The following is a 161,564-nucleotide window of genomic DNA, read 5'->3' as shown; positions in this document are numbered from 1 at the left end:
GCAGCATCCTTCCCGAGCGGACACCGTCCGCCCCCCTGAATTCGAACATCACGAAGGGCAAAGGCTTCCCCGATCCGAAGTCGACGACTCCGGAGCCCCCTTCTGAAAATCCTATTGAAGCCGTTGCGACAGATTCGCGCCGCGGCCGTTGAGCGCACTCTATGGAGAAGCCGCAAAGCGGATCAAGACCATCTATTTCGTCATGAACCCGCAATATGGGCTTGACTCCAGATGGTGCGGGCCTCTGCCTGTGGAAAAATATTTTCTGCCTGTTTTTCAATACCTTGGAAAGGCGAGCTTAGGCATGCTGACAAGAATCACGATAATTCCGAGGGTTACGTTTTTGTGACCCGGACATGACGAAGCCCGCCGGCATGGTGCCGACGGGCTTCGTCGAAAACAGCCTTGGCCGTAACGTTAGCCGAGCGCGGAAACCCGCTTCGACAGACGCGAGAACTTCCGGGCCACGGTATTCTTGTGAAGAACGCCCTTGGTGACGCCGCGGAACATTTCGGGCTGAGCCGCAGCGAGCGCTGCGGTGGCGGCGGACTTGTCGCCGGCAGCAAGCGCGGACTCGACCTTCTTCACGAAAGTCCGGATCCGGCTGACCCGGGCACCGTTGATCTCGGCGCGACGGTCGTTGCGACGGATGCGCTTTTTTGCCTGCGGCGTATTCGCCATGCTCGTTCAAACCCTAGCTATGATGACAGAAGCGGCGCGAGCATCATGCCCTCACCGGGAAGGCCGGCCCAATACACAGAAGCCCTCCCCCGGTCAACCTTGCAGGGCCCCTATTTCTGGCATTTGGAGCAGTAGAAGGTCGACCGCCCGCCATCGACCCGCCGTTTCACCAGCGCCCCGCAATGGCACGCTTCTCCCTCGCGTCCATAGACGAGCCACTGCTTGGCGAAATAGCCCAGTTCGCCATCGGGCCGCGCATAATCGCGCAGGGTCGAGCCCCCGGCCTCGATCGCGGCGGCCAGCACGGTACGGATCGATTCGACGAGTCGGTCGAGCCTCGCACGTGACAGCCTGCCGCCCATCGTCCCAGGCGCGATACCGGTCATGTGCAGCGCCTCGCAGACATAGATATTGCCGAGCCCCGCCACGATGCGCTGGTCGAGTAGCAGAAGCTTGATCGGCGCGATCCGGCCCGCGAGCGCCTTTTCCAGATAGGCGCCGCTCAGATCGGGGCCGAGCGGTTCCGGGCCCAGTGCGAGGAACGGGCCGAAGGATGGAAGCTCTGTTGCCCTTACCAGGTCGACCGAACCGAATCGGCGCGGGTCGCATAAAGCCAGGACACGACCCTGATCGGTTTCGAGAATCAGATGGTCGTGCTTGCCGATATCCGTCGGGTCGATCCTCCACCGCCCCGACATGCCGAGGTGGAAGATCATCACGTCCTCCCGATCGGTCTCGATCAGGCCGTATTTCGCCCGCCGCCCCAGCCCGGTGACCTTGGCACCCGTCAGGCGCTGGCGCAGGTCCGCAGGGAAAGGCCGGCGCAGATCGCCGCGCCGCGTCTCCACGCGGGTCAGGCGGTGGCCTTCGAGAGGAGGGCGCAGGCCGCGCACAGTGGTCTCGACTTCGGGAAGCTCGGGCATGATCCGCCTGTACTGAACTGTGGGGCGCGGCGGAAGCACCACCGGCGGCTTCCCCGACCGACCGGAAACTTTGGGGAATCGGCGGAGACTGGGTTTGCCGTCCGGCCTGCCTGCCGCTAGAGCGTCCCTCCATGAGCGATACCGTTTCCTTCGGCTATGCCGACGTCACGCCCGAAGAGAAGACTGCCCGTGTCGGCGAGGTCTTTCGCAACGTCGCCGGTCGCTACGACCTGATGAACGACGCCATGTCGGGTGGCATGCACCGGCTGTGGAAGGACCGCTTCGTCCGCCGGGTAAAGCCCCGCGCTGGCGAGGAGATTCTCGACATGGCAGGCGGGACCGGCGACATCGCCTTCCGGCTCGCCCGTTCGGGCGCCGCGATCATGGTATCGGACATCAACCCGGCGATGCTCGAGGTCGGCCGCGAGCGCGCAGCCAAGCGCGGAATCGAAGGCCTGTCCTGGTCCGAGCAGAATGCCGAGGCACTGAGCTTCGAGTCGGGCCGCTTCGATGCCTATACGATCGCCTTTGGCATCAGGAACGTCACCTTCCGGGCGCAGGCGTTGTCCGAAGCGCATCGCGTGCTGAAGCGCGGCGGTCGCTTCTTCTGCCTCGAATTCTCCACGACGCTGTGGCCGGGGTTCAAGGAAGTCTACGACGCCTATTCGCACAGTCTCGTGCCCAAACTCGGCAAGCTGCTGGCCGGCGACGAGGAAAGCTATCGCTACCTCGTCGAATCGATTCGCCGCTTCCCGGGCATGGAGGACTTCCGCGCCGAGATCGCCGCGGCGGGCTTCGTGCAGGCTAAGGTCGAGCCGATGCTGGGCGGTCTGGTCGCCATCCATAGCGGCTGGAAGATTTGACCGCCACGATCGTCCATCTCTCCCGCTTGCTTCGGTGGGGGCGCACGCTCGCACGTCATGGCGCGCTGCGGGGGATCGAGCGCGACCCGCTTACGCCGCCGCCCATCCGCCGGCTCGTGCGCATCGCCCGCTTCGGCGCGCGGGTACCCGAACGGCCGGCCTATGCCGACGCCTTCGAGACGCTTGGCCCGGCGGCGATCAAGCTGGGACAGGCGCTGGCGACCCGGCCCGACCTTGTGGGTGAGGAGGCGGCAGCCGATCTCAGCCGCCTGCAGGACGCCTTGCCGCCTGCGCCCTTCCCGCTGATCCGTGCCGCGATCGAACAGGGGCTGGGCAAGCCGATCGAATCGCTCTTCCAGTCGATCGAAGAGGTGCCCGTCGGTGCCGCGTCGATCGCGCAGGTGCACCGGGCCGTCACCACCGACGGCCGCACCGTGGCGGTGAAGGTGCTGCGTCCGGGCATCGAGGAAGACCTCGCCCGCGCGATCGAGACCTATGAATGGGCGGCAGCCCATGCCGAGACGATTGGCGGCGAATTCGCCCGTCTTCGCCCTCGCCTGGTGATCGCGACCTTCCGGCAATGGACCGCGCGCGAGCTCGATCTCAGGCGCGAAGCGGCATCGTCGTCGGAGTTGGCCGAAAACATGCTGGCCGTGCCCGGCTTCGTCGTACCGGCGATCGACTGGTCGCGGACCAGTCGACGTGTCCTGACCATGGAGTGGGTCGACGGCATCAAGATGGCCGACCGGGCGGCGCTCGCCCAGGCCGGCCATGACGGGAAGGCACTCGCCGCGCGCCTGGTCCAGGCCTTCCTTCAGCAGGCAATCGCCGACGGTTTCTTCCACGCCGATCTGCATCAGGGCAATTTGTTCGCCCTCTCGGACGGGCGGATCGCCGCGATCGACTGCGGCATCATGGGCCGCATCGACCGGCGCGCGCGGATCTGGCTGGCGGAAATCCTCCATGGCCTGATCACCGGCAATTATCGCCGGGTCGCGGAAATCCATTTCGAAGCGGGCTATGTGCCGCCGCACCACAATATCGGCGAGTTCACCACCGCGTTGCGCGCTGTCGGCGAACCGATCCGGGGCCTGCCGGCGAAGGACATCTCGATCGGGCAGATGCTCGACGGGTTGTTCGGCATCACCCGCGACTTCGACATGCCGGTCCAGCCGCATCTCCTGCTGCTGCAGAAGACGATGGTGATGGTCGAAGGTGTGGCGACCACGCTCGATCCGGACCTCAACATGTGGGACACCGCCGAGCCCTTCGTGCGCGAATGGCTGCGCTCCGAGCTGGGCCCCGAAGTCTGGCTGGCCGACCGCCTGGTCGACGATCTGCGGACCTTCGCGGCGCTGCCCGACCTCGTCCGGCGGATCGAGGCGCGCTTTCCGGCACCGGGCGGCGCCCCGCCCCCGCCCCCGCTGCGCGAGGTACAGGTTATCCGCATAGGTGCAGGCTGGCGCTATGCACTGACGGCTTTGCTGGCCGGTGCGGCTGGCGCGGCGGCGATGCTTCTCCTAAGCTGATCCGATGATCGCTCCCCGGATATTGCTGATCGTCGGTGGCGGTATCGCGGCCTATAAGGCTTGCGAGCTCGTCCGGCTGATCCGCAAGGGCGGTGGCAGCGTCCGCTGCGTCCTCACCGACGCCGGCGCGCAGTTCGTCACCCCGATGACCCTCGCCGCGCTCTCGGAACAGGAAGTCCACACCAGCCTGTGGGACCTGAAGAACGAGACCGAGATGGGCCATATCCAGCTCAGCCGCGAGGCCGATCTGGTCGTCGTCTGCCCAGCGACCGCCGACATGATGGCCAAGATGGCAGCGGGCATAGCCGACAATCTGGCGACGACCCTGCTGCTCGCGACCGACAAGCCCGTGCTCGCCGTTCCGGCCATGAATGTGCGGATGTGGCTGCACCCGGCAACGCAGCGCAACGTGGCACAACTGCGCGCCGACGGGGTCACCGTGCTGGATCCGGATGAGGGCGCGATGGCCTGTGGCGAATATGGCCCCGGCCGATTGCCCGAACCCGATGTCGTCTGGCAGCATATCGTGGCGATGCTCGATGCGCCGCGCGAGGCGCCCCAGGCCGGCCTCAAGGGCGGGCCGCTCGCGGGACGCCATGTCATCGTCACCGCGGGACCGACGCATGAGCCGATCGATCCTGTCCGCTACATCGCGAACCGCTCGTCGGGGAAGCAGGGCTTTGCGATCGCCGCTGCCCTCGCCACGGCGGGCGGGCGCGTGACGCTGATCTCGGGTCCGGTCACGCTGGCGACGCCGCCGGGCGTGCACAGGATCGATGTCGAGAGCGCCCTCGACATGGCCGCCGCCGTCGATGCCGCGCTGCCCGCCGATGTGGCGGTGATGGTGGCGGCGGTCGCCGACTGGCGCGCCGAGAGCGCGGCCGGACAGAAGATCAAGAAGGACGGCTCGGGCGCAGCGCCGACGCTGACCCTTGCCGAGAATCCGGACATTCTCGCCGGGCTGGGCCGGAGCCCCCGAAAGCCGCGACTGCTGATCGGCTTTGCCGCCGAGACCGAGAAGGTCGTCGACCACGCCATTGCCAAGCGCGCGCGCAAGGGGGCGGACTGGATCGTCGCCAATGACGTGTCCGGAGACGTCATGGGCGGCGACAGCAACAGCATCCACATCGTTACCGAGGCCGGGGTCGAAAGCTGGGAAAGACTGCCCAAGGACCAGGTCGCCACCCGTCTCGTTGCAAGGATCGCCGATGAGTTCGCCTGAAATCGCCATTCGCCTGAAGCGGCTCGACCATGGCGAGGGCCTGCCGTTGCCCGCCTATGCGACCGAACATGCCGCCGGGCTCGACATTGTCGCGGCCGAAGACGTCACGCTCGCTCCTGGTGCGCGCCATGCCGTGGCGACCGGCTTCGCCATCGCGATACCCGAAGGCTATGAAGTCCAGGTGCGCCCGCGTTCCGGTCTGGCCCTGAAGCATGGCATCACCTGCCTCAACACGCCGGGCACGATCGACGCCGATTATCGCGGCGAAGTGAAGGTCATCCTGGCCAATCTAGGCGCCGAGCCTTTCGAGGTCCGGCGGGGCGAGCGCATCGCTCAGCTGGTCCCCGCCGCCGTGCAGCGCGCGCGCTTCGCCGAGGTGGGCGAACTCGACGACACGGCGCGCGGCACGGGTGGCTTCGGGTCGACCGGTCGCTGAGCGACGCATGGCGCTGTCTGACGATCAGCTCGAACGCTATGCCCGCCACATCATCCTCAAGGAGATTGGTGGCGTCGGACAACAGGCGCTGCTCGACGCCTCGGTCGCGGTGATCGGAGCGGGCGGTATCGGCTCGCCGGTCATCCAGTATCTCGCTGCCGCAGGCGTCGGCCGGTTGCGGCTGATCGACGATGATGTCGTCGACCTGTCCAACCTGCAGCGACAGACGCTCTTCGCGCTGGACGATATCGGCCGGCCGAAAGTCGAGGCCGCCGCCGATCGCGTCGCCGCCATCAATCCCGACGTCATGGTCGAAGCTGTCCGTGACCGGATCGACGGTTCCAATGCGCAGCAGCTCCTGGCCGGAACCGATGCGATCATCGACGGCTGCGACAATTTCGCGACACGGCTGGCGGTATCGGACGCTTCAGTCGCTCTGCGCATCCCGCTCGTCTCTGCCGCCGTTGGCCAGTTCGACGGCCAGTTGGCGACATGGCGCGGCTGGGAAGCCGACCAGCCTTGCTATCGCTGCCTCGTCGGCGAGGATCCCGCCCGGGACGAGGTCAGCTGCGCGGAGCAGGGCGTGCTCGGCGCGATCACCGGGATCATGGGCAGCCTCGGCGCGGCGGAGATCGTGCGCGTCATCACCGGCTATGGCGACGATGTGGCCGGACGGTTGTTGCTGGTCGATGCCCTGGCCTTCCGCTTCCGCACGATCAAGGTGTCGAAAGATCCGGCCTGCCGATGCGCGCTCTGATCCTGCTGCTCCCGACGGCGGATCCCGAACGTCTTCATGCGGCGCTGAGCCTTGCGTCCGCCGCCACCGCGGGCGGTCGCGAGACGTCGATCCACCTGCACGAACTGGCGGTAGGCCTGCTCGCCGGTCCGCTTGAAGCGCCCGGCGATATCCGCCGGCAGGCAATCGGCCTGCCGACGCTCGCGCAGATTTTCGAGGAAGCTTTGCAACTGGGTGTTGCCATCAGCGTCTGCCAGAGCGGTCTGGCCTTTTATGACCTGTCGCTCGACCGGCTCGACTCCCGGCTGGATGTCCGGGGACCGGTGTCGGTCATGACTGCGGATGTCGAGATTATTCTGGTCTGAGGCCGCGATCAGACGGCCGGTGCGGGGATGAAGGCGACATAGCTGTCCGGCAGGCGATGTTCGCGGGCCGGGATCGAGGGAAGCGGCAGATGGCGGCCGTAGCGGCCCAGCATCTGGGCATGCTGCTGCAGGGCTTCCGCTGCGGCGAACTCGGCTTCGATCGCCGAAGTGCCGTAGGCGCGGCAGTGCGGTATGTCGATAAAATCGGCCTGATAGAGCCCGCCTTCGCAGTGCACTCTGGCCGGATAGAGCTCCAGACCCTTGAGATAGATACCCATGCTACGCCACCCCGTTTGGATTCTCTCCGATGGCTCCGGACTATGGTTAACGGGCGCCCGTGACAGGATGGTAATTCCTCGTAAGACCTTCGTATAAGACGAAAAAGCCTCGGAAAAATCCAAGTAAATCCTTGGTTCCGTAAGGTAAGGTGCAAACGGTTGCGGCTAGCCGCAACACCTTTGGCCATATGACTTTGCCTAATGGATAGGGGCGTTAGCGGCCATCAAACCTGCCCGGACGATAACGACTCGGATCGATGGCGCCGAGCGACTCGGGCAAGGCGCGGCCGAGCAGCATCGCCGCACCGATCGCGGCCGCCGCAGGGGCGGTCTGGATGCCGAAGCCCCCCTGCCCGGCGAACCAGAAGAAGCTGCTCTCCGCATCAGCCGCGCCATAGACCGGTACCCGATCCGGGGCGAAGCTGCGCAGGCCTGCCCAGGCCCGCTCCTTGCGCGCGACCGTCCAGTCGACGACCCGTTCAAGACGATCGATCGCGCGCGCTACGTCGATTTCCTCCGGCGCCACGTCGCACGGGTCGACCGGCGTCTCGTCATGCGGCGACAGCCAGAGCCGCCCGCCGACCTCGGGCTTGAAATAGCAGAGCCCGGCCGCATCCATCACGAGCGGCATGTCGGGTCGCGTCGCCGGTTCGACCGCCAGTTGGACCATGGTCCTGCGCAGCGGCGCGATCCCGAGCGGCCGCTGCCCCGCCATGGCCGCCACCTCGTCGGCCCAGGCGCCAGCGGCGTTCACCAGCAAATCCGCGCGCACCTGCCCGGCGGTCGTGCCCAGCAGCCAGCCGCCCGGCACGCGATCGGCCGAGAGCAGTCGCGCGCGGGTCCGCATATCGGCGCCCGCGCGCCGCGCCTCCGCCAGATAATGGGCATGCAGTCGCGCCACATCGATGTCGCGGCAGCTCGGCTCGGCAAGCCCCTCGCCATAGCCAAGCCGCAAGCCGGGGATCAGCTGCTCGAGCGCGCTCCGGTCGAGCCGGTCGAGTCTGACGCGACCTTCGAACTCGGCTTCGAGCCGATCGAGATGGCCCGCATCACCCGATGCCGCCAGATGCACCGCGCCGCGCGCGCCCAGAAATCCGGCGCCGTCGAGAAAGGCGAAGGAGGCGCTCGTCAGCGGCTGCACCGCCGGGCCCCCATAGGTTTCCGACCAGAAGGCTGCCGATCGGCCCGTGCTGTGATAGCCGGCGATATCCTCGGCCTCCAGCATCACCACCCGCACCGACCCGGCCAGCGCGGCCGCGAGGCTGGCGCCTGCCATTCCGGCACCGACGATCGCGATGTCGGTCCTGATGATCGGGTCGTTCATGCCCCGCGTTTAGATTTTGGTAAGCGCGGCCGTCTACCCTTCTTAACCATGCCCATGCATTTGCCCGACCTGTTCGGCATCCTTCTGGCCGTGCTGCTGCTGATGGCTGCCTGGACGGATATCCGGACACGGACCATCTCGAACGAGCTGAACGCGGCGATCGCGATCTTCGCTGTCGCATTCTGGTGGGCCATCGGCGAACCGCTCTGGCCCGATGTGGCGCTGCGCATCGCCATCGCACTGGGCCTGTTCCTGCTGTTCGCGCTGCTGTTCATGCTCAGGATGATCGGCGGCGGCGACGTCAAGATGATCGCGGCGCTGGCCTTGTGGCTGCCGGCGCAGGCCCTGTTGCAGATGCTGACCATCATGGCGCTGTCAGGGGGCGTGATCGCGATCATCCTGCTGGTGCGCCACCGCTGGCGCCCCAACGCCGCGCGGCCGGAGCTGCCTTATGGCGTCGCCATCGCGCTGGGCGGGCTGTGGGTCATCGCAAACGGCTTGTTAACCACATCGGCCGCATAGCCCTGTCGGGGGTCCCGTTTCGGGACAGTCCTTCATGGCCCGAAGCGCGGGCGAGAACGGATCTTGAACGATGGATGCCAGGAAGTTGCTGCTTCTGATCATGGCGCTGGTGATGGCGGGCATTTCCGCCGTCGTCTTTCGCTCCATGTTCGGCGGGAAGAGCGAAGCCGAGGCCGCTCCCGCGCTGTCGGCGCCCGCCGCACAGGCCAGCGGGCCCGAAGTGGCCGTGGCGATACGCCCCCTGCCCGTCGGCGCGATCATCAGTCCGGAGAGCATCCGCTATCAGCGCTGGCCGGCCGAGCTCGTCGGCAACAACTATTACATCAAGGGGCAAAGCGACCTCGCCGCCCTCAACGGGTCGGTCGTTCGCTATGCGATCACCGCCGGTGCACCGCTGACCCAGGGCGCCCTCGTCAAGCCGGGCGACCGCGGATTCCTCGCGGCGGCACTGGGCCCGGGCATGCGCGCGATCACCATCTCGGTTTCCGCTCAATCCGGCGTCGCCGGCTTCGTCTTCCCCGGCGACCGGGTCGACCTGATGCTGACGCAGGAGGTTCCCGGTGGCGGCGACGGCCCGCCGCTTAAGGCCGCCGAGACCATCATCCGCAACCTGCGCGTGCTGGCGACCGACCAGCGCACCGACAAGACCGTGGATGAGGAAGGCAAGACGGTCGTCGCCAACACGTCGAACGTCACGATCGAGGCTACCCCGAAGATCGCCGAGAAGATCGCAGTCGCCCAAACCATCGGCCAGCTGTCGCTTGCGCTCCGCTCGATCGCCGACAATCGCGCCGAGCTCGAGGAGCGCATCGCCAGCGGCACGGTGAAACTGCCGGCCGATGTCGATCCCAAGGCGGAACGGCAGATGCTGCTCGAGCTGACCTCCCGCCCGATCGACGACAATCCGAGCTATACCGTCGGCGCCGACGTATCGCGCTTCCAGCGGTCCAGCGTGCCGCCGCGGACGTCCGCCGGGGCATCGGCTGTACCCGCATCGCCGGCTTCGAACCCCGGAGGTACCGGCGTCCGCGTGGCACGCGGCAATACGGTCACGCTCAGCAATGCGGGCGCCAAGTGATGCGCAACCGCTTCCCGAACCGCCGCCTGCGGCCCGCGATCGCACTGGTGCTAGCCTCTGCGGTGCTGTTCCCGGCTGTCGCCGAAGCGGCAACGGCGCGTGGCACCGGCGCGGTCCGCACGGCAACCATCGGCCGCCCGACCGACACCGTCACCTTGTCGATCGGTTCGGGCGAGATGATCTCGCTGTCGGCCGCGATGACCGATCTTTTCGTCGCTGACGACAAGATCGCCGACGTGCAGGTGCGGTCGTCGACCCAGCTCTACCTGTTCGGCAAGGGCGCTGGCGAGACGGCAGTCTATGCCACCGACCGGGCCGGCAAGGTCATCTGGTCTTCGATCGTCCGGGTCGGCGCAAACATCACCAGCGTGGACGCGATGCTCAAGCTCGCCATGCCGGAAGCCGCGATCACCGCGACGACCATGAACGGGATCGTTCTACTGACCGGCACCGTCGAGAGCCCAAGCGCGATCGAGGAAGCCCAGAAGCTGGTCGAGCAGTTCGTCGGCAAGGACATACAGGTGGTCAACCGATTGAAATCGGCGGTCCCGCTTCAGGTCAACCTGCAGGTCAAGATCGCCGAGGTCAGCCGCGAGTTCGCCAAGTCGATCGGCGTCAATCTGCTCAATCGCGACACAACCGGCGGCTTCCTGTTCGGCATCGCCCAGGGCCGGAGCTTCGGGAGCATCGCCAACACTGACATCAGCGGCCTGCCGCGGATCGACGCATCCTCGGTCTATGGCTTTCCGGCGGGCACGTTGTCGCTGCCGTTCAATCCCGCGACGGGGCAGTTCGTGGTCTCGCCCGGGACGACCTATAATCTGAGCTCGCTCGGCAAGGGGGCGGGATCGGGAACCTCGCTTGGACTGGCCGGCAAGTTCCTGGGCCTGGATATCGCGGCCGCGCTCGATCTGGCCGAGGCCGATGGCCTCGTCTCCACCCTCGCCCAGCCCAATCTCACCGCGATTTCGGGCGAGACGGCCAGCTTCCTTGCCGGCGGAGAAATCCCGATCCCGCTGTCGCAGGGCCTCGGCGCCGTTTCGGTCGAGTTCAAGCAATATGGCGTCAGCCTGTCCTTCACACCGACGGTGCTCGCCGACGGCCGCATTTCGCTGCGCGTTCGACCCGAAGTGTCGCAACTGACCGATGCCGGCTCCGTGCGTCTGGCAGGTTTCACCATACCCGGCATCACCACGCGCCGCGCGGAAACGACTGTCGAGTTGGGGTCAGGCCAGGCCTTCATGATCGGCGGCCTGATGTCGAACGGACAGAATAGCAGCGTCGACAAGGCGCCTGTGCTGGGCGACCTTCCGATCCTCGGCGCGCTGTTCCGGTCGAGCGCGTTCAAGCGCAACGAGACCGAGTTGATGATCGTGGTCACCCCCTATCTTGTGAAGCCGGTATCGCCGCAGCAGATCGCCCTTCCCACGACGGGCATGAAGACTGCGACCGACGCCGAACGCTTCATCGGTGGACAGACTTTCATGGGCCGTTCGGGTGAACGCGACCCTGCCCCCAAGCAGGCGCCGCCGAGGACCGTCCCCGCGACCGGGGCATCGACGGCAGCACCGCAGCCCGCGGTCCCCGATGCCGGCTTCTCGACCCAATGATCGCGATGCGGGAGAGCAAGATGCGCGCGCCAGTCCTTCTGATCGTCGCAAGCCTCGCGGCAATGGCTCCGGCGGCCCTGTCCGCCCGATCCAATCGCGGGGTCGAATCCGTCCATCAACCGGTCGTCCAGCGCAGCGATTATACGTTCGACGTCCCGGCGGGGGAGCTCGGCTCCGACGACCGGGCCCGGGTCCTGCAATGGTTCGATGCCCTCGGCCTGGACTATGGCGACCGGGTGAGCGTCGATACCGGCACCGCGCCCGGGACGCCCGCCGACGCGATCGCGCCTTTGGTCGCGCGCTACGGCCTGTTCCTGAGCGATGGTGCGCCGGTGACGCCGGGCGCACTGGCGCCGGGCAATATGCGCATCGTGGTCAGCCGGTCGGTCGCTGCCGTTCCGGCCTGCCCCGACTATAGCGCCTATTCCCAGCCCAATTTCACCGGCGCGGCCTCGAGCAATTTCGGCTGCGGGATCAACTCGACCATCGCCGCGATGGTCGCCAATCCCGAGGACCTCGTACGGGGCCGGCGTGGACGTGGCAGCACCGCCGACACCGCCGCCAAGGCGATCAAGGTGTGGCGTGACGCCGTGCCGACCTCGCAGAACGGCCTCAAGATCGAATCGACCAAGGGGGGCGGACAGTGAACGCGCCTTTCAACGCCAAGCAGCAGCAGACCCGCAATCCCTTCGCTGCCTTCGTCACCGACGACCTCAGCGCCGAACTGCTGAAGCCGCTCGTGTTCGAGCTGGGCTGGCCGCCGGAGTCGGTCAACAAGGGCGGGCTCCGCGCTGCGATCCAGTCGCTGTCGGTTTCGGCGAGCCCGACCATCCTGCTCGTGGACCTCAGCGAATCGATCGATCCGCTCAACGACGTGAACGCGCTCGCCGAAGTTTGCGAACCGGGGACCATCGTGATCTCCGCCGGCACCGTCAACGACGTGCGCCTCTACCGGGAGCTGCTCAACAGCGGCATCCAGGATTATCTGCTCAAGCCCTTCACCGCCGATCAGATCCGCGACGCTCTGGCCCAGGCGCAGATGATCCTCATGGGGCCGCGCCACGGCATGGCGGACGATGCCAAGATCCATACGATGACGGCGGTCATCGGCGCGCGTGGCGGCGTCGGCGCCTCCACCGTCGCGGCGTCGCTTGCTTGGCTGATGGGCGAAACCGCCGATATCAGCACGGCGCTGCTCGACCTCGACGTCCATTTCGGGACCGGCGCCCTCTCGCTGGACCTCGAGCCCGGACGCGGGCTGACCGACGCGATCGACAATCCCGCCCGCATCGACGGGCTGTTCCTCGAACGCGCGCTGGTCAAGGCCAACGACCGATTGTCGGTGCTGTCCGCCGAGGCGCCGATCAACAATCCGATCATCACCGACGGCGGCGCCTATTTCCAGCTCCAGGAAGAGATGAAGGGCGCTTTCGAGTGCACCATCGTCGACATTCCGCGCACTATGATGGTGCAGCATCCTCACCTGTTCCACGAGGTCCAGTCGGTCGTGCTCGTCGTCGACCTGACGCTGGCCGCTACGCGCGACACGATCCGCATCCTCGCCTGGCTCAAGAACAATGCGCCGCAGGCCGGCGTCCTCGTCGTCGCCAACAAGGTGCACCCCAGCCTGACCGAGATCGGCCGCAAGGATTTCGAGAACTCGATCGAGCGCGAGATCGACTTTCTGCTGCCCTATGACCACAAGCAGGCAGTGAACGCCGCAAAGCTGGGGAAACCCATAGCCGAGGCGGGCAAGACATCGAAGCTGGGTCAGGTCTATCAGCAGATGGCCGACAAGCTGATCGCGCTGTCGAGCGACGACCCCGATGCCGAGGGCCGCTCGTCCAAGAGCTCGCTGCTCGACGAGCTGGTGGCGATCTTCCAGCCCAAGTCGAAGATCGCCAAGAAATGACGCGCCGGGGATGACCGTCACATGCTGACGATCCTCTTCCTGATGATCATGGCCGTGGTCATGACCATCTTCTTCTACGTGCTTGCCCGGCCGCCCGCGCAGCGCGCCCTGGCACGACGCCTTTCGACGGTCCGTGGCCGCTACAATGTGTCGGGCGAACCGCCCGTCAACGAACAGGTCCGCAAGCTTCTCGCCAGCCGCGCCACCGTGCAGCAGCGGCCCAAGACGCTGGTCAACCGCGTCCTGCCGGACCCCGCGGAGATCATCCGCAAGATGGAGGCAGCCGGCCGGAAATGGACGCTGCGCCAATATTTCATCGGCTCGGGCGCGGCCTTCGTCCTGCCGCTGTTCGGACTGACCATCGCCGGCCTTCCCATCTGGATGGCGGCGGTCGTCGGAATCGCGGCCGGCCTCGGCCTGCCGCCGATGTTTCTCGACATGCTGGCGAAGCGCCGGCTGGCGCAGTTCACCCAGCGCTTTCCCGATGCGATCGACCTTCTCGTGCGCGGCCTGCGCGCCGGCCTCCCGGTCGCGGAGACAATGGCCGCCGTGGCGTCCGAGATCGAGGGCCCCGTCGGCAGCGAGTTCCAGGCGGTGGCCGACCGGATGAAGATCGGACGGACGCTCGAAGCAGCGTTGCAGGAAACCGCAGATCGCCTCGGCACGCCCGAATTCCAGTTCTTCGTCATCACCCTCGCCATCCAGCGCGAAACCGGCGGCAATCTCGCGGAAACGCTGTCGAACCTGTCCGAGGTGCTGCGCAAGCGGATGCAGATGAAACTCAAGATCGCCGCGATGTCGTCGGAGTCGAAAGCATCCGCCTATATCATCGGCATGCTGCCCTTCATCGTCTTCGGCCTGATCAGCTTCATCAGCCCGACCTATATGGGCAGCTTCTTCACCGATCAGCGGCTCGTGATCGCGGGCATTGCCGGGCTCATCTGGATGAGCATCGGCGCCTTCATCATGCGCCAGATGATCAATTTCGAGATCTGAGGGCAGGATGGAACATAGCGTCAGCCCCCAGTTCTTCAGCACGCTGCTCTCGATCGGCATCGCGCTGGCGACAGCCGTCGTGATGCTGATCGTCGGCCATCATCTGGTGCGGTCCTTCGCGCGTGACCCGATGGCGCGGCGCGTCCGCGCGCTCAACGACCGGCGCGAACAGCTCAAGGCGGGCGTCGCCGCCTCCAAGACGCGGCGCCGCGCGAAGATGGAGAAGAAGAGCAGCATCTCGGTCGATCGCATGCGCGCGATCCTCGGGAGCATGAAGATGCTCCAGGATTCGCAGCTCAAGGCCGCCTCGCTCAACCTGGCCCGCGCCGGCATCCGATCCAAGGATTCGGCGATCACCGTCATCTTCTTCCGCCTGGTCGCACCGATCCTGATCGGCGGCACTGCGGCGATTGGCGTATATGTGCTCAACTGGTTCCCCGAGGCCAGCGCGCTCAAGCGCTACCTGATCGTCGCCGGTGCGCTCATCGCCAGTTATAAGGCGCCCGACGTCTATGTGAAGAACCTGATCTCGAAGCGACAGACCGCGATCCGCAAGGCTTTGCCCGACGCGCTCGACCTGCTCGTCATCTGTGCCGAAGCCGGGCTTTCGGTCGACCTCGCCTTCAACCGCGTCGCCCGCGAGCTGTCCAAGGCCTATCCGGAGCTCGGCGACGAGTTCGCGCTGACGGCGATCGAGCTCGGCTTTCTCACCGACCGCCGCCAGGCCTTCGAAAATCTCGCCAACCGCGTGAACCTCGATTCGATCCGGGGCGTGGTCACCACGATGATCCAGACAGAAAAATACGGCACGCCGCTCGCCGCCGCGCTGCGCATCCTGTCCGCCGAGTTCCGCCATGACCGGATGATGCGCGCCGAGGAGAAGGCCGCACGCCTGCCCGCGATCATGACCGTGCCGCTGATCGTGTTCATCTTGCCTGTGCTGTTCGTGGTCATCCTGGGGCCCGCCGCCTGCTCGATCAGCGACAATGTAATGAAATAGGCGGCGTCCGGTCGGGACGTGCGCGGAACGGATGGCTGCACCGGCGGTTCTACCCTCATCGAAAGGAGGGCAGTCGATGCCGGCGTTCACCACCAATCAATGGATCATCCTGGCTCTTGTCCTCATCCTGGGCTGGCTGCTCGGCCTGATGACGATGGCAGGCGGCCGCAAGTGGAAGAAGGCGTTCGAGAGCGAGCGCGCGGCACGCGTCGTCGCAGATGGCGAAATCGTCCGATTGACTGCCGAGAATGAGCGGCTGGCCGCCGAGCGGGACCAGCGGATGGCAGTCGAGAAGGAACGCGATTCCCTTCTTGCCCGCAGCGCTGCCGCCAATGAGCGGATCGCCGAACTCGAAAAGCACAGCCCCGCGATCGGCAGCCGTACCGCCGGCACCATCGCAGCTGCTGCGTCTGGGCAGCGTGACGATCTCGCCCGCATCTACGGCATCGGGCGTGGCGGCGAGACGCGCCTGAACGAGCTGGGCCTGCACCGCTATGCCGACGTTATCGAAATGTCGCCAAACGACGAAGCGTCGCTCGAGGGTTGGCTCGGCCTCAGCCCGGGCACGATCGCCGACGAGCGCTGGCGTGAGCAGGCAGACATGCTGCGCCGGGGCGAATTCGACGAACATGCGCGCCGCTTCGCCTGAAGGGCGACACAGGGTTTAGTGACGCAGGCGCGGGCGTGCGTCGTAGGTTCCCCATCGCCACGCCCATTCGAGCGGGCCATAAGCGAAAGCCGCAAACCACAGCCGCGCGAACTGAGCCTGGGCCAGCAGGATGATGACCGCGACGCCCCACAGCTGCGGCCAGGACAGGCTGTTCCAATAGCCCAAGCCGAAGCCGGAGAAGATCGCGGCTCCGATCGCGCTTTGCGACAGATAGAGGGTGAGCGGCATCCGTCCCATCAAGCCGAGGACATGTGCCGTCCCCGACTGCAAGCCGCCACGCCACAGCCACCGCAACAAGGTGAGATGCCCCATGGTCAGCAACAGCCGCGCGGGCTGATCGACGAAGGCGGTAAGCGTCGTTGGCGCACCGCCATCCGGCAGGACCAGCGCCAGTTGCAGCAGCCGTAGCGACAGCCCTCCGCCATAGCCGATGGCAAGCAGGCGCCACGTCACGCTTCCGTTGCGGGCGTCGGGGCGGAACCAGCCGGACCGGTAAAGCGCCATGCCCAGCAGCATGAACAGGAGCGCATCGCCCAGCCAGACATAGAGAAAGCCGCTATTCGCCCAGACCCAGCTGACCCGGCTCATATAGGCCAGCGTGTCGCCATAGCTGCCGAGCCGGGCCGCGGTTTCCCGCGCCAGCATGGGTGCCGAATAGACCATGTCCGCAGCACGGATGCCCGGCGCCTCCAGTGCCCCCCAGATCGACAGGAGCAGCATCGTCACCAGGACGAGGCCGAAAAGCGCGCTGGACTTGAGGCGATGGCACAGGACCGCCAGCACGCCCGCCAGCGCATAGGTGACCAATATGTCCCCCGGCCAGAGCAGCAGAGTCGCATTGACGATGCCGAACAGCAGAAGCAGCACGAGCCGGCGGAGCATCAAACGAAGCCGATCGGTGCCCGGGTCATCCCCGAGAAACAGCAGCAGGCCGACCCCGAACAGCAGCGAGAAAAGGCCGCGCATCGTTCCCGTCAGGAACAGGTGCATCACCGTCCATATCTGCCAGTCCGGGTCGGCGACCGAAGGTGGCGCGAGCGGGCGATCCATCGCGATCGGGCCGCCCATGTCGATGATATTGACGAACAGGATGCCGCACAGCGCCAGACCGCGTATCGCATCGAGCAGCGCTAGCCGGCTCGATGCGGCAATGGGTTGGGCGGCAGCCATATTATGGTGGTAGCGCCTCGCAACCGAGGCGTCACCTCGGCCTGCGGTCATCGCAAACAAGAGGGGAGGACCGGAACACCGGCCCTCCCCTTCGCATCATTTGCGCGCCTTGAGCGCCGCCTGAGCCGCCGCGAGACGTGCGATCGGCACACGGTAGGGCGAGGCCGAGACATAATCGAGGCCAGTCTGCTCGCAGAAGGCGATCGACGCCGGGTCGCCGCCATGCTCGCCGCAGATACCAAGCTTGATGTCGGGGCGGGTCTTGCGACCACGTTCGGCCGCCAGCTCGATCAGCTCGCCGACGCCTTCGATGTCGAGGCTGACGAAGGGATCCTTCGGATAGATGCCCTTGTCGACATAGGCGGTCAGGAAGCGGCTCGCATCGTCGCGGCTGACGCCGAGCGTCGTCTGCGTGAGATCGTTGGTACCGAAGGAGAAGAACTCCCCGACCTCGGCAATCTCCCCGGCTTTCAGCGCCGCGCGCGGAAGCTCGATCATCGTGCCGACCAGATAGTCGATCGTGCGACCCTTCTCGGCGAACACCGCCTGCGCCGCCTTGTCGATCACGATCTTCATCAGTTCGAGTTCGCGACGGGTCGCAACCAGCGGAACCATCACTTCGGGGATTGGCGCCGCGCCCGACTTCTCGGCGACGTCGCAGGCCGCCTCGAAAATGGCGCGCGCCTGCATTTCGTAGATTTCGGGATAGGTCACGCCGAGGCGGCAGCCGCGATGGCCGAGCATCGGGTTGAACTCGTGCAGCTCGGCGGCACGACGCTTGAGCGCTTCGACCCCGATCCCGGTGGCGGTGGCGACCTCGACGAAATCCTCTTCCTCGTGCGGAAGGAATTCGTGGAGCGGCGGATCGAGCAGGCGGATCGTGACCGGCAGGCCGGCCATGATCTCGAATATCTCGGTGAAGTCCTTGCGCTGCTCGGGCAGAAGCTTGTCGAGCGCGACGCGGCGGCCCTTTTCGTCCTCGGCCAGGATCATCTGGCGCACCGCGGTGATGCGGCTGGCGTCGAAGAACATATGCTCGGTCCGGCACAGGCCGATGCCCTCGGCACCGAAGATGCGCGCGGTCTTGCAGTCGAGCGGCGTTTCCGCGTTGGTGCGGACCTTGAGGCGGCGGACCTCGTCGGCCCAGCCCATCAACGTACCGAAATCGCCCGCCAGCTCGGGCTGCACCGTCGGCACCGCGCCGAGCATCACTTCTCCGGTCGCGCCGTCGATCGTGATGATGTCGCCCTCACGGACCTCGCGGCCCGAAACGCGGAACAGCTTCGCCTTGGCGTCGATCGCGAGCGTGCCGACGCCAGAGACGCACGGGCGCCCCATGCCGCGGGCGACGACCGCCGCGTGGCTGGTCATGCCGCCGCGCGCCGTGAGGATGCCCTTGGCGGCGTGCATGCCGTGAATGTCCTCGGGGCTCGTCTCGACGCGAACGAGGATGACGGCATCGCCCAGCTCGGCGCGCTTCTCGGCGGTTTCGGCGTCGAAGACAACGAGACCCGAGGCCGCGCCCGGCGAGGCGGGAAGCCCCTTGGCGATAACATCGCGCGGCGCCTTGGGATCGAGCGTCGGGTGGAGCAGCTGGTCGAGCGCCGACGGGTCGACGCGGGCCACGGCTTCCTCGCGGGTGATCAGGCCCTCATTGGCCATGTCCACCGCGATCTTCAGCGCGGCCTTGGCGGTGCGCTTGCCCGAACGGGTCTGCAGCATCCACAGCTTGCCCTGCTGCACGGTGAACTCGATGTCCTGCATGTCCCGATAATGGGTCTCGAGCAGGTCGAACACATTGGCGAGCTCGCCATAGACCTGCGGCAGCGCCTCTTCCATCGAGGCGGGCTTGGCACCGGCGGTCTCGCGCGCGACCTTGGTCAGATATTGCGGGGTGCGGATGCCGGCGACGACGTCCTCGCCCTGCGCGTTGATCAGGAACTCGCCATAATAGGCCCGGTCGCCCTTGGATGGGTCGCGGGTGAAGGCGACGCCGGTAGCCGACGTGTCGCCCATATTGCCGAACACCATCGCCTGGACGTTGACCGCGGTGCCCCAGTCGCCGGGGATGTCGTTGAGGCGGCGATAGACCTTCGCGCGCTCCGACTGCCACGACTTGAAGACCGCGCCGACCGCGCCCCAGAGCTGCTCATGCACGTCCTGCGGGAACGGCTTGCCCCACTGCTCGACGACGATGTCCTTGTACTTGGCGACCAGCGCCTGCCAGTCGTCGGCGGTCAGTTCGGTGTCGAGCGAATAGCCCTTGTCTTCCTTGGCGATCTCGAGCGCTTCTTCGAACGCGCCATGGTCGAGCTCGAGGACCACGTCCGAATACATCTGGATGAAGCGGCGATAGCTGTCCCAGGCGAAGCGGGCGTCCTGCGACACGGTGGCGAGGCCGACGACGGTTTCGTCGTTGAGGCCCAGGTTGAGGACGGTGTCCATCATGCCGGGCATAGAAACGCGTGCGCCGGAGCGGATCGACACCAGCAGCGGGTCGGCGGCAACACCGAACTTCTTGTTCGTGATCGCCTCGATATGGGCGATGCCATTGGCGACCTCGGCCTTCAGGCTATCGGGAAAGCGCTCGCCCTCGTCGTAGAAGCGACGGCACATTTCGGTGGAGATGGTGAAGCCCGGGGGAACCGGAAGGCCGATCGAGGCCATTTCGGCAAGGTTCGCGCCCTTCCCGCCCAGCAGATTCTTGTCGCCCTTCCCCCCATCGGAAACGCCACCACCGAAACGATACACGTACTGCGTGGTCATATAGTCGTCACTTTCCCTATCACGACCCACCTCCTGTTCGGGAGGCGCGGCAATCGACTCAGGCTTCGATTTTCGAAAAGTCCGCGACGTTGTGCACCGCAGCACGGATTTTTTCAAGCAAGGCCAGACGAGTGTTTCTTTTGGCCTCGATAGGATCGTTGACGATCACGGCCTCGAAAAAGGCGTCGATCGGCCCGCGCAGCGACGCCAGCGCCGACATCGCCGCGCCGAAATCCTCGGCCTCGACGGCAGCGGCAGCGCGCGGCTCGGCGGCTTCGAGCGCGTCGATCAGCGCCTTTTCGGCGGGCTCCGGTTCATAATCAGGCTTAGCGGTCGCACCGGCCGGCACCCCGCCCTCCTTCTTGAGAATGTTCGCGGCGCGCTTGTAACCGGCGAGCAGATTGACCCCGTCCTCGGTCGCGACGAACGCCTGCAATGCCTCGACCCGCGCGAGCAGGCGAACGAGATCGTCTTCCCCGCCCAGCGCGAACACGGCATCGATTAGATCGTGACGGACGCCCGCCTCGCGCTGCTGGACCTTCAAGCGGTCGGCGAAGAAGTCGAGCAGCTCGGCTGTATCAAGCGTTGCCCCGCCGAGACCGAGCTTGGCCTGCTCGATCATTGCGCCAAGCGATGCGCGAGTCCCATTGACGAGGATCGTCTGGATGATCTGCAGCGCGGCGCGACGAAGCGCGAACGGATCCTTCGATCCGGTCGGCTTTATGCCGCGCGCGAAAAAGGCGACCAGCGTATCGATACGATCCGCCAGCGCGACGCAGGCAGGGATGCAGCCTTCGACCGCCGCGACATATTGCTGGCGCAGCGCGCTAATCGCTCCCGGCTTCTCGCCACCACGCTCGGCATAATAGGCACCCATGATGCCCTGGAGCTCGGGGAACTCGCCGACCATCCCCGTCGCGAGATCAGCCTTGGCCAGCAGGCCAGCCCGACGCGCGGTTTCCGGTTCGCGGTCGGGGAAATAGACCGCAGCGATCCAGCCGGCGAGCGACGAAATGCGGTCCGCCTTTTCCCGCAGCGTGCCCATGCCCTCGTAGAACAGCATGGACTCGAGCTTGGGCAGATAGGCTTCAAGCGGAGCCTTCAGATCCTGCTCCCAGAAGAACTTCGCGTCCGACAGGCGCGCGGCCAGCACCTTGCCATTGCCGGCAACGATGCCCTCGCCACCGTCCTTGGCGCTGATGTTCGCCGTGCAGATGAAGGCCGGCGCCAGCCGCCCCTCGCCATCGTTCAGCACGAAGTATTTCTGGTTGGTGCGGAGCGTCAGCTGGATCACCTCGCGCGGCACTGCCAGGAAGGCCGGGTCGAAATGACCGAGCAGCGGCACCGGCCATTCGGTCAGGCCGGCATTTTCGGCGACGAGGCCCTCGTCCTCCACCACGACCAGCCCGGCCGCAGCGGCGAGTTCGGCGGCGCGGGTGCGGATGATGTCGCGGCGCTCGGCCGGGTCGACGATGACATGGCAGGCGCGGAGCTTCTCGACATAATCGGCGGCGCTGCCGATCGTGATCTGTCCTGGATGGTGGAAGCGGTGGCCGACGGTCGCGGCGCCGCTGACGATGCCGTCGACCTCGATCGGGACGATCGCCTCGCCCAGCAGGGCGACGATCCCCTGGAGCGGGCGGACCCAGCGCAGCGACGAGGTCGAAGAAGACGCCGTGCCCCAGCGCATCGACTTGGGCCAGGGAAAGGCGCGGATGATCGCGGGAACCGCCTGGGACAGCAGCTCGATCGTCGAGCGGCCCGGCTTCTCGATGACCGCGAACAGGACGCCGTCACGCTCGACCAGCTGCTCGCGGGTGATGCCGGTCTTGCGCAGGAAGCCCTCCAGCGCCTGCGGCGGCGCGGACGCCTTGGGGCCCTTGATCTCTTCGGACGACGCCGCCGTCTCGACCGGCAACCCGTGCGCGATCAGCGCGAGCCGGCGCGGCGTCACATAGCTGGTGATCTTCTCGGCAACGACGCCGGCCTTCGCCAGTTCGTCGCCCAGCATGCGGGCGAGGTCCGCCGAAGCCTTCTCCTGCATCCGCGCAGGAATTTCCTCGGAGAGAAGTTCGAGCAGGAAATCGGCCATCACACTTCCTCCCCGGCCACGGGGAGGGGGACCGCGAAGCGGTGGAGGGGGGCCGTCAGGCCACGCGCCGCCCGCTCGGGCGCCTTGACCCCATCCGCAGCCGATAGTCTCAGCATCTGATATCCATTCTCTTCAAGAACCATGGAGCCATGGGCCAGCGTCACAGCCCCTCCACCGGCTGCGCCGGTCCCCCTCCCCGTTCCGGGGAGGATCGTGCTCGCATCATTGCCGGGATATCGGCCACCGCAATTCCTCCCCGGCCACGGGGAGGGGGACCGCGAAGCGGTGGAGGGGAGGATCATTCCGACCACCCGTTATGCGTCATCCAGGCGGCGCAGGCGCCCTTCGCCAGATCGCGGACGCGGCCGATATAGGCCTGGCGTTCGGCGACCGAGATCACCCCGCGCGCCTGCAGCGTGTTGAAGATATGGCTAGCCTTGATCGCCTGGTCATAGGCCGGCAGCGGCAGCGGCTTTTCGCGGTCGAGCAGCGCGCGGCACTCGTCGGCGGCCTGGGTGAACTGGCGGAACAGGGTTTCGGTGTTGGCTGCCTCGAAATTATAGGCGCTGAACTGGCGCTCATTTTCGAGAAAGACGTCGCCATAGGTGACACCGTCATCGTTGAAGGCGAGATCGTACACGCGGTCGACGCCCTGGATGTACATCGCCAGACGTTCGAGCCCATAGGTCAGCTCGCCCGCGACCGGCTTGCAGTCGAAGCCACCGACCTGCTGGAAATAGGTGAACTGGGTCACCTCCATGCCGTCGCACCAGACTTCCCAGCCGAGGCCCCAGGCGCCCAGCGTCGGGCTTTCCCAATCGTCCTCGACGAAGCGGATGTCGTGCGCGAGCGGGTCGATGCCGATCCGCTCCAGGCTGCCGAGATAGAGCTCCTGCAGATTGGGCGGGCTCGGCTTCAGGATCACCTGATATTGATAATAATGGCCGAGCCGGTTCGGGTTCTCGCCATAGCGACCGTCGGTCGGTCGGCGCGAGGGCTGGACATAGGCCGCCTTCCAGTGCTGCGGACCCAGCGCGCGGAGCGTGGTGGCGGGGTGAAAGGTGCCCGCGCCCATTTCCATGTCATAGGGTTGCAGGATCACGCAGCCCTGCTCGCTCCAATAGTCGTGGAGCGTCAGGATCAGGCGCTGGAACGAGAGCGGCTTGGTCGCCAAGACGAGGGTCCTTCGGGCGGGATTGAACTCGCCCGGCCCTTTGCGTCAGGGGGCCTTGCGGGTCAAGGACAACGGCCTTTGCGGCAAGTGCCCTCGCAATTCGCCGCACCTGTTTCTACATGATCGATATGAAGCTGTTCCGACGCGCCGTATCGGCCCTCCTCGCCCTGCTGATCGCGTCGCCGGCGGCGGCCGCGCCCGCACTGTGGAAGTTCGGCGATGCCGACACGACCGTCTATCTGTTCGGGACGATCCACGCCCTCCCCCCGGGCTATGCTTGGGAAGACGAGCGGATCAGGAAGGCGATGGATGCGTCGGATACGCTGGTGATCGAGACGCTGGTCGACAAGGACCCGCGCGCAATGGCCGCGCTGTTTCCGCCGCCGGACTCCAGCCTTCCGCCTATCGTCGAGCGCGTGACGCCCGAGGCGCGCCCGGCGTTCGAGACGCTGCTGGCCAAGGCGAAGGTGGATCCCGCCATGCTGAGCCGGATGCCGACCTGGCAGGCCTGTTTCGTCCTGATGGGGGCGATGATGCGCGATCTGGGCGTGCAGCGAGAGGCCGGGGTGGAAGACGGTTTGACGAGCGCCTTTGCGGCGCCCGTCGCTTCCGCCGCACCGGTAGAGGGAGGACAATCCTCGACCCTGCCCGCCTCGGCTGCGACGAAGAAGATAGAAGGGTTGGAGACGGTCGCCGACCAGCTGGCGATGTTCTCGACCCTGTCGGAAGCCGACCAGCGCGAAATGCTGACCAGCTTTGCCACGGGCAAGTCCAGCGCCAGATCCGATTATGATCGCCTTTTGAAAGCGTGGAGCACCGGTGACGAGGCCGGCATCGCGCGGATGTTCGACGAGGACGAGGACCTGACCCCGCATCTGCGCGAAATCCTCCTGCGCAAGCGCAATGCAAACTGGGCCGCCTGGCTCAAGCAGCGGCTCGAAAAGCCCGGAACGGTCTTCGTCGCGGTCGGCGCCGGGCATCTGGCCGGACCGTTGTCGGTGCAGAAGATGCTGGCAGCCGAAGGCATCGCGGTGGAGAAGGTCGACGCGGCCAAGCCGGGGAACCGCTGAGGCGGCGGCTATCTGACGGTCGCGACGTTAACGCCAGCCGCCGCCTTTAACGCGAAATGCGAGTCGCGATGGGCGGATCGAGTTGCATCCATGTTCACCTATTTACGAGATTGAGCCGGGGCGCGACGGCGGGCATCGTCAGCCCTCCGAACAGAGCGAAAGCTCCTTGGCCCCGATGACATGGGCGATTGAGCGACTCGCACCTGCCTTCTCACACCCAAAATCTGTCCGAACTAAACGCACGGAAAGACACGGATTTTTTACCTAGGTAAAATTGGCATCTGGATTTTAAGAGCGCGTTAACCTTTTACCTTCATTAACGGCATGGTTAACACAGGTTGACGGGCAGCGCGGAGCGGCTGGGCTCCTCCCCCGGGATGAACAGGAACGGGTCCTATGCGGGTTTTGCTGATCGAGGATGATCCCACCACCGCCAAGAGCATCGAGCTGATGCTCGGCGCCGAAGGCTTCAACGTCTACACCACCGATCTTGGCGAAGAAGGCCTCGATCTCGGCAAGTTGTACGACTACGACATCATCGCGCTCGATCTCAACCTGCCCGACATGCACGGCTATGACGTGCTGAAGAAGCTGCGCAGCGCCAAGGTCCAGACCCCTGTCATGATCCTCTCCGGCATCGGCGAGATGGACTCCAAGGTCCGCGCGCTCGGCTTCGGCGCCGACGACTATGTCACCAAGCCTTTCCACCGCGAGGAACTGGTCGCCCGCATCCATGCGATCGTCCGCCGCTCGAAGGGCCACAGCCAGTCGGTCATCCGCACCGGCAAGCTTGCGGTCAATCTCGACGCCAAGACGGTCGAGGTCGATGGTGCCCGCGTCCACCTGACCGGCAAGGAATATGCGATGCTGGAGCTGCTGTCGCTCCGTAAGGGCACGACCCTGACCAAGGAGATGTTCCTCAACCATCTCTATGGCGGCATGGACGAGCCCGAACTCAAGATCATCGATGTCTTCATCTGCAAGCTGCGCAAGAAACTCGCGCTGGCCTGCGGTGGCGAGAATTATATCGAGACCGTCTGGGGCCGCGGCTATGTTCTGCGCGATCCGGAAGAAGGCGCCGTCGCCGCCTGATCACCCTTTTTGCTGCAGGGGCAAAAGCGAAGGCCGCGTTCCGAAAGGAGCGCGGCCTTCTTCGTAAGGCTCGACGTTCAGCTCATGCTGTAGCGCAGCTCGCGGAGCCGCCGTTCGTCGCCGAGACATTCGAGAATCCTGGTCGCGCGGTAGCTTACCGACGTCGCATTCACCCCTTTCAGGTGGAACTCGCTCAAGCTCCTGAACGCTTCGACCTTATGCCGAACGACATGGCGGCGTTCGGCAATGTCGCATGCCAGCGCCACGTCGCAGATCGACATGAGATAATGCATTGCCGCGATCATGTCGGCGCTCGCATATTGCGCCAAGGCGCCGAAGGACCGCTCGGCGAGCACGGCGAAGTCGATCGGGGTGGTTATGACCCGCACCACCCCTTCGCCATCCACGCGCAATGGCGACGGTGCAGCACGCTGGCCCAGTTCCGCCATGGCGGCAGCCAGCCAGTCCATGCAGGAGCGCGCCGTAAAGGGATCGTTCACGCCGGGCGACAGTGCGCGGGCAGCGATTTCGACGAGTTCGTCCACAAGGAAGCGAAGATCCTGCATCGGGGTTCTCCGTGACCCAAAGGCGAAGGCCGAGCAGAGGCGCTCCCTGATCTCTTCGTCGCAGACGGTAGCCGGAGACACCTCTGCCAGCACGGTTCGCTCATGTGCAAAGTCGCCCGGCTGGCATTTCAAATCTATGAAAAGATCCGCCTCGCACGCGATCTGGACGAGTGCGCGATGGTCGACAATCTGAAGATATCCGGTTGCCGCAGGCTTTAGCTGAACGTTATCCGCGCATCTCTGCGGCATGCTTCCAATCTGTCTTCGCTGGCAATCGCCCTCCGAATCCGCGGGTGGAAAATGGGTTTCGATCTCATCGAGAAGCCGCCGCCCGATCTGCTCGATCACGCTGTTGATATGTATGCGGCGTGGGACGTGATGGATGAAGAAGATCAACACGGCGATCGATGCGAGGACGAGCAGCAGCGCTACGATCAACGCAAGCTGGGGAACGAAGCCACCGTCTCCGACCCCACCCTCGCCGGGCGATCTGATCGTGCGGACGACGACGACGCTGTACAGGAAGGTTGCGATGAAGGTGCCCAGGGTGACCTGGTTGCCCCGGTCCGCCATGAAATTGCTCAACAGTCGCGGACCATATTGCCCCGACGCATAGACGACGGCGGCGATCGTCACCGAGAAGGTCGTCCCGGCGACGCCCAGCATCGATCCGGCCACGGCCGTGAGCAGCCCACGCGCACCATCCGGACGTCCGGCCTGCAGCCAGGCGATCCGTTCGAACCATGCGGACGTGAAATGGGCATCGACATAGATCAGCGCGACTGCAAGCAAGAGCGCCAGCAGTGCCATGTTGGCGGGCACGAACCAGTAGCTCTCCCGCAGATTTCCCAACATTCGCAGAAGTCTGGCGCGCATATGCCCTCACTGAAGCCCCACCCAGGCAAAGCGCCGGGCGAAGGTTTCAGTTCCGAACCAAAGTCAGGATGATCCAATCAGAGCGCGCTGACGCCCAGTATCTCGATCGCGTCAGACTTGCCCGCAAAGTCGGCGAGGTCGCCCTCGCCCCCGCCGATCAAGGCCCTTGCAAGCGGCGAGGAGAAAGAGATCGCACGCGCGGCTGGATCGGCTTCGTCGTCGCCGACGATCGAAACCTCCGCCTCCTTGCCGTTGAGCCTGTAGCGAACCGTCGTCCCGAACGCGGCCACGTCGCCAACTGCCTTGGGCTGCACGTCCATTGTCGCGCGGCGCGTCGCCCAATAGCGCAGGTCGCGGCGAAGCGCCTTGACCTCGTCCTCGCCGGCGCTGCGTGCGAGAGCCTCCGCTATCGCCGTTTCCAGAGCTTCATGCCGTGCGACAGTCATCGCCGCGCCCCGTTCGGTCACCCAATTGGGCCCGGCCGGTATCGGCAGCTCGAATTTGGGCTCGAGATGCTCTTCGTCGCTTTCCCGGCGGAAGGCGACGCTCATGCAGCCACCACGATCGACACGCCGTCGCCCGATGTCGCTACGTGGCGGCGAACGCCGATCCGCTTGAGGAACAGCCACAGTGCCTCGACATGGATACCTGCTACCACCTTGAGCGTCAGCAGGGGATGCCGCAGGAAGGCACCGACCAGAGTGCGGTCGCTCAGCTCGCGTCGGCGGGCCTGAAAGGCCGCAACGATCAGCGGCCCATCGGAGTCTCCGCCCGCCACGACGACGCGGGTTTTCTCCATCGGCGGCTCGACGGTGAAGTCGTAGCGCATGTCGAGATCCATGAACGGAGACACGTAAAAGGCCTTTTCGCAAGATTGCCGGACCAGCCCGCTTTGACCTTCGTCGCCCGCGACTGGAATGACATAGCTATGCCGTTCCTTGAAAGTGTTGGTGACCTCGTAGATCATCGTCGACAGAGTTCCATCCCGCCGGTGGCAGAACCAGACACTCAACGGATTGAAGACGTGACCCAACATGCGCGGCATCGTGAGCAAACGGATGGCGCCACCGTCGGGTTCCTGCCCGGCCTGCCGCATCAGCGCCTCGACCTGCGGCCGCAACGGACGCCCGGACCGGTCGGCATAGTCCCGGTCGTGGAAGGAGAAGAGATTCCATCGGTTGTGCGAGAAGAAGCGGCACTCACGGTCGATCCGCTCGATCTCGTCGAGGTCGAACAGGCATTGAAACAGCTTGTAGCGCAATTGATGGACGCGTGGACGATAGCGTCGGTGAAACACCTCTCCCGCGTAGAGCGCGGATTTCACTCCGCCGCCTCCCGCGCGGGCGCCAGGTCCATCGACAGCCGACCGTTCGGATCCTCGACCGACCAGGGGCGCTGCGCCCCGAGCATCTCGGCGACAGCGAGGCCCGCCTGAAGACCGTCCTCGTGGAAGCCGGCCCCCAGATGGGCGCCGCAGTAGAAGCTGTTGCGCTGGCCCTGGATCGCCCAGATCCGGCGCTGCGCATCAAGCGCGGCGCTGTCGAAGATCGGGTGATCGAACAGGGTGCGGCTGATCTTGCGCGCCGGATCGATCGGCCGATTGGGGTTCAAGGTCACGACGAGCGGGTCGCGCGTGTCATAGCCCTGCAGTCGGTTCATCCAGTAGCTGACGCACAGGTCGCTGGTTCCGCCCACGCCGTCACGCCGGCCGAAATAATTCCACGCCCCCCAGAGCATGCGACGCTTCGGCAGGAGCGCCTTGTCCTGATGGAGGACCACCTCATTGCTGCTGTAGCGAAAGGCGCCGAGCACCTCCCGCTCCTGCGGGCTCGGGTCGGCGAGCATCGCGAGCGCCTGATCGGCATGCGACGCGATCACGACCTCGTCGAACCGGTCGGGATTGCCCGCATGATCGGTGATCGTAACCTGGCCCGCCCTGCGCTCGACTTTCGCGACGGGAGTCGCCAGCCGCACCTCGCCCCGGAAACCGGCGATAAGACGATCGACATAGGTCTTGCTGCCGCCGACGACGGTGCGCCATTTCGGCCGCTTGCCCAGATCGAGCAGGCCGTGATTGTTGCAGAAGCGGACGAAGGCTTCCGCGGGATAGTCCAGCAGCAATTGCGCGGGCGCCGACCAGATCGCTGCCGCCATCGGCAGAAGATGGTCGTCGCGGAATGCGACGCCATAGCCGCCCCGCTCGAGCAGCTGGCCGAGCGTCAGGCTGCCAAAGTCCTCGGTCCGTGCGCCCATTTCCCGATAGAAGCGCACCAGATTGCGCAGCATCGACCAGAAGCGCGGCGACACGATGTTGGAAGGCTGGGCAAAGAGCTGCCACAGGCGATCGCCAGCCGCATATTCGAGCTTTCCGTCGTCGAGCGACACGGCGAAACTCATGTCGGTCACACGGGTCGGCACGCCGAGATGCTCGAACATCGCGATCAGATTGGGGTAGGTCCGCTCGTTGAACACGATGAACCCGGTGTCTACGCCCAGCACGCCCCCCGCGCCGGTGTCGACATCGACCGTGCGCGTATGCCCGCCAAGACGCTTCTCCGCCTCGTACAACACCACGTCGTTTTGCCTGGACAGCAGCCAGGCGGCCGAAAGCCCCGTGATACCGCTGCCGATGACAGCAATGCGCTGCCCCCTGCGGAAATTCGTCATGCTCCCACTACCCTTTACCCAACGCCCTTTGCCCGTCGCCAGTTACGGCCGCACGAGCGATCAGGTTGCGCCCCGCCCCAAGCGGACTGCTACCCCGGCGCCGGCAAAGCGCAATGCGAATTTTCGTGCAACAGCTTGGCGGCTTTCCCCGTATGGGATTAGGAAGACCGACCTGGGGGAATGATTTCTTGAATCCGATCGTCAGCATCCTGGTCGCGTCGGCCGTACTCTCCGCAATGATGGCCTCCGCCTGGGCCGTGCAGAAGGCCACGCACCAGTCGGGCTGGGCCGACGTATTCTGGTCCTTCGCAATAGGAATCGGGGGGCTGATCGTCGCGCTGATGACAAGCAGCGATGCTCCGCTGGCGCGGGTCTGGCTGGTCGCAGGCCTCGTCGGCTTCTGGTCTCTCCGACTGGGTTTTCACATCCTTGCCCGCACCGCCGAAGCCAAGAGCGAGGATCCGCGCTACGCCGAGTTCCGCCGTGAGTGGGGCGACAGCTTCCAGCCCCGCCTGTTCCTCTTCCTCCAGATTCAGGCGCTGTGCGGCGTCGGCCTCGTCGTCACCGTCTTCGCAGCCGCCCACCGGCCCGGTCCGGCACTCTCGATCGCCGACTGGATCGGCCTGGCCCTTCTGGTCGTCTCGGTGGTCGGGGAAGGGATTGCCGATCGCCAGTTGCGCGCCTTCGCCAGGAACCCCGACAACAAGGGCAAGGTCTGCGACAAGGGCCTCTGGGCCTGGTCGCGTCATCCCAATTATTTCTTCGAGTGGCTTGGCTGGGTCGCCTATCCGGTCATCGCCATCGATCTCGGCGGCGGGTGGTGGCCCGGTTATCTGGCCGTCATCGGACCGCTGCTGATGTACTGGCTGCTGGTCCATGTGTCCGGCATCCCCCTGCTCGAGCAGCATATGCTGAAGAGCCGGGGCGACGCCTTCAGATCCTATATGGCGCGCACCAGCGCCTTCTTCCCCCTACCGCCCAGGAAAAACTGATGGACATCATCGCCGCCGCCACCGCAGCCGTCGAACGGCTGCCGCTCCCAGACGCCGTGACCCTGGCGGGCGTCCGCTTCCTGGTCGGCCGTACCGCGCGCAAGTTGGCAGTACAGCCCGATGTCGAGGCGGCCTTCGCGCGCGACATGGACAGCTTCCCGATCGCGATTCACACCGATGACGCGAACGCCCAACATTATGAGGTTCCCGCCTCCTTCTTCGACCTCTGCCTCGGCCCGCGCCGCAAATATAGCTGCTGCTATTATGAGCGTCCCGGGAGCACGATCGGCGAGGCCGAGGAAGCCGCGCTCGCGCAGACGGTGGAGCATGCGGGGCTGGCCGACGGGCAGGAAATATTGGAACTGGGCTGCGGCTGGGGGTCGCTGAGCCTCTACATGGCCGCGCGCTATCCGGGCGCGCGGATCACCGCTGTTTCCAATTCCCATTCGCAGCGCGAGCATATCGAGAAGCTCGCCCGCGCGCAGGGTTCGACCAACCTGACGGTCATCACCTGCGACATGAACGACTTCCAGGCCGATCATCGCTTCGACCGTGTCGTGTCGGTGGAGATGTTCGAGCATATGTCGAACTGGCGCGCGCTGCTGACCAAGGTGAAGGGCTGGTTGAAGCCTGACGGCTATTTGTTCATCCACATCTTCACCCATGATCGGGCGAGCTACCGCTTCGACCATGCCGACAAGGCCGACTGGATCGCGCAGCATTTCTTCACCGGAGGGATCATGCCCAGCCACGGGCTGATCCGGCATTTCCCCGACCTGTTCACGGTCGAGGAGGAATGGCGCTGGAACGGCGAACATTATGCGCGGACCGCCTTCGACTGGCTCGCGCGGTTCGACGCCAACCAGCCGGCCATCGCCGAGATCTTCCGTCAGACCTATGGCGCTGACGCAAAGCTATGGGAACGGCGCTGGCGCCTGTTCTTCCTTGCCACCGCCGGCCTGTTCGGTTTCGATCGCGGTCGCCCCTGGGCGGTGAGCCATTACCGGCTGAAACCCTCGGTCTGACAGCGGCTAAACGCTCCGACCGTCAAACTGTCTGATCTCGACGGGCAGGTCCCGCCAGTCGTCGATGCAGTGCAGATTGAGACTGATGCCATCGGGATGCGAGCGCGGACGATAGAAGCTCTTGATTCCACATTGGGAGCAGAAGATGTGCCGCGCCTTGCCCGATCCGAACCGATAGGTCGTGCTGTCCCGCTGGCCCTCCAGCAAGCGGAAGCGGTTGTCGGGGATGATGAGGTGGAGGTAGCCGCTCATCGAGCAGATCGAGCAGTTGCAGTCGAGTATCTCATACGGCCCCTCCCCGATCTCGGCCTCGTACCGCACGAGGCCACAATGGCAGCCGCCCTCCACCTTCATCCGGTCACCCCTTCAAAATCGCCTTTGTGACCAGATAGCCGCCGGTCGAGCCGACCGCCGAGACGAAGGAGCCCCAGATCATGTCGGCAATCGTGATCTTCGACGACCAGACGACCAGTGTCGCCTGATTGGTCAGGTCGTAGGTCGCATAGGCGAAGAAACCGAACAGCGCACCCTGGATCGCGGCGGTCTGCCACTGGCCGGCGGCCAGGGCCGGAGTCACCGCGAAATAGACGAGGCCGGCAATGTAGAGGGCGTAGAAGATGATCGCGGGCGCCATGCGCGGTTCGGGCGCCAGGATCGACCCGATGATCGGGCGATACAATATGTCGACCGAATATTTCAGCCAGACGAAATCCACGATCGCGAACACGATGAGCGTTGCGAAGTAGGACAGGGCTATACGGGTCATGCGGCTCTCCTTGCTGGAGGGATGATGGATGCGCAGCGCGGTCCCGTCATCCTTGTCTTTCGGCTATGGAACGGCAATGTGGACGTGAAGGCAATAGTCGGTGGTCGGACGTCCATGCATTGCCGCTGTTCATGTCCCTCGGGATAGGGTCATGCTGCAGGGGAAGCTGGCTCACACGGCTGGCGAGAAGCGGGGAAAGCATGTCGGTATCGTCGCGTGGCAGGGGCAATGCCACGATTTTCATCGTGGTCACCATCCTGATCGACGCGATCGGCTTCGGTATCGTCATTCCGGTCCTTCCGCGCCTCGTCATGGAGGTCGGCCACCTGACCCTCGACGATGCGACGTGGATGGGTGGCTGGCTGGCAACGGTCTATGCGCTCATGCAGTTCCTCTGCGGCCCGCTCGCCGGCAATCTTGGCGATCGTTTCGGACGGCGGCCGGTGCTCCTGCTCGCTCTGGCCGGCCTGTCGGTCGATTATCTGCTGATGGGCTTCGCGCCCAACCTTGCCTGGCTGTTCGTGGGACGGCTGCTGGCCGGGGTTTTCGGAGCCTCGTTCAGCCCCGCAACTGCAGCACTGGCCGACATCACCCCGCCCGAGGACCGCGCACGGCGGTTCGGCCTTGTCGGCGCAGCGTTCGGCCTGGGCTTCATCATCGGCCCAGCGATCGGCGGCCTGCTCGGCGAGTTCGGCCATAGCGTGCCTTTCTATGCGGCCGCCGCCTGCTCGGCCGCCAATCTGTTGTTCGGCGCCTTCTTCTTCCCGGAAACGCTGGCGCGGGAGAATCGCCGGCCCTTCAGCATCGCCCGTGCCAACCCCGTGGGCGCGCTGCTCGCCGCGCGCAGCCTGCCCGGCGTGTTGAGTCTCGCCGGCATATTGCTGCTCTGGAACATCGCCTCGATGGTCTATCCCGCGACCTGGGCCTATTTTGCCATAGCCCAATATGGCTGGTCGGACGGGATGATCGGCGCTTCGCTGGCGCTGGCCGGCATTTCGATGATCACCGTCCAGAAGGGCGTATTGGGTCGCGCGGTCAAGCGCTTCGGCGAACGGCGAACTGCGATGATCGGCGCAGTCGTCGCCGGCAGCTGCTATTTCGGCTACGCACTGGTGCCGCTGGCCTGGTTCGGCCTGGTCATGATCATCGTCTCCGCGCTCCAGGCGCTGGTCCAGCCGTCGATAACCGCCCTGATGTCGCGCCAGACCACAGCCGACCGGCAGGGCGAGATGCAGGGGTTCATCGGCAGTCTCAACGCCGTCGGTTCGATCGCGGGGCCCCTGTTGCTGAACCCCGCACTGGCCTGGTTCACCGGCCCGACTGCGCCGTTCCATTTCCCGGGCGCAGCATTCGTGATCGCGGCGAGCTTCGCCTTCGCGGCGTTCTTCGCACTGGCCTCCTCGGACCGTGCTCAGCGCGAACCCGTTACCGCGGCGAGCTGAGCAGGGTCAGATTCCGTCGAGGACGGGGTCGTGCCCCATGTCCGCCAGTCCGCGAACGACCTGGGCCAGGCAGGCATCGAGGATCGCCGGCTCGGTTGAGCGGATCACGAAATTGGCACCGACCTTGCCCTCGCGGAAGAACGGATAGCTGCCGATCTGTGCACCGGGATGCGCCTTCTCGGCAGCCCCCAGGAAATCGGCGATCTCGCTTTCGGCGACCCAGCAGCCGACCGTTTTCGACAGCATCGGCTTGCCGCCCTCAAGCGTGTTCGAAAGCGCCTCGAGCATCATGCCCGCAATATGCGGCACCCCGGCCAGGATGAAGATGCTGCCCATGCGGATGCCCGGTGCGCCGGACATGCGATTCTCGATCAGGTCCGCACCCTCGGGAACCCGCGCCATGCGCAAACGCGCATCGTTCAGCCCGCCGCGGCTTGCATAATATTCTTCCAGCACGGCGCGCGCGCGCGGATGCACGACGACCGGCACGCCCAGCGCCGCCGCGATGGCGTCGACGGTGATGTCGTCATGCGTCGGGCCGATTCCCCCTGTCGTGAACAGATAGTCGTTGCGCGCCTTCAACTGGGTTACGGCCTCGCCGATCAGCTCCATGGAGTCGGCAACCACGCGAACCTCGGCCAGCCTTATTCCCTGAAGGTTCAGCCAGGACGCAACCTGCGCGATATTGCGATCCTGCGTCCGCCCGGAGAGTATCTCGTCACCGATGACCAGCAAGGCGGCGGTCCAGACGCGATCGGCGGGTGCAGGGTTTTTCTCGCTCATGGCGCGTCCATAGAGCGAGACGCCCCGCCGGGAAAGCTGCCTGACAGGGCATGTCCGACTTTGCCCCGTCCCTCGATCTCGGGCACGACGCCAGGCAATGCGCGACGAGCCCCGGCGCGAGGCTCGTAAAGTGCGCGATTTTGTCCTATGTAGCAGGGATGACGACCTATATTCTCGCCGACGATACGAGCACCAGCCATCCGCGCACGGGGGCGATCCGCCTCCATGGACCCGAAGGATTTGCCGGCATGCGCGCCGCCGGGCGGCTCGCCGCCGAGATTCTCGACGCGCTGGTGCCGCATGTCGTTCCGGGCGTGAGCACGCAGGAGCTCGACCGTATCGTCCACGACATGACGATAGCCGGCGGGGCCGTGCCAGCGACAATGCACTATCGCGGTTACACCCACAGCTGCTGCATCAGCATCAACCATGTGGTTTGCCATGGCATCCCCGGCGAACGAACGCTGAAGGACGGCGACATCGTCAATATCGACGTGACGCCCCTGCTCGACGGCTGGCACGGCGACAGCAGCCGCATGTATCTGGTCGGCGATGTCGGCATCAAGGCGCGCAGGCTGGTCGAAGTCACCTATGAGTGCCTGATGCTCGGGATCGAACAGGCCCGCCCCGGCAATCATCTCGGCGATATCGGCCACGCGATTCAGCGCCACGCCGAAAAGCATCGCTATGGCGTCGTCCGGGACTTCTGCGGCCACGGTCTCGGCCGGGTCTTCCACGACGCCCCCGAGGTCGTCCATGTCGGCCGCCCCGGCACGGGCCCGGAACTTCGCCCCGGCATGTTGTTCACGATCGAACCGATGATCAATATCGGCCGGCCGGATGTAAAACTGCTCGACGACGGCTGGACGGCGGTCACGCGCGATCGTTCGCTGTCGGCGCAGTTCGAGCATTCGATCGGCATCACCGAGGATGGATGCGAGATCTTCACGGCCAGCCCCCGGGGGCTGCACCAGCCACCCTATCTTTGACCGCGAGAGCGATTCGCGCTCAAAGCTGCGCGCCGCCTTTTCGGACAGCCCCTGCCTAAATTTTGGTCAAACCGCATGGATTTGCCGCCTTTTGCGGCAACGCGGCAGAATATCGTCGCGCCTAGACCCTCCATCCTTGCGACTCGTGCGACCGCACGCTTATGGAAGTTTCGCTAGGCGCTGGCCGGGGAGGCACGGATGAAAAAGATCGAAGCCATCATCAAGCCCTTCAAGCTGGATGAAGTTAAGGAAGCCCTCCATGAGGTGGGCGTATCGGGCATCACCGTGACCGAGGCCAAGGGCTTCGGCCGCCAGAAGGGCCACACCGAATTATATCGCGGCGCGGAATATGTCGTCGATTTCCTGCCCAAGGTGAAGCTGGAGGTCGTCGTCGACGACAGCCTGGCCGATCGGGTGGTCGAAGCGATCGCGTCCGCCGCGCAGACGGGCCGCATCGGCGACGGCAAGATCTTCATCCTGCCGGTCGAGGGCGCCGTCCGCATCCGGACTGGAGAGAGGGACGCCGACGCGATCTGATCCGCCGGCTTCGCACTTAAAGCAGGGGCGGTACACCGCCCGATACATTCACGGAATTTTCTCACGGGGAAGGCAAGGATATGGCGAACAAGCCCGCTGACGTTCTCAAGATGATCAAGGACCAGGAGATCGAGTGGGTCGATCTTCGTTTCACCGATCCGAAGGGCAAGTGGCAGCACCTGACCATGTGCGCCGGCGTCGTCGGTGAAGACGAGTTGACCGACGGCTTCATGTTCGACGGTTCGTCGATCGAGGGCTGGAAGACGATCAACGAGTCGGACATGATCCTGAAGCCGGACCTCGACGCGGTCTGGACCGACCCCTTCTCCGCCACGCCGATGCTGATCCTGGTGTGCGACATCGTCGAACCGTCGACCGGTGAGCTCTACACCCGCGATCCGCGTTCGACCGCCAAGCGCGCCGAAGCCTATGTGAAGTCGATCGGTGTCGGCGACACCGTCTATGTCGGACCGGAAGCCGAGTTCTTCATGTTCGACGACGTCCAGTTCGATACCACCTACAACTCCAGCTACTACAAGCTGGACGATGTCGAGCTGCCGACCAACACCGGCAAGGCGCTCGAAGGCGGCAATCTGGGCCACCGTCCGCGCGCCAAGGGCGGCTATTTCCCGGTCGCTCCCGTCGACAGCGCCGTGGACATCCGCGCCGAGATGGTGTCGACCATGCTCGAAATGGGTCTGCCCTGCGACAAGCACCACCATGAAGTCGCCGCTGCTCAGCATGAGCTCGGCCTGACCTTCGGCACGCTCGTCCAGACCGCCGACCGCATGCAGATCTACAAGTATGTCTGCTGGCAGGTCGCGCAGGCCTATGGCAAGACCGTCACCTTCATGCCGAAGCCGATCAAGGAAGATAACGGCTCGGGCATGCACACCCACATCTCGATCTGGGATAAGGGTCAGCCGCTTTTCGCCGGCAACGGCTATGCCGGCCTGTCGGACACCTGCCTGTATTTCATTGGCGGCGTGATCAAGCATGCCAAGGCGCTCAACGCCTTCACCAACCCAACGACCAACAGCTACAAACGTCTGGTCCCGGGCTATGAAGCTCCGGTGCTGCTCGCCTACTCGGCGCGCAACCGCTCGGCCTCGTGCCGCATCCCCTATGGCACCGGTGCCAAGGCGAAGCGCGTCGAGTTCCGCTTCCCGGACGCGATGGCCAACCCCTATCTCTGCTATGCGGCGCTGCTGATGGCTGGTCTCGACGGTATCGAGAACAAGATCCATCCGGGCGAGGCGATGGACAAGAACCTGTACGATCTTCCGCCGGAAGAGCTCGCCCAGGTTCCGACCGTCTGCGGTTCGCTGCGCGAAGCGCTCAACTCGCTGCAGGCCGACCATGCCTTCCTCACCAAGGGCGGCGTGTTCACCGAGGACCAGATCGAGTCCTATATCGAGCTCAAATGGCCGGAAGTCGCCCGTTGGGAGATGACCCCGAGCCCGGTCGAGTTCGACATGTACTTCTCGAACTGATCTTCGCCTTCACCGGCAAAGACGAGGGCTCCGGAGCTTCGGCTCCGGGGCCCTTTCTCTTTGGCCTGCCTCACCGGGTTGCCAGCGTCCGCCCGCAAGCCTAAGGCGCCACTGGATTTTCCGATGAACGCTCCCCAGACCATCCAGGACGACAACAGGTCGCACGGCTTGCCTTTCGGCGAGTTCGTGGCGTTGATGGCATCGCTCATGGCGGTCAACGCGCTGGGCATCGACATCATGCTGCCTGCCCTCGGCAGGATCGGATCGGAACTGGGGCTGACGGTAGAGAACCACCAGCAGCTGGTGGTCGCCATCTATATCGGCGCGTTCGGCTTCGGCCAGCTCATCTTCGGGCCGCTCGCCGACCGCTTCGGGCGCCGCCCCGTGCTTTTCTCGACCCTCGGAATATACGCGATCACGAGCTTCATCGCGGCGCATGCCGGAAGCTTCGAGCTGCTTCTCGTGTCGCGCGGTCTGCAGGGCTTCGTCGCCGCCTCGACGCGGATCCTGTCGATCTCGATCATCCGCGACTGCTATGCGGGCCGCAGGATGGCGCGGGTGACCTCGCTCTGCTTCATGGTCTTCCTCGCCGTGCCGATCGCGGCGCCGACGCTCGGCGAGCTCATCCTGCTGGTCGCGCCGTGGCACTGGATATTCTACCTGCTCGGCGGCTTCAGCCTGTTCGTCTGCGCCTGGGCGGCGCTCCGCCTTCCGGAGACCCTCTCCCCCGACAACCGCCGCTCGATCGGCTTCGCCTCGATCGCACAGGCGACGCGGATGACGCTCGGCGATCGTTGCTCGCTCGGCTATGCACTGTCGTCGGCGGTCATCTATGGCGGTTTGGTAGGCTTTCTGAACAGCGCCCAGCAGATCTTCGCCCACAGCTTCAACGCGCCGCAATATTTCGCCCCCGGCTTCGGCCTGATCGCGGGAATGATGGCGATCGCCGCGCTGATCAATTCCCGGATCGTAGAGCGATTGGGCACCCGGATGGTGTCGCACACGGCCTTGATCGCGATGATTCTGCTCTGCCTCGTACGGCTCACGATCGTCGCGACCGGCCATGAGACGATCTGGACCTTCGCGGTGCTGCAGGGGCTGACCATGTTCCTGTTCGGGCTGACGGGGTCGAATTTCGGATCTATGGCGATGGAGCGCATGGGCACGATCGCCGGCACCGCCGCGTCGATCCAGGGGTTCATGCAGAGCGTGGTGGGGACGCTGATCGGCCTCGCCATCGGCCAGTCCTTCCAGGGGACCACCCTGCCCCTCACCCTCGGCTTCCTGCTGGGATCTTCGACGGCGCTGATCATCGTGCTCGTCGCCGAACGCGGCAAGCTGTTCCAGGCGCACCACCCCGTTCCCGCCGGCCCGCGCTGAGCTAGCCGCGCTCCCACCGAGAGTGGATCAATAGTCCTTCGACACCCTGACGCTGGCGCTCTGCCGACCGATGGTCGAGATGCTCGACAACAGCGATAGCCAGCGGGTCAACTGGAACTCGATGCGCGTCGCCGAATAGCCCTGCCCATCGCTGATCACCTCGACGAAGGTCCGCCGGCCGATATATTTGCCGGCGGCGATCGACGTGCCGATGCCGATCGTCGGATCGGCCGGAAGGATGCGCAGCCGGTCGAGGCCCGCCGCCTTGCGGACGGCATTGATCGGATTGAGCCCGCCTCCGCCGCCGCGTAGCGAACTGACCGCAGCGGCAAGCTGCAAGGCCTCGGGCGCCGACAGGTTGGTAATCGAGGTGCCGAACAGCAGGCGCGACAGAAGTTCATCTTCGGGCAGCGCCGGAATGCTGGTGAAGCTGATCTCGGGCTTCAGCCCAGTCCCCGCCACGCCGATCGTCGCGCTGACGCCATTGAGATTGGCCTTGGCGGTGATGTCGAGCAGCGGGTCGGGCGGCGTCTCGCCCAGGAAGCGGATCGCTCCGCGATCGAGATCGAAACGTCGGCCGGCGAACTCATAGCCGCCCCGGACGAGGTCCATGCGCCCGCGGATCGAGGGATTCTCGATCGTTCCGCCGAGGTCGAGCTGGCCACGCCATTCGCTGTCGAGTCCCAGGCCCGACACCGTCAGCTGGTTGCGCGCCGCCATCTTGATATCGAGCCTCCACGGCGCCCGGCGACGCACCTCATTCTCATCGTCGGGGCGGTTGAGTTCGACCGTCGCGAACTGGGGTATCGTCGCGACCGCAGCGGCTCGGCCCAGCTGGAAGCGACCCTTGACCAGCCTGACGTCGCCCGAGATCGTGCCGCCGTTTCCGTTCGAGACGAAGCGCACGGGGCCCGTGACGGTCGCGCCGATATCGTCGCGATTGATCAGCTGGGCGTCGTTGGCATCGATCGCAACATCCATGCCCAGCCCAGCCTCGGCGGATAGGTCGAACCGGGCTTTGCCCGTGATTGTGCCGTCCCCGCGCGTGCGGCCCTTCAGCGAGTCGATCAGCAGGGTCGAGCCGTCGAACCGGCCATTGGCGGCGATGTTGGTGATGACCGTGCCCGATACCGCGCTCTCCAGCCGCGCCTGGGTCGAGCGCAGCGTACCCCGGATGACCGGATTGGCCCCGGTACCGCTGATGTCCGCGCCAATGGCCACCGGCCCCGACAGGTCGATCGTCTCGACCCCGAACAGGCGCCACAGCATGTCCGCGGGTCCGCCATAGCGCAGCTGGGCGAAAAGCCGCCCGGCCAGCAGACGGTCGTCGAGCGCGCCGGATGGCGGGATGTTGGTGATGCGTGCCTGCGCGCGGCCGATCACCTTGCCGCTGCTGGCGACCACGGCCCGCGCTGCCGCGACATTCTCGGTAAGGACGGCGGAGAGGCCGACATCGGCAGGCCTGGACGTCAGGACCAGGCCGGAACGGGACAAGCCCTTGATCGTCAGCTTGGCGCGACCCGTGGGTATGCGCGCGCCGCGTTGCAGGCGGTAGTCGACGTCGCCGGTCGCTACGCCCGACAGACCGAGCTGCGGATAGAAGAGGTCGAGGACCGACAGCGGCATCGACTGAACGACGGCATGGACCTCGTTTGCCGCGCCGCCGAAGCGTCCTGCGAGCGTCGCGCGGCCATTGGCGAAACCCAGCGACACGGGGTCCAGCCGCCAGGCATCGCCGTCGCGGCTCAGAACCGCCGGCTCGTCGAGCTTGACGGTCTTGCGGTCGATAACCCCTTCAACGGCCAATGACAGCCGGTCGGGCGCGAAGCCCAGCTTCGTCGCCAGCTGGAACCCCCGGCCACGCGAGCCGGCGACGGTCGCATCGATCGTGCCGCTCGCGCCGCGCGCCGTCAGAGTCGCTCGGGTCCGTCCAATCGTGACACCCTTTATCGTCGAACCGAACAGGGCCGCCGTCGCATCGATACGCGCGCCGGCCGGATCGAGAAGGACCGTGCCATCGATGCGGCCACGATTGACGGTGAAGGGCAGCGCTGCTGCGAAGCTCGCCCGGCGAGCGCGGAGATGTCCCTCGATCTTCTGCAGTCCCTGCTCCACCGAGAATGTCAGGGGGCCGGTGACCGTACCGCCAGCCAGGTCGATCCGGCCGGTAAAGCCCTGCGGATAAGAGCGGAGTGCGCCACTGCCTGCGGCTCCGCTGACGGCGAGCGCCGCCACCGCGATCGTGGCCGACTGCCCGCTGGGCAGCAGGATCGCACCGCGACTGTCCCACGGACCGAGATAGGAGCCGCCCTCCGCGCGATAGGCAAAGCCCTGTGGCGTCGGATCGAGGTGGACGATGGTGTCGGTCAGTCCCAGAGCTGGCACCGGCGAAGCGAGGACGAGATCGATCTTCGGGCGGCTGATATTTCCATCGAGCGTCAGTTGCAGCGGGCCATAGCGCGCCTGCGTACCACTTCCCTTGAAATAGATTGTGCCATCGCGACGCCTGAAGCCGGTACCGGTGATGCGGATGTCCGGCGCGGTCAGCTGCAGCCGCTCGAAATGCAAGATGCCGTCAGGCCCCCGCCGCAGTCGGGTGTCGATGAAGGGCAGTCCGCCCGCAAGCGAGCGGAGAAATCCATTGTCGAAGCGGCGAACCCAGGCACGGCCACGCCCGGTGACCGAGGTGCCCCGCCCGCCCGTTCCCGGCAGCACGGTCAGTTCGGAATTGACGTCGACGATGCCGACGCCGGGAATGAAATAGCGGAGCAGCTTGCCCGTGAGCGCCACGTCATAGGCGCCGGTCTTGAGGTCCAGGCGCAGCGACAGGTCGCCGGCAAGCTTGTCGGACTTCAGTTTCAGCTTGTCGCCGGTGACGTTGCGCGCGGTGACGAGCAAGGTGCCGTCCAGCGACAGATTGCCGAGGATCCCGCCGGCCACGTCGCCGATGCCGGTGACACGCCGGGCGGTCAGCCGGACCGGCAGTTTGACCGGAGCGGCCGACAACGCGCCCTTCCCGGTCGCTTTGACGATATCGAACCCGGTATTGTCGAAGGCGACATGGTCGGCGGTCAGCGTGTAGCTATAGGCCGCCGTGCCGAACGGCCCGTCGAAGCGCGCGTCGAGCGCGACATTGCGCCCGGTCATGTTGGGGAAGAGCGCCGGGGGACGGAGGAGGACGCCCTTGATCCGCACCCCGTCAAACGCGTTGGCCGCGAGATCGACGATACCGCTCAGCTCGAAGGCGAGCGACGGCGTCCTGATGGAAGCGCGGCCGTCGAGCCGGCGGTCCGTCATGGACGCATCGCCCTTGATCCGTATCTGCGGATCGCTGAGCCGCTGCAGCTTGCCGCTCAGGAAGCGGCTCGGAGCGAGAAAGCCGTCAAGCGCATAGCGCCCCTTGTTCGCTTTCAACGCCAGCTCGACGATGCGCGTGTCGCCGGCGTCGAGCGTCGCACGGCCGTTCCACGCCGTCCATGTGCCGTTGCCGGAAATGACCCCGTCCACAGGCTGCTTCCAGCCGGTCAGCGAAGCGATCACGCCGCCGGCTGGTCCCTCGACCTTCGCGTCGAGGTCGAACAGATCGCGATCCGGCTGCGAATCAAGCTGCAGGCTGACACGGTCGGCGGCGTTGGACGATGCATCGAGGCGAAGCAGCACCCGCCCGCCATGAATGTCGGCGCCGCCCGTCAGCGTCGTCAAAAAGCGCCGACCGGCTACGGGCGGATCGAGGCGAAGGCGCTTCACTTCAAGATGCCCGACATGGATGTCGAAGCTAGGAAGCAAGGGCCCCTTGCGAGCCGAGGGCCGCAAGGCAGGCTTGCGATGGAGAATCAGCAAGTCGGTTGAGGCTCGCCTGATCCACAGCTTGTTCGCCAGCCAGGCGGCGGGCCGCCAGTCGAGCCGGATTTCGGGAGCCTCGAGAAACAGGCCCCGATCGTCATAGAGGCGCAGGTCGCGGACGGTCGCACGATTCCAGATCGACCCATCGATACGCCCCACATGAATCCGCAAGCCGGACGACGGGCGCAAGGCACCGATCCGGTCGGCGATGAGTCGGTGTCCGGGAGCGCTGTCGAGCATCCAGATGGCGGCAGAGATCAGCAGGAGCAGCGACAACAGGCCGATCGCGACCCGCCGGAGAACCGGATGACGTTCGCGCCAGACGAGAACCCGCTCCTCGACCTCGGCCACCAGGGCGGGCTCGCCGCTCATCAGAACGCCTGCCCGAGCGACACATAGACCGCGACACGCGAATCGCCCGCGCGGCGGTTGATCGGCGTACCGACATCGACCCGGATGGGGCCGAAGCTCGTATAATAGCGCACACCGAGGCCCGCACCGTAGCGCGGATTGCGGAAAGTCGGCAGCTTGGCGGCGTAGAGATTGCCGCCGTCGAAGAAGGGCACCACCCCGAAATCGCCGAAGCGGATGCGGGCCTCGATCGAGAATTCGGCGAGGCTGCGGCCGCCCGCCGGATCGCCGTTGATGTCGACAGGGCCGATTTTCTGATAGCCATAACCGCGTACCGATCCGCCGCCGCCCGCATAGAAGCGCCGCGTCGGTGCGATCCGCTCGGCCGAAGCGCCCCAGATCGCGCCCAGGCGGACGCGCCCGGCAATGACGATCCGATCGCTGACCGGCATATAGCTGCTGCCGTCGATCTGCCCCTTGAAATAGCCGAAGGCGCTGCCCTGCAACGACGCCTCGGGCGAAATGCGCGCCGCGAGCCGGTAGCCGCGCGTCGGATTCAGCAGGTCGTCCGATCCGTCATAGGACAGGCTCGAGGGTAGCGCGCCGATCAGATATTGGCGGCGACGCGGAGCGCCCGTCGCCTTGACCGTATCGTCTTCCTTAGAGGCGACAAGCTCGACGCCGTAGGACCAGGTCCATTTCTTCTGCCAGATGATGTTGGTCTGGCGTTCGAGGCCGGCGCCGAGCGTCACGCTGCGCGCCTCATAGGCGTTCTGGTCGAGATGGCTGACGACGAGTTGTCCGGTCAACACCCGGTCGCGCGCCTTGAAATTGTTCCGGCGCAGGGTCGCGCCAAGCGACTGTTCCTGCGTTCCGAGAACGCCCCGGAACGTGACCGCGCCCTCGGGCTTGATCAGGTTGCGATGCTGCCAGCTCGCCTCGAGCCGATAGCCTTCACCGGTGCCATAGCCTACCGAGCCGGAAATCGTCCTCGGTGGTGCCTGGTCGAGCCGGACCGCAACGTCCACGACCCCCGGATCGGAGGTGGGAACGGGCTTGATCGATACGGTCGACACCAGGCTTGTCTGGATGAGGGCACGCCGGAAATCCTCCATCCGTGCCGCGTCGTAAATGTCGCCGCGACGAAAGCGCGCGATCCGCCCGAGATGCCGGACGCTGAACAGCTGTCGGCCTTCGACGCGGATCTCGCCGATGCGCTGAACCCGTCCCGTGTCGACTTCGATCGACAGCGCCGCCGCATGATCCTCATGGTCGATCGTCAGCTTGGGCTCGCCGACCTTCGCAAAGACCAGACCGCGCTGGCCGAGACTCGTGTTGAGCGCGGCGAGCCCGGTCGCGATTCGATCGGAATCGGCCGCATCCCCCTCGCGCAGGCCGAAGGCCGCGCGCAGCTCCGGCGCCAGTGGCCCCGCCTCGGAGAGGCCGGGCATGTCGACCGACGACAGAGTGTAGACCGTCCCCGCGCGCACCCGCAGCACGACGGAGAGGCGCTCGCCGCGCTGCCCTTCGATACGCGTGACCACGCTCGCATCATAATAGCCGGCGGTGCGCAAAAGCTCGTTCAGCAGCGCCTCGTCCTGGCGCGCCCGGCGGTCGATCTGCGCGGTATTGCCGGTCCCCTTGCCTTCTTCGAGCGCCGAGAGCGACTTGAACCGGGCGCGTATCGAGGCCTCCGCTTCGGGCGTGACGCCTTCCTGCCCGGACAATCCGTCGATCCGCACGTCATATGGGCGGTCGGCCTGGGCATCGGCAAGCGCCTCGGCCTCTCCTGCGGAACCACCCTGGCTTGCGGCGCCGGCGACGCCTGGCGTCTCTGCCACCGTATCCGGTCCCGCCTGCGCGTCCGGCCATTCGACTTCCATCTCGGGTAAGGGGGCCATGTCGGCCGAAGGGTCGAGATCACCGGCGTCGGCAGCGTCCGCTTTGGCGGCGGGTTCCAGCTGGGACTGCGCTTCGCAGGGGGCCCAAATGCTCAGCAAGGCGCCGAACAGGAACGGGGGCGCACCAAACGGCGTACGGGCAAGACGCATCGGCGGACCCTAGCCGCAGCGCCGCAGCGCCGCCAGTCCAAGTTGCAGGAGCGACGCGACAGGGTGCGCGCTTCCTGCGCCGACGTGGCAGGAATGCTTCACCCCGCGGCAGGGGCACCCCTCAGTGGATCGTACCGACCGCCACGTTCTGTGTCAGGATGATCAGGAATCGCTCGATCTGGCGCCACTCGCAAAAGCGAATCGAGTTGCCCAGCTCGCGATAATGCCGGCTGCGTGCGGCAGCCTCGTCGATCGCGAGCATCCCGAACTGGCTCAGCAATTCCTGCGCCTGGTCGATGCTGCTGCGATGGGCGATGTAGAATATCTCTTCCAAGAGCCGGAACCTCGTGATCACCTGCCCAAGCCTACACAAGGCGCATGCCAGCTTCGCCCAAATGGCGGATTTCCGCGCCTTCGATGGTCGACACCGTCTTTACTAAGTCTCCTTGAGGGACATCCTGTCCCGTGTCGGGACAAGCGGGACATGGCTGGCGCCGCCACGGCTGTCGTGGCATGGGGCACGCATGGAAAAGCAAAGCGGCAGCGCGTCCCGCGCGGGTGGGGCAATCATCGCCTTCTCGATCCTCGCGGGTGCCCTTATCGGCGCGCAACAGGGACAACCTTCGGCCGGAACCGTCATCGGTGCGGCCGTCGGAACGGCGATTACGCTGGCGCTCTATTTCTACGATCGCCGTCGCGGCTGACCCACGACGGACGGGCACGCGCCGCTACAGCTTGCGTCCGCACCACAAGACCCGACCGATGAGCTGCAGCGCCGCCGGATCGAAATCCCGTATCGCGGGATAGGCGGGGTTGTCGCTGCAGATGATCCAGGCGGCCCCTTCTCTGACGAGCCGCTTGACCATCAGCAGATCGTCCAGCCGCAGGACGTGAATGGCACCCGAAACGGCCGTGGTCGCGCTGCGGTCGACGAGGATGTCGTCGCGATCATATAGCGTCGGCTCCATCGAATCGCCCGACACCCTGATCACCGATAACAGCGACGTCCGCTGTGCGCCGATCTCCTTCAACAGCAGCGGATCGAAAGCGATCGGACGCCCCTGCTCCTCGATTTCCGCCATGCCGCCGGGGCCCGCTGAAGCGCGCACCTCGATCCGGGGGACGGCCTGCAGGAGGGGGGCATCGCCCCTGGCAGCGGGACGGGCCGATGCCTCCGCCCGCCCGCCCAGCTGTGCCTCGGGCACGCGAAGATAGGCCGCGATCCTGACACGGTCTTCTTCCGACAGGCGCCGCGGCGTCCCGCGCTTGATGAACTGCTGGATATAGGCCGGATTGCGACCGATCAGCCGGGACAGGGACGAATAATCCTCCCCTCTCTCGCGGATCAGCGCATCCAGGATGCTGCGAACGTCGTCGGCCATGGCTCACCGCATAGCGATAGGATTTTTCCTAGACAAGTAGGAAATAGGGAAAGAACATATAGGGAACATATGATTCGCCTGAAAGGAAGCGTCAATGTATCTTCTGCGGGATATCGAACGACATCTCAGACAGACAGGGACCGCACCGTCCCGCTTCGGTCGCGAGGTACTGGGAGATCCGGCTTTCGTCGCGAGCCTGCGCAGGGGACGGGAGCCGCGTGCGGGAACGGTCCATAAGGTGAGGGCCTATCTTGCCGAACGACAGGCACGGATGCCGGAGCAGGCGCGATGACCGATCCGGCAAAAGCGCTCCTCGCAGCGCTGCGATCGCGTTGCCGCCCTAATGCCCGGCTTCACGCGATGCGGTCGGACACCACCCCCTGGCGCAGCCTGCTGTTCGACGGCGAGCGGCACATATTGGATGTCGTCCTGGAGGGACCCGACGTCGAAGGCGCGCTGCGCGATCTGCGCCATGCCTCGATCGAGGCCGACCTACGCCTGCCGGGGCACCTGCTCGTCGAGCTCTCGGTGGACGGCGGCGAGCCCCAGGCGGCCGGACAGATGGTTCGCCTGCGGGCGCTGACCCTGGAGGCCGGCAGCGCGCTCAGCGCCTGATCATCTGCCGCAACTGCTCGAGCGTGAGATGAAGCGGCTGTTCGAGCAGCGCATCATTGGCCGCGCCGGGGCCGGCAGCAGCCGGCGGCCGCTTCACTGGCAAGGGATCGAGTCTCGGCGCGGGCTCAGAGACCGGGCCGGGCGCGGCTTCCGCCTCGCGGCGCGCGCCGGGAAGTGGGTCGGGAGCGAAAAATGTCGCGATGCTCTCAGCAGCTGGGACAGCCGTGCGACCGCTATCGAATGACGGGACGGCCCGAGCGTCCGGAACCACCGGGGTCTGAACCGCCAATGGTGCTACGGAAGGCGGGGCCTGCGGCGCCAACGCCTCTGCGGCTCCAGCCGGCGGCCGAGCAGCCGCTGCGGCCCGACGATTTTCCAGACTCCGCTCGAGCCGCTCGAGCAGATCCTCCAGGCGGGCCCGGTCGAGGCCCGGTGCCGCGGCGCGCGGAATGGCCGGCCGGATGGGCTCCTCCACCGGCGGATAAAGCGGGGCGGCCGAAATGTTCGGCGTCACGGGCGAAACGAAGGAGGGCATGGGGGAATCTGCCACCGGAGACGCATGGGGCCTGTCGGTCGGCAGCGACGTCGCGAAATTCAGATCCAATGGAGCTTCGGGCTCCTGGCCCTGAACCGGCTCGGCAGGCGCAAAAGTCCCACTTCTCAGATCGAAGGCCTCTGGCAGGAAGGACGTAGCGCCAGCCAATGGCGGGGGCGCCGAGATGATGGGCAATGGGTCCACGCTTGGGCCTGGGCTGGCGGGTCCGGCGTCGATGGCTGCATCCGGCACAGCAGCGGCAGCCGGCGCGGCGGGAGAGACGGTCGGCTCGTCGACCGCGTCGCCCGCTGGAGACGCATCGTCCGCGCGCGCTCCTGGCGCAGGCAGCCAGCTCGGCATGATCGAGGGGATCACCGGCGGCGCCTTCGCGGCAGGCTCGACCGGCGGGGACGGCGCAGCCGGCGGCACGAGGGGAACGCCGATGGCATCGTCATCCAACGGAGGCCAGGAACCCCGCCCACCGGGCAGCGGATCGCCACCCCAGGCCGATGCCTGTGCAGGCTGCTGCGGAAACAGCGGCGGCGGCTGGATGGAGGGAGCGCCGAAGGCCGGCGACAGCGGGGGCGGAGCCACACCGGCACCGGGCAGGATCTGGCCGAGCGGCGGCAGGCTGTCGGCGACGCCGGGCAGGAACGGCGCTGCCGCTATAGGCGGATCGCCGATGTCGGTTCGGGCCGACAGCGGGCGGCGCGGGTCACCGGCCATCCCTGTCCAGTCATTCTGCCGGGACAGCGGCGCGGGCGCGCCTCCGATCAGGTCGAGCGGATCGGTCGGACGAAACGCATCATCATCTTCGTCTTCGAAATCATCGTCCCTTGTCGGAACGATCGCGCTGAGCCCGGCCTTGCCGAACAGCAGCCAGTCGAGCAGCACCCACCCGACGGCCGCGACGAATATGCCGGCCAGCACGGACAGCAGCGTTCGGTCATTGGGAGAAATGGGTGGTTCGGCCTGGACCATCAGCTTCGACAGCCGCGTCGTCGTGGTCACCGTCTCGAGCATGTGGATGGGCATGGCGAGCACGAAAAATGCTGCCGCAACCCCGAGCAAAATGGCGAGCAGCGTCCCCCAGATGAGGCTCGATCGCCGCCGCGCTTTCGTCTGTACCATCGGAACGCCCATATGACCTTTCTCACCCATTAATAAGGCAAAATTGGGATTCCGTTACTTTTCCGGGGCATCTTTGCATGTTTTTCGATCATTTCGCAGCTCCGGAAGCGCCGACGAGACGGTCGTAGACGGGACTGTAGCGAGCGACATTGACCGCCCAGTTGCGCTCGCGCTCCACGAACGCACGCGCCACCTCGCGCCGCTCGTCCCAGCCGGAACGATCCTGCAGCAGCCCTGCCAGCGCATCGGCGAGTGCCGGAGGATCGTCGGGCGGGAACAGCAGGCCGGTGACCCCGTCCTCGATCAGCTCGCGATGCCCGCCGACATTCGACGCGGCGACAAGACGCCCCTGCGCCATTGCTTCGAGCGGTTTGAGCGGCGTCACCAGATCGGTCAGCCGCATCGACTTGCGCGGATAGGCGAGTATGTCGATCAGGCTGTAATAGCGCTCGACCTCCTGATGCGGCACGCGACCGACGAAATGGATGCGGTCGGCAACGGGCGAACGCGCGGCCTGTTCGCGCACCGTTTCCTCCATCGGGCCACCGCCGACGAGCAGCAAGGCCGCGCGGGGGCGACGCTGGACCAGCGCGGGCATCGCCGCCACGAGGTCATCCAGCCCTTCATAATCGTAGAAAGAGCCGATGAAGCCGATCACCTCGGCATCGTCGAGGCCGAGCGTCCCCGCCAGCGCGCGGTCCGGCGGCGGCGGCGCACCGAACAGCTCGAGGTCGACGCCGTTGGGCGACACCATGATCTCGTCGGCTGGCACGCCCCGCGCGACCAGATCGCCGCGCAGACCCTCGCAGATCACCGCGACGGCATCGGCGCGCGACACCACATGCGTTTCCAGCGCGCGGACCGCCCGATATTTGAACGAACCTTCCCGGCCGGTACCGTTGCCGACCGCCGCATCCTCCCAGAAGGCCCTGATCTCGTACAGGAAAGGCAGCCCCAGCCGCCGCGCGGCGAGCAGCCCAGCAAGACCGACGAGCGCGGGGGAGTGGGCATGGATCAGATCGGGTTTCCACGCCTGCGCGACCTCCAGCACGCGCCGGCGCAGCGCCGCCACCTCGCGCCATTCACCGATCGGGGTCGGTCCGCCCCGCGCCGGTCCACTGCGATCGAAGGAGAGCCCTTCCTCGACGGCGGGATCGGGCGAAGGCGTGTTGTAACGCGGCCCCGTCACCCCCCTCACCTCCCAGCCCATCGCCTGCTGGGCCTTGAGGATTGCCCGCGTACGAAAAGTATAGCCGCTGTGGATCGGCAGGCTATGATCTAGGACGTGGAGTATCTTCATGTGCGCCGGAACGCGCCTCAAGACGCTGCACATGTCAACCGGAATCGGGCCGCCCCGTCATGATCGACACGCTTTCACTGCTGCTCGCCCACTTCCTGCTGGGGATCGTGGCGTGGAAGCTGCTCGTCCATCCCTATCTGAACGAAGAGCCGCAGCAGTCGGGCCGCCATTTCAAGCCGATCCTACCGAAAAAGCCAATGAAGCGCCGCGCCGGGGTCGAAACAGGCGAACACAGGCCGGGATCCGACCGTGCGTGACCTGTTCCTCATCGGCTTTCTGGTCGCGCTGTTGCTGGCAGGCCTGCGCCGCCCTTTCCTGTTCGTGCTGGCCTATATCTACGTCGACATCGTCTCGCCGCAGCGGCTGTCCTATTATCTGCTGAGTTCGATCCCCATCTCGCTGATCGTCTTCATCGCCGCCTTCCTGGGCTGGGCGATCAACGACGACAAGAGCCAGGCCCGCCCCTCACCGCGCCAGATCATCCTGATCCTGCTCCTGCTGCTGTGCGGCTTCACGACGCTGACCGCCGCTTTTCCGGACGCCGCCAAGGAAAAATGGGACTGGGTGTGGAAGGCGATGGTTTTCTCCATCTTCATGCCGATGACGCTCTACACCCGCGCCCGGATCGAGGGGGTGCTGCTGTTCATGCTGCTGTGCCTGTCGTCGATCGCCGTGGTGGGCGGCGCCAAGACGCTGGCGGGCGGCGGCGGCTATGGCGTTCTCAACCTGATGGTCGCCAACAACAGCGGCATGTACGAAAGCAGCACGATTTCCGCTTTTGCGATCTGCTCGATCCCGCTGATCCTCTACATGGCGAAATATTCGTCGATCGTGAAGCCGACGCTGCTGACGCGGCTCTACTGGTATGCGCTGGCCTTCGCCTGTCTGCTGATCCCCATCGGCACGCAGACGCGAACCGGCCTGCTCTGCATCGCGCTGATGGCCCTGCTCGAGCTGCGCGCTGCCAAGCGGCGCATGCTCTATCTCGCGGTGGTGGCGGGTATCGTCATCGGTGGCATACCCTTCCTGCCCAAAAGCTACACCCAGCGCATGGACACGATCCAAGGCTACAAGGGGGACTCTTCGGCTGCAACCCGGCTCGCCGTGTGGAAATGGACGATCGACTACGCCGCCAGCCATCCGCTCGGCGGAGGCTTCAATTCCTATATCGGCAACAAGCTCGAAATCGACATGAGTTACAGGACCGCCGACGGAACGACGGTGAAAGTGATCGGCTATGACGCCGGCCGTGCCTTCCACAACGCCTATTTCGAAATGCTCGGCGAACAGGGCTATCCGGGTCTGCTGATGTTCCTGGCGGTCCACCTGATCGGCGTGTTCCGAATGGAAACCATCCGACGAACCTACCGGAAGGAGGAAGGCGAACATGCCTGGGTCGCGCCCCTCGCAAGCGCCCTGCAGCATGGCCACCTGATCTTCATGCTGGGATGCTCGTTCGTGGGCATCGCCTTCCAGCCCTATATCTATTTCCTGATCGCGGTGGAGATATCGTTCGACCGCTACGTCCAGACCCATGTGAAGAAAAAGGCCTGGAATCCGTTCCGCCGCCGCCGCCGCGAGGTCGACGCGGAAGCCCAGGCGCAGGCCGAACGCGAAGCCGCCGAGGCAGAGGCTGCGCTGGCGGCCCAGCAGGCAGAAAACGAATCGAAGCCGGAACGACGTCGGACGCAGGCGCGTTGGGGCAGCGTCGGAAGCAAATAGCCCTCAAGCGGAGACCGAATGCCCGTAACCAAAGCAGCTGCCGCCAGCGGAGACGCCACTCTCGCCAAATCGCTGAGCGACGCGGAAATCTTCTACGACCAGACGATGGGATGGATCGCCACCCATTATATGAGCATCGTCATCGCCTGCTCGATCGGCGCGGTTATCATCGCTGTCCTCTACGGGCTTCGAATGCTGGGAACCCGGCTGTGCCGCCGCGAGCATGTGGGACACTGGCCGAAGATCATCGGCCGGGCGATCTCACGCACCAACCTGTTCTTCATCGTGACCCTCGCGGCCCGCCTGGTCAGCGGCTATGCGGCCCCGCCGGCCGTCATATCGACGACGATCGGTTTCCTGTTCACCGTCGCCGCCGCGCTGCAGGCGGCGCTGTGGGTGCGCGAGCTGATCATCGGCATCGTCGAATATCGTGCCGGCGACGAGGAATCAGGCTCCTCGACGCTCGGCTCGGCAATCGGGATCATCCGGCTCCTCGTCACCTCGATCTGCTTCATCGTCGCGACCCTGCTGATCCTCGACAATATCGGGGTGAATATCACCGGCCTCGTCGCCAGCCTCGGTATCGGCGGCATCGCCATCGGCCTAGCTGCGCAGGGCATCTTCTCGGATCTGTTCGCCTCGCTCGCGATCATCTTCGACCGCCCCTTCCGCCGCGGCGACACGGTCCGGTGGGACCAGACCGTCGGCACAGTGGAATCCATCGGACTGAAGACGACGCGGGTGCGGGCGACGACCGGCGAGGAGGTGGTGATCTCGAACACCAACCTGCTCAACAAGGAATTGCGCAACCTGGCCCACACGATGCGGCGTCGGGCCACGCTGATGCTGGGGGTGACCTACCAGACCAGCCCCGAGACCTGCCGCCGCCTGCCGGATATCGTGAAGACGATCGTCACCGCGCACGACAAGGCGGTCTTCCTGCATTGCTGCATGACCAACTTCGGCGCCTCCAGCCTCGATTATGAACTGCTGTTCGACGTCATCGACGAGGATGTGGAGGTCTTCAATGCAACGCGGCACGCGATCTGCATCGAGATATTGGAGAGCTTTGCCCGCGAAGGCATAGACTTCGCCTATCCCACGCAGACGACCTTCACCGCAGCACCCGACGGCAGGATGATCATGCCCTATGCGGAAATCCCGCCCGACCTGATCCACAGAAGCTGAAGGCTGACATCGAGGCCCGGCTCACCCAGCGGGCGGGTCGGCCGCTGCCTGGGCGGCGGCCAGAACGCGCAGCAGATTGCCGCTCCAGACCTTGGCGATCGCGACATCGTCATATCCCCTCGCCTTCAGCGCGGCGGCAATGCGCGACACCGACGCCGCATCCTCCATCCCTTCGACGCCACCTCCGCCGTCCAGATCCAGACCGATGCCAACATGGTCGACGCCGACGATCTTCAGCGCGTGGAGCAGATGCGCCATGAAGTCGTCGAAGCTTGCGTGGGCGACCGGGTAGCGTTCGACGACCCGCCGCCGTTCGGCGAGCAGCGCGTGATATTCGGCTACCGAGAGCCCGTCGCGATCCATCCGGGCGGATATCGCCTTGAGCGCCGCGTCGCGCTCGGTGTTACGCGGAATCGGCTTCAGATAATGTTCGTAGCTGTTGATCTGGATGACCCCGCCGGCCGCCGCCAAGCGCCGCAGCCGCTCGTCATCCACGTTGCGCGGATGATCGTAGATCGCCTTGCAGCCCGAATGCGACAGGACGATCGGCGCGCGCGACTGCGCCAGCAACTGGTCCAGCACGGCGTCCGACGCATGCGACGCGTCGACCAGCATGCCGAGGCGATTGGCTTCTGCCAGCAGCTCCCGACCGAGCGGGCTCAGCCCGCCCCAGCGCGGGCCGCCCGGATCGGTCGAGCTGTCGGCAAACTGGTTGTTCGCGAAATGGACCAGCCCGAGCATGCGCACGCCGATCGCATGGAAGCTGCGCACCAGGCTCGGATCGTCGCCGAGCGGGTAGGCATTTTCGATGCTCATATAGACGACGCGCCGGCCGGTGCGGTCGATGCGCCTGGCATCGTCGGCCGTCAGCGCGAGTGCCATCGTCCTGGGATGGGAGGCCACCATCTCCCGGATCGAAACCGCGCGACGGAAGGCGAAGTCGCGCGCCGCCGCCTTCCCTTCCCGGTCGAGCGCCCCTTGCGGCGTATAGATCGCCCAGAAGCCGCCATCGAGACCGCCGCGTTTCATCCGGGGCAGGTCGACCTGCGTGAAATCCTCATCGAACCGGTGGCGATCCTCGATCCGCCAGCCGGGCAGGTCGAGCGACGCGGGCGTATCGAGATGACTGTCGAGCATCAGCATCGCCCCCGGCCCGCGACCGGCTGCAGCGCTTGTGCCCGGCGCAAGCAGGAGCATCAGTGCTGCAAGGGCGCGCGCGGCACGATCACTGTTGCTGTTGCCGTTGCGCATCCCTGCCATCCTCCTGTCGCCCCGGCTGACCGTCCTTCGGCAGCCGTGCCCCGTCGCTATCGGAACGATCGGAGTCGGGCCCTGCGCGGGGCGCATGCCCGTCCGCACCATGTCCTGTCCGATGTTCGCCCGTCATCGACGCAGCACACCATGCGACCGGTCCCTTGTCCATGCGTCGCGCTACGCATGGACGCCGGTCAGCGGCAGAAGCTCCACCCGCCGCGATCCGCCTGGTCGAGGTGGAGATGGTCGCGATGGAGCGCATTATAGTCGGGCGACAGGACAGTGGCGAAGCTGGCGCAGGCGCCATCGCGTATCTCGCGCAGGAAGGCCCCTTTGGCGCCCCGATCGGCCCAATGCGCGGCGATCGATATGCGGGTTCCGTCCGCCAGCCGAAATCCGGCGACGTCGATCGCGTCTGCCGTCGAATGTTCGCTCCAGTTCCCTTCCCGCCCGCCCCGGACCGGCCGGCAGGAATAGCTGCCGAAGCTGTCCACCCTGACGACGGAGCTTCCGAAATGACGCTGCGCGGCGGGCTCCAGCACCTGACGTTCCCACAGGAACAACCCGACTGCGACCGGGCAGGCGACATTGGCGACCGGCACGATGGAAAATCGCTCGCCCGAAGCGAGGCGGACGCCATTGGCATAACCGCATTGCGGCGCGCTACTCTCTACCGGCGGCAAGTTGGTGAAACGCTCGCCGCCATCCGTGAGCAGGCGAACGCAGGCGGGCATGTCCTCGTGCAAGGCAGCGATTTTGTAATTGGTGAAGCGGCCCGCGCGGTCAGCGAGGTTCAGCGGAGTCCAGGGCATGTCCTGCGGATGGCCCCGCGCCCATTCGCGGACACCGAGGATCAGGGCCGCGACGAAGACGAGCATGGCGAGGGGAAAGGCAAAGCGGGAGGCGCGCATCCCCCGCTATACGCATGGCGCCCGGCGAATATCCCGGACCCTCGCCAAAGCCTCAGCGCCGGGCGCCGTCTCCCGCGACCGCGCTCCACAGGGCGACGAGGACGAGGAAGGCGAACGCCATGGCGACCACCGCGAGCGGAAGCGATTCGGTGGCCGCCTCCGTCGCCCGACCGATCCAGAGCAGCAGCAGCGCCACCGTCGCGACGCCAGCGCCCAGCACCATCTGCCGGGGCGCCAGCTTGGCGCGCGATGTGCGCTCCGACATCGACAGGCAGCTGCACCCGGCGGCAACGGTCCTGGAGAGGGGCTGGTCGATGATGGAGCGGCGCATGGCGATGTCCCTTTCAGGAGCACGGCCTCGTGCCCCGGTCATCGTCTAACGCATCAGTATACCGATCGGTACATCACATCTGTAAAAGCATCGTTCGCGAAACTGACCGCTCGCGCCGCGCGGGCAGGTTTCAGGCCGGACCGATTCCTTCGACCGCAATCAGGCTGGCTCCGAACATGACCCCGTCGATCCGCACCCGCTGATCGAGCAGATGTTGCGGGATGCGATCCATCTCCAGCCAATATTCCCCGCCATCCTCGCAGCGCAGCGCGAAGCAGTTGCTCTTGGCGATCAGGCGCCCGGTCTGTTCGAATCGACTCAGAGTCTTGTTCGGCATGTCGGCTCCCCCATTGCGTTCAGGAGGCACCCTCTCCGATAGCAGAGAATATGCAGACGCGACGGTCGCGCAAGACCCACTATCGCGCGAAGCGATGGAGCCTGTCCGATGTGGCGGAAGTGCAACGCTGCAGGAGAGTGGATGCCCCGTGAGGATTCGAACCTCAATTGACGGAGTCAGAGTCCGTAGTCTTACCTTTAGACGACGGGGCACCAGTGGCAGAGCGGCGCACATAAGGAGGCTGTCGGCTGCTGTCAACAGATACGGGCGCGGTCTTGCCGTGGGCGTGATCTCCGATTACGCTCCACCTCAAGTGCCATGCATCAGAAGGTTGCATGGTGATGAAAGAGATCGAACAATATGGCGTCTGGTCCCAACCCAGGCGTGTCGCGACCGCATAATCAGGGCGGGCGCAGGACACGTCCTCCGTCTCTGAACGGGCCCCCACGCAACAGCTATGCCGCTCTCGACCTCGGCACCAACAATTGCCGCCTGCTGATCGCGCGTCCCGCCGACGACGGGTTCGTCGTGGTCGATGCCTTTTCGCGGATCGTCCGCCTCGGCGAAGGGCTGGCGGCCACCGGCATGTTGTCCGAAGCCGCGATGGACCGCGCGGTCAGCGCGCTTTCGGTCTGCGCCGACAAGCTGCGTCGACGGCGCGTCTCGCTGGTCCGCTCGGTAGCCACCGAAGCATGCCGGCGCGCGGGCAATGGCCGCGAGTTCGTCCAGCGCGTCTATCGCGAAACCGGCATCGCGCTCGAGATCATCACCCCGGAACAGGAAGCGCGCCTTGCAGTGCTCGGCTGCCACGCGCTGCTGGAACCGGGCGAAGGCACGGCGCTCGTCTTCGACATCGGCGGCGGTTCGACCGAACTCATCCTGATCGACGCGGATCATGAACCACCGCGCATCATCGACTGGTTCTCGGCGCCTTGGGGCGTGGTCTCGCTGTCGGAAACCGTGCCCCATGTGGGCGACGATCGGGACTCGCTGCTCGACAGCTATGCAAGGATGCGCGCCCGCGTGAACGAGAGTTTTGCAGCCTTCGCCTCGAAGCTCGAAAGGGCCGGAAAGCCGGGCCGGCTGCTGGGGACCAGCGGGACGGTGACCACCCTCGCCAGCGTCCATCTTGACCTGCCGAGCTATGACCGGCGACTGATCGACGGGTTGGTGGTGCCGGTACCGGCAATGCGCGACATCAGCGCGCGACTCGCGGGCATGACCGTGGAGGAGCGCGCAGAATTGCCCTGCATCGGGCATGAGCGCGCCGACCTGGTCGTCGCCGGCTGTGCGATCCTCGATGCGATACTCGACATCTGGCCCGCCGAGCGGCTGGGCGTTGCCGATCGCGGCATCCGCGAGGGGATATTGCGATCGCTGATGGCGCGCGACCGCGCGAGGCTCGCCTCGTGAGCCGGGGCGGAAGCGGTGGCAAGCAGCGCGTCAAGACAGCCAGGGGGCGCACTGCCGCTTCGACGCGCTGGCTCGAACGGCAACTCAACGATCCCTATGTCCGCAAGGCCAAGGCCGAAGGCTATCGCTCGCGCGCAGCCTATAAGCTGATCGAACTCGACGAGCGTTTCCATTTCCTGCGCGGCGCCAAGCGCGTGATCGACCTCGGCATCGCGCCGGGCGGCTGGACGCAGGTCGTGCGCAAGGTCTGCCCGCAGGCCGCTGTGGTCGGGATCGATCTGCTGCCGACCGACCCGATCGACGGCGCGATCATCCTGCAGATGGACTTCATGGCGGAGGAAGCCCCTGCCCTGCTCGCCGACGCGCTGGGCGGACCGGCCGACATCGTCCTGTCGGACATGGCCGCGAACACGGTCGGCCACCAGCAGACCGACCATCTGCGCACCATGGCACTGGTCGAGGCCGGCTGTCAGTTCGCGAGCGAGGTGCTGCGGCCGGGCGGCACCTATGTTGCGAAGGTACTCGCGGGCGGCGCCGACCACAGCCTCGTCGCCGAGCTCAAGCGCCTGTTCACCACGGTCAAACATGCCAAGCCGCCCGCAAGCCGCAAGGACTCGTCCGAATGGTATGTGATCGCGCAGGGGTTCAAGGGCGTCGTGGGGTCCAACGCGGTCCAGGACGAGAACTGATGCGGGTCAGCGTATCCGGATGACCTGATCGGGCTTGGCGCCGCCCTGATGGGCGGGGCAGCTCATCCTTCGGAACTGCTTGTCGAGGCAGAGCCACACCTCCTCGAACCAGCCAGCCTTGTCGACGTTGAGCCGCATCTGATCGGCCTTCATTCCCGGATTGGCCTTGGCGAACGCCTCCTGGAAAGCGGCGGCGGTCATCGATTTGCCCCGCAATTCCTCCATCTCGGGAAAGCGCAGCTCCGAATAGAGCGCGGCGCTCCTGGCGAAATAGGCTTCCGGCGTCTTGCTCATGCAGGTGCCGTGCTTCTCCCATTCGTGCTGGATCAGCTGCGGCGAAGGCGTGGTGCAGACATGCTCGCGGATGACCTTTTCAGGCACCAGCCGCGTCGGGCGGCAATATTGCGGCCACTGTGCACCCTCGCCGTCGGGCCACAGTCCGTGGAGGGTGAAGCCGAAGCTGCGCTCTCCGCCGCACTGGAAATGATCGCGCGGGCTGGTGGTGCGGTCGGCGCAATATTCGGGGGACCAGCTGACCGCCAGCGTATAGCTGCCGATCGGCAGCAGGCGGCGCGGCTGCTCGCTCGTCGGCCCTTCGAGCATCGGGCGCGGCAGGCTGGCGGGGGCCTCGCAGGACGGCGCCTTGCGGCTGCACGCAGGCGCTGCGGCCAACACTGTAAGGGCGACGAGAAGGGCAGCCCGCCGCATCGTCAGACCGCCCGGAAGTCCAGCCCGATATCGGCGGCCGGCGCCGACTGGGTAAGCCGTCCGACCGATACATAGGTCACGCCCGTCTGGGCGATGGCCTTGATCGTGTCGAGCCGCACCCCGCCCGAGGCCTCGGTCGGCACCCGCCCACCGACCAGCGTCACCGCGCCGCGCAGCGTCGGCGGGTCCATATTGTCGAGCAGCAGATGCGTCGCCCCCGCCTCCAGCGCGGGCTCGATCTGGTCGATCCGGTCGACCTCGACGATCACCTGCGCGATACCGGCCGACACCGCCCGGCGCACTGCCTCACCGATGCTGCCGGCCACCGCGACATGATTGTCCTTGATCATCGCCGCGTCATCGAGCCGCATCCGGTGGTTGGTGCCGCCGCCCATCCGTACCGCATATTTCTCCAGCACGCGCAGGCCGGGAATCGTCTTGCGCGTGTCAAGCAGGGTCGCCCCCGTCCCGGCAATGGCATCGACATAGCTGCGCGTCAGCGTCGCCACTCCGGACAGATGCTGGACCGTGTTGAGCGCGGAGCGCTCGGCCGTCAGAAGCGCCCTCGCCCTGCCCCGCAGTCGCATGAGTACGCCGCCCCGCGCGACACAGTCACCGTCGGCCGCCAGCATCTCGATCTCGACCTCGGGATCGAGCGCACGGAAGAAGGCTTCGGCCAGCGGAAGCCCGGCGACGCTGATCGCGTCCCGGCTCGCCATCTCGCCCTCGAACAGCGCATCCGCCGGAATCGTCGCCGCTGAGGTGATATCGCCCCCGCTTCCCATATCCTCGGCGAGTGTCGTGCGGACGAAGGCATCCAGATCGAAGTTCGGAAGGGTGAAGGTCATCCGCTATTCCCGGGTCAGTGGCCGTCGATCGTTAAAGCTTCGGACGCCCCACATCCGGACCCGACAGGCCGCCGGTCATTTCCAGCATCCGGTCGAGCGAGCGCTTCGCCTTCACGCGGGTGTCCTCGTCGACATGGATCTGCGGGCTCAGGTCGCGCAGCGCCAGATAGAGCTTCTCCATCGTATTGAGCGCCATGTACGGGCACATGTTGCAATTGCAGTTTCCGTCGGCGCCAGGAGCGCCGATGAAATGCTTGTGCGGCGCGGCCTTTTCCATCTGGTGGATGATGTGCGGCTCGGTGGCGACGATGAAGGTCTCGGCCTCCGAACGCAGCACATAATCAAGGATGCCCCGCGTCGAACCGACATAGTCGGCATGGTCGAGGATGTGCACCGGGCATTCGGGGTGCGCCGCGACGGGCGCGCCCGGATGCTGCGCTTTGAGCTTGAGCAGCTCGGTTTCCGAGAAGGCTTCGTGGACGATGCAGCTGCCTTCCCAGAGCAGCATGTCGCGACCGGTCTTGCGGGCGAAATAGCCGCCCAGGTGGCGGTCGGGCGCGAAGATGATCTTCTGGTCGGCGGGAAGCTGCGACAGGATCGTCTCGGCCGAGGACGAGGTCACGATGATGTCGCTATGCGCCTTCACCGCTGCCGAGCAGTTGATATAGGTCAGCGCCAGATGGTCCGGGTGAGCGGCGCGGAAGCGGGCGAATTCCTCGGGCGGACAGCTGTCCTCCAGGCTGCAGCCGGCGTCCATGTCGGGCAGGATCACGGTCTTCTCGGGCGACAGGATCTTGGCGACTTCGGCCATGAAGCGCACGCCGCAAAAGGCGATGACGTCGGCATCGGTGGCAGCGGCCTTGCGTGAAAGATCGAGGCTGTCGCCGACGAAATCGGCGAGGTCCTGAATCTCCGGGGTCTGGTAATAATGCGCCAGGATGACGGCATTGCGCTCCTTGCGCAGCCGCTCGATCTCGGCGCGCAGGTCGAGGCCCGTCAGATTCTCGGTAACGGCGTTCATCGATTCACTCTCCAGGGCGGCTCAGGCCGCGAGGCTCCATAGCGCGTCGTCGTGGCTGACGATACCGCGCCGCTCAAGATCGATCAGGTGCGCGAGAACCGACAGACCCGCCGCGCGGTGCAACTGTGGATCTATGCCTGCATACATTTGCAGCACCATGTCGGGGATAGCGCCGATGTCGCGCCCCAGCAGGCGCAAGATCTGCCCCTCACGCTGCTTGCGATGCCCGATCAGCCCGCGCACGAAACGCTGTGGCCGCTCGATCGGATCGCCATGGGCGGCGAAATAGACCTCGTCCTCGTCGCGGTGCATCAGCCGCTCGAGGCTTTCCAGATAGTGCGCCATGTCGCCGTCGGGCGGCACCACGACGCTGGTCGACCAGCCCATCACATGGTCGCCCGTAAAGAGGGCCCGTGCCTCCGGCAGGGCGAGGCAGATATGGTTCGAGGTGTGGCCGGGCGTCGCGACCGCCTGAAGCGTCCAGCCTTCGCCGCGCAGGATCGCGCCATCCGCAAGGACATCGTCGGGCGTATAATCCCGGTCGAAGGACGCATCGGCGCGCGGGCCGCTGTCGTCGAGCGCCAGCGGCGCGCAGCCGATGATCGGCGCGCCGGTGCGCGCCTTCAGCAGCGCCGCCGCCGGGCTGTGATCGCGATGCGTGTGCGTGCAGACGATCGCGGAGAGCCGGGCCTCGCCGACAGCAGCGACGATGGCATCGACATGCGCCTCGATATCGGGGCCGGGGTCGATCACCGCGACATCGGTCGTGCCGACGAGATAGGTCTGGGTGCCGGTATAGGTGAAGGGCGTCGGATTGCCCGCGAGCAATCGGCGCACCAGCGGATGCTGCATCTGGGCTACACCGACGACCTGCTCTTCCATGCTGGCCATGTGGCATCGCCGGAGATGGATGTGAAGGCCTGCCGCCCGATTAATGGCGGCAGGCCTTCATCTCAGGCAGCTTCGATCGCTTCGATCAGCGCCTTGTTGAAGGCGGGGATGTCGTCGGGCTTTCGGCTGGTGACGAGGTTGCCGTCGACCACCACCTGCTCGTCGACGACATTGGCGCCCGCGTTGAGCAGGTCGGTGCGGATCGACGGCCAACTCGTCAGCTTGCGACCAGCGACGACGTCAGCCTCGGCCAGAAGCCAAGGTCCATGGCAGATCGCCGCCACCGGCTTGGACGCGTCGAAGAAGGCGCGGACGATGTTCAGCGCGTCCTCCTCCATCCGCATCGTATCCGGGTTGGCCACACCACCTGGGATCAGCAGTGCGTCATAATCGGCGGGATCGACGTCGTGGATCGAGGCGTCGGGGCGGATCGTGTCGCCCTTCACGTCATGCTTCATGCCCTGGATCGGCTCGCTCTTGTTCGACGCCAGCACCACCTGCGCACCCGCATCGATCAGGGCCTGGCGCGGATCGAACAACTCCGACTGCTCGAACCCGTCGGTGGCGATGATCAGCACTTTGGCTTTGGAAATATCGGTCATGTCTCGATTCCTCGGGCGTGGGGGAGCCGGGGGAACGAGACAGGACCGGCTCCGTTCCGGTCGTTGCGCCGAATTGCCCGGCGCGGCGGGCGATATGCTATTTCCCCGCCGCGCGAAGGGCGGCGACGGCGTCGCCGGGATAGTCGCTGAACAGCCCGTCGACGCCATAATCGAGGAACCGGCGATATTCGGCTGCCGGATCACCCTGCGCAGCATCCCCCTCGCCTCGGCGGTCGCCAGCGGGCAGAAAGGCGTTCTCGCTGCGGAAGGTCCACGGGTGCACCTGCAAGCCGGCCGCATGGGCATCGGCGATCAGACTGGTCGGGGGCAGCGCCTTGCCCTGTACGTCGCGCGGCTCGATCATCAGCTTGTAGGGGCCGATCGCATCGGCATAGGTCGCGATCGTCCGCAGCCCGTCGGGGGTCACCATGAGCGCCGGGGTCAGCCCCGTCTTCGCCAGCTGCTGATCGAAGGGGGCCTCCTCCGGGTCGATCAGCTGGACGAGCCGGATCGGGGTCAGCGCGCGCAACGCCTTCAGGTTCGAGACCTCGAAAGACTGGATGAAGACCGGATCGTCGCGCTTGCTGAACCCAGCTTTGGCGAGGGCCGCGAGCAAAGGCTTTTCGAGCGGCTTTCCGATCGAAGCAAAGTAGCTCGGATGCTTGGTCTCGGGATAGACGCCCACCTTGCGCGGGGCGCCCCTAGCGATCGCCAGCACCTCGTCGAAGGTCTGGATGCGCTCGTCGGTGTAGCGGAGATTGCCGGGTCGCATCGCGGGCAGCCGTTCGCGGGCGTGCAGCGTCTTCAGCTCGGCGAGCGTGAAATCCTCGGTGAACCAGCCAGTAATCGCGCGGCCGTCGATCGTCTTGGTCGTCTTGCGGTCGGCGAATTCAGAATGTTCGGAGACATCGGTCGTGGCCGAAATCTCATTCTCATGACGGACAACGAGGACATCGTCCTTCGTCATGACGAGATCGGGTTCGATGAAGTCGGCGCCCTGCTCGATCGCCAGCCTGTAGGCCGCCGCCGTATGTTCGGGGCGGAGGCCCGAAGCGCCGCGATGGGCGATGACCACCGGTCGCGCGTCGAGAGAGGACGCCATCAGCGCCGCCACGATCAGAGGGATGAGGCGGCGCATCGAGTCATATCAGGCGTGCGGTACGCCCTTCTCTTCGAGAAGCTCGGCGAGTTCGCCGGCCTCATACATTTCCATCATGATATCCGACCCGCCGACGAATTCGCCCTTCACGTAAAGCTGCGGGATGGTCGGCCAATCGGAGAACTCCTTGATCCCCTGGCGGATGCCGGGATCCTGAAGCACGTCGATCGTCGCATATTCGACGCCGAGATGCTCGAGGATCGCGATCGCCCGGCTGGAGAAACCGCACTGCGGAAACAGCGGAGTGCCCTTCATGAACAGAAGAACGTCGGCCGAATTGACCGCCGTCGCGATACGGGCCTGAACGTCGTCACTCATCACGAAACTCCCTAAGGCCATTTCACGACAGAAGGATGACCATCTGCCGGAAAAGCTGCAAAAATCAGTCGGGTACGCCGGTGCTCAGCTGAAGGGCATGCAGTACGCCACCCATGCGGCCGCCCAAAGCGTCATAGACCTTACGCTGCTGGTTTATCCGCGTCAGGCCGCGAAAGCTCTCGCTCACGACCCGCGCGGAATAATGGTCGCCATCGCCGGCGAGGTCGGTGATCTCGACCTGCGCATCGGGCAGCGCGGCCTTGATCATCGCCTCGATGTCGGACGCGGCCATCGGCATGGCTTACTTGCCTTCCATCAGCTGGCGACGTGCCTCGACGGCCTTCGCCTCGAGCGCCGTGCGGATGGCGGACTCGTCGACCTCCACGCCAGCCGAGGTCAGGTCGCCCAGCAGCTTGCGGATCACATCCTCGTCGCCCGCTTCCTCGAAATCGGCCTGGACGACCGACTTGGAATAGCTGTCGGTTTCCTCGGCCGTCAGCTTCATCATGCTCGCCGCCCACTGGCCCAGCAGACGGTTGCGCCGCGCCGTAATGCGGAAGGCCATCTCCTGGTCATGGGCGAACTTGTTTTCGAAGGCCTGTTCGCGATCGTCGAAAGTGGTCATCTGAATCCCTGTTCGCCTGTGGTTTCCAGCCCAGATAGGCATCCGGCCCACGACGCGCAACTGCGCAGCGCCCGGGCCTCCGCCGTCAGAGCCAGGGGCGCTCGGCCGCCATCTTCTGCTCATAGCCCGAAATGGCGACATCGCGCGCCATCGTCATGCCGACCTCGTCGAGGCCATTGAGCAGACAATATTTACGGAAAGGATCGATCTCGAAGGTGAAGCGATCCTGGAAGGGGGTGGTCACCGACTGCTGGTCGAGGTCGATCGCGATCGGATGGGTCTTCGCCACTTCGAGCAGACGGTCGACCGCATCCTGCGGCAGGACGACGGTCAGGATGCCGTTCTTGAACGCATTGCCCGAAAAGATGTCCGAGAAGCTCGGCGCGATCACGGCTTCGACGCCCATGTCGGCCAGCGCCCAGGCGGCATGCTCGCGGCTCGACCCGCAGCCGAAATTGTCACCGGCGATCACGATGTTGGCGCCGGCATATTCCGGGTCGTCGAACACGTTGCCCGGCTGTGCGCGGATCGATTCGAACGCGCCCTTGCCGAGCCCCTTGCGGGTGATGGTCTTCAGATAGGGCGCAGGGATGATCACGTCGGTGTCGACATTCTTGAGGCCGAGCGGATAGGCCCTGCCCTCGATCTCACGGATCGGCTTCATCATTCGGCTCCTTCGGGAAAGGCTGGCAGCTTCGCGACGTCGCGGGGATCATGCTGGATTATCGACACCGCCTTCAGCGAAGCGCCGAGTTTGCGGAAACGGTCCATTGCCGCGAGCGAATCCGCGCGGTCGACATTGAAGGTCGGCACACCGTCGCTATCGAGATTCTCGTGAAAATGTGCGACGTCACCCGACAGCAGGACGGTCCTGCCGCTCGGGAGGCGGACGATCAGTCCATGATGCCCCGGCGTATGCCCGCCCAGCGCGATCATCACGACGCTGCCGTCGCCGAACAGGTCCTTGTCTCCCTCGACGCCTTCGACCTTGGCGCCTTCCGCCAGCCAGGGGGCAATCGGCTTGCCGACCGCAGCATCGGCGCGCGCGACCTTGAGGTCCCCTGCCCCGATCATCAGCTTTGCCTTGGGAAAATCGGCGGCCTGGCCGGTATGATCGAAATGATAATGGCTGATACCGATCAGGCCGATCTGCTCGGGCTTCACGCCAATCTGCGCCAGTTGCTCGACGATCGTCCGGTCGAGGCGCGCGTTCATCGGCTGGCTGGGATCGGCCTTCGCACCGCGTGCGGACGCCGGAATGCCGGTGTCCCACAACATATAGGCGTCGCCGTCCTTGATCAGATAGCAGCTGGCCACCAACTCGCGCGTCTGGCCGGTGTAGGACTGCGTGTCCGAGAAGACGTTCAGTTGGTTGACGATCACCTTCCCGCAGTCGAGGCGCCACAGCTTCTCGACGGTACCTGGCGTGGCCGCAGCCGCACCGCCGGCCCACAGGCCGATGGCCGCCGCGACCGCGAGCGAACGGATCATCCGAGCCGTTCCAGCGTGCGGACGTCGGCCAGCCGCCCGGTCACCGCCGCGGCCGCCGCCATGGCGGGCGAAACCAGATGGGTGCGCGCGCCCGGGCCCTGTCGGCCGACGAAATTGCGGTTCGAGGTCGAGGCGCAGCGTTCGCCCGCCGGAACCTTGTCCGGGTTCATCGCGAGGCACATCGAGCAGCCCGGCTCGCGCCATTCGAAGCCCGCTTCAATGAAGACCCGGTCGAGCCCCTCTTCCTCGGCCTGCCGCTTGACCAGGCCAGAACCCGGAACGATCAGCGCCTGACGGATATTCGGCGCGACCTTGCGACCGCGGGCGATGTCGGCGGCGGCGCGAAGGTCCTCTATCCGGCTGTTGGTGCAGCTGCCGATGAAGACATGCTGGACCTCGACCTGCTCGATCGGCGTTCCGGGCGTGAGGCCCATATAGTCGAGCGACTTCTGCGCCGCGACCTGCTTGGACGCGTCGGCGAAGCTCGACGGATCGGGCACGACGCCCGTGACGGGAATGACGTCCTCGGGGCTGGTGCCCCAGGTCAGGCTGGGCGCGATGTCGGCGGCGTCGATCACGACGACCTTGTCGTAATGCGCGCCGGCATCGGTCGGCAGCGTCTTCCACCAGGCAAGCGCCTTGTCCCACTCGGCACCCTTGGGCGCCATGGGCCGGCCCTGGATGTAGGCGTAGGTCTTCTCGTCCGGGGCGATCAGGCCGGCGCGTGCGCCACCCTCGATCGACATGTTGCAGACGGTCAGACGCCCCTCGATCGACATCTCGCGGAAGACGTTGCCGGTATATTCGATGACATAGCCGGTGCCGCCCGCAGCACCGATCACGCCGATGATGTGGAGCACAACATCCTTGGGCGACACCCCGAGACCCAGCTTGCCTTCGACGCGCACTTCCATCGATTTGGACTGGGCGAGCAGCAGCGTCTGGGTCGCCATCACATGCTCGATCTCGGACGTGCCGATACCGAAGGCGAGCGCGCCGAGGCCGCCGTGCGATGCCGTATGGCTGTCGCCGCAGACGATCGTCGTGCCCGGGAGCGAAAAGCCCTGCTCGGGCCCGACGACGTGGACGATGCCCTGCTCGACATCGGTGGCATCGATGTAGCGTACGCCGAATTCAGGCGCGTTCTTTTCGAGGGCCGAGAGCTGCGCCGCCGACTCGGGGTCCGCGATCGGCACGCGGCGCCCATCCGCGTCGACGCGCGGCGTGGTCGGAAGATTATGATCAGGCACCGCCAGCGTCAGGTCCGGCCTGCGCAGCTTGCGTCCCGCGACGCGCAGCGCCTCGAAGGCCTGGGGGCTGGTGACCTCATGGACGAGGTGGCGATCGATGTAGATCAGGCAGGTCCCGTCGTCGCGGCGCTCGACGACATGGGCGTCCCAGATCTTCTCGTAGAGGGTGCGTGGCTTGCTGGACATGCGCGCCGATCTAGCCAACGGCGCGATAATGTCAAAGGAGACTGATCATCATCTCCGAAAGTTGCGCTTTTCGCATCTGCCGCAAACTATCCGTGCAGCGGGGACATGCGAAGACAGGCCTTGGACGAACGACAGTTCGCGTTCGCACAAAAGATACAATTCCTATTTGTCGAGCTCCATCCAGTCCTTGAACGGCTGGTTATAGAGCATGTCGAGAACCTCGAGCTGCATACCGGTCGGCTCGACGGCGGTGGAGTTCCACAGCATCGCCACTCCCGACTTCAGCAGCGGGTCGAACAGGATCAGCGACCGATAGCCGTCGACCGCACCGCGGTGGCCGATCACCTCGCGCCCCTGATAATGCCAGATGCGCCAGCCGAGGCCATAGGAGGCATCCTTGAGCGACTGGTCCAGCTCGCGCTGGCGGTGGATCGAATAGGTGCGAATGCGGGGGCTATGGATTTCGCGCAGCAGCTTGCGCGAGAGGACGCGCGGGGCGGCGCCCATCTGTGCCCGCATCCAGATACCCAGATCGATGATCGACGAGTTGACCCCGCCTGCGGCGGGCGTCCGGTAATAAGCGTCGGCCACCTTCAGTTCGCGACGCCCCTGATGCGGCGGCGCCCAATTGTCCGAGGATTCGAGCCCTTCGCGGCTCAGCGTCGCCGAGGTCATGCCGAGCGGCCGGAACAGCATGCGCTGGACAAGGTCGGCATAGGACGCACGGCCCGCATGTTCGGCCGCCTCGCTGGCGGCGTCATAGGCAATGTTCTGATAGCTGTAGCATTTGCCGGGCGGACACAGCAGCGGGATCTGGTTCAGGCGACTGCGGATTTCCTTGGGATCGCGGCCGTCCTCGAGATCCTGATCATAGGCATTCTTCCAGATGCCCAGGCTCTGCGAGAGGAGGTTGTCGAGGGTGGCCACGTCCTGCGCATTTTCCGGGAGTTTCAGCGAGGGCGCCCAGCGCGACACCGGATCGCGCAAGGACAGCATCTTGCGTTCCGCCATCTTGGCGATGAGCGTCGAGGCGACTCCCTTCGAGACCGACGCCCAGCGGAAGACAGTGTGGGCGTCGACCGGGTGCCCGTCCGGACCATCGCTGGTGACGCCATAGCCCTTGGCAAAGCTGAGTTCGCCATTCTCGACCGTCACGATCGCGACGCCCACGACCGACTTCTTTTCCGCCAGCCGTCGCATCCGGCTGTCGAGCCGCGCATAGTCGATACGGCGCGGCCCTGCCTTGCTGATGCCGATACGGCTGAGGTCGACCGACAGCCTTTCGGCTCCGGGCTTCGGCGCATCGCTTACGCGCCGCAAGTAAATGCCGCCTGCGGCGATAAACGCGATCAGCACCGCGAGGAAGACCACGCCCGCGACGACCAGCCCCCGTTCGATCTGGATCACGGTCGCCACCGGCTTCTCGCTGGGTGGCATGTCAGGGCGGGCGGGTTTTTCCTTGTCGGGTGTCACGGGGCGAAGGGGACCTGAGGAACGGTGGAAAGGACGGATCCCGGACCGGCGAACGCCGACGGTCACAGGATGACATGCGCTACCCAATGCACCATCCCGCACGTCGCCGGAAGGCCCGGCGGCATCACATGGCCGTTTCGCTGCCCCCGTCCGCCGCAGCGACGAAAAAGATGCGGAACCGCCCGGAAATGCGCCGATTGTCGATGTAATCCGTTGACCTGCCACGCCCTTTTGGACATGCATCCGGCAATGGGAGGATAGGATGATCAAGGAACTGGCTGAAATAGATATCAAGCCGGGGCATGAGCGGGATTTCGAGGCCGCCGCAGCAGTCGCCAAGGATCTGTTCCTCGCCTCGAAGGGATGCCTCGCCTTCCGCCTCCATCGGTCGATGGAGCAGCCCAGCCGCTATCGCATGTTCGTCGAATGGGAAACCATCGAGGATCACATGATCGAGTTCCGCAACTCCGATGCCTTTCTGGAATGGCGGCGGCTCTGCGGCCCCTTCTTCCAGAATCCCCCGCGCGTCGAACATCTGACCGTCATCGTCGAGGGCAAGAGCCATGACGAGGACGCCGAGGCGATGGCAGCGGAATAGACCAAATCCCGCCGGCCCCGCGCTCCGGGAGGCCGTTAACCAGGAAGATTCGACTAATGGAGGTCGAGTCTGCGCCAAGGAATTTTTCATCTCCGCGCGTCATGCTGTAGATTGGCCAGCGTGTACGAGTGGAGTTTGCTTCGATGCCGGCTGTCCGGCTTGATCCCTGCTGGTCGCACGAACTGCTCGCGCTGCAATCGGCCGCGAGTACGGTCGAAGGCGATCTCAAAGAGCTGATGCAGCTCGTGGTCGAGCATGCGCTGCGCATGGTCGGCACGGCCAGTGGTGCCATGATCGACATAAGGGATCTCGACGAGCGCGAATGCCGCGCCGCCAGCGGAACCGCCGCTGCCTATCTCGGCCACCGACAGCCCGTTGCGGGCGAGCTCTTCCGCCAATGCACAGAGCAACGGCGCGCGCAGCTCTGCGTGGACAGCCAGAAGGACGACAGGGTCGATGCGGCTTTCTGTCGCGAGGCCGATATCGGATCGATCATCTTGGCACCGATCCTGTACGAGGGCGCCGTGGTGGGCACGCTCAAGCTCTTCGGACGCGAGCCCCACAGTTTCGGCGAAGATGAACTGCTGGTCGCCCAGCTTCTTGCCGGGACGATCGTCACGGGACTGGCTGCGCTTGCCAGGGACGACGCCTATCGCGCCTTGGAACATATGGGCAAGCGCTTCCAGGCCACATTCGAGCAGGCAGCCGTCGGCATGGCGCATGTGGCGATAGACGGCCACTTCCTGCTCGTGAACGACCGCTTCTGCGAGGTCATCGGGCGGTCGCGGGAATCGCTGCTCGACAGCAGCTATCAGCAGATTACGCACGAAGCCGATCTTGAGGCGGACGTCCGCCATGTCGAAAGCCTCCTTTCGGGGCGCTCGACGGCCTACACGATCGAGAAGCGCTATATCCGGTCCGACGGAACGGCCATCTGGACCAACCTGACCGTTTCACTGGTGCGCGATGAGCGGGGGGCGCCGGAGTTTTTCGTGGCGGTCGTGGAGGATATCGGGCGCAGGAAGGCCGCCGAGGAGCGTGCGCTGCACGACCCGCTGACGGGCCTGCCCAACCGGCGCTGGCTGATCGAGCATTTCAAGGGTGAGTTCGATCGCAAGCCCGCGCGGCCCATGGTGATCGCCTATCTCGACCTCGACGGTTTCAAGGCGGTCAACGACAAATATGGGCATGCTGCGGGCGACCGATGCCTGTCCGACGTGGCTGCCTGCCTTGAACGCTCGATGCGCGCGCAGGACTCGATCTGCCGCATCGCAGGCGACGAATTCGTCCTGCTGATGCCCGACATCGACCGTGCCCGCGCGTTGGAGATCATCGCCCATTTCCAGGCCGAGCTCGCCGATCTCTGCCGCCATCGCCCCTGGTCGATCGGCGTCAGTGCCGGCGCGGTGATGATCGACGGGAAAAATCATCCCCACTGGGAGGATATATTGGAGGCGGCGGACCGGCTCATGTACGAGGCGAAGCGGTCCGGAGATGGCGCCACCATCTTCCGCTATGTCGGCGAGACGCTGGCTGCCGCCTGACCGCGGTCAGATCGTCGCGTGGCGGCAATAACGAACGCAGTCACAGTTTCCGCAACCGCTGCCATCTGAGGCCTGCGAGCAGCGCTCGAACCTTTCCAGCGCAATCTGCCATCGCTGCAGCCCCGATCCCGTCGCCGCCGAGGCTATGGCACTGTCCAAAGCCTGCCGCGCAAGCTTCCGCAAAAAGACATGCTGCTCGACACCGGTCGCCATGATCGATCGTCCCCAAAAATCCCCATGCTGCCTGTAGAGAGAGTTTGTTTCGGCCTCCCTACGTAAACATACGAAGGTTCGTCGAAGACCTGTTTCCCCGAGCTTGCAGCGGAGGAAGACCTCGGCATGGCCTCTGGACTAACGGCGTCACCCTCTGATGCGGACGGAAGAGAAGCTGTGCGATCCGACGCCGCGTAAGCGGATCGACCCTATTTCGCGTTCAGGGTGAAGCCCACTCTCGCGGTCTGAACCAACGGGATGGCTCGCCCCCCCCCCGCGTTGACCGCCGGTGGAGGCTGATAATGCTGCTTCAGATAGCTGCAGGCGGGATCGGCCATCAGTTCGAACGGTCGTTTAGCGCGCTTGGCTTCGCGTATGCCCTCAGGGAGGTAGGGGGTGCAATCTCCAATAGCGCCTGTGGCGTCGACAGTGATGGCCAGATTAATCTCTACAGAATCCGGCAATTCCTTCCGCATGATCAGAACATCGATCGTCGACGGTCTCGGGCGTTTTGCCGGCGGGCCATAGGGTATCCAGAAACTGTTGATGCTGCGATAGACAAAATACGCTGGCGCGCCATCGGGTCCAAAGGTGGGTTTGAACCGGGCGTGCTTCATGAGCACCCGGCAGGTCTTCTTGTCCAGATCCTTCCAACCGCTGTAATAGATTATTTCGCATCGCAGCGGATTGCCGGACGGCAAGACCGTCAGCCGAAAGCCGGTATGACCGGACCGTTGCTCGCGCAGAGCAGCCGATGGATAGTCGCCTGGACGCACCCACTGACCTGGGCCGATGGGCTGAGGCGCCGCCACGACGGCGAGCGCGAGCAGCGGCCCCAGCATCGCGAGGTGCTCAGATCAGTCCGGCGAGCGGGCTGGACGGGTCGGCATACATGCGTCGTCCCATACGCCCGGCGCGGTAGGCCAGGCGGCCGCTTTCGACCGCCAGCTTCATCGCGGATGCCATCATCACCGGGTTCTTCGCTTCGGCGATGGCGGTGTTCATCAACACGCCCGCGCAACCCAGTTCCATCGCGGCCGAAGCCTCCGACGCGGTGCCGACGCCCGCGTCGACCAGCACGGGGAGCTTGGTGCCCTCGACGATCAGGCGGATCGTGACCTTGTTCTGAATGCCGAGGCCCGAACCGATCGGCGCGCCGAGCGGCATGATCGCGACAGCGCCGGCATCCTCCAGCCGCTTGGCTGCGATCGGGTCGTCGACGCAATAGACCATCGGCTTGAAGCCTTCCTTGGCCAGGATCTCGGTCGCGCGGAGCGTTTCGACCATGTCGGGGTAAAGCGTCTTGGCCTCGCCCAGAACCTCGAGCTTCACCAGTTCCCAGCCGCCCGCCTCGCGCGCCAGCCGCAGCGTGCGGATCGCCTCTTCGCCGGTGTAACAGCCGGCGGTGTTGGGCAGATAGGTGATCTTCTTCGGGTCGATGAAGTCGGTCAGCATCGGCGCCTTGGGGTCGGACACATTGACCCGACGAACCGCGACGGTGACGATCTCTGCGCCGGACGCCTCGACCGCCGCCGCATTCTGGGCGAAGTCCTTATACTTGCCCGTACCGACGATCAGCCTTGACCGAAAGGTCTTCCCCGCCACCGTCCAGCTGTCGTCGTCCACCGTCACGCCATGATCTCCGCCACCCACGAAATGGACGATCTCGAGTTCGTCCCCATCTTCGATCCGCACCTGCCCCAAGGTCGACCGCGGGACAACCTCCAGGTTGCGCTCCACGGCCACCTTGACCGGGTCCAGCCCAAGTTCGAGCGCGAGGTCCGCGATGGTGAGGCCAGCGGGCACGCGGCGATGTTCGCCGTTGATGCGAAGCTGGATCGTTCCGTCGGGATTGGTCATGCGGTCTCCAATGCGCTTTGCGCTTTGCGTCGGGGCACCATATAGGGAGGCGGCTCGCACCCTCGCAATGGAAAGGCAAGCCGCGTGGCGGATCGTCCGGTCATCTATGTCCTAAACGGGCCGAATCTCAACATGCTGGGCACGCGCGAGCCCGAAATCTACGGCAGCACGACACTCGACGACATCGCCGCGATGCTCGAGGACCGCGCGCTGGAACTGGGCGTCGAGATCGACATGCGCCAGTCCAACCATGAAGGCCATCTGGTCGACTGGATACAGGAAGCGCATGCGCGCGGGGCAAAGGCGGTTCTGATCAACCCCGGTGCCTATACCCATACGTCGATCGCGCTGCACGATGCGATCAAGGGCGTCACCGTGCCCGTGATCGAGATTCATCTGTCCAACCCCCATGCTCGCGAAAGCTTCCGCCATGTCAGCTATGTCGGGCGCGCGGCGAAGGGTTCGATCATGGGATTCGGCGCCCAATCCTACATGCTGGCGCTGGACGCAGCCGCGCGCTTCTGACAATGGCGTCCGCCACAAGACGAATTTTCTGGAAGAACTATCGCTATGGCCGATCAATCGCAGGGGAAAACAATGCAGGTCGACCCGGAACTGGTGCGCCAGCTCGCCGTACTTCTCGATGACACCAACCTGACCGAGATCGAGGTCCAGGACGGCGAACGGCGGATCAAGGTCGCGCGCAACGTAACTGTCGGTGCCGCACCCGCTTACGCCTTTCCCGCCGCCGCTGCTCCCGCACCCGTCGCAGCCCCCGCTGCTGCAACCGTCGCGGCTGCGGTGGAGCCGGCTGGCGATCATCCCGGCACGGTCAAGTCGCCGATGGTCGGAACCGCCTATCTGACGCCCGAACCCGGCGCCAAGAATTTCGTCACCGTCGGCGATAAGGTCTCTGCGGGCCAGACGCTGCTGATCGTCGAGGCGATGAAGGTGATGAACGCCATCCCCGCGCCGCGTGCTGGCACGGTCAAGGCCGTGCTGGTCGAAAATGGTCAGCCGGTGGAATATGACCAGCCGCTCGTAGTCGTCGAGTAACGCATCGTGGCGATAACAAAGGTCCTGATCGCCAATCGCGGTGAGATCGCGCTCCGCATCCACCGTGCCTGCCACGAAATGGGCATCCAGACCGTCGCGGTCCACTCGACCGCCGACGCCGATGCCATGCATGTGCGCCTGGCCGACCAGTCGGTCTGCATCGGACCGCCGGCTGCGGCGGAGAGCTATCTCAACATCCCGAACATCATCGCCGCGGCGGAAATCTCTGGCGCGGACGCCGTTCATCCCGGCTATGGTTTTCTCTCGGAGAACGCGCTGTTCGCCGAGATCGTCGAATCGCACAACCTGATCTGGATCGGCCCGAAGCCCGAGCATATCCGGACTATGGGCGACAAGATCGAAGCCAAGACGACCGCGGCCAAGCTCGGCCTTCCTCTCGTTCCCGGATCGCCCGGCCCCCTCACCTCGCTCGAGGAGGCGAAGGAGATCGCGGCGGAAATCGGTTATCCCGTTCTGATCAAGGCGGCATCGGGCGGTGGCGGACGCGGCATGAAGGTCGTGCCCGACGAAAGCCAGCTCGAAACGATGATGGCGCAGGCCGGTTCCGAGGCGAAGGCCGCCTTCGGCGACGCTACCGTCTATATGGAGAAGTATCTCGCCGATCCGCGCCATATCGAGTTCCAGGTGTTCGGCGACGGCAACGGCAATGCCATCCATGTCGGCGAGCGGGACTGTTCGCTGCAGCGCCGCCACCAGAAGGTTCTCGAGGAAGCGCCCTCGCCCGTCCTGACCCATGCGCAGCGGACCGAGATGGGCGACATCGTCGCGCGCGCCATGGCCGATATGGGCTATCGCGGCGCCGGCACGATCGAGTTCCTTTACGAGAATGGCGAGTTCTATTTCATCGAGATGAACACCCGCCTTCAGGTAGAGCATCCGGTGACCGAGGCGATCACCGGCCTCGATCTGGTCCGCGAGCAGATCCGCATCGCCGAGGGCAAGCCGCTGTCGGTGACCCAGGAAGACCTCGAATTTCGCGGTCACGCGATCGAGTGCCGGATCAATGCCGAGGATTGGCGCACCTTCGCGCCGAGCCCTGGTCTGGTGAAGACCTTCCACGCGCCCGGCGGCATGCATGTGCGCGTCGATAGCGGCCTCTATGCCGGCTATCGGATCCCGCCTTACTACGACTCGATGATCGCCAAGCTGATCGTCTATGGGCGTGATCGCGAGGGCTGTCTGCGCCGCCTGCGGCGGGCGCTCGAGGAGTTCGTGGTCGAAGGCGTGAAGACCACGATCCCACTCCACCAGGCGCTGCTCGACGATCCCGACTTCCAAAAGGGTGAGTACACGATCAAGTGGCTGGAGAAGTGGCTGGCCGAACAGGGCAACAGCTGACCGGCGAGCGCGATCTGGCGAGGCTTCTCGCCTCGATGGCGCCGGTGCTGGACGATGCACGCCATGCAATCCGGGCGATGGCCGCCGGGGAGTCCCCCTCCTCCGAGGTCTTCGCCCTGATCTGCGAGGCGGAGGGCTGGACAATCATCCTGCCCGATCCCGAGGGGGACTGGGCGCGGATCAGCCTGTCGGTCCATTCCGACCTTGCCGCCGTCGGCCTGACTGCTGCGATCTCCGGTGCGCTTGCCGCTGCCGGGATCGCCGCCAATGTTGTCGCCGGCCTCAACCACGACCACATCCTTGTTCCCTGGGCGCGCCGTCAGGAGGCGCTCGACATTCTCGGATCGCTCGGAGACGACGCATGAAGGCCACCATCTGGCACAATCCCCGCTGCTCGAAATCGCGCGAAGCGCTGGCGATCCTCGAAGCGACGCCCGGCGTCGAAGTCAGCGTGGTCGAATATCTGAAGACCCCGCCCTCGCGCGCGCAGATCGCCGCCATCTATGCCAAGGCCGACATGTCGCCCACCGACGGGCTGCGCAAGGCAGAGGACGGCGCCAAGGCGCTCAAAGGCGCGAGCGACGACGCGATCCTCGACGCGATGGCAGCCGATCCGATCCTGATCGAGCGGCCGCTGGTCGAGACCGACAAGGGCGCACGGCTCGGCCGCCCGCCGGAAAAGATCCGCGAGATCCTTTAGCGGGCGGCGGACGTGGCAGCTCGGACTGCTTCGTCGGCGGATCCCGACAGATAGCGCGCGAGGATCCCGGTCCACCGCCTATAGCCCTGCGCGTTGAGGTGAAGGCCGTCGACGCTGAAGAAGCGCGGGTCGGGCTTCCCGCCCTCGTCCAGCAGCGCGCCGCCGACATCGACGAAATCAAAACCGATCTCGGTCGATTTCGCCCTAATCACGGCATTGGCGGCCGCCATCTTCGCATAGAGATCCCACCGCAGCGGCGTAGGTTTCATCGACAGATAGGCGATCCGCGCGCGGGGCATGTCGGAACGAAGCCGGCTCAGCAGGGCCAATATGTCGGCCTGCGCCATTTCCGCCGACGCGCCGGCCGCTATGTCATTCTCACCGACATAGACGATCACCGTGTCCGGCTGAACGCCCGCCACGATCCGCTCATAATGATGCAGCACGTCCGCGGTGGTCGCCCCGCCGAAACCGCGATTGAGCGCGTGAAGGTCCGGAAAGCTGCCGTCGATATCCCATAGCCGGATGCTCGAACTGCCGAGAAAGAGCGTCGAAACGCCCTCGGACGGCAAGGGACGGGCAACAAGGGCAGCCACCTCCGCCTCGAAGCGAGCCGCGGCCTTGTCCGCGCCGGTCGCGGGAGCAGCCCAGCCATGCGTCGACCAGGTGCCGGCGACAAGCGCGAAAGAAAGTCCGATTCTGGTCTTCGCCATCTGCCGCACCCGCCCAATATATCCCCGGATGCCCGCCGAAAAAGCGGTGGTGCCGAAACTATTCCGCCGCCAGCAGCTGCTCGGCCCCTCCGAGATCGACTGAAACGAGCCGACTGACGCCACGCTCGACCATCGTGACCCCGAACAGCCGGTGCATCCGGCTCATCGTCACCGCATTGTGGGTAACGATGAGATAGCGGGTTTCGGTCTCACGGGTCATCGCGACCAGCAGGTCGCAAAAACGCTCGATATTGGCGTCGTCCAGCGGCGCATCGACCTCGTCGAGCACGCAGATCGGGGCGGGGTTGGTGAGGAACAGCGCGAAGATCAGCGCCACCGCCGTCAGCGCCTGCTCGCCACCCGACAGAAGCGTCAGCGAGGAGAGATTCTTTCCTGGCGGCTGGGCCATGATCTCGAGCCCCGCTTCGAGCGGATCTTCACTGTCGATCAGCGCCAGATGCGCCTCCCCCCCACCGAAGAGCGTGGTGAAGAGGCGTCGGAAATGGCCGTTGACCGCCTCGAACGCCGCCAGCAGCCGTGCCCGCCCCTCACGGTTGAGACTGCCGATCGAGCCGCGCAGGCGGTTGACCGCCTGTTGCAGTTCGTCGCGTTCGGCGATGCTGGTTCCATGCTGTGCCTCGATCTCCGCCAGTTCGGTGTCGGCGACGAGATTGACCGGCCCCAGCCGCTCGCGATCTGCCGTCAGCCGATCGAGCCGGCCGGACTCGGTCGCACCGTCGGCCACTTCGACAGCCACGAAGCCCAGCCTCTCGGGCAGCACCGGTGCCGGACATTCGAAGCGCTCGCCGGAGATCCGGCTCATCTCGATCCGGCGCAGTTCCTGATTCTCGAACCGCGCCTGCGCCCCCGCCCGCGCCTCGCGGGCCGAGGCGAGTGCCTCGCCCGCCTGTGCCAGGCCAGCCTCGATTGCGCGTAGCGCGGCCTCGGCTTCGCGCTCCTTCTGCAGCAGCGCCTCGGCAGCCCTGCCCGCTTCTTCCGCATCGGTGCGGATGGTGGCGATCAGCGCTTCCAACTCCTCGGGGCGACCCGCCAGCGAGCGTGCCTCGGTCTCGATCGCCGATGCGCGACCGTCCATCTCGGCGATGCGGCTCGCGGCGTCGCCGGCGCGATTCCGCCAGCTCTTCGCTTCTGCCTTCGCGGCCTGCTGGCGCTGCATGTCCGCCGATGCTGCCTGCGCCAGCGTCATCGCCTGCCCACGCGCTTCGAACAGCCGGGCCCGCACCGCCTCGCTGGCCGCGCGCAAGCGGTCGACCTCGGCGCGGCTTGCCTCGCCATCGGGCAGAGCGAGCATGACCGACATCTGCTGCGCGACCGCTGCTTCCGCCTCGGCGACCTCGGTTGCCGCGCGGGCCTTGCGGTCCATCATCGCCGCCCTTTGCGTCGCCAGCCGTTCGATCGCGGTCGTCGCCTGATCCTCGTCGCGGATCGCATTGCGCTGCGCCGTTTCCGCCCGGGCGAGGTCGGAGCGCGCAGTTTCAACCGCGGTCCGCGCCGCCTGCACCGCATTGCCCGCCTCTGCCAATGCCGCCTGGGCACTCTCCAGCTCCGCCCGCGCGGGCGCAATCTGGGCACGCAGCGCCTCCAGCCGATTGGCACGAACGAGCCGCTCGGCCGCAGCCGCTCCGACATCGGCAGCGACGAAGCCGTCCCAACGGCGCATCCTGCCGTCGCGGGTGACGAGACGCTGTCCCACGCCCAGCTTGACCGACCCGTCGTCGGCATCGACGACGGCCACCTGCGCAAGCCGACGGCCCAATTCGACCGGTGCCGCGACGTGATCCGCCAGATTTTCGCAGCCAGCCGGCAGCATCGGATCGCCATCACCGGCATCCGCTCCCGACCAGCGCAGCCGCCCGTCCGTGCCGATCGCGGCCTCCAGATCGTCACCCAATGCTGCCGCCAGCGCGCGCTCATAGCCCGGTGCCGCCCGGACATGGTCGATCGCCCGATTGCCGGCACCGCCGACAGGAAGGCTCTTTTCCAGCGAACGCGCCTCGGATTCCAGCGCGGCCAGAGCGGCGCGCGCCGCGCCGGTAGCGGCCTCCGCCCCTTCGCGCCGTTCGGCCGCCGCAGCCCGGGCCTCCTCGCTCCGGCTGATCGCCGCCATGGCTTCGGCGATCGTGCCTTCGGCCCCCTCTCGCGCAGCCGTTGCGGCGGTGCGACGCGCCAGCAACGGTGCCTCATCCCCCAGCCCGGCAATCTCGCGATCGATCCGACCTGCATCCGCCTGCGCACGGTCGAGCCGCTGTCGCGCAGCGGCGACATTGGCCTGGGCGACGCGCAGATCGGCCTGTTCGGCGGCGAAGGCGGCCTGCGCCTTGGCGACCGACAGTTCCGCCTCACGCGCCTCCGCCTCGGCATCGCGCACCTGGGCATCGATCGCCGACTGGCGGAGCGTGGCTTCCTCGATCCGCTTCCCGAGCAGCTTCTCTTCGTCCGCCAGGGCAGACAGTGCCGCTGCCGCATCGATGGCGAGGCGGTCCTCACGCGCCCGATCGCGCGCCAGCGTATCGCGACTTTGGGCGATATCCGCGAGCCGGCGCCGGACCATGTCCAGTTCACCGGTCAGTGTCGCGAGCCGGTGCGCCAGTCCGGTCGATCGTTCGCGCGCAGCCTGTGCCGCCTGCCGCGCATCGCCGACCTGTTGCACCGCTTCGGCCTGCCGAGCGGTGGCGGCCTTCTGCGCATCCGCCGCCTGCGCGACGAGCCCCTCGGCGGCCTTCGCTTCCTTCCCCGCCAGTTCGGCGGCAGCGGCAGCCTCGCGCCAGCGCGAGAAGATCAGCCGCGCCTCGGCAAGCCTTATCTGTTCGCTCAGCGCCTTGTAGCGCTCCGCCGCGCGCGCCTGCCGGCGCAGCGAAGCGGTGCGCGTCTCCATGTCGGCGATCAGGTCGTCCAACCGGGCGAGATTGGCCTCGGTTGCGCGCAGCTTCTGCTCGGCATCCTTGCGGCGTACGTGAAGCCCGGCAATGCCGGCCGCCTCTTCGAGCATCTGCCTGCGCTCGGTAGGCTTGGCCGCGATCACCGCTGCGATACGCCCTTGGCTGACGAGCGCCGGCGAGTGGGCGCCGGTCGCTGCGTCGGCAAAGAGAAGTCCGACGTCCTTCTGGCGAACGTCGCGACCGTTCATCCGATAGGCCGAGCCCGCACCACGCTCGATCCGGCGGGTGACCTCGACCTCGCGGTCCTGGTCCTCCGCCGCATCGGGGCGCTCGGTGAAGAGCGTGACCTCGGCGAAATCGCGCGCGGGCCGCGTCGTCGTGCCGGCGAAGATCACGTCTTCCATGCCGCCGCCGCGCATCGACTTGGCGCTGGATTCGCCCATCACCCAGCGAATCGCTTCGAGCAGGTTCGACTTACCGCAGCCATTGGGGCCGACGATGCCGGTCAGCCCGCGCTCGATGATCAGCTCCGCCGGTTCGACGAAGCTCTTGAAACCCGAAAGGCGAAGCTTGCGGATGCGCATCGGCGGTTCAGCGTTCCTCCGCCGAAGCGCCCGCAAGCCTCATCGTCAGCGGACCTTTTCGCGCAGCTTGGTCTCAAGGCCCGCCCAGTCATAGACGCCTTCCTGACGCTCGCCGTTGATCAGGAAGTTCGGGGTGCCGTCGACCTTGTCCTCGTTGGCGCCACGGTCGCGGATCTTGAGCAGTTCGTCGAGCGCCGCCTTGTCGGTCAGGCAGGCCTTGATGCGGTCGTCTGTCACGCCGCGCGACTTGAAGAAGTCCTTGAGGCCCGACAGCTCGACCAGCTGGGTGAACTGCTCCTGCTGCGGCAGCTTGCCGACCGACTGGAGCGTCTTCTCGTCGACCGAGTTGAACTTGCCGACCCACTGCTCCTGGGTGACGTAAAGCTGCTCGACGAAGGGGAAGAAGGTGTCCGCGCCCTGGCATCGCGCCACGAGCGTCGCGACGACGTCGAGCGGGTTCAGCACGAAGTTGCGATATTCCCAGCTGACCTTGCCGGTCTTGACGTAGGTGTCCTTGAGCGGACCCGATCCGTTCTTGGTGAAATCCCGGCAGTGCGGGCAGGTGATCGAGGCATATTCGACCAGCTTAACTGGCGCATCGGGATTGCCCATGCGGAAGCCGCCCTCGGGGGTTTTGGCGAGCGTCTCGGTCCAGTCCTTGCCGGTGTAGGGCGCGCTCGGCGCCGCGGGCGCGGCAGCGTTGGACGTCGTCGCGCTGTCCGACTCCTTCTTACCGCAGGCGGTCAGCGCGAGCGCAATCGTGATCGCCGCGACGGGAAGAACCTTCTTCATTTGATCATATACTCCAAGCAGCCACGGGGCCGTTGGGCGACAGTGATAGCCTTGGAGACGCGCGGTGCAAGCAGGCAAACGCCTTCGCCACCCCCTCCACGATCAAATCCAAAATGGACGCGTCTATCCGAGGCGGCGGTAGGCTCAGCGCGAAGCGAGGTTTAGACTTGCTGCTGCTGGACGGGAGGACGACGATGAAGCGGGCTGCCCTGAGCGCGCTATGCGCAACGTTGATCGCCACTGCGGCCACCGCTGCGCCGGTTGTGCGGCAGGAAATCAGGACGAAGGCCGGAAAGCCCTGGGTGCACAAGGGCAGCAAGTTCGCTTTTCCCGCAATGATCGGCCCGTTCAGCCGGCGCATGGTCGAGGACATCAGCGACGGCAAGCAGATCGACCTCGCTGGCACATATGACGAGCCTGGCAGCCAGACATTGGCATCCGTCTATATCTACAGACCCGCAATGCCCGATCCGGCGCTCTGGTTCGACATCTCTTCATGGTATCTGCAGCGATCCCAGTTATTGGGCGGGGTGGGCAAGGGTGCCGCGCCGACCGCCTTTCAGATGGGCTCTGGATCCGACACTTCGGCGCTTCGCCAGAGCTATGCGCTGGCTTCCAACAATGTTGGCAGCACCGGTCTTGCGATCGTCCCGATGGGCAGGTGGATCGTCAAGCTGCGGATGACGTCGAGAACGCTGTCTCCCGCCGCGCTCGACCAAGCGATGCGCGACTTCCTCTATGGTCTGTCCTGGCCATCCAATGTCCCGAGGAAGGACACCGTGCCGATCGGAGCATGTCTGCGGTCTCTCACCAATGAACGTGCGGAGGAACTCGAGCAGCCCTCCGCCGTGATATTGGTCGGCGCGATGCTTGCTTCGATGGCCGAGAAGCCCGAAGCAGATGCTCCTACCGAACCGCCAGCCCGCCTCTGCCGAGACGACATCCGTTCGAATGCGAGTCGGCCCCTCTACCAACTGGACGATGGCGCAACCGGTTATCTTCAGCCGTTGGGCGACAATGGCACCCTGCTGGTCGTTCGTAATGATCCGACCAGTGCAGCGCTGATCGTCGAGTTGGCGGGCGGGGACAAAAGCGAAAGCCGTGAGCTTTCCGGCCAGAAGGATGACGACAAAAAGGCGTCAGCCTACGATGGGAGGAAGGGATTTTTCCGGATCACGCTGATGACGCCCGAACAATGGGCTCAATATCCGGCCTTCGACTCACTGCCATCGATCGAGCAGACAACAGATGTCGTCGAAAATCGCCGTCCGCTCTCGGTTACGTCGTTTCTCAAGAAGACCGAGATCACGCTGGATCCCGCTACGTTCAAGTAAGCAGCACGGATCGGGTTACTTCAGCGCAGCCTTGATCATCGGCTCGAGGTCGGACCAGCCGTGGACATTCTCCTTGCGCTGTCCGTTGATGAGGATCAGCGGGGTACCGGGAATGCCGTCGCGCTGCCAGGCATTGCCAGCCATCTCGGCCAGCTGCTTCTTCGCCGGCTCGTTGGCGAGACAGGCGGCATAAGCCTTTGGATTGAGACCGCGCTTCTGGAAATAGGCGTCGAAGCCAGCCGACTTGGCGACCGCCGCCATCTTCTCATCCTGCGACTTGGCTTCGAAAGCCGCATCGTTCTTGGCCGCGGCACCCTTGGCCATCCAGTCTTCCTGGGTCGCAAAGAGGCCCTCGATCGAGCCGAGATAGCGCGTCGGCGGTTCGCAGCGGAGCAGTAGCGAGGCGACGAAGTCGTAGCCGTCGCGCACCGCATGGCGGACTTCGAGACTGACGAGCCCCTTGGCGATATAATCGCGCTGAAGCGTCGGCAGCGACTGCTGCGAGAGCTGTGCGCAATGCGGGCAGGTCAGCGACAGATATTCGACCAGCTTCACCTTCGCCGCCGGATTGCCGACGACGATCGCGCCTTCCGGGGTGCGGTTGACGGTGGCGAGCCAGTTGGCGCCGGCAGCGGGCTTCGCGGCCGGCTTGGGCGGCGCGGCGGCTGCGAGCGTCAGCGGGGTCGCGGCCAGCACGAGGGCGGCCAGGCGGATGGTCGATCGGATCAAAGCTCTGTCTCTCCGGAGGCGATGACGGGTGCGCCGCTGGTCGCGGCCAGCTTGCCCGCCAGCGATTCGAGGCATGTGCGCAACTCAGGGTCGGCGATCAGGCGCAGGCTGCCGCCGATGTCGGGTGAAATCGGCTTGAGCGACGGCGGCGCGACGCGGCTCTGCTGCGGTTCGGGCCGCGCGCAACTCCCCTGCCGCAGCACCACACGCGCAACCGCGCCATAGCCGAAAAAGCGGTTCACCCGCTCGACGATGGTCGGCAGGACATGCTGCATCATCGGGCCATGCGCGCCTTCCACCAGCAGGGTGAGGACGCCGTCAGAGCGCTTGCCTGCCGGAAAGCGGATCGATTCGGGTAGCGATACCTTGGCATAGCGCTCGCCGACGATCTCCGCCCAGCGGCTCACGACCGAGCTCTGGACGAATCCGAAACGGCGGAACGCGGCCCGCCCGACGTCCGGAAGCATGTCCGCAACCGACTTGGCGCCACCGCCACGCGGGCGGGCAGGCGCGGCTTCAGGCTGGGCCTTGCGCTTTCGGACAGGCGCGATTGGGGGCACTTCGTTCATCGCGCGCTTCATGCCATAGGCGCCCCATGTCCGTCGATGCCGTCTCCGAAAAATTGCTGGCCTGGTACGATGTTCATCGTCGGCATCTGCCCTGGCGCGCCGAGCCGGGTGCGCCCCTGCCCGATCCCTATCGGGTGTGGCTGTCCGAGACGATGCTGCAGCAGACGACCGTCGCGGCGGTGAAGCCCTATTTCGAGCGTTTCATGACGCGCTGGCCGACGGTACGCGATCTCGCCCGGGCCGACGATGCCGACGTCATGGCCGCCTGGGCGGGGCTCGGCTATTATGCGCGAGCCCGAAACCTGCTTGCCTGCGCCCGGGCCATCGCAGCCGACCATGGCGGCCGTTTTCCCGACACGGAAGAAGCCCTGCGGACCTTGCCGGGAATCGGCGAGTACAGCGCCGCCGCCATCGCTGCGATCGCCTTTGGCCGAAGCGCCGTCGTCGTCGATGCCAATGTCGAGCGTGTAGTCAGCCGGCTCTTCGCCTTCGACCAGCCCCTGCCCCAGGCCCGCCCAAGGCTGCGCGCGCTGGTGGCGCGGGTCACCCCCGAGGAGCGCGCAGGCGATTTCGCGCAGGCGATGATGGACCTTGGCTCCGGCATCTGCGCGGTCCGGTCGCCGCAATGCCTGATCTGCCCCTTATCCGACAGCTGCGAGGGACGCAGGCTCGGCACGCCCACGGCCTTTCCGGTCAAGGCCGCGAAGAAGCCCAAGCCGCAGCGCCATGGCACCGCCTTCTGGATCGAGCGCGACGAGAAGGTCTGGCTGGTCCGGCGTCCGGCCAAGGGAATGCTGGGGGGGATGCGCGCGCTGCCCACGGGAGACTGGGTCGATGCCGCGCCCGGCCTCGCCTCGGCCCCAATTGCCGCCGACTGGCTTCCTTGCGGGGCGGTCGATCATGTCTTCACCCATTTCGCGCTGCGCCTGTCGGTGGTGCGCGCCACCGGCAGCCCCGATGGCGAAGGCGAATGGTGGCCGGTCGCCAGCATCGGCGAGGCTGGCCTTCCGACCCTCTTCGCACGCGCCGCCGAGCGCGCTATCGCCGGTCGCGAAGGCGCCAGTCGTGCAGGCAGGGAGAGTTGATGTCCAAGATTCCTACCCCCGGGTTCACCGGCTCACCGCTCGTCCGCATCGATATCGAGCGCGACAATCTTCCCTATTTCGAAGCGGCCTGCGCCGATCCGCAGGCGAAGCTGCTGAAGCTGGACGGTCTCGCGCCCGTGCTCGACGCGGAAGGGCGGCTCGTCTGGACCGGTCTGGCCGAAGCCGATCCCGAGGCGGACCTTGCCCTGCTGGGCCTGCTTGACGAGAGGCCCTGCTTCGTCTCGCTGTCAAAGATCCCGCCCGGCCGCGACCAGCGCGGCGCGACGATCAGCGGTGCCGCCGCGATGACCGAACCCGGTGCCCCGGCCATCTATGCCGCCGCGCGTTCGCTGGTCGACTGGCACGACCGGCATCGCTTCTGCGCCAATTGCGGGCGCCCGACCAAGGTCGCCCGCTCCGGTTGGGCGCGATTCTGCCTGAAGGACGAAGGCGGCTGCGGCACCGAGCATTATCCGCGCACCGACCCGGTCGTGATCATGCTCGCCGAGCATGAGGATCATGTTCTGGTCGGCCGCAACATCAACATGCCGCCACGCTTCTTCTCGGCTCTCGCGGGTTTCCTCGAGGTCGGGGAATCGATCGAGGATGCCGTCGCGCGCGAATTGTTCGAGGAGGCGGGCGTGATTGTGACCGAGGTCCGCTATCTCGCCAGCCAGCCCTGGCCGATCCCGTCGCAGCTGATGATCGGCTGCATCGCCAAGGTCCGCGACAAGACCGTCAGACTCGACGAGAAGGAGCTGGCCGAGGCGATCTGGGTCGATCGCGATCAGGTGCGCGCTGCGCTGGCGGGCGAGCCCGACGCGCTGTTCAACATGCGCTTTCCGCTGGCGATCGCCCACACCCTGCTGACCGCCTGGGCCAACGGCGCCTGAGCGCCGCCAGCGCCGGTCAGTTGCCGAACCCGCGCTCCCGTGCGCGGGGGTAGGTGCCGAGAAGGCGAACCCATTTGGTGTGGAACGCCAGTTCCTCCAGCGCCCGGCGCACATGCGGATCGTCAGGATGCCCCTCGATATCGGCGAAGAACTCGGTCGCCGCGAAGCTGGCCCCGCGCTGGTAGCTTTCCAGCTTGGTCATGTTGACGCCGTTGGTCGCGAAGCCGCCGAGCGCCTTGTAGAGCGCGGCCGGAATATTCTTCACCTCGAAGATGAAGGTGGTCATCACCGGACCGGCGTCGGGCGCAATGTCGCGCGGCTCTCGGGCCAGAACGACGAAGCGCGTGGTGTTATCGGCAGCGTCGGCGACATTGTCTTCGACGACCTTGAGGCCATAGAGCGCCGCAGAAATCGACGGGGCGAGTGCCGCGACGGTGCCGTCTCCCGCCTCAGCGACCGCCGCAGCAGCACCTGCGGTATCGGGATAGGCCACGGCGGTCATGCCGTGCGCGCGAAGCCAGTGGCGGCACTGGCCCAATGCCTGGGGGTGACTCATCACCGTGGCGATTTCGCCATGATCGGGCAGAGCCATCAGCGTGTGGCGAATGTGAAGGAAATGCTCGCCGGTGATCACCAGCCCCGATTCGGGCAGCAGGAAATGCATGTCGGCGACGCGGCCGTGCAGCGAGTTCTCGATCGGGATGACCGCGCAGTCGGCGCGAAAGTCGCGCACCGCGTCCAGCGCATCCTCGAAACTGAAACAGGGCAGTGGCAGGCCGTTGGGAAAAGCTTCCAGCGCGGCGATGTGCGAATTGGCGCCGGGCGCGCCCTGAAAGGCCACGGCACGGGCGGTGTCGGCTTCGCAAGCGGCTGTCATCTCGGCGACCAGCGCCTGCGCGGGAGCGGGATAGTTCTGCATGTCGGGGGCCGATTAGGCGCCGCCGGACGGCTCCGCAAGCGCGGTGCGCGACATAAGCGCGTTGGAACGCTTGCGGAGGCAGGCAAGCGATTCTAAAGGGGGCGCGAATTCGGCGTGGGTCCTTCCCCCCCACGTTACCAATGGGAGCTACAGGGGCACATGGACGATCGCGCTAACACGATTGCCGGATGGGCGCTGGCGGGCGGCATTGCCGCGCTGGGCCTTTCGATCCTCAGCGGTGGATATTTCAAGGGCGAGCGCCCCGAGAAGATGGGCTATGTCGTGGAGGGCGTCGAGGAAGAAGGCGCCGCCGGTGGCGGCGCCGCCGCCGAGAAGCCGATCGCTTTCTATCTGGCGAGCGCCGACCCCGCCAAGGGCGCGGAAGTCTTCAAGAAGTGCGCGGCCTGCCACAACGCCACCAAGGGCGGCCCGAACGCGCTCGGCCCGAACCTGTGGGGCGTGCTGGGTGAGCCGATCGGCAAGGGCAAGGGCTTTGCCTTCTCCGAGGCCTTGTCGGGCAAGGGTGGCAGCTGGGACTGGCAGAATCTCAGCGACTGGCTGAAGAGCCCGAAGGCTTTCGCGCCGGGCACCAAGATGACCTTTGCCGGTCTCTCCAAGCCCGAGGATCGCGCCAACATCATCGCTTATCTGAACCAGCAGAGCGACGCGCCGAAGCCGCTCCCGGCCGCTCCGGCCGAAGAGGCCGCTCCGGCCGCCGAAGGCGCCGCCGCCGACAACGCCGCCGCTCCGGCGGAAGGTGGCAACGAGGCCGCTCCGGCAAAGTAAGCCGTACCAGCGATTTCAAAAAGGGCCCCGGGCGCGAGTCCGGGGCCTTCTTTGTTTGTGCCGAACGTCCTTTGGGGAAGCGGAAGAAGTGAAAGGAGGTCAGCTCTGAGCTCTAGAACACTGATTTCCCGATACTAATTCCGTCGCAGTAATAATTTTCGCACTGCAACATCGGTCATTGACTTGCCACGCCCGCACTCTAGAAGCGGCGGCGGGCCACGCTGTCCCAACGCAGCGCGTGCTCTCTGTGAGGAGAGACTACATGACTGATACTGCTCGCCCGGCGACGAAGCCGGCACGCCCCCATTTTTCTTCGGGCCCCTGCGCCAAGCCTCCGGGCTGGACCGCCGCTAATCTGGCCACCGACTCGCTCGGCCGCTCGCACCGCTCCAAGCTCGGCAAGGCCCGCATCAACCATGCGGTCGACCTGACCCGCGAAATTCTCGGCGTCCCCGCCACGCACCGCATCGGCATCGTCCCCGGATCGGACACCGGCGCGGTCGAGATGGCGATGTGGAGCCTGCTCGGTGCCCGCAAAGCGACGATGGTCGCTTGGGAAAGCTTCGGTGAAGGTTGGGTCACCGATGTCGTCAAGCAGCTGAAGATCGAAGCCGATGTGGTCAAGGCGCCCTATGGCACCCTGCCCGACCTTGCCGCGCTCGATCAGTCGACCGATATCGTCTTCACCTGGAACGGCACCACGTCCGGCGTCCGTGTTCCGAATGGCGACTGGATCCGCGACGACCGCGAAGGCCTGACGATCGCTGACGCGACCTCGGCCTGCTTCGCCATGGACCTGCCCTGGGACAAGCTCGATGTCGTCACCTTCTCCTGGCAGAAGGTGCTGGGCGGCGAAGGCGCGCACGGTATCCTGATCCTCGGCCCGCGCGCCGTGGAGCGTCTCGAAAGCTACACCCCGGCCTGGCCGCTGCCGAAGATCTTCCGCATGACCAAGGGCGGCAAGCTGATCGAGGGCATCTTCAAGGGCGAGACGATCAACACGCCGTCGATGCTCGCGATAGAGGATTATATCCACAGCCTCGAATGGGCACAGTCGATCGGCGGCCTGCCCGCCCTGATCGCCCGCGCCGACGCCAATGCGGCGGCGGTCGATGCCTGGGTTCAGCGTACCGACTGGATCGACCATCTCGCGGCGGATCCGGCTTCGCGCTCGAACACCTCGGTCTGCCTCAAGTTCGCCGATGCGGCGGTCGAAGGCATGGATGACGACGCCAAGCTGGCGCTGGTCAAGAAGATTGCCGGCCTGCTCGAGACCGAGGAAGCCGCGTTCGACATCGCCGGCTATCGCGACGCCCCTCCGGGCCTTCGCATCTGGTGTGGCGGCACGGTCGAGACAGCCGATGTCGAGGCGCTCGGCCCCTGGCTCGACTGGGCCTGGTCGCAGGTCCGCGCGGCGTAACGCCCCCATTCTCCCGTCATTCCCGCGCAGGCGGGAATCCATACCCCCCGAACCGCAAGAGGTTCGAGCTCAGAGAATATGGATCCCCGCCTTCGCGGGGATGACGAGTTCAGACTTGATGACGACGTCACATTTCATGACGACTTCAGACTTAAGGATAGAATCATGCCCAAGGTACTGATTTCCGACCAGATGGATCCGCTTGCTGCACAGATCTTCCGCCACCGCGGGATCGAGGTCGACGAGATTACCGGCAAGACCAAGGAAGAGCTGATCGCGATCATCGGCCAATATGACGGCCTCGCGATCCGGTCCGCGACCAAGGTGACGAAGGACGTCCTCGCCGCCGCCACCAATTTGAAGGTCGTCGGCCGCGCCGGCATCGGCGTCGACAATGTCGACATCCCGTCGGCCTCGGCCAAGGGCGTCGTCGTGATGAACACGCCGTTCGGCAACTCGATCACCACCGCCGAACACGCCATCGCGCTGATGTTCGCTCTCGCCCGCGACCTGCCGGAGGCCGACAAGTCGACCCAGGCCGGCAAGTGGGAGAAGAACCGCTTCATGGGCGTCGAGGTCACCAACAAGGTGCTCGGCCTGATCGGCGCCGGTAATATCGGCTCGATCGTCGCCGATCGCGCGATCGGCCTGAAGATGAAGGTCGTCGCCTTCGATCCCTTCCTGACCCCGGAACGCGCGATCGAGATGGGCGTCGAGAAGGTCACGCTCGACGAGCTGCTGGCGCGGGCCGACTTCATCACGCTGCACACGCCGCTGACCGAATCGACCAAGAACATCCTGTCGCGCGAAAATCTCGCCAAGACCAAGAAGGGCGTCCGCATCATCAACTGCGCGCGCGGCGGTCTGATCGACGAGGCGGCGCTCAAGGATGCGCTCGATAGCGGCCATGTCGCGGGCGCCGCCCTCGACGTGTTCGTGACCGAACCGGCGAAGGAATCGCCGCTGTTCGGCACGCCAGGCTTCATCGCCACGCCGCACCTCGGTGCGTCGACCAACGAGGCCCAGGTCAATGTCGCGATCCAGGTCGCCGAGCAGATCTCGGACTTCCTGCTGACCGGCGGCGTCACCAACGCGCTCAACATGCCGTCGCTGTCGGCCGAGGAAGCCCCCAAGCTGAAGCCCTATATGGCGCTGGCCGAGCATCTCGGCGCGCTGGTCGGCCAGCTCGAGGGCGACGCGATCAAGGCGGTTGCGATCGAGGTCGAGGGTGCGGCCGCCGAGCTCAACCAGAAGCCGATCACCGGCGCAGTGCTCGCGGGCCTGATGCGCGTCTATTCGGACACGGTGAACATGGTCAACGCGCCCTTCCTCGCGAAGGAACGCGGCCTCGACGTGCGCGAAGTGCGCCATGACCGCGAGGGCGACTATTCGACCCTCGTCCGCGTCACGGTGACGACCGCCGAAGGTTCCAAGTCCGTCGCCGGCACGCTGTTCGCCAATGCCGAGCCGCGCCTCGTCGAGATCTATGGCGTCAAGGTCGAGGCCGACCTGACCGGCGACATGGTCTATGTCGTCAATGTCGACGCGCCCGGCTTCATTGGCCGCCTCGGCACCACGCTGGGCGAAGCCGGCGTCAACATCGGCACCTTCCACCTCGGCCGCCGCACCGCCGGTGGCGAGGCCGTGCTGCTGCTGTCGGTCGACACCCGCGTCGACGACGCGCTCAAGGCGAAGATCGGCCAGCTTCCGGGCGTGAAGAGCGCCAAGTCGCTGCGCTTCTGACAATCGGACGGGCGGGCGTCTCCGGGCGCCCGCCCGCCATCGGGGCACCGGCCCCATGATGCAGGTTGCAGTTGAACCTCCGTCAGGGACCGCTATGAGCCTCACCCCATGACCATAGCACCAGGCCTGCTCCCCGAAGGATTGCGTGATCGCCTGCCGCCGCAGGCGGAGGCGGGCTCGCGCCTGCTCCACCGCGTGATCGTCGCGATCGGGCGCCATGGCTATATGCGCGTCACCCCGCCCCTCGCCGAGTTCGAGGAAGAGCTGGTCGGCCGCCTCAAATCGGCGCGCGCGCAGGATCTGCTGCGCTTCGTCGATCCGGTCTCGCAGCGCACGCTGGCCTTGCGCCCCGACATCACCGCGCAGGTCGGCCGCATCGCCGCCACCCGCATGGGCCACCGCGCCCGCCCGCTGCGCCTCGCTTATGGCGGCCCCGTCATCAAGCTGCGCGCGACCCAGCTGCGCCCCGAGCGCGAGCTGACCCAGGCCGGCGCCGAGCTGATCGGCACCGACAGCCTCGCCGCCGTCATCGAGATCCTGAACGTCGCGGTCGAAGCGCTCGAGGTCGCGGGCGTCACCGGCATCACCGTCGACCTGACCCTGCCCGACCTCGTCGAGACGCTGGCCGCCGGCGCGATGCCGCTGCCCGCCGACCGGATCGACGCGGTGCGCGACCTGCTCGACGCCAAGGATGCCGGGGGCCTCGCCCGGCTCGGCGCCGACGCCTATCTGCCCTTCATCGAGGCCGCCGGCCCGGTCGGCCCCGCGCTCGCCAAGCTGCGCTCGATCGCGGGTGCGCAGGCGCTCGACAAGCGCCTGTCGGCGATCGACGCGATCGTGGCGGCGCTGGGCGACCGCGTAACGCTGACGCTCGACCCGACCGAGCGCCATGGGTTCGAATATCAGAGCTGGATCGGCTTCTCGCTGTTCGGCCAGGGGCTGAGCGGTGAGATCGGCCGGGGCGGCGGTTATACGATCATGCACGCGGACGGGCATGAGGAAAAGGCGATCGGCTTCTCGCTCTATATCGATCCGCTGGTCGACGTCGGCCTGGGCGTGGTCGAGCATCGCCGCGTCTTCCTGCCGATCGGCACCGCCGCCGATATCGGTGCGCGCCTGCGCTCGGAGGACTGGACGACGGTCGCCGCGCTCTGTGCCGAGGACGACGCCCGCGCGCTCGGCTGCACGCATATTTTTGATGGGGATGGTCCCCGACCACTTTGAACGACCCGATCCGTACTCCCGCGCCCGGCCTCGCCCCGGCGCCGCCCGCAGGCCGGGACCGGACCGCTACTGGAACAGGGAAGAAGCATGGCCAACGTCACGGTGATCGGCGCTCAATGGGGCGATGAGGGCAAGGGCAAGATCGTCGACTGGCTGTCCGAGCGCGCCGACGTCGTCGTCCGCTTCCAGGGCGGACATAATGCCGGCCACACTCTGGTCGTCGGCGAGCAGGTCTACAAGCTCAGCCTGCTGCCTTCGGGCATCGTGCGCGGCACGCTGTCGGTGATCGGCAATGGCGTGGTGTTCGATCCCTGGCACTTCCGTGACGAGGTCGCGAAGCTCAAGGGCCAGGGCGTCACCATCACCCCCGACAATCTCCAGCTGGCCGAGACCGCGCCGCTGATCCTGCCGATCCACCGCGATCTCGACGCCCTGCGCGAGGATGCGAGCGGCGCCGGCAAGATCGGCACCACCCGTCGCGGCATCGGCCCGGCTTATGAGGACAAGGTCGGCCGCCGCGCGCTGCGCGTCTGCGATCTCGCCCATCTCGACGATCTGGAGCCGCAGCTCGACCGCATCTGCGCGCATCACGACGCGCTGCGCGCCGGCTTCGGCGAGCCGGCGGTCGATCGCGAAAAGCTGAAGGCCGACCTGCGCGAGATCGCCGACTTCATCCTGCCCTTCGCCAAGCCCGTCTGGCTGACGCTGAACGAGGCGCGCAAGGCCGGCCGCCGCATCCTGTTCGAAGGCGCGCAGGGCGTGCTGCTCGACGTCGACCACGGCACCTATCCCTTCGTCACCTCGTCGAACACGATCGCCGGCACCGCCTCGAGCGGCTCGGGCCTCGGCCCGTCGGCAGCGGGCTTCGTGCTGGGCATCGTCAAGGCCTATACCACCCGCGTCGGCTCCGGCCCCTTCCCGTCCGAGCTGACCGACGACACCGGCCAGCGGCTGGGCGAGCGCGGGCATGAGTTCGGCACCGTCACCGGGCGCAAGCGCCGCTGCGGCTGGTTCGACGCGGTCCTCGTCCGCCAGTCGGCGGCGGTCTCCGGCATCACCGGCGTCGCGCTGACCAAGCTCGACGTGCTCGACGGCTTCGAGGAAATCCGGATCTGCGTCGGCTACACGCTCGACGGCAAGACCTACGACTATCTCCCGCCGCACCCGCAGGACCAGGCGCGGGTCGAGCCGATCTACGAAAGCATCGAAGGCTGGAGCGAGTCGACCGCCGGCGCGCGCAGCTGGGCCGAACTGCCCGCCCAGGCGATCAAATATATCCGCCGCGTCGAAGAGCTGATCCAGTGCCCGGTGGCGCTGGTCTCGACCAGCCCCGAGCGCGAAGACACGATCCTGGTCCGCGATCCGTTCGCGGATTGAGGGGGACGGGCGCCGGTTACCGGGGCGTGAGCAAAGGGTGGCCGGTGCGTGCCATCCTATCCGGCGGACATTCGCCTCGAATAGATTGGTAGTTCGCTGACAATGCAGCGGATTAAGGCTCGGGTGATACTGCAAGCCGCAATAGGCTGAGCTGCAGCGAAGTTCGTAAACTCTGCTACTGATCTCGTAAAACCCGATTGCCATGCCGGGGAGACATGCAAATGAATTTACGGCTGAGAGCGAAGAGACGCGCCTGGCTACCGCTTCTGATAGTCTCATTCCCTCTCGCAGGTTTCGGAGTTGCAGGGGTGACGGCGGGAGGATTTGTGGCTGGTGCTGCCTTGATATCATTGGCCGCAGCAATTGTTTGCTTCAACGCGACGGCAATTTTAGAAATCAAGGATGGCCGCTTGCAGTTTAGGCGATTCGGGGTTCAGATTTGGCAGATGTCGATTGTCGGAGCGTCTTTTAAAAAAGGCGCAGCTGGCGATTTTGATCATTTGCCCGGCTATGTATTTACGGATGCCAATGGTACATCGCATCGAGTAATAGCACATTTATTTGACAAGAAGAGTGTCCAAGACTTTATTAGCGAATTTAGGCGAGCCGGGGGAGTCGGTATTGAGGCATAATCGGGAGATAAAAGGGACGCGGGAGATAAAAGAAACACTATACTCAACACAGCTCGCTCCGCCGCTCCCTAACGGCCTCGGACAGAACCTATCGAATTAAGTATAGTGTCCCCGCAACCTTCGAGATGGCCTTCTTAATGCTTCCAACCGACCACCAAATTTTTTATTAGAGCATGAAAATCGGGGACAGTATACTATTTCGTTCTCTACAGAGCCAAGAACCAAGCCTCGCGCGTAGAAAATAGTATACCGTCCCCGATTTATGGTGGAGGGCAAAGGACGAGTAATCCCGGACAAGCACGACATAGGGCGTCAATTGAATGCACTGCCACCGTAACCGCTACTATCGTTGGAAAAATATGCTTCTGTGAGGCAATGAGCCACGCTCTAAAGAGCGCGACCACCCTTTACCCAAGGTTATCTGGCCTCTATCGAAGCTGAACTCTACTTTTGAAGCCCGCCGATCGGCTGTACTCAAGAACTCCACTGTCACCTTCTGAACCGAGCAAGCACTTGCCGGCCCATCCATGTAGTCCCATCCGTAAAACTGAAAGCTATCGGCGTTCATCTCCGCAGCTAAAGCTCTAGCGCCTGCAACCCCTTGTCCCAGCGGACGGCCAACGTCCCCGCTACCGAGATCAAAGGATGCGAACGGCGCAATTAGAGATGCCAAGCGCGCCTCGGATCGGGCGCCCGGTATCGCCAACAGCCCAATCACCTCAACGGCACGACGACTGAGCGCTTCATGAACGGCCCGATCCGTCTTTACTGCTGCGAGATCGCAGGGCGGAAGCGCGACACTGCTCGCTAACATCAGGATTGCCACACTCGACATACCCGATTCATGTCAGGTCACATGAAGCGCTGCAATGACATCCTATTCGAGCCGGCAGCTCTGCAGTTCGCCCCTGTCTATTTGATGGCCTGCGCAACCGCGTAAGGCCCAATCACACCCACGACGCGCTCGATCCAGGCCTGCTTCTCCCCCACCGGCGCGACATAGTGGATCGCCGCCGCCGCATCCTCAACACTGGCACCCCGTGCGATCGTCCAGGCGGCGAGGTAGATGGAGGCGAGGCAGCCGCCGGCCGTCGCGACATTGCCATGGGCGATGAAGGGGGCGTCGATGACGTCGACGCCGGCTTCCACCACCCAGGGTTTGGTCGTCAGGTCGGTGCAGGCGGGGAGTGAGCCGATCAGGCCGAGCTTCGCCAGCAGCAGCGTCCCCGAGCATTGGGCGCCGATCAACTGGCGCGCGGGGTCGAGGCGCAGGCGATCGAGCAGCGCCCGGTCCTCGGCGATCTCGCGGGTGCGGATGCCGCTGCCGATCAGGACGGCGTCGGCCTCCATCGCAAAGTCCAGCGGCTGCTGCCGGTCGATGCGGACGCCGTTCATCGACGTGACCTGGGGCGTCGGCGCGCAGATCTGTGCGCTCCATCCCTTGGCGCGCATCCGGTTGAGGACGGACGAGGCGACGAAGGAGTCGAGTTCGTTGAACCCGTCGAAGGTCAGGACCGCGATCTGCATGGTCGCGAGACAGCATGGCCGGCCCCGCCACGCAAGCCCCGCGCGCCGCGCATCTTCAACGCCTGGCGTCAGCGCCTGACGTCAGACCTGATCGCGGCGGAAGCAATAGAGCGCGTGATCGTTGACCATGCCGATCGCCTGCATCCACGCATAGACGATCGTCGGCCCGACGAATTTGAAGCCGCGCGTCTTCAGGTCCTTCGAGATGCGTTCGGACAGCGGCGTGCTCGACGGAACGCTCAGGCCGTCTCCCTGGAGGACCTTGCGGTCGGTGAAGGACCAGACATAGTCGGCAAAATCCTCGCCCCGGTCGTGCATGGCGAGGAAGATGCGCGCTCCCATAATCGTCGCCTCGATCTTGGCACGCGCCCGCACGATGCCCGGATCCTGCATCAGCCGCTCGACATCCGATGGCCCGAACGCCGCCACGCGCTCGGGATCGAAACCGGCGAAGGCCGCGCGAAAGGCATCGCGCTTGCGCAGGATGATCGTCCATGACAGCCCCGCCTGAAAGCCTTCAAGCATGAGCGCTTCCCACAGCGCGCGCGGATCGCGCTCGGGCACGCCCCATTCGCTGTCATGATAGACGGTCTCGAGCGGGTCGCGCTCGGACCAGCGGCAGCGGACAGGATCGCTCATCGCCCGCCCTCCCGCAACAGGTCGAGCGTCAGCGGGTCGGCCTGCCCGTCGAACCAGCGTTCGAGCGCCGCGACGAACAGCCGCTCCCCCGCCACCTCGGCGAACAGCGTCAGCGAGGACCGCAGCTTCATCGCATCGACCTCACCGAAGATCTCGACGGCGCTCCCCTGCTCCAGATCCTGAAGCGCTTCGACGCAGGCGCGCAGCCGTGCGCCCAGCAGCGGATGGACAAGATAGGCCGCGGCCTCGGCGCCGGACCCCAGACCATAATGCCGGGCGGTCGGACTTCGCCCGAGGCCGCGCAGCTGCGGGAAGACGAACCACATCCAGTGCCCGCGCTTGAGGCCCCGACGGATTTCGCCCAACGCCTGGTCGAACGCTCCCTCCTGCGCCTTCACGAAGCGATCGAGATCGAACGCACTCTCCATCGGCCCCCGCATCCTCTCGGCGATTGCATGCATGACGCTCTTATTCCCGTTCCGTGACAGAAAATGTCACGGAACATATAGAGAACAATTGTCGCCATGACAATCACCGGCGACCGCGCGCCGCCTTCATCTTTCCATATTTGGTCGTGCGCGTTCCCGGCTTTCCGCTGTGGCTGTTGCTCTTCATCGGGGCGCGATGCTCGTCGACCGGCAGGCCGAGCTCTTCCTGCTCCAGCTTGCGAATCTCGTCGCGCAGGCGGCCTGCCTCCTCGAATTCGAGGTCGGCCGCCGCCGCCCGCATCTTGCCCTCGAGTTCCTCGATATAGGCGCGCAGATTGTGGCCGACCATGTGCGGCCGATCCTCGATCCCGGTGTCGACCGTGACCTGGTCCTTGGAGGCTAGATGGCCGACGATGTCGGTGATGCTGCGGCGGATCGTCTCGGGCGTGATGCCATGTTCGCGATTATAGGCCTCCTGCTTCTCGCGACGGCGCGAGGTTTCGGCCATTGCCCGCTCCATCGAACCGGTGATGCGGTCGGCATAAAGGATCACGCGCCCGTCGACGTTGCGCGCCGCGCGGCCGATCGTCTGGATCAACGAGGTTTCGGAGCGCAGGAAACCCTCCTTGTCCGCGTCGAGGATCGCGACCAGCCCGCATTCGGGAATATCGAGCCCCTCGCGCAGCAGGTTGATGCCGACGAGGATGTCGTACACCCCCAGTCGCAGGTCGCGGATCAGCTCGATGCGCTCCAGCGTCTCGACGTCCGAGTGCATGTAGCGGACCTTGAGCCCCGCTTCGTGCAGATATTCGGTCAGATCCTCGGCCATGCGCTTGGTCAGCGTCGTGACGAGCGTGCGATAGCCCTTCTTCGCCGTCTCGCGCGCCTCGAAGACGAGGTCGTCGACCTGGCTCTCGATCGGGCGGATATCGACCGGCGGATCGATCAGGCCGGTCGGGCGGATGACCTGCTCGACGAACACGCCGCCGGTCTGGTTCATCTCCCAGTCGCCCGGGGTCGCCGAGACATAGACGGTCTGCGGGCGCATCACCTCCCACTCGGCAAAGCGCAGCGGGCGGTTGTCGATGCAGGAGGGCAGCCGGAAGCCATACTCGGCCAGCGTGATCTTGCGGCGATGGTCGCCCCGCGACATGCCGTTGATCTGGCCGATCGTCTGGTGGCTCTCGTCGACGAACAGCAGCGCATTTTCGGGCAGATATTCGAACAGCGTGGGCGGCGGCTCGCCCGGCAGGCGTCCGGTCAGGAAGCGCGAATAATTTTCGATGCCCGCACAGCTGCCGGTCGCCGCGATCATCTCGAGGTCGAAATTGGTACGCTGCTCCAGCCGCTGCGCCTCCAGCAGGCGGCCTTCGGCCTGCAGCTCCTTCAGCCGCTCGGTCAGCTCGAAGCGGATCGCCTCCATCGCCTGCTTCATCGTCGGCCCGGGGGTCACATAGTGCGAATTGGCGAACACGCGGACATAGTCGAGGCTGGCGGCCTTCTTGCCGGTCAGCGGGTCGAACTCGACGATCTCCTCGATCTCGTCGCCGAAGAAGGCGATCCGCCAGGCGCTGTCCTCATAATGCGACGGGAAGATTTCCAGATTGTCGCCGCGCACGCGGAAATTGCCGCGCGAGAACGCGGCGTCGTTGCGCTTATACTGGAGCGCGACGAGCTTGCGGATGATCTCGCGCTGGTCGACCGTCTGGCCCTTCTTCAGGTCGAAGATCATCGCCGAATAGGTCTCGACCGATCCGATACCATAGAGGCAGGAAACCGAGGCGACGATCAGCACATCGTCGCGCTCCAGCAGCGAACGCGTCGCCGAGTGCCGCATCCGGTCGATCGCCTCGTTTACCGAGCTTTCCTTCTCGATATAGGTGTCGGTCCGGGCGACATAGGCCTCGGGCTGGTAATAGTCATAATAGCTGACGAAGAACTCGACCGCATTGTCGGGGAAGAACTGCTTGAACTCGCCGTAAAGCTGCGCCGCGAGGATCTTGTTCGGAGCCAGCACCAGTGCCGGGCGCTGAAGCTGCTCGATCACCTTCGCCATGGTGAAGGTCTTGCCCGATCCGGTGACGCCCAGCAGCACCTGGTCTCGCTCGCCCTGCTCGGCCTGCGCCACCAGTTCGGCGATCGCGGTCGGCTGGTCGCCCGAGGGCTGATAGTCGGAGACGAGCTTGAACGCCTTGCCGCCCTCGCTCTTCTCGGGCCGCTCCGGCCGGTGCGGGACGAAGCTCTGCCCGAGATCGACGTCATCGAGGCTGGTGCGGATCTGGATGGTCATGGCTTTCCTAATGTAGGATAGAGGTCGCGAATGTTCACCTTTTATCTTCCCTCCCCATGAGCCAGCTGGACGGCCTGCTTCTCTATCGCGACCGGGGCGGCGCGGCCGGGTTCGACGCGGCGGCGTGCCGTGCGGCGGGGACGGCGCTGGCGCAGCGCTATGCGGAGGCCACCCCCTTCCCCAACATCGTCATCGACGATCTGATCGATCCGGCCCTGCTGGCGGGGCTTGCGGGTCATTTCCCGGATCGGACCGGAAAGCGCTTCTTCGACCGCGACCAGGAGCGCTTCAAATATCAGTTCGGCCCCGAGGACATCGACCATGCCGGGCTGCGCACCCTGCTCGCCGACCTTAACGGCGCGGCCTTTCTGGGCTTCCTCGAAGCGCTGACCGGGATCGAGGGGCTTATCCCCGATCCCTGGTATCTGGGCGGGGGGCTGCACGAGACGCTGCCGGGTGGTCATCTGTCGATCCATGCCGACTTCAACCGCCATCCACGCCTGAAGCTCCGCCGCAGGCTCAATCTGCTGATCTATCTGAACGAGGGCTGGCAAGCCGAATGGGGCGGCGACCTCGAACTGTGGGACCGCGACATGCGCCGCTGCGAGGTGCGCGTCGCCCCCCTGCTCGGCCGCGCGGTGGTCTTCAACACCGATGCCGATAGCTTCCATGGCCACCCAGACCCGCTGCGCTGTCCGGCCGACCGGTCGCGCCGGTCGATCGCCACCTATTATTATACCGCCTTCCCGGCCGGCGACGCGCAACCCGAGCGCACGACGGTCTTTCGCCCCCGGCCGGGCAGCGGCGACCGGCCAGACCGGCGGGTTGCGATGGACCATTTCATCCAGGATTGGGTTCCGCTACGTCTCCAGCATTATGCCCGCAAGTTGAACCGCTTCCGCTGACCGACCGCAACCTTATCCCCCAACCGAACCGTAGATCAGCAATGGCTGCCCCAAGTCGCACTCCGCATGCGCAGCCCATGAGGAACCCTGATATGACGACAGCCCGCCTTTCGATCGGACCCGCTTCGCTCGTTGCCGCCGCTCTGACTCTTGGTCATGCGCCGCCGGCCCTGGCGGAGGGCTTCGCACCGGGCGGCTGGGACCATCAGACAACGATGCTGAGCGCTGATGTGCCGGGCGTGCCCCAATGGGTGGTCAAAATGTTCGCGGGCAATCGCAAGCGCAAGAGTTGCCACGACGCCGCCGAGCTGGCGCGCCGCCCCGAAGCGCTGCTGACCCAGGACGATGCCGCGCAGTGCACCAAGCGGCGCTTCTCGATGGCGGGCGGACAGCTCTCCTATGACACTTTCTGCACCAACAAGCGCTTCCCCGACGGCTTGCTCGTTGCGTCGAAAGGCAGCTACACGGCGGACAGTTACAAGATCTCGACCGTTTCGACCGGCATGAAGGACGGCAAGCCCGTGAAGATCGTGACCGAAGGTAGCGGTCACCGCACGGGAAGCTGCAAGAAATGAGCGACGCGACCAACCCCGCCGATTTCGACCTCGACGCCTATCTCGCGCGGATCGGCCTCAAGCAGGCGCCCGATGCGGACTGGGGCGGCATGGACTTTCTCCAGCGCCAGCACCGGCTGACCATCCCGTTCGAAAATCTCGACATCGCGCTGGGACGCGGGATCAGCCTCGACCCCGATCATGTCTTTGCCAAGCTCGTCCACCATCGGCGCGGGGGCTATTGCTTCGAGCAGAACCAGCTGTTCCTGCGCGCGCTGCACGCGATCGGCTTCGACGCGCGGCCGATCCTGGCGCGCGTCTGGCTGCGCACCGAAGGCCTGCCTCCGCGCACCCACACCGCCAATCTGGTAGAGGTCGGCGGGCAGACCTGGCTCGCCGATGCCGGCTTCGGCGGCGGCTATTCGCCCCCGATGCCGCTCAGCGACGGCGCCGAGACCCCGGGGCCCGACGGTGCCCTGTTCCGCATGCGCCTGGACGCCGACCATGGCTGGACCCTCGAACGCCTCGCCCCCGGTGCGGACCGCAGCGGCGGCTGGGAACGGCAGTACAGCTTCACTACCGACCGCGTTTTTCCGGCCGATCTGGAAATGTCGAACCACTGGACCTCAACCCGCCCCGGCACGCGCTTCACCAGCCAGACGATCGTCAGCCTGGTCCTCCCCAGCGGCTTCGCCTCGCTCGTCGACCGCCGCTACGTCCGCCACACCGCGAAGGAACAGGTCGAAAGCGAAATTGAAAGCGCCAAGGCCTACCGCCTGCGCCTGAACTTCGTCTTCGGCCTGATCCTCGACGAGGTCGAGGTAATGGGGCTGGGACTATATTAGGCGGTACGCTCAGCCAGAGATTTGGAGACGTCTGGCGCCCTAGCCTATTGGATAGGCCGGGGGACACCGCCCTCATGATAGCCTCCCTGCATATAGACTGCTGAAATCGTGCAGAAAAACACTGCATGCTCTAACCGGCAGCGTAGACAGGAGAAGATGCATGGCTGATACGATCAAGAGTTTCCGCCGGGACGAACTTTCTCCCAAGCTCCAGCAGGACTGGGATTTCGTCTATAAGCTGACGGGCCAGGCTGGCTTCATCGAGAAAGGCGCCCACGCACCGGAACTGCTCGACTTCACCATGGTCGATTTCTACGAGAAGATCTTCTACGGCGGTCGCGTCGACGTCAAACTCAAGCATCTTGCACGGCTGCGCATGAGCCTTGGTCACGGCTGCCGCAGTTGCAACCTTGGCAACACCATCGGCGCCAAGGAAGTCGGCTACAGTGAAGAGCAATTGAATGCGATCGAAGGCGATCGATCGATCTTCAGCGATATCGAGATCGCGGTGCTCGAACTGGCAGACGAATTCCTGATGACCAACATTCAGGGGCACCTCGAGCCCGAGCTCTACGCCAAGTTGCACGCGCACTTCGATGATGCGCAGATCCTCGAGCTGGGCACTGTGATGAGCTATCTTGGCGGTCTGGCGAAAATGCTGTTCGTCTTCGACATGGCCGAGAAGGAGGAGACCTGCCCCTTCCGCCCTGCGGCACGGACTCTGGCCGAAGCCGCCGAGTAACTTCCGAAAAATTGGGGACAGTATGTTATTTTCTGCCCCTACATGATTGCACAAGGCGCCGTCGCGCTTCCTGTGAAAAGGAGCTGGAAAACTGCCAGATGACGGTTTCTGGCCGCATCCGACCCGAGAACCTAAGGGCCTGCTTCAGAAGCCGATGCTGAAGCGCATGCCGAAGACACCCACCGGGCCGCGACTCTTTTCACCGCCCGGATCCAGAACAAGCTGCAGGATCGGTTGAACGCCCAGCTTGCCGAACAGCATGTCCGCATAGGTGACTTCGAGCGCCGTTTCCGCAGCAGTGGATCGGGTCCCTCCATCGCGCAGGGATGCGCGATAACCCTTTGACAGATATCCTTGGTTCGCACCGATCGAAAATACTCCGTCAGGTCGCGACGCGATCGGCTGGGCTATCGTTATGCCCGCCTGCCAGCCGCCACGAAACGGCGTCGTACGGCCATCCGAAACACCGGCACGGAAAAACGCCTTGGCCGCGCCGGGCCCTTCCTGTCCACCGAGCGGATGTTCGAAGATCACATAGGCACCATGCGCCTTGCGCCGCAGCGGCGCGCCATCGCCATCCACCGCGTAAATGTCGTCCTGGCGCCGGGTGTAAGCCCAGACGCCGACCGTCAGTTCGAGGTCACGCTCGATCCCGGCTTCGCCGATCAACAACAGGCCATCGTGGAACTTGAAATCCACCCCGCCCGGGTCACCCACGGTATTGGCGTGCGCATTCATTGCGGCAAACCGTATGACGCCATTGCCGTCGAACCGATGCTCGACCCGCACCGCCAGAGCTGTCGACGGGAAGATGGAGGGACCGTTGGGACCTGTCGCCGATATCTCCGATCCCACGCCAAAGGCCGGTGCGGTCAGCGTGCCCGCCGCATCATTGGCGTAAAACTCGCTGTTGAGATCATAGAGGCCGGCCCGGACAGTGGTATTTTCGCCGATCCCCTGTTCCAGCCATGCTTCGAACAGGCGCAGCCGTTGCGAAGGGACCTCGATATTGTCGACGCCTTGCAACGTGCCCGCAGCGTTATTCGGCATCCCGCCGAAATTGTTCAGAACATGAACGTGAAGCGCGCCGCCTTGCCAGCCGACCAGACGATCGAGATCGGCGTCTGCAGTTATATTCAAATTGTCTAACCAATAAGTATTATGGTTCGTGCGACGGCCTAGAACCTCCACCACGTCCGCGGTGTAATCTGCGGAAATGTCGATAGCTCTCTCCGCATCGTGCGCGTGAAGATTACCGTAGGGAATGCACGACAAGAGAGTTGCAACTGCAAGTTTTTTGAATATCGCCATGGCATTTTGCCCGATAAATTCGATAGGCGATTATCGCTTATAATATTTAACATTCGTAAAATCTGAGATTCACCAATGCTAAAGGCAAATATGCAATAGGAGGTACCATAAAATCCGTCATGTTGAGCGGCATACTCCCCCCGCATGAGAGAGAGACTATGAAATCGATCGGCAGAAGCGTTCATATGGCGATGGGAGCAATATTTCTTGTTGCTTCCATAACGGGCCTGTTCAGCATCTGGGCCAGTACGAGAGGCAGTGCGGCGCTGGAAGCTGTTTCGAACGCGACCGGCATTTTGCGCACCCATGCCGATGCGGACATGATGCATGATGCCATCAGAAGCGATCTGCTGAGCGTCCTGCAGGCCGACGTCGATCCTTCGATCGATATCGACAAGAACATCTCTGATCTGAACGATCATGCGGCGCTGTTCCTGCGCAATGCCGAAATCGACCGACAGTATACCGGCGATCCCAAAGTGGCTCAGGCCGCCGTTGCCATCGAGGCGGATCTGAAAAACTATGTAGCCAAGGCCAAAGAGGCCGCCCAACTGGCGAAAACCGATGGTGTGGCGGCACGCGCGCAGTTTCCCGCATTCATGGTCACCTTCGAGAAGCTCGAAACAGGGATGGCCGGCATTTCCGATAGGATCGAAGCCCATGTGGCTGACGTGAAGGCCAAAAGCGCTGCGCAGGCGCGGCTCGCCATCTATGCCAATATTGTGAGCTTGGTGATCATCATGATCCTCTTGGGGGCGATCACGATCGCCAGCCGTCGCAAGCTGATCGCTCCCATATCGGAGCTGGCTGGCGCAGTTCAGAGCATGGCGAAAGGCGATCTTGCCATCGACATCCCCTATGCCGAACGCGAAGACGAACTGGGCATGCTGGCACATGCGACAGAGGATTTTCGCAACCAGTTGAAGATTGCGGACGCGTCCAAGGCACAGCAGGCAGAGCAGCAGGCACAGATGCTTGTCTCCACGATCGGTGAAGGGCTTGCCCGGCTGGCCGGAGGTGATCTCGCGACGCCTGTCACCGCGCATCTGACGGGCCCGTTTGCCAAGCTGAAAGACGATTTCAACAGTGCGCAACAGGCCCTGCAGCAGACGATCCTGCAGGTCGCCAGCGGAGCAGGGTCAATCAATGTGGGCGTCGCGGAAATCCGCCAGGCGTCCACCGACCTGGCGCATCGAACGGAAATGCAGACCGCTCGCATTGAGAAGACCGCGATACATGTTGCGGAAGTGACCCAGACCGTTTCCGAAACCGCGACCGCAGCTGCGCATGCTAATGAAACCGTGTCGATCGTACGCGGTGACGCCGAACGATCGGGCGATGTCGTGCGCCACGCCATCGAGGCGATGGACGGCATCGCACGCCACTCTCGGGAGATCTCCGAAATCATCGGCCTGATCGATGGCATTTCGTTTCAGACCAACCTGCTTGCCCTGAACGCGAGTGTCGAAGCCGCACGTGCTGGCGAAGCGGGCAAAGGCTTTGCCGTGGTTGCCAGCGAAGTGCGGGCACTGGCCCAGCGCTCTGCGGACGCTGCCCAACAGGTGAAAGCCCGCGTTACCGCTGCAGGCGATCAGGTCGACGTGGGTGTCGGCCTGGTCAAAGAAACCGGCGACGTGCTGGAGCGCATCATCGGGCGCATCGCCGAAATCGGCGGCCTGGTTCAGACCATCGCGAGCAGTTCCGAGGCACAATCCAACCAGTTGAATGACATCAACGCGGCGGTCAGCGATATGGAGAAAGTCACGCAGCAGAACGCCGCCATGGTTGAGGAAGCCAATGCCGCGACCCTCAGCCTGGCGCGCGAAACGGATCATCTGGCCGACCTGGTCGGGCGATTTGAGACCGGCACGCCCAAGGAGCGGAGCGTAACGGCACGGCTTGCTGCCTGACTGCGCTGCCCGCCCTTCAGACCTTCCGGATTTCGATCAACGAGGGGACAGATTGAGCGGGCAATTGGCTATCCCCGCGCTCCAGACGGCCCGGAACGGACCGGACTGATGCTCTTGAACGGCGAAAGGGAAACCACCCGCCGGGTGAGAGACCTGGCCTGTATCGACCGGATTGACGGTGCCCGGCCATGAACACACTGTGCCTGGATTATCCTTATGCGCTGTCAGCGCTCTGCCCCTTGCAGCAGGCTGGGATTTTCCAGGATGATCTCGCGTCGCAATCGCCAGAATGGCACCAAGAAGAAGCGGGTCTCGGCAACTGGCCGCCACTCTCCCGCTTCCAGCGCTTCAAGGACAGCGGCCTGCGCCGAGCCTCCGCGCCAGATTTCCCGCAGCCGAGCCGTGCCCGAATAGCACCAGGCGATAAAGTTCAGCGCTTCGCTACCGGAGCCGAACGATTCATGAAAGCCGGCATTGCCTAGGAAAACTTTCGATCGCGCCCCAAGGCTGTGAAGTTCGACCGCGAAGCCATGCGGACCGGGTGCTTCGATGCGGACGACATCGGGAGTTTCGCTGAAGCTGAGCTCGGGATGGGCCTGGAGCTTCAGCAATAAGACCGCGCGGGCATCCATGCAGTATTCATCCTTTTGCCGAGCGCAGGAAAAATAGGGACAGTATACTGTTTGATTGTTCCACATCCGGAGCGCGAAGGCACTTTGCAAACTCCCACGAGCGCCCGTTCAATCAATGTCCTGCGGCTGATTTCTCCCTTCCCTGATGCCTTGCCCCAACAGCAGCGCAATTCGCATACCGTCTTCATGTCAGGCAGGTCGTCGAGCGAACCGCCTTCGTGACGGGGACATCGGCCCTGGCGTCGTGACCGGAGCAGTGGGCCACCCACGCTTCCTACCCGCAACCCAGCCCATGCTCGATGATCCCGTGAGTATCTCGTTACCTGCATGACGCTGCGATATACGCCAATTCACGCCTAGCCACGCCTCCCCTTTCCCGGCAGACAGACGCCATCGCGATCTCCGGGAGGACCCATCTTGCAGGCTTCGTCCAGTGCACGCCGCCCGATCCGGTCGGTCATCGGCGGTTCGCTCGGCAATCTCGTCGAGTGGTATGACTGGTATATCTACTCGGCCTTCTCGCTCTATTTCGCGAAGAGCTTCTTTCCGGCGAGCGATCCGACCGCGCAGCTACTGTCGACCAGCGTCGTCTTCGCGATCGGCTTCCTCATGCGGCCGTTGGGGGGCTGGCTGCTCGGCATGCTGGCCGACCGCTATGGGCGCAAGAGCGCGCTGACCTGGTCGATCACGCTGATGTGCGCGGGGTCGCTGATCATCACCTTCGCGCCGACCTATGCGACGATCGGGATCTGGGCTCCGATCCTGCTGACCTTCGCGCGGATGGCGCAGGGCTTGAGCCTCGGCGGCGAGTTCGGCACCGCCGCCACCTATCTGACCGAGATCGCGCCGCCCGACAAACGCGGCTTCTGGTCGAGCTTCCAATATGTGACGCTGATCGCCGGACAGTTGCTGGCGCTCGCTCTGCTCGTCACGCTGCAATTCTTCTTCCTGACCGAGGCGCAACTGGAGGCCTGGGGCTGGCGTCTCGCCTTCGCCACCGGCGCCATCCTCGCTCTGTCGGTCTTCTGGCTGCGGCGCGGGATCGACGAGACCCCCGACTTCGTCGCGGAAAGCGATCGCGAGCGGCGCAAGGGTGGGCTGGTAACGCTGCTGAGCGAGCGGCCGAAGCAGGTGGCGCTCGTCTTCGGCCTGTCGATCGGCAGCAATGTCAGCTTCTATGCCTTCACAACCTATATGCAGAAATATCTGGTGGGCAGCGCGGGCTTCGCCAAGGACAAGGCGTCGCTGGTCTGCTCGGCGGCGCTGATCTTCTATGTGGTGATCCAGCCGATGCTCGGCGCGCTGTCGGACAAGGTCGGCCGCAAGCCCCTGCTCTACTGGTGCTGGATCGGCGGGATCGTCGGCACGGTGCCTCTCTTTACCGCGCTGGGCCGCGCCGACGGCATGATCGAGGCCTTCCTTCTGCTGTGCGTCGCCTATCTGATCATCTCGGGATCGAGCGCCACGAGCGCGGTCGTCAAGGCCGAGCTCTTCCCGCCGCACATCCGTGCGCTCGGCGTCGGCCTGCCCTATGCGGTCAGCCAGGCGATCTTCGGCGGTACGGCAGAGTCGGTGGCGCTGGGATTCAAGAGCGCCGGGGTCGAGAGCGCCTTCTTCTGGTATGTCACCGGCTGCATGGGCGTGGCGCTGGTCACGACCCTTTTCCTGCCCGAAACGCGGTGGCGGGACGCATCAGCCGATCACCCAAAATCCTGACACCTGTCCTTTAATGCAGTGCAGCATGGATGATTCGGGTCGCGGCGGCAGGTGATTCACCACAGCAATCGCAAAAAAGCACCGATAATCCATGATCATAGATTTTTGGGAATAGGGTTCCGAATCATCTTGTTCATGCCGCGATGCCGCAAAGTGAATAAAGCGATACCCAAATGGGAGTACGCGGCAAGATTTCCCGGCTCTAAGCGACGATAGTGGCCCAATAGCGGTGCGCCGAACGGATCGGCAGATGCATCGCCTCGGGCATTTCATAACGGAGTTTGCACCGATGCGTTCCATCATCATCGCCGCCGCCCTCGTCTCCTCGCTCGGCCTTTCGGGCGCCGCGCTCGCGCAGGAAGCTCTCACCGTCAAGAACGGTATGCTGGTCACCAGCTCCGACGGCAAGAAGCTCGGCCGCGTCTATGAGGTCAAGAAGGGTGCCGATGGCGCCCCCGCCGCGATCGTCGTCATCAACGATGCGAAGATGGCCACGCTGGCAATCGGCACGCTCACCAAGGCCGACAATGGCGTGACGACCTCGCTGACCGCCGCCGAGGTCCGCAAGCTCAAGTAAGCGCCCTTACCGGCCGGCGATCTCGATCGCCTCGCCGGGCTGGACAGTCACGAAGCGGCCGGCGGCGACGCCGGCCGCTTTCGTTTGTGCCAGCAGTTCGCGCGGCGGGACGTCGGGGCCCTCGTCGGTCAGGTGGAAGGTTCCCCAGTGGATGCCGAGCGCCCTGGGCGCGCCGAGCAAGCCCAGCACGCGCAGAGCCTCGGCCGGATCGATATGGCTGCGCCCGAAGACCTCGCGCGGGTGATAGGCACCGATCGGCAGCACGGCGAGACGGAAGGGCCCGTGGCGCGCCGCAGCGCGCGGCCAGCTGCCGTCGCCCCATCCGGTATCTCCCGCGAAAAAGATGTTGCCGCCCGGCAGTGCGACGGTGAAGCCGCTCCACAGCGCGCGATTGCGATCCTCGCCCCAGCGCGAGCTCCAGTGCTGGACCCGCTCGACGATCACCGACACGCCGGGACGAACCGCGATGCGCCCGCCCCAGTCGCGCGCCTGTGCGGCTATGCCGGCGTCGCGCAGGATCGCGTCATTGCCCAGCCCGGTGACGATCAGCGGACGGTCGCGCTGCCACAGGCGCTGCAACGTCGGCAGGTCCATATGGTCATAATGGTTGTGGCTGACGAGGACGAGGTCGATGCGCGGCAGATCCTCGAACCGCACGCCCGGCGCGCGCACCCGCTGCGGGCCCACGCGATTCCAGGGGCCGGCGACGTCCGACCAGATCGGGTCGGTCAGGATATTGAGCCCCTGCGTCTGGATCAGCACCGTCGCATGGCCGACCCAGGTCGCGCGGATGGCCTGCCCCCCGACACGCGCCGGCGGCAGCGATGGCGTCACGGGGATGCTCTCGGGCCAGGCATCGCCGCGCTGCCCGGTCGCCGTCCGCCACAGCCGGTCGATTCCGACCTTGAACGGACTGACCTGATCGCCATCACCCGTCGGGTTGCGGAAACGCTGCCCGTCATAATGCGCGGTGACGGGTCCGCGATAATAAATGCGGTCGAGCCAATAGCCGCGCGTCAGCCAGAACAGCGTGCCGAGCAGGATCAGCGCGAGCAGCGCCCATCCGATCCAGCGTGCGAAACGACGCATTGCCTGCACACGATAACCCTTCCATGATCGGGCGATGCGCATCGCCGCCCGCCTGCTGATAGTCGCCGGATCGCTGCTGGCGGCCCCGCTCGCCGCCGAACCTATGGACTTCGCCGCAATTCGCCTAGCCTTCACGAAGGACGCGCTTGCGGCACCCACAAGCCGCGGCCTGGCCGACCGTCGGAGCGGCCGCCGCGTAACCGCCGACGATCCGGTCCGCATCGCCTCGATCAGCAAGCTGGTGGTCGCCATCGGCGTGCTTCGGCTGGTCGAGCAGGGAAGGCTCGACCTCGACGCCGACGTGTCGATCTATCTCGGCTGGCCGCTGCGCAACCCCGCCTTCCCCGATCACCCGATCAGCCTGCGCCTCCTCCTTTCGCACCAAGCTTCGCTGGCCGACGGGATCGACTATGCCCTGCCGCTGGATATGGCGCTGAGCGAGGCCCTCGCAGAAATAGCAGCCTGGGACGCTCAACATGGCCCCGGCACCTATTTCCGCTACGCCAATATCAACTCCCCCGTGGTCGCCTCGGTCATGGAGCGCGTGACCGGCGAACGCTTCGATCGGCTGATGCAGCGCCTCGTCCTGCGCCCGCTGAATCTGAAAGCCTGCTTCAACTGGGTCAGTTGCGATGACAGCACGATCGCCCGGGCGGTCACGCTGTACGACGCGGCGGGTAAGCCCCTGCGCGACGATGATCGTGGCCACCGCCCCGCCTGCCCGATCGTGCCGGCCCGGGACGGCGGCTGCGACCTGACGCTATGGCAGGCTGGTCGCAACGGCGCGATCTTCTCGCCCCAAGGGGGCCTTCGCGTCTCGGCTCGCGATCTGGCGCGGATCGGGCAGATGCTGCTGAACGGCGGACGCGTCGGCCGGCAGCGTTTCCTGAAACCAGCGTCGGTAGAGCTGCTGCTGCGTCCGCTCTGGACCTATGATGGCGGCAATGGCGTCACCGGAGAGACGACCGCAGGCTCGATCTGCCGCTATGGCCTGGCCAGCCAGACGCTGGCGACGCCCACCGCCGGTTGCGCAGACGACCTGTTCGGCGACGGTCGCCCCTGGGTAGGCCATGCCGGGGAGGCCTATGGCCTGCGTTCAGGGCTGTGGATCGACCGCGAACGCGACCGGGGCGTCGCCTATTTCGTGACGGGCGTGGCGGACGATGCGCCGCTTGCGCCCGGCACCGCCTTCACCACGGCGGAAGTCGCCGCCGCCCGCGCGGCGCCAGAGGAAGGCCGCTAGGCCCGCCCCGGCGCCCGCCTGATCAGGCGTTTTCAAGCAGCTTCTCGCGCGCGATCTTCTCGCGCCACACCAGCGGCGCAGTGTGGTGGACGCTCTCGCCCGTGGCATCGACCGCGACCGTGACGGGCATGTCCTTCACGTCGAACTCGTAGATCGCTTCCATGCCGAGATCGGCGAAGCCGACGACCTTCGCGCCCTTGATCGCGCGGGCGACCAGATAGGCCGCTCCGCCGACAGCCATCAGATAGGCCGCCTTGTGGTTCTTGATCGCCTCGATCGCGACCGGACCGCGCTCGGCCTTGCCGACCATCGCGATCAGGCCGGTCTTGTCGAGCATCATGTCGGTGAACTTGTCCATGCGCGTCGCGGTGGTCGGACCCGCCGGGCCCACGACCTCGTCACCCACCGGATCGACCGGACCGACATAATAAATGACGCGGCCACGGAAATCGACGGGCAGTTCCTCGCCCTTGGCGAGCATGTCCTGAATCCGCTTGTGCGCGGCGTCGCGGCCGGTGAGCATCTTGCCGTTGAGCAGCAGGCGGTCGCCCGGCTTCCAGCTGGCGACGATCTCGGGCGTCAGGCTGTCGAGGTCGACGCGGATCGCTTCCTTGGACGGGGTCCATTCGACCTTCGGCCATTCCTCCAGGCTCGGCGGCTCCAGATAGGCCGGGCCCGATCCATCGAGGTGGAAATGCGCGTGGCGGGTGGCGGCGCAGTTCGGGATCATCGCGATCGGCTTCGACGCGGCATGCGTCGGATAGTCGAGGATCTTGACGTCGAGGATGGTCGACAGGCCGCCGAGCCCCTGCGCACCGATGCCCAGTGCGTTGACCTTGTCGAAGATCTCGATGCGCAGCTTCTCGATGTCGTTCTGGGGCCCGCGCTGCTTGAGCTGCGCCATGTCGATGTCGCCCATCAGCGACTCCTTCGCCATAGTCATGGCCTTTTCGGCGGTGCCGCCGATGCCGATGCCGAGCATGCCCGGCGGGCACCAGCCGGCGCCCATTTTCGGGATCATCTCGAGCACCCAGTCGACGATCGACTCGCTCGGGTTGAGCATGGCGAATTTCGACTTGTTCTCCGAACCGCCCCCCTTGGCCGCGACCGCGACCTCGACATGGTGGCCGGGCACCATCTCGACGTTCAGCACCGACGGGGTGTTGTCCTTGGTGTTCACGCGACTGAAGGCCGGATCGCGCAGGATCGAGGCGCGCAGGCGGTTCTCCGGGTGGAGATAGGCGCGGCGCACGCCCTCGTCGACGACGTCCTGCAGGCTGTGCTCGGAGTCGAGCAGGCACTGCTGGCCCCATTTGATGAAGACGGTGACGATGCCGGTGTCCTGGCAGATCGGGCGGTGCCCCTCGGCGCACATCCGGCTGTTGGTCAGGATCTGCGCGATGGCATCCTTGGCGGCGGGGCTCTGTTCGGCCTCATAGGCCGCGCCGAGCGCCCGGATATAGTCCATTGGGTGATAGTAGCTGATATATTGGAGGGCATCGGCGATGCTCTCGATCAGATCGGCTTCCTTGATGATGACAGTCATGCCCCGCCTCCGGATCTAGCGCTGTTTGCGGTGCACATAGCTCCAAAGGTGGGGACTGACAGCCATAAAATTGGCATAAGATTGGCAGGGATCGGCGCGGCCGCTCAGGCAGCGTGGGCGATCTCCGCAATGTCGCTGTCATTATCGGCGCGGGGGGCTTTTGCCTCGGAAGTCGCAACCGCAACGCTGCTGTCGGATCGACGCGCGGGGAACAGCAGGCGTGAGGCCAGGACGACCACCGCCAGGCCCAGATAGATGCCGACCACCAGCACCGGGTTGAACAGCAGCGCTCCGCCGAACAGGACGCGCAGCCAGTCGGGGTTGAAGCCGAAATCCTGCCCGATCGCCTGGCAGACACCGAGGAAAGTGTCGTGGCGCCAGAGGACGATATTCTTGTCGATCTGCATGTCGTTCTTCCTGATCCTGTGCGCCCCACCACCGCGGGGCATCCATGCCCAACAGCCCTGCAGGAGCCGTGCCAGATTGACGGAGGCCCGTCTTCCTGACCTTTGGCGAAGTCGCCACCGCGCTGCGGGTGAATATTCTCCCGACAGTTGGGATATCCCGCCGATCTTTCAAGAGACGGCGCGATATTCGCGACGGCGGTGTCGATCGGCCTTGCCCCCCGCCTCACCCTCGCCGACTATGGCCGCCGAACGGGAGAGGACAGGATCATGGATACGGACTTCGCGGCGCTGGCGCCGATTGCGCGGGGCATCGCGGACAAGCTGGTCGCGCTGGAGCAGACGGTCGCCATCGCCGATGGCGCGAGTGGCGGCCTGATCTCGGCCGGCCTGCTGACCATCCCCGGCGCGCGGAACTATTATCTCGGCGGCGGCGTGATCTATTCGCTGGCGGGGCGCGATCTGCTGCTCGGTCTGGAACGCGAGCAGTTGCGCGGGATGAAGGCGGTGTCGGAGCCCTATGCCCTGCTCCAGGCGCGCGCGATCCGCACCCGCTTCGGCGCCGATTGGGGCGTGGCCGAGTCCGGTTCGGCCGGCCCCGATCCGCATCCCTATGGAATAGAGGCCGGCCTGTGCTGCGTGGCGGTGGTGGGACCGAATGGCGAGGAAACGGCATTCGTCCGCACCGGCAGCACCGACCGGATCGGCAATATGCTGGCTTTCGCCGCCGGCGCCCTTCGACTGCTCGACGAGAGCCTGGCGCGCGCCTGATCAGCCGGCGGCGCGATCTCGATCACGACGTGCCGGCTGCCCGCGAACCGACATCGGCGCTCATAGCCGGGCGGCTTGGTGCTACCGCCTGCCTTGCCGCGTCTTCCGAGCGGCATAACGCGCATCCCGCGCGGCCTTCCGGTCCTCTTCGGTCCACATCTTGCGTTCCGCGACGTTCCGGGCCGTCGCTTCGGCCTTGGCTTGCGCGATCATCTGTACCTTTGCTTCGGCGGCGGCCTGCTCAGCCGCCAGCGCCTCGCGTTCCTGCTCGCGCTTGCGCTCTTCTGCTTCGATCTTGGCGCGGCTGATGGCTATCCGCTTTTCCGCTGCAGCCGCTTCGCGTTCGGCGCGGCGCTTCGCCCTGTCCGCCATCACCGCCGGATCCACCACGGGACGGTCGCGATATTTGGCGAGCGCTTCCATTCTTGCGCGGGCGGCGGCCTGTTGGCGCTCCTGAAAAGTCGGATTTTGGAATGCAGTCATGTGCGTTTTATTGTCCTTCGTTCAAATGGGTGGGCTTTGTATGTCATGCTGCGGAAGCCACCTGTTCCAGCACGCTGTGATTGTCCTTGCCGGATGTGTCAGCCGCCGCCCGGCGCTTTCGAGCCGCGCGGCCGGTCCGAAGGCGCCGCTACATCGCGCGGCGGGCTTCGATTCCAGTCGATCCGGTAGAGGTCGAAGCGGCGGTCGGCCAGGTTCCGTACCGTGCCTTCGGCGCGCGCCCAGGTCAGGTCGGCGAGGTTGACGTCGGCGATCGTCACCGTTTCGATATTCTCGCTCGCCTCGGCGGCGATACCGTCGCGGGCGAAGGGAAAGTCGCAGGGCGTGAGGATGCACGACTGCGCATATTGGATGTCCATATTGTCGACGCCGGGAAGATTGCCGACATTGCCCGACAGCACGACGAAGCACTGATTTTCGATCGCGCGGGCCTGCGCGCAATAGCGCACCCGCATATAGCCCTGCCGGTTGTCGGTGCAGAACGGCACGAAGATGATGCGCGCGCCTTCGTCCACCAGCCGACGGGCAAGTTCGGGGAACTCGCTGTCATAGCAGATGAGCACGCCGATCGGGCCGATATCGGTCTGGATCACGTCGACCGAACTGCCGCCCTTTATCTTCCACCAATAGGCCTCGTTCGGCGTGGGGTGGATCTTCTCCTGCGCGTGGATCGATCCGTCCCGCAGGCAGATATAGGCGACATTCTGGATGCTGCCGTCGTCGGTTCGGGTCGGATGTGAACCGCCGACGATGTTGATGTTGTAGCGCACCGCCATCCGGGACAGTTCGCGCACGACCGGCTCGCGATGCTCCGTCATCCGGTCGATCGCCTCCATCGGCGACAGCTCTTCCTCGGCAAAGGACAGCAGCGACATGGTGAACAGCTCGGGAAACACCACGAAATCGGACCGGTAATCGGCGGCAACGTCGACGAAATATTCGACATTCTGGATGAATTCTTCGAAGCTCTTCACCGCACGCGCCTGAAGCTGCACCGTGGCCAGGCGGACGCTCTCGACATCGCGCGGCACCCGGAATGCGAGCGGCTCGTTGGGGTCGACATAGGGATTGCGCCACACCATGTGCGCGGCGAACCCTTCGGACGCCTTGTCATAGGGAAGGTATCCCGACAGCACGCCGATAGGTGAAAAACCATTGCCCAGCTGAAAGCTGATGACCTGGTCGCGGAACTCGCCGGCCGCCACGCGAGCAAGATAGTCATCCGGACCGTCTACCCTGGCCTTGACCTTGGCATAGCCCGGCATGCGCCCGCCGAACACGATGCCGCGCAGCTCCAGCCGCTCGGCCAGCACGCGTCGCGCATCATAGAGGCGCTTGCCGATCCGCAAGCCACGTTGTCGATCGTCGACCGCCATCTCGATGCCGTAAAGCCAGTCGCCGGTCGCATCGTGGCGGCTCCCGAACCCGTTGCCGGTGATCGTCGCCCAGTCGTGCGGGGAGAGGGCAATCGCCTCGTCGATGCGGGAGGACGCGCAATATCCGACGATCTCATCGCCCAGGACCGCTACGAACTGGCCTTCGGGGAAATTGTTGATCTGTCCGCTGACCTGACCGGCGCTGTAATTGCCGAAGCCCGGATAGGCGCGGCCGATCAGCGCCAATATGCCGCCGACGTCATCGGGGACAGCCGTCCGTACTTCGAGAAGAGCGGGGCTTTTCTTCAACATCGCGATTCTCCACGTGACTGGCTGCGTGACAGGCCGCCGCACACCGGTCGCACTGGCAACAGCGTCCGCTTTCCCGACGTCTCGCGGGAAACTAGCGCGCGGTCGCGACGGACGTGGGCGTCTTTCAGCTGCGACCGACGAGAAGCGCGAACAGGTGGTCGAGATTCTGCTGGGCGTCCTGCACGACCGGATTGTCGGCATTGCCCGGCAGCGACAGCGGCTTGCTCATGATGTCGTGCAGCCCTTCGGTCTCGGCGTCGCTCAGCAGGTTCCGCTTTCGCAGGACGATGGCGAGGCTCAATATCCCGTTGAATGCGGCTACGTCGAGCGCTTGCTGGGCCTCCAGCAATTGCTGTGCGGTCAGATCATGCTCCTGCTCAACCATGCGAGCCCTTTTCTGCGGGTGTGGGAAACGCGCATGCCGGGATCAATGGCGAGCGGGCGTCGTGGGCGCTGCGGGTTGGAGAAGCCGGAGGGACGCAGCAGGCCCAAGCTCGGCTGCAATCGGCCGCGCCATGGCCTATCCGGCCGGATGAGGCCCGAGGGAGCAGGTGGCGGACGCTTTCGCATCCGCCATCACGGCTCAGGCTTCCCGAAGGTTCACCGCAGACGTCTTGCCGCGGCGATCGGTCTCGAGCTCATAGGAGACGCGCTGCTCCTTGTTGAGCGTCGACATGCCGGCGCGCTCGACGGCAGAGATATGAACGAACGCATCGCCCGAGCCGTCTTCCGGCGCGATGAAGCCATAGCCCTTGTCGCTGTTGAAGAATTTTACGGTGCCAGTGATCATGAGATAGTCCTTGTCCCACGGTTGCGGGATGCGCCAAAGCGGCACATTCCGGCGTCTTGAAGCTAGAGGGACAAAGGGAGGAGCCAAGGCGGCCCATCATCCGTCGCAGGCGACGTTCAGCCAGACCGGTATAGCAGCTTCTTCCCCAAAGACCAGCCCTCACGGAAAACTATCTCCGACGCCACGGCTCGGAACGCCTGGAAGTGGCCGGAAAACGGAAAAGGCTGGCCAGCACCCGATCAGCCGGCTGGGGCGATCTCGATCGCAACGATGCGGCCGTCCACGACCCGATAGCGCCCCTCCAGCCGCAGCACGATCTCTTCGTCCTGCGCAACCGGGCGCCCCATGAAATCGGCGATATCCGCCCGCGCGGTGAGGCTGTCGTGGATCGCAACGACCGCGACATCCCCCTCGACCCGGATCGCCTCGGGCGTCATCCGATCGACGAAGGCACCGAACATGTAGCGATAGGTCGCCAGATACGCCTCCCGCCCCCGCTGCTCCCCCATCGCCGAGCGCAGGACGACGTCGGGGTGGAGAAGGCCGGCGAGCGCCGCCTCGTCGCACGCGTTATAGGCGGTGTAATAAGCATGGATGGTGTCTTCGATGGTCATAGGCGCCTCTCCCGTGCTGCAACCATTCTTGGTGTGAACCTACCCCGCCGGGCGGGTTTAAGGGAGAAGGCTCAAACATGGTCCGGCTGGCGGCGCCTGGAACGCATCCGCGCGCTTCCGCTCACTTTTGGAACGCACGCGTTCAATCGGACTCGGTCTCACCAGCACTACCCCGCGCCGCGAGCTCTGCACTTTCCCGCTTCAACGGACGAGAAACCGGACACACTTCCTGCACATAGGAATTGAGCGTGTTGAACAGATTATCGGGTATGAGACGATAGAAGACAAACTGACCGCGCTTGTCGCTGGCGATCAAACCGGCATTCTCGAGAATGGAGAGGTGCTGGGAGACGGCGGGCTTCGACATGGAAAAACGCGCGGCAATCTCGCTCGCATTCAGCTCTGCCTCCGACAGATAGGCGAGAATTTTCCGTCTCGGTGCCGAACCCAGTGCTTCGAAGACCTTCTGCATAGCACCAATTAAGGAATAAGCTAATCACTTGACAAGCAGAAACAGTTATTTAGGTAATAGCTTAATTATCTATAGGATTAAGGCATCCAGACGATGAACGGCCGGAGTCAGGATCGCTGCCGGGTCAACTCGCTTATCGAGACGCCTGATTGCAACCCGATCGAGGGCAGCGTTCGGTGGGACGCTGTCCACTCCCTTTGGAATGGAGGGATGCTGATCACATCGCTGATATTTGGCCCGTTATTTCTCGCCTGGGATACGTTCGCGGTCTTCCTCTGCTCCACGGGCGCCACCCTGCTGCTCGGCCACAGCGTGGGTTTCCATCGGCGGCTGATACATCGCAGCTTTGCCTGTTCGCTATGGCTGGAACGGCTCCTCATATGGATCGGCACCTGTGTGGGAATGAGCGGCCCATTCTGGATGGTGCGGACGCACGATTTAAGGGACTGGGCCCAGCGACAACCGGATTGCCATGACTATCTCGCGCACCGGGGCGGTATGCTGCGCGACTATGTCTGGCAGCTGCATTGCCGGCTAATTCTGACTAATCCGCCGGGGTTCGACCTAGGCGTTATGGGCAAGGATAGCTTCTATCGCCTTCTCGAGCAGACGTGGATGTTGCAACAGCTTCCTATAGCTGCGCTGCTGTTCGCCGCCGGCGGCTGGGGTTGGGTCATCTGGGGCGTATGCGTTCGCGTGGCCACGTCCGTAACGGGTCATTGGTTCATCGGCCATCTCGCCCATACACGGGGCCCGCAAAGCTGGGCCGTGGTCGACGCCGGGGTGCAGGCTCACGATATTCCTTGGGCGGCCATCCCGACCATGGGTGAGGCGTGGCATAACAACCACCATGCCTATCCTGGATCCGCTAAGATCGGCATCCACCCTGGTCAATCCGACTTGGGCTACGCTTTTATCAATTTGCTCGAACGAGTCGGCTTGGCTTGGAACGTCATCCTCCCCCAACATCTCGATCGGGCAGAAAAGATCAGGCGCCTCTAAACTTCCGATAGATCGGAATGGACAAAGTCTAAACCGACCGCCTCCTCAAATCCTCCACACAGCGCTCCGCCGTCTGGCCGTCCCACAGATCCGGCCGCTTGCGGTCCTGGCGGGGCTGGGCGAGCGCCGCCAGAAGCCGTTCTAGCAGGGTTTCGGCGTTGACCAGCTGCGCGGTGCCCTCGCTGATAGTGATCGGGCGCTCAGTGTTCTCGCGCAGGGTCAGGCAGGGAATGCCCAGATAGGTCGTCTCCTCCTGAATGCCTCCGCTGTCGGTGATCACCGCTGCTGCGCCTGCGACGAGGCTCATGAAGCGGACATAGGCGGCGGGGCCGACAAGAGTCAGGCCTGCCGCCTCCAGCTTCGCCACGCCGGCCTCGCCGAGCCGCTGGCGGGTGCGCGGGTGGACCGGGAAGATCAGCGGTAGATGCGCCTGCACCGCGATCAGCGCGTCGACCAGCCGGTCGAGCTGCTCGGGCACGTCGACATTCGAGGGCCGGTGCAACGTCACCACGCCATAGCTGCCCGCCGCGAAGCCGAGCTCGCCGGGATAGTCGGCGGCGAGGATGGCGGGGCGGACCAGCTCATAGCTGTCCATCATGATGTTGCCCACGCGCGTGATCCGGCTTTCGGGGATGCCCTCGTCGCGCAGATTCTGGTCGGCGTCGGGCGACGGAGTCCACAGCACGTCGGCGAGCACGTCGGTGACGAGGCGGTTGAGCTCCTCGGGCATGTCGCGATCGCGGCTGCGCAGGCCCGCCTCCAGATGGACGATCGGAATGCGCAGCTTCGCCGCCGCCATCGACGCGGCCGCCGTCGAGTTGACGTCGCCCACCACCACCAGCCAGTCGGGACGCTCCTCGATCGCAAGCTTCTCGTAGGCGATCATCACCCGCCCGGTCTGCTCGGCATGGCTGCCCGAGCCGATGCCGAGATGATGGTCGGGCGCCGGCAGGCCCAGATCGGCGAAGATGTCGTCCGACATCGCCGCATCATAATGCTGGCCGGTGTGGACGATGACCGGCCTGAAATCGCTGGTCGCCTTCAGCGCGTGCCAGAGCGGCGCGACCTTCATGAAATTGGGGCGGGCGGCGGCGATGAGGTGGACGATCTTGGGCTCGGTCATGCGCAACGACCTACCGAAATCTTCGCGCTTGTCGAGCCGCTGCAGCCTTGCGGCTCAATGGTGATGATGGCCGTGATCATGAACGTGGCCATGCGCGGGATGGTCGTGCGAATCGTGCCCGCCCGCCCCGTCGGCGCAATCCACATCGGCGCAGCGGCCGCGCTCGATCTGGAAGGTCGCATGGCCGATGCCGAATTCGTCGCGCACCAGCCGCGCGGTGGACAGCAGGAAATCATCCTGCTCGATCAGTTCCGGCATCACCAGATGGGCGGTCAGCGCGGTCTCGGTCGTGCTCGTGGGCCAGATGTGGATGTGGTGGACCGCGGTCACGCCGGGCAGCGTCGCCAGGCGGGCCGAGACCTTCGCAGGGTCGATCCGGCTCGGCACGCCCGCCAGCGACATCACAAGTGAGTCGCGGAACAGCCCCCAGGTTCCGGCCACGATGACCGCAACGATGACGATACTGATCGCCGGATCGATCCACAGCGCCCCCGTCCGCGCGACGAGGAAGCCCGCCACCACGACGCCGGCGGAGACCGCCGCGTCGGCGGCCATGTGCAGGAAAGCGCCCCGGATGTTTATGTCGTCCTCGCCACCCCGCAGGAACAGCAAAGCGGTACCGAGGTTGATCGCGATGCCGACCGCAGCCACCGCCATCATCATCCCGCTCTGGATCGGCTCCGGCTCGAAGAGTCGCTGGATCGCGCCGAGCGCGATCGCGCCGCAAGCGACCAGAAGGAGGATGGCGTTGAACAGAGCCGCGAGAATCGAGGAGCCGCGCAGGCCATAGGTGTAGCGCGCGCTGGCGGGGCGCTTGGACAGCGCATAGGCGGCCCAGGCCATCAACAGGCCCAGCACATCCGACAGATTATGGCCGGCATCGGCGACGAGCGCGAGCGAGCCCGAGGCCAGCCCGGCGGCGCCCTCGACTACCACGAAGCCGAGGTTCAGCGTCACGCCGATGGCGAAGGCGCGGCCGAACTCCTTTGGCGCGTGGCTGTGCCCGTGACCGTCATGCGCGTGGCCCGCATGATCGTGGCCCGCGTGATGGTGGCTATGTGCGCTTGTCATGGCGTCCATCTACAGCGTTTTTTCGAGCAGGACGAAATGAAGATCGTTGCCCGCATCGGAACCTGATCCGCTCGCCTGCCCCGGAAAGGGGCGGGTCTCCCCGGTCGGACCATAACCGCGCCGTCCATACCATTGCAGCAGTTCGGGGCGCCGATGGACGACGTAGAGACGCATCCGCCGTGCTCCTGCGCTACGGGCGGCATCTTCGGCGGCGGCCATGACGCGCTGGCCGAGACCGTCCTGCTGCCGGGCCGGGTCGACGCTCAGCATCCCCAGCTGCCAAAGGCCGTGCCCCTCGTCCTGAAGGCGGACGGTGGCGATCGGCGCGCCCGTTGCGCCGTCCCGCACAATCAGCAGTCGCACCGACGGGTCCGCCAGGTCTTGCCGGATCTCGTCCTCATCGGCCCTGGGCTCGGCGATGAAGTCCTCGACCGTCCAGCTTCGCTGCTCGCCCCAGCCGCGATAGGCGCGGTTGACCAGGTCCACGATGGCGGGGATGTCGGATTCGTTCGGGCGCATGAGCATGGCTTGGTTGAGCCATTTCGACGGCCGTCAGGCAAGCTCAGGCTGCGAGTCGCATCCCCTTCACGGCGTCGGCGGCGCAGATCGCCTCATGCATTTCGCCCCATAATCCGGCCATTTTCGGGATCGGATGAACCTGCTGGACGCCAAGTGGAATTTCGAAACTTTACATGGGGGTCAACGCACCATATATCCGCGCCTCCGCTGCCCCATGGGACTTCCACCGCAAGGCAGCTTTCTTGCCCACGTTACACCCGGAGGTCCCTTGAGTTGCACAAGCACCATAGCGCGCTGGGGCTAGCTTCGTCCCTTAAGCCGGTTCAGCCGGTAACGCTTCTTCGTCCCCACGCCGCTGCGCGGGCTGCCAGGTTCTTCGTCGAGAAGTTCCAGGGTCGCTCGATGTATGCCGTCAAGGCGAATCCCTCCCCCGATCTGATCCAGATCCTGTGGGAGAACGGCATCACGCAGTTCGACGTGGCGTCGATCGCGGAAGTGCGGCTGGTCGCCGGCATCGCGCCGGACGCCAAGCTCTGCTTCATGCACCCGGTCAAGGCCGAGGAAGCGATCGCCGAAGCCTATTTCGACTATGGCGTCCGCACCTTCTCGCTCGACTCGCTCGAAGAGCTGGACAAGATCGTCCGCGCCACCAAGGGCGCGACCGACCTGACGCTGTGCGTCCGCCTGCGCGTCTCCTCGGAGATGTCGAAGCTCAGCCTCGCGTCGAAGTTCGGTGTCGAGCTGGCCGATGCCAAGGAACTGCTCCTGCGCACCCGCCAGGTCGCCGACGCGCTGGGCATCTGCTTCCACGTCGGCAGCCAGGCGATGAGCCCGTCGGCCTATGTGCAGGCAATGGAGAAGGTCCGTGCGGCGATCGTCTCCGCAGCGGTCACGGTCGACGTGATCGACGTCGGTGGTGGTTTCCCGTCGGTCTATCCCGGCATGGAACCGCCCGCTCTCGAGGCCTATTTCAACGCCATCCACCAGGCATTCGAAAGCCTGCCGGTGTCCTACTCGTCGGAACTGTGGTGTGAGCCGGGCCGTGCGCTGTGCGCTGAATATGCCAGCCTGCTGGTCCGCGTCGAGCGTCGTCGCGGCGACGAGCTCTACATCAACGACGGCGCCTATGGCGCGCTGTTCGATGCCGCGCATGTCGGCTGGCGCTTCCCGGTCCAGCTGCTGCGCGACGGCGAACCGCGCATCCGCGACACCGGGTTCAGCTTCTACGGCCCCACCTGCGACGACATGGATCGCATGGCGGGACCGTTCGTGCTGCCGGGCGACGTCAATGTCGGCGACTATATCGAGATCGGCATGCTCGGCGCCTATGGCTGCGCGATGCGGACCGGCTTCAACGGCTTCACCGCCGGCGAGCGGGTCATCATGACCGACGAACCGATGGCGTCGCTCTACATCGACGACGACACGCAGCGCGAAACGGTTTCGCACAACGTCATCACCCTGTAAGGGCTGCGCAGCAGTAAAGCCCGTCTCCGGCGGAAAGCCGGACCATCCGCCTCATGTGAGCGACGATGGTCCGGCCTTCCGCCGGAGCTGCGGCCGTTTTGATTTCCGGAGACCATGATGAACACACCCTCTGTCAACGACACGCGCAAGGCCGAGCTGCTTTCGACGCAGGTCGAGCATATCGACATCACCAGCTTCGACGCCCGCCCGATCATCGATGCGATGGGCAAGATGAGCTTCACCAGCCGTGATCTCGCGCGCGCGACCGGCATCTACAACCAGATGCTCGAGGATCCCGACTGCACGATCTTCCTGGTGATCGCGGGCTCGACCTCGGCCGGCGGCTGCATGGACGCCTATGCCGAACTGGTCCGCTCGGGCATGGTCGACGCGGTCGTCGCCACCGGTGCCACGATCGTCGACATGGATTTCTTCGAGGGCCTCGGCCACAAACATTATCAGGCGCTCGAAGTGCCCGATGACGACACGCTGCGCTCGCTGCTGATCGATCGCATCTACGACACCTATATCGACGAAGAGCAGCTTCAGGACTGCGACTTCACGATCAACAAGATCGCCAACTCCCTCGAGCCGCGCGCTTATTCGAGCCGGGCCTTCATCCGCGAGATGGGCAAATATCTCGTCGAGCATGGCAAGAAGGAAAACAGCCTCGTCAAGCTAGCCTATGAGCATGATGTGCCGATCTTCTGCCCGGCCTTTGTCGACAGCTCGGCGGGCTTCGGCCTCGTCAAGCACCAGGTCGACTGCATGAAGGCGGGCCGCCCCTATATGATGATCGACGCTATCGCGGATTTCCGCGAGCTGACCGACATCAAGATCAAGGCGGGCACCAGCGGCCTGCTGATGATCGGCGGCGGCGTGCCCAAGAACTTCATCCAGGACACCGTCGTCTGCGCCGAGATTCTCGGTCATGAGGATGTCGAGGTTCACAAATACGCGGTACAGATCACCGTCGCCGACGTGCGCGACGGCGCCTGCTCGTCTTCGACGCTGCAGGAAGCGGCGAGCTGGGGTAAGGTCAACACTGGCATCGAGCAGATGGTGTTCGCCGAGGCCGGCTCGGTCCTGCCGCTGCTGGCGTCCGACGCCTATCATCGCGGCCACTGGAAGAACCGCGCCAAGCGCGCCTGGGGCAAGCTGTTCGACTGATCGCAGTCGACAGGGACAAGAGACGAGGCCGGATCCGCAAGGGTCCGGCCTTTTTCATTTGGGTCGATGGATCAGGGCTGGAGCGAAGGCCGGCCGATAGGCGACCCGGCCTTGCGGCTCTCCTGCGCCATGCGCTGAATCAGCATATAGAGATCGCCTACCTCGTCGGCGGCCCTGCTCTCCAGCAATTTGCCGATCTGGGCGTCGACATAGCCCGCGTCGCCCCAGTAGGACAGGCTCCAGCCGACGAAGCGATAGCCGTCGATCGGCCTCCGCTCGATCACCGTCACCTGTTCGTGCCGGCAGTCGCTTTCGATGCTGAGCATGACCTCCTCAACGGCATCGCGCGGCCCTTCGATCAGTTGGGCAAAATGTCGTTCGGTGAACAGCAGGGACCCGCGGATACCCAATTGAGCATTGCGTTGCGTAGAGACGGCCACGATCTGGTCGATCTCCGCAGATTGCGAGGGCATCGTGAGCAGACTGCGGCTCACATAAATCAGCGACTGAAACATAGCCTTGCAATACAATGCTTTGCGTACCTCGCAGTTACGATAACTACGTAGGAATTGTAAAATAGTGTAAACTTTTGTCTTATTGCGTCTCACCATCGGCCATATTGCACTGGCCTCAATCGGAAAGATTCGAACCTTCCGTGATCTGCGATCTCCGCCGACGGTTCGTCACCATCCGATCGTGCAACCGGGTGACGAGGCGGCTGGCGGTGCTTTCGCACATGCACGGCACAAGGGCGTGGAGCAGGCAGGCGACCGCGGCCAGTCCAAGAAGCCCGGCAAAGCTCGCAGCATGGGCGAAATGCTCCGCATAATTTTCTCCGACCGATGCAGGGTGATCCAGAAACAGCCTTTTCATCGTCGTCTCCTCGCCACCAGATTATGTGCGACGGGCGAGAGATTTTTTCTTTTATCTGTCTATGATCTGGAGATGTGCAAACATATAATTCTCGATAGGCTCTCCTAGGGAGAATATGGATGCTTGACGCCACCGACAGGCGAATCCTGACCCATCTGCAGAAGGATGCGACCCTGTCGCTGGCGGCGCTGGCCGAGGCGTCGGGGCTGTCCCAAACCCCCTGCTGGAAGCGGGTCAAGCGGCTCGAACGCGAGGGTTATATCCGGGGTCGCGTCACCCTGCTCGATCCGGCGAAGATCGGCCTCAAGACGGTCGTCTTCGTCGGTGTCCGCGCGAACGAGCATAGCGAGGACTGGCTGTCGCTGTTCGCGCGCTCGATCGCGGAAATACCCGAGGTCACCGAGTTCTACCGGATGAGCGGCGAGACCGATTATCTGCTGAAGATCGTCTGTGCCGACATCGACGACTATGACCGTATCTACAAGCGCATCATCCGGGCGGCGCCCTTGCGCGACGTGACGTCGTCCTTTGCGATGGAGCAGATCAAATATTCGACGGCCCTTCCGCTCTGATCGGCTTCTTTTCGATAAAATAGAATAGTTCGGACAATTTTATACGGCTGCATCGGAGGCAGCGACTCCCTTAGACCTGCATTCAGCCCGGATGGACGGGCGAACGGATTGCATGAGGGAGCAAGAGACATGACCATCACCGCCACGCCGACCGCCGGAAAGACCCTGCTGTCGCCGACCGACCACAGCCTGATCCTGATCGACTTCCAGTCGCAGATGGCCTTCGCCACCAAGTCGATCGCGCCGGAGCTTCTGCGCAACAACGCCGCGCTGGTCGCCAATGCTGCCGCCGGCTTCAACGTCCCGACCATCCTGACCACGGTGGCAGAAAAGAGCTTCTCCGGCCCGATGTTCGCCGAGATCACCGACGCCTTCCCCGGCCAGAAGCTGCTCGACCGCACCTCGATGAACACGTGGGAAGATGCCGGCGTGATCGAGGAAGTGAACCGCATCGGCAAGGAGCGCCTCGTCTTCGCCGGCCTCTGGACCTCGGTCTGCATCGTCGGCCCGGTCCTCTCCGCGATCGACCAGGGCTTCGAGGTCTATGTGATCACCGATGCGAGCGGCGACATCTCCCAGGAGGCGCATGAGCGCGCCGTCGAGCGGATGATCCAGGCCGGTGCCCGCCCCATCACCTCGCTGCAATATCTGCTCGAACTGCAGCGCGACTGGGCCCGCTCCGACACCTACGACCTCACCACGGGCATCGCCCGCAAATGGGGCGGCGCTTATGGCCTCGGCATCACCTACGCGAAGGCTATGTTCGACGCCTCGGAAGGTTCACACTGACATCGCATCCTCCCGCGGCGGAACGGCCGCGGCGCTCGACGACCAACCCAATACGCGAAAGGATTTCACCATGACCTATGTCACCACCCAGGACGGCGTTCAGATCTTCTACAAGGACTGGGGGCCCAAGGATGCCCAACCGATCATGTTCCACCATGGCTGGCCGCTGTCCTCCGACGACTGGGACGCACAGATGCTGTTCTTCCTGTCGAAGGGCTATCGCGTCATCGCCCATGACCGCCGCGGCCATGGCCGGTCCGCCCAGGTCGATTTCGGCCACGACATTGCCCATTATGCGGCCGATGCGGCAGCGGTGGCCGAGCATCTCGACCTGCGCAACGCCGTCCACATCGGTCATTCGACAGGCGGTGGCGAAGTGGCAGCCTATGTCGCGCGCCATGGCTTGCCGCAGGGTCGCGTCGCCAAGGCCGTTCTGGTCAGCGCGATCCCCCCAATCATGGTGAAGACCGAGCGCTATCCGGGCGGATTGCCGATCGAGGTGTTCGACGGCCTGCGCGCCGGCCTCGCGGCAAACCGCTCGCAATTCTTCCGCGATGTCGCCGCAGGCCCATTCTACGGCTTCAACCGCGACGGCGCCGACGTGAAGCCCGCTATCGTCGACAATTGGTGGCGTCAGGGCATGATGGGCAGCGCGCTGGCCCATTATGAAGGCATCAAGGCCTTCTCCGAGACCGACCAGACCGACGATCTGAAGGCGATCACGGTGCCGACGCTGGTTCTGCATGGCGATGACGATCAGGTCGTTCCGTACAAGAACGCTGCCGTCCTGCAGGCCGAACTGCTGCCCGATGCGACGCTCAAGATCTACGAGGGCTATTCGCACGGCATGCTGACGGTGAACGCCGACGTTCTCAACGCCGACATCCTCGCCTTCATCCAGGCCTGACCGAAACCGAAGGAACGGACGCCATGCGGATCTACCTGCTCTCGATGGGCGCCGGACTGCTCGCAGGCCTGCTCTACAGCCTGATCGGCGTCCGTTCCCCCGCACCTCCGGCCGTCGCCTTGGTCGGATTGCTCGGCATCCTTCTGGGCGAGCAGGCGCTGCCGGCCGCCAAAAGGTTGTTCTCCAGCCCCGAACGCAGCATCCTCGTCGGCCAAGACCTTCCGGCCCAGGACCAGGGCACGGCCACAGAAACCGGAAAGGGCGGCGCATGACCATCACTCGCCGTCAGGCACTCGCCGCCGCCGCCGCCCTCGCCGCCACCCCAGGGAAAGCCTTCGCCATGAACAGCCAGGACGTCATCGTCACCAACGCCCGGATCACCACGCTCGATCGCGCAAATCCGACGGCCGAAGCGCTGGCGATACGCGACGGCAAATTCCTGACGGTCGGCAGCGAGGCCGAGGCCCGCGCCGCCGCCCCAGGCGCGAGGATCGTCGACGCCGGCGGCCGGCGCCTGATCCCCGGTCTGATCGACAGCCACATCCATGTCATCCGGGGCGGTCTGAACTATAATATGGAGCTGCGCTGGGAAGGCGTTCCCACCCTCGCCGACGCCATGGCGATGCTGAAGAAGCAGGCCCAGAACACCCCTCCGCCGCAATGGGTGCGCGTCGTCGGCGGCTTTACCGAACATCAGTTCGCGGAGAAACGCCTGCCGACGATCGACGAGATCAACGCCGCCGCACCCGACACCCCGGTCTTCATCCTTCACCTCTACGACCGCGCCCTCCTCAACGCGGCCGCCCTGCGTGCCGTCGGCTACACCAGGGACACGCCCAATCCGCCGGGGGGCGAAATCGTTCGCGACGCCCAAGGTAATCCGACGGGCCTGCTGCTGGCACAGCCCAATGCCACGATCCTCTACGCGACCCTCGCCAAGGGGCCCAAGCTTCCACCCGAATATCAGTTGAATTCCACCCGCCACTTCATGCGTGAGTTGAACGCCCTCGGCGTGACCAGCGTGATCGACGCCGGCGGCGGCTATCAGAATTATCCCGACGATTACGAGATCATCGAAAAGCTCCACAAGGACGGCGAGCTTAGCCTGCGCATCGCCTATAATCTGTTCACGCAGAAGCCGAAGGAAGAGCTCAGGGACTTCGCGACCTGGTCGACCAAGGTGAAGCCGGGCGATGGCGACGACAGCTACCGCCACAATGGCGCGGGTGAGATGCTCGTCTATTCGGCCGCCGACTTCGAGGATTTTCGGGTCGCCCGGCCAGATATGCCGCCGAATATGGAAGGCGATCTGGAACCCGTCATCCGGCTGCTCGCCGAACGGCGCTGGCCCTGGCGCCTGCACGCCACCTATGACGAGACGATCGGCCGCGCGCTGGACGTGTTCGAGAAGGTCGACCGCGACATTCCCCTCAAAGGCCTCAACTGGTTCTTCGACCATGCCGAGACGATCAGCGAGCGCAACATCGACCGGATCGCGGCGCTAGGCGGCGGCATCGCGGTACAGCACCGCATGGCCTATCAGGGCGAATATTTCGTCGAGCGCTATGGCGCCAAGGCCGCCGAGCGGACGCCCCCGATCAAGCGGATGATGGCAGCCGGCCTGCCGGTCGGCGCCGGCACCGACGCCACCCGCGTCGCCAGCTACAACCCCTGGGTCTCGCTGTCGTGGCTGGTAACGTCGAAGACGGTGGGCGGCCTGCGCCTCTATCCGGTCGCCAACCGGCTCGACCGCGAGACGGCGTTGCGCCTGTGGACCGAAGCGAACACATGGTTCTCGAACGAACAGGGCAAGAAGGGGCAGATCAAGGCCGGCCAGCTGGCAGACCTCGTCCTGCTCTCCGACGATTATTTCTTGGTGCCCGAGGATGAGATCGTCAGGCTGCGATCGGTGATGACGATGCTGGGCGGCAAGGTCGTCCACGGCGAAGGCGACTTCGCCGACCTCGCGCCCCCGCTGCCCCGGCCGATGCCCGACTGGTCTCCGGTCGCGACCTTCGGCGGCTATTGGCGGGCGCCCGACGCGCGCGCGAAAATGGCTTCCGCCTGCGGCTGTTCATCGTCCTGTTCGGTCCATGGCCACGACCATGCATCGGCGCTCGGCGCAAATGTGCCGGCGGCGGACGTCCAGAGCTTCTGGGGCAGTCTCGGCTGCGGCTGCTGGGCGGTCTGAGGAATCTAGAATCTGATAGAAAGATCGTTATCCATCCTATTGTAAAATAATTTATTTTAAACCTCATTCTCAACCGCAACTCATTCCTCCCCGGCCCGGGGAGGGCGACCGGCGAAGCCGGTGGAGGGGAAACGGCAATGAACAAAGATCGGGGCTGGGAGGAGGAGAGAGAAACCCCTCCACCATCCTGGGGATGGTTCCCCTCCCCTGGCCGGGGAGGATCGCATAGGCCTGGGGCTGGCGCGATGCGTGCGCCAGGTAGGACAGTGCCGGACTGAATCCCCTGTCTGACCTTTCGATATTCTTGAATGATCAGCACCAGCTTTTACCGGTGTGAGCCCGATGGTCTCCGGCGTAGACCGACTGCATCTCACCGCAATCATCCGGAGCCGAAGGGTCGAACATGCCGCACCAAGACGTTGCCGCTCCCAGGCCGCCCCATAGCGCCGCCCTGCCCTCGCTCCTGCTGCTGCTGTCCGTCACGACCGGGCTGGTCGATGCGATCAGCGTGCTCGGTCTCGGCAAGGTGTTCACTGCCAACATGACCGGCAATGTCGTCTTCCTGGGCTTTGCAGTGGCGGGGACACCGGGATTCCACCTGGCACCCTATCTGGTCGCGCTGCTGTCCTTCATGGTCGGTGCGCTGGTCGGCGGTCGTGCGGGTCAGGCCCATCGCGGTCGACCGCTTCGTCGCTGGCTGATCGTCGCGGCGGGTATCGAAGCCAGCCTGCTGTGGATTGCAGCCTATGTCGCGGTCGGATTCGATATCGCCGACCAGTCGCCGACGCCGGATTTCTATGCGATCATCGCCCTCACCGCGCTGGCCATGGGCTTCCGCAACGCCACCATTCGACAGCTCAAGGTCCCCGATCTGACGACGACGGTACTCACCCTTACCCTGACCGGCCTCGCGGCGGACTCGGGCTGGGCCGGGGGAGCCAATCCGAACTGGGGTCGACGCACCGCCGGGGTCGTCGCGATCTTCGTCGGCGCGGCCATTGGCGCAGCGATGGTGATACGCTGGGGCCTCATGCCGCCGCTGCTGTTGGCCGGCCTACTGACCGTTGCCGGCACCCTGGCCTGCGCAGCCCATCCGAGCGCAGCCGGCACCGCAGAATAGCCCGGGCGCTTATGGCGCTTCCACCCGGGACGGTCAGCCTCTATCAGGCGGCAGGACTTTCGGGGGGATTTGAATGCTGCGCCGCCTGTACAACTGGACCATGGCCAAGGCGGCGCACCGCCACGCCGAATGGTGGCTGGCGGCCTTCGCCTTCATGGAAGCCAGCTTCTTTCCGGTGCCGCCGCATCCCCTCCTCGGCCTGATGTGCCTGGCCGAACCGAAGAAGGCGATCCGCTTCGCAGCGGTCGCGACACTGGCCTCGGTAGCGGGCGGGCTGCTCGGCTATGCGATCGGCCATTTCGTCTATGAGGCGTTCGGCGAAGCGCTGCTGCGCGCTCTCGGCCTCGCGGAGAGTTTCCCCAAGGCCGCCTGCTATCTGCGCGATTATGGCGCCGAGATCATCATAGTGAAGGGCGCGACCCCGATCCCGTTCAAGCTGCTGACGATCACCGCTGGCTTCATCGGCATGAATCTGCTGGTCTTCATCGGCGCGTCGATCGTATCGCGCTCTATCAGCTTCATGATCGTCGGCGTTATGTTCCGCCTGTTCGGGGCGCCGATCAAGGCGGTGATCGACCGGCATCTGGGCAAGGTGACTGCCGCTTTTGCCGTTCTGGTGGTGGCCGGTTTCCTCGCGATCGCCCTGCTCGGCGGCGGCGCGAAGCAGACGAACGAGCGATGCGCGGCCGCGCAGGAGATCCAGCGCAGCTAAGACTGCTCAGTTCCACTCCCTGGAAAGAGCTTCGGTTAGGCCGGCAAGCATCTGCTGCTGGTCCTTCACATAGGCCTCGCGCGCGGCGGCGCCCATTTCCCCGCGCTGGCTCAACGTCAGGCTCTCGACCCGGTCAACTGCTTCTTCCAGCAATTCCATCGTCGTGTCGAAGCTTTGTCCCATGTTGAGCGGCGAACTCGCTATAGTCGGCACCAATATCCCGAAATCCGGCCGGACCAGTTCGTTCATCGGCGGTGCGTCGAGCGCGACGATCACCGCCCCCATCGCGCGGCTCTCGTTGATATAATGTCCAAAGCCTTCGGTCGCCGAGGTGCAGAGATGGATACCGCTCGCCGCAAGCTCTTGGAAATATTGTTCGTTGGTCGGGAAGAAGCCGAGAAACATGCGCAGATTGTCGGCCCCGATCCACTTGCCGGTCTTGATACCTATGTCCGAGCCATAGGCCTGGACCGACAGAAGCGGCAGATCGGGCCGCTTCGCCCACAGATCAACGAGTATCTGGCTGTGCCGCGTGGGCGCCTTGCCTCGAAAATGTGCATAGCCGCGATGTTCGCGCACAGTGATACCGGGATCGCGCGAGGTGAAGCCGACCTGATGATGACGCGCATTCGGGAGATGAGGTGAAAGCGTCTCCATCGAGAAGCGATTCCGATGGAACACCGCGTCGACCATGCGGCCGGCCCGGTCCACATCCTCGGCCAGGAACCATTCGGGATTGGGGATCAATATGCGCGATTTATAGTCCTTCAGGAAAGACCGCTCGAACACCCGTTCGATGAAGATCGCGACCCGGCCTCGCTCGGCCAGATAGCCAGGCGGGGGATCATCGCGCTTCCCGTCCTCATAGAGAGACATGCGACCCCGGCTCGGTCGCACGGTGATACGCCCCCCGGACAGCTTCCGAATGGCCGACTGTATGACCAGCGCGCAATGCTCGAGGCCCGTGCTCCAGGCCGGATAGAAGAGGTCGATATAGTTTTTCTCCGTCATATCGGCTCCGCCTATCGCGGACCGTCCCGCACCCTCTTCCGTTATCATTCCGTAACGGATTTCATGCAGGGAACAACGGGTCGGGAAGCCGGCAACAAAATGTAACCGGTCAGATATCGCCGAACCCCTCCTCCTCTTCGTCATTCGCACCGAGCGTCACGAACTGATCGAGCAGCCAGGAGCCGGCCGGGCCCGGCGGCGTGTCGCTGCGCCAGATGCCGTTGAAGCGATAGGTGCCGCCGATATGATCGGGCATGTGCAGCCGCACGAGCGTGCCGGCCACCAGGTCGGGCTCGATCATCGGCAGCGGCATGTTGCCCCAGCCGATGCCCTGCCGGAGCAACTGATGCTTCGCGCCGAGGTCGGCCAGGCGCCATGTGCGGTGGCTGAGCACCGAATAATCCTGTCCGTCGGTGAAGCGCGAGCGGTCGGTGAGCACGATCTGGACATGCTCCCGCCCCATTCCCGGCGGGATTTTCGCGGTGCGCCCCAGCGGATGGTCGGGAGCCGCAACCGGCACCATCGGCACCGATCCTGCCGACACGAGTTCGATGCCGCTGACGCCTGCTGCGAGCGGCCCGGATATGCCGATGGTCGCCACCCGATCGAGCACCATCGCGGTGACCGCGCCGAGCGCCTCGACATGCAGGCGCAGCGATACGGTCGGGAAGCGTTCCGCGAAGGCTCGAAGGACACGTCCGAGCCGCTCGGCTGGAAGCATGACGTCGACGGCAAGGTCGACCTCGGCCTCGAGCCCGTCGAGCAGACCCTTCACCTTGGCACGCAGACCGTCGATCCCTTGCGATACCATGCGGGCTTCGGACAACACCGCGCGGCCCGCCGTGGTCAGGACCGGCTTGCGGGTTCCCTCGCGATCGAAGAGCGTCAGGCCGAGCTGCGCCTCGAGATTGCCGATACCATAGCTGATCACCGACACCGCCCGGTTGAGCTTGCGCCCGGCGGCCGCAAAGCTGCCTGTCTCGACCACCGCGAGAAAGATCCTCAGCTGGTCGAAGGTCGGCATGCCCGGATTTGACATTTCAATTTCCTCGAACGGTTCGACCGATTTTATCTATCTGAACGGATAAGTCGAGAGCGGGTAAACCCTCCTCAACAGGAAGGAGGACGATATGACGACCGCCCAAAACACTGCCCCCGAACTGAGCCGCACCGAGTGGAAGGCGGTCGCCAGCGCCTATGAGGAAGCCGAAGCCTATCGCTCGGTGCCCCGCAAGCGCTCGCTCCTGCGGACCGCACTGGACCGCGTCACCGGACAGCATTCTGAACTGCCGGCGCTCGATCCCCGGGCTGACGCACTGCGTCGTTTCGTCTGCACCGTGCGGCGTACCCGCCGGGCCGACGAGCGGCTGGTTCCCGAACTGCTCGGCCTCGGCTTCAGCCGGGCGCAGGTGGACGCCCTCACCCTGATTTCGGCCTGAAACCAAGGCCCTGCCGCAGACATTGGAGACATGACATGATCGATATTCGACCCTTTTCCACCCTCGGCGGCGCCAACCATGGGTGGCTGGACGCCAAGCACCACTTCTCCTTCGCCGGCTATCATGACGAGCAGCGGATGAACTGGGGCGACCTGCGCGTCTGGAACGACGACACCATCGCCCCGCGCACCGGCTTCCCGCCCCATCCGCACCGCGACATGGAAATCATCACCTATGTCCGCGAGGGCGCGATCTCCCACCAGGACAATCTGGGCAATCGCGGCCGGACCGAGGCGGGCGACGTCCAGGTGATGTCGGCCGGCAGCGGCATCCAGCATTCGGAATACAATCTGGAGGATGTCACCACGCGCATCTTCCAGATCTGGATCCAGCCCTCGCAGCGGGGCGGTCAGCCAAGCTGGGGCGCCAAGCCCTTTCCGAAGGGCGACCGGGCGGGCCAGTTCGTGACGCTGGCGAGCGGCATCGCGGGAGATGAGGATAGCCTCCCGATCCGGGCAGATGCCCGGGTGGTCGGCGCCACGCTGCGGGCCGGCGAGACCGCCGAATATCCGCTGAGCGGAGGCCGCTTCGCCTATCTCGTGCCGGCCACCGGCGCGGTCGAGATAGACGGCCAGCGGATCGATGCCCGCGACGGTGCCGCGATCCGCGACATGGAGGTCATCCGGATCACCGCGCTCGAGGACAGCGAGGTCGTGCTCGTCGACGCCGCCTGACGCATCGCCCTTGAACCGGCGGGCCGGGTGGCGGACAACATAGCGTCCGCACCGGCCCGCCTCCCCACCCGACCGAATTGAGGAGTTCCACAGATGAGCATGCGCAGCAGCGAGGTCGACGGCGTCGACATGGTGATCCTGCCCCCGGTCCGCGACCTGGGCGAAGGCTTTCAGGTGCGGCGGGCCCTGCCCTCACCACACCGACGGATGGTCGGCCCCTTCATCTTCTTCGACCAGATGGGTGCTGCGGCCTTCCGCGGCGGCGAAGGGCTGGACGTGCGTCCGCATCCGCATATCGGCCTTGCGACGATCACCTATCTGCTCGACGGCGAGATCATGCATCGGGATTCGGTGGGCAGCGTCCAGCCGATCCGCCCCGGCGAGGTCAACTGGATGACCGCCGGATCGGGCATCGTCCATTCCGAACGCACCCCCGACGCGCTGCGTCCTTCGGGTAGCACGCTGTTCGGCCTGCAGACCTGGGTCGCGCTGCCCACCGACAAGGAAGAGATCGAACCCGCTTTCGCGCATCATAAAGCATCGGAGATTCCGGTGATCGAGGCGGACGGCACGAAGCTGACCCTGATCGTCGGCACCTCGGACGGCCTGCGCTCGCCGGTGAAGGCCTATTCGGACATGGTCTATGCCGACATCGTCCTGATCGATGGTGCCCGCTACCAGCTGAAGGCCGAGCATGTCGAACGGGCGGTGTACGTGGTCGAAGGATCGGTCGAGGTCGCTGGCCAGACCGGTGCCTTCGCCGCCGGCGAGCTTGTCGTCTTCAAGCCCGGCGCGGAGATCGTGCTGAAGGCGAAGGGCCCCGCCCGGCTGATGCTGATCGGCGGCGAGCCCTTCCCCGAGGGACGCAACATCTACTGGAACTTCGTCTCCTCCTCGCGCGACCGGATCGAACAGGCCAAGGAAGACTGGCGCGAGCGTCGCTTCGCCCCCGTGCCCGACGAACAGGAGTTCATTCCCCTGCCCGAAGAGCCCAAGCCGGTCCGCTACCCCTGAACGGAGAAGGTCACATGGCCCATGCAACCGCGACGATAGGCGCTGACCGCTATCGGACCGATATCGTCGCAGGCGGCCACGCCCTGACCGCCGACGAGCCAGCAGCGCTGGGCGGCGGCGATACCGGCCCCGCCCCCTTCGACCTGCTGCTCGCGGCGCTCGGCGCCTGCACGGCGATCACGCTGCGCATGTATGCCGAGAAGAAAGGCTGGCCGCTGGCGTCGCTCGACATCGACCTGACATTGTCGGGCCCGCCCGAAGCACGGCGGATCGCCCGCACGATCCGGCCGGTGGGTCTCGATGCCGCACAGGCCGCGAAGCTGGCCGATATTGCCGAGCGGACCTCGGTCACGCTGACGCTCAAGTCCGGCCTCCCGATCGCCACCACGCTGATTTGAATCCGACCCATAAGGAGAAAAGCATGCCGACCGAGGTCTTCGACTTTCCCGGGACCCGCGCGGCCATCGCGGGCCGCCTGGAAATTCCGGCGGGACCGGTGCGCGGCTGGGCACTCGTTGCGCACTGCTTCACCTGCGGCAAGGATCAACTGGTTGCCGTCCGCATCGCCCGCGCACTCGCGGCGCAGGGCATCGGGACGCTGCGGTTCGATTTCGCCGGCATTGGCGAAAGCGGCGGCTCGCTCGCCGAGGGCAGCTTCGCCGACGACGCCCGCGACATCGTCGCGGCGGCCGAAGCCATGGCAGCAGCCGGCAAGGCCCCGGCGCTGCTGGTTGGACATAGCTTCGGCGGCGCTGCGGCGCTTGCGGCGGCGGGCGACATGCCGTCGATCAGGGCCGTCGCCACGATCGCCGCCCCCTTCGATGTGACGCACGTCCTGCGGCATTTCGGAGAGGAGGCCCTGGCGGCGATCGAGCGGGATGGCAGCGGCGACGTGACGCTCGCGGGCCGCCCCTTCCGCTTCGGCAAACGCTTTCTCGACGATCTGCGGCAACAGGATCAGGGCGCCCGGATCGAGGCCCTGCGCAAGCCGCTGCTGGTTCTCCACGGACCGCTCGACCACGTCGTCGACGTCGAGAATGCGACCGCCATCTTCCTGGCGGCGCGCCACCCCAAAAGCTTCGTGTCGCTCGACAAGGCCGATCATATGCTCAGCGGCGATGGCGAGGCCGAACATGTAGCGGCGATGATCTCGACCTGGGCGGCCCCCTATCTGCCCAAGGTCGAGTTGACGCGCGACGCCGGTGACGCCGATGTGGTCGCGGAGGAGACGCGTGCGGGCCGATTTCAGGTGGCGATCCAGGCCGGCGGTACCAGCTTCCTTGCCGACGAGCCCGAAAGCGTCGGCGGTCTGGGCTCGGGCCCGACTCCCTATGACCTGCTATCGGCCGGCCTCGCTGCCTGTACCACGATGACGCTCAGGCTCTATGCCGACCAGAAAGGCTGGCCGGTCGAGCGCATCCGCACGGCGGTCGGGCATGCCAAGCGCAAGGACGAGCAACCTGCCGATCTCTTCACGCGGCGGATCGAGATCGAGGGGCAGGTCGACAACGAACAGCGCGCGCGGATGCTCGAGATCGCCGATCGCTGCCCGGTCCACCGCACGCTCGAAAGCGCGGCAGCGGTCACGACCAGCGCGGGCGCGCCTCCCGCCGCGACCGACCCGATCGACGCGCATATGGAGGCGGCGGCCCGGCTGGTCGACGGCTGAGCCCCGCGCGGCTCAGCCCGCCCGCACCGGCTGGCGGATGCCACGCGCCTCCAGGATCGGCAGGACAGTATCCCGGAAATAGGGAAACTCCTCGGCGTAATCGACGAAGGACAGCGTAGTGCCGCCGAAGCCGGCGGCATGGAGCGCGATTAGTCCGTCGGCCACCTGCTCGGGCGTGCCGATCAGCGGGAAGCCCCCATGGCCCATGCCCATCCGGTCGCGGATCAGCGCCAGCAGGTCGTGCGGAAAAGACTGAGCATGGGCGAACTGCAGCCGCACCAGATTATCGAGCGCGGGAACGTCGATCGCGTCGCCGGTGAACCAGGCCACATAATCGCGCGCCTCCTGTTCGGTCGGGCGGCACACCACATGGCTGAAGGTCAGCACGTCGACCGGGCTGCCCATGGCGTTCGCCTTCGCCTTGAGCTCCGCCACCTCCTCGCGCGACCGGTCGATGTCGATCGTCGGCGTGAACAGGAAATCGGCGTTGCGGATCGCGAAGTCGCGTCCCTCGCCCGACCCGGCCGCATTGAGGATCGGCGTCCGCCCACCGATGGGGCGGGGATTGCCATAGGTGCCGCTCAGCTTGAAATGCGCGCCGTCCCAGTCGAACGGCCCCTCGCGCTCCCACAGGGCGCGGATGATGTCGAACCATTCCTGCGCATAACCATAGCGGCTGACATGATCTTCCGGCAGCGACAGGCCGAGCGCCCGATATTCGGGCTCGTTCCAGCCGGCGACGATGTTGAGGCCGGCGCGCCCGTTGCTGATCTCGTCGATGGTCGCGATCTGCTTGGCGACGACCACAGGATGATTGGCCGCCGTGTGGATCGTGGCGAACACGGTGATATCGCGCGTGGACGCCAGCAGCGCCGCCGCCCAGGTCATCGTTTCCAGCACGCGACCGTGAAAGTCGGTCTCTCCACCATAGCCGATCCAGCGCGCGATCGGCAGCATGAAGTCGATCCCCGCCTCGTCCAACATCCGCGCGAGTCGCAGATTGTCCGCCCAGTTGCCGGACCAGCGCTCGGGTACCTTGGTGACCGACATACCCCCCGAACAATTGGTTGCGAACGTGCCCAATTTGAAATGGTTGGGCCGCAGCATTCCCCTTTGCATCGTCATTTTCACCCCCGCTTTAACGACAAATCAAGCTTGAAAATTAAGTTAGATATGAAGCCTTGTATAGACGGAGAATCGCAGTTACGTTTTTGGAACTTAAGCCGCAGCTGTTGAGGGGCACGGATGGCGGAAGGTCCTGAACATGAAGAACCGCTCGATCGTCGCTGGCACCTTGCGCGCACGCCGCATGAGGTGAACGTCACCGAGCTGGAGTTCGCGGTGATGCGGGTCGGCGAGGCATTCGCCCGCTGGCAGAGCGAGTGTTTCGCTGCGTCGAGCGGCTTCACGGCGACCGGCAGCGAGAATGCGCTGCTTCACGTCGTACGGCTGCACGAACGGGCGAAACCGCTGAAGGAACTCGCCCGGCTCACCAACCGCGACGATATCCCCAATCTCCAATATGCGCTGCGCAAGCTGGTCAAGCTGGGTCTGGTCAAGCAGACGGGCGGGCGATCGAACGCGGTCTACACCGTCACCGACAAGGGCCGCGAAGTGACCGACCGCTATGCCGCCCTGCGCGCGCAGTTGCTCGTCGAGGTGACGCAGGTCGTCAACGGCATCGACGACCGGCTTCTCCAGGCGACCCAGACGCTCAACATCCTGTCCGGCATCTACGAACAAGGCGCCCGCGTCGTTTCCACCCATCAGCGGGGCGGATGACCATGGCCGGCCCGACCTCTGCTGCGGCGACGCGACGGGCGGTCATCAAGGCGACCGGCGGCCTCGTTCTCGCAGCGATTGCCGGCTCAAACCGCTGGATGACGCCGGCACAGGCGGCGGCGGCCGGTGCCGTCCCCCGAGTCCTGTCCGCGCCCGAGGCGGCGTGGCTCGGCGGACTGGGTGAGGCCATCGCACCGCCCGCGCGGACGGCCGGGCTCGTACCCTATGTCGACCACCATCTCGCCGTGCCGCACGCCGAAAGCCTGTTGGCCCTGCGCTATCTCGACGTGTCGCCACCCTATGCCGATTTCTATCGTCCGGCGCTGGCCTCACTACAGCGCGCCTATGGCCCCGCGCCGGCCCCTGATGATGCTCGATGGTCGGAGATTCTCGGCAAGCTCGGCGGCAATGCAGTGGCCGGATGGGCAGGGCCGCCGCAGGGGCTGTTCCTGTTCGCCGTTCGGCTCGACGCGATCGACATCGCCTATGGCACGCGCGCCGGCTTCCAGCGTCTTGGGGTCGACTATCTGCCCCATATCGAGCCGGAGAGCGACTGGTGAGCGCCGGCGACATCATCGACGTTGCCATCGTCGGCGGCGGCGCGGCGGGCGCACTGCTGGCCGCGACGCTGGCCGAAGCGGGAAGATCGGTCACGATCTTCGAGGCGGGCCCCGACCATGGGGCAGGCGATCTGATCAGCTCGCAGATCTGGTCGCGGCGCCTGCGCTGGGGCGGCCCGCCCGTCGCGACCACCGGCGCGGATCCGGTCGGCCTGGGCTTCAATACGGGCTGGGGCACCGGGGGCGCGGCGCTCCACCATTATGGTACATGGCCGCGCCTGCACGAGGCCGACTTCACCATGCGGTCGGACCATGGTCGGGGGCATGACTGGCCGATCCGCTACGCCGACCTGCGCCCCTTCTACGACGAGCTCCAGAAGGAGGTCGGCATATCGGGCGATGCGGACGCCGAGCGCTGGCGGCCGCCCGGCGATCCCTACCCCATGCCGCCCTTGCTGCCGCTCAAGCAGGGCGAGCTGCTGGCGCGCGCCTTCGCGGCAAGCGGGTTGCGCACGGCGCCCGCTCCGATGGCGATCAATTCGGTCGACTATGGCGGCCGGCCGGCCTGCCAATATGACGGCTGGTGCGACGCCGGCTGTCCGATCATGGCGCTCGCCAATCCGCTGGCGGTCCACCTGCCCCGTGCGCAGGCGGCCGGGGCAAGGCTGATAGCGTCGGCACCCGTCACGCGCGTGCTGACCGACGGAAAAAGCCGCGTCTCGGGCGTCGAATATCTGCAAGACGGACGTCGCCTTGTGCAGCGCGCACGCCTCGTGATCCTTGCCGGATCGGTCGTGGGCAATCCGGCCCTGCTGCTCAACTCGGCCAATGCCGACCATCCCGCCGGCGTGGGCAATGCGACCGATCAGGTCGGCCGAAACGTCATGACGCACGGGCTGATCCAGATCCTCGGCCTGTTTCCGGATGAGACCGAGCCGCACCGCGGGGTAACCGGAGCGCATCTGATCAGCCACGACCGCTATGGGAAGACCGCCACCACCGGCGCCTTCGGCAGTCGCCAGTGGCTTATCGCGCCGTCGATAAAACCCAATGATCTCGCCGGCCTGGGTTCGGCTCGGATGGACCTCAACGGCGCCGATCTCGACCGCTTCATGCGGCGGGCGGTTCGGCACGCGGCCAACATGATCGGCATGTGCGAGGAGGAGCCGCATCCGGACAACCGGGTCGAGCTTGCGGAAGGCCGCAACGCCTGGGGCGTCCGGCCTGCGCGGATGACCCATGCCTTTTCCGCCGACGCCAAGAGGCTCTGGGCAGCGATGCGCGACGAGGGCATCGCGATCTTCAAGGCCGGCGGGGCGACCGAGACCTGGCATACGCCCATGGGCTCGGCGCATCTGGCCGGCGGGACGATCATGGGAACCGACCCGCGCAGTTCGGTGGTCGACTCCACCGGACGGGTCCACGGGATCGACAATCTCTATATCGCCGGCAGCGGAACCTTCCCGACCGAAGGCGGGGTCAATCCGACCTTCACCCTACTGGCGCTCGCGCTTCGCATGGCACGCCATATCCAGGCTGATCGCGGCCCGCTCTTCCGAATCTGATCATCGACCAACGCCGAAGGAGACCGACCACCTCAATTTAGTTCAAACTTAAAATATATAATAAAAACAAGCAGATAATGAGAATATTCCTCCCACGGGATCTGTTGTCTTTTCAATAAAAAGGGGTTTGAAATGAACAGATTACATAGTCGCCTTTCGAGCATCATCGCGCTTGCGCTTCTCGCCAGCCCGGCATCGCTTCTAGCTCAATCCACGCAGGACATGGGCGCCGATCAGTCCGATCTCGGCACGGAGATCGTCGTCACCGCACAGAAGCGCGAACAAAAGCTGCAGGACGTCGGCATCGCCATCACCGCCTATTCGGGCGATCAGCTTCGCACGCTGGGCGTCAGTGACAGCACCAACCTGGCGGCGCTTTCACCGGGTGTGCACATCAGCGGCAACCTCGCAGGCCAGAACACGCAGATCACGATCCGCGGCGTTACCCAGAATGATTTCAACGACATCGTCGAGGCGCCCAACGCCACCTATCTCGACGAGACCTATATCGCCGTCGCCCAGGCGCAGACCTTCGCGGTGTTCGACATCGAGCGGGTCGAGCTGCTGAAGGGTCCGCAAGGCACGCTGTTCGGCCGCAACGCGACCGGCGGCCTCGCCCATTATATCAGCCGCAAGCCGAGCTTCGACGGCATCGAGGGCTTTCTCGACGTCAATTACGGCCTGTACGACTCCCCGAGCACGCCGGGCCAGTTCCGCGCTGAGGGCGCGATCGGCGGCCCGCTGAGCGAGAAGGTCGCGGCACGCGGCGCGTTCGTCTGGAACAAGCGCCAGCCCTATCTGCGCAACGACTATCCGGCGGGCGCCGTCGGCGGTTCGCCCGGTGCGGGCGCAGGCGCCAACATGGGCGACGACGACACGCTCGCCGGCCGCCTGACGCTGCTGATCGAGCCGACCGACCGCACCTCGATCACCATCGCCGCCAATGGCGCCCGGTCTCGGATCGCCACCGGCCCCTATCAACAGAAGCCGACCATCGCGGTGTTCAACGCGGCCGGCGAACTGGTCAATGTCGTCGACGCCGCTGCCAATGAGACACGCGCGGCGATCGCCGCCGACGGATCGGACTTCGGGTCTGATATCGACAATAACGGCGTCTTCGGAGACAGCTTCGGCCGTCCGGTCGCAGGAGGCGACTTCTTCGGCTACAAGGATCCCGACGGATCGGGCTATCGCACGTCGAGCGACTTCGCCTTCAAGAACAGCGGGACGATCGACACCTACGGCATCTATGCCAATATCAAGCAGGAGCTGTCGGACGCCGTCGACCTGACCTCGATCACCGACTATAAGCATTATGAGAAGCTGCTCTTCATCGACGTCGATGCCGGGCCCGGCAACCAGGCCGCCAACTATGCGGGCCTGAACGCGAAAAGCTTCAGCCAGGAGCTCCGCCTGAACGGCAGGTCCTCGACCATCGACTGGGTCGCCGGCCTTTATTATCTCCACATCGACGCCGATTCCGACAACGGGCTCAAATTCCCGGTCGGCAGCGTCGTGCCGGGCGCGCCGTTCGACCTCGCCTCGGATGCCCGCCTCAAAACCGACAGCTATTCGGTGTTCGGTCAGGTCGAATGGCGCTTCGCTCCCAAGCTGACCGCCATCATCGGCGGCAGGCTTATCCGGGAAGAGAAGGATTATCTCTTCTCCCAGAGCCTCTATTTCACCCAGGACTCGCGCAAGATCCACCAGGGCACGCCGGTCCTCATCGGTCCGGTCATCGGCGCCAACGGACCGCAACCCTATGCCGACACGATGGGCAAGACGCTGTGGGCCGGAAAGGTGCAGCTCGAATATCGCCCGATCGATGACCTGCTGCTCTATGCCGGCATCAGCCGCGGCGTGAAGGCGGGCAGCTTCAACGCGCAATTGTCCGGCGGCCTCCCCGTCGCGACCTCGGCCATCCCGTACAAAGCGGAAACGCTGATCAGCTATGAAGGCGGGTTCAAATACACCTTCCCCGACCGCAACACGCGCTTCAACGCGAACGTCTTCTACTATGATTATTCCGACTATCAGGCGTTCCTGTTCACCGGCGTGTCGGGCGTCGTTATCAACGCCGATGCGCGCACCTATGGCGTCGAAGCGGAGTTCTACACCTCGCCCCTGCCCGGTCTCGACCTGTCACTGGCGGGCTCCTGGTTCGACGCCAAGGTCAAGGACGTGCCGTTCCGCGTCGGCGGGCCGATCTCGCGCGACGTGAAGCCCAATTATGCGCCGGAAAAGCAGGTCACGGGCATTGCGCGCTATCAATGGGATGCGTTCGGCGGCAAGCTCGCCATCGGCGGCGATTTCCAATATTCGAGCAGCTATTATTACAATCTGCGCAACTTCGACGCAGACAAGTTCGGGTCCTATTTCGTCCTGAACAGCGGCATCTCCTGGCGCACGATTGACCGCACCTGGGAGTTCCGCTTCGACGTCAAGAACGTCACCGACAAGAGGGTGGGCGTGCAGGGCTTCGATCTGGCCGTGTTCTGCGGCTGCAACGAGGTGTCGTACAAGCCGCCCCGGCTGTTCCAGCTCGGCGCGCGCTACAACTTCTGATCATGTACATTGGCAGGCCGGCGGGGAAACCCGTCGGCCTCGACCTCACATCGTCACCACGATCTTGCCCGGCTTGTCGCGATCGAGCAGCGCGGACAGGGCCTCGCCCGACCGCTCCAGCGGAAAGGCGTGAACGGTAGGGAGCGCGAGCGCGCCAGTCGCGACCTGCGCGAGCAATTCGTTCCAGATCTGCTTCGCCCGCACGATATCGCTCTCGACCAGATGGCGGGCATCCACGCCGATCAGCGCACCGCTCTTGAGCAGCGGCAGGTTCGCCGGCAGGCGCGGTATGTCGCCGCCAGCGAAACCGAGCACGAGGTGCCGGCCGCCCTTCGCCAGCGAGCGGAAGGCAGCCTCGAAGGTCGAACCCCCGACGGTATCGACGACGACCGAGACACCCCTCGGCGGCTGCACCGCACGGAGTGCGTCGCGCCAGTGCTCGGCAAGATAATCGATAGCCGCAGCAGCGCCGCAGTCGAGCGCCGTGCGACGTTTGGCCGCCGTCGAAGCGCCTGCAACGACGATCGCGCCTGCACCCGCCGCTATCCGCACCGCCGCCGAGCCGACGCCGCCCGCCGCCCCCAAGACCAGCACGCCTTCGCCGGCTTTCAGGCCGCCCCGATCGACCAAAGCATAATAAGCGGTGAGATAGTCGAGCATCATGCCGGCCACCCCGGCAGCATCCAGCGCTTCAGGCACCGCAACGGTCCAACCAGCATCCAGCAGCGCATAGTCCGCCGCCCCACCGCCCCGCGCGAGCTGCCACGTGGCCACGCGGTCTCCGACCGCATGGCCCGTCACGTCCGGCCCGACAGCAACGACGCGACCGACGATCTCCGCGCCAGGAACATAAGGCACCGCTGGCTTGAGCTGGTAAAGGCCGCGCGCGATCAGGCCGTCAACATAGCCGAAGCTCACTGCCTCCACCCTGACGAGAAGCTCGCCCGCTCCGGGCTGCGGCACGGGCACTGTTCGCAGCGAAAAGACCTCGGGTCCGTCGAGGCTGTCGCCCGCCAATGCCCGCATGGTCTGCGGGATCACCACGTCGCGTGCAGGCGGAGCAGGCCCCGGAACAGGAAATTGTCGCGCCATTCGGCCGAAGACAGGTCGACTTTCATCGTCGGCAACACAGTCGCCATATGCTCGAAGGCGACCCGCGCCTCGATCCGGGCGAGTTCGGCCCCCACGCAGAAATGGATGCCGCCGCCGAAGGACATATGATCCGCAGCACCTCGCCCGATGTCGAACCGATCGGGATCGGGAAACTTCCGCCCGTCGCGGTTGGCGGCGCCGACCAGCGTCAGCACGCGCTGGCCCTGCGCTACCGGATGGCCGTCGATCACGGTATCGTGCAGCGCCGTGCGATAGGCGGCCACCAGCGAGCTTTCATAGCGCAGCGCTTCCTCATTGGCCGAGGCGGCGAGCGCGGCGGGCGCCTCGACGAGGCGCGCCCATTGATCGGGGTGGCAGTGGAGCCGGTAGAGGCCGTTGCCGATGATGTTCGCCGTCGTCTCGAAGCCGGCGCCGAACAGCGCGATCGCGACCGTCGTCGCCTCGTGCATCGACAGGCCATCGGGCATGGTGCCGGTCTGCGCCAGAGCGGTGAGCAGATCGTCGCGCGGGTGGGCGAGGCGATCCTCGAACTCGGCGAGGAAATAGCGGTCGAGATCGTCCACTGCGCGGTTGGCGGTCGCCAGTTCCGCCTCGGTCAGTTTGCGCGCTTCGAACGCGACGAAGGCCTCCGGGATAGCGGCCATCAGACGGTCCATCGCGGGCGCGCCATAATCGATGCCCATCAGGTCGCAGATGACCATGACCGGCAGCTTATAGGCGAACTGGGTCATCAGGTCGGCACGGCCGTCACCGATGAAGGCGTCGGTCAGTTCGGCGCAGATCTCGCGGATGCGCGGCTCCATCGCCCGCACGCGCTTCGCCGTCAGCGATCCCGTCACCAGGCCCCGGATGCGCGTATGCTGCGGCGGGTCCTGCATGATGAAGACCTCCGACAGCCAGCGATAAGCCGAATTGGCCATCGGGTCGAAGTCGGGGCCGTAGAAGAGCTTGAGGTTGGCGATGAAATCGCCGGTGCCGAAATCCTTCCGGTTCATCAGCACCTCGCGCACATGATCGTAGCGCGAGACCACCCAATAGCCGAATTTCGACCAGTGAAACGGGTCCTTCTCCCGGATCTCCGTGAAGATCGGATAGGGATCGGTGATCAGGTCCGGAATGGACGGATCGAACGGTTCGACGACGGCGACTGCCTCCACATGCTCCTCCTCGGTCATCCTCTCGCGGGCCGGTCGTTGCCGGCCCCGCCCGCCGCGCTTCTGCGCGGTCAGGCAGTCAATTCTTCGCCGGCCGTCGCGCGCGCGCCATCGAGAACCAGATCCTCGACCTTGGCCTTGCGCGTCATCCGCCAGAAGGCATCGTTGCGCCACGGCGTGATCGCGACGACCCGGCCGCGCGAATTGCGATACCAGTTCTCGGTTCCCGGATGGGTCCAGACGAGCTTCTCGTGCGCCGCATCCAGCCGGCTGACATAATCCTGGTAGACGTCCTCGCGCACCTCGACCGCGCTGGCGCCCTTCTCCACCATCGTCTCGATCAGGCTCATCGCATAATGCGCCTGGTTCTCGATGTTGCGGATCATGCTGCCGCCATGGCCCGAACCGACATTCGGGCCCAGCAGAATGAAGAAATTGGGGAAGCCGGGCACCAGCGTGCCGAGATAGGCGGCGGCATTGTCGCCATCCCAATATTCCCGCAGCACGCGGCCTTCGCGCCCGATCACGTCATAGGAGCCGAGCACATTGGCCGCCTGGTAACCGGTGGCGAGGATGAGGACATCGACCTCGACTTCCTTGCCGCCGCTCGCGACCAGGGTCGCCCCCTTCACCTCGGCAAGGCGCTCGGGAATCAGTTCGACATGCGGCTTGAGCAGCGTGCGATACCAGCCATTGTCGAGCAGCATCCGCTTAGCGAAGGGCGGATAGTCGGGCAGGACCATCGATATCAGGTCCTCGCGTCCCTCCAGCTGCTGCCGGACATAGCGGGTGAAAAACTCGCGATGACCGTCGTTGATCGCGTTGACCGCGCGCTCGGGCGCCGGCCAGTTGGGGTCGCGGAACAGCGTACCGTGGACGCGGTCGTTAAAGGTCCAGGACAGGCGCTGCTCGACCCAGCCACGATAGAGCGGGAAGACCTTCATCAGATAGCGCACGCCGTCCGGCACGGGCTTGCGGAACTGCGGGAAAGGCGCGGCCCACTGCTTCGAGCGCGCGAAGATCGTCATCTCGGCGACTTCGTCGGCGATCGCGGGCACGACCTGCATCGCCGAAGCGCCATTGCCGACGACCGCGACACGCTTGCCCTTGAGATCGAGGTCGTCGGGCCACTGACAGGTGTGCACCACCCGTCCGGTAAAGCTGTCCAGCCCCTTGATCTCGGGGATCAGCGGCATGTTGAGGATGCCCACCGCACTCAGGACGATATCGGCGAAATGCTCCTGCTCGACGCCATCGGGCCCGCGCACGACGACCCGCCAGCGGTTCGCGTCGGCTTGCCACTCCGCCTTCTCGACAATGGTCGAAAAGCTGACATTCTCATAGAGATTGAACGACTGGGCCGTATCGAGCAGATAGCGCTCGATCTCTTCCTGGAGCGGAAAATATTTGCTCCAGTCGTTCGGGCGACAGGCGAAGGTGTAGGTGAGGTTGGGCGTGTCGACGCCACAACCCGGATAGCGGTTTTCCCACCAGGTACCGCCGAACTCGGCGTTCTTCTCAAAGATGCGATAGGCAATGCCGCGCTGCTGCAACTGCATCGCGGCTGCCATGCCCGAAATGCCGCCGCCGATGATGATCGCCTGCAACGGGCGCGCCGCTGCGACCGGTGAAGGCGCCGGATCGAACCCCAGCGACGAGGCGACGACATCGCCATATTCAGCGGGCACTTCCTCGGTCATGGCAACGCTCAGCATGCGCGCGAGATCGGCATTGGCCGGACGTGCGACCGCCAGCGGCTTGCCGTCCACCCAGGCCGAGATAGCGGCGAAGGCGGCATCGCGGATCTCGCGCTGCACCTCGTCCGAAAGGCCGCCACTGTCATTGTCGTCCAGACCCTTGCCGCGATTGGGGGCATAGGGCTTGGCCAGCCACTTCTCGTCACCGGTCAACTGGACGAGGCACATGAGAAGTGCCGGGATATTGGCTTCGTCGACGCCGCGGCGGAGCAGATCGCGATCAACAATGTCGGAGGAAATCGGGCGTGCGGTGCTGATGCTCAACGTCTTGTCTCCATGCCCGCGAACAAGCGCGGGATCCAAGAAATCCGCCCCCTCCAGCGGAACTATACCAGTGATAATATATATCTACCGGTCGGTATCCCAAGTCAATCGCCTTCAGCGCGGACACGCCTTACAAGCCGCTTATGCTGTGCCCACCATCGACGACGATTACCGAGCCGGTCATGTAGCGCGAGGCCTCCGACGCTAGCAGCAGCATCGGCCCATCCAAATCAGCGAATTCGCCGAGCCGCCCTTGCGGAATGCGGGCCATCATCGTCTGGCCCGCCGGCGACTCCCAGAAGCCGGCGGTGATCTCGGTCGGGAAGGACCCCGGCGCGATGGCGTTGACCCTGATGCCGGCCGGCGCCAGTTCGAGCGCCAGCGTCTTGGTCAGCTGGATCACCCCCGCCTTGGACACATGATAGGGAAGCAGGCCGACGCCCTGGCGCAGGCCCGTGATCGACGCGATGTTGACGATCGCCCCCGCTTTCCCCTCCGCCTTGCGCGCGCGGGCAAAGGCCTGGGACAGGAAGAAGAGCCCCTTGAGATTGGTGTCGAAGGCGATGTCCCAGTCGGCCTCCCGAACCTTGAGCGCCATGGCAGCACGCGACGCGCCGGCATTGTTAACGAGAATGTCGACCTCCCCGAGATCGGCTTCGAGGCTGGCAATCGCGTCGATATCGGTGAGGTCGACGACGACGCAGCGACATGCCCCACCCGCCGCCTCGATCTCCTGGCGGACATCTTCGAGCCGGTCACCGCGCCGCGCCGCGATCACAAGTCGTGCGCCGGCTGCCGCGAGCAGCTTTGCGAAGTGGCGCCCCAGCCCCGCCGACGCGCCCGTCACGAAGGCGGTTCGTCCCGCCAGAGGCCGTTCGCCGAACATCGCCATCTCCATCCCGTCCTTCTCCCTCAATGCTTCGGCGCGTCGTCATCGGAGGCATCGAAACGCCGGAGCTTCCAGCCCTGGGCCGCGATCCGCCGCATCGCTGGCAGATCGGTCACGATCAGCGCATTGCCGCGCGTCGTGACGAGCCCCTCCCGCTTGAAATCGCGCAGCACCCGGTTGACCGACTGGCGTGTTCCGCCGACCATCAGCGCCAGTTCCCCCTGGTTGATCGATCGGGAGAAAGCGTGCCCGCCCGCGACCGGCACGCCGAACATGTCGATCGCATCGACGATCCGCTGGGCGAGCCGACAGGACAGTTCGTCGAAGGCGAAGCCCGCGAAATAGTCGCTCAGCAGCCGCATATGTCGCGACAGCAGGCGGAGCAGCGCATCGTTCAGCGAAGGATGGACCCGACGAAGCTCGTCGAGCGTCCTGCGCGACCAGACTTCGAGTTCGACATCCTCATAGGCCTCGGCAGTCTGCGGCCGGGGCTCGTCGTCGACGATCGTGCTGGTGCCGAAACTGTCGCCCGGCTGGAACAGTTGATAGAGCAGTTCGCGCCCGTCGCGCTGCATCACCGACAGGCGCACGACCCCGCTGACGATCCGGAACATCTCGTCGCCGGCATCGCCCTGTGCGTAGATCGTCGCGCCGGCCTGCAGACGGCGAACCCGCGCGGCCGCCGCCAGCGCCGCGCGCGCCTCCGCACTCAGCCACTGGGTAAAGTCGAAGGTTGCACGCCCGGCGGTCATTGAACCGACGCAAGCAGGCTGCGGTTGAACTCCGCGCACGACGATATGCCGGCGAGGATCATCGTCCGCTCCAGCTCTTCACGCAGTATATCGATCGCCGTCGTCACGCCGCGCTCGCCATCGGCGGCGAGGCCGTAGAGATAGGCGCGCCCAATCGAACAGGCTTGCGCCCCCGCCGCAAGGGCCTTGGCGACATGCGCGCCGCGCCGGACGCCTCCATCGCAAATGATCGTGCCCCGCCCGCCGATTACATCGGCAATCGCGCTGATAGCGTCGAACGGCGCTACCGCAGTCTCCAGTTGCCGTCCGCCATGGTTCGAGACCATGATGGTATCCACCCCGCTGTCGAGCGCCGCCGTCGCATCCTCGGGGCGGATGATCCCCTTCACCGCCAGCGGACCACCCCATTTCGAGGCAAGCCATTCCAGGTCACGCCAGGTCAACGAGCGATCGAACTGCCCGTTGACATAGGCAGCCAGCGAAACCGGCTTGTCGGTCATTGTCGCGACGCGGTGGGCGACGTTGACGAAGTCGAACTTGCGCCCGAACAGCGCAGGCAGCGACCAGCGCGGCTTGGCCGCAAAGCTCAGGAAGCTTCTGGGCGTCAACTTCGGCGGAAGCGCCAGCCCATTGACGATGTCGCGCTCGCGCTTGCCCGCGACGAGCGTGTCGACTGTCAGGACGAGGCCGTCATAGCCAGCTGCCTTGGCCCGCGCGATGAACTCCTCGGTGAGGCCCCGGTCGCGGAAGATATAGATCTGGAACAGGCGTGGCGCCCCCGCAGGATCGGCGAGTTCCTCGATCGTCATCGTTCCCAGGGTCGACAGGCAATAGGGCAGCCCGACCGTATCGGCGGCGCGCGCCACGGCCTGTTCCGCTTCGGGATGGAACAGCCGGGTCAAACCGGTCGGCGCAAGCATCAGCGGCAAGGGAATGCGTCGGCCGAACAATGTGGTGCTCGTATCGAGCGTCGAGACGTCGACCATCATCCGCGGCGACAGCCTGGCGCGATCGAACGCAGCGACCGACTCGCGCAGCGCAATCTCATCCTCCGCGCCGCCATCGATATAATCGAAGATCGGACCGGGCAGGCGTCGCAATGCCCGCCGCCGCAACGCTGCGATATTATGATCCTGCGCCAGCTTGGCTTCCTTCCTTTCCGCCAGGACCATAGAAGGCCACCCCTTCCATGACTGTCGCATATGCGACAATCTTACGGCCGTTAAGCTGATACTACCTGCCAGCATCGATGGGAGTGGTTTGCGATGATCGGCCTGGACGACAAATGGGACGTGCGCAGCGGTCGCATCCTCGTCAGCGGAACGCAGGCGATCGGTCGCGTCCTTCTCAGCCAGGCCTGGCTCGACCGCCGCGACGGGCTGCGCACCGCCGGCTACGTCTCGGGCTATCGCGGCTCGCCGCTCGGCAATGTCGACAATATGCTGTGGTCGATCGGCGAGCGGCTCGAGGCCGTCGACATCCGTTTCCAGCCGGGGGTGAACGAGGACCTGGCCGCAACGGCCGTGGCGGGCACACAGCAGATCGATCAGATACCAGGCGCCCGGTTCGAGGGGGTCTTCGGGGCCTGGTACGGCAAGGGACCGGGCGTCGACCGCTCGCTCGATGCCATCCGCCACGGCAACTACGCCGGCGCCCACGCCAGGGGCGGGGTCGTGCTCTTCTATGGCGACGACCATGCCGGCAAGTCGTCGACCGTCGCCTTCCAGAGCGAACAGTCGATGGCGGCGTGCCTCGTGCCCGTCCTTTATCCGGCTCATGCCGGCGAAATCGAGAGCCTCGGCCTGCACGCCATCGCCCTGTCGCGCCACAGCGGTTCCTGGGTCGCGGTAAAATGCGTCAACGAGGTGGTCGAGCAGACTGCGACGGTCGACGTGGACCTGCCGGCCTTCCGCCCGGTCCTGCCGGCGATCGACACCCCACCGCCCGAGGGGCTGCATGCGGGGCGCCGCCCCTTCAACCCGCTGCGCGCCGAGCAGATCGTGGTCGAACACCGGCTGCCAGCGGTCCTGTCCTATGTCCGCGCGAACCGCCTGGATCGGCCGGTCTTCCGTGCGAAACGCCCGCGGCTCGCCATCGCTGCGGCCGGCAAAAGCTTCGCCGATGTCCGCCAGGCGCTCGACCTGCTCGGCCTCGACGATGAGGCCGCCGCTGCCGCCGGGCTGTCGCTGTACAAAATCGGCTGCATCTGGCCGCTCGACGGGGAGAGCCTTGCCGCCTTCGCCGAGGGTCATGATGCGCTCCTGATCGTCGAAGAAAAGAAGAGCTTCGTCGAGCAGCAGGTGGCGAGCGCCTTGGTCAATCGCGACAGGACGCCGAAACTCCTCGGCAAGCGCGACGAACAGGGCCGGCCCCTCTTCTCCCCGACGCTGCCGCTCGACCCCGCCGACATCGCACGGGCGATCGCTCGACTGGCCGAGCTCGCCGACACGCCCGCCCCGCCGGCGGCGGCACCCGCCGCCAATGCCGATCTGCGCCGCAGCCCCTATTTCTGCTCGGGCTGTCCCCACAGCCGGTCGACCCGCATCCCCGAGGGCAGCCTGAGCATGACGGGGATCGGCTGCCACACCATGGCCAATTTCGTCCGGCCCGACGAGGCGCTGCTCCCCACCCAGATGGGCGGCGAAGGCAGCAACTGGCTCGGGCTCGCCCCCTTCACCGATACACCGCACATGTTCCAGAATATGGGCGACGGCACCTATTATCATTCGGGCCTGCTGGCGATCCGCGCCGCCGTCGCCTCGGGTGCCAACATCACCTACAAGATTCTCTACAACGATGCCGTGGCGATGACCGGTGGCCAGCCGGTCGACGGCCCCCTTTCCGTCGCAGAGATCGCGCAGCAGGTGCGGGCCGAGGGCGTGACCGAGATCGTCATCCTCAGCGACAATCCCGATCATCACCGCGCCGATAGGGGCTTTCCGCCGCATGTGACGATCGGTCAACGCGACGAGCTCGACGCCGTTCAGCGCAGCCTGCGCGAGCATGTGGGCTGCTCGGTCCTGATCTACGAGCAGACCTGTGCCGCCGAAAAACGCCGCCGCCGCAAGCGCGGGACGATGGCCGATCCGGCCAAGCGCATGTTCATCGCACCCGAGGTTTGCGAGGGCTGCGGCGACTGTTCGGTCCAGTCGACCTGCGTCAGCATCGTGCCGCGCGAGACCGTACTCGGCACCAAGCGGGCGATCGACCAGTCGAGCTGCAACAAGGACTATAGCTGCAACGACGGCTTCTGCCCGTCCTTCGTCACCGTCAAGGGCGCGGGGCCGCGCAAGCCGGCCGCCATGGCGCTGGGCGAAGAGCTGTTCGCCGACATGCCGACGCCACCCGTTCGATCGGGTCCGAGTGGCATGATGATCGCCGGCATCGGCGGCACCGGGGTGATCACCGTCGGCGCGGTGCTGGCGATGGCCGCCCATGTCGAGGGACGCGCAGCCTCTGCCTTCGACATGACCGGCCTGGCCCAGAAGAACGGCGCGGTATTCAGCCATCTGCGCTTCGCCGACGATCCCGCCGGCCTGCACAGCCAGCGGCTCGGCGAAGGCGAAGCCGACCTGCTGCTCGCCTTCGATCTTGTCGCCGGGCTTTCGGCGGAAGCAGCACGCAGCCTGCAACAGGGCCGCACGCGTGCTTTGGCCAATGCGAGCATCGTGCCGACGGTGGCCTTCCAGTTCCAGCGCGACTTCCGGCTGGAACCCGAAATCCTGCTGGCCCGTCTGCGCAAGCAACTCGGCGACGACGCCGTCGATCCCTTCGACGCGAACGGCATGGCGGTCGGGCTGATGGGCGACAGCATCGCCGCCAACATGATGATGGTCGGGCGCGCGGCGCAGGCCGGCCTGCTGCCCGTCGGGGTCGAAGCCATCGAGGCCGCGATCCGGCTCAACGGGGTGGCGGTATCACTCAACCTCACAGCGTTCCGACTTGGCCGGCTATCGGTCCATGCGCCCGATCGGCTTCCCTCGACTGCCGTCCAGGACATGCCGACGCCGCCCGAAATGCTCGACGCGATCGTCGATCTCCACGCGGCAAGGCTCACCGCCTATCAGGACGACCGGCTCGCAGCGCGCTATCGCAATTTCGTGACCCGCGTGGCCGCGATCGAGAGCGAGAAGACGCCGGGATCGGATCGTCTTGCCCGGATCGCCGCGCAACAGTTCGGGCGCCTGCTGGCGATCAAGGACGAATATGAGGTTGCTCGTCTGCTCAGCGATCCTGCCCTTCTCGAAGAGCTCCGCCGGGGGTTCGCCGATGGCGCGTCGCTCAGCTTCAACCTCGCCCCGCCGCTGCTCAGCCGCCCCGGCCCGAATGGCCGGCCGCGCAAGCGGGAGATTTCGGCGCGCATCGCCCTGCCCCTGTTTAGCCTGCTAAAGCGCCTGCGTTTTCTACGCGGCACGCCGCTCGACATCTTCGGCTGGACCGCAGAGCGCCGCGCGGAGCGGCAGTTGGTCGCGGACTATGAAGCGCTGGTCGAGCGGGTTATCGCGGCGCTGACTCCGGCGCGCGCCGATGCCGCAGCCGAGTTGCTGTCGCTGGTTTCGGAAGTCCGCGGGTTCGGACCGGTCAAGCTGGCGGCCATGGCGCGCTATGCCGAGAAGCTCGCCGCAGCCGAAGCGGCTTATGGTCAGCGGACCGAGAGGCCAGCGCTGGCCACCGCCTGATCAGGTGCGAACGCCGGCCTTCCGCAGGCGCGGCAGCACGTCGCGCTCGACCCGGTGCATGCCATCGATCGCGTCGACGAAGCTCATGATCACCCCGTCGAGCCCGGCGCGCGACAAGGCGAGCAGGCGGTCTGCAACGCTGCCGGGCGAACCGATCAGGGGGAAGCCCGAGCCGAGCACGGCGTTGCGGCGAAGAAAGGCCATCTGTTCGCTGCCCTCGGCGACCTTGTTCTCGCGCGCCAGGGTGCCCACGAAGCTGTCGATCGCGGCCTGGTCGGCGCAGGCCTCGGTATAATGTCTATACAATAAATCGGCATCGCCATCGCTGTCGCGCAGGATGGTCGGCGCATTGGTCCAGACCTGGATATCCTTGCCGAACCGATCGCGCGCCAGTGCCTTATACTGGCCGATCTGCTCGCCCCAGGCCGCTTCGTCGGCACCGAACAGGCCGATCAGCCCGATGTCGCTGTTGGCGGCCGCGAAGCGCATGCCCGTCGGCGAGAAACCCGCATTCATGATCGGCACCGCGCCCCGCACCGGCTGCGGCCGCGACAGCGCCCGCTTCATCGCGAAATGCGCGCTTTCCACGTCGAACTCGGCATCGGCCGACCAGAGCCGACGGACGATGTCGAGCCATTCGGCGAGATAGACATAGCGATCGTCATGGTCGAGCAGGTCGATCCCGAACATATCGAACTCGCGCCGGTTCCAGCCGCCGACGACATTCATGGCGAAGCGGCCGCGCGAGATATGATCGACCGTCGCCGCTTGCTTGGCGACGATCAGCGGGTGGACGGTCGGCGCATGTGTCGTGGCGAACACGCCGATCCGGCGGGTGGCCTGCGCGATCCCGGCGGCGAAGGTGAAGGGCTCGAACACGGCGTTTGACGGGTGGTCGAAGGCGTCGTCGACATAGCCCTTCCAGCGCGCGATCGGGACGAACGCCTCGAGCCCCGCATCGTCGGCCATCCTCGCCAGCCTGACGCAGGCTTCCCAGTCGCCTGCGAACAGATCGGGCGCCGTGGTGAGCGCCGACATGGTGTTCATGCAGAACAGGCCGAGCTTCAGCCGGTTGGGCCCGAACACGGGGTGGATGCTCATGCTGTCGTCCTCTCCCAGAGACCGTCGGCTCTCGGCCGGCTCAGCCGCTGAACACCTCGCGGCGAACACGCATCCCGGCCTTTTCGCGGTCCCAGGTATCGGCGGTGATGCCCTCCTGCCGCAGGTCCGCTTTGAGCACCTTGGCGGATGGCGTCTTGGGCAGTTCGTCGAGGATGCGGATGTAGCGTGGCACCATGAAATAGGGCATCTTCTCGATCAGGAAGCTCGCCAGATGCTCGACGTCGATCGTGCAGCCGGGCACCGGCGCTACGATCACCATCACCTCGTCCTCCGAAAATTCGCTCGGCACCGCGATCGCCGCGCATTCGCGGACGTGCGGATGGGCGCAGACTTCGACTTCCACCTCGAACGAAGAGATATTCTCGCCGCGGCGGCGGATCGCATCCTTCACCCGGTCGACGAAATAATAATAGCCGTCCTCGTCGCGGCGGAAGGCGTCGCCGGTGTGGAACCAGCCATTGGCCCAAGCCTTGGCGGTCGCCTCAGGGTTGCGATTATAGCCGCTGTTCATCGCCCAGGGACGATCGGTGCGGACCAGCATCTCGCCGATGGCGCCCACCGGCACCTCGCAATCATTGGCGTCGACCAGCCGCACCTCGACATACGGGCGCACCTTGCCGCAGGTGCCGCGCTTGACCGGATTGGCCTCGGACACGATCGGCGAGGAAATCTCGGTCATGTTGAAGATGGTGTAGATGTCGATCCCGAACCGCTCGGTGAAGGCCGGCGCGTCATCGGTCAGCGGCACCATGAAGGCCTTGCGCACGCCATGCGTCCTGTCGTCGGGCGACGGCGGCTGCTTCATCAGGAAGGTCGCCATGACGCCCAGCAGGAAGACCATGGTCGACTGCGTCTTGCGCGCGATGTCCCAGAAACGGTCGGTCGAGAAGGTCTCGATCACCGCGACCGAAGCCCCGCGCGCGAGCATCACAAAGGGCGGGCCCATGCCGCCGATGTGGAAGATCGGTGCGACGCACATGTAACGGTCGTCCTCGCCCACCATCGGCCAGGATTCCGGACCGGCGTTCGAGAACATGTGGAGATAGGACGAGAGCACACCCTTGGACGGGCCCGTCGTTCCGGAGGTGTAGATGATCGACTGGATGTCCCAGGGCTGGATCGGCCGGTCGAGCTCGCCGACATCGTCGCCCTCGAGATCGTCGAAGCGCGTCACCGGCAGCCCGATGTCGGGGACCGCGCCCTGCGTCGTCACGACCAGCTGGCGCAGCTCTGCACAGTCGACCTCGGGCAGGCGCCCGACCAGATCGGGATGGACGACCATCAGCGACGCACCCGAATTGGCGAGCACATGCGCGAGCAGGTTGCCGCGATAGGCGGTGTTGAAGGGCACGAAGACCGCACCGAGATAGTTGATCGCATAGAAGGCCAGCAGTGCATCGCGGCCGCTCGGCAGCCAGGCCGCGACGAAATCGCCCTGCTTGACCCCGAGTTTGCGCAGGCCCGCCGCCTTGGCACGGACGAGGCGACGGACGTCGGCGAAGCTCCACTCCTCGCCATCCTCGAAGATGACATGGGTCTTGTCGGCGCGCTCGACCGCCCAGCGATCGACGAGATAGCGAAGCACGCACTCGTCTCGATTGGGGATGCGCGGATCGGTGAAATCGCGCGGGCGCGCTGGTGCAGTCGTTGTCATGATACCTCCAAATCCCCAATGGGCCGGAGGCAGTTGGTTCAGGCGACGGCGATAAGCCGCAGACAGGCCTCGACCGCCTGGTCGACCACCATTTCCGCCGAACGTTTGCTGCCTGGCCGATAGCAATAGGTTATCCAGCTGAGCAGGCCGCCGATCCAGACCGACATCGCGGCGGCGTCCGGGACGGTCACATCGCCGTCGCGCACGCAGTCCTCGATGAGCTTGCCGATCCGCAGGTCGAACTCGTGCCGCAGGCGCAGGATGCGCTGGGCATCGGTCCGCTCGAGGTTCATCATCTCGCGCTGGTACACGACCAGATATTCGTGTCGCGCCACGATGATCTCCGCGACTTCGCGCAGAGACGCCTTGAGCAGGTCGATCGACGTGCGTTCGGTTTCCGCCATCCGGTCCAGCGCGGCCAGCGATTCCTTGACACCCACTTCGCAGATCGCGCTGAGGATAGCGCTCTTGCCCTTGAAATAGGTGTAGAGGAACGGCTTGGTCGCGCTCAGTCGGTCAGCCAGCATCTCCAGCGTTGCCGCCTCATAGCCCTTCTCGAAGAACAGGGCGCTCGCTTCCTCGAGGATGCGGGCGCGCTTGAAGGCCACGACACCAGGCTTGATCTCGCGCCCCGTACCGGGGGGCGAGGCCTGTTTCTTGACGGAGGCAGCGCTGGATTTCGTCATGCCGCTTTTCTTAGGATCTCCATGATGTCCGCTGGGGACCGGACCGGCCTCGGGTTGGTCCTCCCCCATATATCAAGCATGGTATATTCGGCTACCCTCTGGAACTGGTCCTCCAGCACACCGACCTCCGACAGGGTGCGCGGCATACCGAGCCCGCGGATGAAGGCGTCGAGGCTTTCCGCCGCGGTCGCATGGGTGTTGCCCAGACAGGCGTTGATGCGGGTCTGGCGGCTCGCATCATGCTCGGCGTTCCACGCGAGAACATAGGGCGCCATCACGCAGGAACAGTGACCATGCGGCACGTTGCAGGTACCGCCCAGGATATGCCCGATCGCATGGCTGGCCCCCATCGGAACCCCGCCGATGATCGAGATCATCGACTGCCAGGCGCCGATCTGGCACTTGAGCCGCCCCTCCAGGTCTGTCGGATCCGCCTTCACGCGCGGCAGGCCTTCCGCCAGCAGACGCAGTGCATTGTCGGCGAGGCCATCGGCGAAGTCGTTCGACTGGTAGGAGGCGAGCGTCTCGACCGCATGGTCGACCGAGCGAACGCCGGTCGAAAGCCACAGCCATTGCGGCGTGTGTACGGTGATCGCCGGATCGAGCACGACCATGATCGGCGCCATATTGCGATGCTCATAGCCCTGCTTGTGCATCGTCACTTCATCGGTCGCGCCCGACAAGGCGTTGAACTCGCCGCCCGACAGCGTCGTGGGGACGCAGATCACGCGGATGTCCGGGCCGACCGTCAGCGGATTGATGACGTTACCGGCATCGTCGACATAGGTCCGCAACGGCTCGAACGCCTCCACGGTGCGTACGTCATGCTTGATCAACAATGCCACGATCTTCGCGGCATCGGTCGCCGAACCGCCACCGATCGACACGATCAGGTCAGCTCGCGCCTCGCGCGCGGCATTGGCGGCGGCAAGAACATCGCTGCGCGGCGCGTGCGGCGCGATGCCGCTATAGGTCGCCGCGTGACGATCGCCCAGCGCCGCCTCGATCTGCTTTATCTCGTCGGTATCGTTGCGCAATGCCGACGAGGCGAGCAGGAACACGCGTCGCGCACCCATCCCCTCCGCCTGCGCGAGAATGGCGTCGCGGGCGGGCTGCCCGAACGTCACCTTCTCGGTCGCGGTGAATCCCATCTGGCCTGCGGTGACGCTGCTCACCTGGTCCTCCTCCTCGCATCCACTCCACCCGTTCGACCGGGCAGAAAGGATAGTGCCACAGCCTCAACCTACTGTATAGTATATTTTCGGACCGTTATTCATCGACGGCAGGGCGGTTTGCTTGACGGGCTTCATACCCGTTGGTAGGCCGGCTGTGATTGGCAGCAGATATGCGGACGACTGACAGCCGCAAAGGGAGGATCGGGGGCAATGACGGGGACGATGGCGCTGGCAGGGCTCATGCAGCATCACGCCCTGACGGTCGACCGCTTCATCGACTTTGCCGCGCGCTGGCATGGCGCCACGCCGGTCATATCGCGCACCACCACCGGCGAGACCGAGCGATCGAGCTATTCCGAGATCGCCGAGCGCGCCCGCCTGCTCTCCTCGGCCCTGCTCGGACGCGGCATAGGGCAAGGCGACCGGGTCGCGACGCTGGCGATGAACCATGCCCGCCATGTCGAGGCCTGGTATGGCGTCATGGGCATCGGCGCCGTGTGCCATACGGTCAATCCGCGCCTGTTCGACGAACAGATCACCTATATCATCAACCATGCCGCCGACCGCATCCTGCTGGCCGACGCCGCCTTCATCCCCCTGCTCGCGCGCGTCCTGCCGCACTGCCCGTCGATCGAGCAGGTCGTGCTGTTTCCCGATGGCTCGGTCGAGCAGGCCCCCTTCCCCACCATCGGCTATGAGGATTTGCTGCGCGAGGCGTCCTCGCCCGCATCGTGGAGCGGCATCGACGAACAGGCGGCCTGCGGCCTGTGCTACACATCAGGCACGACTGGGTCGCCGAAGGGCGTCCTCTATTCGCATCGCTCCAACTATCTCCATGCGCTTGCGACCTTGCAGCATGATTTCATGAACTTCTCGGCGCGCGACGTCGTCCTCCCGGTGGTCCCAATGTTCCACGCCAATGCCTGGGGGATCGCCTTTTCGGCTCCCGCCTCTGGCGCGAAGCTGGTGATGCCGGGCGCCCGGCTCGATGGTGCGTCGCTCGAAAGCCTGATCCACGAAGAAGGCGTGACTTTCGCCGCCGGCGTGCCGACCGTCTGGCAGGGCCTGCTGCAGCATATCGCGCGGAGCGGGGGTTCGCTGGGTACGCTCAAGCGCGTCCTGATCGGCGGCTCCGCCTGCCCACCGGCGCTGTTACAGGCATTGGAGGATGATCACGGGGTCGAGGTGGTGCATGCCTGGGGCATGACCGAAACCTCCCCTGTCGCGACCGCCGCGAGCCCGACCGTCGCCACCGGGGCGCTGCCCCCTGAGCAGCGCAGGGCGCAATCGCTCAAGCAGGGCCGGCCGATGTTCGACGTCGATCTCTGCCTGAAGGGCGAGGATGGTGAGATCGTCCCGCACGACGGCGCGACGCCGGGACATCTGATGGTCCGCGGCTCGACCGTGGCCGGCGCCTATTTCCGGCACGACGCGAACATCCTCGACGCAGACGGCTGGTTCGATACCGGCGACGTCGCAACGATCGACGGGCACGGCTTCGTCCGGATCACCGACCGTTCGAAGGACCTGATCAAGTCGGGCGGGGAATGGATCTCGTCGATCGAGATCGAGAATATGGTGATGAGCCACCCGGCAGTGGCGAACGCCGCCGTCGTGGGCCAGCCGCACGAACGCTGGGGCGAGCGTCCGCTGCTGATCGTCGAGCCGCGTGAGGGAGCCCGCGCGACGCCCGGGGAGTTGATCGCCCATCTCGAAGGTCGCATCGCCAAATGGTGGATGCCCGACGAGGTGCGGTTCGTCGATCGCATCCCGCTGGGCGCGACCGGCAAGATCGACAAGAAGAGGATAAGGGCGGAGATGATCGGACAGCCGGCATGACCGGACCGCTGGCGGGCATCCGCGTCGTCGAGTTTGCCGGGCTCGGCCCCACCCCCTTTGTCTGCATGATGCTGGCGGACATGGGCGCCGAAGTGCTGCGCATCGACCGGCGTGGCGCCCAGGCCTTCGGTGGTGGCGACGAGCGGTTCAACTATCTCAACCGCAGCCGTCCCTCGATCGAGCTCGACCTCAAATCACCCGAGGATCTCGATCTCGCCCTGGGACTGGCCGCGAAGGCGGATGTCCTGGTCGAAGGCTTCCGGCCCGGCGCCATGGAGCGGCTCGACCTCGGCCCCGATCGGCTGACGAAGCTCAACGACCGCCTGATCTATGCGCGCATGACCGGCTGGGGACAGACCGGGCCGATGGCGCACGAAGCGGGCCACGACATCAACTATCTCTCGCTGACCGGCGCGCTCTATCTGATGGGACCGCATGACGGGCCGCCCGTTCCGCCGATCAACCTGGCCGCCAATTTCGGCGGCGGCGGGATGATGATGCTGTCCGGGATTCTCGCCGCGCTGGTCGAGCGCTCGACGAGTGACCGCGGACAGGTGGTCGACGCGGCGATGCTCGACGGCGCCTCGCTGTTGATGACGCAGATCTTCGCCTGGTCCCGGATGGGCCGCTGGCATGCGGGCCGTGGCGGCAATGTCCTGGACGGCAGCGCCTATTTCTATCGCTGCTACGAGACGTCTGACGGCCAATATATCGCCGCCGGCGCGCTGGAACCACAGTTCCATGCAGCCTTCATAGGCGGGCTCGGCTTCGACATCGCAGAGTTCGGCGACCATCTGGACCCCACGCTCTGGGCCGAACGCGCGGCACGCATCGAACCCGTCATCCGCAGCCGGACGCGCGACGAGTGGGTCGCCCATTTCAAGGGACGCGACGCCTGCGTGACCCCCGTCCTCAGCCCGGACGAGGCGCTGGAGCATCCCGCCAATATCGAGCGCCAGGTCCATGTCGCGGTCGATGGCGCCCTGCAGCCCGCCCCGGCCCCACGCCTGAGCCGCACGCCCGCCGCCATATCCGCGCCGCCTTGCCTTCCCGGCGAAGGGGGCCAGGCCCGGCTGGAGGCATGGGGCATCGGGCGCAACCATATGAACGGGATAGCCAAGGCGTCCTGACAGGATGATCGCGGTAGATCGGAAGGCCTGTCCGGTCAGCGGAGGCCGGTGAGTATCGGCCGGAAGCCGCTCCCCTCGCGCAGGACACGCGCCGCATGGGCGCCACCGAAATGCGCCGGGACCAGCAGCGCTTCGTCCCGTGCCGCTTCCTCGAGCAAGGCTCGACGCGTCTCGCGTGCCTGATCCTGATCCTCGCAGAAGATGCTGTTCCAGTCGGGTCGATAGATCTGTGCCGGATGGTGGACGATGTCCCCCACGAACATCGCTTTCTTGCCTTCGGAGGCCAGGTGCAGCGACATGCTGCCTGGGGTGTGGCCGGGTCGGCAGCGCAGGATCATACCGGGCACGACCTCATGGCCTTCGTCGACCCACTCGGCCCGGCCCGCATCGAGAATGGGCCTGACGCTGTCCTCGAACATATTGGCGTTCACGAGCGCGCCGATACCCTGCGGACCGGTGCCAGCGATCAGCGGATCCCAATAGTCACGGTCCCGCAGAGGAAAGACGTAGCGCGCGTTGCGAAAGGTCGGCTCCCACCGCCCGTCGACCAGCCGCGTATTCCACCCGACATGGTCGACATGGATATGCGAGCAGACGACGATATCGATATCCTCGGGCTGG

158 protein-coding genes and 1 tRNA gene (1 of these 159 cut by a window edge) are annotated in these 161,564 nt (G+C 65.3%); 77 read left to right on the top strand and 82 right to left on the bottom strand.

Annotated features, from left to right (window positions below; genetic code table 11):
* Window positions 1-417: 417 nt before the first annotated feature.
* Together rpsT and mutM are read right to left on the bottom strand one after the other, a co-directional pair.
* A complete protein-coding gene (gene rpsT, locus G6P88_RS20170; RefSeq protein ID WP_165324803.1) occupies window positions 418-681 on the bottom strand; it encodes a 30S ribosomal protein S20 in 264 nt (87 codons plus the stop codon).
* Window positions 682-791: 110 nt separating this feature from the next.
* Entirely contained in the window at window positions 792-1,604 is an 813-nt protein-coding gene (gene mutM / locus G6P88_RS20165) for a bifunctional DNA-formamidopyrimidine glycosylase/DNA-(apurinic or apyrimidinic site) lyase (protein WP_165324802.1), read from the bottom strand.
* Window positions 1,605-1,735: 131 nt separating this feature from the next.
* On the opposite strand from mutM, the gene G6P88_RS20160 reads away from it, so the two are divergent.
* From G6P88_RS20160 to G6P88_RS20135, 6 genes are read left to right on the top strand one after another with little or no spacing between them, the layout of a single operon-like run.
* Entirely contained in the window at window positions 1,736-2,467 is a 732-nt protein-coding gene (locus tag G6P88_RS20160) for a class I SAM-dependent methyltransferase (RefSeq protein ID WP_165324801.1), read from the top strand.
* Window positions 2,464-3,996 (top strand): 2-polyprenylphenol 6-hydroxylase, encoded by a 1,533-nt coding sequence (ubiB, locus tag G6P88_RS20155; protein ID WP_165324800.1) that lies wholly within the window; start codon window positions 2,464-2,466, stop codon window positions 3,994-3,996. Before G6P88_RS20160 ends, ubiB begins: the two co-directional genes overlap by 4 nt.
* A 4-nt stretch (window positions 3,997-4,000) precedes the next feature.
* A complete protein-coding gene (coaBC, locus tag G6P88_RS20150; protein WP_165324799.1) occupies window positions 4,001-5,218 on the top strand; it encodes a bifunctional phosphopantothenoylcysteine decarboxylase/phosphopantothenate--cysteine ligase CoaBC in 1,218 nt (405 codons plus the stop codon).
* Entirely contained in the window at window positions 5,205-5,654 is a 450-nt protein-coding gene (dut, locus tag G6P88_RS20145) for a dUTP diphosphatase (RefSeq protein WP_165324798.1), read from the top strand. Before coaBC ends, dut begins: the two co-directional genes overlap by 14 nt.
* A gap of 7 nt (window positions 5,655-5,661) precedes the next feature.
* Window positions 5,662-6,411 (top strand): HesA/MoeB/ThiF family protein, encoded by a 750-nt coding sequence (locus tag G6P88_RS20140; RefSeq protein ID WP_165324797.1) that lies wholly within the window; start codon window positions 5,662-5,664, stop codon window positions 6,409-6,411.
* Window positions 6,399-6,755, top strand: a complete 357-nt coding sequence (locus G6P88_RS20135) for a hypothetical protein (protein WP_165324796.1) — start codon at window positions 6,399-6,401, stop codon at window positions 6,753-6,755. Before G6P88_RS20140 ends, G6P88_RS20135 begins: the two co-directional genes overlap by 13 nt.
* 8 nt (window positions 6,756-6,763) lie before the next feature.
* On the opposite strand, the gene G6P88_RS20130 is transcribed toward G6P88_RS20135, so the two are convergent.
* Window positions 6,764-7,033, bottom strand: a complete 270-nt coding sequence (locus tag G6P88_RS20130) for a type II toxin-antitoxin system HicB family antitoxin (RefSeq protein WP_165324795.1) — start codon at window positions 7,031-7,033, stop codon at window positions 6,764-6,766.
* 214 nt (window positions 7,034-7,247) lie between these two features.
* Window positions 7,248-8,357 carry an NAD(P)/FAD-dependent oxidoreductase gene (locus G6P88_RS20125; protein ID WP_165324794.1) on the bottom strand — a complete coding sequence of 370 codons (1,110 nt, stop codon included), beginning with the start codon at window positions 8,355-8,357 and terminating at the stop codon, window positions 7,248-7,250.
* A 48-nt stretch (window positions 8,358-8,405) separates the two neighbouring features.
* Between G6P88_RS20125 and G6P88_RS20120 the strand changes: the two genes are divergently transcribed.
* The 8 genes from G6P88_RS20120 to G6P88_RS20085 all read left to right on the top strand — a co-directional run bounded on the left by G6P88_RS20120 (window position 8,406) and on the right by G6P88_RS20085 (window position 16,124).
* Window positions 8,406-8,879: an A24 family peptidase gene (locus G6P88_RS20120; RefSeq protein WP_165324793.1), complete on the top strand. Its 474-nt coding sequence runs from the start codon at window positions 8,406-8,408 to the stop codon at window positions 8,877-8,879.
* Between the two features lie 70 nt (window positions 8,880-8,949).
* The gene (gene cpaB / locus G6P88_RS20115) at window positions 8,950-9,957 is read left to right on the top strand and encodes a Flp pilus assembly protein CpaB (RefSeq protein WP_165324792.1); all 1,008 of its coding nucleotides are present in this window, start codon (window positions 8,950-8,952) and stop codon (window positions 9,955-9,957) included.
* Window positions 9,957-11,567: a type II and III secretion system protein family protein gene (locus G6P88_RS20110; RefSeq protein ID WP_165324791.1), complete on the top strand. Its 1,611-nt coding sequence runs from the start codon at window positions 9,957-9,959 to the stop codon at window positions 11,565-11,567. The genes cpaB and G6P88_RS20110 overlap by 1 nt, the downstream gene beginning before the upstream one ends.
* Window positions 11,568-11,587: 20 nt before the next feature.
* Window positions 11,588-12,214, top strand: coding sequence for a CpaD family pilus assembly protein (locus G6P88_RS20105; protein WP_165324790.1), 627 nt, complete (start codon window positions 11,588-11,590; stop codon window positions 12,212-12,214).
* Entirely contained in the window at window positions 12,211-13,479 is a 1,269-nt protein-coding gene (locus G6P88_RS20100; protein ID WP_165324789.1) for a pilus assembly protein CpaE, read from the top strand. Before G6P88_RS20105 ends, G6P88_RS20100 begins: the two co-directional genes overlap by 4 nt.
* Window positions 13,480-13,500: 21 nt before the next feature.
* On the top strand, window positions 13,501-14,475 hold the full coding sequence (locus tag G6P88_RS20095; RefSeq protein ID WP_165324788.1) for a type II secretion system F family protein: 975 nt from the start codon (window positions 13,501-13,503) through the stop codon (window positions 14,473-14,475).
* A gap of 7 nt (window positions 14,476-14,482) precedes the next feature.
* Window positions 14,483-15,475 (top strand): type II secretion system F family protein, encoded by a 993-nt coding sequence (locus tag G6P88_RS20090; RefSeq protein ID WP_165324787.1) that lies wholly within the window; start codon window positions 14,483-14,485, stop codon window positions 15,473-15,475.
* 76 nt (window positions 15,476-15,551) lie between these two features.
* Window positions 15,552-16,124: a hypothetical protein gene (locus tag G6P88_RS20085; protein WP_165324786.1), complete on the top strand. Its 573-nt coding sequence runs from the start codon at window positions 15,552-15,554 to the stop codon at window positions 16,122-16,124.
* A 15-nt stretch (window positions 16,125-16,139) separates the two neighbouring features.
* On the opposite strand, the gene G6P88_RS20080 is transcribed toward G6P88_RS20085, so the two are convergent.
* From G6P88_RS20080 to G6P88_RS20065, 4 genes are all read right to left on the bottom strand, one after another.
* Window positions 16,140-17,315 (bottom strand): DUF418 domain-containing protein, encoded by a 1,176-nt coding sequence (locus G6P88_RS20080; protein WP_165324785.1) that lies wholly within the window; start codon window positions 17,313-17,315, stop codon window positions 16,140-16,142.
* A gap of 96 nt (window positions 17,316-17,411) precedes the next feature.
* Window positions 17,412-20,081, bottom strand: a complete 2,670-nt coding sequence (gene ppdK / locus G6P88_RS20075) for a pyruvate, phosphate dikinase (RefSeq protein WP_165324784.1) — start codon at window positions 20,079-20,081, stop codon at window positions 17,412-17,414.
* A 58-nt stretch (window positions 20,082-20,139) separates the two neighbouring features.
* Window positions 20,140-22,173, bottom strand: coding sequence for a glycine--tRNA ligase subunit beta (glyS, locus tag G6P88_RS20070; protein WP_165324783.1), 2,034 nt, complete (start codon window positions 22,171-22,173; stop codon window positions 20,140-20,142).
* A gap of 298 nt (window positions 22,174-22,471) precedes the next feature.
* Complete coding sequence (locus G6P88_RS20065) at window positions 22,472-23,347, bottom strand: glycine--tRNA ligase subunit alpha (protein ID WP_165324782.1); 876 nt, start codon at window positions 23,345-23,347, stop codon at window positions 22,472-22,474.
* 119 nt (window positions 23,348-23,466) lie between these two features.
* Between G6P88_RS20065 and G6P88_RS20060 the strand changes: the two genes are divergently transcribed.
* Window positions 23,467-24,417: a TraB/GumN family protein gene (locus G6P88_RS20060; protein ID WP_226946659.1), complete on the top strand. Its 951-nt coding sequence runs from the start codon at window positions 23,467-23,469 to the stop codon at window positions 24,415-24,417.
* Between the two features lie 396 nt (window positions 24,418-24,813).
* Entirely contained in the window at window positions 24,814-25,509 is a 696-nt protein-coding gene (gene ctrA / locus G6P88_RS20055; protein ID WP_165324781.1) for a response regulator transcription factor CtrA, read from the top strand.
* A gap of 77 nt (window positions 25,510-25,586) precedes the next feature.
* Here the strand turns inward: ctrA and G6P88_RS20050 are convergent, their stop codons facing one another.
* The 4 genes from G6P88_RS20050 to G6P88_RS20035 form a co-directional block, all read right to left on the bottom strand.
* Window positions 25,587-26,930 carry a DUF2254 domain-containing protein gene (locus G6P88_RS20050; protein ID WP_226946658.1) on the bottom strand — a complete coding sequence of 448 codons (1,344 nt, stop codon included), beginning with the start codon at window positions 26,928-26,930 and terminating at the stop codon, window positions 25,587-25,589.
* 98 nt (window positions 26,931-27,028) lie between these two features.
* Window positions 27,029-27,502, bottom strand: coding sequence for a GreA/GreB family elongation factor (locus tag G6P88_RS20045; RefSeq protein WP_165324779.1), 474 nt, complete (start codon window positions 27,500-27,502; stop codon window positions 27,029-27,031).
* Complete coding sequence (locus tag G6P88_RS20040) at window positions 27,499-28,275, bottom strand: DUF1365 domain-containing protein (RefSeq protein WP_165324778.1); 777 nt, start codon at window positions 28,273-28,275, stop codon at window positions 27,499-27,501. The genes G6P88_RS20045 and G6P88_RS20040 overlap by 4 nt, the downstream gene beginning before the upstream one ends.
* Window positions 28,272-29,618: an NAD(P)/FAD-dependent oxidoreductase gene (locus tag G6P88_RS20035; RefSeq protein ID WP_165324777.1), complete on the bottom strand. Its 1,347-nt coding sequence runs from the start codon at window positions 29,616-29,618 to the stop codon at window positions 28,272-28,274. Before G6P88_RS20035 ends, G6P88_RS20040 begins: the two co-directional genes overlap by 4 nt.
* 188 nt (window positions 29,619-29,806) lie before the next feature.
* On the opposite strand from G6P88_RS20035, the gene G6P88_RS20030 reads away from it, so the two are divergent.
* Entirely contained in the window at window positions 29,807-30,610 is an 804-nt protein-coding gene (locus G6P88_RS20030; protein WP_206335826.1) for a DUF1295 domain-containing protein, read from the top strand.
* Window positions 30,610-31,635, top strand: coding sequence for an SAM-dependent methyltransferase (locus G6P88_RS20025; protein ID WP_165324776.1), 1,026 nt, complete (start codon window positions 30,610-30,612; stop codon window positions 31,633-31,635). The genes G6P88_RS20030 and G6P88_RS20025 overlap by 1 nt, the downstream gene beginning before the upstream one ends.
* Before the next feature lie 6 nt (window positions 31,636-31,641).
* Here G6P88_RS20025 and G6P88_RS20020 read toward each other — a convergent pair whose 3' ends face one another.
* Both G6P88_RS20020 and G6P88_RS20015 read right to left on the bottom strand, forming a co-directional pair.
* Window positions 31,642-31,989, bottom strand: coding sequence for a GFA family protein (locus G6P88_RS20020; RefSeq protein WP_165324775.1), 348 nt, complete (start codon window positions 31,987-31,989; stop codon window positions 31,642-31,644).
* 4 nt (window positions 31,990-31,993) lie between these two features.
* The gene (locus G6P88_RS20015) at window positions 31,994-32,401 is read right to left on the bottom strand and encodes a DUF2177 family protein (protein WP_165324774.1); all 408 of its coding nucleotides are present in this window, start codon (window positions 32,399-32,401) and stop codon (window positions 31,994-31,996) included.
* A gap of 200 nt (window positions 32,402-32,601) precedes the next feature.
* Between G6P88_RS20015 and G6P88_RS20010 the strand changes: the two genes are divergently transcribed.
* On the top strand, window positions 32,602-33,843 hold the full coding sequence (locus tag G6P88_RS20010) for a TCR/Tet family MFS transporter (protein WP_165324773.1): 1,242 nt from the start codon (window positions 32,602-32,604) through the stop codon (window positions 33,841-33,843).
* 6 nt (window positions 33,844-33,849) lie between these two features.
* Here G6P88_RS20010 and G6P88_RS20005 read toward each other — a convergent pair whose 3' ends face one another.
* Entirely contained in the window at window positions 33,850-34,626 is a 777-nt protein-coding gene (locus G6P88_RS20005) for a competence/damage-inducible protein A (protein WP_165324772.1), read from the bottom strand.
* Between the two features lie 158 nt (window positions 34,627-34,784).
* Here G6P88_RS20005 and map point away from each other — a divergent pair, with 158 nt between their 5' ends.
* From map to G6P88_RS19985, 4 genes are all read left to right on the top strand, one after another.
* Window positions 34,785-35,615: a type I methionyl aminopeptidase gene (gene map, locus G6P88_RS20000; protein ID WP_165324771.1), complete on the top strand. Its 831-nt coding sequence runs from the start codon at window positions 34,785-34,787 to the stop codon at window positions 35,613-35,615.
* 198 nt (window positions 35,616-35,813) lie between these two features.
* A complete protein-coding gene (locus G6P88_RS19995; RefSeq protein WP_012051005.1) occupies window positions 35,814-36,152 on the top strand; it encodes a P-II family nitrogen regulator in 339 nt (112 codons plus the stop codon).
* Between the two features lie 80 nt (window positions 36,153-36,232).
* Window positions 36,233-37,645, top strand: coding sequence for a type I glutamate--ammonia ligase (gene glnA, locus G6P88_RS19990; protein ID WP_165324770.1), 1,413 nt, complete (start codon window positions 36,233-36,235; stop codon window positions 37,643-37,645).
* Window positions 37,646-37,768: 123 nt separating this feature from the next.
* Window positions 37,769-39,025 (top strand): multidrug effflux MFS transporter, encoded by a 1,257-nt coding sequence (locus tag G6P88_RS19985; protein WP_165324769.1) that lies wholly within the window; start codon window positions 37,769-37,771, stop codon window positions 39,023-39,025.
* A 27-nt stretch (window positions 39,026-39,052) separates the two neighbouring features.
* On the opposite strand, the gene G6P88_RS19980 is transcribed toward G6P88_RS19985, so the two are convergent.
* The 3 genes from G6P88_RS19980 to G6P88_RS19970 form a co-directional block, all read right to left on the bottom strand.
* Window positions 39,053-43,240, bottom strand: coding sequence for a translocation/assembly module TamB domain-containing protein (locus G6P88_RS19980; protein WP_165324768.1), 4,188 nt, complete (start codon window positions 43,238-43,240; stop codon window positions 39,053-39,055).
* Complete coding sequence (locus tag G6P88_RS19975; RefSeq protein ID WP_165324767.1) at window positions 43,240-45,270, bottom strand: autotransporter assembly complex protein TamA; 2,031 nt, start codon at window positions 45,268-45,270, stop codon at window positions 43,240-43,242. Before G6P88_RS19975 ends, G6P88_RS19980 begins: the two co-directional genes overlap by 1 nt.
* A 121-nt stretch (window positions 45,271-45,391) precedes the next feature.
* Entirely contained in the window at window positions 45,392-45,625 is a 234-nt protein-coding gene (locus G6P88_RS19970) for a hypothetical protein (RefSeq protein WP_226946656.1), read from the bottom strand.
* Window positions 45,626-45,794: 169 nt separating this feature from the next.
* Between G6P88_RS19970 and G6P88_RS19965 the strand changes: the two genes are divergently transcribed.
* Window positions 45,795-45,974 carry a hypothetical protein gene (locus tag G6P88_RS19965; protein WP_165324766.1) on the top strand — a complete coding sequence of 60 codons (180 nt, stop codon included), beginning with the start codon at window positions 45,795-45,797 and terminating at the stop codon, window positions 45,972-45,974.
* A 24-nt stretch (window positions 45,975-45,998) separates the two neighbouring features.
* On the opposite strand, the gene G6P88_RS19960 is transcribed toward G6P88_RS19965, so the two are convergent.
* Window positions 45,999-46,652, bottom strand: a complete 654-nt coding sequence (locus tag G6P88_RS19960; RefSeq protein ID WP_165324765.1) for a S24 family peptidase — start codon at window positions 46,650-46,652, stop codon at window positions 45,999-46,001.
* Between the two features lie 288 nt (window positions 46,653-46,940).
* On the opposite strand from G6P88_RS19960, the gene G6P88_RS19955 reads away from it, so the two are divergent.
* Window positions 46,941-47,267, top strand: a complete 327-nt coding sequence (locus tag G6P88_RS19955; RefSeq protein WP_165324764.1) for a hypothetical protein — start codon at window positions 46,941-46,943, stop codon at window positions 47,265-47,267.
* Here the strand turns inward: G6P88_RS19955 and G6P88_RS19950 are convergent.
* On the bottom strand, window positions 47,257-48,933 hold the full coding sequence (locus G6P88_RS19950) for a hypothetical protein (protein ID WP_165324763.1): 1,677 nt from the start codon (window positions 48,931-48,933) through the stop codon (window positions 47,257-47,259). The genes G6P88_RS19955 and G6P88_RS19950 overlap by 11 nt on opposite strands.
* Before the next feature lie 88 nt (window positions 48,934-49,021).
* Window positions 49,022-50,233 (bottom strand): TIGR04063 family PEP-CTERM/XrtA system glycosyltransferase, encoded by a 1,212-nt coding sequence (locus G6P88_RS19945; RefSeq protein ID WP_165324762.1) that lies wholly within the window; start codon window positions 50,231-50,233, stop codon window positions 49,022-49,024.
* A 59-nt stretch (window positions 50,234-50,292) separates the two neighbouring features.
* On the opposite strand from G6P88_RS19945, the gene G6P88_RS19940 reads away from it, so the two are divergent.
* From G6P88_RS19940 to G6P88_RS19930, 3 genes are read left to right on the top strand one after another with little or no spacing between them, the layout of a single operon-like run.
* Window positions 50,293-50,490: a hypothetical protein gene (locus G6P88_RS19940; RefSeq protein ID WP_165324761.1), complete on the top strand. Its 198-nt coding sequence runs from the start codon at window positions 50,293-50,295 to the stop codon at window positions 50,488-50,490.
* The gene (locus G6P88_RS19935) at window positions 50,483-51,955 is read left to right on the top strand and encodes a putative O-glycosylation ligase, exosortase A system-associated (RefSeq protein ID WP_165324760.1); all 1,473 of its coding nucleotides are present in this window, start codon (window positions 50,483-50,485) and stop codon (window positions 51,953-51,955) included. Before G6P88_RS19940 ends, G6P88_RS19935 begins: the two co-directional genes overlap by 8 nt.
* Window positions 51,956-51,973: 18 nt before the next feature.
* Complete coding sequence (locus G6P88_RS19930; RefSeq protein ID WP_165324759.1) at window positions 51,974-53,143, top strand: mechanosensitive ion channel family protein; 1,170 nt, start codon at window positions 51,974-51,976, stop codon at window positions 53,141-53,143.
* Window positions 53,144-53,164: 21 nt separating this feature from the next.
* Here the strand turns inward: G6P88_RS19930 and G6P88_RS19925 are convergent, their stop codons facing one another.
* The 5 genes from G6P88_RS19925 to G6P88_RS19905 form a co-directional block, all read right to left on the bottom strand.
* Window positions 53,165-54,340 carry a dipeptidase gene (locus G6P88_RS19925; protein WP_226946857.1) on the bottom strand — a complete coding sequence of 392 codons (1,176 nt, stop codon included), beginning with the start codon at window positions 54,338-54,340 and terminating at the stop codon, window positions 53,165-53,167.
* Window positions 54,341-54,591: 251 nt separating this feature from the next.
* Window positions 54,592-55,308 (bottom strand): extensin-like domain-containing protein, encoded by a 717-nt coding sequence (locus G6P88_RS19920; protein WP_165324757.1) that lies wholly within the window; start codon window positions 55,306-55,308, stop codon window positions 54,592-54,594.
* Window positions 55,309-55,360: 52 nt separating this feature from the next.
* Window positions 55,361-55,639 carry a hypothetical protein gene (locus G6P88_RS19915; RefSeq protein WP_165324756.1) on the bottom strand — a complete coding sequence of 93 codons (279 nt, stop codon included), beginning with the start codon at window positions 55,637-55,639 and terminating at the stop codon, window positions 55,361-55,363.
* A 130-nt stretch (window positions 55,640-55,769) separates the two neighbouring features.
* The gene (locus tag G6P88_RS19910) at window positions 55,770-55,976 is read right to left on the bottom strand and encodes a DUF5818 domain-containing protein (protein WP_165324755.1); all 207 of its coding nucleotides are present in this window, start codon (window positions 55,974-55,976) and stop codon (window positions 55,770-55,772) included.
* A gap of 138 nt (window positions 55,977-56,114) precedes the next feature.
* Window positions 56,115-56,188: transfer RNA gene (locus G6P88_RS19905), tRNA-Gln, on the bottom strand.
* Between the two features lie 148 nt (window positions 56,189-56,336).
* Between G6P88_RS19905 and G6P88_RS19900 the strand changes: the two genes are divergently transcribed.
* Both G6P88_RS19900 and G6P88_RS19895 read left to right on the top strand, forming a co-directional pair.
* Window positions 56,337-57,389 carry a Ppx/GppA phosphatase family protein gene (locus G6P88_RS19900; protein WP_165324754.1) on the top strand — a complete coding sequence of 351 codons (1,053 nt, stop codon included), beginning with the start codon at window positions 56,337-56,339 and terminating at the stop codon, window positions 57,387-57,389.
* Window positions 57,386-58,078 (top strand): RlmE family RNA methyltransferase, encoded by a 693-nt coding sequence (locus G6P88_RS19895; protein ID WP_165324753.1) that lies wholly within the window; start codon window positions 57,386-57,388, stop codon window positions 58,076-58,078. The genes G6P88_RS19900 and G6P88_RS19895 overlap by 4 nt, the downstream gene beginning before the upstream one ends.
* Window positions 58,079-58,084: 6 nt before the next feature.
* On the opposite strand, the gene G6P88_RS19890 is transcribed toward G6P88_RS19895, so the two are convergent.
* From G6P88_RS19890 to G6P88_RS19830, 13 genes are all read right to left on the bottom strand, one after another.
* The gene (locus G6P88_RS19890) at window positions 58,085-58,786 is read right to left on the bottom strand and encodes a ribonuclease T2 family protein (protein WP_165324752.1); all 702 of its coding nucleotides are present in this window, start codon (window positions 58,784-58,786) and stop codon (window positions 58,085-58,087) included.
* A 2-nt stretch (window positions 58,787-58,788) separates the two neighbouring features.
* Window positions 58,789-59,634: a carboxylating nicotinate-nucleotide diphosphorylase gene (gene nadC / locus G6P88_RS19885; RefSeq protein WP_165324751.1), complete on the bottom strand. Its 846-nt coding sequence runs from the start codon at window positions 59,632-59,634 to the stop codon at window positions 58,789-58,791.
* A 31-nt stretch (window positions 59,635-59,665) separates the two neighbouring features.
* Window positions 59,666-60,655, bottom strand: coding sequence for a quinolinate synthase NadA (gene nadA / locus G6P88_RS19880; RefSeq protein WP_165324750.1), 990 nt, complete (start codon window positions 60,653-60,655; stop codon window positions 59,666-59,668).
* A gap of 21 nt (window positions 60,656-60,676) precedes the next feature.
* The gene (locus G6P88_RS19875; RefSeq protein ID WP_165324749.1) at window positions 60,677-61,546 is read right to left on the bottom strand and encodes an MBL fold metallo-hydrolase; all 870 of its coding nucleotides are present in this window, start codon (window positions 61,544-61,546) and stop codon (window positions 60,677-60,679) included.
* A gap of 62 nt (window positions 61,547-61,608) precedes the next feature.
* On the bottom strand, window positions 61,609-62,148 hold the full coding sequence (locus G6P88_RS19870; protein ID WP_165324748.1) for a type 1 glutamine amidotransferase domain-containing protein: 540 nt from the start codon (window positions 62,146-62,148) through the stop codon (window positions 61,609-61,611).
* Between the two features lie 97 nt (window positions 62,149-62,245).
* Window positions 62,246-63,286, bottom strand: a complete 1,041-nt coding sequence (locus tag G6P88_RS19865; RefSeq protein ID WP_165324747.1) for a glycerophosphodiester phosphodiesterase — start codon at window positions 63,284-63,286, stop codon at window positions 62,246-62,248.
* Between the two features lie 9 nt (window positions 63,287-63,295).
* Complete coding sequence (grxD, locus tag G6P88_RS19860; protein ID WP_165324746.1) at window positions 63,296-63,625, bottom strand: Grx4 family monothiol glutaredoxin; 330 nt, start codon at window positions 63,623-63,625, stop codon at window positions 63,296-63,298.
* Window positions 63,626-63,689: 64 nt separating this feature from the next.
* Window positions 63,690-63,923: a BolA/IbaG family iron-sulfur metabolism protein gene (locus G6P88_RS19855; RefSeq protein WP_165324745.1), complete on the bottom strand. Its 234-nt coding sequence runs from the start codon at window positions 63,921-63,923 to the stop codon at window positions 63,690-63,692.
* A 3-nt stretch (window positions 63,924-63,926) separates the two neighbouring features.
* Entirely contained in the window at window positions 63,927-64,250 is a 324-nt protein-coding gene (locus tag G6P88_RS19850; RefSeq protein WP_165324744.1) for a DUF1476 domain-containing protein, read from the bottom strand.
* An 85-nt stretch (window positions 64,251-64,335) separates the two neighbouring features.
* Window positions 64,336-64,914 carry a 3-isopropylmalate dehydratase small subunit gene (leuD, locus tag G6P88_RS19845; protein WP_165325316.1) on the bottom strand — a complete coding sequence of 193 codons (579 nt, stop codon included), beginning with the start codon at window positions 64,912-64,914 and terminating at the stop codon, window positions 64,336-64,338.
* Window positions 64,914-65,741: an N-acyl homoserine lactonase family protein gene (locus G6P88_RS19840; protein ID WP_165324743.1), complete on the bottom strand. Its 828-nt coding sequence runs from the start codon at window positions 65,739-65,741 to the stop codon at window positions 64,914-64,916. Before G6P88_RS19840 ends, leuD begins: the two co-directional genes overlap by 1 nt.
* Window positions 65,738-67,177 carry a 3-isopropylmalate dehydratase large subunit gene (gene leuC, locus G6P88_RS19835; RefSeq protein ID WP_165324742.1) on the bottom strand — a complete coding sequence of 480 codons (1,440 nt, stop codon included), beginning with the start codon at window positions 67,175-67,177 and terminating at the stop codon, window positions 65,738-65,740. Before leuC ends, G6P88_RS19840 begins: the two co-directional genes overlap by 4 nt.
* 162 nt (window positions 67,178-67,339) lie before the next feature.
* Window positions 67,340-68,650 carry a serine hydrolase domain-containing protein gene (locus G6P88_RS19830; RefSeq protein ID WP_226946654.1) on the bottom strand — a complete coding sequence of 437 codons (1,311 nt, stop codon included), beginning with the start codon at window positions 68,648-68,650 and terminating at the stop codon, window positions 67,340-67,342.
* 262 nt (window positions 68,651-68,912) lie between these two features.
* Between G6P88_RS19830 and G6P88_RS19825 the strand changes: the two genes are divergently transcribed.
* Both G6P88_RS19825 and G6P88_RS19820 read left to right on the top strand, forming a co-directional pair.
* Window positions 68,913-69,248: an antibiotic biosynthesis monooxygenase family protein gene (locus tag G6P88_RS19825; RefSeq protein WP_165324741.1), complete on the top strand. Its 336-nt coding sequence runs from the start codon at window positions 68,913-68,915 to the stop codon at window positions 69,246-69,248.
* A 143-nt stretch (window positions 69,249-69,391) separates the two neighbouring features.
* Entirely contained in the window at window positions 69,392-70,792 is a 1,401-nt protein-coding gene (locus G6P88_RS19820; RefSeq protein ID WP_165324740.1) for a GGDEF domain-containing protein, read from the top strand.
* 6 nt (window positions 70,793-70,798) lie between these two features.
* On the opposite strand, the gene G6P88_RS19815 is transcribed toward G6P88_RS19820, so the two are convergent.
* The 3 genes from G6P88_RS19815 to thiS form a co-directional block, all read right to left on the bottom strand.
* Entirely contained in the window at window positions 70,799-71,005 is a 207-nt protein-coding gene (locus G6P88_RS19815; protein WP_165324739.1) for a hypothetical protein, read from the bottom strand.
* Between the two features lie 209 nt (window positions 71,006-71,214).
* Window positions 71,215-71,847 (bottom strand): energy transducer TonB, encoded by a 633-nt coding sequence (locus G6P88_RS19810; RefSeq protein ID WP_165324738.1) that lies wholly within the window; start codon window positions 71,845-71,847, stop codon window positions 71,215-71,217.
* A 10-nt stretch (window positions 71,848-71,857) separates the two neighbouring features.
* Entirely contained in the window at window positions 71,858-72,865 is a 1,008-nt protein-coding gene (gene thiS, locus G6P88_RS19805) for a sulfur carrier protein ThiS (RefSeq protein WP_165324737.1), read from the bottom strand.
* Window positions 72,866-72,949: 84 nt separating this feature from the next.
* On the opposite strand from thiS, the gene aroQ reads away from it, so the two are divergent.
* The 5 genes from aroQ (at window position 72,950) to arsC (ending at window position 75,980) form a co-directional block, all read left to right on the top strand.
* The gene (aroQ, locus tag G6P88_RS19800; RefSeq protein ID WP_165324736.1) at window positions 72,950-73,390 is read left to right on the top strand and encodes a type II 3-dehydroquinate dehydratase; all 441 of its coding nucleotides are present in this window, start codon (window positions 72,950-72,952) and stop codon (window positions 73,388-73,390) included.
* Window positions 73,391-73,462: 72 nt separating this feature from the next.
* Window positions 73,463-73,921 carry an acetyl-CoA carboxylase biotin carboxyl carrier protein gene (gene accB / locus G6P88_RS19795; RefSeq protein ID WP_425594463.1) on the top strand — a complete coding sequence of 153 codons (459 nt, stop codon included), beginning with the start codon at window positions 73,463-73,465 and terminating at the stop codon, window positions 73,919-73,921.
* 6 nt (window positions 73,922-73,927) lie between these two features.
* Window positions 73,928-75,280 (top strand): acetyl-CoA carboxylase biotin carboxylase subunit, encoded by a 1,353-nt coding sequence (gene accC / locus G6P88_RS19790; protein ID WP_165324734.1) that lies wholly within the window; start codon window positions 73,928-73,930, stop codon window positions 75,278-75,280.
* The gene (locus G6P88_RS19785; protein ID WP_226946653.1) at window positions 75,253-75,645 is read left to right on the top strand and encodes an ACT domain-containing protein; all 393 of its coding nucleotides are present in this window, start codon (window positions 75,253-75,255) and stop codon (window positions 75,643-75,645) included. Before accC ends, G6P88_RS19785 begins: the two co-directional genes overlap by 28 nt.
* Complete coding sequence (gene arsC / locus G6P88_RS19780) at window positions 75,642-75,980, top strand: arsenate reductase (glutaredoxin) (protein ID WP_165324733.1); 339 nt, start codon at window positions 75,642-75,644, stop codon at window positions 75,978-75,980. Before G6P88_RS19785 ends, arsC begins: the two co-directional genes overlap by 4 nt.
* Here the strand turns inward: arsC and G6P88_RS19775 are convergent.
* The 3 genes from G6P88_RS19775 to G6P88_RS19765 are packed head-to-tail and all read right to left on the bottom strand — an operon-like array spanning window position 75,977 to window position 80,969.
* Window positions 75,977-76,693, bottom strand: coding sequence for a GDSL-type esterase/lipase family protein (locus G6P88_RS19775; protein ID WP_165324732.1), 717 nt, complete (start codon window positions 76,691-76,693; stop codon window positions 75,977-75,979). The two genes, arsC and G6P88_RS19775, sit on opposite strands and share 4 nt — an antisense overlap.
* A gap of 58 nt (window positions 76,694-76,751) precedes the next feature.
* The gene (locus tag G6P88_RS19770; RefSeq protein WP_165324731.1) at window positions 76,752-80,177 is read right to left on the bottom strand and encodes a chromosome segregation SMC family protein; all 3,426 of its coding nucleotides are present in this window, start codon (window positions 80,175-80,177) and stop codon (window positions 76,752-76,754) included.
* Between the two features lie 45 nt (window positions 80,178-80,222).
* Window positions 80,223-80,969: a thioredoxin domain-containing protein gene (locus G6P88_RS19765; protein WP_165324730.1), complete on the bottom strand. Its 747-nt coding sequence runs from the start codon at window positions 80,967-80,969 to the stop codon at window positions 80,223-80,225.
* A 32-nt stretch (window positions 80,970-81,001) separates the two neighbouring features.
* Between G6P88_RS19765 and G6P88_RS19760 the strand changes: the two genes are divergently transcribed.
* Entirely contained in the window at window positions 81,002-82,303 is a 1,302-nt protein-coding gene (locus tag G6P88_RS19760) for a hypothetical protein (RefSeq protein WP_165324729.1), read from the top strand.
* 15 nt (window positions 82,304-82,318) lie between these two features.
* Here the strand turns inward: G6P88_RS19760 and G6P88_RS19755 are convergent, their stop codons facing one another.
* Both G6P88_RS19755 and G6P88_RS19750 read right to left on the bottom strand, forming a co-directional pair.
* Window positions 82,319-83,032, bottom strand: coding sequence for a thioredoxin domain-containing protein (locus G6P88_RS19755; RefSeq protein WP_165324728.1), 714 nt, complete (start codon window positions 83,030-83,032; stop codon window positions 82,319-82,321).
* Complete coding sequence (locus G6P88_RS19750; protein ID WP_165324727.1) at window positions 83,029-83,613, bottom strand: DUF721 domain-containing protein; 585 nt, start codon at window positions 83,611-83,613, stop codon at window positions 83,029-83,031. Before G6P88_RS19750 ends, G6P88_RS19755 begins: the two co-directional genes overlap by 4 nt.
* 14 nt (window positions 83,614-83,627) lie before the next feature.
* Between G6P88_RS19750 and mutY the strand changes: the two genes are divergently transcribed.
* Both mutY and nudC read left to right on the top strand, forming a co-directional pair.
* Window positions 83,628-84,686, top strand: a complete 1,059-nt coding sequence (mutY, locus tag G6P88_RS19745) for an A/G-specific adenine glycosylase (RefSeq protein ID WP_165324726.1) — start codon at window positions 83,628-83,630, stop codon at window positions 84,684-84,686.
* Window positions 84,686-85,579 (top strand): NAD(+) diphosphatase, encoded by an 894-nt coding sequence (gene nudC / locus G6P88_RS19740; RefSeq protein ID WP_165324725.1) that lies wholly within the window; start codon window positions 84,686-84,688, stop codon window positions 85,577-85,579. Before mutY ends, nudC begins: the two co-directional genes overlap by 1 nt.
* A 16-nt stretch (window positions 85,580-85,595) precedes the next feature.
* Here the strand turns inward: nudC and G6P88_RS19735 are convergent, their stop codons facing one another.
* Window positions 85,596-86,498 (bottom strand): prephenate dehydratase, encoded by a 903-nt coding sequence (locus tag G6P88_RS19735; protein WP_165324724.1) that lies wholly within the window; start codon window positions 86,496-86,498, stop codon window positions 85,596-85,598.
* Window positions 86,499-86,657: 159 nt separating this feature from the next.
* Here G6P88_RS19735 and G6P88_RS19730 point away from each other — a divergent pair, with 159 nt between their 5' ends.
* The 6 genes from G6P88_RS19730 (at window position 86,658) to G6P88_RS19705 (ending at window position 93,680) form a co-directional block, all read left to right on the top strand.
* A complete protein-coding gene (locus G6P88_RS19730; RefSeq protein ID WP_165324723.1) occupies window positions 86,658-87,284 on the top strand; it encodes a c-type cytochrome in 627 nt (208 codons plus the stop codon).
* Between the two features lie 262 nt (window positions 87,285-87,546).
* Window positions 87,547-88,704 (top strand): phosphoserine transaminase, encoded by a 1,158-nt coding sequence (locus G6P88_RS19725; RefSeq protein ID WP_165324722.1) that lies wholly within the window; start codon window positions 87,547-87,549, stop codon window positions 88,702-88,704.
* A 165-nt stretch (window positions 88,705-88,869) separates the two neighbouring features.
* Window positions 88,870-90,447 (top strand): phosphoglycerate dehydrogenase, encoded by a 1,578-nt coding sequence (serA, locus tag G6P88_RS19720; protein WP_165324721.1) that lies wholly within the window; start codon window positions 88,870-88,872, stop codon window positions 90,445-90,447.
* Between the two features lie 108 nt (window positions 90,448-90,555).
* A complete protein-coding gene (locus G6P88_RS19715) occupies window positions 90,556-91,671 on the top strand; it encodes an ATP phosphoribosyltransferase regulatory subunit (protein WP_165324720.1) in 1,116 nt (371 codons plus the stop codon).
* A gap of 87 nt (window positions 91,672-91,758) precedes the next feature.
* On the top strand, window positions 91,759-93,048 hold the full coding sequence (locus tag G6P88_RS19710; RefSeq protein ID WP_165324719.1) for an adenylosuccinate synthase: 1,290 nt from the start codon (window positions 91,759-91,761) through the stop codon (window positions 93,046-93,048).
* A gap of 221 nt (window positions 93,049-93,269) precedes the next feature.
* Entirely contained in the window at window positions 93,270-93,680 is a 411-nt protein-coding gene (locus tag G6P88_RS19705; RefSeq protein WP_165324718.1) for a hypothetical protein, read from the top strand.
* Between the two features lie 912 nt (window positions 93,681-94,592).
* Here G6P88_RS19705 and G6P88_RS19700 read toward each other — a convergent pair.
* The 4 genes from G6P88_RS19700 to uvrB all read right to left on the bottom strand — a co-directional run bounded on the left by G6P88_RS19700 (window position 94,593) and on the right by uvrB (window position 98,564).
* Window positions 94,593-95,207 carry a DJ-1/PfpI family protein gene (locus G6P88_RS19700; RefSeq protein ID WP_165324717.1) on the bottom strand — a complete coding sequence of 205 codons (615 nt, stop codon included), beginning with the start codon at window positions 95,205-95,207 and terminating at the stop codon, window positions 94,593-94,595.
* 81 nt (window positions 95,208-95,288) lie between these two features.
* Entirely contained in the window at window positions 95,289-95,846 is a 558-nt protein-coding gene (locus G6P88_RS19695; RefSeq protein ID WP_165324716.1) for a DNA-3-methyladenine glycosylase I, read from the bottom strand.
* Window positions 95,843-96,307 (bottom strand): DUF1810 domain-containing protein, encoded by a 465-nt coding sequence (locus G6P88_RS19690; RefSeq protein ID WP_226946652.1) that lies wholly within the window; start codon window positions 96,305-96,307, stop codon window positions 95,843-95,845. Before G6P88_RS19690 ends, G6P88_RS19695 begins: the two co-directional genes overlap by 4 nt.
* A 70-nt stretch (window positions 96,308-96,377) precedes the next feature.
* Window positions 96,378-98,564, bottom strand: a complete 2,187-nt coding sequence (gene uvrB / locus G6P88_RS19685; RefSeq protein WP_165324714.1) for an excinuclease ABC subunit UvrB — start codon at window positions 98,562-98,564, stop codon at window positions 96,378-96,380.
* A 56-nt stretch (window positions 98,565-98,620) separates the two neighbouring features.
* On the opposite strand from uvrB, the gene G6P88_RS19680 reads away from it, so the two are divergent.
* The 4 genes from G6P88_RS19680 to G6P88_RS19665 all read left to right on the top strand — a co-directional run bounded on the left by G6P88_RS19680 (window position 98,621) and on the right by G6P88_RS19665 (window position 101,610).
* Window positions 98,621-99,469: a 2OG-Fe(II) oxygenase gene (locus G6P88_RS19680; RefSeq protein WP_165324713.1), complete on the top strand. Its 849-nt coding sequence runs from the start codon at window positions 98,621-98,623 to the stop codon at window positions 99,467-99,469.
* A 92-nt stretch (window positions 99,470-99,561) separates the two neighbouring features.
* Window positions 99,562-100,044 carry a DUF3617 domain-containing protein gene (locus G6P88_RS19675; RefSeq protein ID WP_165324712.1) on the top strand — a complete coding sequence of 161 codons (483 nt, stop codon included), beginning with the start codon at window positions 99,562-99,564 and terminating at the stop codon, window positions 100,042-100,044.
* Entirely contained in the window at window positions 100,041-100,868 is an 828-nt protein-coding gene (locus G6P88_RS19670; protein ID WP_165324711.1) for an arylamine N-acetyltransferase family protein, read from the top strand. Before G6P88_RS19675 ends, G6P88_RS19670 begins: the two co-directional genes overlap by 4 nt.
* Window positions 100,869-101,028: 160 nt before the next feature.
* A complete protein-coding gene (locus G6P88_RS19665; protein ID WP_165324710.1) occupies window positions 101,029-101,610 on the top strand; it encodes a carboxymuconolactone decarboxylase family protein in 582 nt (193 codons plus the stop codon).
* Between the two features lie 144 nt (window positions 101,611-101,754).
* Here G6P88_RS19665 and G6P88_RS19660 read toward each other — a convergent pair whose 3' ends face one another.
* Complete coding sequence (locus tag G6P88_RS19660; protein WP_165324709.1) at window positions 101,755-102,921, bottom strand: carbohydrate porin; 1,167 nt, start codon at window positions 102,919-102,921, stop codon at window positions 101,755-101,757.
* A 158-nt stretch (window positions 102,922-103,079) separates the two neighbouring features.
* On the opposite strand from G6P88_RS19660, the gene G6P88_RS19655 reads away from it, so the two are divergent.
* Window positions 103,080-104,831: a methyl-accepting chemotaxis protein gene (locus tag G6P88_RS19655; RefSeq protein WP_165324708.1), complete on the top strand. Its 1,752-nt coding sequence runs from the start codon at window positions 103,080-103,082 to the stop codon at window positions 104,829-104,831.
* A 224-nt stretch (window positions 104,832-105,055) separates the two neighbouring features.
* Here the strand turns inward: G6P88_RS19655 and G6P88_RS19650 are convergent, their stop codons facing one another.
* Window positions 105,056-105,463 carry a hypothetical protein gene (locus tag G6P88_RS19650; protein WP_165324707.1) on the bottom strand — a complete coding sequence of 136 codons (408 nt, stop codon included), beginning with the start codon at window positions 105,461-105,463 and terminating at the stop codon, window positions 105,056-105,058.
* Window positions 105,464-105,880: 417 nt separating this feature from the next.
* On the opposite strand from G6P88_RS19650, the gene G6P88_RS19645 reads away from it, so the two are divergent.
* Together G6P88_RS19645 and G6P88_RS19640 are read left to right on the top strand one after the other, a co-directional pair.
* Complete coding sequence (locus G6P88_RS19645; protein ID WP_165324706.1) at window positions 105,881-107,179, top strand: MFS transporter; 1,299 nt, start codon at window positions 105,881-105,883, stop codon at window positions 107,177-107,179.
* 289 nt (window positions 107,180-107,468) lie between these two features.
* Window positions 107,469-107,756, top strand: coding sequence for a hypothetical protein (locus tag G6P88_RS19640; protein WP_165324705.1), 288 nt, complete (start codon window positions 107,469-107,471; stop codon window positions 107,754-107,756).
* Between the two features lie 6 nt (window positions 107,757-107,762).
* On the opposite strand, the gene G6P88_RS19635 is transcribed toward G6P88_RS19640, so the two are convergent.
* A complete protein-coding gene (locus tag G6P88_RS19635) occupies window positions 107,763-108,845 on the bottom strand; it encodes an MBL fold metallo-hydrolase (protein ID WP_165324704.1) in 1,083 nt (360 codons plus the stop codon).
* A gap of 34 nt (window positions 108,846-108,879) precedes the next feature.
* Between G6P88_RS19635 and G6P88_RS19630 the strand changes: the two genes are divergently transcribed.
* A complete protein-coding gene (locus G6P88_RS19630; RefSeq protein ID WP_165324703.1) occupies window positions 108,880-110,088 on the top strand; it encodes a serine hydrolase domain-containing protein in 1,209 nt (402 codons plus the stop codon).
* 22 nt (window positions 110,089-110,110) lie between these two features.
* Here G6P88_RS19630 and G6P88_RS19625 read toward each other — a convergent pair whose 3' ends face one another.
* Entirely contained in the window at window positions 110,111-111,634 is a 1,524-nt protein-coding gene (locus G6P88_RS19625) for a fumarate hydratase (protein ID WP_165324702.1), read from the bottom strand.
* A gap of 104 nt (window positions 111,635-111,738) precedes the next feature.
* On the bottom strand, window positions 111,739-112,041 hold the full coding sequence (locus G6P88_RS19620; protein ID WP_165324701.1) for a PspC domain-containing protein: 303 nt from the start codon (window positions 112,039-112,041) through the stop codon (window positions 111,739-111,741).
* 267 nt (window positions 112,042-112,308) lie between these two features.
* Here G6P88_RS19620 and G6P88_RS19615 point away from each other — a divergent pair, with 267 nt between their 5' ends.
* Entirely contained in the window at window positions 112,309-112,809 is a 501-nt protein-coding gene (locus tag G6P88_RS19615) for a CinA family protein (protein WP_165325313.1), read from the top strand.
* A gap of 81 nt (window positions 112,810-112,890) precedes the next feature.
* Here G6P88_RS19615 and G6P88_RS19610 read toward each other — a convergent pair whose 3' ends face one another.
* The 6 genes from G6P88_RS19610 to G6P88_RS19585 all read right to left on the bottom strand — a co-directional run bounded on the left by G6P88_RS19610 (window position 112,891) and on the right by G6P88_RS19585 (window position 116,874).
* Complete coding sequence (locus G6P88_RS19610) at window positions 112,891-113,292, bottom strand: DUF6481 family protein (protein ID WP_165324700.1); 402 nt, start codon at window positions 113,290-113,292, stop codon at window positions 112,891-112,893.
* A 98-nt stretch (window positions 113,293-113,390) separates the two neighbouring features.
* Window positions 113,391-114,998, bottom strand: coding sequence for a carbon-nitrogen hydrolase family protein (locus tag G6P88_RS19605; protein ID WP_165324699.1), 1,608 nt, complete (start codon window positions 114,996-114,998; stop codon window positions 113,391-113,393).
* A 124-nt stretch (window positions 114,999-115,122) separates the two neighbouring features.
* Window positions 115,123-115,383: a hypothetical protein gene (locus tag G6P88_RS19600; protein WP_165324698.1), complete on the bottom strand. Its 261-nt coding sequence runs from the start codon at window positions 115,381-115,383 to the stop codon at window positions 115,123-115,125.
* Window positions 115,384-115,581: 198 nt separating this feature from the next.
* A complete protein-coding gene (locus tag G6P88_RS19595; RefSeq protein ID WP_165324697.1) occupies window positions 115,582-115,788 on the bottom strand; it encodes a cold-shock protein in 207 nt (68 codons plus the stop codon).
* A gap of 239 nt (window positions 115,789-116,027) precedes the next feature.
* Entirely contained in the window at window positions 116,028-116,402 is a 375-nt protein-coding gene (locus tag G6P88_RS19590; RefSeq protein WP_165324696.1) for a nuclear transport factor 2 family protein, read from the bottom strand.
* A 142-nt stretch (window positions 116,403-116,544) separates the two neighbouring features.
* A complete protein-coding gene (locus tag G6P88_RS19585) occupies window positions 116,545-116,874 on the bottom strand; it encodes a metalloregulator ArsR/SmtB family transcription factor (RefSeq protein WP_165324695.1) in 330 nt (109 codons plus the stop codon).
* A gap of 210 nt (window positions 116,875-117,084) precedes the next feature.
* Here G6P88_RS19585 and G6P88_RS19580 point away from each other — a divergent pair, with 210 nt between their 5' ends.
* Complete coding sequence (locus tag G6P88_RS19580; protein ID WP_226946651.1) at window positions 117,085-117,876, top strand: acyl-CoA desaturase; 792 nt, start codon at window positions 117,085-117,087, stop codon at window positions 117,874-117,876.
* Window positions 117,877-117,904: 28 nt separating this feature from the next.
* On the opposite strand, the gene wecB is transcribed toward G6P88_RS19580, so the two are convergent.
* The 3 genes from wecB to G6P88_RS19565 are packed head-to-tail and all read right to left on the bottom strand — an operon-like array spanning window position 117,905 to window position 120,595.
* On the bottom strand, window positions 117,905-118,999 hold the full coding sequence (gene wecB, locus G6P88_RS19575; RefSeq protein WP_165324693.1) for a non-hydrolyzing UDP-N-acetylglucosamine 2-epimerase: 1,095 nt from the start codon (window positions 118,997-118,999) through the stop codon (window positions 117,905-117,907).
* 54 nt (window positions 119,000-119,053) lie between these two features.
* Entirely contained in the window at window positions 119,054-120,070 is a 1,017-nt protein-coding gene (locus G6P88_RS19570) for a cation diffusion facilitator family transporter (protein ID WP_165324692.1), read from the bottom strand.
* Window positions 120,071-120,079: 9 nt separating this feature from the next.
* A complete protein-coding gene (locus G6P88_RS19565) occupies window positions 120,080-120,595 on the bottom strand; it encodes a GNAT family N-acetyltransferase (protein WP_165324691.1) in 516 nt (171 codons plus the stop codon).
* Window positions 120,596-120,862: 267 nt separating this feature from the next.
* Between G6P88_RS19565 and G6P88_RS19560 the strand changes: the two genes are divergently transcribed.
* Window positions 120,863-122,056, top strand: coding sequence for a type III PLP-dependent enzyme (locus G6P88_RS19560; RefSeq protein WP_165324690.1), 1,194 nt, complete (start codon window positions 120,863-120,865; stop codon window positions 122,054-122,056).
* A 117-nt stretch (window positions 122,057-122,173) separates the two neighbouring features.
* Complete coding sequence (locus G6P88_RS19555) at window positions 122,174-123,226, top strand: 1,9-bis(guanidino)-5-aza-nonane synthase (RefSeq protein WP_165325312.1); 1,053 nt, start codon at window positions 122,174-122,176, stop codon at window positions 123,224-123,226.
* A 71-nt stretch (window positions 123,227-123,297) separates the two neighbouring features.
* Here the strand turns inward: G6P88_RS19555 and G6P88_RS19550 are convergent, their stop codons facing one another.
* Together G6P88_RS19550 and G6P88_RS19545 are read right to left on the bottom strand one after the other, a co-directional pair.
* A complete protein-coding gene (locus G6P88_RS19550; protein WP_165324689.1) occupies window positions 123,298-123,741 on the bottom strand; it encodes a BLUF domain-containing protein in 444 nt (147 codons plus the stop codon).
* A gap of 115 nt (window positions 123,742-123,856) precedes the next feature.
* Complete coding sequence (locus G6P88_RS19545) at window positions 123,857-124,099, bottom strand: DUF6356 family protein (RefSeq protein WP_165324688.1); 243 nt, start codon at window positions 124,097-124,099, stop codon at window positions 123,857-123,859.
* A gap of 119 nt (window positions 124,100-124,218) precedes the next feature.
* On the opposite strand from G6P88_RS19545, the gene G6P88_RS19540 reads away from it, so the two are divergent.
* From G6P88_RS19540 to G6P88_RS19510, 7 genes are all read left to right on the top strand, one after another.
* A complete protein-coding gene (locus G6P88_RS19540; protein WP_165324687.1) occupies window positions 124,219-124,671 on the top strand; it encodes an Lrp/AsnC family transcriptional regulator in 453 nt (150 codons plus the stop codon).
* Between the two features lie 129 nt (window positions 124,672-124,800).
* Window positions 124,801-125,460, top strand: coding sequence for a hydrolase (locus G6P88_RS19535; RefSeq protein WP_165324686.1), 660 nt, complete (start codon window positions 124,801-124,803; stop codon window positions 125,458-125,460).
* 70 nt (window positions 125,461-125,530) lie between these two features.
* Entirely contained in the window at window positions 125,531-126,367 is an 837-nt protein-coding gene (locus tag G6P88_RS19530) for an alpha/beta fold hydrolase (RefSeq protein ID WP_165324685.1), read from the top strand.
* 23 nt (window positions 126,368-126,390) lie between these two features.
* A complete protein-coding gene (locus tag G6P88_RS19525) occupies window positions 126,391-126,639 on the top strand; it encodes a DUF1427 family protein (RefSeq protein ID WP_165324684.1) in 249 nt (82 codons plus the stop codon).
* The gene (locus tag G6P88_RS19520; RefSeq protein WP_165324683.1) at window positions 126,636-128,558 is read left to right on the top strand and encodes an amidohydrolase; all 1,923 of its coding nucleotides are present in this window, start codon (window positions 126,636-126,638) and stop codon (window positions 128,556-128,558) included. Before G6P88_RS19525 ends, G6P88_RS19520 begins: the two co-directional genes overlap by 4 nt.
* Window positions 128,559-128,961: 403 nt before the next feature.
* Window positions 128,962-129,678, top strand: coding sequence for a YoaK family protein (locus tag G6P88_RS19515; RefSeq protein WP_165324682.1), 717 nt, complete (start codon window positions 128,962-128,964; stop codon window positions 129,676-129,678).
* A gap of 73 nt (window positions 129,679-129,751) precedes the next feature.
* Entirely contained in the window at window positions 129,752-130,390 is a 639-nt protein-coding gene (locus tag G6P88_RS19510) for a YqaA family protein (RefSeq protein ID WP_165324681.1), read from the top strand.
* Window positions 130,391-130,396: 6 nt separating this feature from the next.
* On the opposite strand, the gene G6P88_RS19505 is transcribed toward G6P88_RS19510, so the two are convergent.
* Both G6P88_RS19505 and G6P88_RS19500 read right to left on the bottom strand, forming a co-directional pair.
* Entirely contained in the window at window positions 130,397-131,401 is a 1,005-nt protein-coding gene (locus tag G6P88_RS19505; protein WP_165324680.1) for a glycosyltransferase, read from the bottom strand.
* Between the two features lie 109 nt (window positions 131,402-131,510).
* Complete coding sequence (locus tag G6P88_RS19500; RefSeq protein ID WP_165324679.1) at window positions 131,511-132,440, bottom strand: LysR family transcriptional regulator; 930 nt, start codon at window positions 132,438-132,440, stop codon at window positions 131,511-131,513.
* Between the two features lie 91 nt (window positions 132,441-132,531).
* Here G6P88_RS19500 and G6P88_RS19495 point away from each other — a divergent pair, with 91 nt between their 5' ends.
* The 5 genes from G6P88_RS19495 to G6P88_RS19475 all read left to right on the top strand — a co-directional run bounded on the left by G6P88_RS19495 (window position 132,532) and on the right by G6P88_RS19475 (window position 136,257).
* Window positions 132,532-132,840: a hypothetical protein gene (locus tag G6P88_RS19495; RefSeq protein WP_165324678.1), complete on the top strand. Its 309-nt coding sequence runs from the start codon at window positions 132,532-132,534 to the stop codon at window positions 132,838-132,840.
* Between the two features lie 35 nt (window positions 132,841-132,875).
* Window positions 132,876-133,574 (top strand): pirin family protein, encoded by a 699-nt coding sequence (locus G6P88_RS19490; RefSeq protein WP_165324677.1) that lies wholly within the window; start codon window positions 132,876-132,878, stop codon window positions 133,572-133,574.
* Window positions 133,575-133,667: 93 nt separating this feature from the next.
* The gene (locus tag G6P88_RS19485) at window positions 133,668-134,588 is read left to right on the top strand and encodes a pirin family protein (protein ID WP_165324676.1); all 921 of its coding nucleotides are present in this window, start codon (window positions 133,668-133,670) and stop codon (window positions 134,586-134,588) included.
* Window positions 134,589-134,602: 14 nt separating this feature from the next.
* Entirely contained in the window at window positions 134,603-134,986 is a 384-nt protein-coding gene (locus G6P88_RS19480; protein ID WP_165324675.1) for an OsmC family protein, read from the top strand.
* A 23-nt stretch (window positions 134,987-135,009) separates the two neighbouring features.
* A complete protein-coding gene (locus tag G6P88_RS19475) occupies window positions 135,010-136,257 on the top strand; it encodes a bifunctional alpha/beta hydrolase/OsmC family protein (RefSeq protein ID WP_165324674.1) in 1,248 nt (415 codons plus the stop codon).
* Window positions 136,258-136,269: 12 nt separating this feature from the next.
* Here the strand turns inward: G6P88_RS19475 and G6P88_RS19470 are convergent, their stop codons facing one another.
* On the bottom strand, window positions 136,270-137,364 hold the full coding sequence (locus tag G6P88_RS19470) for an LLM class flavin-dependent oxidoreductase (RefSeq protein ID WP_165325311.1): 1,095 nt from the start codon (window positions 137,362-137,364) through the stop codon (window positions 136,270-136,272).
* A gap of 138 nt (window positions 137,365-137,502) precedes the next feature.
* On the opposite strand from G6P88_RS19470, the gene G6P88_RS19465 reads away from it, so the two are divergent.
* From G6P88_RS19465 to G6P88_RS19450, 4 genes are all read left to right on the top strand, one after another.
* Window positions 137,503-138,039 carry a helix-turn-helix domain-containing protein gene (locus tag G6P88_RS19465; RefSeq protein ID WP_165324673.1) on the top strand — a complete coding sequence of 179 codons (537 nt, stop codon included), beginning with the start codon at window positions 137,503-137,505 and terminating at the stop codon, window positions 138,037-138,039.
* Window positions 138,040-138,041: 2 nt separating this feature from the next.
* Window positions 138,042-138,599, top strand: coding sequence for a hypothetical protein (locus G6P88_RS19460; RefSeq protein WP_226946650.1), 558 nt, complete (start codon window positions 138,042-138,044; stop codon window positions 138,597-138,599).
* Complete coding sequence (locus G6P88_RS19455; RefSeq protein ID WP_226946649.1) at window positions 138,596-140,164, top strand: FAD-dependent oxidoreductase; 1,569 nt, start codon at window positions 138,596-138,598, stop codon at window positions 140,162-140,164. The genes G6P88_RS19460 and G6P88_RS19455 overlap by 4 nt, the downstream gene beginning before the upstream one ends.
* A 132-nt stretch (window positions 140,165-140,296) precedes the next feature.
* The gene (locus tag G6P88_RS19450) at window positions 140,297-142,729 is read left to right on the top strand and encodes a TonB-dependent receptor (protein ID WP_226946648.1); all 2,433 of its coding nucleotides are present in this window, start codon (window positions 140,297-140,299) and stop codon (window positions 142,727-142,729) included.
* 45 nt (window positions 142,730-142,774) lie between these two features.
* On the opposite strand, the gene G6P88_RS19445 is transcribed toward G6P88_RS19450, so the two are convergent.
* The 6 genes from G6P88_RS19445 to G6P88_RS19420 form a co-directional block, all read right to left on the bottom strand.
* On the bottom strand, window positions 142,775-143,755 hold the full coding sequence (locus G6P88_RS19445) for an NADPH:quinone oxidoreductase family protein (protein ID WP_165325307.1): 981 nt from the start codon (window positions 143,753-143,755) through the stop codon (window positions 142,775-142,777).
* Between the two features lie 11 nt (window positions 143,756-143,766).
* The gene (locus G6P88_RS19440; RefSeq protein WP_165324672.1) at window positions 143,767-144,999 is read right to left on the bottom strand and encodes a cytochrome P450; all 1,233 of its coding nucleotides are present in this window, start codon (window positions 144,997-144,999) and stop codon (window positions 143,767-143,769) included.
* Between the two features lie 68 nt (window positions 145,000-145,067).
* Entirely contained in the window at window positions 145,068-147,017 is a 1,950-nt protein-coding gene (locus G6P88_RS19435; protein ID WP_226946647.1) for a flavin-containing monooxygenase, read from the bottom strand.
* Between the two features lie 130 nt (window positions 147,018-147,147).
* Window positions 147,148-147,909 (bottom strand): SDR family NAD(P)-dependent oxidoreductase, encoded by a 762-nt coding sequence (locus tag G6P88_RS19430; RefSeq protein WP_206335824.1) that lies wholly within the window; start codon window positions 147,907-147,909, stop codon window positions 147,148-147,150.
* Between the two features lie 20 nt (window positions 147,910-147,929).
* Window positions 147,930-148,658 (bottom strand): Crp/Fnr family transcriptional regulator, encoded by a 729-nt coding sequence (locus G6P88_RS19425; protein WP_165324671.1) that lies wholly within the window; start codon window positions 148,656-148,658, stop codon window positions 147,930-147,932.
* Window positions 148,655-149,830: an alpha-hydroxy acid oxidase gene (locus G6P88_RS19420; RefSeq protein ID WP_165324670.1), complete on the bottom strand. Its 1,176-nt coding sequence runs from the start codon at window positions 149,828-149,830 to the stop codon at window positions 148,655-148,657. The genes G6P88_RS19425 and G6P88_RS19420 overlap by 4 nt, the downstream gene beginning before the upstream one ends.
* Window positions 149,831-149,923: 93 nt before the next feature.
* Between G6P88_RS19420 and G6P88_RS19415 the strand changes: the two genes are divergently transcribed.
* A complete protein-coding gene (locus tag G6P88_RS19415; protein WP_165324669.1) occupies window positions 149,924-153,337 on the top strand; it encodes an indolepyruvate ferredoxin oxidoreductase family protein in 3,414 nt (1,137 codons plus the stop codon).
* Here G6P88_RS19415 and G6P88_RS19410 read toward each other — a convergent pair whose 3' ends face one another.
* Genes G6P88_RS19410 through G6P88_RS19395 form a run of 4 tightly spaced genes read right to left on the bottom strand, consistent with a single transcriptional unit; the run spans window position 153,338 to window position 157,974 of the window.
* Complete coding sequence (locus tag G6P88_RS19410) at window positions 153,338-154,438, bottom strand: LLM class flavin-dependent oxidoreductase (protein ID WP_165324668.1); 1,101 nt, start codon at window positions 154,436-154,438, stop codon at window positions 153,338-153,340.
* A 40-nt stretch (window positions 154,439-154,478) separates the two neighbouring features.
* Entirely contained in the window at window positions 154,479-156,113 is a 1,635-nt protein-coding gene (locus tag G6P88_RS19405; RefSeq protein WP_165324667.1) for an AMP-binding protein, read from the bottom strand.
* Window positions 156,114-156,151: 38 nt separating this feature from the next.
* A complete protein-coding gene (locus G6P88_RS19400) occupies window positions 156,152-156,799 on the bottom strand; it encodes a TetR/AcrR family transcriptional regulator (protein WP_165324666.1) in 648 nt (215 codons plus the stop codon).
* Entirely contained in the window at window positions 156,796-157,974 is a 1,179-nt protein-coding gene (locus G6P88_RS19395) for an iron-containing alcohol dehydrogenase (protein ID WP_206335823.1), read from the bottom strand. Before G6P88_RS19395 ends, G6P88_RS19400 begins: the two co-directional genes overlap by 4 nt.
* 210 nt (window positions 157,975-158,184) lie before the next feature.
* On the opposite strand from G6P88_RS19395, the gene G6P88_RS19390 reads away from it, so the two are divergent.
* The gene (locus G6P88_RS19390) at window positions 158,185-159,813 is read left to right on the top strand and encodes a long-chain fatty acid--CoA ligase (protein WP_226946646.1); all 1,629 of its coding nucleotides are present in this window, start codon (window positions 158,185-158,187) and stop codon (window positions 159,811-159,813) included.
* The gene (locus G6P88_RS19385; protein WP_165324665.1) at window positions 159,810-160,943 is read left to right on the top strand and encodes a CaiB/BaiF CoA transferase family protein; all 1,134 of its coding nucleotides are present in this window, start codon (window positions 159,810-159,812) and stop codon (window positions 160,941-160,943) included. Before G6P88_RS19390 ends, G6P88_RS19385 begins: the two co-directional genes overlap by 4 nt.
* A gap of 35 nt (window positions 160,944-160,978) precedes the next feature.
* On the opposite strand, the gene G6P88_RS19380 is transcribed toward G6P88_RS19385, so the two are convergent.
* A protein-coding gene (locus tag G6P88_RS19380) for an MBL fold metallo-hydrolase (protein ID WP_165324664.1) crosses the window boundary here: on the bottom strand, window positions 160,979-161,564 show its 3' portion. 314 nt of this gene lie beyond the right edge of the window; the window shows 586 of its 900 coding nt (coding positions 315-900); its start codon lies beyond the right edge, outside the window — the gene reads right to left on this strand; the stop codon is at window positions 160,979-160,981.

Source organism: Rhizorhabdus phycosphaerae, from assembly GCF_011044255.1.
In the GTDB taxonomy this organism is placed as follows: domain Bacteria; phylum Pseudomonadota; class Alphaproteobacteria; order Sphingomonadales; family Sphingomonadaceae; genus Rhizorhabdus; species Rhizorhabdus phycosphaerae.
The sequence above is the reverse complement of the archived record's forward strand: the minus strand, read 5'-3'. Positions and strand labels throughout refer to the sequence as shown.

Coding starts and splice junctions, on each gene's coding strand:
- G6P88_RS19620 (WP_165324701.1), bottom strand. CDS start 112,041: ATGCAGATCGACAAGAATATCGTCCTCTGGCGCCACGACACTTTCCTC.
- G6P88_RS19460 (WP_226946650.1), top strand. CDS start 138,042: ATGGCCGGCCCGACCTCTGCTGCGGCGACGCGACGGGCGGTCATCAAG.
- ppdK (WP_165324784.1), bottom strand. CDS start 20,081: ATGACCACGCAGTACGTGTATCGTTTCGGTGGTGGCGTTTCCGATGGG.
- G6P88_RS19915 (WP_165324756.1), bottom strand. CDS start 55,639: ATGCGCCGCTCCATCATCGACCAGCCCCTCTCCAGGACCGTTGCCGCC.
- G6P88_RS20035 (WP_165324777.1), bottom strand. CDS start 29,618: ATGACGAATTTCCGCAGGGGGCAGCGCATTGCTGTCATCGGCAGCGGT.
- G6P88_RS19550 (WP_165324689.1), bottom strand. CDS start 123,741: ATGTTTCAGTCGCTGATTTATGTGAGCCGCAGTCTGCTCACGATGCCC.
- G6P88_RS19485 (WP_165324676.1), top strand. CDS start 133,668: ATGAGCATGCGCAGCAGCGAGGTCGACGGCGTCGACATGGTGATCCTG.
- G6P88_RS19670 (WP_165324711.1), top strand. CDS start 100,041: ATGAGCGACGCGACCAACCCCGCCGATTTCGACCTCGACGCCTATCTC.
- G6P88_RS19955 (WP_165324764.1), top strand. CDS start 46,941: ATGACCGATCCGGCAAAAGCGCTCCTCGCAGCGCTGCGATCGCGTTGC.
- G6P88_RS19510 (WP_165324681.1), top strand. CDS start 129,752: ATGCTGCGCCGCCTGTACAACTGGACCATGGCCAAGGCGGCGCACCGC.
- G6P88_RS20010 (WP_165324773.1), top strand. CDS start 32,602: ATGTCGGTATCGTCGCGTGGCAGGGGCAATGCCACGATTTTCATCGTG.
- G6P88_RS19710 (WP_165324719.1), top strand. CDS start 91,759: ATGGCCAACGTCACGGTGATCGGCGCTCAATGGGGCGATGAGGGCAAG.
- G6P88_RS20120 (WP_165324793.1), top strand. CDS start 8,406: ATGCCCATGCATTTGCCCGACCTGTTCGGCATCCTTCTGGCCGTGCTG.
- G6P88_RS19615 (WP_165325313.1), top strand. CDS start 112,309: ATGGATACGGACTTCGCGGCGCTGGCGCCGATTGCGCGGGGCATCGCG.
- G6P88_RS20140 (WP_165324797.1), top strand. CDS start 5,662: ATGGCGCTGTCTGACGATCAGCTCGAACGCTATGCCCGCCACATCATC.
- rpsT (WP_165324803.1), bottom strand. CDS start 681: ATGGCGAATACGCCGCAGGCAAAAAAGCGCATCCGTCGCAACGACCGT.
- G6P88_RS19750 (WP_165324727.1), bottom strand. CDS start 83,613: ATGAAGCGCGCGATGAACGAAGTGCCCCCAATCGCGCCTGTCCGAAAG.
- G6P88_RS19525 (WP_165324684.1), top strand. CDS start 126,391: ATGCGGATCTACCTGCTCTCGATGGGCGCCGGACTGCTCGCAGGCCTG.
- uvrB (WP_165324714.1), bottom strand. CDS start 98,564: ATGACCATCCAGATCCGCACCAGCCTCGATGACGTCGATCTCGGGCAG.
- G6P88_RS20160 (WP_165324801.1), top strand. CDS start 1,736: ATGAGCGATACCGTTTCCTTCGGCTATGCCGACGTCACGCCCGAAGAG.
- G6P88_RS19725 (WP_165324722.1), top strand. CDS start 87,547: ATGACTGATACTGCTCGCCCGGCGACGAAGCCGGCACGCCCCCATTTT.
- G6P88_RS19715 (WP_165324720.1), top strand. CDS start 90,556: ATGACCATAGCACCAGGCCTGCTCCCCGAAGGATTGCGTGATCGCCTG.
- wecB (WP_165324693.1), bottom strand. CDS start 118,999: ATGACCGAGCCCAAGATCGTCCACCTCATCGCCGCCGCCCGCCCCAAT.
- G6P88_RS19610 (WP_165324700.1), bottom strand. CDS start 113,292: ATGACTGCATTCCAAAATCCGACTTTTCAGGAGCGCCAACAGGCCGCC.
- G6P88_RS19875 (WP_165324749.1), bottom strand. CDS start 61,546: ATGGCCAGCATGGAAGAGCAGGTCGTCGGTGTAGCCCAGATGCAGCAT.
- G6P88_RS19590 (WP_165324696.1), bottom strand. CDS start 116,402: ATGACCATCGAAGACACCATCCATGCTTATTACACCGCCTATAACGCG.
- G6P88_RS19585 (WP_165324695.1), bottom strand. CDS start 116,874: ATGCAGAAGGTCTTCGAAGCACTGGGTTCGGCACCGAGACGGAAAATT.
- G6P88_RS19920 (WP_165324757.1), bottom strand. CDS start 55,308: ATGCGCGCCTCCCGCTTTGCCTTTCCCCTCGCCATGCTCGTCTTCGTC.
- G6P88_RS19705 (WP_165324718.1), top strand. CDS start 93,270: ATGAATTTACGGCTGAGAGCGAAGAGACGCGCCTGGCTACCGCTTCTG.
- G6P88_RS19515 (WP_165324682.1), top strand. CDS start 128,962: ATGCCGCACCAAGACGTTGCCGCTCCCAGGCCGCCCCATAGCGCCGCC.
- G6P88_RS20110 (WP_165324791.1), top strand. CDS start 9,957: ATGCGCAACCGCTTCCCGAACCGCCGCCTGCGGCCCGCGATCGCACTG.
- G6P88_RS20125 (WP_165324794.1), bottom strand. CDS start 8,357: ATGAACGACCCGATCATCAGGACCGACATCGCGATCGTCGGTGCCGGA.
- G6P88_RS19600 (WP_165324698.1), bottom strand. CDS start 115,383: ATGGTTGAGCAGGAGCATGATCTGACCGCACAGCAATTGCTGGAGGCC.
- G6P88_RS19570 (WP_165324692.1), bottom strand. CDS start 120,070: ATGACAAGCGCACATAGCCACCATCACGCGGGCCACGATCATGCGGGC.
- leuD (WP_165325316.1), bottom strand. CDS start 64,914: ATGAAGCCGATCCGTGAGATCGAGGGCAGGGCCTATCCGCTCGGCCTC.
- cpaB (WP_165324792.1), top strand. CDS start 8,950: ATGGATGCCAGGAAGTTGCTGCTTCTGATCATGGCGCTGGTGATGGCG.
- G6P88_RS20045 (WP_165324779.1), bottom strand. CDS start 27,502: ATGAGCGTCGCCTTCCGCCGGGAAAGCGACGAAGAGCATCTCGAGCCC.
- G6P88_RS19930 (WP_165324759.1), top strand. CDS start 51,974: ATGCCCGTAACCAAAGCAGCTGCCGCCAGCGGAGACGCCACTCTCGCC.
- G6P88_RS19985 (WP_165324769.1), top strand. CDS start 37,769: ATGAACGCTCCCCAGACCATCCAGGACGACAACAGGTCGCACGGCTTG.
- G6P88_RS19855 (WP_165324745.1), bottom strand. CDS start 63,923: ATGCCGATGGCCGCGTCCGACATCGAGGCGATGATCAAGGCCGCGCTG.
- G6P88_RS20015 (WP_165324774.1), bottom strand. CDS start 32,401: ATGACCCGTATAGCCCTGTCCTACTTCGCAACGCTCATCGTGTTCGCG.
- G6P88_RS19825 (WP_165324741.1), top strand. CDS start 68,913: ATGATCAAGGAACTGGCTGAAATAGATATCAAGCCGGGGCATGAGCGG.
- G6P88_RS19465 (WP_165324673.1), top strand. CDS start 137,503: ATGGCGGAAGGTCCTGAACATGAAGAACCGCTCGATCGTCGCTGGCAC.
- G6P88_RS20020 (WP_165324775.1), bottom strand. CDS start 31,989: ATGAAGGTGGAGGGCGGCTGCCATTGTGGCCTCGTGCGGTACGAGGCC.
- G6P88_RS19430 (WP_206335824.1), bottom strand. CDS start 147,909: ATGGCGATGTTCGGCGAACGGCCTCTGGCGGGACGAACCGCCTTCGTG.
- mutM (WP_165324802.1), bottom strand. CDS start 1,604: ATGCCCGAGCTTCCCGAAGTCGAGACCACTGTGCGCGGCCTGCGCCCT.
- G6P88_RS19605 (WP_165324699.1), bottom strand. CDS start 114,998: ATGTTGAAGAAAAGCCCCGCTCTTCTCGAAGTACGGACGGCTGTCCCC.
- G6P88_RS19505 (WP_165324680.1), bottom strand. CDS start 131,401: ATGACGGAGAAAAACTATATCGACCTCTTCTATCCGGCCTGGAGCACG.
- G6P88_RS19925 (WP_226946857.1), bottom strand. CDS start 54,340: ATGCTCCTGCTTGCGCCGGGCACAAGCGCTGCAGCCGGTCGCGGGCCG.
- G6P88_RS20060 (WP_226946659.1), top strand. CDS start 23,467: ATGATCGATATGAAGCTGTTCCGACGCGCCGTATCGGCCCTCCTCGCC.
- G6P88_RS19775 (WP_165324732.1), bottom strand. CDS start 76,693: ATGGCGAAGACCAGAATCGGACTTTCTTTCGCGCTTGTCGCCGGCACC.
- G6P88_RS19450 (WP_226946648.1), top strand. CDS start 140,297: ATGAACAGATTACATAGTCGCCTTTCGAGCATCATCGCGCTTGCGCTT.
- G6P88_RS20085 (WP_165324786.1), top strand. CDS start 15,552: ATGCCGGCGTTCACCACCAATCAATGGATCATCCTGGCTCTTGTCCTC.
- coaBC (WP_165324799.1), top strand. CDS start 4,001: ATGATCGCTCCCCGGATATTGCTGATCGTCGGTGGCGGTATCGCGGCC.
- G6P88_RS19500 (WP_165324679.1), bottom strand. CDS start 132,440: ATGTCAAATCCGGGCATGCCGACCTTCGACCAGCTGAGGATCTTTCTC.
- G6P88_RS19890 (WP_165324752.1), bottom strand. CDS start 58,786: ATGCGGCGGGCTGCCCTTCTCGTCGCCCTTACAGTGTTGGCCGCAGCG.
- G6P88_RS19730 (WP_165324723.1), top strand. CDS start 86,658: ATGGACGATCGCGCTAACACGATTGCCGGATGGGCGCTGGCGGGCGGC.
- G6P88_RS19490 (WP_165324677.1), top strand. CDS start 132,876: ATGATCGATATTCGACCCTTTTCCACCCTCGGCGGCGCCAACCATGGG.
- G6P88_RS20050 (WP_226946658.1), bottom strand. CDS start 26,930: ATGTTGGGAAATCTGCGGGAGAGCTACTGGTTCGTGCCCGCCAACATG.
- map (WP_165324771.1), top strand. CDS start 34,785: ATGACGACCTATATTCTCGCCGACGATACGAGCACCAGCCATCCGCGC.
- G6P88_RS19625 (WP_165324702.1), bottom strand. CDS start 111,634: ATGACTGTCATCATCAAGGAAGCCGATCTGATCGAGAGCATCGCCGAT.
- ctrA (WP_165324781.1), top strand. CDS start 24,814: ATGCGGGTTTTGCTGATCGAGGATGATCCCACCACCGCCAAGAGCATC.
- G6P88_RS19530 (WP_165324685.1), top strand. CDS start 125,531: ATGACCTATGTCACCACCCAGGACGGCGTTCAGATCTTCTACAAGGAC.
- glyS (WP_165324783.1), bottom strand. CDS start 22,173: ATGGCCGATTTCCTGCTCGAACTTCTCTCCGAGGAAATTCCTGCGCGG.
- G6P88_RS19640 (WP_165324705.1), top strand. CDS start 107,469: ATGCGTTCCATCATCATCGCCGCCGCCCTCGTCTCCTCGCTCGGCCTT.
- G6P88_RS19810 (WP_165324738.1), bottom strand. CDS start 71,847: ATGCTGGGGCCGCTGCTCGCGCTCGCCGTCGTGGCGGCGCCTCAGCCC.
- G6P88_RS19495 (WP_165324678.1), top strand. CDS start 132,532: ATGACGACCGCCCAAAACACTGCCCCCGAACTGAGCCGCACCGAGTGG.
- G6P88_RS19655 (WP_165324708.1), top strand. CDS start 103,080: ATGAAATCGATCGGCAGAAGCGTTCATATGGCGATGGGAGCAATATTT.
- G6P88_RS19770 (WP_165324731.1), bottom strand. CDS start 80,177: ATGCGCATCCGCAAGCTTCGCCTTTCGGGTTTCAAGAGCTTCGTCGAA.
- leuC (WP_165324742.1), bottom strand. CDS start 67,177: ATGTCCAGCAAGCCACGCACCCTCTACGAGAAGATCTGGGACGCCCAT.
- glnA (WP_165324770.1), top strand. CDS start 36,233: ATGGCGAACAAGCCCGCTGACGTTCTCAAGATGATCAAGGACCAGGAG.
- G6P88_RS19680 (WP_165324713.1), top strand. CDS start 98,621: ATGAGCCAGCTGGACGGCCTGCTTCTCTATCGCGACCGGGGCGGCGCG.
- G6P88_RS19445 (WP_165325307.1), bottom strand. CDS start 143,755: ATGCGGGCATTGGCGGGCGACAGCCTCGACGGACCCGAGGTCTTTTCG.
- G6P88_RS19410 (WP_165324668.1), bottom strand. CDS start 154,438: ATGAGCATCCACCCCGTGTTCGGGCCCAACCGGCTGAAGCTCGGCCTG.
- G6P88_RS19660 (WP_165324709.1), bottom strand. CDS start 102,921: ATGGCGATATTCAAAAAACTTGCAGTTGCAACTCTCTTGTCGTGCATT.
- G6P88_RS19480 (WP_165324675.1), top strand. CDS start 134,603: ATGGCCCATGCAACCGCGACGATAGGCGCTGACCGCTATCGGACCGAT.
- G6P88_RS19865 (WP_165324747.1), bottom strand. CDS start 63,286: ATGCGCCGCCTCATCCCTCTGATCGTGGCGGCGCTGATGGCGTCCTCT.
- G6P88_RS19900 (WP_165324754.1), top strand. CDS start 56,337: ATGGCGTCTGGTCCCAACCCAGGCGTGTCGCGACCGCATAATCAGGGC.
- G6P88_RS20005 (WP_165324772.1), bottom strand. CDS start 34,626: ATGAGCGAGAAAAACCCTGCACCCGCCGATCGCGTCTGGACCGCCGCC.
- G6P88_RS19425 (WP_165324671.1), bottom strand. CDS start 148,658: ATGACCGCCGGGCGTGCAACCTTCGACTTTACCCAGTGGCTGAGTGCG.
- G6P88_RS19535 (WP_165324686.1), top strand. CDS start 124,801: ATGACCATCACCGCCACGCCGACCGCCGGAAAGACCCTGCTGTCGCCG.
- G6P88_RS19470 (WP_165325311.1), bottom strand. CDS start 137,364: ATGCTGCGGCCCAACCATTTCAAATTGGGCACGTTCGCAACCAATTGT.
- G6P88_RS19870 (WP_165324748.1), bottom strand. CDS start 62,148: ATGACCGATATTTCCAAAGCCAAAGTGCTGATCATCGCCACCGACGGG.
- nadC (WP_165324751.1), bottom strand. CDS start 59,634: ATGACCTTCACCCTTCCGAACTTCGATCTGGATGCCTTCGTCCGCACG.
- G6P88_RS19995 (WP_012051005.1), top strand. CDS start 35,814: ATGAAAAAGATCGAAGCCATCATCAAGCCCTTCAAGCTGGATGAAGTT.
- G6P88_RS19650 (WP_165324707.1), bottom strand. CDS start 105,463: ATGGATGCCCGCGCGGTCTTATTGCTGAAGCTCCAGGCCCATCCCGAG.
- G6P88_RS19735 (WP_165324724.1), bottom strand. CDS start 86,498: ATGCAGAACTATCCCGCTCCCGCGCAGGCGCTGGTCGCCGAGATGACA.
- G6P88_RS19565 (WP_165324691.1), bottom strand. CDS start 120,595: ATGCTCATGCGCCCGAACGAATCCGACATCCCCGCCATCGTGGACCTG.
- mutY (WP_165324726.1), top strand. CDS start 83,628: ATGTCCGTCGATGCCGTCTCCGAAAAATTGCTGGCCTGGTACGATGTT.
- G6P88_RS19765 (WP_165324730.1), bottom strand. CDS start 80,969: ATGAAGAAGGTTCTTCCCGTCGCGGCGATCACGATTGCGCTCGCGCTG.
- G6P88_RS20090 (WP_165324787.1), top strand. CDS start 14,483: ATGGAACATAGCGTCAGCCCCCAGTTCTTCAGCACGCTGCTCTCGATC.
- G6P88_RS19400 (WP_165324666.1), bottom strand. CDS start 156,799: ATGACGAAATCCAGCGCTGCCTCCGTCAAGAAACAGGCCTCGCCCCCC.
- G6P88_RS19910 (WP_165324755.1), bottom strand. CDS start 55,976: ATGCCGAACAAGACTCTGAGTCGATTCGAACAGACCGGGCGCCTGATC.
- G6P88_RS20135 (WP_165324796.1), top strand. CDS start 6,399: ATGCGCGCTCTGATCCTGCTGCTCCCGACGGCGGATCCCGAACGTCTT.
- G6P88_RS19960 (WP_165324765.1), bottom strand. CDS start 46,652: ATGGCCGACGACGTTCGCAGCATCCTGGATGCGCTGATCCGCGAGAGA.
- nadA (WP_165324750.1), bottom strand. CDS start 60,655: ATGAACGCCGTTACCGAGAATCTGACGGGCCTCGACCTGCGCGCCGAG.
- G6P88_RS19405 (WP_165324667.1), bottom strand. CDS start 156,113: ATGACAACGACTGCACCAGCGCGCCCGCGCGATTTCACCGATCCGCGC.
- arsC (WP_165324733.1), top strand. CDS start 75,642: ATGAAGGCCACCATCTGGCACAATCCCCGCTGCTCGAAATCGCGCGAA.
- G6P88_RS19420 (WP_165324670.1), bottom strand. CDS start 149,830: ATGGTCCTGGCGGAAAGGAAGGAAGCCAAGCTGGCGCAGGATCATAAT.
- G6P88_RS19675 (WP_165324712.1), top strand. CDS start 99,562: ATGACGACAGCCCGCCTTTCGATCGGACCCGCTTCGCTCGTTGCCGCC.
- G6P88_RS19635 (WP_165324704.1), bottom strand. CDS start 108,845: ATGCGTCGTTTCGCACGCTGGATCGGATGGGCGCTGCTCGCGCTGATC.
- G6P88_RS19580 (WP_226946651.1), top strand. CDS start 117,085: ATGCTGATCACATCGCTGATATTTGGCCCGTTATTTCTCGCCTGGGAT.
- G6P88_RS20095 (WP_165324788.1), top strand. CDS start 13,501: ATGCTGACGATCCTCTTCCTGATGATCATGGCCGTGGTCATGACCATC.
- G6P88_RS19520 (WP_165324683.1), top strand. CDS start 126,636: ATGACCATCACTCGCCGTCAGGCACTCGCCGCCGCCGCCGCCCTCGCC.
- G6P88_RS19545 (WP_165324688.1), bottom strand. CDS start 124,099: ATGAAAAGGCTGTTTCTGGATCACCCTGCATCGGTCGGAGAAAATTAT.
- G6P88_RS19630 (WP_165324703.1), top strand. CDS start 108,880: ATGCGCATCGCCGCCCGCCTGCTGATAGTCGCCGGATCGCTGCTGGCG.
- G6P88_RS19950 (WP_165324763.1), bottom strand. CDS start 48,933: ATGGTACAGACGAAAGCGCGGCGGCGATCGAGCCTCATCTGGGGGACG.
- G6P88_RS19980 (WP_165324768.1), bottom strand. CDS start 43,240: ATGAGCGGCGAGCCCGCCCTGGTGGCCGAGGTCGAGGAGCGGGTTCTC.
- G6P88_RS19555 (WP_165325312.1), top strand. CDS start 122,174: ATGAACACACCCTCTGTCAACGACACGCGCAAGGCCGAGCTGCTTTCG.
- grxD (WP_165324746.1), bottom strand. CDS start 63,625: ATGAGTGACGACGTTCAGGCCCGTATCGCGACGGCGGTCAATTCGGCC.
- G6P88_RS19595 (WP_165324697.1), bottom strand. CDS start 115,788: ATGATCACTGGCACCGTAAAATTCTTCAACAGCGACAAGGGCTATGGC.
- thiS (WP_165324737.1), bottom strand. CDS start 72,865: ATGACCAATCCCGACGGAACGATCCAGCTTCGCATCAACGGCGAACAT.
- G6P88_RS19695 (WP_165324716.1), bottom strand. CDS start 95,846: ATGAGCGATCCTGTCCGCTGCCGCTGGTCCGAGCGCGACCCGCTCGAG.
- G6P88_RS19815 (WP_165324739.1), bottom strand. CDS start 71,005: ATGGCGACCGGTGTCGAGCAGCATGTCTTTTTGCGGAAGCTTGCGCGG.
- accB (WP_425594463.1), top strand. CDS start 73,463: ATGCAGGTCGACCCGGAACTGGTGCGCCAGCTCGCCGTACTTCTCGAT.
- G6P88_RS19390 (WP_226946646.1), top strand. CDS start 158,185: ATGACGGGGACGATGGCGCTGGCAGGGCTCATGCAGCATCACGCCCTG.
- G6P88_RS19975 (WP_165324767.1), bottom strand. CDS start 45,270: ATGCGTCTTGCCCGTACGCCGTTTGGTGCGCCCCCGTTCCTGTTCGGC.
- G6P88_RS19415 (WP_165324669.1), top strand. CDS start 149,924: ATGATCGGCCTGGACGACAAATGGGACGTGCGCAGCGGTCGCATCCTC.
- G6P88_RS19385 (WP_165324665.1), top strand. CDS start 159,810: ATGACCGGACCGCTGGCGGGCATCCGCGTCGTCGAGTTTGCCGGGCTC.
- G6P88_RS19840 (WP_165324743.1), bottom strand. CDS start 65,741: ATGATCCGTTCGCTCGCGGTCGCGGCGGCCATCGGCCTGTGGGCCGGC.
- dut (WP_165324798.1), top strand. CDS start 5,205: ATGAGTTCGCCTGAAATCGCCATTCGCCTGAAGCGGCTCGACCATGGC.
- G6P88_RS19690 (WP_226946652.1), bottom strand. CDS start 96,307: ATGCATGCAATCGCCGAGAGGATGCGGGGGCCGATGGAGAGTGCGTTC.
- G6P88_RS19540 (WP_165324687.1), top strand. CDS start 124,219: ATGCTTGACGCCACCGACAGGCGAATCCTGACCCATCTGCAGAAGGAT.
- nudC (WP_165324725.1), top strand. CDS start 84,686: ATGTCCAAGATTCCTACCCCCGGGTTCACCGGCTCACCGCTCGTCCGC.
- serA (WP_165324721.1), top strand. CDS start 88,870: ATGCCCAAGGTACTGATTTCCGACCAGATGGATCCGCTTGCTGCACAG.
- G6P88_RS20080 (WP_165324785.1), bottom strand. CDS start 17,315: ATGGCTGCCGCCCAACCCATTGCCGCATCGAGCCGGCTAGCGCTGCTC.
- G6P88_RS19850 (WP_165324744.1), bottom strand. CDS start 64,250: ATGACCACTTTCGACGATCGCGAACAGGCCTTCGAAAACAAGTTCGCC.
- G6P88_RS20025 (WP_165324776.1), top strand. CDS start 30,610: ATGGACATCATCGCCGCCGCCACCGCAGCCGTCGAACGGCTGCCGCTC.
- G6P88_RS19945 (WP_165324762.1), bottom strand. CDS start 50,233: ATGAAGATACTCCACGTCCTAGATCATAGCCTGCCGATCCACAGCGGC.
- G6P88_RS19475 (WP_165324674.1), top strand. CDS start 135,010: ATGCCGACCGAGGTCTTCGACTTTCCCGGGACCCGCGCGGCCATCGCG.
- G6P88_RS20105 (WP_165324790.1), top strand. CDS start 11,588: ATGCGCGCGCCAGTCCTTCTGATCGTCGCAAGCCTCGCGGCAATGGCT.
- G6P88_RS19700 (WP_165324717.1), bottom strand. CDS start 95,207: ATGCAGATCGCGGTCCTGACCTTCGACGGGTTCAACGAACTCGACTCC.
- G6P88_RS19820 (WP_165324740.1), top strand. CDS start 69,392: ATGCCGGCTGTCCGGCTTGATCCCTGCTGGTCGCACGAACTGCTCGCG.
- G6P88_RS20130 (WP_165324795.1), bottom strand. CDS start 7,033: ATGGGTATCTATCTCAAGGGTCTGGAGCTCTATCCGGCCAGAGTGCAC.
- G6P88_RS19965 (WP_165324766.1), top strand. CDS start 45,795: ATGGAAAAGCAAAGCGGCAGCGCGTCCCGCGCGGGTGGGGCAATCATC.
- G6P88_RS19665 (WP_165324710.1), top strand. CDS start 101,029: ATGGCTGATACGATCAAGAGTTTCCGCCGGGACGAACTTTCTCCCAAG.
- G6P88_RS19940 (WP_165324761.1), top strand. CDS start 50,293: ATGATCGACACGCTTTCACTGCTGCTCGCCCACTTCCTGCTGGGGATC.